This window comes from Streptomyces fumanus (assembly GCF_014655295.1).
Classification (GTDB): domain Bacteria; phylum Actinomycetota; class Actinomycetes; order Streptomycetales; family Streptomycetaceae; genus Streptomyces; species Streptomyces fumanus.
In genome coordinates, this window is sequence record NZ_BNBI01000012.1 from 57,672 (window position 1) to 267,068 (window position 209,397).

At 72.8% G+C, this 209,397-nt stretch carries 186 protein-coding genes, 5 tRNA genes, 1 pseudogene and 2 riboswitches (1 of these 194 cut by a window edge); of the genes and pseudogenes, 59 read left to right on the forward strand and 133 right to left on the reverse strand.

What is annotated here, in order from left to right:
• Positions 1–946, forward strand: partial view of a 4-aminobutyrate--2-oxoglutarate transaminase gene (gabT, locus tag IE316_RS25805; protein ID WP_190206878.1) — the 3' portion only. 389 nt of this gene lie to the left of the window's left edge; only the last 946 of its 1,335 coding nucleotides appear in the window; its start codon lies beyond the left edge, outside the window; the stop codon is at positions 944–946.
• A gap of 339 nt (positions 947–1,285) precedes the next feature.
• The gene (locus IE316_RS25810) at positions 1,286–1,882 is read left to right on the forward strand and encodes a phosphatase PAP2 family protein (protein WP_373311302.1); all 597 of its coding nucleotides are present in this window, start codon (positions 1,286–1,288) and stop codon (positions 1,880–1,882) included.
• Positions 1,883–2,097: 215 nt separating this feature from the next.
• On the opposite strand, the gene IE316_RS25815 is transcribed toward IE316_RS25810, so the two are convergent.
• The 7 genes from IE316_RS25815 to IE316_RS25845 all read right to left on the reverse strand — a co-directional run bounded on the left by IE316_RS25815 (position 2,098) and on the right by IE316_RS25845 (position 9,798).
• Positions 2,098–2,562, reverse strand: coding sequence for a bifunctional DNA primase/polymerase (locus tag IE316_RS25815; protein ID WP_190206880.1), 465 nt, complete (start codon positions 2,560–2,562; stop codon positions 2,098–2,100).
• A 125-nt stretch (positions 2,563–2,687) separates the two neighbouring features.
• A complete protein-coding gene (locus IE316_RS25820) occupies positions 2,688–4,100 on the reverse strand; it encodes an NAD(P)/FAD-dependent oxidoreductase (RefSeq protein WP_190206881.1) in 1,413 nt (470 codons plus the stop codon).
• A 3-nt stretch (positions 4,101–4,103) separates the two neighbouring features.
• A complete protein-coding gene (locus tag IE316_RS25825; protein ID WP_190206882.1) occupies positions 4,104–4,904 on the reverse strand; it encodes an ABC transporter permease in 801 nt (266 codons plus the stop codon).
• Positions 4,905–5,834 carry an ABC transporter permease gene (locus IE316_RS25830; RefSeq protein ID WP_190206883.1) on the reverse strand — a complete coding sequence of 310 codons (930 nt, stop codon included), beginning with the start codon at positions 5,832–5,834 and terminating at the stop codon, positions 4,905–4,907.
• Positions 5,834–6,973: an ABC transporter ATP-binding protein gene (locus IE316_RS25835; RefSeq protein WP_190207043.1), complete on the reverse strand. Its 1,140-nt coding sequence runs from the start codon at positions 6,971–6,973 to the stop codon at positions 5,834–5,836. The genes IE316_RS25830 and IE316_RS25835 overlap by 1 nt, the downstream gene beginning before the upstream one ends.
• 5 nt (positions 6,974–6,978) lie before the next feature.
• Positions 6,979–8,226: a polyamine ABC transporter substrate-binding protein gene (locus tag IE316_RS25840; RefSeq protein WP_190206884.1), complete on the reverse strand. Its 1,248-nt coding sequence runs from the start codon at positions 8,224–8,226 to the stop codon at positions 6,979–6,981.
• A gap of 54 nt (positions 8,227–8,280) precedes the next feature.
• Positions 8,281–9,798 carry a gamma-aminobutyraldehyde dehydrogenase gene (locus tag IE316_RS25845; RefSeq protein WP_190206885.1) on the reverse strand — a complete coding sequence of 506 codons (1,518 nt, stop codon included), beginning with the start codon at positions 9,796–9,798 and terminating at the stop codon, positions 8,281–8,283.
• Between the two features lie 202 nt (positions 9,799–10,000).
• Here IE316_RS25845 and ybiA point away from each other — a divergent pair, with 202 nt between their 5' ends.
• Positions 10,001–10,606: a riboflavin biosynthesis intermediates N-glycosidase gene (ybiA, locus tag IE316_RS25850; RefSeq protein ID WP_190206886.1), complete on the forward strand. Its 606-nt coding sequence runs from the start codon at positions 10,001–10,003 to the stop codon at positions 10,604–10,606.
• Here the strand turns inward: ybiA and IE316_RS36010 are convergent.
• Entirely contained in the window at positions 10,590–11,438 is an 849-nt protein-coding gene (locus IE316_RS36010; RefSeq protein WP_268257652.1) for a DUF4190 domain-containing protein, read from the reverse strand. The two genes, ybiA and IE316_RS36010, sit on opposite strands and share 17 nt — an antisense overlap.
• Positions 11,439–11,593: 155 nt before the next feature.
• On the opposite strand from IE316_RS36010, the gene IE316_RS25860 reads away from it, so the two are divergent.
• A complete protein-coding gene (locus IE316_RS25860; RefSeq protein ID WP_373311304.1) occupies positions 11,594–12,655 on the forward strand; it encodes an adenosine deaminase in 1,062 nt (353 codons plus the stop codon).
• Between the two features lie 25 nt (positions 12,656–12,680).
• Positions 12,681–13,412, forward strand: a complete 732-nt coding sequence (locus IE316_RS25865; protein WP_190206888.1) for a glycerophosphodiester phosphodiesterase — start codon at positions 12,681–12,683, stop codon at positions 13,410–13,412.
• A gap of 68 nt (positions 13,413–13,480) precedes the next feature.
• Here the strand turns inward: IE316_RS25865 and IE316_RS25870 are convergent, their stop codons facing one another.
• Positions 13,481–14,920, reverse strand: coding sequence for a gamma-aminobutyraldehyde dehydrogenase (locus tag IE316_RS25870; protein WP_190206889.1), 1,440 nt, complete (start codon positions 14,918–14,920; stop codon positions 13,481–13,483).
• A gap of 165 nt (positions 14,921–15,085) precedes the next feature.
• On the opposite strand from IE316_RS25870, the gene IE316_RS25875 reads away from it, so the two are divergent.
• From IE316_RS25875 to IE316_RS25905, 7 genes and pseudogenes are all read left to right on the forward strand, one after another.
• Entirely contained in the window at positions 15,086–15,601 is a 516-nt protein-coding gene (locus IE316_RS25875; protein ID WP_190206890.1) for an Lrp/AsnC family transcriptional regulator, read from the forward strand.
• Positions 15,586–16,977 (forward strand): aspartate aminotransferase family protein, encoded by a 1,392-nt coding sequence (locus tag IE316_RS25880; protein WP_190206891.1) that lies wholly within the window; start codon positions 15,586–15,588, stop codon positions 16,975–16,977. Before IE316_RS25875 ends, IE316_RS25880 begins: the two co-directional genes overlap by 16 nt.
• A gap of 220 nt (positions 16,978–17,197) precedes the next feature.
• Positions 17,198–17,920, forward strand: a pseudogene (locus IE316_RS25885) (ABC transporter ATP-binding protein); the annotation flags it as partial.
• A gap of 188 nt (positions 17,921–18,108) precedes the next feature.
• Complete coding sequence (locus IE316_RS25890) at positions 18,109–19,620, forward strand: hypothetical protein (protein ID WP_190206893.1); 1,512 nt, start codon at positions 18,109–18,111, stop codon at positions 19,618–19,620.
• A 108-nt stretch (positions 19,621–19,728) separates the two neighbouring features.
• Entirely contained in the window at positions 19,729–20,136 is a 408-nt protein-coding gene (locus IE316_RS25895) for a VOC family protein (protein ID WP_190207045.1), read from the forward strand.
• A 37-nt stretch (positions 20,137–20,173) separates the two neighbouring features.
• Entirely contained in the window at positions 20,174–21,304 is a 1,131-nt protein-coding gene (locus tag IE316_RS25900; protein ID WP_373311305.1) for an LOG family protein, read from the forward strand.
• Positions 21,305–21,468: 164 nt separating this feature from the next.
• The gene (locus IE316_RS25905) at positions 21,469–22,185 is read left to right on the forward strand and encodes an LAETG motif-containing sortase-dependent surface protein (RefSeq protein ID WP_190207047.1); all 717 of its coding nucleotides are present in this window, start codon (positions 21,469–21,471) and stop codon (positions 22,183–22,185) included.
• Positions 22,186–22,273: 88 nt separating this feature from the next.
• On the opposite strand, the gene IE316_RS25910 is transcribed toward IE316_RS25905, so the two are convergent.
• From IE316_RS25910 to rpsB, 9 genes are all read right to left on the reverse strand, one after another.
• Positions 22,274–23,311 (reverse strand): ABC transporter ATP-binding protein, encoded by a 1,038-nt coding sequence (locus IE316_RS25910; RefSeq protein ID WP_190206894.1) that lies wholly within the window; start codon positions 23,309–23,311, stop codon positions 22,274–22,276.
• A gap of 2 nt (positions 23,312–23,313) precedes the next feature.
• Positions 23,314–24,912 (reverse strand): ABC transporter permease, encoded by a 1,599-nt coding sequence (locus IE316_RS25915; protein WP_190207048.1) that lies wholly within the window; start codon positions 24,910–24,912, stop codon positions 23,314–23,316.
• A 47-nt stretch (positions 24,913–24,959) separates the two neighbouring features.
• Entirely contained in the window at positions 24,960–26,042 is a 1,083-nt protein-coding gene (locus IE316_RS25920) for a thiamine ABC transporter substrate-binding protein (RefSeq protein ID WP_190206895.1), read from the reverse strand.
• Positions 26,043–26,289: 247 nt separating this feature from the next.
• Positions 26,290–27,402, reverse strand: coding sequence for a dual-specificity RNA methyltransferase RlmN (gene rlmN / locus IE316_RS25925; protein WP_190206896.1), 1,113 nt, complete (start codon positions 27,400–27,402; stop codon positions 26,290–26,292).
• Between the two features lie 171 nt (positions 27,403–27,573).
• Positions 27,574–28,695 (reverse strand): phosphatidate cytidylyltransferase, encoded by a 1,122-nt coding sequence (locus IE316_RS25930; protein WP_190206897.1) that lies wholly within the window; start codon positions 28,693–28,695, stop codon positions 27,574–27,576.
• Positions 28,695–29,252, reverse strand: coding sequence for a ribosome recycling factor (frr, locus tag IE316_RS25935; protein ID WP_190206898.1), 558 nt, complete (start codon positions 29,250–29,252; stop codon positions 28,695–28,697). Before frr ends, IE316_RS25930 begins: the two co-directional genes overlap by 1 nt.
• 141 nt (positions 29,253–29,393) lie before the next feature.
• A complete protein-coding gene (pyrH, locus tag IE316_RS25940) occupies positions 29,394–30,152 on the reverse strand; it encodes a UMP kinase (protein WP_190206899.1) in 759 nt (252 codons plus the stop codon).
• A gap of 170 nt (positions 30,153–30,322) precedes the next feature.
• Positions 30,323–31,159, reverse strand: coding sequence for a translation elongation factor Ts (gene tsf, locus IE316_RS25945; RefSeq protein WP_190206900.1), 837 nt, complete (start codon positions 31,157–31,159; stop codon positions 30,323–30,325).
• 94 nt (positions 31,160–31,253) lie between these two features.
• Positions 31,254–32,159 carry a 30S ribosomal protein S2 gene (rpsB, locus tag IE316_RS25950; RefSeq protein ID WP_190206901.1) on the reverse strand — a complete coding sequence of 302 codons (906 nt, stop codon included), beginning with the start codon at positions 32,157–32,159 and terminating at the stop codon, positions 31,254–31,256.
• 273 nt (positions 32,160–32,432) lie between these two features.
• Here rpsB and IE316_RS25955 point away from each other — a divergent pair, with 273 nt between their 5' ends.
• Positions 32,433–33,035: a murein hydrolase activator EnvC family protein gene (locus tag IE316_RS25955; RefSeq protein ID WP_190206902.1), complete on the forward strand. Its 603-nt coding sequence runs from the start codon at positions 32,433–32,435 to the stop codon at positions 33,033–33,035.
• Between the two features lie 69 nt (positions 33,036–33,104).
• On the opposite strand, the gene IE316_RS25960 is transcribed toward IE316_RS25955, so the two are convergent.
• The 17 genes from IE316_RS25960 to IE316_RS26040 form a co-directional block, all read right to left on the reverse strand.
• Positions 33,105–33,665 (reverse strand): TetR/AcrR family transcriptional regulator, encoded by a 561-nt coding sequence (locus IE316_RS25960; protein ID WP_190207049.1) that lies wholly within the window; start codon positions 33,663–33,665, stop codon positions 33,105–33,107.
• A gap of 95 nt (positions 33,666–33,760) precedes the next feature.
• On the reverse strand, positions 33,761–34,603 hold the full coding sequence (gene whiG, locus IE316_RS25965; RefSeq protein ID WP_190206903.1) for an RNA polymerase sigma factor WhiG: 843 nt from the start codon (positions 34,601–34,603) through the stop codon (positions 33,761–33,763).
• Positions 34,604–34,894: 291 nt separating this feature from the next.
• Positions 34,895–36,055 (reverse strand): DNA-processing protein DprA, encoded by a 1,161-nt coding sequence (dprA, locus tag IE316_RS25970; RefSeq protein ID WP_190206904.1) that lies wholly within the window; start codon positions 36,053–36,055, stop codon positions 34,895–34,897.
• Entirely contained in the window at positions 36,052–37,668 is a 1,617-nt protein-coding gene (locus IE316_RS25975; RefSeq protein WP_190206905.1) for a YifB family Mg chelatase-like AAA ATPase, read from the reverse strand. The genes dprA and IE316_RS25975 overlap by 4 nt, the downstream gene beginning before the upstream one ends.
• Positions 37,668–38,030: a YraN family protein gene (locus IE316_RS25980; RefSeq protein ID WP_190206906.1), complete on the reverse strand. Its 363-nt coding sequence runs from the start codon at positions 38,028–38,030 to the stop codon at positions 37,668–37,670. Before IE316_RS25980 ends, IE316_RS25975 begins: the two co-directional genes overlap by 1 nt.
• 118 nt (positions 38,031–38,148) lie before the next feature.
• Complete coding sequence (locus IE316_RS25985) at positions 38,149–38,457, reverse strand: DUF2469 domain-containing protein (RefSeq protein WP_006139554.1); 309 nt, start codon at positions 38,455–38,457, stop codon at positions 38,149–38,151.
• A gap of 56 nt (positions 38,458–38,513) precedes the next feature.
• A complete protein-coding gene (locus tag IE316_RS25990; protein WP_190206907.1) occupies positions 38,514–39,038 on the reverse strand; it encodes an NUDIX hydrolase in 525 nt (174 codons plus the stop codon).
• Positions 39,028–39,795 (reverse strand): signal peptidase I, encoded by a 768-nt coding sequence (gene lepB, locus IE316_RS25995; RefSeq protein WP_190206908.1) that lies wholly within the window; start codon positions 39,793–39,795, stop codon positions 39,028–39,030. Before lepB (IE316_RS25995) ends, IE316_RS25990 begins: the two co-directional genes overlap by 11 nt.
• A 195-nt stretch (positions 39,796–39,990) precedes the next feature.
• Complete coding sequence (gene lepB, locus IE316_RS26000; protein WP_190206909.1) at positions 39,991–41,103, reverse strand: signal peptidase I; 1,113 nt, start codon at positions 41,101–41,103, stop codon at positions 39,991–39,993.
• Positions 40,991–42,076, reverse strand: a complete 1,086-nt coding sequence (lepB, locus tag IE316_RS26005; protein WP_190206910.1) for a signal peptidase I — start codon at positions 42,074–42,076, stop codon at positions 40,991–40,993. The genes lepB (IE316_RS26000) and lepB (IE316_RS26005) overlap by 113 nt, the downstream gene beginning before the upstream one ends.
• Positions 42,069–42,818, reverse strand: coding sequence for a signal peptidase I (gene lepB, locus IE316_RS26010; RefSeq protein WP_190206911.1), 750 nt, complete (start codon positions 42,816–42,818; stop codon positions 42,069–42,071). The genes lepB (IE316_RS26005) and lepB (IE316_RS26010) overlap by 8 nt, the downstream gene beginning before the upstream one ends.
• Before the next feature lie 46 nt (positions 42,819–42,864).
• Positions 42,865–43,215 carry a 50S ribosomal protein L19 gene (gene rplS / locus IE316_RS26015; RefSeq protein ID WP_190206912.1) on the reverse strand — a complete coding sequence of 117 codons (351 nt, stop codon included), beginning with the start codon at positions 43,213–43,215 and terminating at the stop codon, positions 42,865–42,867.
• Between the two features lie 134 nt (positions 43,216–43,349).
• Complete coding sequence (gene trmD / locus IE316_RS26020) at positions 43,350–44,183, reverse strand: tRNA (guanosine(37)-N1)-methyltransferase TrmD (protein WP_190206913.1); 834 nt, start codon at positions 44,181–44,183, stop codon at positions 43,350–43,352.
• Positions 44,183–44,728 (reverse strand): ribosome maturation factor RimM, encoded by a 546-nt coding sequence (gene rimM / locus IE316_RS26025; RefSeq protein WP_190206914.1) that lies wholly within the window; start codon positions 44,726–44,728, stop codon positions 44,183–44,185. Before rimM ends, trmD begins: the two co-directional genes overlap by 1 nt.
• 84 nt (positions 44,729–44,812) lie before the next feature.
• Positions 44,813–45,052: an RNA-binding protein gene (locus IE316_RS26030; RefSeq protein ID WP_190206915.1), complete on the reverse strand. Its 240-nt coding sequence runs from the start codon at positions 45,050–45,052 to the stop codon at positions 44,813–44,815.
• A gap of 2 nt (positions 45,053–45,054) precedes the next feature.
• Entirely contained in the window at positions 45,055–45,474 is a 420-nt protein-coding gene (rpsP, locus tag IE316_RS26035) for a 30S ribosomal protein S16 (protein WP_190206916.1), read from the reverse strand.
• 172 nt (positions 45,475–45,646) lie between these two features.
• The gene (locus IE316_RS26040) at positions 45,647–46,243 is read right to left on the reverse strand and encodes a hypothetical protein (protein ID WP_190206917.1); all 597 of its coding nucleotides are present in this window, start codon (positions 46,241–46,243) and stop codon (positions 45,647–45,649) included.
• Positions 46,244–47,215: 972 nt separating this feature from the next.
• On the opposite strand from IE316_RS26040, the gene IE316_RS26045 reads away from it, so the two are divergent.
• Positions 47,216–48,076, forward strand: coding sequence for a class I SAM-dependent methyltransferase (locus IE316_RS26045; protein ID WP_190206918.1), 861 nt, complete (start codon positions 47,216–47,218; stop codon positions 48,074–48,076).
• Positions 48,077–48,106: 30 nt separating this feature from the next.
• On the opposite strand, the gene ftsH is transcribed toward IE316_RS26045, so the two are convergent.
• The 6 genes from ftsH to nsdA all read right to left on the reverse strand — a co-directional run bounded on the left by ftsH (position 48,107) and on the right by nsdA (position 57,899).
• On the reverse strand, positions 48,107–50,053 hold the full coding sequence (ftsH, locus tag IE316_RS26050; RefSeq protein ID WP_190206919.1) for an ATP-dependent zinc metalloprotease FtsH: 1,947 nt from the start codon (positions 50,051–50,053) through the stop codon (positions 48,107–48,109).
• Between the two features lie 118 nt (positions 50,054–50,171).
• Positions 50,172–51,722: a signal recognition particle protein gene (ffh, locus tag IE316_RS26055; RefSeq protein ID WP_190206920.1), complete on the reverse strand. Its 1,551-nt coding sequence runs from the start codon at positions 51,720–51,722 to the stop codon at positions 50,172–50,174.
• A 217-nt stretch (positions 51,723–51,939) separates the two neighbouring features.
• Complete coding sequence (locus IE316_RS26060; protein WP_190206921.1) at positions 51,940–54,402, reverse strand: [protein-PII] uridylyltransferase; 2,463 nt, start codon at positions 54,400–54,402, stop codon at positions 51,940–51,942.
• Positions 54,403–54,427: 25 nt separating this feature from the next.
• A complete protein-coding gene (locus tag IE316_RS26065; RefSeq protein ID WP_190206922.1) occupies positions 54,428–54,766 on the reverse strand; it encodes a P-II family nitrogen regulator in 339 nt (112 codons plus the stop codon).
• Positions 54,763–56,103 carry an ammonium transporter gene (locus IE316_RS26070; RefSeq protein WP_190206923.1) on the reverse strand — a complete coding sequence of 447 codons (1,341 nt, stop codon included), beginning with the start codon at positions 56,101–56,103 and terminating at the stop codon, positions 54,763–54,765. The genes IE316_RS26065 and IE316_RS26070 overlap by 4 nt, the downstream gene beginning before the upstream one ends.
• Positions 56,104–56,405: 302 nt before the next feature.
• Positions 56,406–57,899 (reverse strand): transcriptional repressor NsdA, encoded by a 1,494-nt coding sequence (gene nsdA, locus IE316_RS26075; protein ID WP_190206924.1) that lies wholly within the window; start codon positions 57,897–57,899, stop codon positions 56,406–56,408.
• 455 nt (positions 57,900–58,354) lie between these two features.
• Between nsdA and IE316_RS26080 the strand changes: the two genes are divergently transcribed.
• A complete protein-coding gene (locus IE316_RS26080) occupies positions 58,355–59,020 on the forward strand; it encodes a bifunctional DNA primase/polymerase (protein ID WP_190206925.1) in 666 nt (221 codons plus the stop codon).
• 266 nt (positions 59,021–59,286) lie between these two features.
• Here IE316_RS26080 and ftsY read toward each other — a convergent pair whose 3' ends face one another.
• From ftsY to IE316_RS26105, 5 genes are all read right to left on the reverse strand, one after another.
• Positions 59,287–60,495: a signal recognition particle-docking protein FtsY gene (gene ftsY, locus IE316_RS26085; RefSeq protein WP_190206926.1), complete on the reverse strand. Its 1,209-nt coding sequence runs from the start codon at positions 60,493–60,495 to the stop codon at positions 59,287–59,289.
• 203 nt (positions 60,496–60,698) lie between these two features.
• Positions 60,699–62,117 (reverse strand): sugar porter family MFS transporter, encoded by a 1,419-nt coding sequence (locus tag IE316_RS26090; RefSeq protein WP_190206927.1) that lies wholly within the window; start codon positions 62,115–62,117, stop codon positions 60,699–60,701.
• Positions 62,118–62,320: 203 nt separating this feature from the next.
• Positions 62,321–65,875: a chromosome segregation protein SMC gene (gene smc / locus IE316_RS26095; protein ID WP_190206928.1), complete on the reverse strand. Its 3,555-nt coding sequence runs from the start codon at positions 65,873–65,875 to the stop codon at positions 62,321–62,323.
• A gap of 259 nt (positions 65,876–66,134) precedes the next feature.
• Positions 66,135–66,338, reverse strand: coding sequence for a hypothetical protein (locus IE316_RS26100; protein WP_004924871.1), 204 nt, complete (start codon positions 66,336–66,338; stop codon positions 66,135–66,137).
• 368 nt (positions 66,339–66,706) lie between these two features.
• On the reverse strand, positions 66,707–66,988 hold the full coding sequence (locus IE316_RS26105; protein WP_190206929.1) for an acylphosphatase: 282 nt from the start codon (positions 66,986–66,988) through the stop codon (positions 66,707–66,709).
• 165 nt (positions 66,989–67,153) lie between these two features.
• Between IE316_RS26105 and IE316_RS26110 the strand changes: the two genes are divergently transcribed.
• Both IE316_RS26110 and IE316_RS26115 read left to right on the forward strand, forming a co-directional pair.
• Positions 67,154–68,296 carry a CAP domain-containing protein gene (locus tag IE316_RS26110; protein WP_190206930.1) on the forward strand — a complete coding sequence of 381 codons (1,143 nt, stop codon included), beginning with the start codon at positions 67,154–67,156 and terminating at the stop codon, positions 68,294–68,296.
• A gap of 62 nt (positions 68,297–68,358) precedes the next feature.
• The gene (locus tag IE316_RS26115) at positions 68,359–68,745 is read left to right on the forward strand and encodes a winged helix-turn-helix transcriptional regulator (protein ID WP_190206931.1); all 387 of its coding nucleotides are present in this window, start codon (positions 68,359–68,361) and stop codon (positions 68,743–68,745) included.
• 182 nt (positions 68,746–68,927) lie between these two features.
• On the opposite strand, the gene mutM is transcribed toward IE316_RS26115, so the two are convergent.
• The 8 genes from mutM to recG form a co-directional block, all read right to left on the reverse strand.
• A complete protein-coding gene (gene mutM, locus IE316_RS26120) occupies positions 68,928–69,788 on the reverse strand; it encodes a bifunctional DNA-formamidopyrimidine glycosylase/DNA-(apurinic or apyrimidinic site) lyase (RefSeq protein WP_190206932.1) in 861 nt (286 codons plus the stop codon).
• 105 nt (positions 69,789–69,893) lie between these two features.
• Entirely contained in the window at positions 69,894–70,703 is an 810-nt protein-coding gene (gene rnc, locus IE316_RS26125) for a ribonuclease III (protein ID WP_190207050.1), read from the reverse strand.
• A 19-nt stretch (positions 70,704–70,722) separates the two neighbouring features.
• On the reverse strand, positions 70,723–70,896 hold the full coding sequence (rpmF, locus tag IE316_RS26130) for a 50S ribosomal protein L32 (protein ID WP_003951102.1): 174 nt from the start codon (positions 70,894–70,896) through the stop codon (positions 70,723–70,725).
• Positions 70,897–70,898: 2 nt separating this feature from the next.
• Positions 70,899–71,546 (reverse strand): YceD family protein, encoded by a 648-nt coding sequence (locus tag IE316_RS26135; protein WP_190206933.1) that lies wholly within the window; start codon positions 71,544–71,546, stop codon positions 70,899–70,901.
• Between the two features lie 127 nt (positions 71,547–71,673).
• Positions 71,674–72,792, reverse strand: coding sequence for a DivIVA domain-containing protein (locus IE316_RS26140; protein ID WP_190206934.1), 1,119 nt, complete (start codon positions 72,790–72,792; stop codon positions 71,674–71,676).
• Positions 72,793–72,911: 119 nt separating this feature from the next.
• On the reverse strand, positions 72,912–73,391 hold the full coding sequence (gene coaD, locus IE316_RS26145; RefSeq protein WP_190207051.1) for a pantetheine-phosphate adenylyltransferase: 480 nt from the start codon (positions 73,389–73,391) through the stop codon (positions 72,912–72,914).
• 26 nt (positions 73,392–73,417) lie between these two features.
• Positions 73,418–74,002, reverse strand: a complete 585-nt coding sequence (gene rsmD / locus IE316_RS26150) for a 16S rRNA (guanine(966)-N(2))-methyltransferase RsmD (protein WP_190206935.1) — start codon at positions 74,000–74,002, stop codon at positions 73,418–73,420.
• A 143-nt stretch (positions 74,003–74,145) separates the two neighbouring features.
• Positions 74,146–76,359 (reverse strand): ATP-dependent DNA helicase RecG, encoded by a 2,214-nt coding sequence (gene recG, locus IE316_RS26155; RefSeq protein ID WP_190206936.1) that lies wholly within the window; start codon positions 76,357–76,359, stop codon positions 74,146–74,148.
• A gap of 171 nt (positions 76,360–76,530) precedes the next feature.
• On the opposite strand from recG, the gene IE316_RS26160 reads away from it, so the two are divergent.
• Together IE316_RS26160 and IE316_RS26165 are read left to right on the forward strand one after the other, a co-directional pair.
• On the forward strand, positions 76,531–78,366 hold the full coding sequence (locus IE316_RS26160; protein ID WP_190206937.1) for an HSP90 family protein: 1,836 nt from the start codon (positions 76,531–76,533) through the stop codon (positions 78,364–78,366).
• Positions 78,366–81,386: a tetratricopeptide repeat protein gene (locus tag IE316_RS26165; protein ID WP_190206938.1), complete on the forward strand. Its 3,021-nt coding sequence runs from the start codon at positions 78,366–78,368 to the stop codon at positions 81,384–81,386. The genes IE316_RS26160 and IE316_RS26165 overlap by 1 nt, the downstream gene beginning before the upstream one ends.
• Before the next feature lie 3 nt (positions 81,387–81,389).
• Here IE316_RS26165 and fakA read toward each other — a convergent pair whose 3' ends face one another.
• On the reverse strand, positions 81,390–83,141 hold the full coding sequence (gene fakA, locus IE316_RS26170) for a DAK2 domain-containing protein (protein WP_190206939.1): 1,752 nt from the start codon (positions 83,139–83,141) through the stop codon (positions 81,390–81,392).
• Between the two features lie 270 nt (positions 83,142–83,411).
• Between fakA and rpmB the strand changes: the two genes are divergently transcribed.
• Positions 83,412–83,597, forward strand: a complete 186-nt coding sequence (gene rpmB / locus IE316_RS26175) for a 50S ribosomal protein L28 (protein WP_003993230.1) — start codon at positions 83,412–83,414, stop codon at positions 83,595–83,597.
• A gap of 88 nt (positions 83,598–83,685) precedes the next feature.
• On the opposite strand, the gene thiD is transcribed toward rpmB, so the two are convergent.
• Together thiD and IE316_RS26185 are read right to left on the reverse strand one after the other, a co-directional pair.
• Positions 83,686–84,477, reverse strand: coding sequence for a bifunctional hydroxymethylpyrimidine kinase/phosphomethylpyrimidine kinase (thiD, locus tag IE316_RS26180; protein ID WP_190206940.1), 792 nt, complete (start codon positions 84,475–84,477; stop codon positions 83,686–83,688).
• The gene (locus IE316_RS26185) at positions 84,474–85,442 is read right to left on the reverse strand and encodes a thiamine-phosphate kinase (protein WP_190206941.1); all 969 of its coding nucleotides are present in this window, start codon (positions 85,440–85,442) and stop codon (positions 84,474–84,476) included. Before IE316_RS26185 ends, thiD begins: the two co-directional genes overlap by 4 nt.
• A gap of 206 nt (positions 85,443–85,648) precedes the next feature.
• Here IE316_RS26185 and IE316_RS26190 point away from each other — a divergent pair, with 206 nt between their 5' ends.
• Positions 85,649–85,882, forward strand: a complete 234-nt coding sequence (locus IE316_RS26190; protein WP_190206942.1) for an Lrp/AsnC ligand binding domain-containing protein — start codon at positions 85,649–85,651, stop codon at positions 85,880–85,882.
• Positions 85,883–85,902: 20 nt separating this feature from the next.
• Positions 85,903–86,403 carry a DUF3515 domain-containing protein gene (locus IE316_RS26195; RefSeq protein WP_190206943.1) on the forward strand — a complete coding sequence of 167 codons (501 nt, stop codon included), beginning with the start codon at positions 85,903–85,905 and terminating at the stop codon, positions 86,401–86,403.
• A gap of 21 nt (positions 86,404–86,424) precedes the next feature.
• On the opposite strand, the gene IE316_RS26200 is transcribed toward IE316_RS26195, so the two are convergent.
• Genes IE316_RS26200 through IE316_RS26210 form a run of 3 tightly spaced genes read right to left on the reverse strand, consistent with a single transcriptional unit; the run spans position 86,425 to position 89,413 of the window.
• Positions 86,425–87,582: a D-alanine--D-alanine ligase family protein gene (locus tag IE316_RS26200; protein ID WP_190206944.1), complete on the reverse strand. Its 1,158-nt coding sequence runs from the start codon at positions 87,580–87,582 to the stop codon at positions 86,425–86,427.
• A gap of 59 nt (positions 87,583–87,641) precedes the next feature.
• Positions 87,642–88,652, reverse strand: coding sequence for an NAD(P)H-dependent glycerol-3-phosphate dehydrogenase (locus tag IE316_RS26205; protein ID WP_190206945.1), 1,011 nt, complete (start codon positions 88,650–88,652; stop codon positions 87,642–87,644).
• Positions 88,649–89,413, reverse strand: coding sequence for a lysophospholipid acyltransferase family protein (locus IE316_RS26210; protein ID WP_190206946.1), 765 nt, complete (start codon positions 89,411–89,413; stop codon positions 88,649–88,651). Before IE316_RS26210 ends, IE316_RS26205 begins: the two co-directional genes overlap by 4 nt.
• Positions 89,414–89,568: 155 nt before the next feature.
• On the opposite strand from IE316_RS26210, the gene cofC reads away from it, so the two are divergent.
• Both cofC and IE316_RS26220 read left to right on the forward strand, forming a co-directional pair.
• A complete protein-coding gene (gene cofC, locus IE316_RS26215) occupies positions 89,569–90,207 on the forward strand; it encodes a 2-phospho-L-lactate guanylyltransferase (protein WP_190206947.1) in 639 nt (212 codons plus the stop codon).
• A 9-nt stretch (positions 90,208–90,216) separates the two neighbouring features.
• Positions 90,217–90,420, forward strand: coding sequence for a hypothetical protein (locus IE316_RS26220; protein ID WP_190206948.1), 204 nt, complete (start codon positions 90,217–90,219; stop codon positions 90,418–90,420).
• Positions 90,421–90,499: 79 nt separating this feature from the next.
• On the opposite strand, the gene IE316_RS26225 is transcribed toward IE316_RS26220, so the two are convergent.
• The 4 genes from IE316_RS26225 to leuC form a co-directional block, all read right to left on the reverse strand.
• Positions 90,500–91,168: an HU family DNA-binding protein gene (locus tag IE316_RS26225; RefSeq protein ID WP_190206949.1), complete on the reverse strand. Its 669-nt coding sequence runs from the start codon at positions 91,166–91,168 to the stop codon at positions 90,500–90,502.
• Between the two features lie 136 nt (positions 91,169–91,304).
• On the reverse strand, positions 91,305–91,535 hold the full coding sequence (locus IE316_RS26230) for an SCO5555 family protein (RefSeq protein ID WP_190206950.1): 231 nt from the start codon (positions 91,533–91,535) through the stop codon (positions 91,305–91,307).
• Between the two features lie 258 nt (positions 91,536–91,793).
• Positions 91,794–92,387: a 3-isopropylmalate dehydratase small subunit gene (gene leuD, locus IE316_RS26235; protein ID WP_190206951.1), complete on the reverse strand. Its 594-nt coding sequence runs from the start codon at positions 92,385–92,387 to the stop codon at positions 91,794–91,796.
• 6 nt (positions 92,388–92,393) lie between these two features.
• A complete protein-coding gene (gene leuC / locus IE316_RS26240; RefSeq protein WP_190206952.1) occupies positions 92,394–93,821 on the reverse strand; it encodes a 3-isopropylmalate dehydratase large subunit in 1,428 nt (475 codons plus the stop codon).
• Between the two features lie 193 nt (positions 93,822–94,014).
• On the opposite strand from leuC, the gene ndgR reads away from it, so the two are divergent.
• Complete coding sequence (gene ndgR, locus IE316_RS26245) at positions 94,015–94,731, forward strand: IclR family transcriptional regulator NdgR (protein WP_030577649.1); 717 nt, start codon at positions 94,015–94,017, stop codon at positions 94,729–94,731.
• A 77-nt stretch (positions 94,732–94,808) separates the two neighbouring features.
• On the opposite strand, the gene IE316_RS26250 is transcribed toward ndgR, so the two are convergent.
• Complete coding sequence (locus IE316_RS26250; RefSeq protein WP_190206953.1) at positions 94,809–95,294, reverse strand: DUF4188 domain-containing protein; 486 nt, start codon at positions 95,292–95,294, stop codon at positions 94,809–94,811.
• A 105-nt stretch (positions 95,295–95,399) separates the two neighbouring features.
• Between IE316_RS26250 and IE316_RS26255 the strand changes: the two genes are divergently transcribed.
• Complete coding sequence (locus IE316_RS26255) at positions 95,400–96,047, forward strand: MerR family transcriptional regulator (protein WP_190207052.1); 648 nt, start codon at positions 95,400–95,402, stop codon at positions 96,045–96,047.
• A gap of 48 nt (positions 96,048–96,095) precedes the next feature.
• On the opposite strand, the gene IE316_RS26260 is transcribed toward IE316_RS26255, so the two are convergent.
• The 9 genes from IE316_RS26260 to IE316_RS26300 form a co-directional block, all read right to left on the reverse strand.
• Positions 96,096–96,168, reverse strand: a tRNA-Glu gene (locus tag IE316_RS26260).
• A gap of 44 nt (positions 96,169–96,212) precedes the next feature.
• Positions 96,213–96,284, reverse strand: a tRNA-Gln gene (locus tag IE316_RS26265).
• Positions 96,285–96,304: 20 nt separating this feature from the next.
• Positions 96,305–96,377 (reverse strand) — tRNA-Glu (locus tag IE316_RS26270).
• Positions 96,378–96,409: 32 nt separating this feature from the next.
• A tRNA-Glu gene (locus IE316_RS26275) sits at positions 96,410–96,482 on the reverse strand.
• Positions 96,483–96,552: 70 nt separating this feature from the next.
• Positions 96,553–96,624 (reverse strand) — tRNA-Gln (locus tag IE316_RS26280).
• Positions 96,625–96,719: 95 nt separating this feature from the next.
• On the reverse strand, positions 96,720–97,454 hold the full coding sequence (locus IE316_RS26285) for an HAD family hydrolase (protein ID WP_190206954.1): 735 nt from the start codon (positions 97,452–97,454) through the stop codon (positions 96,720–96,722).
• A 104-nt stretch (positions 97,455–97,558) separates the two neighbouring features.
• Positions 97,559–99,049 carry a glutamate--tRNA ligase gene (gene gltX / locus IE316_RS26290; protein WP_190206955.1) on the reverse strand — a complete coding sequence of 497 codons (1,491 nt, stop codon included), beginning with the start codon at positions 99,047–99,049 and terminating at the stop codon, positions 97,559–97,561.
• A complete protein-coding gene (locus IE316_RS26295; RefSeq protein ID WP_190206956.1) occupies positions 99,042–99,827 on the reverse strand; it encodes a fumarylacetoacetate hydrolase family protein in 786 nt (261 codons plus the stop codon). The genes gltX and IE316_RS26295 overlap by 8 nt, the downstream gene beginning before the upstream one ends.
• Positions 99,828–99,918: 91 nt before the next feature.
• Positions 99,919–100,110, reverse strand: a complete 192-nt coding sequence (locus tag IE316_RS26300; protein WP_190206957.1) for a hypothetical protein — start codon at positions 100,108–100,110, stop codon at positions 99,919–99,921.
• A gap of 607 nt (positions 100,111–100,717) precedes the next feature.
• On the opposite strand from IE316_RS26300, the gene IE316_RS26305 reads away from it, so the two are divergent.
• The 8 genes from IE316_RS26305 to IE316_RS26340 all read left to right on the forward strand — a co-directional run bounded on the left by IE316_RS26305 (position 100,718) and on the right by IE316_RS26340 (position 111,481).
• The gene (locus IE316_RS26305; RefSeq protein WP_190206958.1) at positions 100,718–104,644 is read left to right on the forward strand and encodes a sensor histidine kinase; all 3,927 of its coding nucleotides are present in this window, start codon (positions 100,718–100,720) and stop codon (positions 104,642–104,644) included.
• Positions 104,645–104,653: 9 nt separating this feature from the next.
• Positions 104,654–105,067 carry a roadblock/LC7 domain-containing protein gene (locus IE316_RS26310; RefSeq protein ID WP_023546525.1) on the forward strand — a complete coding sequence of 138 codons (414 nt, stop codon included), beginning with the start codon at positions 104,654–104,656 and terminating at the stop codon, positions 105,065–105,067.
• Between the two features lie 111 nt (positions 105,068–105,178).
• The gene (locus IE316_RS26315; RefSeq protein ID WP_003997626.1) at positions 105,179–105,577 is read left to right on the forward strand and encodes a DUF742 domain-containing protein; all 399 of its coding nucleotides are present in this window, start codon (positions 105,179–105,181) and stop codon (positions 105,575–105,577) included.
• Positions 105,558–106,133, forward strand: a complete 576-nt coding sequence (locus tag IE316_RS26320) for a GTP-binding protein (protein ID WP_190206959.1) — start codon at positions 105,558–105,560, stop codon at positions 106,131–106,133. The genes IE316_RS26315 and IE316_RS26320 overlap by 20 nt, the downstream gene beginning before the upstream one ends.
• Before the next feature lie 389 nt (positions 106,134–106,522).
• Entirely contained in the window at positions 106,523–109,828 is a 3,306-nt protein-coding gene (locus IE316_RS26325; protein WP_190206960.1) for a sensor histidine kinase, read from the forward strand.
• 10 nt (positions 109,829–109,838) lie between these two features.
• On the forward strand, positions 109,839–110,252 hold the full coding sequence (locus IE316_RS26330) for a roadblock/LC7 domain-containing protein (protein ID WP_004983065.1): 414 nt from the start codon (positions 109,839–109,841) through the stop codon (positions 110,250–110,252).
• A 94-nt stretch (positions 110,253–110,346) separates the two neighbouring features.
• Positions 110,347–110,919 carry a DUF742 domain-containing protein gene (locus IE316_RS26335; protein WP_190206961.1) on the forward strand — a complete coding sequence of 191 codons (573 nt, stop codon included), beginning with the start codon at positions 110,347–110,349 and terminating at the stop codon, positions 110,917–110,919.
• Complete coding sequence (locus IE316_RS26340; RefSeq protein WP_026243582.1) at positions 110,900–111,481, forward strand: GTP-binding protein; 582 nt, start codon at positions 110,900–110,902, stop codon at positions 111,479–111,481. The genes IE316_RS26335 and IE316_RS26340 overlap by 20 nt, the downstream gene beginning before the upstream one ends.
• A gap of 75 nt (positions 111,482–111,556) precedes the next feature.
• On the opposite strand, the gene IE316_RS26345 is transcribed toward IE316_RS26340, so the two are convergent.
• The 3 genes from IE316_RS26345 to IE316_RS26355 all read right to left on the reverse strand — a co-directional run bounded on the left by IE316_RS26345 (position 111,557) and on the right by IE316_RS26355 (position 115,828).
• Positions 111,557–111,754, reverse strand: a complete 198-nt coding sequence (locus tag IE316_RS26345) for an acyl-CoA carboxylase subunit epsilon (RefSeq protein WP_190206962.1) — start codon at positions 111,752–111,754, stop codon at positions 111,557–111,559.
• 20 nt (positions 111,755–111,774) lie between these two features.
• The gene (locus IE316_RS26350; RefSeq protein ID WP_190206963.1) at positions 111,775–113,358 is read right to left on the reverse strand and encodes an acyl-CoA carboxylase subunit beta; all 1,584 of its coding nucleotides are present in this window, start codon (positions 113,356–113,358) and stop codon (positions 111,775–111,777) included.
• A 154-nt stretch (positions 113,359–113,512) separates the two neighbouring features.
• Complete coding sequence (locus IE316_RS26355; RefSeq protein WP_190206964.1) at positions 113,513–115,828, reverse strand: polysaccharide lyase 8 family protein; 2,316 nt, start codon at positions 115,826–115,828, stop codon at positions 113,513–113,515.
• A gap of 218 nt (positions 115,829–116,046) precedes the next feature.
• Between IE316_RS26355 and IE316_RS26360 the strand changes: the two genes are divergently transcribed.
• Complete coding sequence (locus tag IE316_RS26360; protein ID WP_190206965.1) at positions 116,047–116,655, forward strand: YceI family protein; 609 nt, start codon at positions 116,047–116,049, stop codon at positions 116,653–116,655.
• 28 nt (positions 116,656–116,683) lie between these two features.
• Here the strand turns inward: IE316_RS26360 and IE316_RS26365 are convergent, their stop codons facing one another.
• Positions 116,684–117,271 carry a TetR/AcrR family transcriptional regulator gene (locus IE316_RS26365; RefSeq protein WP_190206966.1) on the reverse strand — a complete coding sequence of 196 codons (588 nt, stop codon included), beginning with the start codon at positions 117,269–117,271 and terminating at the stop codon, positions 116,684–116,686.
• 74 nt (positions 117,272–117,345) lie between these two features.
• Between IE316_RS26365 and IE316_RS26370 the strand changes: the two genes are divergently transcribed.
• The gene (locus tag IE316_RS26370) at positions 117,346–118,287 is read left to right on the forward strand and encodes a DMT family transporter (protein ID WP_190206967.1); all 942 of its coding nucleotides are present in this window, start codon (positions 117,346–117,348) and stop codon (positions 118,285–118,287) included.
• On the opposite strand, the gene IE316_RS26375 is transcribed toward IE316_RS26370, so the two are convergent.
• Positions 118,190–118,624, reverse strand: a complete 435-nt coding sequence (locus IE316_RS26375) for an ATP-binding protein (protein WP_190206968.1) — start codon at positions 118,622–118,624, stop codon at positions 118,190–118,192. The genes IE316_RS26370 and IE316_RS26375 overlap by 98 nt on opposite strands.
• A 112-nt stretch (positions 118,625–118,736) precedes the next feature.
• Here IE316_RS26375 and IE316_RS26380 point away from each other — a divergent pair, with 112 nt between their 5' ends.
• Both IE316_RS26380 and IE316_RS26385 read left to right on the forward strand, forming a co-directional pair.
• Positions 118,737–119,558 carry a helix-turn-helix domain-containing protein gene (locus IE316_RS26380; RefSeq protein WP_190206969.1) on the forward strand — a complete coding sequence of 274 codons (822 nt, stop codon included), beginning with the start codon at positions 118,737–118,739 and terminating at the stop codon, positions 119,556–119,558.
• Positions 119,555–119,851 (forward strand): DUF397 domain-containing protein, encoded by a 297-nt coding sequence (locus tag IE316_RS26385; protein ID WP_190206970.1) that lies wholly within the window; start codon positions 119,555–119,557, stop codon positions 119,849–119,851. The genes IE316_RS26380 and IE316_RS26385 overlap by 4 nt, the downstream gene beginning before the upstream one ends.
• 4 nt (positions 119,852–119,855) lie before the next feature.
• On the opposite strand, the gene IE316_RS26390 is transcribed toward IE316_RS26385, so the two are convergent.
• The 8 genes from IE316_RS26390 to IE316_RS26425 all read right to left on the reverse strand — a co-directional run bounded on the left by IE316_RS26390 (position 119,856) and on the right by IE316_RS26425 (position 129,792).
• Complete coding sequence (locus IE316_RS26390; protein WP_190206971.1) at positions 119,856–121,202, reverse strand: hypothetical protein; 1,347 nt, start codon at positions 121,200–121,202, stop codon at positions 119,856–119,858.
• 106 nt (positions 121,203–121,308) lie between these two features.
• Complete coding sequence (gene cimA / locus IE316_RS26395) at positions 121,309–122,913, reverse strand: citramalate synthase (RefSeq protein ID WP_190206972.1); 1,605 nt, start codon at positions 122,911–122,913, stop codon at positions 121,309–121,311.
• 284 nt (positions 122,914–123,197) lie between these two features.
• Positions 123,198–123,809, reverse strand: a complete 612-nt coding sequence (locus IE316_RS26400; protein ID WP_190206973.1) for a TetR/AcrR family transcriptional regulator — start codon at positions 123,807–123,809, stop codon at positions 123,198–123,200.
• 18 nt (positions 123,810–123,827) lie between these two features.
• Complete coding sequence (locus tag IE316_RS26405; RefSeq protein WP_190206974.1) at positions 123,828–124,862, reverse strand: agmatine deiminase family protein; 1,035 nt, start codon at positions 124,860–124,862, stop codon at positions 123,828–123,830.
• Between the two features lie 11 nt (positions 124,863–124,873).
• Entirely contained in the window at positions 124,874–126,583 is a 1,710-nt protein-coding gene (locus tag IE316_RS26410; protein WP_190206975.1) for an urease subunit alpha, read from the reverse strand.
• Positions 126,580–127,275, reverse strand: coding sequence for an urease subunit gamma (ureA, locus tag IE316_RS26415; protein ID WP_190206976.1), 696 nt, complete (start codon positions 127,273–127,275; stop codon positions 126,580–126,582). The genes IE316_RS26410 and ureA overlap by 4 nt, the downstream gene beginning before the upstream one ends.
• 144 nt (positions 127,276–127,419) lie before the next feature.
• On the reverse strand, positions 127,420–128,508 hold the full coding sequence (locus IE316_RS26420; RefSeq protein WP_190206977.1) for a branched-chain amino acid aminotransferase: 1,089 nt from the start codon (positions 128,506–128,508) through the stop codon (positions 127,420–127,422).
• 240 nt (positions 128,509–128,748) lie between these two features.
• Positions 128,749–129,792 carry a 3-isopropylmalate dehydrogenase gene (locus tag IE316_RS26425; RefSeq protein WP_190206978.1) on the reverse strand — a complete coding sequence of 348 codons (1,044 nt, stop codon included), beginning with the start codon at positions 129,790–129,792 and terminating at the stop codon, positions 128,749–128,751.
• Positions 129,793–129,921: 129 nt separating this feature from the next.
• On the opposite strand from IE316_RS26425, the gene IE316_RS26430 reads away from it, so the two are divergent.
• Positions 129,922–131,481, forward strand: coding sequence for a purple acid phosphatase family protein (locus IE316_RS26430; protein WP_190206979.1), 1,560 nt, complete (start codon positions 129,922–129,924; stop codon positions 131,479–131,481).
• A gap of 10 nt (positions 131,482–131,491) precedes the next feature.
• Here the strand turns inward: IE316_RS26430 and IE316_RS36015 are convergent, their stop codons facing one another.
• From IE316_RS36015 to IE316_RS26440, 3 genes are all read right to left on the reverse strand, one after another.
• The gene (locus IE316_RS36015) at positions 131,492–131,623 is read right to left on the reverse strand and encodes a hypothetical protein (RefSeq protein ID WP_268257653.1); all 132 of its coding nucleotides are present in this window, start codon (positions 131,621–131,623) and stop codon (positions 131,492–131,494) included.
• A 298-nt stretch (positions 131,624–131,921) separates the two neighbouring features.
• Positions 131,922–133,553 carry an L-glutamate gamma-semialdehyde dehydrogenase gene (pruA, locus tag IE316_RS26435; RefSeq protein WP_190206980.1) on the reverse strand — a complete coding sequence of 544 codons (1,632 nt, stop codon included), beginning with the start codon at positions 133,551–133,553 and terminating at the stop codon, positions 131,922–131,924.
• A 45-nt stretch (positions 133,554–133,598) separates the two neighbouring features.
• Positions 133,599–134,525, reverse strand: a complete 927-nt coding sequence (locus IE316_RS26440; protein ID WP_190206981.1) for a proline dehydrogenase family protein — start codon at positions 134,523–134,525, stop codon at positions 133,599–133,601.
• A gap of 111 nt (positions 134,526–134,636) precedes the next feature.
• Here IE316_RS26440 and IE316_RS26445 point away from each other — a divergent pair, with 111 nt between their 5' ends.
• Positions 134,637–135,899 (forward strand): helix-turn-helix domain-containing protein, encoded by a 1,263-nt coding sequence (locus IE316_RS26445; RefSeq protein ID WP_190206982.1) that lies wholly within the window; start codon positions 134,637–134,639, stop codon positions 135,897–135,899.
• Positions 135,900–135,987: 88 nt separating this feature from the next.
• Here IE316_RS26445 and serA read toward each other — a convergent pair whose 3' ends face one another.
• The 6 genes from serA to IE316_RS26475 form a co-directional block, all read right to left on the reverse strand.
• Positions 135,988–137,577, reverse strand: a complete 1,590-nt coding sequence (gene serA, locus IE316_RS26450) for a phosphoglycerate dehydrogenase (protein WP_190206983.1) — start codon at positions 137,575–137,577, stop codon at positions 135,988–135,990.
• Between the two features lie 242 nt (positions 137,578–137,819).
• Complete coding sequence (ilvC, locus tag IE316_RS26455; RefSeq protein ID WP_190206984.1) at positions 137,820–138,818, reverse strand: ketol-acid reductoisomerase; 999 nt, start codon at positions 138,816–138,818, stop codon at positions 137,820–137,822.
• A 118-nt stretch (positions 138,819–138,936) separates the two neighbouring features.
• The gene (gene ilvN, locus IE316_RS26460) at positions 138,937–139,461 is read right to left on the reverse strand and encodes an acetolactate synthase small subunit (protein ID WP_190206985.1); all 525 of its coding nucleotides are present in this window, start codon (positions 139,459–139,461) and stop codon (positions 138,937–138,939) included.
• 21 nt (positions 139,462–139,482) lie between these two features.
• The gene (locus IE316_RS26465; protein WP_190206986.1) at positions 139,483–141,333 is read right to left on the reverse strand and encodes an acetolactate synthase large subunit; all 1,851 of its coding nucleotides are present in this window, start codon (positions 141,331–141,333) and stop codon (positions 139,483–139,485) included.
• Between the two features lie 243 nt (positions 141,334–141,576).
• Positions 141,577–144,621 carry a putative bifunctional diguanylate cyclase/phosphodiesterase gene (locus tag IE316_RS26470; RefSeq protein ID WP_190206987.1) on the reverse strand — a complete coding sequence of 1,015 codons (3,045 nt, stop codon included), beginning with the start codon at positions 144,619–144,621 and terminating at the stop codon, positions 141,577–141,579.
• Between the two features lie 489 nt (positions 144,622–145,110).
• Entirely contained in the window at positions 145,111–146,073 is a 963-nt protein-coding gene (locus tag IE316_RS26475; protein ID WP_190206988.1) for a 2-hydroxyacid dehydrogenase, read from the reverse strand.
• Between the two features lie 110 nt (positions 146,074–146,183).
• Between IE316_RS26475 and IE316_RS26480 the strand changes: the two genes are divergently transcribed.
• Both IE316_RS26480 and IE316_RS26485 read left to right on the forward strand, forming a co-directional pair.
• Positions 146,184–147,182 carry an aldo/keto reductase gene (locus tag IE316_RS26480; RefSeq protein WP_190206989.1) on the forward strand — a complete coding sequence of 333 codons (999 nt, stop codon included), beginning with the start codon at positions 146,184–146,186 and terminating at the stop codon, positions 147,180–147,182.
• Positions 147,183–147,309: 127 nt separating this feature from the next.
• Entirely contained in the window at positions 147,310–148,485 is a 1,176-nt protein-coding gene (locus IE316_RS26485) for a PQQ-dependent sugar dehydrogenase (RefSeq protein WP_190206990.1), read from the forward strand.
• Positions 148,486–148,495: 10 nt separating this feature from the next.
• Here the strand turns inward: IE316_RS26485 and IE316_RS26490 are convergent, their stop codons facing one another.
• The 11 genes from IE316_RS26490 to IE316_RS26540 form a co-directional block, all read right to left on the reverse strand.
• A complete protein-coding gene (locus tag IE316_RS26490; RefSeq protein ID WP_190206991.1) occupies positions 148,496–148,735 on the reverse strand; it encodes a DUF6191 domain-containing protein in 240 nt (79 codons plus the stop codon).
• A 37-nt stretch (positions 148,736–148,772) separates the two neighbouring features.
• On the reverse strand, positions 148,773–151,826 hold the full coding sequence (locus IE316_RS26495; protein ID WP_190206992.1) for a helix-turn-helix transcriptional regulator: 3,054 nt from the start codon (positions 151,824–151,826) through the stop codon (positions 148,773–148,775).
• A 344-nt stretch (positions 151,827–152,170) separates the two neighbouring features.
• On the reverse strand, positions 152,171–152,362 hold the full coding sequence (locus tag IE316_RS26500; RefSeq protein ID WP_190206993.1) for a hypothetical protein: 192 nt from the start codon (positions 152,360–152,362) through the stop codon (positions 152,171–152,173).
• Between the two features lie 196 nt (positions 152,363–152,558).
• Positions 152,559–153,110 (reverse strand): hypothetical protein, encoded by a 552-nt coding sequence (locus IE316_RS26505; protein WP_190206994.1) that lies wholly within the window; start codon positions 153,108–153,110, stop codon positions 152,559–152,561.
• Between the two features lie 35 nt (positions 153,111–153,145).
• On the reverse strand, positions 153,146–153,721 hold the full coding sequence (locus IE316_RS26510; protein ID WP_190206995.1) for a GNAT family N-acetyltransferase: 576 nt from the start codon (positions 153,719–153,721) through the stop codon (positions 153,146–153,148).
• Complete coding sequence (locus tag IE316_RS26515; protein ID WP_190206996.1) at positions 153,699–155,936, reverse strand: MMPL family transporter; 2,238 nt, start codon at positions 155,934–155,936, stop codon at positions 153,699–153,701. The genes IE316_RS26510 and IE316_RS26515 overlap by 23 nt, the downstream gene beginning before the upstream one ends.
• 221 nt (positions 155,937–156,157) lie before the next feature.
• The gene (gene gatB / locus IE316_RS26520) at positions 156,158–157,672 is read right to left on the reverse strand and encodes an Asp-tRNA(Asn)/Glu-tRNA(Gln) amidotransferase subunit GatB (protein WP_190206997.1); all 1,515 of its coding nucleotides are present in this window, start codon (positions 157,670–157,672) and stop codon (positions 156,158–156,160) included.
• 15 nt (positions 157,673–157,687) lie between these two features.
• Positions 157,688–157,867 carry a hypothetical protein gene (locus IE316_RS26525; RefSeq protein WP_229910564.1) on the reverse strand — a complete coding sequence of 60 codons (180 nt, stop codon included), beginning with the start codon at positions 157,865–157,867 and terminating at the stop codon, positions 157,688–157,690.
• Between the two features lie 56 nt (positions 157,868–157,923).
• On the reverse strand, positions 157,924–159,423 hold the full coding sequence (gene gatA, locus IE316_RS26530; RefSeq protein ID WP_190206998.1) for an Asp-tRNA(Asn)/Glu-tRNA(Gln) amidotransferase subunit GatA: 1,500 nt from the start codon (positions 159,421–159,423) through the stop codon (positions 157,924–157,926).
• A 6-nt stretch (positions 159,424–159,429) separates the two neighbouring features.
• A complete protein-coding gene (gatC, locus tag IE316_RS26535) occupies positions 159,430–159,726 on the reverse strand; it encodes an Asp-tRNA(Asn)/Glu-tRNA(Gln) amidotransferase subunit GatC (RefSeq protein WP_004925108.1) in 297 nt (98 codons plus the stop codon).
• A 129-nt stretch (positions 159,727–159,855) separates the two neighbouring features.
• A complete protein-coding gene (locus tag IE316_RS26540; protein ID WP_190206999.1) occupies positions 159,856–160,224 on the reverse strand; it encodes a DUF4267 domain-containing protein in 369 nt (122 codons plus the stop codon).
• A gap of 87 nt (positions 160,225–160,311) precedes the next feature.
• On the opposite strand from IE316_RS26540, the gene IE316_RS26545 reads away from it, so the two are divergent.
• Positions 160,312–160,896: a TetR-like C-terminal domain-containing protein gene (locus IE316_RS26545; protein WP_190207000.1), complete on the forward strand. Its 585-nt coding sequence runs from the start codon at positions 160,312–160,314 to the stop codon at positions 160,894–160,896.
• 463 nt (positions 160,897–161,359) lie between these two features.
• Here IE316_RS26545 and IE316_RS26550 read toward each other — a convergent pair whose 3' ends face one another.
• The 5 genes from IE316_RS26550 to IE316_RS26570 all read right to left on the reverse strand — a co-directional run bounded on the left by IE316_RS26550 (position 161,360) and on the right by IE316_RS26570 (position 168,400).
• Positions 161,360–163,612, reverse strand: a complete 2,253-nt coding sequence (locus tag IE316_RS26550) for a putative bifunctional diguanylate cyclase/phosphodiesterase (protein ID WP_190207001.1) — start codon at positions 163,610–163,612, stop codon at positions 161,360–161,362.
• 281 nt (positions 163,613–163,893) lie between these two features.
• On the reverse strand, positions 163,894–166,089 hold the full coding sequence (gene ligA, locus IE316_RS26555; protein ID WP_190207002.1) for an NAD-dependent DNA ligase LigA: 2,196 nt from the start codon (positions 166,087–166,089) through the stop codon (positions 163,894–163,896).
• A 16-nt stretch (positions 166,090–166,105) separates the two neighbouring features.
• Positions 166,106–167,113 carry a methionine synthase gene (locus tag IE316_RS26560; protein WP_190207003.1) on the reverse strand — a complete coding sequence of 336 codons (1,008 nt, stop codon included), beginning with the start codon at positions 167,111–167,113 and terminating at the stop codon, positions 166,106–166,108.
• 31 nt (positions 167,114–167,144) lie between these two features.
• Positions 167,145–167,843: an SDR family oxidoreductase gene (locus IE316_RS26565; protein WP_190207004.1), complete on the reverse strand. Its 699-nt coding sequence runs from the start codon at positions 167,841–167,843 to the stop codon at positions 167,145–167,147.
• A 17-nt stretch (positions 167,844–167,860) separates the two neighbouring features.
• Complete coding sequence (locus IE316_RS26570) at positions 167,861–168,400, reverse strand: LOG family protein (RefSeq protein WP_190207005.1); 540 nt, start codon at positions 168,398–168,400, stop codon at positions 167,861–167,863.
• A gap of 97 nt (positions 168,401–168,497) precedes the next feature.
• Here IE316_RS26570 and IE316_RS26575 point away from each other — a divergent pair, with 97 nt between their 5' ends.
• On the forward strand, positions 168,498–168,821 hold the full coding sequence (locus tag IE316_RS26575) for a DUF427 domain-containing protein (RefSeq protein WP_229910565.1): 324 nt from the start codon (positions 168,498–168,500) through the stop codon (positions 168,819–168,821).
• 9 nt (positions 168,822–168,830) lie between these two features.
• Here IE316_RS26575 and mnmA read toward each other — a convergent pair whose 3' ends face one another.
• On the reverse strand, positions 168,831–169,961 hold the full coding sequence (mnmA, locus tag IE316_RS26580; protein ID WP_190207006.1) for a tRNA 2-thiouridine(34) synthase MnmA: 1,131 nt from the start codon (positions 169,959–169,961) through the stop codon (positions 168,831–168,833).
• A gap of 60 nt (positions 169,962–170,021) precedes the next feature.
• Between mnmA and IE316_RS26585 the strand changes: the two genes are divergently transcribed.
• Positions 170,022–170,735 carry an N-acetylmuramoyl-L-alanine amidase gene (locus IE316_RS26585; protein ID WP_190207007.1) on the forward strand — a complete coding sequence of 238 codons (714 nt, stop codon included), beginning with the start codon at positions 170,022–170,024 and terminating at the stop codon, positions 170,733–170,735.
• Positions 170,736–170,738: 3 nt separating this feature from the next.
• Here the strand turns inward: IE316_RS26585 and IE316_RS26590 are convergent, their stop codons facing one another.
• Genes IE316_RS26590 through IE316_RS26600 form a run of 3 tightly spaced genes read right to left on the reverse strand, consistent with a single transcriptional unit; the run spans position 170,739 to position 172,426 of the window.
• A complete protein-coding gene (locus tag IE316_RS26590) occupies positions 170,739–171,902 on the reverse strand; it encodes a cysteine desulfurase family protein (protein WP_190207008.1) in 1,164 nt (387 codons plus the stop codon).
• A gap of 60 nt (positions 171,903–171,962) precedes the next feature.
• Positions 171,963–172,229 carry a DUF4190 domain-containing protein gene (locus IE316_RS26595; RefSeq protein ID WP_190207009.1) on the reverse strand — a complete coding sequence of 89 codons (267 nt, stop codon included), beginning with the start codon at positions 172,227–172,229 and terminating at the stop codon, positions 171,963–171,965.
• Between the two features lie 32 nt (positions 172,230–172,261).
• Entirely contained in the window at positions 172,262–172,426 is a 165-nt protein-coding gene (locus tag IE316_RS26600) for a hypothetical protein (RefSeq protein WP_190207010.1), read from the reverse strand.
• 115 nt (positions 172,427–172,541) lie between these two features.
• Here IE316_RS26600 and IE316_RS26605 point away from each other — a divergent pair, with 115 nt between their 5' ends.
• Positions 172,542–173,168, forward strand: coding sequence for a TetR family transcriptional regulator (locus IE316_RS26605; protein ID WP_190207011.1), 627 nt, complete (start codon positions 172,542–172,544; stop codon positions 173,166–173,168).
• Between the two features lie 49 nt (positions 173,169–173,217).
• Here IE316_RS26605 and IE316_RS26610 read toward each other — a convergent pair whose 3' ends face one another.
• The 10 genes from IE316_RS26610 to IE316_RS26655 all read right to left on the reverse strand — a co-directional run bounded on the left by IE316_RS26610 (position 173,218) and on the right by IE316_RS26655 (position 184,102).
• Positions 173,218–174,078, reverse strand: a complete 861-nt coding sequence (locus tag IE316_RS26610) for a thioesterase family protein (RefSeq protein WP_190207012.1) — start codon at positions 174,076–174,078, stop codon at positions 173,218–173,220.
• Between the two features lie 66 nt (positions 174,079–174,144).
• Positions 174,145–174,804 (reverse strand): trimeric intracellular cation channel family protein, encoded by a 660-nt coding sequence (locus IE316_RS26615; protein WP_190207013.1) that lies wholly within the window; start codon positions 174,802–174,804, stop codon positions 174,145–174,147.
• A gap of 69 nt (positions 174,805–174,873) precedes the next feature.
• Complete coding sequence (locus IE316_RS26620) at positions 174,874–176,226, reverse strand: ABC transporter ATP-binding protein (protein ID WP_190207014.1); 1,353 nt, start codon at positions 176,224–176,226, stop codon at positions 174,874–174,876.
• Positions 176,223–177,320: an ABC transporter ATP-binding protein gene (locus IE316_RS26625; protein WP_190207015.1), complete on the reverse strand. Its 1,098-nt coding sequence runs from the start codon at positions 177,318–177,320 to the stop codon at positions 176,223–176,225. The genes IE316_RS26620 and IE316_RS26625 overlap by 4 nt, the downstream gene beginning before the upstream one ends.
• On the reverse strand, positions 177,317–178,315 hold the full coding sequence (locus IE316_RS26630; RefSeq protein WP_190207016.1) for an ABC transporter permease: 999 nt from the start codon (positions 178,313–178,315) through the stop codon (positions 177,317–177,319). Before IE316_RS26630 ends, IE316_RS26625 begins: the two co-directional genes overlap by 4 nt.
• Positions 178,316–178,423: 108 nt before the next feature.
• The gene (locus IE316_RS26635) at positions 178,424–180,217 is read right to left on the reverse strand and encodes an ABC transporter substrate-binding protein (RefSeq protein ID WP_190207017.1); all 1,794 of its coding nucleotides are present in this window, start codon (positions 180,215–180,217) and stop codon (positions 178,424–178,426) included.
• 71 nt (positions 180,218–180,288) lie between these two features.
• Positions 180,289–181,296 carry an ABC transporter permease gene (locus tag IE316_RS26640; RefSeq protein WP_190207018.1) on the reverse strand — a complete coding sequence of 336 codons (1,008 nt, stop codon included), beginning with the start codon at positions 181,294–181,296 and terminating at the stop codon, positions 180,289–180,291.
• 311 nt (positions 181,297–181,607) lie between these two features.
• Positions 181,608–182,363 (reverse strand): enhanced serine sensitivity protein SseB C-terminal domain-containing protein, encoded by a 756-nt coding sequence (locus IE316_RS26645; protein ID WP_190207054.1) that lies wholly within the window; start codon positions 182,361–182,363, stop codon positions 181,608–181,610.
• A 217-nt stretch (positions 182,364–182,580) separates the two neighbouring features.
• On the reverse strand, positions 182,581–183,366 hold the full coding sequence (locus tag IE316_RS26650) for an enhanced serine sensitivity protein SseB (protein WP_190207019.1): 786 nt from the start codon (positions 183,364–183,366) through the stop codon (positions 182,581–182,583).
• Between the two features lie 70 nt (positions 183,367–183,436).
• Positions 183,437–184,102: an AAA family ATPase gene (locus IE316_RS26655; protein ID WP_190207020.1), complete on the reverse strand. Its 666-nt coding sequence runs from the start codon at positions 184,100–184,102 to the stop codon at positions 183,437–183,439.
• A 179-nt stretch (positions 184,103–184,281) separates the two neighbouring features.
• Positions 184,282–184,377: riboswitch (glycine riboswitch) on the forward strand.
• A riboswitch (glycine riboswitch) is annotated at positions 184,378–184,486 on the forward strand. It begins immediately after the preceding riboswitch.
• 42 nt (positions 184,487–184,528) lie between these two features.
• Between IE316_RS26655 and gcvT the strand changes: the two genes are divergently transcribed.
• From gcvT to IE316_RS26685, 6 genes are all read left to right on the forward strand, one after another.
• Positions 184,529–185,647, forward strand: a complete 1,119-nt coding sequence (gene gcvT / locus IE316_RS26660; RefSeq protein ID WP_190207021.1) for a glycine cleavage system aminomethyltransferase GcvT — start codon at positions 184,529–184,531, stop codon at positions 185,645–185,647.
• Between the two features lie 171 nt (positions 185,648–185,818).
• Positions 185,819–186,196: a glycine cleavage system protein GcvH gene (gene gcvH, locus IE316_RS26665; RefSeq protein WP_190207022.1), complete on the forward strand. Its 378-nt coding sequence runs from the start codon at positions 185,819–185,821 to the stop codon at positions 186,194–186,196.
• Between the two features lie 14 nt (positions 186,197–186,210).
• A complete protein-coding gene (gene glyA, locus IE316_RS26670) occupies positions 186,211–187,473 on the forward strand; it encodes a serine hydroxymethyltransferase (RefSeq protein ID WP_190207023.1) in 1,263 nt (420 codons plus the stop codon).
• Between the two features lie 101 nt (positions 187,474–187,574).
• The gene (locus tag IE316_RS26675; protein ID WP_190207024.1) at positions 187,575–188,942 is read left to right on the forward strand and encodes an L-serine ammonia-lyase; all 1,368 of its coding nucleotides are present in this window, start codon (positions 187,575–187,577) and stop codon (positions 188,940–188,942) included.
• A gap of 119 nt (positions 188,943–189,061) precedes the next feature.
• Positions 189,062–190,483: an MFS transporter gene (locus IE316_RS26680; RefSeq protein WP_190207025.1), complete on the forward strand. Its 1,422-nt coding sequence runs from the start codon at positions 189,062–189,064 to the stop codon at positions 190,481–190,483.
• Positions 190,484–190,611: 128 nt separating this feature from the next.
• On the forward strand, positions 190,612–191,169 hold the full coding sequence (locus IE316_RS26685) for a glycoside hydrolase family 25 protein (protein ID WP_190207026.1): 558 nt from the start codon (positions 190,612–190,614) through the stop codon (positions 191,167–191,169).
• A 1-nt stretch (position 191,170) separates the two neighbouring features.
• On the opposite strand, the gene IE316_RS26690 is transcribed toward IE316_RS26685, so the two are convergent.
• The 6 genes from IE316_RS26690 to IE316_RS26715 all read right to left on the reverse strand — a co-directional run bounded on the left by IE316_RS26690 (position 191,171) and on the right by IE316_RS26715 (position 196,535).
• Positions 191,171–191,833, reverse strand: a complete 663-nt coding sequence (locus tag IE316_RS26690) for an NADPH-dependent F420 reductase (protein WP_190207027.1) — start codon at positions 191,831–191,833, stop codon at positions 191,171–191,173.
• Positions 191,834–191,975: 142 nt separating this feature from the next.
• Positions 191,976–192,188 carry an EF-hand domain-containing protein gene (locus tag IE316_RS26695; protein WP_190207028.1) on the reverse strand — a complete coding sequence of 71 codons (213 nt, stop codon included), beginning with the start codon at positions 192,186–192,188 and terminating at the stop codon, positions 191,976–191,978.
• Between the two features lie 114 nt (positions 192,189–192,302).
• Entirely contained in the window at positions 192,303–192,827 is a 525-nt protein-coding gene (locus tag IE316_RS26700) for an ATP-binding protein (protein ID WP_190207029.1), read from the reverse strand.
• Between the two features lie 273 nt (positions 192,828–193,100).
• Positions 193,101–193,868 (reverse strand): enoyl-CoA hydratase/isomerase family protein, encoded by a 768-nt coding sequence (locus tag IE316_RS26705; protein ID WP_190207030.1) that lies wholly within the window; start codon positions 193,866–193,868, stop codon positions 193,101–193,103.
• 60 nt (positions 193,869–193,928) lie between these two features.
• Positions 193,929–195,170 carry a L,D-transpeptidase gene (locus tag IE316_RS26710; protein WP_190207031.1) on the reverse strand — a complete coding sequence of 414 codons (1,242 nt, stop codon included), beginning with the start codon at positions 195,168–195,170 and terminating at the stop codon, positions 193,929–193,931.
• A gap of 141 nt (positions 195,171–195,311) precedes the next feature.
• Positions 195,312–196,535, reverse strand: coding sequence for a L,D-transpeptidase (locus tag IE316_RS26715; RefSeq protein WP_190207032.1), 1,224 nt, complete (start codon positions 196,533–196,535; stop codon positions 195,312–195,314).
• Positions 196,536–196,698: 163 nt separating this feature from the next.
• On the opposite strand from IE316_RS26715, the gene glgX reads away from it, so the two are divergent.
• The 6 genes from glgX (at position 196,699) to IE316_RS26740 (ending at position 205,227) form a co-directional block, all read left to right on the forward strand.
• Positions 196,699–198,993: a glycogen debranching protein GlgX gene (gene glgX / locus IE316_RS26720; RefSeq protein WP_190207033.1), complete on the forward strand. Its 2,295-nt coding sequence runs from the start codon at positions 196,699–196,701 to the stop codon at positions 198,991–198,993.
• A 138-nt stretch (positions 198,994–199,131) separates the two neighbouring features.
• Positions 199,132–199,227 (forward strand): putative leader peptide, encoded by a 96-nt coding sequence (locus IE316_RS36295; RefSeq protein WP_351057412.1) that lies wholly within the window; start codon positions 199,132–199,134, stop codon positions 199,225–199,227.
• Between the two features lie 75 nt (positions 199,228–199,302).
• Positions 199,303–200,703 carry a sulfatase family protein gene (locus tag IE316_RS26725; protein WP_190207034.1) on the forward strand — a complete coding sequence of 467 codons (1,401 nt, stop codon included), beginning with the start codon at positions 199,303–199,305 and terminating at the stop codon, positions 200,701–200,703.
• Positions 200,704–200,788: 85 nt separating this feature from the next.
• Positions 200,789–202,687 carry an ABC transporter ATP-binding protein gene (locus IE316_RS26730; RefSeq protein WP_190207035.1) on the forward strand — a complete coding sequence of 633 codons (1,899 nt, stop codon included), beginning with the start codon at positions 200,789–200,791 and terminating at the stop codon, positions 202,685–202,687.
• Complete coding sequence (locus IE316_RS26735; protein ID WP_190207036.1) at positions 202,684–204,543, forward strand: ABC transporter ATP-binding protein; 1,860 nt, start codon at positions 202,684–202,686, stop codon at positions 204,541–204,543. The genes IE316_RS26730 and IE316_RS26735 overlap by 4 nt, the downstream gene beginning before the upstream one ends.
• Before the next feature lie 171 nt (positions 204,544–204,714).
• The gene (locus tag IE316_RS26740; RefSeq protein WP_190207037.1) at positions 204,715–205,227 is read left to right on the forward strand and encodes a DUF1990 domain-containing protein; all 513 of its coding nucleotides are present in this window, start codon (positions 204,715–204,717) and stop codon (positions 205,225–205,227) included.
• A gap of 33 nt (positions 205,228–205,260) precedes the next feature.
• On the opposite strand, the gene glgP is transcribed toward IE316_RS26740, so the two are convergent.
• Positions 205,261–207,879 carry an alpha-glucan family phosphorylase gene (glgP, locus tag IE316_RS26745; protein WP_190207038.1) on the reverse strand — a complete coding sequence of 873 codons (2,619 nt, stop codon included), beginning with the start codon at positions 207,877–207,879 and terminating at the stop codon, positions 205,261–205,263.
• Between the two features lie 646 nt (positions 207,880–208,525).
• Here glgP and IE316_RS26750 point away from each other — a divergent pair.
• The coding region (locus IE316_RS26750) for a maltotransferase domain-containing protein (RefSeq protein WP_190207039.1) at positions 208,526–209,397 on the forward strand (872 nt) is incomplete at its 3' end.

Sequence of the window (209,397 nt, forward strand, 5' to 3'; positions counted from 1 at the left end):
CGAGAACGCCGTGAAGATCGCCCGCGCCTACACCAAGCGGCAGGCGGTCGTCGTCTTCGACCACGGCTACCACGGCCGCACCAACCTCACCATGGCGCTGACCGCGAAGAACATGCCGTACAAGCACGGCTTCGGCCCGTTCGCCCCCGAGGTCTACCGCGTCCCGGTCGCCTACGGCTACCGCTGGCCGACCGGCCCCGAGAACGCCGGTCCGGAGGCCGCCGCGCAGGCCGTCGACCAGATCACCAAGCAGGTCGGCGCCGAGAACGTGGCCGCGATCATCATCGAGCCGGTGCTCGGCGAGGGCGGCTTCATCGAGCCCGCCAAGGGCTTCCTGCCGGCCATCCGCAAGTTCGCCGCCGACCACGGCATCGTCTTCGTCGCCGACGAGATCCAGTCCGGCTTCTGCCGCACCGGCCAGTGGTTCGCCTGCGAGGACGAGGGCATCGTCCCCGACCTGATCACCACGGCGAAGGGCATCGCGGGCGGCCTGCCGCTGGCCGCCGTCACCGGCCGCGCCGAGATCATGGACGCCGCGCACGCGGGCGGCCTGGGCGGCACCTACGGCGGCAACCCGGTGGCCTGCGCCGGTGCGCTCGGCGCCATCGAGACGATGAAGGAGCTGGACCTCAACGCGCGGGCGAAGCGGATCGAGGAGGTCATGAAGGGCCGCCTGACCGCCATGGCCGAGAAGTTCGACATCATCGGCGAGGTGCGCGGCCGCGGCGCCATGATCGCCATCGAGCTGGTCAAGGACCGCGCCACGAAGGAGCCGCACGCGGAGGCGGCCGCCGCCCTCGCCCGGGCCTGCCACCAGGCCGGCCTGCTGGTCCTGACCTGCGGCACGTACGGCAACGTGCTGCGTTTCCTGCCGCCGCTGGTGATCGGCGAGGACCTGCTCGGCGAGGGCCTGGACATCATCGAGCAGAGCCTCGCGGGGCTCTGACGCCGGACGCACTCCGGCAGAGGGTGTGAAGAAGGTGTGCGGGGTGTTTGTCGGGTTGCGGCTGCCCCTGTCCTCACCCCAGCCCCTGTCGTAGGTTCTACGCAGATGAGAGATACACCCCGCCCACAGGAGACTGTGGGCGACCTCAGGCCGGGGCCTCCCCAGCTTCGACCTGGTCGTGCCCTCGCGCACACAACCGGAGCCTCCGGCTTCGGGTCTCCTCACCGATCGGACGGTCGCTCGCCCCAGACCCCCCGGGGCGCGCGACGTTCCGGTCCGGACGGCCGCCCCGGAACGACCCCCCCTGTTCCGGGGCGGCCGACCTCGTTCGTTCTCCTGGTGCTCCTCCCCCTCCTCCTCTTCGCGCTGATCACCTGGCAGGTCCTCGTCGACGGACCGCTGACCGGCCTGGACGAGCGGGTGAGCGGGACGCTGGTCCGTCCCGACCGGTTCTCCGAGCTGCTCTCCGACCTCGGCAACACGGGGACCGCCCTGCCCGTCCTCGCCGCCGCGCTGGCGTACGCGGCCTGGCGGTGGCGCCGGGCCGGCGCGGCCCGCTGGTGGCTGCCGCCGCTGGCCGGGGCGGTGCTGATGGCGCTCGTACCGGCCCTCGTCGTCCCGCTCAAGGAGTGGACCGACCGCCCCGCCACCCCGGTGATGCCGCCGGCCACCGGCTACTTCCCCTCCGGCCACACCGCCACCGCCCTGGTCGCCTACGGCACGGCGACGCTGCTGCTCCTGCCCCACCTGCGGGCGCGGGCCGCCCGGCGGCTGCTCGTCGCGGCCGGCGCCGTCCTGGTGCTCGCCACCTCCTGCGGTCTGGTCCGCCGGGGCTACCACTGGCCGCTGGACGTGGTGGGTAGCTGGTGCCTGTTCGTACCACCGCTGGTGTACCTGCGCGCGGTCACCGCCCGGTACGGCCGCCGACCGTCATGACCCCCGCCCGGCACGGCCCTGCGCAGCCGTGACCCCTGCCCGGGACGACCACCCGCCGCCGTGACCCCCGCCCGGCACGGCCCCCGCAGCCGCCCCGGGCCGGCGGTCGCCGGCAGTCCCCGACGCTCGTCGGCGGTCCCCGGCGCTGACCGGCAGTCGCCAGCGCTCGTCGGCAGTCCTCAGCGCTCGTCGGCGCTCCCCGGCGCCCCGGCGTTTCACCAACCCCCCTCCCCCGCCCGCCCCCGATCCGCCGCCGCCTCGTGCAGCGCCAGTTCCAGCAGGGCCGGGTCCGTGAGGGTGCCGCTGCCGTCCGGGGGGATCAGCCAGCGGATCGCGCCGGCCGGGGGCCGCCCGGGGTACGGCACCACGATCCAGGTCCCGGCCCCGGCCGTGCGGATGCCGGTGCCGAGCCAGCGGGCGGCGGTGCCCGGCGGCACGAAGAACCCGGTGCGCGCGTCGCCGAAGTCGGCGAGCACCGGGCCGGGCTGGTCCAGGATCCGGCCGAGGACGTCGAGGGTCGGGTAGCCGAGCCGGGCGGGCAGGATCAGGACGTCCCAGGCCCGGCCGGCGGGGAGCAGGGTGATGCCCAGGGGGTCGCGCTCCCACGCGCGCCGGCAGGCTTCGGGGTCCGGTGCGACGGAGGTGAGCCACTCGACCGCCGGTGTCTTGGCGCCAGGCATGCGGAAACCTTTCTCTCACTCGTGGACGCGGGCCGCGTCACGGGTGAGAGCGGGGTCCGGGCCCCGCATTACGCGGGTCGCGGCAGCCCGTCGCGGAGGACCGGGCCGGAACCCGTCGGCGCCGGTCAACTGTCGAAGCCCAGGCCGAGCCGGTCCAGGGTGCGCAGCCACAGGTTGCGCCGCCCGCCGTGGGCGTCGGCGCGGGCCAGCGACCACTTGGTGAGCGCGATCCCGGTCCAGGCGAGCGGCTCCGGCGGGAACGGCAGGGGCTTGCTGCGCACCATCGCCAGCTCAGTGCGCTCGGTCCGCTCCCCCGCCAGCAGGTCCAGCATCACCTCGGCCCCGAAGCGGGTGGCGCCGACGCCGAGGCCGGTGTACCCGGCCGCGTAGGCGACCCGCCCCCGGTGGGCCGTGCCGAAGAACGCCGAGAACCGCGAGCAGGTGTCGATCGCGCCGCCCCAGGCGTGGGTGAAGCGGACGCCCTCCAGTTGCGGGAAGCAAGTGAAGAAATGCCCGGCGAGTTTGGCGTAGGTCGCGGGCCGGTCGTCGTACTCGGCGCGGACCCGCCCGCCGTACGGGTAGATCGCGTCGTAGCCGCCCCACAGGATCCGGTTGTCGGCGGAGAGCCGGAAGTAGTGGAACTGGTTGGCGCTGTCGCCCAGGCCCTGCCGGTTCCGCCAGCCGATCGCGGCGAGCTGCCCGGCCGTCAGCGGCTCGGTCATCAGGGCGTAGTCGTAGACCGGGACGGTGTACGGGCGGATGCGGCGGACCAGGCTGGGGAAGACGTTGGTGCCGAGCGCGACCGCGCGGGCGCGGACCGAGCCGTAGGGGGTGCGTACGGCCATTCCGGCGCCGTACGGCCGCAGGGTGAGCGCGGGGGTGTGCTCGTACACGCGGACGCCGAGGGCGAGGCAGGCCCGCTTCAGGCCCCAGGCGAGCTTGGCCGGGTGGAGCAGGGCCACGCCCCGGCGGTCGTACAGGCCGGCCCGGAAGGTGAGCGAGTCGACCTGTTGCCGTACGGCGTCGGCGTCCAGGTACTCGATGCCCTCGGCGAGGCCCGCGCGGCGGATCTCCTCGTACCACTGCTCCAGTTCCCGCGCCTGGTGGGGCTCGGTGGCGACGTCGATCTCGCCGGTGCGTTCGAAGTCGCAGTCGATGCGGTGGCGGGCGAGGGCGGCCTCGATGGCGTCGAGGTTGCGGGCGCCCAGTTCCTCCAGCTTGTGGATCTCGTCGGGCCAGCGGGTGAGGCCGTTGGCCAGTCCGTGGGTGAGGGAGGCGGCGCAGAAGCCGCCGTTGCGGCCGGAGGCGGCCCAGCCCGCCTCGCGGCCCTCCACCAGCACCACGTCCCGCCCGGGGTCGCGCTCCTTGGCGAGCAGCGCGGTCCACAGCCCGCTGTACCCGCCGCCGACCACCAGCAGGTCGCAGCTCTCGGCGCCGGTGAGGGCGGGCTCGGGGCGGGGGCGGCCGGGGTCGTCCAGCCAGTACGGGACCGGCTGGGCGTCGGCGAGGGAGGTCGTCCACTGACTGCTGCGGTTCATGGATCACGCCCTGGACTTGGTGCGGCGGCTGCCGATGACCATCGAGAGGAGGACGAGCAGGACGGCGACGACGAACATGGCCGTGCCGATGACGTTGATCTGTACGGGGGTTCCGCGCTGGGCCGAGCCCCAGACGAACATGGGGAAGGTGACCGTGGAGCCCGCGGTGAAATTGGTGATGATGAAGTCGTCGAAGGAGAGCGCGAAGGCGAGCAGCGCCCCCGCGGCGATCCCCGGGGCCGCGATCGGCAGGGTGACCCGGAGGAAGGTCTGGAAGGGCCCGGCGTACAGGTCCTGGGCCGCCTGTTCCAGCCGGGGATCCATGGACATCACGCGTGCCTTCACGGCCGTGACGACGAAGCTGAGGCAGAACATGATGTGGGCGATCAGGATCGTCCAGAATCCCAACTGAGCACCCAGGTTGAGGAACAGGGTGAGCAGCGAGGCGGCCATGACCACCTCGGGCATCGCCATCGGCAGGAAGATCAGCGCGTTGACGGCGCCGCGCGCGCGGAAGCGGTAGCGGGCCAGGGCGAAGGCGATCGCGGTGCCGAGGGCGGTCGCGCCGAGCGTCGCCCAGCAGGCGAGCTGGAGGCTCAGCGCGAGCGAGCCGCACAGGTCGGCGACCCCGCACGGGTCCGTCCAGGCGTCGGCCGAGAACTCCTGCCAGGCGTAGTTGAAGCGCCCGACGGGCTTGTTGAAGGAGAACACCGTGACGACGACGTTCGGCAGGAGCAGATAAGCGAGCGTCAGCAGTCCGGCGATGACGACCAGATTGCGCTTGAACCAGGTGACGAAGGCCATTTACACCAGATCCTCCGTGCCGGACTTGCGGATGTAGAGGGTGACCATGACGAGGATCGCGGCCATCAGGATGAACGACAGCGCCGCGGCCGTCGGGTAGTCCAGGACGCGCAGGAACTGGGTCTGGATGACGTTGCCGGCCATGCGGGTGTCGGTGGAGCCGAGCAGGTCGGCGTTGACGTAGTCGCCGGTGGCCGGGATGAAGGTCAGCAGCGTGCCGGAGACGACGCCCGGCATGGACAGCGGGAAGGTGATCTTCCGGAAGGTGGTGAAGGGCCGCGCGTACAGGTCGCCGGCCGCCTCGTGCAGTCGCCCGTCGATGCGTTCCAGGGAGGTGTACAGCGGCAGGATCATGAACGGCAGGAAGTTGTACGTCAGTCCGCAGACCACCGCCAGCGGGGTGGCCAGCACCCGGTCGCCGGCCGTCCAGCCGAGCCAGTTCGTGACGTCCAGGACGTGCAGGGTGTTCAGGGCGCCGACGAGCGGCCCGCCGTCGGCGAGGATCGTCTTCCAGGCGAGGGTGCGGATCAGGAAGCTGGTGAAGAACGGCGCGATCACCAGGACCATGATCAGGTTCCGCCAGCGGCCCGCCCGGAACGCGATCAGGTACGCCAGCGGATAGCCCAGCAGCAGGCAGAGCACGGTCGCGGCGGCGGCGTAGGCGACCGAGCGCAGGAACTGCGGCCAGTACGCGGTGAGGGCGTCCCAATAGGTGGCGACGTGCCAGGTGACCTTGTAGCCCTCCTCCAGGGAGCCGGTCTGCACGGAGGTGGACGCCTGGTAGATCATCGGCAGCGCGAAGAAGACGACCAGCCAGAGCAGGCCGGGCAGCAGCAGCCAGTACGGCGTGAGACGGCCCCGCCGGCGCGGGGGCGCGGGCTCCGGCGCGGTCGGGGTGAGCGGCGGGGGCGCCTCGGTGAGCGTCGTCATCAGGCGGCCTCCTCCACCCCGGCGGCGGCGTCCTGGGCGGCGTCCAGGCCGAAGGTGTGGGCCGGGTTCCAGTGCAGGACGACCCGGGCCCCCGGCACCAGGCGGGGGTCGCGGTCGACGTTCTGGACGTAGACCGCGAACTCCTGGCAGACCGGGCTGTCGACGACGTACTGGGTGGAGACGCCGGTGAAGGCGGCGTCCGCGATGGTGCCGGTGATGCGGTTGCGGCCCTCGGGTACGGAGTCGGCGTCGTCGGCGTGGGTGAGGGAGATCTTCTCCGGGCGGATCCCGGCCAGCACCTTGGCGCCGGGCGTGGCGGGCGTCCGGCACCGCTCCCGGGGCAGGACCAGCCTGCCGTCGCCCGCCCGCAGCACGACGTCCGGGCCGCTCGCGCCCTCGATCCCGGCCTCGATGAAGTTGGAGGTGCCGAGGAAGTTGGCGACGAAGGTGGTGCGAGGGTTCTCGTACAGGTCGGCAGGGGTGCCGAGCTGCTCGACGCGGCCGGCGTTCATCACGGCGACCTGGTCGGCCATGGTCATGGCCTCCTCCTGGTCGTGGGTGACGTGCACGAAGGTGATGCCGACCTCGGTCTGGATGCGCTTGAGCTCCCACTGCATCTGGCGGCGCAGCTTCAGGTCGAGGGCGCCCAGCGGTTCGTCCAGGAGCAGCACTTGGGGGTGGTTGATCAGTGCGCGGGCGAGGGCGACGCGCTGCTGCTGGCCGCCGGAGAGCTGGTGCGGCCGCTTGCGGGCCTGCTCGCCGAGCTGCACCAGGTCGAGCATCTCCTCGACCTGCTTCCGTACGCTCTTGATGCCGCGGCGGCGCAGACCGAAGGCGACGTTCTCGAAGATGTCCAGGTGCGGGAAGAGGGCGTAGGACTGGAAGACGGTGTTCACCGGCCGCTTGTACGGGGGCAGCCGGGTGACGTCCTGGTCGCCGAGGTGGACGGTGCCGCGGGTCGGTTCCTCCAGGCCGGCGATCATGCGCAGGGTGGTGGTCTTGCCGCAGCCGGAGGCGCCGAGCAGGGCGAAGAAGGAGCCCTGCGGCACGGTCAGGTCGAGCGGGTGCACGGCGGTGAAGGAGCCGTAGGTCTTGCCGATGCCGGTGAGGCGGACGTCGCCGCCGGTGCCGTTGGTCATGGTGGTCACGCCCCTGTGAGCTTCGCGAACTTGCCTTCGTAGGCCGTTTCCTCCGCCGAGCTGAGCGAGCGGAAGGCCCGGGACCCGGCCCGCATGGCCTGGTCGGGGATGATCAGCGGGTTCTCCGCCGCGTCCGGGTCGATCTTCGCGAGTTCGTCCTTGACTCCGTCGACGGGACAGACGTAGTTGATGTAGGCGGCCAGCCGAGCGGCGGCCTTCGGCTCGTAGAAGTAGTCGATGAGCCGCTCGGCGTTGGTCTTGTGCCGGGCCTTGCCGGGGACCAGCAGGTTGTCGGTGGAGGTGATGTAGCCGCTGTCGGGGACGAGGAAGCCGACGTCCGGGTTGTCCGCCTTGAGCTGGACCACGTCGCCGGCCCAGGCGAGGCAGGCCGCGAGGTCGCCCTTGCTGAGGTCGGCGGTGTAGTCGTTGCCGGTGAACCGGCGGATCTGGCCCTTGTCGACGGCCCGTTGCAGCCGGGCGACGGCCGCGTCGTAGTCGTCGTCGGTGAACCGGCCCGGGTCCTTGTCCATGTCGAGCAGCGTCATGCCGACGGTGTCGCGCATCTCGGTGAGCAGCCCGACCCGGCCCTTGAGCTTCGGGTCGTCCAGCAGGTCGGACAGGGACGTCACCTCGACCCCGTCGAGCGCCTTGCGGTTGTAGGCGATGACGGTGGCTATGCCCTGCCAGGGGTAGGAGTAGGCGCGGCCGGGGTCCCAGTCGGGGGTGCGGAACTGGGGCGACAGGTTGGCGTACGCGTGCGGCAGATGCGACGGGTCCAGTTTCTGGACCCACCCGAGGCGGATGAGGCGGCCGGCCAGCCAGTCGGTGAGGACGATCAGGTCCCGGCCGGTCTCCTGGCCGGCCGCCAACTGCGGCTTGATCTTGCCGAAGAACTCGTTGTTGTCGTTGATGTCCTCGCTGTACTTGACGCGTATCCCGGTGCGTTCGGTGAAGGCGTCCAGGGTGGGGTGCCGTTTGCCGCTCTCGTCGACGTCCATGTACTCGGTCCAGTTGGAGAAGGCGACCTCCTTCTCCTTCGCCGAGTGGTCCTCGGCCGCCGTGCCGCCCCCGGTCTTCCCGGCGGCGGGGATGCCGCAGCCGCTCAGGGCGCCCAGGGCGCCGGCCGCGAGGGCGCCGCCGGCGGAGGCGCGCAGCAGCGACCGGCGGGTCAGGGCGGCCCGGCCGCTGCGCAGGCTGCGCCGCACGGCGGCCACTTGGACCGGGGTGAGACGGTCGGGCTCGTACTGCTCCATGCGCGTGATGCCCTTTCGGGTGGGTCGGCCGTGGTCGGCGGCCTGCGGTGATGGCTATCGGTCCCCGAAGACGGTGCGGTGCCAGTCCTTCGCGGCGACCGCGGTGTTGTCGAACATGACGTGTTTGAGCTGGGTGTACTCCTCGAACGAGTACGTTGACATGTCCTTGCCGTAGCCGGACGCCTTATAGCCGCCGTGCGGCATCTCGCTGACGATCGGGATGTGGTCGTTGACCCAAACGCAGCCCGCCCGGATCTCCCGCGTGGCCCGGTTGGCCCGGTACACGTCCCGGGTCCAGGCGGAGGCGGCGAGCCCGTACGGGGTGTCGTCGGCGAGCCGCAGGCCCTCGTCGTCGCCGTCGAAGGGCAGCACGACCAGGACCGGCCCGAAGATCTCCGACTGGACGATCTCGCTGTCCTGGGCGGCGCCCGTGATCAGGGTCGGCCGGTAGTAGGCGCCCGCCTCCAGGTCGCCCCCGGGCGCCTCCCCGCCGGTCACCACGCACGCGTAGGAGCGCGCCCGGTCGACGAAACCGGCGACGCGGTCCCGCTGCGCGTGGCTGACCAGCGGCCCGAGGTCGGTGCCCGGCGCGAACGGGTCGCCGACCCGCACGGTCTCCATCAGCGCGGCCGTCCGCTCGACGAACGCCTCGTACAACGGGCGCTGTACGTACGCGCGCGTGGCGGCGGTGCAGTCCTGGCCGCTGTTGATGAGGGCGCCCGCGACCGCGCCGTGGGCGGCGGCCTCCAGGTCGGCGTCGTCGAAGACGACGAAGGGCGCCTTGCCGCCGAGTTCCAGGTGCAGCCGTTTGACGGTGGCGGTGGCGATCTCGGCGACCCGTCTGCCGACGGCGGTGGAGCCGGTGAAGGAGGTCATCGCCACGTCCGGGTGGCCGACGAGGTGCTCGCCGGCCTCCCGCCCGGTGCCGCTGACGATGTTGATCACACCGTCGGGGACGCCGGCCTCGGTGGCGGCCTGAGCGAAGAGCAGCGCGGTGAGCGGGGTGATCTCGGCGGGCTTGAGCACCACGGTGTTGCCCGCGGCGATCGCCGGGAGGATCTTCCAGGCGGCCATCTGGAGCGGATAGTTCCAGGGCGCGACGGAGCCGACCACACCGATGGGTTCGCGGCGCACGTACGAGGTGTGGTCGCCGGAGTACTCGCCGGCCGACTGCCCCTGGAGGTGGCGGGCGGCACCGGCGAAGAAGGCCGTGTTGTCGATGGTGCCCGGCACGTCGAACTCGCGGGTGAGCTTGAGCGGTTTGCCGCACTGGAGGGACTCGGCGCGGGCCAGTTCCCCGGCCCGCCCGGCGAGCACGGCGGCGAACCGGTGCAGGGCGTCGGAGCGTTCGCCCGGGGTGGCGCCGGCCCACCCGGGGAACGCGGCCCGCGCGGCGGCGACGGCCGCGTCGACGTCCTCGGTGCCGGCCAGGTCGTAGGTGAGCACCTCCGCGCCGGTCGCCGGGTCGACGACGGTGTGCGTCCGGCCGGAGGTGCCCCGCGTCAAACGGCCCGCGATGTAGAGGGCCCCGTCCGCGAAGCGGTCCTGCGGGGCGGTGTCCGGATGGTGCATGGCGGCTCTCCTCGGTGTCCCCAGAGCGGGGTCCGGCGTGGCTCAGGCTCGATGTGAGTGCCGATCCTGACAGAGCAGTAGACCCCCAACAAGTGATTCCGTTGTTGCCTTTTGGTTACGCGACGGAATCTGTCGACCAGGTGTCGAGTCGGGCCGGAAAAGGCCGGACGGAGTGTCAGTGGCGCGTGCGAGAGTGGCGTGCATGGGAGAGATCACGGGGGCGATCGGCGGCAGGCAAGTGCTGATCGAGCAGGTCCGGGCAGGCGGACGCGTCAAGTACCTGTACTTCTGGGGCCACCGCCCCCGCCCGGACGGCCGGATCGGGGCGGGCTGCCTCAGCCAGTGGTGGCCGTCGCCGTTCACGGTGGCCGGGGTGGAGTACGCGACGGCCGAGCACTGGATGATGGCGGCCAAGGCCCGGCTGTTCGGGGACGCGGAGGCGGAGCGCCGGGTGCTGGCGGCGGGACATCCCGCCGAGGCCAAGCGGGCGGGCCGGCTGGTGCGCGGCTTCGACGAGGCGATATGGGCGCGGGAGCGCTTCGGGATCGTCGTCGAGGGCAGCGTCCACAAGTTCGCGGCGGACGGCGCGCTGCGGGAGTTCCTGCTGGGCACGGGCGACCGGGTGCTGGTCGAGGCCAGTCCCGTGGACCCGGTGTGGGGCATCGGCCTGGCCGCGGACGACGAGGCGGCGGCCGACCCGGAGCGCTGGCAGGGGGCGAACCTGCTCGGGTTCGCGCTGATGGCGGCGCGGGAGCGGCTTCGGGCCGGGGCGGCGCGGCCGGCGGCGGGTGCTACGCCGTCGCGATGATCAGGGCGCCGAAGCCGACGCCCAGGGCGATGCCCACCGCTCCGCAGATGATGCCGGCCAGGGCGTAGCCGCCGTTGGTGGCCTCGCCCCGGCGGGCCTTGCCGCGGCCGATCACGCCGAAGACGACGCCCAGGATGCCCGCGAGGACGGCCAGCGGCCAGAGGCAGAAGCCGATGGCCGCGATGATGCCCAGCACCATGCCCGCCGTGCCGAGCCCGTTGCTGGGCAGCGGCGCCATGCCGGGCCACCCGTAATAGCCCGGCAGTTGCGCGGACCCGGGGTGCCCGTAGCCCCCCGGGTAGCCGTACGGCACCTGCCCGGGCCCGCCCGGCGCCATGGGCGGCGGCGGAACGGCCTGCCCCTGCGGGTAGGGGGGCGGACCGGTGGGGGCGGGGGCGGCGAAGGGGTTGGTGGGGTGGGGCGGGGTGGGGGCGGCGAAAGGGCTGCCGTTCTGCAGCGGGTCGGGGCCGGGGGCAGCGAAGGGGGTGCCGTGATGGGAGGCGGGAGGGCCGGGGGCAGCGAAGGGACGGGCGTGACCGGAAGGGGGCGCGTACGGGTTGCCGTGGTCGGACGCGGAGGAACCCGGCGGCGCGAACGCGTTCCCCTCGCCGGACGCGGAGGAACCCGGCGGCGCATACGCGTTCCCGTCGCCGGACACGGAGGAAACCGGCGGCGCGTACGGGTCGCCGGCATCGGACGCCGAAGGGACCGCCGGGTCGCCCGCCCCGCCGTCCGTGGCCTTGCGCAGGAAGTCGGGGTTCCGGCCGCCCTGGGCCGGGCCGCCCTCGCCGGGTCCGGCGGCGGACTGCGGCGGCTGCGCGTCGTCGGACATACGCGGGTTCCCCTCTGTCGAACGTGCCGTCATGCTACGGCCCGTCCCCGCCCGGCAGGCCCCCGGCCTACGATGATCCCGAGTCACCGATCAGCCGATCACCCGCGTCCCGCCGCCGCCCTCAGGGCCGGGGACGCCGTTCCGGGGAGGAACCCTTGACCGAGCACCTCGTCGACCCCGACGTGCCGCGCGACCTGACCGCCTTCATCGCCGGGCTGCCCAAGGCCGAACTGCACGTCCACCACGTCGGTTCCGCCTCCCCGCGGATCGTGTCGGAGCTGGCCGCCCGCCACCCGGACTCCAAGGTCCCCAGCGACCCCGAGGCGCTGGCCGACTACTTCACGTTCACCGACTTCGCCCACTTCATCCAGGTGTACCTGTCCGTGGTGGACCTGATCCGCACCCCGGACGACGTCCGGCTGCTGACGTACGAGGTGGCGCGGGAGCTGGCCCGGCAGCGGGTGCGGTACGCGGAGCTGACCATCACGCCGTACTCCTCCGTCCGGCGCGGCATCGACGCGAGCGCTTTCATGAGCGCGATCGAGGACGCCAGGAAGGCGGCCGAGGCCGAGTTCGGGACCGTACTGCGCTGGTGCTTCGACATTCCGGGCGAGGCGGGGCTGGAGTCCGCCGAGGAGACGACGCGGCTGGCCACCGACGACCGGCTGCGCCCGGAGGGCCTGGTCTCCTTCGGGCTCGGCGGGCCGGAGATCGGCGTGCCGCGCCCGCAGTTCAAGCCGTACTTCGACCGGGCCATCGCCGCCGGGCTGCACTCCGTGCCGCACGCCGGTGAGACCACCGGGCCGGAGACGGTGTGGGACGCGCTCACCCACCTGCGGGCCGAGCGGATCGGGCACGGCACCAGTTCCGCGCGCGACCCCGAGCTGCTCGCGCACCTCGCCGAGCACCGCATCCCGCTGGAGGTGTGCCCGACCTCCAACATCGCCACCCGCGCGGTGGCCACGCTGGACGAGCACCCGATCAAGGAGTTCACCCGCGCCGGTGTGCTGGTGACGATCAACTCCGACGACCCGCCGATGTTCGGCACCGACCTCAACAACGAGTACGCCGTCGCCGCCCGCCTGCTCGGCCTCGACGAGCGCGGACTGGCCGACCTGGCGAAGAACGCGGTGGACGCGTCCTTCCTGGACGAGGCGGGCAAGTCCCGGATCAGGGACGAGATCGACGCGTACACCACGACCTGGCTCGCCCCCTGACCCGCCCGCCGGAGGCCCGACACCGATGACCACCGCGCCCACCGCGTCCGCGGCGCCCGCCGCGTCCCCCGCGACCACCGTGACGGCCGTGGCGCACCGCGGCGATCCCTACCGGTTCCGTGAGAACACCCTGGACTCGCTGCGCTCCGCGCTCGGCCGCGGCGCGGACGCCGTGGAGACGGACGTACGGCTGACCCGGGACGGCGTGCCCGTGCTGCTGCACGACGCGACGCTGAAGCGCCTGTGGGAACAGGACCGTCCGCTGGCCGCGCTGTCGGCGGACGAGGTGCGCGGGCTGACGGACGGGCGGGTGCCGACCCTGGCCGAGGCCCTCGCGGCGACCGAGGGCCACCGGGTGATGCTGGACCTGCCCGGCGCCCCCGGCACCGGGGCGGTCCGCCGGATCGTGGGCGTCGTACGGGAGTGCGGGGCGGCCGACCGCGTGTACTACTGCGCGGGCGCCGCCGCCATGCTGGCCGTGCGCGCCGCCGACCCGGCCGCCGAGATCGCGCTGACCTGGACGTCGCTGGCGCCGCCCCGGCCCGCGCTGCTCGACGCGGTCGGCCCGCGCTGGCTCAACTACCGCTTCCCGCTGGTCGACCGGGCCCTGGTGGACCGCGTCCACCGGGACGGCCGGCTGGTCTCCGTCTGGACCCCCGACACCCGCCGCAGCATGCGCCGGCTCATCGCGCTGGGCGTCGACTCGATCACCACCAACCGCATCGACGTCCTGCACACCCTGCGCCGCACCGCCTGACCACCGGCCGGCCCCGCACCCGCCCCGCCCGCCGGCTGTCCCGGCGGGCGCGGCCCGGGCCTCGGATCTCAGACGTCCAGCGACGTCATCACGTGCTTGATCCGCGTGTAGTCGTCGAAGCCGTACGCCGAGAGGTCCTTGCCGTAGCCGGACTTCTTGAAGCCGCCGTGCGGCATCTCCGCGACCAGCGGGATGTGCGTGTTGATCCAGACGCAGCCGAAGTCCAGCTTCTTGGACATCCGCATGGCCCGGCCGTGGTCCTTGGTCCACACCGAGGAGGCCAGCGCGTACTCCACGCCGTTGGCCCACTCGACGGCCTGGTCCTCGTCGCGGAACGACTGGACGGTGATGACCGGGCCGAAGACCTCGTTCTGGATGATCTCGTCGTCCTGCTTCAGCCCGGAGACGACGGTCGGCGCGTAGAAGTAGCCGCGCTCGCCGACCTGGTGACCGCCGGCCTCGACCTTGGCGTGGGCGGGCAGCCGCTCGATGAACCCGGCGACCTGCTTGAGCTGGTTGGGGTTGTTCAGCGGCCCGTACGCCACGTCCTCGTCGTCCGGCTGCCCGGTCTTCGTCTCGGTCGCCGCCTTGGCCAGCGCGCTCACGAACTCGTCGTGGATCGACTCGTGCACCAGCACGCGGGTGGCGGCGGTGCAGTCCTGGCCGGCGTTGAAGTAGCCCGCCTCGGCGATGCCCTCGACGGCCTTGGCGATGTCGGTGTCCTCGAAGACCACGACCGGGGCCTTGCCGCCGAGCTCCAGGTGGACCCGCTTGAGGTCCTTCGACGCCGACTCGGCGACCGACATGCCGGCCCGCACCGAACCGGTGATGGAGGCCATCGCCGGGGTGGGGTGCTCGACCATCAGCCGGCCGGTGTCGCGGTCGCCGCAGATGACGTTGAAGACGCCCTTGGGCAGGATCGAGCCGACGATCTCGGCGATCAGGACCGTGGAGGCCGGGGTGGTGTCGGAGGGCTTGAGGACGACCGTGTTGCCCGCCGCCAGCGCCGGGGCGAACTTCCACACGGCCATCATCATCGGGTAGTTCCACGGCGCGACCTGCGCGCACACCCCGATCGGCTCCCGGCGGACCATGGAGGTCAGGCCCTCCATGTACTCACCGGCCGCGCGTCCCTCCAGCATCCGCGCCGCGCCCGCGAAGAAGCGGATCTGGTCCACCATCGGCGGGATCTCCTCGGTGCGGGTCAGCCCGATCGGCTTGCCCGTGTTCTCCACCTCGGCCGCGATCAGCTCCTCGGCGCGCTCCTCGAACGCGTCCGCGATCTTCAGGAGGGCCTTCTGCCGCTCGGCCGGGGTGGTGTCCCGCCACGCCGGGAAGGCCGCGGCGGCCGCCGCCATCGCGGCGTCCACGTCCGCCGGCCCGGACAGCGGGGCGGTCGCGTACGCCTCGCCCGTGGCGGGGTTGACCACCTCGGTGGTCCGTCCGTCGGCGGCGTCCCGGAACTCACCGTCGATGTAGTTGCGCAGACGACGCAGTTCGGTGCTCACTGCCGGCCCTCCAAGTTCGGGTGTCCAATCACTGAGACACCCACCCTAGACGGACCCCCGACGTTTTCAACACCCCCGGAGCCTTGTGGAATGCGAAATCCGCAGACTTGAGTCTCGTACACAACGGATTTCATCGGTCTCGTCTTGCGAAACTGTCGAGACGTCGTGCACAGTGAAGGCGTGGCCAGTCGAAGCGCAGAACCGAGGGACTCCAACCGGTCGAGGCAGCACACCCCCCAGTTGGACGCCGTCTCCCTCGCCATCATCGAGCAGCTCCAGGAGGACGGCCGCCGGCCGTACGCCGCCATCGGCAAGGCCGTCGGCCTGTCCGAGGCGGCCGTGCGCCAGCGGGTCCAGAAGCTGCTCGACCAGGGCGTGATGCAGATCGTCGCGGTGACGGACCCGCTCACCGTGGGCTTCCGCCGCCAGGCGATGGTCGGTGTCAACGTGGAGGGCGACGTGGAGTCCGTCGCCGACGCGCTGACCGCCATGTCCGAATGCGAGTACGTCGTGATGACCGCGGGCTCCTTCGACCTGATGGTGGAGATCGTCTGCGAGGACGACGACCACCTCCTGGAGGTCATCAACCGACGCATCCGGGCCGTCCCCGGAGTGCGCTCCACCGAGAGCTTCGTCTACCTCAAGCTCAAGAAGCAGACCTACATGTGGGGAACCCGATAACCGTGAGCACCGACACCCCCCAGGACCTCAGCCGGACCGCGTACGACCACCTGTGGATGCACTTCACCCGCATGTCGTCGTACGAGAACGCCCCCGTTCCGACCATCGTGCGGGGTGAGGGCACCTACATCTACGACGCCCAGGGCAAGCGCTACCTCGACGGTCTGGCCGGACTGTTCGTGGTCCAGGCCGGCCACGGGCGCGCCGAGCTGGCCGAGACCGCGGCCAAGCAGGCCCAGGAGCTGGCGTTCTTCCCGGTGTGGTCCTACGCCCACCCGAAGGCCGTCGAGCTGGCCGAGCGGCTCGCCCACCACGCCCCCGGCGACCTGAACAAGGTCTTCTTCACCACCGGCGGCGGCGAGGCGGTCGAGACCGCCTGGAAGCTCGCCAAGCAGTACTTCAAGCTGACCGGCAAGCCCACCAAGCACAAGGTGATCTCCCGCGCGGTGGCCTACCACGGCACCCCGCAGGGCGCCCTGTCCATCACCGGCCTGCCCGCCCTGAAGGCCCCCTTCGAGCCGCTGGTCCCCGGCGCCCACAAGGTGCCGAACACCAACATCTACCGGGCGCCGATCTTCGGCGACGACCCGGAGGCGTTCGGCCGCTGGGCCGCCGACCAGATCGAGCAGCAGATCCTGTTCGAGGGCCCGGACACGGTCGCGGCCGTCTTCCTGGAGCCGGTGCAGAACGCGGGCGGCTGCTTCCCGCCCCCGCCCGGCTACTTCCAGCGGGTCCGCGAGATCTGCGACCAGTACGACGTGCTGCTCGTCTCCGACGAGGTCATCTGCGCCTTCGGCCGGCTCGGCACGATGTTCGCCTGCGACAAGTTCGGCTACGTCCCGGACATGATCACCTGCGCCAAGGGCATGACCTCGGGCTACTCCCCGATAGGCGCCTGCATCATCTCCGACCGCCTCGCCGAGCCGTTCTACCGGGGCGACAACACCTTCCTGCACGGCTACACCTTCGGCGGCCACCCGGTCTCCGCCGCGGTCGGCCTGGCCAACCTCGACCTGTTCGAGCGCGAGAAGCTGAACCAGCACGTCCTCGACAACGAGGCCAACTTCCGCTCCACCCTGGAGAAACTGCACGACCTGCCGATCGTCGGCGACGTGCGCGGCAACGGCTACTTCTACGGCATCGAGCTGGTGAAGGACAAGGACACCAAGGAGACCTTCACCGACGAGGAGACCGAGCGCGTCCTGTACGGCTTCCTCTCCAAGAAGCTCTACGACAACGGCCTGTACTGCCGGGCCGACGACCGCGGCGACCCGGTCGTCCAGTTGGCCCCGCCGCTCATCTCCGACCAGGGCACCTTCGACGAGATCGAGCAGATCCTGCGCGCCACGCTGTCGGAGGCGTGGACCAAGCTCTGATCTTCCCCGGACCTCCCGCGCGCATCTCCCGCGCGGAGGACCGCCCACCGGCCCCGGCGCCGCCCGTTCGAGTGAACAACGGCGGCCCGGGGCCGCGTGCTGTCCGCTCCGCCCCGCCCGCCCTGCCTAGCGTGCCTCAGTGACCGATGGGCCCGGCCGCCGTTCGCCCGGACGGGGGACAGCGCCCGGGGAAAACGGATCAGAACCGAGGTGTACGCCCATGGTGGCCCCGCCGGACGACGACGTGCTGCGGGCACGCGCCCTGCACTTCCAGTACCACGACGGCTCCCCCGCGCTCCAGGGCGTCTCGCTGGGCGTCCGGGAGGGCGAGATCCTCGCCGTCAGCGGACCGCGCGGCAGCGGCAAGACCACCCTGCTGCGCTGCCTGGCCGGTCTGGTCCGGCCGCAGCGCGGCGAGGTCTGGTTCACCGGCCTGCCGGTGCACACGATGGGCCCGCTCGCCCGCGAACGGCTGCGCCGCGACCGGTACGGCTGGGTCGACCCGGCGCCGGTCCTGGTCCCGGAGCTGACCGCCTGGGAGAACGCCGCGCTGCCCCTGATGCTGCGCGGCACCGGCCGGCGCCGGGCGAAGAAGGCGGCGCTGGAGTGGCTGGACCGCCTCGACGCCGGGGACAGCGCGCGCCGCCGCCCGCACGAACTGCGCCGCTCCGAACGCCAGCGGGTGTGCATCGCCCGCGCGCTCGCCGTCACACCGGCGATCCTCTTCGCCGACGAGCCGACGGCACCGCTGCACCGCGCCGACCGCGCCCCTGTGCTGCGCACGCTCACCACGGCGGCCCGGTCCCACGGCATCACCGTCGTCGTCGCCACCGACGACCAGGACACGGTCGCCCTCGCGGACCGCGCGCTCTGCCTGCTCGACGGGCGGTGCGTACAGACCGTCCACCTGCCATCGCCGGACGGGCCGGACGGGCCGGACGGAACGGAGGGGCCGGGGGCCGTGGGGGCGGCCCGGGAAGCCGGGGCCGCCGCGGCGCCCGGCGCGCCCGGCGAACCCGTACCGACCGAAGCGCCCGCGGCGAGCGAGGTGACCGGAGCCGCCGGAACGGGCGGGGCGGCCGGGAGCGCCGGGCCGGCCCCGCGGGTCGTCGGGCCGGAGGGACGTGCCGCGTGCTCGCTCTCCGTCTGAGCCGCCGGCCGCACCTCGCCGTCCATCTGCGTCGGCTGCTGGTCTCGGCGGCGTCGGCGGGCACCGGCTTCCTGCTGCTGTGCTCGCTCGGTCACGCGCTGAACCACCAGGACGCGCCCGCCGCCTCCGCCCAGCGCCTGGCCTGGTGCGCGGCGCCGCTCGTCGCCACCGTGTACCTCGCCGTCGCCGTCTCCCGTACCGACCCGGTCGCCCGGCCCCGGCCCGGCCTGTCGGCGATCGGCATCGGCCCCGGCCGCCTGATGGCCCTGTCGGCGGTCACCACGGCCCTGGCCTGCGCGCTCGGCTCCCTGCTGGCGCTGGCCGTCTTCCTGCACCTGCGCGGCGACCTCACGGGTCTGCCCTTCGACGGCGGCGCCGCCGACTCCCTCGCGGCCGGGCTGCCGCTGCCGTACCCGGCGGTGCTGACCCTGCTGGCGCTGGTACCGGCGTCCGCGTCGGCGGCGGTGGCCTTCACCCACCGCCCGCGCGAGTCCCACCCGGCACCGGCGGAGGGCGCGGGTCGCCGGTACGGCCGCTTCGGGGCGTACGGGCTGGCGAGGCGGGAGACCTTCGGGGCGTACGGCCGCTTCGGCGCCCGCCGCGCGCCGGGACGGGCCGCCGACGCGCGGACGACGCCGCCCGGGACCCGGGCACCGGACGGCACCGCGCAGGACGGCCCCGCGAACGGGACGGGCACCGGCGCCGCCGGCATCGCGGCGGGCGGCGTCCTCCAGGCCCGCGTCCACCCGACGCGCACCCCGGCGACCACCACGCCCGCCGGTACCCGGACCACCGTCACCACCCACCAGCCCGGCACCTCAGCCCCGTCCCCGTCCCCGTCCCCGTCCCCATCCCCATCCCCGGAGGCCGACCCCACCGCCCCCGCCTCCACCACCCCCGGACCCGCACCCACCCCCCGGCACGGCACCACCCTCCTCCCCTGGGGCGTCACCCTGCTGGCCGTCGGTCTCGCCGTCGAGGCCATGGCCGACGGCACCCGGGGCGCCGGCACCGGTGTGCTCGCCGGCTGGGCGCTGACCGCGCTCGGGCTGGCCCTCGCCGGACCCGGCCTGACCCATCTGTGCGGCCGGCTCCTCCAGGCGGTCCGGCCCGGCGCCCTGCGCCTGCTGGCCGGGCGGGTGCTGATGGAGGAGGCGTACCGCATCGGCCGCCCCCTGGGCGTCGTCTGCGCGGTGGCCTCCGCGGCGTACGCGGCGGCGGTGCTGTACGCCCCGGAGGGGCCGTCCCTGGGCCCGCTGCGCACGCTCGGCGCGCTGGTCGTCGGGGGCTGCTCGGTGGCCACGCTGCTGACCGCCGCCGTCGAGGTGAAGCACGCCCGCGCCGAGACCACGGCCGCGCTGGCCCGCATGGGGGCGCCGGCCGGGCTGCTGCGCCGCGCCGCCGCCCTGCGCGCCGGAGCGCTGCTGGCCCTGTTCGGCCCGCTGACCCTGGCCGTCGCCGAGCTGGCCGCGCTGCCGCTGACCCGGGCGTGACGGATCAGCGGGAAAAAGACCGGAGAAATCTCCGCGTTCGGCGATGAGTTCGAGCGGGCTCCCCGGTCTACCCCTGCGAACGGCATGACACCGACAGAAGAGGCCCGCATGTACCAGCAGATGATCTTCGTGAACCTGTCGACCAACGACCTCGACGCCTCGAGGAAGTTCTTCACGGAGCTGGGGTACTCGATCAACGAGCAGTTCAGCGACGACAGCACCGTCTCGGTCCCGATCAGCGACACCATCGTCGCGATGCTGCACACCCCGCAGAAGTACTCGGTGTTCACCAAGAAGGAGATCATCGACTCCCGGACGCACAGCGAGGTGCTGATCGCGCTGAGCGCCGAGAGCCGCGAGAAGGTGGACGAGCTGGTGGAGAAGGCCGTCGCGGCGGGCGGCCGGGTCACCGGCGAGACCCAGGACCTCGGCTTCATGTACGGCCGTGCCTTCGAGGACCTCGACGGCCACACCTGGGAGGTCGCCTGGATGGACCCGGCGGCCATCCAGGGCTGACGGACAGGCGTACGAACGGCGGCCCTAGCATGGGCGGGTGGACGCCCCTCTGATACCCGCCCAGCCGCATCACGCCTCGCACGACCGGGAGATCGAGTCCCTCGCCGAGTTCGACGAGGTCGTCGCCCGGGACGGCACGCTTGCGCACTACCGCGTGCAGGCCGTCGACCTGACGGACCGTACGGAGGTGCTCACCTCCGTCGGCACCGAGGGCGCCGTCTTCCTCGGCTGCCCGATGGACCCGGACGCAGCCACCGCCGTGCGCGCCGCCGGGGCACTGGTCTTCCCGCCGGTGCCCGGCCTGCCCTTCGACCCGTACCGGGCCTTCGTCTACTCCCCCGACGAGCTGTTCGCCGGTCTGGACGACGGGTACGAGGCGACTCCGGACGCGCTCGCGTACGCCTGGTTCCAGCGGACCAAGGCCGACGGGGACATCTTCGGCTCCATGCTGCGCGCCGTCCACGACGACGCCGTCTCGGACGCGCTCGACGAACTCCTCGCCGGCGCCCGGGTGGTGGGCGTCATGGGCGGCCACGCCATGGCGCGCGGCACCGAGGCGTACGCCGGTGCCGCCCGGCTCGGGCGCGAACTGGCGCGCGCCGGACTCACCGTGGCGACCGGCGGCGGACCGGGCGCCATGGAGGCGGCCAACCTCGGCGCCTACGCGGCCCCCTTCACCGACGGGATGCTGGAGGAGGCGCTGCTGCTGCTCGCCAAGGCCCCGTCCTTCACCCCGTCGGTGACCGAGTGGGCGCGCGCCGCCTTCGAGGTGCGGGAGCGCTGGCCCGGCGGGGGCGCCTCGGTCGGCATCCCGACCTGGTTCTACGGGCACGAGCCGCCGAACGCCTTCGCGTCGGGCATCGCCAAGTACTTCGCCAACGCCACCCGCGAGGACGGCCTGCTGGCCCGCTCCAACGCGGGGGTGGTGTTCCTGCCGGGCGCCGCCGGGACCGTACAGGAGATCTTCGACAACGCGACGCCGAACTACTACGAGTCGCGCGGCGAGCCCACGCCCATGGTGCTGGTGGACCGGGCGCACTGGACGGAGAGGCTGCCGGCGTGGCCGCTGCTGCGGGCGCTGGCGCGGGGCCGGTCGATGGAGTCCCGGATCGTCCTGGTCGACCGGATCGAGGACGCGCCGGCGGCCCTGAAACGTCACGGAGGTTAATAAGAGGGTAAAGTCAACACCCTTACCCGACATGTGCGTTGACACCGGTCGTGCGCTGCCAATAGACCTGTGAGCCTCCTGGGACCACAGTGTCACGAAAGTGTGGACGCCGGTCCCGGGTGAACCCCCCGCATCCACGTATCCGGTAAAGGACCACCGTGCCCCTGCCCATACTCAGAAGCGCGGCCTCCCGCCGCAGCGTCCGCGCCCTCGGCGTGGCCACCGCCACGGCCGCCCTCGCCATCGGCGCCGCAGGCAACGCGTTCGCCTGCAACATCGGCGAGTTCACCGCCGCCGCCAAGTGCGAAGGCGACAAGGGCGTCATCACCGTCACCGACGTGGACCCCTCCGGTGTCCCCGCCACGGTGACCGTCTACCGACAGGACAACGGCACCGAGGTCGAGGTCGGCTCGCAGGAGGTGAAGGGCTCCCGCGAGGGCACCACCATCACCTTCGCCGAGGACTGGAAGCCCAAGACGACGTACCGCATCCACGTGCTGGCGAAGCCGTACGTCGACGACGACATCAAGGGTGGCGTCACCACCCCGGACACCGCCTGCGGCGGCGGCGAGGAGGAGGAGTCCCCGACTCCGACGCCCACGCCCACCCCGTCCGAGTCGTCCTCCACCCCGGCGGAGGAGGAGTCCGAGTCGCCGAGCCCGGTTCCGTCGTCGCCGACCGCCTCGCCGAGCGACAGCACCGTCCCGGCCGGTGACGCGAGCAACGCGCCCTCGCCCGCGGCCGGTGACTCCAACCTCGCCGAGACCGGTGCCAACTCCAACACCGGTCTGATCGTCGGCATCGCGGCCGTGCTGGTCGTCGTCGGCGGCGGCGCGGTCTTCTTCGGCCTGCGGCGCCGTGGAGCGAACAGCAACGGCTGACGCCCCGCCCGTCCTACGGTGGCCCGTCCCCTCCTGGGGGCGGGCCATCGCCGTGTCCGGGCACCGGCACCGCTTCCGGGGCGCGCGGTCAGCCGAGCACCACGATCTCCGCCGCGTCGAACTCCACGCCCACCGCGTCCCCCACGCCGGGCGCGTCCCGCAGCGCGCACGCCGCCTCCAGCCGGGGCGCGCCCCCGGGCTGGACGTGCACGGCGACATGGGTGCCGCGGAAGGTGCGGGCGGTGACCGTGCCGGGCAGGCCGGTGCCGGCGGCGACGAGCCGGACCCCGGCGGGGCGCACCAGGACCGTGCGGCTGCCCTGCGGGGCGCCCTCGGGGACCGGCAGCTTGCCCCAGGGGGTGTCGGCGACCGTGCCGGTGACGGTGGCGCCGGCCACGTTGTCGAAGCCGAGGAACCGGGCGACGAACGCGTCGGCGGGCCGCTGCCAGACCTCCAGCGGGGTGCCCTGCTGGGCGATCCGCCCGTCGCGCATCACCACCACCCGGTCGGCCAGCGCGAACGCCTCGCCCTGGTCGTGGGTGACGGCGAGCACCGTGGTGCCGAGGCGGCCGAACAGCTCCCGCAGCTCCACGACGAGCCGCTCCCGCAGCGAGCGGTCGAGCTGGCCTAGCGGCTCGTCCAGCATCAGCAGTCGGGGCCGGGGCGCGAGCGCCCGGGCGAGCGCCACCCGCTGCTGCTCACCGCCGGACAGCGCCGCCACCGACCGGCGGGCGGCGCCCGGCAGTCCGACCAGCTCCAGCAGCTCCCGTACCCGATCCGCCTGTTCGGCCTTGGACGCGCCGTGCATCCGGGGGCCGAAGGCGACGTTGCCGGCCACGTCACGCTGCGGGAACAACTGGTGGTCCTGGAACATCAGCCCGACCTCGCGCCGGTGCGCGGGCACCCCCGTCTGGTCCCGTCCGTCGAGCAGCACCCGCCCGGCGTCCAGGGGCTGGAGCCCGGCGACCGCCCGCAGCAGGGTGGACTTGCCGCTGCCGCTGGGCCCGAGCACGCACACGATCTCGTGTTCGGCGACCTCGAGGCCGACGGCGTCGAGCACGGGCCGCCCGCCGAAGCGGACGGTGGCGCCTTCGAGGCTGAGCAGGCTGGGCAGGCTGGGCGGCATGGTCACAACTCCCCGGTCCGGTCGGTCCGCAGCTTCTCCAGCACCAGCAGCGCCACCGCGCACACGATCATCAAAATCGTCGAAAGGGCCATCGCCTGGCCGTAGTTCAGCTCCCCGGGCCGCCCCAGCAGTCGGGCCACGGCCACCGGCAGCGTCGGGTTGTCGGGCCGCGCGATGAACACCGTCGCCCCGAACTCCCCCAGTGACACCGCGAACGCGAAGCCGGCCGCGACCGCCAGCGCCCGCCGCACCAGCGGCAGGTCGACCTCCCGCCAGACCCGCCACGGCGACGCCCCCAGCACCGCCGCCGCCTCCCGCAGCCTGGCGTCCACCGCCCGCAGCACCGGCAGCATGGTCCGTACCACGAAGGGAACGCCGACCAGTGCCTGGGCGAGCGGCACCAGCAGCCAGGAGGAGCGCAGGTCCAGCGGCGGCTCGTCGAGCGCGATGAGGAACCCGAAGCCGACGGTCACCGCCGACACCCCGAGCGGCAGCATCAGCAGCGCGTCGAAGCCCCGCACCAGGCGGCCCGCGTCCCGGCGGGCCAGCGCGGCGGCGGCGAGGGAGCCGATCAGTACGGCGATGGCGGTGGCGGCGAGGGCGTACCGCAGGGAGTTGCCGATGGCGTCGACGGGCGGGACGAGGAAGGCGCCGCCGTCCTCGTGGGTGAGCGCCCGGTAGTAGCCGAGGCCGCCGTCGAGCGAGCGCTGGACCAGGACCGCGAGCGGCAGCAGGATCAGTACCGCGACGGTGGCCAGCACCCCGGCCAGCAGCGCCCGCTGCCCGGCGCCGCGCGGCCGGCGGGCGGTGGCCGCGGCGTCCACCAGCTTCAGGGCGGTCTCCCGCCGCCGTACCGTCCAGGCGTGCACGGCGAGGATCACGGCGACCGCGGCGAATTGGACGAGGGTCAGTACGGCGGCGGTGGCGAGGTCGAAGACCTGGGAGGTCTGCCGGTAGATCTCCACCTCCAGGGTGGAGAAGGTGGGCCCGCCGAGGATCTGCACCACCCCGAAGGAGGTGAAGGTGAACAGGAACACCATCAGCGCGGCGGCGGCCACCGCGGGCCCCAGCGCGGGCAGCGTGACCCGGCGCCAGGCCGCCGCCGGGGAGGCCCCGAGCATCCGCGCGGCCTCCTCCTGGCGCGGGTCGAGCTGGGACCACAGGCCGCCGACGGTGCGCACGACGACGGCGTAGTTGAAGAACACGTGCGCGAGCAGGATCGCCCACACCGTGGTGTCCAGCCGCACCCCCCACAGCTCGTCCAGCAGCCCGCCCCGGCCGACCAGCGCCAGGAACGCCGTGCCGACCACCACCGTGGGCAGCACGAACGGCACGGTGACCACGGCCCGCAGCACCTGCTTGCCGGGGAAGTCCAGCCGGGCGAAGACGTACGCGCCGGGCAGCGCGACCAGCAGGGTGAGCGCGGTGGAGGCCAGGGCCTGCCAGGTGGTGAACCACAGCACGTGCCGCACATCGGCGGCGGTCACCACCTCCGCGATCCGGCCGAGGTGCCATCCGGAGTCGTCCTTCAGCCCCCGGGCGACGATCGCCGCGACCGGGTAGGCGAAGAACACCGCGAAGAACGCGACGGGCACCGCCATCAGGGCGAGCCGCGCCGCGCCCGCGCGCCGCCGGACGGCCGCTCCGGCTACTTCAGTACGAGCGAGGTCCACGCCTTGACCCAGTCGTCACGGTGTTCGGCGATCTTCGCCGGGGCCATGGTCTCGGGGCGCTCCACGGCCGGCATGTTGCCGGTGTAGACGGCGGGCAGCTTCGTACCGGAGACCACCGGGTTGACGTACATGTTCAGCGGCATGTCCTCCTGGAACCGCTTGCTGATCAGGAAGTCGATGAGCGCCTTGCCGCCCTCGGGGTTGCGCGCGTTGCTCAGCAGCCCCGCGAACTCGGTCTGCCGGAAGCAGGTGCCGGTGGCGACTCCGGTGGGCGCGGTCTTGGGCTGCGGGTCGGCGTAGACCACCTCGACGGGCGGCGAGGAGGCGTACGAGACGACCAGCGGCCGGTCGCCGCCCGCCTTCCGGCCGCCGGCCGAACCGGAGAACTCCTCGTTGTACGCCTGCTCCCAGCCGTCGACGACCTTCACCCCGTTGGCCTTCAGCTTCTTCCAGTACGCCGCCCAGCCCCCGTCGCCGTACCGCGCGGCGGTGCCGAGCAGGAAGCCGAGGCCGGGCGAGGAGGTGCCGGCGTTCTCGGTGACGAGGAGGTCCTTGTAGGCGGGCTCGGTCAGGTCGTCGAAGGAGGCGGGCGGGGTCAGCTTGTGGTCGCGGAAGTACGCCTTGTCGTAGTTGACGCAGATGTCGCCGTAGTCGACGGGCGTGACCCGGTGCTTGCCGGCGTCGAGCTGGTACCGCTCGTCGATCCGGTCCAGGCCCTTGGCCTCGTACGGCTGGAACAGGCCGTTGTCCAGGGCGCGGGAGAGCAGGGTGTTGTCGACGCCGAAGAGGACGTCGCCCTGGGGGTTGTCCTTGGTCAGGATCGCCTTGTTGACGGCCTGCCCGGCGTCGCCGTCCTCCAGGACCTCGACCCGGTAGCCGGACTCCTTCTCGAAGGCGGCGATGACGCTCTTGGACGCGGCCCACGAGTCGTGGCTGACCAGGGTGACGGTCCTGGAGTCGCCGGACCCCTCGTCGCCGCCGGACGACGATCCGCACGCGGACACGGTGACCAGGCCGAGCCCTACGGCCAGGACGGCGGCCTTCTTGGTGATGCTCACTGGATTCCTCCTGGGACGCTCCAGGAAGAGACGCGGCCCTGCCCGGGGCCCCTCGTCGGGGACCCGGGCAGGGCGCAACAGCTCGAGTGGTGACCGATCTCCCTACCCAGAATGACCTGGGCGAGGTTCGGAGGGTCTGCGGCCGGTGCCGCACTCTCAGCGCTGTGGCGCTCCCCTGTCGGAATATGAAGATGTCGGATGATGGCTGTGCCGGGACGGTGTGGATGTCCTGGCGCCGCCGGTCAGGTTACCGCTCGCTGGCGGCGAGCTGCCCACACGCCCCGTCGATCTCCTGACCACGGGTGTCCCGGATGGTCACCGGCACACCGTGGGCGGCGATCGCCTCGACGAACGCCTGCTCGTCCTCGGGCCGGGAGGCGGTCCACTTCGAGCCGGGCGTCGGGTTCAGCGGGATCAGGTTGACGTGCACGGGCTTGCCCTTGAGCAGCCGGCCGAGCCGGTCGCCGCGCCACGCCTGGTCGTTGATGTCCCGGATCAGCGCGTACTCGATGGACAGCCGGCGCCCGGACTTCGCGGCGTACTCCAGCCCGGCGTCCAGCACCTCGCGGACCTTCCAGCGGGTGTTCACCGGCACCAGGGTGTCGCGCAGCTCGTCGTCGGGGGCGTGCAGCGAGACGGCCAGCCGGCACTTGAAGCCCTCGTCGGCGAAGCGGTGGATGGCGGGGACCAGGCCGACGGTCGACACGGTGATGCCGCGCTGGGACAGGCCGAGGCCGTCGGGCTCGGGGTCGGTGAGGCGGCGGATGGCGCCGACGACCCGGTTGTAGTTGGCGAGGGGCTCGCCCATGCCCATGAACACGATGTTGCTCAGCCGCGCCGGGCCGCCGGGGACCTCGCCGTCCCGCAGCGCCCGCATCCCGTCCACGATCTGGTGCACGATCTCGGCGGTCGACAGGTTCCGGTCCAGACCGGCCTGGCCGGTGGCGCAGAACGGGCAGTTCATCCCGCAGCCCGCCTGGGAGCTGATGCACATGGTCACCCGGTCCGGGTAGCGCATCAGCACCGACTCCACGAGCGTGCCGTCGAACAGCTTCCACAGCGTCTTGCGGGTGGTGCCCGCGTCGGTCGACAGATGCCGTACGACCGTCATCAGCTCGGGCAGCAGCGCCTCCCGGAGCCGCTCGCGGGAACCGGCGGGGATGTCGGTCCACTGCTCCGGGTCGTGCGCGTAGCGCGCGAAGTAGTGCTGGGAGAGCTGCCGGGCGCGGAACGGCTTCTCGCCGGCCGCGGCCACCGCTTCCTTGCGCTCGGCGGGCGAGAGGTCGGCGAGGTGCCGCGGCGGCTTCTTGGCTCCGCGGGGGGCGGCGAAGGTCAGCTCACCGGGGGCGGGACGGGCCACGGTCGGACAACTCCTCAAGACGACGGGCCTGTGGCAGCCCCGGCGGCGCGGGGACGACGGCAGGGCCATGCCGGAGCCAGGAGACCTCACGGGATCGTCCCCGCGTCGGCGGGGACAAGGAAAGGGCCCGCGGTGTGATGCCGCGAGCCCTTCCAGCGTACCCGACCGCTGTCAACCCGAGCCGACGAAGATCACCAGCAGCAGCCACACCACCGGTGCGGTCGGCAGCAGGGAGTCCAGGCGGTCCATGATGCCGCCGTGGCCCGGCAGCAGGGTGCCCATGTCCTTGATGCCGAGGTCGCGCTTGATCATCGACTCGCCGAGGTCGCCGAGGGTGGCGCTGACGGCGACCGCGAGGCCCAGCAGCAGGCCCTGCCACCAGGCGCCGTCGTCGATCAGGAACTGCGTGCACAGCGCGCCCGCCACCATCGCGAACGACACCGCGCCGAGCAGGCCCTCGCGGGTCTTGCCGGGGCTGATCCGGGGGGCCAGCTTGGTCCGGCCGAACCGCCAGCCCACCGCGTAGGCGCCGGTGTCGCTGACCACCGTCAGCACCAGGAAGGTCAGCACCCGCCAGGGCCCGTCGTCGGCCGCCAGCATCAGGGCGACGAAGGTGGCCAGGAACGGCACGTAGAACGCGGCGAACACGCCCGCGGTGACGTCCTTGAGGTAGCCCTCGGGCGGTTCGGTCATCCGCCACACCAGCACCGCCAGCGCGGTGAGCGCCATGGCGACCCAGGCGCCCTCGGCGCCCCGGACGTAACCGGCGACGACCATGGCCGCGCCGCCGATCGCGAGCGGGACGAGCGGCGCCCTGATCTCCTTGCGTTCCTCCAGTCGCTTGGTCAGTTCCCACAGGCCGACCACGACGGCGACGACGACGACCGCGACGAACGCGGCCTTGACGACGAACAGTGACGCGATGATGACCACGCCGAGTCCGAGACCGACCCCTATCGCGGCGCCCAGGTCGCGCCCGGCGCTCTTCTTCGGCGGCCGGGGCACCGGCTGCGGGGCGTCGGGCAGGGGCTCCGGATTCCGCGGCGCCGCCTGGTAGGGCCGCGCCGCGGGATCGTCGTGGAACGCGGGGCCGCCCGGCCGAGCGGCCCCCCGGCCCTCATCCTGGTCTCCGCCGTGTTCGGGTACGTCGGGCACGATGGGCATGGGGCGAGTCTGCTGCGCGGAGTGCGCGTCGTACGCGGGACCCGCCGGGGCAGCCCCCTGGACAGGCCCCTGGTCGGACGGCCCCCAGTACCCGGTCTGCGGCGGCGCCCCCCAGGAAGAGTCGTTCATCAGACCTCGAGCAGCTCCGCTTCCTTGTGCTTGAGGAGCTCGTCCACCTGGGCGACGTACTTCGAGGTGGTGTCGTCGAGCTCCTTCTCCGCACGGCGGCCCTCGTCCTCGCCGACCTCGCCGTCCTTGATCAGCTTGTCGATGGCGTCCTTGGCCTTGCGGCGCACCGCGCGGATGGAGACCTTGGCGTCCTCGCCCTTGCCGCGGGCGACCTTGATGTACTCGCGGCGGCGCTCCTCGGTCAGCTCGGGGAACACCACGCGGATGATGTTGCCGTCGTTGCTCGGGTTGACGCCCAGGTCGGAGTCGCGGATGGCCTGTTCGATGTTGCGCAGGGCGCTCTTGTCGAACGGCGTCACCACGGCCATGCGCGGCTCGGGCACGGAGAACGAGGCCAGTTGGTTGATCGGCGTCGGCGCGCCGTAGTAGTCGGCCACGATCTTGTTGAACATCGCCGGGTGCGCACGGCCGGTGCGGATCGCGGCGAAGTCCTCCTTAGCGACCACGACGGCCTTCTCCATCTTCTCCTCGGCCTCGAGGAGGGTCTCTTCGATCACCACTTGCTCCTGCGTGTCTTGAGTAGGCCCGGCTGCGGTTCCTCGTCGGGGCGGCGGCCGGCTGCGTCGCGTCTTCTTCTGCACGGTTCCCGACCGGCAGGACATTGTCCATCCCCCGGCGGGGCACCGTGGTTCATCCGGTCAGGCCCGGCTGTCCTGCTCACCCACGAGCGTGCCGATCTTCTCACCCTTCACGGCACGGGCGATGTTGCCCTCCTTCAGGAGCTCGAACACCACGATCGGGAGCCTGTTGTCGCGGCAGAGCGTGACCGCGGTGGCGTCGGCGACCTTCAGGTCGCGGGTGATGACCTCGCCGTAGCCCAGGGCGTCGAACTTGACCGCGTCCGGGTTGGTCTTCGGGTCGGAGTCGTAGACCCCGTCCACGCCGTTCTTGCCCATGAGGAGCGCCTCGGCGTCGATCTCCAGGGCGCGCTGGGCGGCGGTGGTGTCGGTGGAGAAGTACGGCATGCCCATACCGGCGCCGAAGATGACCACGCGCCCCTTCTCCAGGTGGCGCACGGCGCGCAGCGGGATGTAGGGCTCGGCGACCTGGCCCATGGTGATGGCGGTCTGCACGCGGCAGTCGACGCCCTCCTTCTCCAGGAAGTCCTGGAGGGCCAGGCAGTTCATCACGGTGCCGAGCATGCCCATGTAGTCGGAGCGGGCCCGGTCCATGCCGCGCACCTGGAGTTCCGCGCCGCGGAAGAAGTTGCCGCCGCCGATGACGATGGCGATCTGCGCGCCGTCCCGGACGACGGCCGCGATCTCACGCGCGATGGCATGCACCACGTCGGGGTCGACGCCGAGGCCCCCGCCGCCGGAGAACGCCTCTCCGGACAGCTTCAGCAGAAACCGGCCGCGTACTTTGCCGTCGTCGCTCTTCTCGGCCTTGGTGGTCATCGCAATCTCACTTCTTTTCCTTGGCGCACATACGAAGAAGGCCACTGCCGGTGGGGTGCTGGCATCCCATGCGCGGCAATGGCCTCCTCGTCAGTTCTGCAGCCGCCCGCGTGCGACGCGGGCGGGTGCTGTCGACCCTACCGGGGTCGTGCGTCCGTCGCGGTGCGGACTCAGATGCCGACCTTGATGCGCGAGAAGCGCTTCAGGGTGACACCGGCCTCGTCCAGGACCTTCTGGACGGACTTCTTGTTGTCCAGCGCGTACGGCTGGCCGAGCAGCGTGGCGTCCTTGAAGAAGCCGTTGAGGCGACCCTCGACGATCTTCGGCAGGGCGGCCTCGGGCTTGCCCTCGGCGCGGGTGGTCTCCTCGGCGATGCGGCGCTCGGCCTCGACGATGTCGGCCGGGACGTCGTCCTTGGAGAGGTACTTCGGGGCGAACGCGGCGATGTGCTGCGCGATGCCCTTGGCGACCTCGGCGTTGGGCTTGTCCAGCTCGACGAGGACACCGATCTGCGGGGGCAGGTCGGGCATCGTGCGGTGCATGTACGCGGTGACGAAGCCGTCGGCGAACCGCGCGAAGCGGTCCAGGACGATCTTCTCGCCGAGGTTGGCGTTGGCCTCGTCGACGTACGCCTGGACGGTCTTGCCGGGCTCGATCTCGGAGGCGAGCAGGGCCTCCAGGTCGGCCGGGGCGGCCTTGGCGACGTGCTCGGCGATGGTCTTGGCGACGTTCTGGAAGCGGTCGCCCTTGGCCACGAAGTCCGTCTCGCACTTCAGCTCGACCAGGACGCCGGAGGAGTTGTCGTCGGCGATGATCGAGACGACCGCGCCGTTCTCCGCGGAGCGGCCCTCGCGCTTGGCGACGCCCTTCTGGCCCTTGATGCGGAGCGCCTCGACGGCCTTCTCGACGTTGCCGTCGGCCTCGTCCAGCGCCTTCTTGCAGTCCATCATGCCGGCGCCGGTGAGCTCCCGGAGCTTCTTGACGTCGGCGGCGGTGTAGTTCGCCATGATTCTGGAATCTCTCTCGAAGTCCGAAGATCTACGGGTCGGACGGCGGAGGCCGGTGGGCCCCCGCCGTCCGGTACCCGAAGGGGGTGGGGGGTCAGCCCTGCTCGGCGTCCGCGGCGGGCGCCTCGGCGGCCGGGGCCTCGGCGGCCTCGGCCGGCTGCTCGGCCTCGGCGGCCGGAGCGGCCTCCGCGGCGGGGGCCTCGGCGGCCGGGGCCTCCTCGGCCTTCTTCTCGCCCTCGAGCAGGTCGCGCTCCCACTCGGCCAGCGGCTCGCCCGCGGCCTTCTCGCCCTTGCCCTCGGTGGCCACACCGCTGCGGGCGATGAGGCCCTCGGCGACGGCGTCGGCGATCACGCGGGTGAGCAGGGTGACGGAGCGGATCGCGTCGTCGTTGCCCGGGATCTTGTAGTCGACCTCGTCGGGGTCGCAGTTGGTGTCGAGGATGGCGACGACCGGGATGTTGAGCTTCCGGGCCTCGCCGACCGCGATGTGCTCCTTCTTGGTGTCCACGATCCAGACGGCGCTGGGCACCTTGGACATCTCGCGGATACCACCGAGGGTCTTCTCCAGCTTGGCCTTCTCGCGCGAGAGCACGAGAAGCTCCTTCTTGGTCAGACCGGACGCGGCGACGTCCTCGAAGTCGATCTGCTCGAGCTCCTTGAGGCGCTGCAGACGCTTGTAGACGGTCGAGAAGTTGGTGAGCATGCCGCCCAGCCAGCGCTGGTTGACGTAGGGCATGCCGACGCGGGTGGCCTGCTCGGCGATGGCCTCCTGCGCCTGCTTCTTGGTGCCGACGAACATGACCGTGCCGCCGTGGGCGACGGTCTCCTTGACGAACTCGTAGGCGCGGTCGATGTACGACAGCGACTGGAGCAGGTCGATGATGTAGATGCCGTTGCGCTCGGTGAAGATGAAGCGCTTCATCTTCGGGTTCCAGCGGCGGGTCTGGTGACCGAAGTGGACGCCGCTCTCCAGCAGCTCCCGCATCGTGACGACGGCCATGGCCGTTTCTCCTTGTGTTTCTCGGTTGTGCCGCGGAAGCCGGACGGCTCCCGCGCCTGACGCCCGCGGTGCGCCGTGCCACGAAGGACCGAGGGGCGCTGATACGTGCCGTCGACCGGTCGCGTATCGGGGCGTGCGAAGTCGACCCGGTGACCCGGATCGCCACCAGAAGTGTACGGGACCCGGGGAGCACCGGGTGACGCCGCTGTCCACAACCGGCTGGTCGTCCACAGCCCCCGGCGGCGGCCGGGGCCGGTGCGGGACGGTTCTCCCATGCGAGCACGACGAAGGCGATGGCCGCGGACGGGCGTCCGGGCCGTCCTGCTACTGACTCTGACGGCCCTCCCGGGGGCGCCGCCGGTGATGGTGCCGGCCGCCGGCGACGGACCGGGCGCACCGGTGCCCGCGGTGGCGCGGCTCTGGCCGACCGGCGCGCGTCCGGTGGTGGTGCGCGGCTGGGCACCCCCGGCCAGCCCGTACGGTCCGGGCCACCGCGGCGTGGACCTCGCGGCCCGTCCCGGGGCCCCGGTCCGCGCGGTGGCGGCGGGGCGGGTCTCCTTCGCCGGGCGCGTGGCCGGGAAAGGCGTGGTCTCGGTGGAGCTGGCCGGGACGGGCGAGCCGCCCCTGCGGACGACGTACGAGCCGGTACGGGCCTCGGTGCGGACGGGCACCCAGGTCACGGCGGGCGAGACCGTCGGCACGGTGGAGGCCACCGCCTCCCACTGCCCGGCCGGCTGCCTGCACTGGGGCCTGCGGCGGGCCGGTGCCTACCTCGACCCCCTGACCTTGCTCCCGCCGTGGCTCCTGACGAGGGGCCCGTCGAGGCTGCTGCCGGTTCTGGGGGTGCCGCTGCCGCTGCCGCTGCCGCTGCGGTGACCGTGACGACGTGGGGGGGGGGGAGGCGGGCGCGAGGGGGTGGAGGAGGGGAGGGGGCCGGGGGGCCAGTCAGTCGCCCCGGACTCCCCGGAGCGCCATCGACACCGCCGCCTCGATGATCGTCTCCGGTGGCTCGGCGGCGCCCAGCTCGGTGCGGCGCACGGCCGCGTCGACGACGCCCTGGAGCAGCATCGCCGCGAGCCGGGGCTCGGCGTGGCCCAGCTCCGCGAGCGCCTCGACGATCATGGCGACGAGCCCGCCGTGCGCCGCGCGGATCTTCTCCCGGGCGCCGGCGTCCAGCTCGCTCGCGGAGATGGCGACGACCGCGCGGTGGCGCCGGTCGCCGACCAGTTCGAGTTGCTTACGGACATACGCCTCGACCTTGGCCTCCGGCCGGTCCGCCGCGGCCATCGCCGCCTCGACCTCCGCCGCCCAGACGGGGAAGTCGACCGCGCACAGCTCCTCGACGACCGCGCCCCGGGACCGGAAGTACTCGTACACGGAGGACCGCGCGAGTCCCGTCCGCTCGGCCAGCGCGGGGAAGGTCAGCGCCTCCGTCCCGCCCTCGGACAGCAGGGAGCGTGCCGCGTCCAGCAGGGCGGCACGCTGCATCGACCGGTGCTCGGCCACGGAGGCCGCTCGAATCCTTGGCACGTCGACCACTGTACGGACGCCTCTCCCGGGACGGGAGTCGGCCGCCCGGCGGCGGGTCCGGCCGGGCCGGCTCAGCGGCCGAATCCGGCCAGCTTGGCGCGGAGTTGCAGGACCGACTTGGTGTGGATCTGGCTGACCCGGCTCTCCGTGACGCCCAGCACATTGCCGATCTCGGCGAGGGTGAGTCCCTCGTAGTAGTAGAGGGTGACGACGGTCTTCTCCCGCTCGGGGAGCGTGTTGATCGCCCGCGCCAGGAACCGGCGCAGTTCCCGGTCCTCGGCCACCTCCACCGGGTTGTCGGCGGCGGTGTCCTCCAGGGTGTCGATCAGGCTGAGCCGGTCCCCGCCCTCGCCGCCTACGTGCAGCAGCTCTTCCAGCGCCACCACGTTGGCCAGCGACAACTGGCTGAACACCGCGTGCAGCTCGTCGACCGCGATGCCCATCTCGGCGGCCACCTCGGCCTCCGTCGGGGTCCGTCTGAGCTGGGCCTCCAGGGTCGCGTAGGCCCGTTCGACGTTGCGGGCCTTCTGCCGCACGGACCGGGGGATCCAGTCCAGCGCCCGCAGTTCGTCGATCATCGCGCCCCGGATCCGGGTGATCGCGTACGTCTCGAACTTGATCTCCCGGTCGATGTCGAACTTCTCGATCGCGTCGATCAGCCCGAACACCCCGGAGGAGACGAAGTCCGCCTGCTCGACATTGGGCGGCAGGCCCACGCTCACCCGGCCGGCCACGTACTTCACCAGGGGCGAGTAATGCAGGATGAGCTGCTCACGCAGCCGCTCGTCCCCCGTCGTCTTGTACGACCGCCACAGCTCGTCGAGTGTCGTGGGAGCGGGCGGCCGGACGCTGGCACCGTCGCGGGCGGCTGGGGGGATGGCCGCCCGGTCGGGCCCGGAGGTGTGCTGGGGCATTCGTCGCCTTGTGCCGTTCTGCCGATTGCCGGTTTGCCGGTGCTGCTGGGAGCCGTCGGATCAGGTGTCTGTCGCTGCCTGTTCTGCGCCTGTTCTGCGTGGGGGTCCTCGTGAGCGTAGCGTGACTGGACTGTGGCAGTGAGCGAACAACGGACGCCGAGGATGCGCAGATACGTTCCTCTCGACGCTCCGCCGAGCCGTCCCCGATCGCTCAGCGTGATCACTCGAATACCTCAACTGCGGTGAATCCCAAGGGCGTCGGGGTTCCCCCGGACGGCCGAACACGCTCGGTCAGCGGGGGTGGCGACCGGTGCGACCCGAGATCGCCGTCTGGTGTGTCAACCTCCAGCCGTCGTCGTGTCGTTCGACGTAACCGAGTGCTCGAAGCTCGTACAGCCGCGCGACCGCGTCGTCCTCCGTGGTCTGGGCGCGGCGCGCGATCCCGGCCGCCGACGCGGGCCCGTCGCCGGGCAGTGCGGCGAGCACCTCCCGGGCGCGGGGCTCCAGCAGATCGGTGGGGAGCACGGGGCCGCGCCGGGCCGGGGCCAGCTCGCCCATGTCCCCGACCAGCTCGACGACCTCGGCGGCGTCGGTGACCAGTACGGCGCCGCCACGCAGCAGTTCGTGGACGCCGGCGGAGAGCGCGCTGGTGGCCGGCCCGGGGACTCCCATGGTGTGGCGGCCCAGGCGCTGTGCCGCCCGGGCGGTGACGAGGGAGCCGCTGCGGTGGGCGGCCTCGACGACCACCGTGCCCCGGGTGAGCGCGGCGATCACCCGGTTGCGCAGGACGAATCTGCTCGGGGTGGGGTGCTCGCCGGGCGGCAGCTCGCCGAGCACCAGGCCCTGTTCGGTGATCCGGCGGATCAGCTCGGTGTGGCCGCGCGGATAGGGGCGGTCGATGCCGCTGGCCAGCACGGCGGCGGTGGCGCCGCGTGCGCCGAGGGCGCCCCGGTGGGCGGCGCCGTCGACCCCGTAGGCGCCGCCGGAGACCACCACCCAGCCGCGTTCGGCGAGGCCCGCGGCGAGGGCGGCGGCCATGTGGGCGCCGTACTCGGTGCAGGCGCGGGCGCCGACCACGGCGACCGACCGGAGCGCCCACATCCGCAGGCTGGGCCGGCCGCGCACCCACAGGCCCAGCGGCCGGGCGTCCCCGAGGTCGTCCAACTGTCCCGGCCACTCCGCCTCCCCCGGGGTCACGAACCGCACCCCGGCCGCCCGGGCCACCGCCAGGTCCCGGTCCGGCTCGGCCTCCCCGGCGCGGGCCCGCAGCCCCGCCCACCGCCGCTCGCTCGCGCCGGGCAGGGGCGGCCCGCCCGTCCGGAGCCGCCGGGCCACCTCGGCGGCCCCGTACTCCCGCACCCACCGCCCGGCCCGCTCGTCGCCGGGCTCGACGACCCGGGTGAGGAAGACCCGGTCCAGCAGCCCTGCGCGGTCCTCGCCGTCCGCGCTCATGGCGCCGCCCCGACGGTCATCGGCACACCGCGCGGCACCCCGGTGCGCAACTGGAGGGCGAGGGCCACGTCACCGGCGCCGGGCCGGTCGTGCCCCGCGAGGTCGGCGACGGTCCAGGCGACGCGCAGCACCCGGTCCAGGCCGCGTGCGGTCAGGGCGCCGCGCTCCAGGCCCCGCTCGGCCTCGTCGAGCGCGCCGGGCACCGGATGCCAGCGGTTGCGCAGCTCCCGCCCGGGCACTTCGCCGTTGGTCCGCCAGGGGGTGCCGGCGAGCCGGGCGGCGGTGCGCTCCCGGGCCGCCCGGACCCGGTCGGCGACGGTGGCGCTGGACTCGCCGGGGGTGCCGCACGCGGCCAGTTCGGCGCGGGTGACGCGGTCCACCTCGACCCGGAGGTCGACCCGGTCCAGCAGCGGACCGGAGAGCCTGGCCTGGTAGCGGCGGATCGCCGAGGGCGGGCACTCGCACAGCGCGTCCCGCTGGGAGAAGCGCCCGCAGGGGCAGGGGTTGGCGGCGAGCACCATGAGGAACCGGGCCGGGAAGCGCACGACGCCGGCGCTGCGCGCGATGACGACGTGGCCGCTCTCCAGCGGCTGGCGCAGGGCGTCGAGGGCCTGCGTGCCGAATTCCGGCGCTTCATCCAAAAAGAGGACGCCTCGGTGGGAAAGCGACACGGCTCCGGGCCGGGCGATGCCCTGGCCGCCGCCCACCAGGGACTGCATGGTCGCCGAGTGGTGCGGCGCGCAGTAGGGGGCCGTGTCGATCAGGGGTTTGCCGGGGGGCAGCAGGCCGGCCACCGAGTGCACCGCGGTGACCTCCAGGGACTCCTGGCGGGTCAGCCGGGGCAGTACGGCGGGCAGCCGCTCGGCCAGCATCGTCTTGCCGGCCCCGGGCGGTCCCTCCAGGAACAGGTGGTGCCCGCCGGCGGCGGCGACCTCGACGGCCGTGCGCGCGGAGGTCTGCCCCACCACGTCGGCGAGGTCGGGGGCGTGGTCGGGGCCGGTGCCGTGGGTGCCGGTGGCCGCGCCGGTGCCGGGGAGGCGCAGGCCGGCCAGCAGCGGGTCGGGGCGGCCCTGCTGGTCGGGTTCCTCGTCGGGGACGGGTTCGTCGGCGAGGACGGCGATCAACTGGCGCAGGCTGCGCACGCCCAGGACGGAGATGCCGGGCACCAGGGTGGCCTCGCCGGCGGCGCACTCGGGCACCACGACCTGCTCGTAACCGGCGTCCGCCGCGGCGAGGACCGCCGGCAGGATGCCCCGTACCGGACGCACCCGGCCGTCCAGGCCCAGTTCGCCGATCATCACGATGTCGGCGAGCACCCGGGGGTCGATCCGCTCGGCGGCGCCCAGGACGGCGGCGGCCACAGCAAGATCAAAACCGCTGCCGCTTTTCGGCACGGAGGCGGGGCTCAGCCCCACCGTCAGCTTCTTCTGCGGCCACGGGGTGCCGGAGTTGACGACCGCGGCCCTGACCCGGTCCCGGCTCTCGATCAGGCTCTTGTCGGGCAGTCCCACCAGCGTGAAGGCCGCCACGCCCGGTTCCAGGTCGGCCTGGACCTCGACGACCACGCCCTCGACGCCGACCAGCGTCACCGAGCAGGTACGCGCGAACGACATCAGGCCACCCCCCGCGCGTGCTCGACGACGGGCGCGCCGCGCCGGGGCAGCAGGATGCCCACCAGGTCGATGCGGACCCCGCCCGGCGGGGCGCCGCCGTGGCTCTGGATCCAGCGCTGGGCGAGGTCGCGCAGCCGTTCGGCCTTCGCCGAGGTGACCGCGGCCATCGGGTGTTCGAACCGGCCGGTCCTGCGGGTCTTGACCTCGCAGACGACCAGGACGTCACCGTCGCGGGCGACGATGTCGATCTCGCCGGACCTTCCGCAGCGCCAGTTGCGCTCCAGGAGGGTCATTCCGGACTCGGTCAGCCTGCGGGCGGCGAGCGTCTCGCCGTACGTGCCCATCGCGCTTCGTGCGTTCATGTCGGCACCACCTCCGGCACCGACGATCACGCGGACCGGTCGATCGTGTGGATCTTGGTGAGTTACTCACCGGTTGTGGAAAACTCCGTCACCCACACGGATCAGCCGGGTCTTCCCGTCAGCTCCCGGGAAGTTCCAGATCGCTCTTGTTCAGCTCCTCGATGTTCACGTCCTTGAACGTGAGCACCCGCACCTGCTTGACGAACCGGGCCGGCCGGTACATGTCCCACACCCACGCGTCCGCCATGGTGACCTCGAAGAACACCTCGCCTTGGACCGAGTGCACCTGCATCTCGTAGTCGTTGGTGAGATAGAAACGCCGCTCGGTCTCGATCACGTATTTGAACAGACCGACGACATCGCGGTACTCCCGGTAGAGCTTCAGCTCCATCTCGGTCTCGTACTTCTCGAGGTCCTCGGCGCTCATGGCATGTTCCCCTTCAGCCGTGCGATCCCACCATTGTGCGCCAGTCCCGTGAGCCGCTAGACGATTTCCGTGTCAAGGGTCACCGGGCCGGCCGGGGGGCCCTCGTCGAGCAGCTTGCGCAGCAGCTCGGCGAGCCTGGTCGGGTACACCGTCTCATGGGCCCGGGCCAGTTCCCGGCACGTCCACCAGCGTGCTCCCGCCACGCTGCGCCGCTCCAGCTCGGTCAGCGCGGTCGCGGCCGTCGCGGTCTGGGTGGTCCGGGCCAGGTAGTACCACTCGTCCTGGTCCCAGCGGCGGCCGGCGAACGGGAAGGAGCAGCGGCGCCGCCACAGCACCGGCCCCAGGTCGACCTCGGTGATGCCGGTCTCCTCGGCGAGTTCCCTGAGGGCGGCCTCCTCGCGGGTCTCGTCGCCCTCCACGCCGCCGCCGGGCGTGAACCACCAGTCGTCCGCCGGGTCGTCGGGTTCGTGGCCGTGCAGCAGCAGAATGCGGTCGTCGGGGTCGAGCAGCACCACCCGGGCGACCTTGCGCAGCCCGCCCTCGTAGGTGTCGCGCTCGGCCTCCGTGGCGTCAGCGGGCACCGGCGGACCCCGTCCGGGCGCGGGAGGCAGCCCGCTTGGCCAGGGGGCCGTAGGCGGCGCCGCCCAGGATCAGCACCACTCCGGCGATCACCGTCCAGGTGATCGCGCGCAGCGGGCCCGGCGAGGACAGGGGGCCCAGCTCGGTGAAGCCGGTGGGCCGCTGCAGCATGCCGTCCATCGGCCAGACCACGGCGTCCACCCGGGCCTCCACCGCGGAGCGCGCCACACTGCCGCCGGCGGCGTCCGTGAGGTGGGCGGTGGAGTCCAGCGAGGTCCGGCGTTCGTCACCGAGCAGGAACAGGCGCCCCTCCGGGACGGTCACGGTCGGGAAGCCGGCGCTCTGCGCCGACGTGCCCGCCGGGAGGTAGGGCTCGTCGATCTCCTTGCCGTCGACCTGGAGTTTCCCGTGCTCGCAGCAGGAGACGGTGTCGCCGCCGACCGCGACCACGCGCTTGACCATCGGGGCGTCGGCCCAGGTGCTGTCCCGGAAGACGACCACGTCGCCGCGGCGCACGTCGGTGCCGTCGACGCGCTGGGCCAGCACGCGGTCGCCCGTGCCGATCGTCGGCGTCATCGAGTCGGTCGGCACGGTGTACGGCCGGTACACCACCGCCGCCCAGACGAAGCCGCCGAGGAACAGCACCATGCCCAGCGCGACCGCCAGCCCGGACAGCCGCTGCCCGGCCCGGCCGGTCGCCGCGGCCGGGCCCGTACGGGCCGTGCCCGGAGCCGTACGCGTCGTACTCTCGCCACCCATGGGTCCGCACCCTACCGGGCGGTACCCGGCACGGTCAGCCCCCGCCGGGGTTCACCGGCAGCGGCCGGGGCCGGGCTCCCGGCGCACCGACGGCCTGCCGTGGCGCGCCCGCGCGCCCGGTCCGGCCAGGCGCCTCCACGCGCCGCGCCGCCGGCCCGGCCGGGCCGGGCGCGCCCGTGCGGGAACGGACCCGCCTCAGCGCGCCCGCTGCGCCGCGGCCCGCCTGCGGCGCCACAGCACCACGGGCACGGCGCCCGCCAGGGCGAGGCCCTCGGGCGCGGCCGACAGGGCAGCGGCCGCCGAGGACCGGGCGTCCAGGCCCGTCTGGTCGAAGGTGTCCGGGACCGGCAGGGTGTCCCAGTGGTTGAGGGGCCAGGCGACCACGATGGCGCGGCCGATGACCTCGTCCACCGGGACCATGCCGTGGTTCTTGTCGCCCTGGTTGTAGCGGGAGTCGCGGCTGTTCTGCCGGTGGTCGCCCATGACCCAGATGTAACCCTCGGGGACCTTGACCTTGAACCGGCCGCCCTGGTCGTCGTCGCTGCACGGCGTGTTGCCGGGGTAGACGTACGACGACTCCTCCAGCGCCTTGCCGTTGACCTTGAGCGGGCCGGTGCCCTCACACTCGACGGTGTCGCCGCCGACGCCGATGACCCGCTTGATCAGGTCCTTCTCCTCGGAGGACGGCATCAGGCCGATCCAGCCCAGGAAGGTCTGCAGGGCGTTGGGGTCGGTGGTGGGCTCGCCCGCCAGCCAGTCGTCGGGGTCGTGGAAGACGACGACCTCGCCGCGGTCGGGCTCGGAGCCGAACCAGGGGGTGAGCTTGTCGACCAGGACCCGGTCGCCCTCGGTGAGGGTGTTCTGCATCGACGCGGAGGGGATGGAGAACGCCTGCACCAGGAACGTCTTGATGAGCAGGGCGAGCACCAGCGCGATGCCGATCAGCAGCGGCAGCTCCTTCCAGAAGGAGCGCTGCTTCTTGGCCGGCCTGGGCGGCGGGGTGTCCTCCGGACCGGCCGTCCCACCGGGTCCGGGCGCCCCGCCGGAGCCGCCGGGACCGGAGGGGCCGCCGGACCCCGGCGTCCCGCCGCCGTCCGCCGTACCGCCCGGACCCTGTCCGCCGATCCTGTCGCGCCCGTGGTCGCGCCCGTCGCCGCGCCCGTCCGTCACCGCGCCGTCGCCGGCCGCCGGGGAGTCATTCCCGGTGACCGGAACGCCGTCCGTGGCCGGGGGGGCCGCTTCCACGGGGCGTCCGCGGTCCTCCTCGCCACCGTGTCCGGACCGTGCGCCAACCGCCACATCCCCCACGCCAACTCCTTACTCCGTACCGCTGCCTGCCCCGTGTCCGACGCAGGCCCACCACTCCCATAACGAGCGGGAGTTCCGCAGGGGTCGGGAGCTGGATCAACTCGTTCGATTCGTCGGGGGCAACCCTATGCGACGGACCCGCCGCCGCGGTGGGCGCGGAGGCCGCGTCGGAGACGGACGCGTACGTCTTCGGCTCCTCCAGGGTGCTCCAGTGGCCGAGCGGCCAGACGATCATCCTGGCGCGGCCGACCACCTCGTCCTCGGAAACCGTACCGAAGTCGGTCTCCTGGTGGGCGCGGGAGTCCGCGGAGTTGGCCCGGTGGTCGCCCATCACCCACAGCCGGCCCTGGGGGACGGTGACGTCGAAGCGCGTGGTGGAGGGGGCGTTGCCGGGGAAGAGGTAGTCCTCCTGGAGGGGGACGCCGTTGACGGTGACCCGGCCCTGGGCGTCGCAGCACCTGACCCGGTCGCCGCCCACGCCGACGACGCGTTTGATGAGGTCCTGCTCGTCGTCGGAGGGCAGCAGGCCGATGAAGGTCAGCGCCTCCTTGACCTGCTTGACGACGACGGGGGCGTCCTCGGTGGCGGTCCGCTCGCCCTGGAGCCAGCCGCCGGGGTCGCGGAAGACGACGACGTCCCCGCGCGCGGGGCGGGACCCGAACCACGGGGTGAGCTTGTCGACGAGCACCCGGTCGCCGATCCGGATCGTCTGCTCCATGGAGCCGGACGGGATCACGAACGCCTGCACCAGGAAGGTCTTCAGCACCAGCGCTATCAGGACGGCGACCCCGACGAGAAGGGGTATCTCCTTGACGGCGCCGCGTCGGCGGCGCCGTTTGACCTTGCGCTGCAGGCGGCGCCGCTCCGCCCGGGAGCGGCCGCCGGAGGTGCCGCCCGCGCGGCGCGAGCCGGTCGGCAGCAGGTTCTCGGCGGGGCCGCCGGGCGCCCCGCGCGGCTTGCCGCGGCTACCCATCGGCGTCCCCGGTACCGTCCGGCCCATCCGTGCCGCCGGTTCCGGCGGGCACGCGCGCGTAGGCGCCGGGACGGTCCAGTCCCGACCTGGCGTGGCCGAACGGCCAGACGATCCAGTCGGCGCGGCCGACCACGTCGTCCACCGGGACCATGCCGCCGCCGGGAGAGCCGAGGTGGTCGCGGGAGTCGCTGGAGTCGCTGCGGTGGTCGCCGAGGACGAACAGCCTTCCGTCGGGCACGACGACGTCGAAGTTCACCGCGGACGGGCTGTCCCCCGGGTACAGGAACGCGGACTCATCGACCGACCGGCCGTTCACCTGGACGCGCCCCTCCTGGTCGCAGCAGACCACGTGGTCCCCTCCCACACCGACGACGCGCTTGATGTAGTCGCCCTGCCCGAAGGTCCCCGTGCCGTCGAACACGACGACGTCGCCCCGCTCGGGCCGGGCACCGAAACGGTACGCCAACTTGTTCACGAGGACGCGGTCGCCGATCCGCAGTCCGCGTTCCATCGATCCGCTGGGGATGCGGAAGGGCTGGAGCACGAACGTGGAGAGCAGCAGCAGGAAGAGCAGCAGGATCAGCAGGGTGAGGGTGACCCGCCCGCCCGGGACCCACGGGGCGAGCCGGTCCGCCAACGCGGAACGCGACCGTCCCTCCCGGCGCTCCGGCTCCGAGGGGTCCTCGGGTCCGGAAGGGCGGGAGGAGCGGTCGCGCTCCGTCGGCTGTGTTTCGGTGTCCATCGGGGCCAGATGCTATCCGGCCCCGGCGAGGACACCGTGAGAACACTCAGTTCTCGCGCTTCTCCTTGATCTTCGCGGCCTTGCCGCGCAGCTCACGGAGGTAGTACAGCTTGGCGCGGCGGACGTCACCGCGGGTGACGAGCTCGATCTTCTCCACGATCGGGGTGTGCACCGGGAAGGTGCGCTCGACGCCGACGGAGAAGGAGACCTTGCGGACCGTGAAGGTCTCGCGCACGCCGGAACCCTGGCGGCGGATCACCACGCCCTTGAACTGCTGCACACGGGAGCGGTTGCCCTCGATGACGCGGACGTGCACGTTGACGGTGTCGCCCGGGCGGAAGGCCGGGATGTCGGTCCGCAGCGACGCGGCGTCGACGGTGTCGAGCAGGTGAGACATTTCGTCTGCTTTCCTCGCTGATGCCACAGGTCATCAACGGAAACTAGGTTTTCACGGGTGAGCGTCGTGCGGGTCGGGCGGCGTCGTCTCCCCCTGTGGCAGGGGCGCGCACCGGACAGGCGCACAACAGCGGCCTATTCTTCCACGCCGTCCGCCCTGCGCCAAAATCGGCCGTACGGCTCCCCCGCCGGGTCCGGTTCCCAGCCCAGGATGGAGAGCATCTCCCGGTCCTTCTTGTCGAACGCCTTGGGGTCGCAGCCCTCGATCAGGTCGGGCCGGTGGGCGGTCGTGCGCCGCAGGGCCTCGTCGCGGCGCCAGCGGGCGATCTTCCCGTGGTGGCCGCTGAGCAGCACGTCGGGGATGCCGCGCCCGCGCCAGTGCGGGGGCTTGGTGTAGACGGGGCCCTCCAGGAGGTTGGCCATGGCGCCGGGCGCGAAGGAGTCGTCGCGGTGCGACTCGGCGTTGCCGAGGACGCCGGGCAGCAGCCGGGCCACGGCCTCGGTGACGACCAGGACGGCCGCCTCGCCGCCGGCCAGGACGTAGTCGCCGATGGAGACCTCGTAGACGTCCATCCGGGTCGCGTACTCGTCGACGACCCGGCGGTCGATGCCCTCGTAGCGGGCGGGCGTGAAGATCAGCCAGGGGCGCTCGGAGAGGTGGACGGCGAGCTCCTGGGTGAAGGGCCGGCCGCTGGGCGTGGGCACGATGAGGGCGGGCGCGCGGGAGCCGGTCTCGTAGCCGTCGGCCAGGACGGTGTCCAGCGCCTCCCCCCAGGGCTCGGTCTTCATGACCATGCCGGGGCCGCCGCCGTAGGGGGTGTCGTCGACCGTGTTGTGCCGGTCGTGGGTCCAGGAGCGCAGGTCGTGGACGTGCACGTCGAGCTGTCCACGCGCGCGTGCCTTGCCGACCAGGGAGACGTTCAGCGGTTCCAGGTACTCGGGGAAGATCGTGACGACGTCGAGCCGCATCAGGAGGCGTCCTCCCGGGCGGAGGCGATCTCCGCGCGGTCGTCGATCAGTCCCGGCGGCGGGTCGATGACGGCGCGCTGCTCCTCCAGGTCGATCTCGGTGACGATCTCGGCGACGAACGGTACGTAGACCTCGCTGCCGTCGGGCCGCTCCACCACGAACAGGTCCTGGGTGGGCAGGTGGGAGATCTCGGTGATCCGGCCGACCTCGGTGCCGTCGGCGGTGACCACGTCGAGGTCGATCAACTGGTGGTCGTAGTACTCGTCCTCCTCCTCGGGCAGCTCGTCCGGGTCGACCTCGGCGATCAGGAGGGTGTTGCGCAGGGCCTCGGCGCCGGTGCGGTCGTGGACGCCCTCGAAGCGCAGCAGCAGCCTGCCGCTGTGCACGCGGCCGGCGGCGATGGTGAGCGGCCCGGCGGAGGCGGGGTCCGTGGCCAGGACGGCGCCCGGGGCGAGCCGCAGCTCCGGTTCGTCGGTGCGGACCTCCACGGTGACCTCGCCCTTGATGCCGTGGGCGCGGCCGATGCGTGCGACTACCAGCTCCACTGTGTTCGTTCTCCTGTCATACGACTACGGGCCGGGGACGGCCCTGATGGCCTTCCCCGGCCCGAGCCGGTGTGCTGCGAAGCGTCAGCGGACGTCGTCCACGTCGACCAGGTCGACGCGGACGCCACGGCCGCCGATGGCGCCGACGACGGTGCGCAGCGCGCGGGCGGTACGGCCGTTGCGGCCGATCACCTTGCCGAGGTCGTCCGGGTGGACCCGGACCTCGAGCACGCGTCCGCGGCGCAGGGTGCGCGAGGCGACCTGCACATCGTCAGGGTTGTCGACGATGCCCTTCACGAGGTGCTCGAGAGCCTCCTCGAGCATGCTCAGGCCCCGGTCGACTCGGACTCGGCAGCGGCCTCGTCCTTCTTGTCGGCCTTCTTCTTCGGGGTGATGGCCTCGCCCTTGCCCTCGTCGTCGCCGACGAGCGCCTCGAAGGACGGGCGGGCCGTCTTCTCGGCCGGCTGGAGCAGCGGCGCCGGGGCGGGCTCGCCCTTGAACTTCTGCCAGTCGCCGGTCTTCTTGAGGATGGCGAGCACGGGCTCGGTCGGCTGCGCGCCGACGCCCAGCCAGTAGGCCACGCGCTCGGAGTCGACCTCCATGACCGACGGGTTGTACGTCGGGTGGTACTTGCCGATCTCCTCGATCGCACGGCCGTCACGACGGGTACGGGAGTCGGCGACGACGATGCGGTAGTGAGGCGAACGGATCTTGCCCAGACGCTTCAGCTTGATCTTGACTGCCACGGGAGTGGGTTCTCCTGGATTTGACGTGGTTGGGCACGGCGAGATTGCCGCGTGGGGTTGCGGTACCCGAGTGCCCGATGGACGCGTCAGCCGGAGGAGAGAGGGGTCCTGTGCGGCTGTCGAGTACAGCTAGCCATTGTGCCATACCCCGGTGGCCGCTTCCGGCCGCCGGTCAGCTCGCCGCCGCGCCCACCACCTCCGGAATCCGGAACGGCTTGCCGCAGCCGCCGCACACGATCGGGGCCTGGGCCAGTACGGACGGGACGACCCGTACGTTGCGGCCGCAGTCGCAGACGGCCTTCACGCGGACGCCGCCGCCGGAGGAGCCGTGGCGGGCGGCGGGGCCGCGGAAGGTGCGGGCGGAGTCGGTCGCGGTCGCCGCGGTGTGCGCCTTCAGGGCGCGCTGCAGGCGCTCGATCGTCGGGCGGTAGCGGCGCTTGGCCTCGGCACTGAGCGTGACCAGGGAGAAGCCGCTGCTCGGATGCGGTTCGTCGGGATGGTCCAGGCCCAGTTCCTCGGCGATCGCGAGGAACCTGCGGTTGTGGTACCGGCCGGCGCGGGAGGTGTCGCGGACTCCACGCGCGGCGGCGATGCCGTGGACTGCCTCGTGCAGCAGTCGTTCGAAGGAGAGCTCGTGCCCGCAGGCGGACGACGACTCTCCGATCAGGGACTCGGGGGCGGCAAGGTCCGGCAGCTCGGGGTGGTGCCGCTGAATGTCGGCCCACGCCTGCGCCAGCTCTGCGGCGAGAACAGGTGGTGTCGTGCTCACGTAACGCCAACGAGCAGGGGTGCCGCTGTGTTCCTATTCCGGGGCATCCCAAATAATTTGCTCGTAGCCGTCAGTTTCCGCTGATGCGTCCCGACGAGGGCGGGTGCGCTGATCTGCGGAGAAGCCTCACAGCTCGTACCAAGGTGGTGCGTAGTCCGCGGTACGCGCCGGCGCGTAGGCCGTGTCCACGCGCCGGTGTGCGGGGGCGCGGCGCGGGCGCAAGGGGCGTTTCGGTCGCTCTCGCGCCCGGAGGGGCGTCACCCGGTGGGCGTACGCGACGGGGGCGACGTTACCGGGTACGCCCCCGCGATCCGGCACCGACCCGCCCACGGCGACCGGACCCGGTACGGCGACCGCGGGCCCGGCCGGTCCGACCTCGCCGTTCGCTCCCGGCGCCGCCGGGGCGGCGTCCGCCGGGGCGGCCGGCTCGCCCGCCCGCACGGGCCGCGACGGCACCCCGCGGGCGCGGGCCGGGCGGCGCGCCCGGGACCGCCCTCCGGGCCTCCCGCGGGGCCGCGGGCACCGCCGCGCCGGACGAACCGGCCGCTCGCCGCCCGATGGGGACGGTCACGCGGCCCCGTCCCGCGCGGGGACGCCCACCGCGGTCAGCCGGCCGCCCCGCTCCCCGACCTTGGCCGGAACCGCCTCCTCCCCCTCGCCCCGGCGCCGACGGCCCGGACCGGCACCGGCCCCGGCGCCGCCCGCGACCCGCTGTCATCACCGGGCGACACGATCAGGCCACCCCGCACGCGCGTGCCAGCCGCCGACGGCGTGGCGCGAGGGTGCGGCTCAGGTTGCCGTCGTGTGAAATCTCGCCACATCCGCCGGGATCGGACGAACCGGCCCCCTCCACCACTGGACGCCACGGCGCGCCCGGAGTTTCCTGGCATACAGGGGGGAGTGCGAGCGCGACCCACGGGGGCGACGGAAGCGGCACAGCGGCAGAACTCTCGGCGATTGGGGCACTTTCCTATGACACCTACGCTCGTGCGCCGGCACCCGCCCCACACGGGGACGGCACCCCGCGTGGACCGGCGGGCACGCGCGCGTGACTGGTCGGAGATCCAGGAGCGGATGCTCGTACCGCTCTACGAGGCCGTCTACGAGCGACTCGACGTGGGAAGCGGTACGCGGCTGCTGGGTCTGGGATGCGGCTCGGGGCTGGCCCTGCTGATGGCCGCCGCCCGGGGCGCGGCGGTCACCGGCGTGGACACCGGCGCTCCGGAGAAGCTGGCACTGGCGCGCGAACGCCTGCTGCCGGACGGAGGCCGGGGCACGCGCGCGCGTGCGGACGCCCGGATCGTCGAGGGCGCGCCCGGCGACGCTCGGCAGCCGGGACAGCCGGCCTTCGGTCTGGTGACCGCCCTGGAGCCCATCGGCTGCTTGGCGGGCGACTCCGAGGACCTGGGCGGACTGCTGGCGGAGGCGGCCCCGCTCGCCGAGCGCGGGGCGCCCGTGGTGCTGGCCGGCTGGGGCCCGCCGGAGCGCTGCGCCACCACCTCCGTGCTGCGGGTGGCCACCCGGCTCGCGGACCCGCTGCGCAGCGCGGGCAGTTGGCGCCCCGCCCTCCGCGACGACCTGGAGGAGGTCGCGCACCGGGCCGGGCTCCGGCCGGACGGCTCGGGCCGGGTGGCCTGCCCGTTCGGGTACGCCGACACCGACAGCGCGGTGCGCGGGCTGCTGTCCACGGGACTGTTCGACCAGGCGGTCGCCGCCACCGACCGCTCCCAGGTCGACAAGGAACTGACCGAGGCGCTGCACCCGTACCGGCGCGGCGACGGCACCGTGTGGATGCCGAACGTCTTCCGGTACCTGATCGCGCGGACCCCCTGACGGCTCCGCCCCCGGACGGGCGGGCCGCGGTCAGTCCTCCCGGGTGTCCTTGCGCAGCCGGGTGATCCCGGCGATGCGGTACGCCTCCGCCTCCTCCAGCGTCTCGTTCGCGAGCAGCGCCTGAGCCAGGGCGTCCAGGCGCCCCCGGTGGTCGCGCAGCTTGCGGCACGCCTCGTCGTAGCAGGTGTCGACCACCCGGCGCATCTCGCCGTCGATGGCGTCCAGCGTCTGGGGGGCGGCGGCCAGCCCGTACGCCTGCTGGGCGTCGTCGGGCAGGGCGGACAGGCGGCCCACCCGCTCGCTCATCCCCCAGCGGGCGACCATGGACCGGGCGATCCGGGTGACCTGTTCCAGGTCGCTCTCCGAGCCCGTGGTGATCACCCCGTAGACCACGTGTTCGGCCGCCATGCCGCCGAGCGCGCCGATGATCCGCCCGCGCAGGTACTCCTCGGTGTACGCGTACTTGTCCGCGTCCGGCGTCGACAGCGTCACCCCGAGCGCCCGCCCGCGCGGCACGATGGTGATCTTGCGGACCGGGTCGGCGCCCGGCTGGAGCATGCCCAGCAGGGCGTGCCCGCTCTCGTGGTAGGCGGTGCGCCGGCGCTCCTCCTCGGGCATCACCAGGGGGCGTTCCGCGCCGAGCTGGACCTTCTCCAGGGCGTCCGACAGGTCGGCCGCCGTCACCCGGTCCTGCCGCCGCTTGACGGCGAGCAGGGCGGCCTCGTTGGCCAGGTTGGCCAGTTCCGCACCGGTCATGCCGGGGGTGGTCCGGGCGACCCGCACCAGGTCCACGTCGTCGGCGAGCGGGATCTCGCGGGTGTGGATGCGCAGGATGGCCTCCCGGCCGCCCCGGTCCGGCGGCGAGACGGTGACCACCCGGTCGAACCGCCCCGGGCGGGTCAGCGCCGGGTCGAGGATGTCGGCGCGGTTGGTGGCGGCGATGACGACCACGCCCTCCGAGCCGGAGAAGCCGTCCATCTCGGTGAGGATCTGGTTCAGGGTCTGCTCGCGCTCGTCGTGGCCGCCCATGCCGGCGCCGCCGCCGCGCGCCCGCCCGATGGTGTCGATCTCGTCGATGAAGATGATCGACGGCGCCACCTTCCGGGCCTCGGCGAACAGCTCCCGCACCCGGGAGGCGCCCACGCCGACGATCATCTCGATGAACTCCGACGCCGACGCCGAGAAGAACGGCACCCCCGCCTCCCCCGCCACCGCGCGGGCCAGCAGCGTCTTGCCGGTGCCGGGCGGGCCGGACAGCAGGACGCCGCGGGGCATCTTGGCGCCCATCCTGCGGTAGTCGCCGGGGTTCTTCAGGAAGTCGACGACATCGCTCAGCTCGCCCTCCACCTCGTCGATGCCGGCCACGTCCGCGAAGGTGGTGCGCCCGCCGCCCGGCTCCAGCTCGACCGGCTTGGGCGGTGCCTTGCGGCCGAGCATGCCGCCCGCGCCGCCGCCCAGGGCGCCGCGCATCCGCCGCGCGACGACCACCCACAGGACGACCAGGAGCAGCATCGGCGCCAGCGAGATCAGCAGGTTGGCGAGGAAACTACGGTGCTGGACGACGGGTTCGGCCGTGACGGTGACGCGGTTCCTGGTGAGGTCCTCCCAGAGCCGGTCGTCGGCGAAGGTCGGCCGCTCGGTCTGGAACTTGGTGTACGTGCCACCGCCCCCGGGCTTGTCCCGGGCCTTCTTGAGCTGGCCCTGGATGGCGTCGCCCTTGGCGTAGATCTTGCTGACGTTGCCCTCGCCGACCTGCTCGCTGAACTCCGTGTAGGAGATGGTCGGCTCGTCGCCCCCGTCGAAGAAGGACAGCACCAGGTTGGCGACGAGGTAGACGACCAGCGCGGCCAGCACCAGGCTCCACCAGTTGCCGCGCGGCCTGCGCCCGCCCGGCGGCGGCCCCGGCGGCTCCTCGGGCGTGCCCTCGGTACGCCAGGGCGGCTCGGGCGCCTTGCGCGGCGGGGAGGGGTTGGCCATACCCGGACGTTACGACAGGAAAGCCGCGCCCGCCCGCGCGTGTACGGCACTGGGGGCGCCCCCCCGAAGGAAGGGCGCCCCCAGTGCCGTACCGGCCGCCGGTCCGCTGCGGGGACCGTCAGCCCATGAACTTCTTGAACTCGTCCGGCAGTTCGAAGTCCTTGCCGCCCTGCTGCGGCAGCCCGAGGGCGCCGCCGGCCTGAGCGGCGGCGGCCCGGCGGGCGGCCTCCTCCTGCTCCTGCTGCTTGCGCTTCATCGGGTTGCCGGAGCGCTGCTTGCCCTTGGCCTTCTTCTGCTGCTTCTTCTGCCGGCCCGGACCGCCGCCCATGCCGGGCAGCCCCGGCATCCCGGGCATTCCGCCGCCCTGGGCCATCCGGGACATCATCTTGCGGGCCTCGAAGAACCGCTCGACCAGGTTCTTCACCGCGCTGACCTCGACGCCGGAGCCCTTGGCGATCCGGGCCCGGCGCGAGCCGTTGATGATCGTCGGGTCCTGGCGCTCGCCCGGGGTCATCGACTTGATGATCGCGGCGGTGCGGTCGACGTCCCGCTCGTCCAGGTTGTTGATCTGGTCCTTGATCTGGCCCATGCCGGGGAGCATGCCGAGCAGCTTGGAGATGCTGCCCATCTTCCTGACCTGCTCCATCTGGGCCAGGAAGTCGTCCAGGGTGAAGTCCTGGCCCTTCTTGGACGCCAGCTTGGAGGCCATCTTCTCGGCCTCTTCCTGGCTGAACGTCTTCTCCGCCTGCTCGATCAGGGTGAGCAGGTCACCCATGTCGAGGATGCGGGAGGCCATCCGGTCCGGGTGGAAGGCGTCGAAGTCCTCCAGCTTCTCGCCGTTCGACGCGAACATGATCGGCTTGCCGGTCACGGACGCGATCGACAGCGCGGCACCGCCGCGGGCGTCGCCGTCGAGCTTGGAGAGGACGACCCCGTCGAAGCCGACGCCGTCGCGGAACGCCTCGGCGGTGTTGACGGCGTCCTGGCCGATCATCGCGTCGACGACGAAGAGGATCTCGTCGGGCGAGACGGCGTCGCGGATGTCCGCGGCCTGCTGCATCAGCTCGGCGTCGATGCCGAGGCGGCCGGCGGTGTCAACGATGACGATGTCGTGGACCTTGGACTTCGCGTACTCGATGGAGTCCTTGGCGACCTTGACCGGGTCGCCCACGCCGTTGCCCGGCTCGGGGGCGTAGACGGCGACGCCGGCCCGCTCGGCGACGACGCTGAGCTGGTTGACCGCGTTGGGGCGCTGGAGGTCGGCGGCGACCAGGATCGGCGAGTGGCCCTGCTCCTTGAGCCACCGGCCGAGCTTGCCCGCGAGGGTGGTCTTGCCGGCGCCCTGGAGGCCGGCCAGCATGATCACGGTCGGCGGGTTCTTGGCGAAGCGGAGCCGGCGGGTCTCGCCGCCCAGGATGGTGACCAGTTCCTCGTTGACGATCTTGAGGACCTGCTGGGCGGGGTTGAGGGCCTTGGAGACCTCGGCGCCGAGGGAGCGTTCCTTGACGCTCTTGATGAACGACCGGACGACGGGGAGGGCCACGTCGGCCTCGAGGAGCGCGATGCGGATCTCACGGGCCGTGGCGTCGATGTCGGCCTCGGAGAGCCTGCCTTTCCCGCGGAGTGATTTGAAAGTCGCGCTGAGGCGGTCGGAGAGGGTATCGAACACGGCGGCGTCGGTCCTCGGGGTCGGGGGCGTGTGGGCTGCCCTCCAGGGTATCCGGCCCCGGAGGCGAATCGTCCCCGCCCGCCGTGCTCGGCGGACGGGGACGGAACCCCGCGCAGGCGGGGAGCGCCTCGCGTCCATGTCGGCTTCGGACAGCCGTCCCGGACCACCCCCGCGGCAGCGGGGAGTACGTCATGAGAACGCGTCCGGCGAGCGCGGGTCACCCCCGCAGCGTCTCCTCCAGCGCCCGGGCCACCGTGGCCGCCTCCTCCCCCGGCAGGGGGGCGCCCGTCGGGCCGGTGACGTAGAAGGCGTCGACCGCGTTGGCGCCCAGCGTGGAGACGTGGGCGCTGCGGACCCGTACGCCCGCCCGCTCCAGGGCGTGGCCGATGCGGAACAGCAGGCCGGGGGCGTCCTGGGCGCGGACCTCGATCACCGTGGCGGAGCGGGACGCCGCCGGGGCGACCGTCACGCGCGGCGGCGGCGCGACCACGCCCCGGCGCCGGGGGTAGGCGGCGTCGCGTTCGGCGAGGCGGGCGGCGATGTCCAGGGAGCCGTCGAGGGCGCGGACCAGGTCGGCGCGGAGCCGGGCGGCCTGCGGCAGCGAGCCGTACTCGGCGGCGACCCGCCAGTCCAGCAGCAGGACCGAGCCCTCGACGCCGTCCGGCAGCGGCAGCGACCGCAGCTCGGCGGTGCGGACGGTCAGCCGGTGCACGGCCAGCACCCCGGCGACCGCGGGGAGCACCCCGGACTGGTCGGGTACGGCGATCAGCAGTTCGACGCCGAGGGGTTCCTGTCCCCCGGCCGGTTCGGCCGGTTCGGCCGGCGGCTCCGCCGCGGTCTCGGTCCGGGCGCGCAGCGCGAGCACCGGGCCGCCGGTGCGGAAGGACTCGACGGCGAGCCGTTCCTGCTCGGCGGTGGGGGCGGCGGCCTCGGGGTCCGCCGGGGGGTCCCCGGAGAGCACCGCCGAGACCCGTTTGACCAGGTCGGCGACGAGCGAGCCGCGCCAGCCGGACCAGGCGGCGGGCCCGGTGGCCAGGGCGTCGGCCTCGGTGAGGGCGTGCAGCAGTTCCAGGGTGCCCTGGGTGCCGACGGCGTCGGCGACCGCGCGGACGGTGGCGGGGTCGTCGAGGTCGCGCCGGGTGGCGGTCTCGATCAGCAGCAGGTGGTGGCGGACGAGGGTGGCCAGGACGGCGGTGTCCGCGCGGTCGAAGCCGATGCGGGCGGCCACGTCCTTGGCGATGATCTCGCCGGCCACCGAGTGGTCGCCTGGCCAGCCCTTGCCGATGTCGTGCAGCAGCGCGGCGACGAGCAGCAGGTCGGGGCGGTGCACCCGGCGGGTGAACGAGGCGGCGCGGACCGCCGTCTCGATGAGGTGCCGGTCGACGGTCCACACGTGCACGGCGTTGCGCTGGGGGCGGCAGCGCACCCGCTCCCAGTCCGGCAGCAGCCGGGTGACCAGGCCCTCGGCCTCCAGCGCCTCCCAGACCTGGACGGTGGGGCGGCCGGAGCCGAGCAGGGTCACCAGTTGTTCCCGGGCCTCGGCGGGCCAGGGCGTGGGCAGGGGGCGCGCGGTGGCGGCCAGGCGCCGTACGGCGTGCAGGGAGAGCGGGAGCCCGGCCTGTGCGGCGGCGGCCGCGGCACGCAGCGGGAGCACGGGGTCGCGGTCGGGGCGCGCGGCGCGGGCGAGCACCACCTCGCCGTCCTGCTCGACGACGCCCTCGGCGAGCGGGGAGCGCTCGGCGGCGGGTCTGCCGCCGCCCAGCATGGCGCGCAGCCGGGGCCGCACCGACCGGGCCCGCAGGACGCGCCCGACCTCGCGCCAGGTGACGTCGCCGGCGTAGGAGACGGTGCGGGCGGCCTCGTAGACCTGGCGCAGCAGGGTGTCGGCGTCGAGCAGGCCGAGTTCGGCGGCGACCTGGTCCTGTTCCTGGAGGGCGAGCCGGTCGGTGGCGCGGCCGGTGGCGAGGTGCAGGGCGTCACGGACGTCGAGGAGGCGGCGGCGGGCCTCGGCGAGGCCCTCGCGGGGGGCGTCGGCGAGCCAGGAGGCGGCGACGGCGCGCAGGGCGGTGGCGTCGCGCAGGCCGCCGCGGGCCTCCTTGAGGTCGGGTTCGAGGAGGTACTGGAGTTCGCCCTGGCGTTCGGCGCGTTCGGCGCAGAGTTCCTGGAGTTCGGGCAGGCGCTTGGGGGCCTGGTTGCGCCAGTCGGCGAGGACGGTGGTGCGCAGGGCGGAGGTGAGGCCGAGGTCGCCGGCGAGGTGGCGGGCGTCGAGCAGGCCGAGGTGGACCTTGAGGTCCTCGCCCGCCGTCCGCCGGGCCTCCGCGGGCGTACGGACGGCGTGGTCGAGGGCGAGGCCGAGGTCCCAGACGGGGTACCAGAGGCGGTCGGCGAGGGCGGCGACCGCCTTGTCGTCGCCGCCGTCGTGCAGCAGGAGCAGGTCCAGGTCGCTGCGGGGGGAGAGTTCGGCGCGGCCGTAGCCGCCGACCGCGACCAGGGCCACGCCCGCGCGGTGCTCGGCGGCGGCGTCGAAGAGGCCGGCCAGCCATTCGTCCGTCAGTTCGGCGAGGGCGCTACGGCGCGGCGGCCCGGACCGCGCCCCCTCGGTGAGGAGGCGCAGCCGGGCCGCCGCGTAGCCGCTGGGTCCCGAGTCCTCTGTTTCGTTCACCACGTCCGTACCCGTCACCCGGCGACTCCTGTTCGTTGCGGTGTCAGAGCGCGTCCGGGCCGCGTTCGCCGGTCCGGACCCGGACGGCCGTCTCGACCGGTACGGCCCAGACCTTGCCGTCACCGATCTTGCCGGTCCGGGCGGCCTTGACGACGACCTCGATGAGCTGTTCGGCGTCGTCGTCCTCGACCAGCACCTCGATGCGGATCTTGGGGACGAGGTCGACGGTGTACTCCGCGCCCCGGTAGACCTCGGTGTGGCCGCGCTGGCGGCCGTAGCCGCTGGCCTCGGTGACGGTCAGGCCGTGCACCCCGAAGGACTGCAGGGCTTCCTTGATCTCGTCGAGCCGGTGCGGCTTGACGACGGCGGTGATGAGCTTCATGCGTCCACCTTCTTGGTCTCGGCCTGGGCCAGGGGGGTCGGCACGGCGGTCCGGGCCGCGCCGCCGCCGGCGCCGCTGAAGTCGTACGCGGTCTCGGCGTGCTCGGCCTGGTCGATGCCGGCCACCTCGTCGTCCTCGGAGACTCGCATGCCGATGGTCCGGTCGAGGAGGAAGGCGAGGACCGCGGAGACGACCAGGGAGTAGGCGAGGACGCCGAAGACGCCGGCGCACTGCTTCCAGAACTGGTCGAGGCCGCCGCCGTAGAACAGGCCCGCGACGTCGGACTGGCCCTTGCCGGTGGCGAAGAAGCCGATGAGCAGGGAGCCGAGGATGCCGCCGACGAGGTGGACGCCGACCACGTCGAGGGAGTCGTCGTAGCCGAAGCGGTACTTCAGGCCGACGGCCATGGCGCACAGCACACCGGCGATGACGCCGATGGCGATGGCGCCGAGCGGGGAGACCGCGCCGCCGGAGGGGGTGATGGCGACCAGGCCGGCGACGGCGCCGGAGGCGGCGCCCAGCGTGGTGAAGGCGCCGTGCCGGATCTTCTCGTAGGCCAGCCAGCCGAGCACGGCGGAGGCGGTGGCGACCTGGGTGTTGACGAACATCAGCGCGCCCACGCCGTCGTCGTTGCCGAGCCAGGAGCCCGCGTTGAAGCCGAACCAGCCGAACCACAGCAGGCCCGCGCCGAGCATGACCAGCGGCAGGCTGTGCGGGCGCATCGGGTCCTTCTTGAAGCCGATCCGCTTGCCGATGACGAGGATCACGCCGAGCGCGGCGGCACCGGCGTTGATGTGCACGGCGGTACCGCCGGCGAAGTCGATCACACCCAGTTCGAAGGCCCAGCCGCCCGCGCCCCACACCCAGTGGGCGACCGGGAAGTACACGATCGTGGCCCACAGGGCGATGAACAGGGCCCACGCGGTGAACTTGACGCGGTCCGCGAGGGCGCCGCTGATCAGGGCGGGGGTGATGACCGCGAACATGAGCTGGAAGACCAGGAAGACGAAGACCGGGATGGTGTAGCCGTCCCACAGCTCGGTCAGGCCGATGTCGCTCAGGCCCACCCAGCCGGAGTTCCAGCCGACGACGGAGCCGGAATCCGTGCCGAACGCCATGGAGAACCCGTACAGCACCCACAGGACGGTGACGATGCCGAGGCTGATGAAGCTCATCATCAGCATGTTCAGGGTGCTCTTGACGCGGACCATGCCTCCGTAGAAGAAGGCCAGGCCGGGGGTCATGAGCATCACCAGGGCGGAACAGATGAGCATGAACCCTGTGTTGGCGGCAGAGAGCGTGGGCGTCTCTGCGGCAAGGGTGATGGCTGGTGCCATCGGCGTCTCCTCGTCGTTGGTACGGCCCCGTGCGGGCGAAGCCTGGGCGGGCTGTGAGGGGTGGGCCGGTTATGCGCCACGAGATTGGCGCAGCGCGGTTTCGGTGGGCGCCCCTGGTTGTTTCGCCGCCGTGACGAAGGCTCCGTACGTGTTACGCGTGGGTGAACCGCCGGAATCGGGCTCGCGCGATCGTTATCGTGCCGCAACCAACGGGACCGGCCGCGGCGACCCTCCGATGACTTGGCGCGGGGGAGCCGAGTCGGGCAGTTCGGGAGGGCCGGCCGCGGCCGGGGTCGGTGGGGTCAGACCGCCTCGGCGGTCTCGGGCAGTTCGGCGGCGAGGCGTTCGGTGAGGTCGGTGACCTCGGCGAGGTCGCCGAAGTCGCGTACGGCCGTGTCGACGGTCTTGCGGATGCGGGTGTTGACGCGTTCGGAGCGGACCTTGCGGGCGATGCCGAGGGCCTCGGTGACCAGGGCGGTGCTCTGCTCGGGCTCGCGCCGCAGCAGGTGGACGGTGGCCATGCCGACCAGGTTCAGTGCGTACGACCGCTGGTGCTCCTCGTCCTCGGCGAACAGCTCCACGGCGCGGCTCATCAGCGGCTCGGCGAGCGAGGCGTAGGCGGGGCTGCGGCCGGCCACGTAGGCCAGGTCGCGGAAGGAGTGGGAGTTCTCCCCGTACAGCTCGGCCTCGGAGAAGAAGCGGATCCAGTCGGGGTCGGGCTCGTCCCAGTCACCGGCCTCGGCGAAGGTGTCCTCGGCCATCCGCACGGCCCGCTTGCACCGGCCGGGCTGCCCCATGTTGGCGTAGGCGCGGGCCTCCATCGCATACAGCATCGCCTGGGTGCGCGGGCTCGCGCAGTCCCGGCTGCCGTACTGCGCGAGGTGGATCAGCTCCAGGGCGTCGTCGGGCCGGCCGAGGTGGATCATCTGGCGGCTCATGCTGGAGAGCACGTAGGAGCCGAGCGGCCGGTCACCGGCCTCCTTGGCGGCGTGCAGGGCGAGGACGAAGTACTTCTGCGCGGTGGGCTGGAGCCCTATGTCGTACGACATCCAGCCGGCCAGTTCGGCGAGTTCGGCGGCGACCTGGAACAGCTTGGCCCGGGTGGGGCCGGGCTGCGGTTCCTGGAGGAGGTCGGTGACCTCGTGCAACTGGCCGACGACCGCCTTGCGGCGCAGGCCGCCGCCGCACTGGGCGTCCCAGCGGCGGAACATCACGGTGGTGGACTCCAGCAGGTCCAGCTCGGGCTTGGACAGCTTGCCCCGCGCGCGGGTGGTGGGCACCGGCTCGGCATCGGCCGCCGGGGCGGACGGGGACGGGACGAGCCAGCGCTGCATGGGCTCGATCAGGGACGGGCCGGCGGACAGGGCCAGCGAGGTCCCGAGGAAGCCGCGCCGGGCCAGCATCAGGTCGCTGCGGGAGAACTCGCTGAGCAGGGCCACCGTCTGCGGGGCCGTCCACGGCAGGTCGACGCCGGTGGCGGAGGGGGCGGGGCGGCCGGTGCGCAGGCCGAGGTCCTCGACCGACACGACGACGCCGAAGCGCTCGGAGAACAGCTCGGAGAGGATGCGCGGGATCGGCTCGCGCGGGTTCTCGCCGTCCAGCCAGCGGCGTACCCGGGAGGTGTCGGTGGAGATGTGGTTGGCGCCCAACTGGCGGGCGCGGCGGTTGACCTGGCGGGCCAGCTCGCCCTTGGACCAGCCGCTGCGCACGAACCACGAGGTGAGCAGTTCGTTGGGGCGCTTGTCGGGGTGCGGGGCGCTGCCCGCGCCCGCCGCGCTGTCTCCGTTTCCGCTCACTGGAACGCCCCCATCCTCAAAGCCGCTGTCGCCGGGTGGGCCAAACCCTATCAGAATCCCGGTGGCCGTGGCCGCCCGTCCGGCATTTCTCACCCGTCGAACGGAAAGCCGAGTTGCCTCCGGCATACCCACGCGCGTAGGTGCCCACCGGCTTCATGCACACAAAGTAATCCTACGATCACCCGTTCAGCCACGGGGTTCGCTGAAACGCCACCATTCGCCACCCCTTCGAATGAACGCGCGGTGGCGTCTCCGCGATTCACTTGACACAGCCCGTTCGGGAGTTGTTGCAGTGCTGCACGCCAGGGCGTGCACTGGCCGCCGCACCACCCGGGGTGCTTCCTGGCGCCGTCTGAAACGCGCGGCACTGGGGAGGGGGAGTACATGGAAGCACGGAGCGTCACGCCGCACGTCCGCAGCGTTACCGCCGGTGCGCCGGACCCGTTGGAGGGGGTATGGGCTTCACGATCGGCAGCAGTCGGGGCATCCGCGACATCAGGGCCGGTTCGCGCCGCCGCGGTCGCTCCTCGGTGTGCACGGCCGTGGCCGAGTTCACCGGGCTGTGGGGCTGGGACGTGGTGCCGGGCGCCCGGGCCGCCGGAGGGGCGTGCTCCTGCGGGCGCGCGGACTGCCGGGCGCCGGGCGCGCATCCGCTGGACTTCGCGGAGGAGATCCCCGCCGGGTCGACGCTGGACCGGGTGACCGAGGCGTGGGGTGCGGTCCCGGGGGCGGCGGTGATGCTGCCGGTCGGCCGGACGTTCGACGTGATCGAGGTGGCGGAGGCCGCCGGGCGCCGGGCGCTGGCCAGGCTGGAGCGCATGGGGCTGCCGGTCGGTCCGGTGACGGTGACGCCCGAGGGCCGCGCCCACTTCTTCGCCGCGCCGGGCACCGCCGCCGAGCTGTCCCGGTCGCTGTACCGGATGGGCTGGGACCTGCCGTCCACGCTGGACCTGCGCGGTCTCGGCCCGGGTACGTACATCACCGCCCCGCCCTCCGACCGCGGCGGCCGGGGCCCGGTGCGCTGGCTGCGCCCACCGACCCTGGACGCCGCGGCCCAGCCCCCGACGGCCCGGCTGCTGCTGGGCACGCTCGCGTACGTGGCGCACCGGTCGCGGGACTGAGGGGCCCGCGCCGGGCCGGCCGGGCGCCGGGGCGTCGCTTCCGCCCGCGCTGGAGCGGGCGGGGGCATCGCCTCGGCCGCCGTGGCCGTGACCCGGCGGCGGGGGCGGCGCGGTGCGGCACCCGCCTTCCGGGGCCGTGCGAGGCGGCGGCCCGTCTTCGGAGACGTGCGCCTGGCGGCCGGCGTGCGGCGGCCCGTGGGCCGTACGCACGGAAGCGGCGCCCGTCCCCCGAGGGGCCGGGCGCCGCTCGTGCGGGCGTGGGTGCCTCAGTCGCCGATCAGCGCGTCCACGAACGCACCCGGCTCGAACGGCGCCAGGTCGTCCGCGCCCTCGCCGAGGCCGATCAGCTTGACCGGCACCCCCAGCTCGCGCTGGACGGCGATCACGATGCCGCCCTTGGCGGTGCCGTCCAGCTTGGTCAGCACGATGCCGGTGATGTCGACCACCTCGGCGAAGACCCGGGCCTGGATCAGCCCGTTCTGGCCGGTGGTGGCGTCCAGCACGAGCAGCACCTCGTCCAGCGGGGCGTGCTTCTCCACCACGCGCTTGACCTTGCCCAGCTCGTCCATGAGGCCGGTCTTGGTGTGCAGCCGGCCGGCGGTGTCGATCAGGACGACGTCCGCGCCGATCTCCTTGCCCTCCTTGACCGCGTCGAAGGCGACGGAGGCCGGGTCGCCGCCCTCGGGGCCGCGCACGGTGTGGGCGCCGACCCGCTCGCCCCAGGTCTGCAACTGGTCGGCGGCGGCGGCCCGGAAGGTGTCGGCGGCGCCCAGCACGACGCTGCGGCCGTCGGCGACCAGAACCCGGGCGAGCTTGCCGGTGGTGGTGGTCTTGCCGGTGCCGTTGACGCCGACGACCATGACGATGCCGGGCTTGCTGGTGGCGGGCTCGGTCTTGACCTCGCGGTCCAGGCCGGGGCCGAGCAGCGTGATCAGCTCCTCGCGCAGCAGCCCCCGCAGTTCCTCGGGGGTGCGGGTGCCGAGCACCCGGACGCGCTCGCGCAGCCGTTCGACCAGTTCCTGGGTGGGCTGCACGCCGACGTCGGCGGTGAGCAGGGTGTCCTCGATCTCCTCCCAGGTGTCCTCGTCGAGGTGCTCGCGGGAGAGCAGCGTGAGCAGGCCCTTGCCGAGCGCGTTCTGCGAACGGGACAGGCGGGCGCGGAGCCGGACCAACCGGCCCGCGGTGGGCTCGGGGACCTCCAGCGGAGGCACCTGGAGCTCTTCGACGACGGGCGGCTCCTCGGCCGTGACGGTGCCACCGTCCGGGAGGTCGACCTCCTCTATCGTCCGGCGCGTTTCGTCGCGCGGCGTCTCGGCCTCGTCGCCGACGTGCGGCTCGGCCGGAGGGGCGGTGATGTCGGGCGCGGAGGGCGGCGGCGGGGGCAGGTGCTTCTTGCGGCGGCTGCCGACCACGAGCCCGCCGAGCGCGCCGATCACGACCACGGCGATGACTACAGCAAGGATGAGGATGTCCATAACCCGTCCAGTATCGGCCATGAGCCGCCGGCGCACCCCGTTCGCGACCGGCCGGAGGGCGGAAGAGGGGGACCGCACGACGGCCGTACGACGTACTGCCCGGCTCGTCGGGCGAGCCGGGCAGTGCGCCGGGGGTGTCGAGGAGCGGGCAGCGGGGACTTGGCCCGGCTCCTCGAGTACGGGTGCCCGCGAGGGGCGCGGGCTCAGCCCATCTCCTCCAGGGCCTTGCCCTTCGTCTCCTTCACGAACTTCAGGACGAACGGGATGGAGAGCGCGGCGAAGATCGTGTAGATCACGTAGGTCGCGGAGAGGTTCCAGTCGGCCAGCGACGGGAAGCTCGCGGTGATGGCCCAGTTGGCGATCCACTGCGCGGAGGCGGCGACGCCGAGCGCGGCGGCGCGGAGCCGGTTGGGGAACATCTCGCCGAGGAAGACCCAGACGATGACGCCCCACGACAGGGCGAAGAAGAGCACGAACAGGTGGGCGGCGATCAGCGCCACCCAGCCCTGGGTGGCGGGCAGCTTGCCGTCGACCAGGTGGGCGGAGAACGCCCACGCCTCCAGCGCCAGGCCGATGACCATGCCGACCGAGCCGATGATGGCGAGCGGCTTGCGGCCGACCCGGTCCACGAAGATCATCGCGATCACGGTGCCGATGATGTTGATGATCGACGTGGTGAACGAGTAGAGGAAGGAGTCCGTCGGGTCGACGCCGACCGACTGCCACAGCGTCGAGGAGTAGTAGAACGCGACGTTGATGCCGACGAACTGCTGGAACACCGACAGGCCGATGCCGATCCAGACGATCGGCTTGAAGAAGAAGCTGCCGCCGAGCAGGTCCTTGAAGCTGGACTTCTCCTCGCGGTGCATCGCCGTCTCGATCTCGGTGACGCGGGCGTCGAGGTCGACGTTGTGGCCCTCGACCTCTTCGAGGATCTGGCGGGCGCGGTCGTGCTTGCCCACGGAGATCAGGAAGCGCGGGGACTCGGGGATGGCGAAGGAGAGCAGGCCGTACAGGACGGCGGGGATCACCATGACGCCGAGCATGACCTGCCAGGCTTCCAGGCCCATGATCTCGCCGCGCTGGTCGCCGTCGGCGGCGTTCAGCAGACCCCAGTTGACCAACTGGGAGACGGCGATGCCGATGACGATCGCGGCCTGCTGGAAGGAGCCGAGCCGGCCGCGGTAGGCGGGCGGGGAGACCTCGGCGATGTAGGCGGGGCCGATGACCGAGGCCATGCCGATGGCGAAACCGCCGATGACGCGCCACATGGCGAGGTCCCACAGCGCGAACGGCAGGGCCGAGCCGATGGCGCTGACGGTGAAGAGGACGGCGGCGATCTGCATGCAGCGGATCCGGCCGATGCGGTCGGCGATCCGGCCGGCGGTCGCGGCGCCGATGGCACAGCCGATCAGCGCGATCGCGATGACCTGGGCCAATACCGCGGAACCGACGTCGTAGCGGTCCCGGATGGCCTCGACGGCGCCGTTGATGACGGAGCTGTCGTAGCCGAAGAGGAAACCGCCCATCGCGGCCGCCGCCGCGATGAAGATGACGTGCCCGAGATGATCGGGGTGAGCCGTTCTGGCTCCTGACTTGGGTGCCTCAGCAGTGCTGGTCACGTGTACTCCTCGGGCCACCGGCAACGCTGCCGGGGTGGTTCGCCTTCGAGGTCCGCCTGAAAGGTACCTGAAGGTAAAAGCAACGTTGCAGAGACTATGCCTTCAAGTTTCGAAGTCAATAGGGCGAAAGCTGTGACGTACGAGACGTTCCGGGAAGGAGAGACGTGTGAAGTGTGTTCAAGTCTTGAAGCTGCGGTGGGGTGCTAGCGGAGACGCTGGCTGATGACCTTGGACACGCCGTCGCCCTGCATGGACACGCCGTACAGCGCGTCGGCTATCTCCATGGTCCGCTTCTGGTGCGTGATCACGATGAGCTGGGACGCCTCCTGCAGCTCCCGCATGATCCCGATCAGCCGCTGCAGGTTGGTGTCGTCCAGCGCCGCCTCGACCTCGTCCATCACGTAGAACGGACTGGGCCGCGCCTTGAAGATCGACACCAGCAGCGCCACCGCGGTCAGCGACCGCTCCCCGCCGGACAGCAGCGACAGCCGCTTGACCTTCTTGCCCGGCGGCCGGGCCTCGACGTCCACACCCGTGGTGAGCATGTTGGCGGGGTCGGTCAGCACCAGGCGGCCCTCGCCGCCCGGGAACAGCCGGCCGAACACGCCCTCGAACTCGCGGGCCGTGTCGCGGTACGCCTCGGTGAAGACCTGTTCCACCCGCTCGTCGACCTCCTTCACGACCTGGAGCAGGTCGGCGCGGGTCTTGCGCAGATCCGCCAGTTGCTCGCTGAGGAACTGGTGCCGCTCCTCCAGCGCCGCGAACTCCTCCAGCGCCAGCGGATTGACCTTGCCGAGCTGCTGGTAGGCCCGCTCGGCGGCCCTCAGCCGCTTCTCCTGCTCCGCCCGCACAAAGGGCCTGGGCCGGTTGCGCGGATCGTCCGGATCGTCCGGCAGCTCCTCTCCCTCGGCGGGGGGCGAGGGCGGCACCGGCCGGTGCGGTCCGTACTCCGCCACCAGTCCCGCCGGTTCCACACCGAGTTCCTCCAGCGCCTTGGCTTCAAGCTGCTCGATGCGCAGCCTCTTCTCGGCGCCGAGTACCTCGCCCCGGTGGACTGAATCCGTGAGTTTGTCGAGTTCGGCCTTGAGGTCGCGGCCGGCGGTACGGGCCGCGGCCAGTTCCTGTTCGCGGCGGGCCTTGGCGGCCTCGGCGGCGGTGCGCTCGGCGTCGGCGCGGGCCAGGGAGACCTCGACGTGCGCGAGCAGTTGGCGGGCGCCCGCGGCGACGGCCCCGGCGACGGCCGCCTCGTGGCGCAGCCGGGCCGCCCGGCGTTCGGCATGCGCGCGTGCCTCGCGTTCCGCGCGGGCGGCGCGGTCCAGCGAGTCGGCCCGTCCGGCCAGCCCCTTGACCCGTTCCTCGTGCGTACGCACCTGGAGGCGGGCCTCCATCTCGGTCTGCCGGGCGTTGGCGCCGTCGGCGGCGAGCCGGTCGCGCCGCGCGGTGTCGGGTTCCTCCTCGGCCGGCAGCTCCTCGGCGACGGCGAGCCGCTCGGCCAGCTCCTCGGCCTCCATGAGCGCCCGGTCCAGCGCCTCCTGCGCCCGGTCCGCGGCGGCGGCGGACCGCTCGGCCTCGCCCGCCGCGCCCCGGGCCTGCCCGGCGAGCCGCCCGAGCCGCTGGGCGACGGCCGACTTTTCCCGGTCGGCGGCCCGGCGCCGCTCCCCCAGTCGCTCCACCAGCTCCGCGCACTCCCGGCGCAGCTCGGCGGCGCTCTCCTGCTCCGCGGCCAGCTCCGCGCACCGCACGTCCAGTTCGGCCAGCTCGGCGGCGGCCTGGTCCACGGACGCCTGCACCTCCATGAGGCTGGGCGCCCCGGCCGACCCGCCCTGCGCGTAGTGCGCGCCGAGCAGGTCGCCCTCGGCGGTCACGGCGGTCACCCCGGGCCGCGCGTACACCAGTTCCTCGGCGTCCTCCAGCGTCTCCACCACGACCACCCCGCGCAGCAGCCGCCGCACCGCGGGCATCAGCTCGGCCGGCCCGCGCACCAGGTCGGCGGCGCCCGGCGGCCCGTCCGTCCCGCCGGGCGGGGGTACGTCGTCGGGGGCGCCGGCCAGCAGCAGCGCGGCCCGTCCGGCGTCCTGCTTGCGCAGCAGGCGGAGGGCGTCGGCGGCGGCGGAGGGGGAGGTCACGGCGAGCGCGTCGGCGGCGGCGCCGAACGCGGCGGCCAGCGGCACCTCGTAGCCGGGGGTCACGGTGAGCAGCTCGGCGGCGGGGCCGAGCAGGCCGGTGAGCCGGTCGCGGGCGGCGAGCAGCGCGCCGGTGCCGTCCTTGCGGCGCAGGCCCAGGGCGAGGGCGTCGTGCCGGGCGCGGGTGGCGGCGCGGGCGCGTTCGGCCGCGGTGAGCGCCTCACGGGCCGCGGTGAGGCCGGCCTCGGCCTCGGCGAGCCGCCGCCTGGCGTCCTCGTGCCGCTCGGCGAGTTCCTGGTCCCCGGCGTCCAGGCCGTCGACCTCGGCCTGGAGGGTCTCGTACTCCTCCTGGGCGGCGGCGGCGCGTTCCTGGGCCTCGTCGCGGGCGGCGGCCAGGCGTTCGATCTCGGCCTGGGCGGCGGCGGCCCGGGAGCGGGCGGCGCCGACCTGGCCGGCCAGTCGCGCCAGGCCCTCGCGCCGGTCGGCGATGGCCCGGGCGAGGTCCTTGAGGCGGCGCTCCTCCTCGGCGAGTTCGCGCTCCAGTTCGGCGCGGTGGGCGACGGTGTCCTCCAGGGCGCGCTGGGCGGCCTCCAGGGCGGCCGTCAGTTCGGCCTCCTGTTCGCGGACGCGGGCGGCCTCGCGTTCCATGTCCTCGGGGTCGCGGCCCCGGCGCTCCTCGGGGGGCGCCGAGGTGGCGCTGCGGACGCGGGCGTCGGCCAGGGAGATGGTGCCGCGCACCCGTTCGGCCGACTGGGACAGCTCGTACCAGGTCTGCTGGGCCCGCTGGAGGCGCGGGGTGAGCCGGCGGACCTCGTCCTCCAGGTCGGCCTCGCGGCGCACCGCCCGGCTCAGCTCCCGCTCGGCGGCCTCCTTGCGTTCCTTCAGGGCGGCCTCGTCGGCGATCTCGGCCTGGAGCGCCTCGCGCAGGCGTACGAGGTCGTCGGCGAGGAGGCGGAGCCGGGCGTCGCGCAGGTCGGCCTGGATGACGGCGGCCCGGCGGGCGACGGCGGCCTGGCGTCCGAGCGGCTTGAGCTGGCGGCGCAGTTCGTCGGTCAGGTCCTGCACACGGGCGAGGTTGGCCTGCATCGCGTCGAGTTTCCGCAGCGCCTTCTCCTTGCGCTTGCGGTGCTTGAGGACGCCGGCCGCCTCCTCGATGAAGGCGCGGCGGCCCATGGGGTCGGCGTGCAGCACGGAGTCGAGCTGGCCCTGGCCGACGATGACGTGCATCTCGCGGCCGATGCCGGAGTCGGAGAGCAGTTCCTGGATGTCGAGCAGCCGGCAGGTGTCGCCGTTGATCTGGTATTCGCTGCCGCCGTTGCGGAACATGATCCGCGTGATGGTGACCTCGGCGTACTCGATGGGCAGTGCCCCGTCGGAGTTGTCGATGGTCAGCGACACCTCGGCCCGGCCGAGCGGCGGGCGGCCGGTGGTGCCGGCGAAGATGACGTCCTCCATCTTGCCGCCGCGCAGCGACTTGGCGCCCTGCTCGCCCATGACCCAGCTCAGCGCGTCCACGACGTTGGACTTCCCCGAGCCGTTCGGGCCGACGACGCAGGTGATGCCCGGTTCGAACCGGAGGGTGGTCGCCGAGGCGAACGACTTGAACCCGCGCAGGGTCAGGGCCTTCAGGTGCACGCCGCCGGACTCTACCTCCCGGGGCTGTCTCACTCCATGAACCCCTGGACGCCCGCGGTTTCACCGGTGAACGCGCAGGGCACACCAGACGTTAAGACACTGAAAGGATGCGCGGGGCAGGGACCGGGCGCGGGGGCGCGGACCGGGAGGGCGGGCAAGAAAGAAGGGACGCCAGGGGCGTCCCTTGCAACTCTGAGCAACCGAGCGGCTGTACGGGCAGCCCGACCACTGCTGCTGCTCGCCTGGGGCGATGCAGTGATCAGGTCAGCGCAGGCTCCGCCTGGTGTGCGTCAACGCTCTCCATGATCCTGTCGTGAGAAGCGGCAGCCGCCAGCTCGTCGTTCTCCGCCTGGATCCGTACGAGCTCGGATTCCAGGTCCTGGACACGCTGCTGGAGCCGTCGCATCTCGGCGAGGAGTCGAGGGTCGGAGCCGCCGACGTAACCGAGAAGCGCCTTTGCCATGATGGATGGTCCTCCACAATGAGTGACCGACCGATGCGGTGTGGGTCGTGAGGGATTCGCACCCGCGGTGCTTGGCATTCTTGAGTTTTTGCTGCCGTTCAACCATGCCAAACAGCTAAGGTGCGCGGGGCTTTCAGCGTCTCACCAAAAAGTTTGACGGTCAACACGATCACGCCCCGTATTGACGGCCGGCCCGGGGCGCGCGGCCGTCGAGCGGCGGCGCGGCGACTTCACGGGCCCGTCGGGGCGTGCTGATCATCCTGTGGGCGGGAGCCTGCCACGAGCCGCCGTTCTTGGCAACCACCTGCTCGTTTTCGTTGCGGCCGGGGTGCGCGGGGCCGTCGGGCGGGGCCGTCGGCGGGGTGGGGTCAGCGGATGGCGAAGCCCTCGTAGCCGCCGCGGGGTGTGTCCCAGATCTCGGTGACGCCGTCCACGCGGCCGGGCGTGTCGTCGCCGCGGAGCCAGCCGAGCAGTTCCTCGCAGCGCTCCCGGGGTCCCTCCGCGACCACTTGGACGCGTCCGTCGTCGAGATTGAGAGCAAAACCACTCAGACGTCCCAGTTCCAGTGCCCGCGCCCGGGTGAACCAGCGGAAACCCACACCCTGGACGCGTCCGCGCACCCAGGCCACCAGCCGTACTTCCTCGCTCATAGGGGCAACCTAACCGCCCGATGTCCCCGTGGGCACCTCCGCCCCCGGCGCCATGCGGTACCGTCCCCACCCAACGAATCTCATATGAAACTCACTCGATCGTGTGGGTTTCGTGTCGATCGCGAGGACGAGTCGACGCCCGCGAGGGACGAGGAAGGCCAGGACATGGGACGCCACCGACGCTCCGCCGCCGGCCGCGCCGCCACGGGCCGCGCCGCGGGGGGCGCCCAGCAGCCCGACCCCGGCGCCCGGCGCCACGACCCGCGGGACCCGTCTCCGGGGGGCGGCCCCGCCCGGGGCACCGCGCCGTACCTGGACCCGGACGCGTACGCCGAGGCACGGGCGCGCAGCGACGCCTACCTGTACGGCACGGACGGCCCGGCCGAGGCCGGTGCGCCGCCGGTGAGCCGGACCGTGGACTTCCCCGGCGACGGGTTCGCCGAGGCTCCGCGGCGGCCGGTCTCGCACCGCCGGCGGAAGCGGAAGGCCGCCGCTCCGGTCCGTACCGGTCTGCTCGGGGTCTCCGCGGCCGTGGCCGCCGGCGCGATCGCGGTGGCCGCCGGACTGGTGCCCGGCCTCGGCGACTACCGGATCGGCGGGGGCGGCACGGGCAGCGGCAGCGTGCGCTCCGCGGACTCGCCGAGCAACTCCCCGAGCGGGCAGGGCGGCACCGCCGACCGCCCCGCGACCGGCGCGACCGGCCCCGCCACCGGACGCGCGCCCTCCGCTTCGTCCCCGGCCGCGTCCCCCTCGAAGGCGTCGCCGGCCCCGGCCCGCACCCCGGCCGGGAAGAAGGACGGCGCGAAGGAGAAGTCCGAGCAGCCGAAGAAGCCGAAGACGACCCCGAGCGGCAAGAAGGAGCCGGACGCCTCCCCCTCGCGGACGGCGACCGAGCGCCCGGCCGCTCCCCCGGCGGCCGCGTCCGGGCAGGCCACCACCGCCGAGGCCGAGGTGCTGCGGCTGGTCAACGCCGAGCGCGCCAAGGCCGGCTGCACCCCGCTCACCGCCGACGGCGCGCTGGCCGACCTGGCGGAGTCGTTCAGCCAGGCCATGGCCGCGCAGGGCTTCTTCGACCACACCGACCCCAGCGGCGCCACCCCCTGGGACCGCGCCGAGGCGGCCGGGATAAGCAACCTCGGCGGCGAGAACATAGCCCGCGGCCAGGCGGACGCCCAGGCCGTGATGGACGCCTGGATGAACAGCGAGGGCCACCGCGCCAACATCCTGAACTGCGACTTCACCACCCTGGGAGTCGGCGTGCACTTCGGCTCGGGCGGGCCCTGGTGGACGCAGGACTTCGGCTACTAGCCGCGCTTTCCCCCGGTCAGCGCTCTCTGTCGGGTGGCGCTGTGCTCACGTACGCTGGAGGCATGGTGACCACGCAGGAGGAGCGGGACCTCCCCTACGACGTGTTCTCCCGGGCGTGTCCCTCGCGCGGCACGCTGGAGCACGTCACGGGACGCTGGGGCGCGCTGACGCTGGGCGCGCTGTACGAGGGGCGGTTCCGGTTCAACGAGCTGCGCCGCCGGGTGGACGGCGTCAGCGAGAAGATGCTCTCCCAGACGCTGCACGCCCTGGAGCGCGACGGCCTGGTGCACCGCGAGGCCCAGCCCACCAACCCGCCCCGCGTCGACTACGAGCTGACGCCGCTGGGCCGCGAGGTCGCGGGGCGGCTGATCGCCCTCATCGAGTATCTGGAGGGCAGCATGGACCAGGTCCTGGCGGCCCGCGAACGGTACGACGGCCGCGTGGCCTAGGGCCTGTCGTTTGGATCAGGTCGCAGGGAATCGGCTGCGCGTTGTCGCGCCGGTGAGCGGGGCCTGGTGCGTGCAGATGCAAGGCGGAGGAGGGAGTCGACGCGGAGCGTCGGCGAGTGACGACAACGCCGCAGGTGCGCGTGCCAGGCCCCGCGTCTGCGGCCTGATCCAAACGACAGGCCCTAAACGGCGGGGCGCGGGGGGCGCTGGCACTTGGGGCAGTAGTAGCTGGACCGGTTCATCCAGGGGCGGCGGCGCATCGGGGTGCCGCAGCGGCGGCAGGGCAGGTTCTCGCGGCCGTAGGCGTCCAGGGACCGGTCGAAGTAGCCGGACTCCCCGTTGACGTTGACGTACAGGCTGTCGAAGCTGGTGCCGCCGACGGTGAGGGCCTCGTTCATCACGTCCCGGACGTGCCCGAGGAGTTCGAAGGTGCGGGGGCGGGTGAAGGCGGCCGTGGGGCGGTCGTAGTGCAGCCGGGAGCGCCACAGGGCCTCGTCGGCGTAGATGTTGCCGACGCCGCTGATCAGGGACTGGTCGAGCAGGGCCCGTTTGATGGTGGTGCGCTTGCGGCGCAGCGCCTGGTGGAACGCCTCGTCGTCGAAGAGCGGGTCGAGCGGGTCGCGGGCGATGTGCGCGATCACGTCGGGCAGTCCGCCGGGGCCGGTGCCGTGCAGCGACAGGCCGCCGAAGGTGCGCTGGTCGACGAAGCGCAGCTCGGTGCCGAGGGCGTCGGCGAACCGGACCCGGATGCGCAGGTGCTTCTCGACCGGGGCCTGGTGCGGCTGGACCAGCAACTGGCCGCTCATTCCGAGGTGGGCGAGGACCGCCTGGTCGGTGTCCTCCAGGGGCAGCCACAGGTACTTGCCGCGGCGGCTGGGCACGCCGACGCGGTGGCCCTTGAGCCGCTGGGCGAAGTCGCCGGCGCCGGCGAGGTGGCGGCGGACCGCGCGGGCGTGCAGGACCTCGGCGTCGGCGATGGTCCGGTGGGCGACCCACCGCTCGAGACCGCGCCGGACGACCTCGACCTCGGGCAACTCGGGCATGGGGCTCCCCCGCTGCGTTCGACGGGCACTGTGGGTGGGTGAAACGAGCCGAGCGCCCGCCCCGGGTACCGGGCGGGCGCTCGGCCGCGCTCTGGCGGGTCGGGCTCAGGCGGGCGCGGACGGGGCGTCGGCGCTCTCGGCGGGGGCCTGCTCGGCCGCCGCCTCGGCCCGCCGGGCCGCCGCCTCGGCACGCTCGTCCGCGGCGGCCCGGATGGACCGCCACGCGGATTCCGCGGCCTGCTGCTCCGCCTCCTTCTTGCTGCGGCCGGTGCCGGTGCCGTACGAGACGCCTCCGACGCGGGCGGCAGCAGTGAAGGTCTTCTCGTGGTCGGGGCCGGTCTCCGTGACCAGGTACTCGGGGACGCCGAGTCCTTCGGTCGCGGTCAGCTCCTGGAGGCTGGTCTTCCAGTCCAGGCCGGCGCCGAGGTTGGAGGATTTCTCGATCAGCGGGTCGAACAGGCGGTGCACCAGCTCCGCCGCCGAGTCCAGACCCTGGTCGAGGTAGACAGCGCCGATCACCGCTTCGAGGGTGTCGGCGAGGATGGATGCCTTGTCCCGGCCGCCCGTGCCCTCTTCACCGCGGCCGAGCCGGATGAAGGAGCCCAGGTCGAGGCCGCGGCCGACCTCCGCCAGCGCACGCGAGTTGACCACCGCGGCCCGCAGTTTGGCCAGTTGGCCTTCGGGCAGGTCGGGGTGGGTGCGGTACAGCGTGTCGGTGACGACGAGGCCGAGCACGGAGTCCCCGAGGAACTCCAGCCGCTCGTTCGTCGGCAGACCGCCGTTCTCGTACGCGTAGGAGCGGTGGGTCAGCGCACGCACCAGAAGGGCGGACTCGAGCTGGTAGCCGAGCCGCCCTTCCAGAAGCGTGTGGGACGAGGCGTGGTGGTCCGCTGAGTTCTTCTTCGGCGTGGACACGGTGCCTCTCACCAGCCGCTCAGACCTCGAGGACCTGGCGCTTGTTGTAGGTGCCGCACGACGGGCACGCGATGTGCTGCTGCTTGGGCTCGTGGCAGCGCTCGCACGCCACCAGAGTGGGGACCGCAGCCTTCCACTGCGACCGGCGGTGGCGCGTGTTGCTGCGCGACATCTTCCGCTTCGGAACAGCCACGGCTACTTCTCCTGCTTCTCGTCGACGCCCGTTTCTGCGGCGCCGCTCATCTCGTCCTTCTCGCCGTCTCCGAGTGAACCGGCGAGTCCCTGCAAAGCCGCCCAACGGATGTCGACGGCGTCATGGTGGTGGTCCGGGTCGTCCGCGAGGCGCACGCCGCACTCGGCGCACAGCCCCGGACAGTCTTCCTGGCACACCGGCTGCATCGGCAGTGCGAGCACCACCGCGTCACGCAGCACTGGTTCGAGGTCGAACAAGCCGTCCTCGAGGAAGAGCCTGTCCTCGTCTTCCTCGGCGTCGTCGGCCGGTTCCGCCTTGGGGCGGCCCCGGTCGTCGGCGTCAGGGTACGAGAACATCTCCTGGAAGTCCGCTTCGAGCTGCTGCTCGACCGGCTCCAGACACCTTACGCACTCCCCCTCGGCCGTGGCACGGGCGGTGCCTGTGACGAGCACCCCTTCCATGACGGACTCGAGCCGCAGCTCCAGCTCGACCGGGGCGCCTTCCGGCACTCCGATGACTCCCGCGATCCCGAGGTCCCGGGGAGCGTCGACCGTACGGGTGAGGCGCTGGAGCGCACCGGGCCGCCGGCCCAGCTCGTGCGTGTCGAACACGAGGGGGTCACGGTGGTCGAGGCGGGCGTTCAGAGCCATTCCTGCTTTCGGTCTTCCGAGCTGAGAGGGACGCCGCCCCGCGGTGTGACGGGCAGCGTGGATCGCGGACGTACGCGCGACCGAACAGCCAGGATACTGGACCATTCGCTGTCGGCCCAATCCGGGCTCAGTGCCCCTGTTCGTACCGCTGCTGCTCGTACTGCCGCAGTTGCTCGGCGCTGATCATGCTGGTGTCGAAGAGGCTGGTCTCGTCCAGGGCCGGCGGCTGGGCGGACGGGGAGTGCCGCGGGGGCTCGGGGTAGTCCTGGGGGGTGTCGTACGCCGGCTGCTGGGCGTCGTAGCCCGGGTAGGCGGCGTAGGGGTCGGCCTGCTGGTAGCCGTAGGCGTCCTGCTGGGCGTACTGCTGCTGGTAGCCGTAGGGGTCGGGGGCGGCGGCCGGCTGCGGCGGGTACCCGTAGGTGTCCTGGGTCTCGTACGGCTCCGATGCCTCGTACGGCTCCTGGGCCTCGTACGGCTCCTGGCTCTCGTACGACTGCTGGGCCGGGACCGCCGGGCGGGGCTGCTCGGCGGGGAGGCCGGCGAGGCCCGCCAGGTAGTCGGCGTCGCTGGAGTGCTGGACGGTGCTGGTGTCGTCGGCGAGGGCGCCGAGGTCGTCGCTGGCGATCCGGCCGTGCAGCTTCTCGCGGCCCCGGCCGACGGCCTCCAGGGTCTTGGCGAGGACCGCCTCGAAGGCGCCGAGCTTGGCGTCGACGTAGGCGTCGGCGGTGCGGCGCAGGGTCTCGGGGTCGTGGCTGCGCTCGGGGGCGTCCTCGTCCTCGTAGCCCTGCTCGTCGAGGCCGGGTCCGGTGCCGAGGAGCTTCTCGCGGCCCCGGCCGACGGAGCCGAGGGTCTTGGTGAGGACGACCTCGAAGTTGGCGAGCTTGGAGTCGACGTACTCGTCGGCCTCGGCGCGGATCTCCTCGGCCTCCTGGCGGGCCTCGCTCAGGATGCGGTCGGCCTCGGCCTGGGAGCGGCGGGCGACCTCGGTGTCGGAGATCAGCGAGCCGCGTTCGGCGTGCGCGGACTCGATGATCCGCTCGGCCTCCTGGCGGGCCTGCGCGACCATCTGCTCCCGGTCGCCGATGACCTCCTGGGCCTGGGCGAGCGAGTCGGGCAGCGCGGCGCGCACCTCTTCCAGCAGGGCGAGCAGATCGGCGCGGTTGATCACGCACGAGGCCGACATGGGCATGGCGCGGGCGCCGGAGACCATCGCGGTGATCTCGTCGAGCTTCTTCTGCACGTCCACCGTGTGCTCGCCACTTCCTGCTGCTGTGTTGAAGACGGTCGGGACGACTGTACGGCCCCCGGGTGCCGGTGGGACACCGGATGAGGGGAGCCGGCCGCCGCGGGGCGGGCGGGGTGCGGTCAGTCCTTCTTCAGGCGCGCGGTGAGGGCGTCGAGGACCACCGGGGGCACCAGGTGGGCGATGTCGCCGCCCCAGGTGGCGACCTCCTTGACCAGCGAGGAGGAGAGGAAGCTGTAGGTGGGGTTGGTGGGGATGAAGAGGGTCTCCACCCCGGAGAGGCCGTTGTTCATCTGGGCCATCTGCAGTTCGTAGTCGAAGTCGCTGACCGCGCGCAGGCCCTTGACGATGGCCGGGATCTCGCGCTGCTTGCAGAAGTCGACCAGGAGGCCGTGGAAGGACTCCACGCGGACGTTCCCGTACTCGGCGGTGACCTGGCGGATGAGGTCGATCCGCTCCTCGATCTCGAACAGGCCCTTCTTGGCCTGGTTGATCATCACCGCGACGTAGACCTCGTCGTACAGCCTGGAGGCACGGGCGATGATGTCGAGGTGTCCGTTGGTGATCGGGTCGAACGACCCGGGACAGACGGCGCGGCGCACTTGTGATCCCTCGCTCTCCGGTCCGGTCATCGTGCGTCTTCGCACGTAGCGGCGGCGCGACCGTACCAAAACGTTCCCTCGCCGTAGCGACGGGCCCGGATCGCGTCGAAACCGTCCGGCCAGTTGAATTCACCGCCCCTGGTGCTGCGCTCCACGGTGACGAGGGCTTCGGCCGCGAGCCAGCCCTGAGCGCGGAGTGTGAGCAGGATCTCCCGGAGATCGTGATCCGTGACGGCGTACGGCGGATCGAGGAAGACCAGGTCGTACGGGGCGTCGGGGGGTGTCTGGATGATCTGCTGGGCCTTGCCGGCCCGGACCTCGGCGCCGGGCAGGCCGAGGTTCCTGACGTTCTCCCGGACGGTGCGGGCGGCTCGGGCGTCGGCCTCGACCAGCAAGGTGTGGCCGGCGCCGCGGGAGAGGGCCTCCAGGCCGACGGCGCCGGAGCCGGCGTACAGGTCGAGGACGCGTTCGCCGTCCAGCGGGCCGCCGAGCAGGGACTGCCAGGTGGAGAAGAGTCCTTCCCGGGCGCGGTCGGAGGTGGGGCGGGTGCCGTGCCCCGGGGGGACGGCGAGGCGGCGTCCGCCGGCCGCGCCGGCGATCACGCGGGTCATCAGGGGTTCCTCTTCGTGGACGGCTTTGTGTTCAGTGTGGCCGGTCGCGCGCGTACGGCGGTAGCCGCGTATCGCGGACCGCCCCGCGCCCCCGGGTAGGGCTGTCTGCCCTCAGCCCTTTTCCCCGGGGGCTGTCCGGTCCCTCAGCCCTTCTCCAGGTACTGCTCCCGCTCCTCGTCCAGGAGGGCGTCCAGGGCCGTGCGCAGGCCGGGGAGGCCGGTCAGGGCCGGGTCGGCGGCCACCAGGGCCGCCGCCTCCGCTCTCGCCTCGGCGATGATCTCCTCGTCCTCGATGACCGCCAGGACGCGCAGGGAGGAGCGGGCGCCGGACTGTGCCTGGCCGAGGACGTCGCCCTCGCGGCGCTGCTCCAGGTCGATGCGGGAGAGCTCGAAGCCGTCGAGGGTGGCGGCGACGGCGGCCAGCCGCTGCCGGGCGGGGCTGGCCTCGGGCATCTCGGTGACCAGCAGGCACAGGCCGGGGGCGGAGCCGCGGCCGACCCGGCCGCGCAACTGGTGGAGCTGGGAGACGCCGAAGCGGTCGGCGTCCATGATGACCATCGCCGTGGCGTTCGGCACGTTGACCCCGACCTCGATGACCGTGGTGGCGACCAGGACGTCGGTGTCGCCGGCGGCGAAGCGGCGCATCACGGCGTCCTTGTCGTCGGGCTGCATCCTGCCGTGCAGGACCTCGACCGTGAGGCCGCTCAGGGGGCCCTTGGCGAGCTGCTCGGCGACCTCCAGGACGGCCAGCGGGGGGCGCTTGTCGGCGCCCTCCTCCGGGGGGCCGCCCTTCTTCTTGGCGGACTCGTCCTCGTCGCCGATGCGGGGGCAGACCACGTACGCCTGGTGGCCGGCCTCGACCTCCTCGCGGACCCGCTCCCAGGCGCGGGCCAGGAAGTGCGGCTTGTCGGCGGCCGGGACGACATGGCTGGCGATCGGGGAGCGGCCGGCCGGCAACTGGTCCAGGACGGAGGTCTCCAGGTCGCCGAAGACGGTCATGGCGACCGTGCGCGGGATCGGCGTCGCCGTCATGACCAGCAGGTGCGGGGGCTGCTTGCCCTTGCCGCGCAGGGCGTCGCGCTGCTCCACGCCGAAGCGGTGCTGCTCGTCCACCACGACCAGGCCCAGGTCGTGGAACCGCACCTTGTCCTCGATCAGCGCGTGGGTGCCGATGACGATGCCGGCCTCGCCGGTGGCCAGGTCGAGCAGGGCCTGGCGGCGGGCGGCGGCTCCCATGGAGCCGGTGAGCAGCACCACCTTCGTACCGTGCTCGGCGCCGCCGAGCAGGCCGTCCTCGGCCAGCTCGCCCATCATCTCGGTGACCGAGCGGTGGTGCTGCTGGGCGAGGACCTCGGTGGGGGCCAGCATCGCGGCCTGGCCGCCGGCGTCGACCACGGCGAGCATGGCGCGCAGGGCGACCAGGGTCTTGCCGCTGCCCACCTCGCCCTGGAGCAGCCGGTGCATGGGGTGGTCGGTGGCCAGGTCGTCGAAGATCTCCCGGGAGACCTTCCGCTGGCCCTCGGTGAGGGTGAAGGGCAGGCGGTCGTCGAAGGCGGCGAGCAGGCCGTCGGCGCCGGGCCTGCGGGGCACAGCGGGGAGCTGGGTCTCGGCGTGCCGGCGGCGGGCCAGGGCGACCTGGAGGACGAACGCCTCGTCCCACTTCAGCCGGGCGCGGGCGTCCTCGATGTCGGCCCGGGTGTGCGGGCGGTGGATCTTGAGCAGGGCCTCGGGGAGGGAGATCAGGCCGCGGCCCGCGCGCAGGGAGTCCGGGAGGGGGTCGACGGCCTCCTGGGCGGTGGGCAGCACGGTCTGGATCGCCTTGCCGATCTTCCAGGACTCCAGCTTGGCGGTGGCCGGGTAGAGCGGGATCAGGGCGCCGGCCCAGCTCTCGACGGTCTCCTCGGCGTCACCGCGCAGCAACTCGTAGGCCGGATGGGCCAGTTGCAGCTTGCGGTTGAAGACGGAGACCTTGCCGGCGAACATCGCGCGGGTGCCCGGCAGGAGGTCCTTGTGCGGTTTGTGCACGCCGTTGCCGAAGAAGACGAGCTGGAGGCGGCCGCTGCCGTCGGTGATGGTGACCTCCAGGCGCTGCCCCTTGCCGCGCGGGGCCTTGGCCGAGGCGAAGGTGTGCAGCCGGGCGTCGGCGACCTGGGCGACCACCGTGACGTGCTCGTCCATGGGGAGGTCGGCGAGGTGGGTGAGCTGCCCGCGCTCCTCGTATCTGCGCGGGTAGTGGTGGAGGAGGTCGCCGACCGTGTGCAGGCCGAGGTGCTCGGCCATCACCTTCGCGGTGGCGGGGCCGAGCACCGACTTCAGCGGCTGTCGCAGGGGTTCTCGCAGTGCGGGCACGGGATCCATTGCACACCACGGCACTGACATCGCCGTATACGAGGTGCGAAACCCCTGGTGAGGCGGGTGGTTCCGGACGTAGGATGACGCGCCTCGCGGCCTCCTGCCAGCCCGCGGTCGCCGCCTCGCGGGACCGCCCGACCCCGCGCCGTCGCCCGTCCCCCCACCGGCGCTGCGACGATGGACTCCCAGACCTCATTTGACCCGGCGGCCTCGCCGTCCCCTCAGCCCTCGCACGCCTTCCAGGTCGACCTGCGCGGTCTGGTGGACCTGCTCTCCCATCACCTCTACTCCAGTCCCCGGGTCTACCTGCGCGAACTGCTGCAGAACGCCGTGGACGCGATCACCGCCCGCCGCGCGGCGGACCCCGGCGCCCCGGCCCGGGTGACGCTGTACGCCGACGGCGACGGGCTGCGGGTGGAGGACACCGGCGTCGGTCTCACCGAGGCGGACGTGCACGACCTGCTGGCCACCATCGGCCGCAGCTCCAAGCGCGCCGAGGGGCTCCAGGCGGCCCGCTCGGACTTCCTCGGGCAGTTCGGCATCGGCCTGCTCGCCTGTTTCCTGGTGGCCGAGCGGATCCGGGTGGTCAGCCGCAGCGCCCGGACGCCCGGCGCGCCGCCGGTGGAGTGGACGGCGCGGGACGACGGCTCGTACACCGTACGGACCCTGCCGGACGCGGAGCGGCCCGAGCCCGGCACCACCGTCCACCTCCGGGCGCGGGCCGGGGCGGCCGAGTGGGTCGAGGCCGGGCGGGTGCGGCGCCTGGCCCGGGAGTTCGGCTCGCTGCTGCCCTACGACGTCCGGGTGGGCGACGAGCCGGTCACCGAGCTGCCGGCGCCCTGGGACCGCCCGTACCCCTCCCCCGCGGCCCGGCGGGCGGCGCTCGCCCGGCACTGCCACGAGCTGTTCGGCTTCACCCCGCTGGACTCCGTCGACCTGGCCGTGCCGGTCGCCGGGGTGCGGGGCGTGGCGTACGTCCTGCCGTCGGCGGTCAGCCCCGCCCAGCGGGCCGGTCACCGGGTGCACCTGAAGGGAATGCTGCTCACCGAGCGGGCCGAACAGGTGCTGCCGGACTGGGCGTTCTTCGTGCGCTGCGTGCTGGACACCGACAGCCTGCGGCCCACGGCCTCGCGCGAGTCGCTGTACGAGGACGAGACCCTGGCGGCCGTCCGGGACGCCCTCGGGGAACGGATCCGGGCCTGGCTGACCGGGCTGGCGGCGAACGACCCCGAGCGGCTGACCGCGTTCCTGTCCGTGCACCACCTGGGCGTGAAGTCGCTGGCGCGGCACGACACCGGGATGCTGCGGACCATGCTGCCCTGGCTGCCGTTCGAGACCACGGACGGACAGCTCTCCCTGGAGGAGTTCGCGCAGCGCCACCCGGTGGTGCACTTCACCCGGACCGTCGAGGAGTACCGGCAGGTCGCCCCGATCGCCGCCGCCCAGGGCATCGGCGTGGTCAACGGCGGCTACACCTATGACACCGAGCTGGTCGAGGCGCTGCCGTCGGTGCGGCCGGGCACGGCGGTCGCGGAGCTGGACGCCGACACGGTCACCGCCCACCTGGACGCCGTCGACCCGGCCGAGGAGCTGGCCCTGTCGGGGTTCCTGGCCGCCGCGCGGGCGACGCTGGACCCGCTGGGCTGCGACGTGGTGCTGCGCGCCTTCCATCCGCTGACGGTGCCCGCGCTGCACCTGGACGACCGCGCGGCCCGGCACGAACAGGCCCGCGCGCAGGCCGAGGAGCGGGCCGACGACCTGTGGGCGGGCATCCTCGGCTCGCTGCGCGGCAGCGCCCCGCGCGCGAAGCTGGTGCTCAACCACCTCAGCCCGCTGGTCCGGCGGATCGCCTCGCTCGGCGACCGCGAGCTGATCGGCACCGCCACCGAGTCCCTGTACGGGCAGGCCCTGCTGATGGCGCAGCGTCCGCTGCGGCCGGCCGACTCGGCGCTGCTGAACCGGGCGTTCATCGGCCTCCTGGAGTGGGCCACGCACACCGAGGAGGGCCACTGATGGAGCCGATCACCGACCTGGACGGCCTGCGCCGCGCGATGGCGGAGAACTCCGGTCAGCCGGAGGGACCGGCCCGCAACGCCCGCGCGGAGCAACTGCTGGCCGAGGCGGAGCGGCTGAACGTCCCGCTGGCGGTGATCGAGGCGCTCGGGCACCAGCTCAAGGTCTACAACTACAGCTCCGAGAAGGCGAAGATGTTCGTCCCCTTCGCCCGGCTGCTGCGCATGTGGGACGAGCGCCCCGAGGACTTCGACGAGTACGAGACGCACTCGCTGCACTGGGTCTTCAAGTGGGTGTCGGCCGGGATGCTCGACCAGCCGCACGTCCCGCTGGCCTCGGTCGAGAAGTGGATCGGCGAGATGGAGCACCGCTACCGGGTCGCCGGGTACTCCGAGCGGGCCGTGCGCGCCGCGGAGTTCGGCGTCGCCTCGCACGTCGGGGACATCGCGCGGGCGGAGCGGGCGTACACGGCGTGGCTGGCCGCGGACCGGGACGCGATGGCCGACTGCCACGCGTGCGAACTGCACGCCCAGGGGTGCTGGCAGGCGGAGCGCGGCCGGGACGAGGAGGCGCTCGCCCTGTGGCGGCCGGTGCTGGACGGCGAGTTCACCTGCGCCCACGAGCCGCACGCGGCCCTGGCCTCGTCCCTGGTGCCGCTGCTGCGCCTGGGCCGCGCCGAGGAGGCCCGCGCCCACCATCTGCGGGGCATCAGACTGGTGCGGTCGATGGAGAGCATGCGCGGCGCGTACGCCGACCACGTGGAGTTCTGCGCGCTGTCCGGCAACGAGGCGCGCGGCCTGGAGCTGCTGGCCGAGCGCCCGGCGTACTTCACGGACGACGGGCATCCGCGCAGCCGACTGGACTTCCTGTGCGTGGTCGCCCTGCTCATGGACCGGCTGACCGCGCGGGGCCTGGCCGACCGGCCGGTACCGGGCCCGCCGGGCCGCACCTGGACCGCCGGGGAACTCGCCGGGCACGCGCGCGGGGAGGCCCTCGCGCTGGCCGCCCGCTTCGACGAGCGCAACGGGACGGCGTACGTCGGCGACCGGGCCCGCGCGCGGATGGCACGGCGGGCCCTGGTGGAGCGGCTGCCGCTGGGCGTGCGCACGGTGCGTACGGCTGCCTGGCCGGGTGGGGAGGATGCGGCGTCGGGTGAGAGCAACGCCCCCGCCCCGGCGGCCGACCCGGTGGCCCCGGTGACCGCCCCGGCGGCTCCGGGCGCCGCGTCCGCCCCGGCGTCCGCACCGCCCCCCGCCGCCCCGGACGACCTGTCCGCGCTGATCGCCGAGGCCCGGCGGCTGTCGGACGGGCTTCAGCCGGGTGCCGGTGAGGCGTGGGCGGCGGTCGAGCGGGCCGCCGGGGACGCCGAACTGGACCCGCGCGACCGCGCGGAGATCGCCGAGCACCGGGCGATGGAGCTGGGCCCCGAGGGCGTCGAGCTGTTCGCGCGGGCCGCGGAGCTGTACGCCGAGGCGGGCGACCCGGGCGAGTCCCTGGCGGCACACGCGCGTGCCGCCTACGTCCGCGCCCTCGCCGGTGATGTGGAGGGGGCGCTCGCCGCGGTCGCCGCGCCCTGCGACGAGGTCCGCGCGCTGTACGCCGGGGGCGGCACGGGTGTGCGGCAGACGGCGGCCGTCCTGATGAGCCGGGCCCGGGTGCTGATGCGCCGCGTCCACGAGACCGAGGCCCCGGGCGCCGCGGCGGACGCCGGGGCCGCCGAGGCCGCCGCGCGTGAGGTGCTCGCGCTGGTCGAGGGCCGTACCGGCGAGGACGTACGGCTCGCCGCGCGGCAGGCCGAGGCGGAGGGCATGCTCGCGGAGCTGGCCGGGCGCGCGGGGGACCTCGCGGGCGCCGTCGAGCTGTTCGGGCGGGCGGCGCGGGGGTTCACCGGGGCGGGGCTGCCGTGGTTCGCGGTGGAGTACGAGGCCCGGCTCGCCCAGTTGGCCCACCACCTCGGCGACACCGAGGAGACCGAGCGGGCGCTGCGCGCGGCCCTGGAGCACGGCGGACCGTACCTGGAGCCGGTCGGTCGGGCCCGGCTGTGTCTGCAGCTCGCGGAGGTCACCGGCGGCCGGGGAGCCGTCGCGGAGGCCGCCGGGCACGCCCTGGAGGCCGCGCACTGGGCCGACGAGGCCGGCGAGGGCCCGACCGTGGGCGCCTGGGCGCGGCAGCAGCTCGGCGGGTTCCTGCTGGCCCAGGGGCGGTGGGCGGAGGCCGCGGAGGTGCTGGAGTCGGCGCTGCTCGACATGACGGCCGAGACGCACGGGGACGGGGCGGTCGTCCAGACGCTGTGGTGGCTCGGGGACTGCCTCTCCGAGCTGGGCGAGCACCGCGCGGCGGCCGAGCGGCAACTGGCGGCGGCCGACCTGGCCCGGCACTGGCCCGAGCAGCACGACCACGCCACCCTCGCCCACCTCGCCGCGACCAGCCTCGACCAGGCGGGCCTGGCCCAGGAGGCGGAGCGGGCCTTCGCCCGCGCGGGCGACCTGTGGCGCTCCGTCGGCGATGTGCACGGCCTGGTGCGCGCGCTGCGCGCCCGCGCGTGGCTGGCGCCGCGCACGGGGGCGGGGCCGGAGCGGGCGCGGGAGCTGATGGCGGCGGCGGTCGAGGAGTGCGAGGCCGCGCTGGGCACGGCGGCCGACACCGCGTCCCGCGCCCGGATCAGCGCCGAGCTGGGCCACTCCCATCAGCAGTTCGCCGAGCTGCTGGCCCGCCTCCCCGACGGGCACGCCGCGCCGGCGGAGGCGCTGTCCGAGGCCGAGCGGGCGAGCGCCGCCTTCGCCGGTGCCGGGCCGGACGCGGTGGCCGACCGGGCCGGTGCCGAACTCACCGCGGGCCGCCTCGCCGCCGGACTGGGCCGGCCGGACCGGGCGGCGGCACACGCGCGTGCCGTACTCGCGCTCTACGCGGACGCGGAGGGCACGCACGGCGCGGACGAGACGGCGGCACACCACCGCGCGGAGGCCGGGCGCCTGCTGCGGTCCGCCGGGGAGGGCACCCGGGAGCCGTCGGAGACCTGAGTCTTACTCCACGCCGATGAGCAGCACGGAGCCCTGCCGGCCGCCCCGGTACACCACCGTGTCGACGGCCAGGTACGCCTCCCGTACCCGGGTCTCCAGGCGGTCGGCGACGTCCTCGGGGGCGTCGTCGCCGAGGACGAGGGTGACCAGCTCGCCGCCGGCCGCGAGCATCCGGTCCAGGACGGTCACGGCGGTGCCGGTCACCTCGGAGCCGATCACCGCCACGTCGCCGTCGACCAGGCCCAGGACGTCCCCGGCCTGGCAGACGCCCGCCGAGGTCCACGCCTCCCGTTCGGCGACCGTGACCTCGGCGTACCGGGTGGCGCCGGCCGCCGAGGTCATCGCCACCACGTCCTCGTCGAAGCGCCGGCCGGGTTCGTGGACGGCGAGCGCCGCGATGCCCTGGACCGCGGAGCGGGTGGGGATCAGGGCGACCCGGACGCCGGAGGCGCGGGCCTGTTCGGCGGCCGCGGCGGCGGTGTGGCGCAGCTCGGCGTCGTTCGGCAGCAACACCACCTCGCGCGCGTGGGCGCGGCGGACCGCCTCGGCCAGCTCACCGCTGGCGGGCGGCTCCCCGGGGCGCGCGAGCACGGCGGTCGCGCCGGCCGCCGTGTAGAGCCCGGCCAGGCCCTCGCCGGGCACGACGGCCACGACGGCCCGTTCGGCCCGCTCGGGGGGCGGCTGCCCGGCGCCGGTGTGCACGTCACCGAGGCCGAAGTGGGTGATCCGGATGCGGTACGGCCGGCCGGCCTCGACGCCCGCCTCCACGGCGGCGCCGGCGTCGTCGACGTGCACATGAACGTGCCACAGCCCGTCGCCGCCGACCACGACGAGGGAGTCCCCGAGGGCGTCCAGCCGGGCCCTGAGACGCGTCACGGCGGCGTCCTCGGCCTCCAGCAGGTAGATCACCTCGAAGGCGGGCCCGCCGTCGCCGGGCGGGCAGTCCCCTGGTACGGCGGGCTCCACGCGCGCGTGCGGCACGCGTCCGGCGCTCGCCGGGGCCTGGGCGCCTCCCCCGCCCGTCAGCGTCTCCACCAGCGCCCCCAGCACCGTGACCAGGCCGTGCCCCCCGGCGTCGACCACCCCGGCGTGTCGCAGCGCCGGAAGCTGTGCGGGCGTCGCGGCGAGGGCCGTGCGGGCGCCCTCGTAGGCGGCCCGGGCCACCGCCGCGCAGTCGCCCCCGGCGCCCTGGGCGGCGTCGGCCGCGGCCGAGGCGACGGACAGCACGGTGCCTTCGACCGGGTGGGCCACGGCCTGCCGGGCGGAGTCGGCCGCCCGGCGCAGCGCCAGCCCGAGCAGCGCGCCTCCGGCACCGCCCCGCCCGTCACCGTCACCGTCACCGTCACCGTCGCCGCCCCGGCCCTGACCCTGGCCCTCGCCCTGCCCCTCGCCCCGGCCCTCGGCGGCAAGGACCTGCGCCATACCCCGCAGCAGTTGCGCCAGGATCGTCCCGGAGTTGCCCCGGGCCCCGATCAGCGCCCCGTGCGCCATCGCCCGCGCCGCCTCCGCGAGCGAGGGACCCGCCGAAGCACCACCGCCCCCCTCCCCCACCTCGTACGCCGAGAACACCGCCTCCACCGCCGCCGCCGCGGACTCGACGGTCAGGTACAGGTTCGTCCCGGTGTCCCCGTCGGGGACCGGATAGACGTTGATCGCGTCGATCTCCTCGCGGGCGCGGCCCAGCGCCCGCAGGGCCAGACCGCACCAGGTGCGCACCGCCGACGCGTCGACACACCTCTGCGGCACCTGCGCCACCTGCGCCTCCTTGAGCTGGGGAACGTGGCAGGCAGCGTAGACCCCGCCGGCGCCGGGCGCCGGAAGAGGCCGGGGGCGAGCCCCGGAGCCGCCATGGTAGTTTCGTTGTACGGGAGCAGCCGTTGTATGCTGCTCCGGTTGCCCGATCCGATCGGGCCAATTCCCCTGGCACCGCCACTCAGATCGCGGCCGCTCCGCAAGAGCGACGAGATCTTGATCCCGGCATGCCGGGATCCACCGTAAGTGCATCTGAAGTCTTTGGAGTGACCCGTGGCTGCCAACTGCGACGTCTGCGGCAAGGGGCCGGGCTTCGGCAACAACATCTCGCACTCGCACCGCCGTACGTCCCGCCGCTGGAACCCGAACATCCAGCGTGTGCGTACCGTGGTCGGCGGGACGCCGAAGCGCGTGAACGCTTGCACCTCGTGCATCAAGGCCGGCAAGGTCTCGCGCTGACGCTCAGCAACAGCGCGCGGCCACTGCTGGTTCGCTGCATCGAGCCGGTCCACCTCGGGGTGGACCGGCTTTTTGCCGTACCCCCAGGTCAGCGGCCCAACGCCCAGGCGTGATCCACCGGGCCGATCCCGCCGCCCAGCGGGAACCCGGCGGCGATCGCCCCGGTGACGTACTCCTTGGCCGCCGTCACCGCCGCCACCACCGGCCGGCCGTGCGCCAGGTGCGCGGCGATCGCGGAGGCGAGGGTGCAGCCCGTGCCGTGGGTGTGCCGGTTGTCGTGGCGGGGCGCCCGCAGCCAGTGCTCCTCGGTGCCGTCCGTGAGCAGGTCGACGGGCTCCCCGGGCAGATGGCCGCCCTTGATCAGCGCCCAGCGGGGCCCGTACTCCAGCAGCGCCAAGGCGGCCCGGCGCATCCCGGCCTCGGACTCGACCCGGACCCCGGTGAGCTGCGTCACCTCGTCCAGGTTCGGGGTGGCGACCGTGGCGAGGGGCAGCAGCTTGGTGCGTACGGAGTCCAGCGCGGAGGCGGCGAGCAGCGCGTCCCCGTGCTTGGAGACGCCCACCGGGTCGACCACCGCGGGCGCGTCCGTCTCCGCGAGCAGCCCGGCGACCGTCTCGACCAGTTCCGCCGTGGCGAGCATCCCGGTCTTGACCGCCTGGACGCCGATGTCGTCGACGACGCTGCGGTACTGCGCCCGGACCGCCTCCGCCGGCAGCTCCCAGGCGCCCTGCACGCCCAGGGAGTTCTGCGCGGTCACCGCGGTGATCACACTCATGCCGTGGGTGCCGAGCGCGAGCATGGTCTTCAGGTCGGCCTGGATGCCCGCGCCGCCGCCGGAGTCGGACCCGGCGACCGTCAGCACCCTGGGTGGCGTGCTCATGATTCGATCTCCCCTCCGAAGTGGTCCCAGCCGCCCTTGCTGGTCCAGGGCGCCCCGTCGACGGTGACCTGGGGCAGCGCCGAGGGGTGCAGGACCTCGCCGATCACCTTCCAGCGGGCGGGCAGCTTCACGTCCGGGGGGAAGGTGGCCACGATCGCGTGGTCCTCGCCGCCGGTCAGCACCCACTGCATCGGGTCGACGCCGACGGCCTGGCCGATGTCGTTCATCTGGGACGGGATGTCGATCAGGCCCGAGCGGATGTCGATGCGGACCTTGCTCGCCTCGGCGATGTGCCCGAGGTCGGCGATCAGCCCGTCGCTGACGTCGCACATCGCGGTCGCGCCGAGCCCGGCCGCGGCCGGCCCCGCGTGGTACGGCGGCTCCGGGCGCCGGTGGGCCTCCACGAAGGCGCGCGGCGAGCGGAACCCCCGGGAGAGCACGGCGAACCCGGCGGCGGACCAGCCCAGCCAGCCGGTCACCGCGACCAGGTCGCCGGGCTGGGCGCCGCCCCGGGTCACCGGCTCCTGGTTGCGCAGATCGCCGAGCGCGGTGATCGACACGGTGATGGTGTCCCCGCGCACCACATCGCCGCCGACCACGGCGGCGCCCGCGACCTGGCACTCGTCGCGCAGCCCGTCCATCAGCTCGGTCGGCCAGGTCACCGGCAGTTCGGCGGGGACCACCAGGCCGAGCAGCAGCGCGGTCGGCACCGCGCCCATGGCGGCGATGTCGGCGAGGTTCTGGGCGGCGGCCTTGCGGCCCACGTCGTAGGCGGTGGACCAGTCGCGGCGGAAGTGCCGGCCCTCGACGAGGATGTCGGTGCTGGCGACCACCCGCCGGTCGGGCGCGGCGACCACCGCGGCGTCGTCGCCGGGGCCGACCCGGACCGCGGGGGTCGCGGTGAGACGGGAGGTGAGCTCCCTGATGAGCCCGAACTCCCCCAGCTCACCGACAGTGCCCTTCATTGGCGCTACTCCCCTTCCGTCCCGGCCGGTACCCGGTCGCGCGTCGTCGCTGTCCTGGTCACGGTCGCGGTGACCGTCGACCCGTGCGGCTTCCGTACCCCGGCACGCGAGCCCCGGCCGCCGCGGGTCTCCCCGCGGCGAGCGGCTACGCGATACCGTGGCGTTCCTTTTCCCCACATGATCCTCGTGGCCGCCCTGGAGGTTCCGTGGTACAGGCGTACATCCTGATCCAGACGGAGGTCGGCAAGGCGTCGACCGTCGCCGAGACGATCAGCAAGCTCCCTGGGGTGCTCCAGGCCGAGGACGTGACCGGACCCTATGACGTGATCGTGCGGGCGCAGTCCGACACCGTCGACGAGCTGGGCCGCATGGTGGTCGCGAGGGTCCAGCAGGTGGACGGCATCACCCGTACTCTGACCTGCCCGATCGTCCATCTGTAGCCCCCGTCTACCCTGTGCCGGTGAACTCCTTCCGTCACCGGCTCCTCGGCCTGCCCGTGCTCGTCCTGCTGATCGCGGCCACGGGCTGCTCATCGAGCGACGACAGCCCGTCGGTGGCGGTTCCCAGCCCGGACGCGAAGGCCGCCGAACTGTGCCGGAACCTGGACAAGGTACTGCCGGCCACGGTGGACGGCCTCGGCCGGGAGGATCCCGAGCCCGGCTCCGCGCTGACGGCGGGCTGGGGAAACCCGCTGATCATACTGCGATGCGGGGTCGCCCGGCCGCCGAAGATGACCGACCCGAAGGTCGCCGAGGGCGGTGACCGGGACGCCGTGGCCGGCGGGGTGAACGGCGTGGACTGGCTGATGGAGAAGGAGGACGGCGGCGGCTACCGGTTCACCTGCGCCAACCGGGAGGCGTACGTCGAGGTCACCGTGCCGGAGGGGCGGGACAGCTCCAGCGTGCTGATCGACCTCGCCCCGGCCGTGAAGAAGGCGATCCCCGAAGGAATCGCCCTCTGACCCCGCCCCGGACACCGTCCGTCAGCGCAGCCCGGTCGGCCTGCGCAGCGCCGCCTGCACCAGGCGGTCCACCAGCTCGGGGTAGCCGACCCCGGTCGCCTGCCACATCTGCGGGTACATCGAGATGGGCGTGAAGCCGGGCATCGTGTTGATCTCGTTGATGACGAACTCGCCGTCCTCGGTGAGGAAGAAGTCCGCGCGGACCAGCCCCTCGCAGGAGGCCGCCTCGAACGCCTCGACCGCGAGCCGCCGCACCTCGGCGGTCTCCTCCTCGGTCAGCGGCGCGGGCACCAGACCGGGCGTGGAGTCGATGTACTTGGCCTCGAAGTCGTAGTACGCGTGCTCGCTGGGCGGCGGGATCTCGGCGGGTACGGAGGCCCGGGGGCCGTCCTCGAACTCCAGCACCCCGCACTCGATCTCGCGGCCGGTGAGCGCCGCCTCGACCAGGATCTTCGGGTCGTGCCGCCGTGCCTCGGCGATCGCCTCGTCGAGCCCGGCGAGGCCGTCCACCTTGGTGATGCCGATCGAGGAGCCCGCCCGCGCGGGCTTCACGAACAGCGGCCAGCCGTGCTCGCCGGCGAAGTCGACGATCTTCTTGCGGGCGGCGGAGGCGTCCCGCTCCCACTCGCGCGGCCGGATCACCACGTACGGGCCCACCTTGAGCCCGAAGGAGGTGAACACCCGCTTCATGTACTCCTTGTCCTGGCCGACCGCCGAGGCCAGCACCCCCGAGCCCACGTACGGCACCCCGGACAGTTCGAGCAGCCCCTGGAGGGTGCCGTCCTCGCCGTACGGGCCGTGCAGCACCGGGAAGACCACGTCGACCTCGCCGAGCGCCTTGGGCACCGAACCCGGCTCGCTGTAGACGACTTCGCGGTTGGCGGGGTCGACCGGGAGCACCACGCCGCCCTCGGTGGACTCGGCGAGCTGCTCCACGCTGGGCGTGCGCCGGTCGGTGATCGCCATCCGGGCGGGCTCGTCGGCGGTCAGGAACCACCGGCCCTCGGTCGTGATGCCGATCGGCAGGACGTCGTACTTGGTCCGGTCGATGGCGGCGAGGACGGCGCCGGCGGTGACCACGGAGATCCCGTGTTCGGAGCTGCGCCCGCCGAACACGACGGCCACGCGCGGTCTGCGGGGCAACTGCTCGGGGCTCTGGGGGAGGTTCTCGGTGCTCATATCGCGTTGAGGGTACCCGGTGGTAGGGCGGGGAGTCAGCGCCGTCGGCCCCGCGTGGCTCAGCGTCGCTCGGGCTTCGCGCTGCGCGACATCAGCTCCTTGACGGCCGTCACCGGGGACTTGCCCTCGTGCACGATCGCCACCACCGTCTCGGTGATCGGCATGTCGACGCCGTACCGGCGGGCCAGATCCAGCACCGACTCGCAGGACTTGACGCCCTCGGCGGTCTGCTTGGTGACCGCGATGGTCTCCTGCAGGGTCATGCCCTTGCCGAGGTTGGTGCCGAAGGTGTGGTTGCGGGAGAGCGGCGAGGAGCAGGTGGCCACCAGGTCGCCCAGGCCCGCGAGGCCGGAGAAGGTCAGCGGGTCGGCGCCGAGCGCGGCCCCGAGCCGGGTGGTCTCGGCCAGGCCCCGGGTGATCAGGGAGCCCTTGGCGTTGTCGCCCAGGCCCATGCCGTCCGCGATGCCGACGGCCAGCCCGATGACGTTCTTCACCGCGCCGCCCAGTTCGCAGCCGACGACGTCGGTGTTGGTGTACGGGCGGAAGTACGGGGTGTGGCAGACGGCCTGCAGGCGCTGGGCGACGGCCTCGTCGGTGCAGGCCACGACGGCGGCGGCCGGCATCCGGGCGGCGATCTCGCGGGCCAGGTTGGGGCCGGTGACCACGGCGATCCGGTCGGCGCCGACCTTGGCGACGTCCTCGACGACCTCGCTCATCCGCATCGCGGAGCCGAGTTCGACGCCCTTCATCAGGGAGACCAGGACGGTGTCCGGCGCCAGCAGCGGCCGCCATTCGGCGAGGTTGGCGCGCAGCGTCTGCGAGGGGATCGCCAGGACGGTGAAGTCGGCGTCCCGGGCGGCCTCGGCGGCGTCGGAGGTGGCCCGCAGGTTCTCCGGCAGTTCGACGCCCGGCAGGTAGTCGGGGTTGGTGCGGGTGGAGTTGACGGCGTCGGCGAGGGCGGGGCGCCGGGCCCACAGGGTGACCTCGCAGCCCGCGTCGGCGAGGACCATGCCGAAGGCGGTGCCCCACGATCCGGTGCCGAAGACGGCCGCCTTGACCGGCTTGCTCACGTGCCCTGCCCTTCCGCCCGGGCGCGCTGCGCCCGGGTCCGGCGGCGCTGCTCCCGGCGCTCGCGCTGCGGGTCGTACGGCGTCGCGGGGGCCTTCTCGCCGCGGATCTCCTCCAACTGGCGGGTGATGGCGGCCATGATGACCTCGGTGGCCTCGCGCAGCACGTCCGCGGTCATCTCCTTGCCGTAGAACCGGGAGAGGTCGACCGGCGGGCCCGCGAGCACCCGGTGGGTCTTGCGGGGGAAGAGGTGCGGCTTCTTGGCGTACGGCGGCAGCACTTCGTTGCAGCCCCACTGGGCGACCGGGACCACCGGGCACCTGGTCTGCAGGGCGACGCGGGCCGCGCCGGTCTTGCCGGTCATGGGCCAGCCGTCGGGGTCCCGGGTGAGGGTGCCCTCGGGGTAGAAGGCGACGCACTCGCCGCGCTGCACGGCGTCGATCGCGGCCCGGAAGGCGCTGAGCGCGTCGGTGCTCTCCCGGTAGACGGGGATCTGCCCGGTGCCGCGCATCGCGGCGCCGACGAAGCCCTTGCGGAAAAGCCCGCTCTTCGCCAGGAATCGCGGCACCCGCCCGGTGTTGTACTGGTAATGCGCGTAGCCGAGGGGGTCGATGTAGGAATTGTGATTCACGACGGTGATGAATCCGCCGTCGGCCGGAATGTTCTCCATTCCCCGCCAGTCCCGCTTGAGGAGTAGCACCAGCGGCGGTTTGCAGATCACCGCGGCCAAGCGGTACCAGAAGCCGATTCTGCGGCGGGGCACGCGGACACCTTCCTCTAGATCCTGGACGCGGCCAGGGGGGCCGCACAAGTGTCGCCCCAGGCCGCCGGTCTGTCGAGGACACCGTACGCCCCGCCACCGGCGGCCCCGGCGCCGCCGGGTGACAATGAGCGCGACAAGAGAGGGACGGATCGCCTGTGCAGTGGAGCTTGGTCGTGCCCGTGAAGTCCTTGGCCCGGGCCAAGAGCAGGCTGGCGGACACCGCGGACGACGCGGTCCGGCCGGACCTCGCGCTCGCCTTCGCGCTGGACACCGTCGCCGCCGCGCTGGCCTGCCCGGCGGTGGCCGATGTGGCAGTCGTCACGGATGATCTCCGGGCGGGTCGGGAGCTGGCGGCGCTCGGCGCGGCCGTCGTGCCCGACGAGCCGGGCGCGGGACTGAACGCGGCCCTGGCGCACGCGGTGGCGGCCGTACGCGCCGCCCGGGCCGAAAGCGCGGTGGCCGCCCTGAACGCCGATCTCCCGGCACTGCGCCCGGCGGAATTGGCGCGGGTCCTGGAGAGGGCGGCGCAATTCCCGCGTGCTTTTCTCCCGGACGCCGCCGCGATCGGCACCACATTGCTGACCGCGGCGCCGGGCCGGGAACTGCGTCCCGCTTTCGGCCCGGATTCCCGGAATCGGCACCGCGCGTCCGGTGCGGTGGAACTCCGGCCGGCCGGGGTGGATTCCGTACGGCAGGACGTCGACACCGGGGACGATCTGCGGGCGGCGCTGGCGCTGGGGGTGGGGGCCCGGACGGCCGCGACCGCCGCGAGGCTGCTCATCGCCGGGCAGTAGGCTGCCGCCATGCAGGCGACCGCGTACACGTACGACCCCGACAGCCGCAGCGGGCAGGTGCTGCTGGACGACGGGACCCCGGTGCCGTTCGACGCGGCGGCGTTCGACGCGGGGGGCCTGCGGCTGCTGCGGCCCGGGCAGCGGGTGCGGATCGAGACCGAGGGCACGGGCGGGGGCCGGCGGATCACGCTGGTCACGCTGGTGACGATGTAAGGGGCCCGGACCGGCCGCGGGCCGGACTCCGAGAGGGAGTCCGGCCCGGCGCGTGAGTGCCCTGGTGCCCTGCCGCCGCTTACTTCTTGCGGGCGGTGGTCTTCTTGGCGGTGGTCTTGCGCGCGGTCGACTTCTTGGCGGGCGCCTTGGTGGCCGTGGCCTTCTTCGCCGGGGCCTTCTTCGCGGCGGCCGTGGTCTTCTTCGCCGCGGCGGTGCTCGTCGACTTCTTCGCCGGGGCCTTCTTGGCGGTCGTCGTCTTCGCGGCTCCGGTGGTCTTCTTGGCCGCTCCGGTGGTCTTCTTCGCCGCCGCGCCCGTGGTCTTCTTCGCCGCTCCGGTGGTCTTCTTCGCCGCCGCGGTGGTGGTCTTCTTGGCGGCGGCCTTCTTGCCCGCGGACTTGGCGATGGTGGGCGGCGGGCCGGACAGGCTGCCCTTGGGCGCCTTCTTCACCGCGATGTCGTTCTTCGGGAGCTTCTTCGAGCCGCTCACCAGGTCCTTGAAGCCCTGACCGGCACGGAAGCGCGGCACGGAGGTCTTCTTGACCCGAACCCGCTCGCCCGTCTGGGGGTTGCGGGCGTAGCGGGCCGGACGGTCGACCTTCTCGAAGGAACCGAAGCCGGTCACCGAGACCCGGTCCCCCGCGACCACCGCGCGGACGATGGCGTCCAGGACCGCGTCGACGGCGTCGGCGGCCTGCTGCCGTCCGCCCATCTTGTCGGCAATCGCTTCTACGAGCTGCGCCTTGTTCACGTCTTCCCCTTCGGAGACATTGCCAGAACGAGAATGTTCAAGCTTTTTCGCACGTTAGGCAGATATATACCGCAAATCAAACACGAAACGGGCTAATCACCCTTGTGCCGCAACGGACTCGGCGGTCCCGGCCCGTTCAGCGTTCCTCGTCGGGGATCCGTCCCTCGTCGAGGTCCGCGGTGAACCGCTCCAGACGCCGTGCCGCACCGGCGGGATCGTGCTTGGCCGCGGCCGTAATGACCAGCAGCTTCCGGGTCAGCGCCATCCGTACGCCCTCCGGGACTTGCAGTGCGCGCACCCTTGCGTGCGCTTCCTTGAGCCGGACCGCGACCGCCGTATAGAGCTGGAGTTGGCCGTCGTGTTCCATGCACAGATTGTGCCATCTGGGGCGAGTTGTCGCCTGCGCAGGGGGCAACTGCGGCCTCCGGCGGCCCCTCGGGCCCGCCCCCGGGCCCTCTCCCCGGGACACGCTTACCCCGTCAATCACCGCTCTAACGTGGGGTGTTGCCCGTTCGGCGGGCGCTGTCCGGGCCCGGACACAGCCGTACCCCCGATCGACGCGATCGGGGGTACGGAGGGTGTGCGAGGTGGCCGAAACTCGACCGTGGTCCGGCGGCGCCGGGGGTCAGACCGGGAGGGTGCGCGGCTTGAACGACGGCCGCTTCGCCTCGTACGCGGAGATGTCCTGCTCGTCGCGGAGCGTGAGGGAGATGTCGTCCAGGCCGTTCAGCAGCCGCCAGCGGGCGTTCTCGTCCAGCTCGAAGGAGGCGGTGATGCCCTCGGCGCGCACCTCGCGGGCTTCCAGGTCGACGGTCACCTCGGCCGTCGGGTCCTGCTCGGTCAGCTCCCACAGGGCGTCCACGATCTGCTGGTCGAGGACCACGGTGAGCAGGCCGTTCTTCAGCGAGTTGCCGCGGAAGATGTCGGCGAAGCGGGAGGAGACGACGGCCTTGAAGCCGTAGTTCTGCAGCGCCCAGACGGCGTGCTCGCGGGAGGAGCCGGTGCCGAAGTCGGGGCCGGCCACCAGGACGGTGGCGCCCGCGCGCTCGGGCTGGTTGAGGACGAAGGACGGGTCCTTGCGCCAGGACTCGAACAGCCCGTCCTCGAAGCCGTCCCGGGTCACCTTCTTGAGCCAGTGGGCGGGGATGATCTGGTCGGTGTCGACGTTGCTGCGGCGCAGCGGGACGGCCCGGCCGGTGTGCGTGGTGAATGCTTCCATGGCTGATCAGACTCCAGCGGGCGTGGGGACGTCGGCGGACAGGTCGGCCGGGGAGGCCAGGTGCCCGGTGACCGCCGTGGCGGCGGCGACCTGCGGCGACACCAGGTGGGTCCGCCCGCCCTTGCCCTGCCGGCCCTCGAAGTTGCGGTTGGAGGTGGAGGCGGAGCGCTCACCGGGGGCGAGCTGGTCGGGGTTCATGCCCAGGCACATCGAGCAGCCCGCGTGCCGCCATTCGGCCCCGGCCTCCTTGAAGACCACGTCCAGCCCCTCGGAGACGGCCTGCAGACCCACCCGCGCGGAGCCGGGGACCACGAGCATCCGTACCCCGTCGGCGACTTTGCGGCCCTTGAGCACCTCCGCCGCGGCGCGCAGGTCCTCGATGCGGCCGTTGGTGCACGAACCTACGAAGACGGTGTCCACCTTGATGGAGCGCAGCGGCTGGCCGGCCGCCAACCCCATGTACTCCAGCGCCTTTTCGGCGGCGAAGCGCTCCGAGGCGTCCTCGTACGAGGCCGGGTCGGGGACGGTCGCCGAAAGCGGGGCGCCCTGGCCCGGGTTGGTGCCCCAGGTGACGAACGGCGACAGCTCGGCGGCGTCGATGACGACCTCGGCGTCGAACTCGGCGTCGTCGTCGGTGCGCAGCGTCTTCCAGTACTCCACCGCCGCGTCCCAGTCGGCGCCCTCGGGGGCGTGCGGACGGCCCTTGAGGTAGGCGAAGGTGGTCTCGTCGGGGGCGATCATGCCCGCGCGGGCACCGGCCTCGATGGACATGTTGCAGATGGTCATCCGGGCCTCCATCGAGAGCTTCTCGATGGCCTCGCCGCGGTACTCCAGGACGTAGCCCTGGCCGCCGCCGGTGCCGATCCGCGCGATGATCGCCAGGATCAGGTCCTTGGCGGTCACGCCGTCGGGCAGCTCGCCGTCGACCGTGATCGCCATGGTCTTCGGGCGGACCATCGGCAGCGTCTGGGTGGCCAGCACGTGCTCCACCTGGGAGGTGCCGATGCCGAACGCCAGCGCGCCGAAGGCGCCGTGCGTGGAGGTGTGCGAGTCGCCGCAGACCACGGTGGTGCCGGGCTGGGTCAGTCCGAGCTGGGGGCCGACGACGTGCACGACGCCCTGCTCGACGTCGCCGAGCGGGTGCAGCCGGACGCCGAACTCGGCGCAGTTCTTGCGCAGCGTCTCGAGCTGGGCCCGGGAGACCGGGTCGGCGATGGGCTTGTCGATGTCCAGGGTCGGGGTGTTGTGGTCCTCGGTGGCGATGGTCAGGTCGAGCCGCCGCACCTGCCGGCCGCTCTTGCGCAGGCCGTCGAACGCCTGGGGGCTGGTCACCTCGTGCAGCAGGTGCAGATCGATGTAGAGGAGGTCGGGCTCGCCCTCGGCGCGCCGGACGACATGGTCGTCCCAGACCTTCTCCGCGAGTGTCCTACCCATCGCTTTCCCTCCGGCCGGCGCCAGCGCCGGCCCAACTAGAGATCTTGAACAGGCGTCGCCCGCACCCCTGTATCCGGGCATCCGCCGCCAGGCCCTGGTGTCCCGGGCCGCTGTGACTTCGTGCCATCCAGAGTGGCGCGTTCCACGGAAAATTGAACTTGCGTTTCACAGAGTGAGACGCAAGTATCGTTTCATGGACAACAGTAGCGGCGTCGGCGTTCTCGACAAGGCGGCACTCGTGCTGAGCGCCCTGGAGTCCGGTCCGGCCACCCTCGCGGGTCTGGTCGGCGCGACCGGACTGGCACGACCCACGGCCCACCGCCTGGCCGTGGCCCTGGAACACCACCGCATGGTGGCACGCGACATGCAGGGCCGTTTCATTCTCGGCCCGCGCCTGGCCGAGCTGGCCGCGGCGGCCGGCGAGGACCGGCTGCTGGCCACCGCGGGCCCGGTGCTCACGCATCTGCGGGACGTCACGGGCGAGAGCGCGCAGCTCTACCGCCGCCAGGGCGACATGCGCATCTGCGTCGCCGCGGCGGAACGCCTGTCCGGCCTTCGGGACACCGTCCCGGTCGGCTCCACGCTGACCATGAAGGCCGGTTCCTCGGCGCAGATCCTGATGGCCTGGGAGGAGCCCGAGCGCCTCCACCGGGGCCTGCAGGGCGCCCGCTTCACCGCCACCGCCCTGTCCGGCGTACGGCGCCGGGGCTGGGCCCAGTCCATCGGCGAGCGCGAACCCGGGGTGGCGTCGGTGTCCGCGCCGGTGCGCGGCCCGTCCAACCGCGTGGTGGCGGCCGTCTCGGTCTCCGGCCCCATCGAGCGGCTGACCCGGCACCCGGGGCGGATGCACGCCCAGGCGGTCATCGACGCCGCCGCCCGCCTCTCCGAGGCCCTGCGCCGCACCGGCTGAGACCCCCCTTCTCCGTACGGGGGCGGACCGGCTCCGACGCCGCGGCCGGCCCGCCCCCGCCCGCACCGGCGCGCCCCTCAGGAGACCCGCAGCCGGTCGGCCATCCGGTCGCCGCGCCGGCCCACCGGTACGACCCCGGTGGCCCGCCCGAGACCGAACTCGGGCATGTTCACGTAGATCGTCTCGTACGACCCCGCAGGCACGACGTAGGTCTCGTGCCAGAAGCCGACCTTTCCCTTCCCCTCGCGCAGCCTGCGGTTGAAGGCGGTCCAGGCCGGCCGGTGCCGCTTGTCCGGCGCCGACGCGTAGGCGCGCAGCTTCTCCGCCGAGTCCCAGTACTGCACGAGGTACACCACCCGCGGGGAGCCCAGCAGGATGCGGTGGCCGAGCAGCCCGCTGTCCGGGTCCCGGGACAGCTCGGCCAGCATCGGGCCCATCGCCCTGGCCACCGGCAGCCAACTGCGCACCGCCGTCAGCTTGTTGATCCGCATCCCGATCAGGAAGACGACCACCTCGCCCTCGCGCGCCGCGGTCGTCCGCCCCTCGATCGGCTTGTCACCCATCACTGCCCCCAGTCCTCGTGACCTTGATTGGATAGCTCCACTATCCATGCTTGGATAGTGACACTCTCCAACGAGGGGCGCAAGCGGAAAGAGGGTGCGGACCGGATGCGACTGGCGGAGCTGAGCGCGCGCAGCGGTGTCTCCACGGCGACGATCAAGTACTACCTGCGCGAGGGGCTGCTGCCGCCCGGCCGGCGCGTGACGGCCACGCAGTCCGAGTACGACGGGGACCATCTGCGGCGGCTGCGGCTGGTGCGCGCGCTGATCCAGGTGGGCGGGGTGCCGGTGGCCTCGGCCCGGGAGGTGCTCGCCGCCCTGGCGGACGAGGATCTCGACCGCAACGAGCGGCTGGGCAGGGCGGTGTGGTCGCTGCCGCACGGACCGGCGCCGGACGAGGACGACCCGGCGACCGAGGTGGGCCGGCGCACCGCCGACGCCCTCCTGGAGCAACTGGGCTGGGGCCACGGCCCGGCGTCGGGGGAGCCGGTGGCACCGGCGTACGGGATGCTGGTGACGGCGATCGCGACGCTCTCCCGGCTCGGCTACCCCTGCTCGACGGAGGACCTGGAGCCGTACGGGCGGGCGATGGAGCAACTGGCGCGGACCGATCTGGACCTGGTGGAGCGGTACGGGACGCCGGAGGAGCAGGTGGCGGCGGCGGTGGCGCTGACCGTGCTGTACGAGCCGGTGCTGCTGAGCCTGCGGCGGCTGGCCGAGGCGGAGGAGTCCCGCCGGCGGTTCGGCGGCAAGTGAGCGGCGGAAACGCGGAAGGGCCCTCCCGAGGGAAGGCCCTTCCTGATGTACCCCCGACCGGATTCGAACCGGCGCTACCGCCTTGAGAGGGCGGCGTGCTAGGCCGCTACACAACGGGGGCGTGGACTCTGCAGGCGTTCAGTACCGCATCGCCGCAGGTCCGAGCTGGTCTACCTGGACTCGAACCAAGACTAACTGAACCAGAATCAGTCGTGCTGCCAATTACACCATAGACCAATGTGGTTTAGACCAGTCAGTACCCCCGACCGGATTCGAACCGGCGCTACCGCCTTGAGAGGGCGGCGTGCTAGGCCGCTACACAACGGGGGCCCTAGCGAGATCTCTCCGCGGAGTGATCTCCGTACCCCCGACCGGATTCGAACCGGCGCTACTGCCTTGAGAGGGCAGCGTGCTAGGCCGCTACACAACGGGGGCTTTGCAGATGCTGTGGTTGATCGGAACAACTGTGCTCGATACCACTGTGCTCGATCAGAACATCTGCGAGCTGGCCTACCTGGACTCGAACCAAGACTAACTGAACCAGAATCAGTCGTGCTGCCAATTACACCATAGGCCAATGGAACGCAAGCCCCGTGCTGGGGATCTTGTTCTCATTTCGCGCTTTCGGTTCGCGGCCCTTTCGGCCCGCTCCCCGGCGGCGCAGGAAGAACATTACCCGAAGGTGGACGGGGCTCCAAAACGGGTATCGGAGCCGAGCAGCGCGGGCAGTTCGGCCAGGGAGGCGATCCGGCGCGGTCCGGCGGGCGGGTCGACCGTCGCGTAGGGGCCGCCGCGGTCGATCCAGACCGACAGCAGCCCGGCCTCGGCGGCGCCGCGCCCGTCGATCTCCGGGTGGTCGCCGACGTACGCCACCTGGTGCGGGGCGAGGGCGAGCGCCTCGCAGGCGGCGAGGAAGGCGCCGGGGTCGGGCTTGGAGACGCCCAGCTCGGCGGCGCACAGGATGGCCTCGAAGCGGTCGTGGACGCCGAGCACGCGCAGCTTGCGGTCCTGGACGGTGAGGCTGGAGTTGGAGAGCACGGCGTGCCGGTGGCTGGTGGCGAGGGCGTCCAGCACGGGCAGCACGTCCGGGAAGAGGGCCCAGGCGGCCTCGTAGTGGGCGAGGTAGCGGGTGAACCAGTCGTCGGCCTCGGCGTCGGTGAGGCCGGGGCGGTCCAGGAAGACGCGGATGCGGTCGCGGCGCTGTGTGACGAAGTCGACCTCGCCGGCCGCGAACCGGGCCCACTGGAGGTCGGTCACCTCGCGCCAGCGCCGCAGCGCCTCCTCCGCGGGCCCGAGGGCGGCCAGCAGGCCCTCGGCGGCCAAGTGGGCGCGCATGCCCTCGCGGTCCGCGGTGGTGTAGTCGAAGAGGGTGTCGTCCACGTCCCAGACCACGGCGCGAATGCTCATGATCCGACGGTAACTCCCGGACCCGGGGCGTGTCCGGGGGAACGGCGAAGGGGCGGCACCCCGTCCCGCCGGGTGTGCCGCCCCTCACGTCACGCGTGCGTGCCCTACGCCGCCAGCCTGGCCAGCGCCGCGTCGATCCGGGCGAGGGCCTTGTCCTTGCCGAGGATCTCCAGGGACTCGAACAGGGGCAGGCCGACGGTGCGGCCGGTGACGGCGACGCGGACGGGGGCCTGGGCCTTGCCGAGCTTGAGGCCGTGCGCCTCGCCGGCCGCCAGGACGGCCTCCTTCAGCGCCTCGGGGGAGGTCCAGTCGGCCGCGTCCAGCTTCTCGCGGGCGGTGCGCAGCAGGGCGTCGGAGCCCTCCTTCATCGCCTTGGTCCAGGACGCCTCGTCGAAGACCGGCTCCGGCAGGAACAGGAAGTCGACGTTGTCGGTGATCTCGGAGAGCACCTTCAGACGGGTCTGCGCGTGCGGGGCGATCGCCTGCCACTTGGCCTCGTCGAAGTCCTCCGGCGCCCAGGGCGCGACGGGCGCGGTCAGCCAGGGGCGGCAGCGCTCGGCGAAGTCCTTCACGTCCAGCATGCGGATGTGGTCGCCGTTGATCGCCTCGCACTTCTTGAGGTCGAAGCGCGCCGGGTTGGGGTTGACGTCCTTGACGTCGAAGGCGGCGACCATCTCCTCGACGGTGAAGATGTCCTGGTCGGCGGAGAGCGACCAGCCGAGCAGGGAGAGGTAGTTGAGCAGGCCCTCGGGGAGGAAGCCGCGCTCCCGGTAGAGGTTGAGGCTCGACTGGGGGTCGCGCTTGGAGAGCTTCTTGTTGCCCTCGCCCATCACGTACGGCAGGTGGCCGAAGGCGGGGATCTCCTGGGCGACGCCCAGCTCGATCAGCGCCCGGTAGAGGGCGATCTGGCGGGGGGTGGAGGAGAGCAGGTCCTCGCCGCGCAGGACGTGGGTGATCTCCATCAGGGCGTCGTCGACCGGGTTGACCAGGGTGTACAGCGGGGCGCCGTTGGCGCGGACGATGCCGTAGTCCGGGACGTTCTCCGGGGTGAAGGTCAGCTCGCCGCGGACCAGGTCGGTGAAGGTGATCGCCTCGTCGGGCATCCGGAAGCGGACGATGGGCGTGCGGCCCTGCGCCCTGAACTCCTCGACCTGCGCCTCGGACAGGTCGCGGCAGTGGCCGTCGTACCCGGAGGGCCGGCCGGCCGCGCGGGCGGCCTCGCGGCGGGCGTCCAGCTCCTCCTGGGAGCAGTAGCAGTGGTAGGCGTGGCCGGCGTCGAGCAGCCGGGCCGCCACGTCCCGGTAGATGTCCATGCGCTGCGACTGGCGGTACGGCGCGTGCGGGCCGCCGACCTCGGGGCCCTCGTCCCAGTCGAAGCCCAGCCAGCGCATCGACTCCAGGAGCTGGCGGTAGGACTCCTCGGAGTCGCGGGCCGCGTCGGTGTCCTCGATGCGGAATACGAATTGAGCACCGCTGCCCTGGTGGTGGCGCGCGAAGGCCCAGTTGAACAGGGCGGTGCGGACCAGGCCCACGTGGGGGTTACCGGTGGGCGAGGGACAGAAACGGACGCGTACGGGGGACGCTGCGCTAGCCACGCTTGACAACCTTGTTGGTGAGAGTGCCGATGCCTTCGATGGTGACGGCGACCTCGTCGCCGACGTTCAGGGGGCCGACCCCTGCCGGGGTGCCGGTGAGGATCACGTCGCCGGGGAGCAGCGTCATGGCCTCGGAGATGTTGACGATCAGGTCCTCGATCGAGTGGATCATCTCGCTGGTGCGGCCGAGCTGGCGCTGCTGTCCGTTGACGGTGAGCTGGATCGTCAGGTCGCCGGCGGCGGCGAGGTCGAGGTCCGTCTCCACCCAGGGGCCGAGCGGGCAGGAGGTGTCGAAGCCCTTGGCCCGCGCCCACTGCTTCTCGCGCTTCTGGACGTCGCGGGCGGTGATGTCGTTGGCGCAGGTGTAGCCGAGGATCACGTCCTTGACGCGGTCGCGCGGCACGTCACGGCACATCCGGCCGATGACCACGGCCAGCTCGGCCTCGTGGTGCAGTTCCTGGGTGAAGGCCGGGTACTGGATGTCGTCGCCGGGGCCGACGACCGAGGTGGACGGCTTGAAGAAGGCGAACGGGGCGTCCGGCACCTCGTTGCCCAGCTCCCGGGCGTGCTCGGCGTAGTTGCGGCCGAAGGCGACGACCTTGTTGGGGAGCACCGGCGGCAGCAGCCGTACCTTGCTCAGGGGCACCTTGGTGCCGGAGAGCTCGAAGTCCGCGAACGGGATGCCCTTGATGATGTCGAGGACGAGCTGGTCCGGCTGGTCGCCCTCGACCGCGCCGAAGGCGACGTTCCCGTCGATGGAGAACCTGGCGATGCGCACGGGTTGCTTGGCCCCTTGACTGAAGCGACGGAATGCTGACGCTCCAGGCTAACGCGGCGGGGCCGGCCCGGCGGATCGGGCGCCGCGCGGCTCAGTGCTCCGCGGGGGCCGGGGCGGCGGGGATCTCCATGAGGATCGTGCGCCGCGGGTTGGCGGTCGTGGCGGGGAGCTCGACGGGGTGCTCCGGCCGCTCCGCGGTCCGCAGTTCGTCGGCGTCCTTCAGGTGCGCCAGCGTGGTGCGCTGCGGGTTGGCGATCTTGTGGAACATCATCGTCGTCTTCACGGTTGTACGCGACCTTGTCGTGTCCGGGCGCCGGAGCGGGCCTCAAGGGGCCCCGCGGGGGCGCGGGTTGTCGGATTTGCCTACTCTGTAAAGCATCAGGCTAAACACGCGATTCCCCACCGGAGGCGGCCGGAACGCGTGATCCCGGTGTGAGTTTGCTCACTCGACAAGGGGCAAACCGGTCAATTCCGACCGGAGGCACGGCGCCGTGAAACGGACATTGTCCCCCCGAAGCCACCATTCCGCTCCTGATCATGGCGACTGGGACACCGACCGCCGATCGATGAAACGCGGCCTTGCGCCCGTTTTGCGGGTGATCACTTTCTACGTCCGGTGACCCGTTCCTCACAAGCTGTCACGTCTGTCACGGGCCTGCCCGCGGCCCTTGTTGGAGATCCGGCACTGTGCTGGAATTCCACGGACCGCCGCAGAGGATCGAGCCGGCGCACAGGGGGCGCGGACACGCGCCGAGTGGCGGCGAGAAGGGGGAACCAGCGCCGGTCACTCACGACCACCACAGGGGCGTAATTCAGGGCGCCCCTATGACGCCGACACCGTGCCCGGCCGCTCACGCGGACGGGCGCCTGGTCCAGAGGTTGCGACGCTAGTGCAGGGACGTTTCAAGAGGGATGGCAGCGCTTCGGCCGAGCCGGAGCCGCACGGCGGGACTGGCCCGATGGCCGCCGGCTCCTCGCCCCAGCACGCCCAGAACCCGGGCCAGGCCCCGAACGGCGGCGACGGCGAGCGCCCCGGACGCCCCGGCCCGGCCACGCCCCCCGGCCCGGCCCCGGCGGTGAAGCCGCCGAAGACCGAGACCACCCCCGGCCCCGGCCCGCGCATCGCGCTGCGCAACTGGCGGATCTCCACCCGCCTGGTGTCGCTGCTGGCCCTCCCGGTGGTCGCGGCGACCTCGCTGGGCGCGCTGCGCATCAACGAGTCGATGGACAACATCCAGCAGCTCGACAACATGAAGCTGCTGACGGAGATGACCAAGGAGGCCACCGAGCTGGCCGCCGCGCTCCAGGAGGAGCGCGACCAGTCCGCCGGTCCCCTGGCGCACGGCTCGACCTCCGCCGCCACCGCGATCAAGGGCGACCGGGAGAAGACCGACCGGGCCCTGAAGAACTTCCTCGACAGCTCCGAGGAGGTCGACGCGGCGAGCAAGGACGGCAACCTCCAGGGTGTCCGGGACACCGTCGTCGGCCTCGCCAGCCAGCTCAACCGGCTCAGCGCGATCCGCACCTCCGCCTACAAGTCCGAGGGCAACTCCACCCAGACGGTCGAGGCGTACCACCGCCTGATCACCAGCCTGCTGGGCCTCTCCCAGGACATGGCCGAGGCGACCAGCAACCCGGAGATGATCCAGCGCACCCGCGCGCTGTCGGCCTTCTCCTCCGCCAAGGAGTACGCCTCCGTCCAGCGCGCGGTGATCGCGGCGGCGCTGCCCGCCGGCACCACCACGGCCGGCGACCTCTCCGAGAACGACCGGCTGTACGCGGGCGCCGCGGCGGAGAGCCAGGACGCCGACCTCGCCAGCTTCAAGAGCATCTACGGCGACGGCAGCGAGGACCTGCTCGCCCCGGTCGAGTCCGGCAACCCGACGATCGAGGCCGCCGACAAGTACGCCGGCCGCGTCCTCGCCAGCGAGGACGCCATCAAGGGCATGGAGCGGCGGTCGTACCAGGACTGGCTGGACGACTCCTCCAGCAAGATCCAGCAGATGGCCAACATCGAGCACACGCTGCTGGAGGAGATGGAGCAGAAGGCGCGCGAGCTGCGCAGCGAGTCGGAGCGGGAGGCCATCCTCTCCGGTGCGCTGATCCTGATCGTGCTCGGCGTCTCCCTGGTCGGCGCCTTCGTCGTCGCCCGGTCCATGATCCGCTCGCTGCGCCGGCTGGAGGAGACCGCCACCCGGGTCGCCTCCGACCGCCTGCCCGAGCTGGTCAAGCAGCTCTCCGAGTCCGACCCGCAGGACGTCGACACCTCCGTGGAGTCGGTCGGCGTGCACTCCCGGGACGAGATCGGCAAGGTGGCCGCGGCCTTCGACGACGTGCACCGCGAGGCGGTCCGGCTCGCCGCCGAGCAGGCCCTGCTGCGGGGCAACGTCAACGCGATGTTCACCAACCTCTCGCGCCGCTCCCAGGGCCTCATCCAGCGCCAGCTCTCGCTCATCTCCGAGCTGGAGTCCCGCGAGGCCGACCCGGACCAGTTGTCCTCGCTGTTCAAGCTGGACCACCTGGCGACCCGTATGCGCCGCAACGGCGAGAACCTCCTCGTCCTGGCCGGCGAGGAGCCGGGCCGCCGCTGGACCCGCCCGGTGCCGCTGGTCGACGTGCTGCGCGCCGCCGCCTCCGAGGTGGAGCAGTACGAGCGCATCGAGCTGTCCTCGGTGCCGACCACCGAGGTGGCCGGCCGGGTCGTCAACGACCTCGTGCACCTGCTCGCCGAGCTGCTGGAGAACGCGACCTCGTTCTCCTCGCCGCAGACCAAGGTCAAGGTCACCGGTCACGCGCTGCCCGACGGGCGGGTGCTGATCGAGATCCACGACACCGGTATCGGCCTGTCCCCGGAGGACCTGGCGGCGATCAACGAGCGGCTCGCCGCGCCGCCCACCGTGGACGTCTCCGTCTCCCGCCGCATGGGCCTGTTCGTGGTCGGCCGGCTCTCCCAGCGGCACGGCATCCGCATCCAGTTGCGGCCGTCCGACTCCGGTGGCACCACCGCGCTGGTCATGCTCCCCGTCGACGTGGCCCAGGGCGGCCGCAAGCCGCAGGCCCGGCCCGGTCAGCCCGGCGGCACCGGCGGTCCGGCCGCCGCGCAGGCCGCGGCCGGTGCCGCGGCGGCCCGCCGGGCCTCCGGCGGCCAGAACGGCCCCGGCCTCGGCGCCGGCCCGGCCGGTGGCGGCGCGCTCGGCGCGGGTGCCCCCGGCGTTGGCCGCCTCGGCGCCGGCCAGGGCCCCCGGGCCGCGCTGCCCGGCCGGGAGGCCGGCGGCCGGCCGGGCGCACCGGTGGGTCCGCGCGGCCCCCAGGGCCCGGCGGCACCGTCCCCGCAGCAGCCCCCGCAGCCCCAGCAGGGCCGTCCCGACCAGGTGAACGCCGGTGCCGGGCAGGCGCCGGGCGCGCCTCAGGGCCTGCAGGCCGCCGGTCTGAACGCACCCGGCCAGGGCCCGGACGCCTTCGGCGGCGACCGTCCCCCGGCGCCCCCGCAGCGCGGGCGCCGCAAGGGCAAGGGCGGCGCCGGTGAGGACCGCGGCCGCCGGCCGCAGCTTCCGCCGCGCGGCGGCCCCCGGGCCGAGCTGCCCGGCGGCGACCCGGCGCCCCGCGTGCCGAGCTGGAGCGACGGCGACGACCGGCTCCCGGCGGCGCGGGCCTCGCTGGACGCCCCGCGCGGCCACGAGGAGCCGGACGCCCCGCACACCGCGCAGATACCCCGCGTCGACGACCGGCAGGGTCCGGGCTCGACGGCCCAGATCCCGGTGGTCGGCCGGTACGACGAGCGGCAGGGCCCCGGCTCCACCGCCGAGTTCGCCCGCCCCGACTTCGACGCCCCGGCCCCCGGTGCCGAGCAGGCGCCGCCGCTGCCGGGCCGGTTCCCGGCGCCGGAGGGCGGCGACCGGTTCGGCCGCGCTCAGCACGAGGACCCGTACGCCCAGAACGGCCAGCGGCGCGAGGACCCGTACGCGCGCGGCGACCAGCGGCACGACGACCGGTTCGCGCCGGGCGGCCAGGAGGGCGCGCGGTTCGACGCCTCCTACCGCCAGGCCGAGGACCCGTTCGCGCGGCCCGGCGACCCCTACGGGCAGCCCGGCCGCGACGGCGCCCAGGACAGCGGGCAGTTCGTCCGCCCGGACGTCTTCGGCACCGGTGCCGCGCCGGGCGACCCGGCCGCCACCGGTCGGTTCCCCGCCCCCCAGGGCTACGACGACGGCTCCACCGGACGGCACACCCCGCCGGACCGGCAGGACCCCGCCGCCACCGGCCAGTTCGAACGCCCCCAGGCGGGCGGCGGCTACGGCGGCGACGGCTTCGGCGCCGGGCGGCAGCGTCCCGTCCGTCCGGAACCCGAGGCACTTCCCCCCGCCTCGGGCCCCGGCGACGGCCGGACGCCGCTGTACGACACGCTGGAGACCAACTGGTTCCGCGGCGAACGGGGGGCGCGGGGCAACGGCCCGGCCGCCGCCCCGGAGCGGCCGGAGACCCCCGCGGCACCACAGCCCGCCGCACCTCAGCGTCCCACCGCCGCGTCCTGGCGCAGCTCGCCCAACGACGACCTCGTTCGGCAGGCGGAACGCGTCCGGCAGCCGGCCGCGGGCGGTGTCACCACCTCCGGCCTGCCGCGCCGGGTGCCCCGTGCCAACCTGGTGCCGGGCACGGCTCAGCAGCAGTCGCACCAGAGCGGTCCGCAGGTCTCGCGCGCCCCCGATGACGTGCGCGGCCGGCTGACCAACCTTCGTCGGGGAATCGCACAGGGCCGACAGGCCGGTACCAACCAGACCGGCAGTTTCCCCCGGCCCACTCACCAGCAGGAGCGTTAGTTGAGCCCGATGAGCCAGGCGGCACAGAACCTCAACTGGTTGATCACGAATTTCGTGGACAACACCCCGGGGGTGTCCCACACCGTCGTCGTGTCCGCCGACGGACTCCTTCTGGCGATGTCCGAAGGCTTCCCGCGGGACCGCGCCGACCAGCTCGCGGCCGTCGCCTCGGGGCTGACCTCCCTCACCGCCGGGGCGTCCCGGATCTTCGAGGGCGGCACCGTGGCACAGACGGTCGTGGAGATGGAACGCGGGTTCCTCTTCCTGATGTCCGTCTCGGACGGCTCGTCACTGGCCGTCCTCGCCCACCCGGAGTGCGACATCGGCCTCGTCGGCTACGAGATGGCGCTCCTGGTCGACCGCGCGGGCGCGGTGCTCACGCCCGACCTGCGCGCCGAACTCCAAGGCAGTCTGCTCCACTGATCGGCACCGGCACCATCCGTCTCACCAAATCACCGTCCGGCCGCCACAATCCCCCCACCGGCCCCGTCCGACGGCTCGACCTACCGACTTGCTGTCCCGCCCGGAGGATTCATGACCCCGCCCACCGCCTCTCATGATCCGTACGCGGAGCCGTACGAGGACGAGGGCGACCAGCCGCTGGTACGTCCGTACGCGATGACCGGTGGCCGGACGCGGCCGCGCTATCAGCTCGCCATCGAGGCGCTGATCAGCACCACGGCCGACCCGGCAGCGCTCATGGGGCTGCTCCCGGAGCACCAGCGCATCTGCCACCTGTGCCGTGAGGTGAAGTCGGTGGCGGAGGTGTCGGCGCTGCTGTCGATGCCGCTCGGCGTGGCCCGGATCCTCGTCGCCGACCTGGCCGAGGCCGGGCTCGTCGCCATCCACCAGCCGGGCGGCGACGAGAACAACGGCGGTGCGCCGGACGTGACACTGCTCGAAAGGGTGCTCAGTGGACTTCGCAAGCTCTGACGGGGGTCGGGCGACCACCTCCGCCAAGATCGTGGTGGCCGGCGGCTTCGGCGTCGGCAAGACCACGTTCGTCGGTGCCGTATCGGAGATCAATCCGCTGCGCACCGAGGCCGTCATGACGTCCGCCAGCGCGGGCATCGACGACCTGACCCACACCGGGGACAAGACGACCACCACGGTCGCCATGGACTTCGGCCGCATCACGCTCGACCAGGACCTGATCCTGTACCTCTTCGGTACGCCGGGCCAGGACCGCTTCTGGTTCATGTGGGACGACCTGGTGCGCGGCGCCATCGGCGCGGTCGTGCTGGTCGACACCCGCAGGCTCGCCGACTGCTTCCCCGCCGTCGACTACTTCGAGAACTCCGGGCTGCCGTTCGTGATCGCCCTCAACGGCTTCGACGGCCAGCAGCCCTACACGCCGGACGAGGTGCGCGAGGCGCTGCAGATCGGCCCGGACGCCCCGATCATCACCACCGACGCCCGGCACCGGGCGGACGCCAAGAGCGCGCTGATCACGCTGGTCGAGCACGCGCTGATGGCCCGGCTGCGGTGACCTGATCAAATCGGTTCCGGCACACGGCAGTTGCCGTGGCGGCGGCGGAGCCGGCTGTGTCCTTTGACACGGTCGGCTCCGGTGTTCATAACGTTTCGGCAGAGGAATCGGGTGGTACGGCCACGCGTCGCGCACAATCCGTCTCGCTGTGCTCACGAACGTCCCGGCTTTTGCCGCGCCTCGCTCTTTATGACCGTTTTATCTGGGGCTTACCTCACGTGCCATCCTTTCGTCCCACTGTTTGGAAGACCGCAGGCCGTCGTGCTGGAATGCCAGAACTGCCCGATGGTCAAAGACGTACTCACCAGTAGTGCGTACCCGATGACGCACTGGGCTCTGAGACACTGCGGCACGACGTAGGTGCCGACCGCCGAGAGGTTGTTGGTCGAGTGAGGCGAAGCAAGCGCAGTCCCGAGCCGTCGGCCCGGGGCAACTTCACCCCGCCGCCGCGCACAGCGGCGCCCGCTCCCGTGCCCGGCCCCGAACCCACCTCCGCGCCCGCCCGCGGCGGCGGCCGCCTCTCGCCCCGCAACTGGCGGGTGCCCACCCGGCTCAACGCGATCCTGCTGATACCCGCCCTGGTCGGCCTCGTCATGGGCGGCTTCCAGGTCAAGGGCTCGATCGACACCTGGCAGGAGGCCGAGGACGCGGAGAGCACCGCGCGCCTGGTGCAAGCCTCCCTCACCTACGCGGACGCCCTCTACAAGGAGCGGGACATCAGCGCGGCCCCGCTGCTCCAGGGCAAGAAGAAGGACCCGGCCGTCGTGCAGGCCCGCGAGGCCACCGACCGGGCCGCCGACGCCTTCGACCGGGCCGCGCGGGACATGCCGGCCAAGGCGGGCCTGGAACGCCGGCTGAAGCTGTTCCGCGCCGAGGAGCCCAGGCTCCGGACGCTGCGGGCGGGCGCGTACACCTCCCAGTTCAAGGGCGTGCAGACGCAGGAGGGGTACGTCACCATCGCCCACCCGCTGATGGAGTTCGCCAACGAACTCGGTCTGGGCACCGGCAACATCACCTCCTACGGCCGTACCGTCTACGCCATCTCGCTGACCAAGGCGGCGCTCTCCCTGGAGCGCTCCATCGGCACGCAGTTGCTGGTCAAGCCCGGTCCCGAGCCCAGCCATCTGGCCAGCCAGCGGGTCGCCCTGTCCTCCTACGCCTACCTGGAGAAGATCGCCGTCGAGGAGTACCTCGGCGGCGGCACCGAGGCGGACGCCAAGAAGCTCGACGACCTGGAGACGAAGGTCAAGGAGGACGGCGCGGCCATGGCCAAGGAGGCCGCGGCCAAGGACCCGGACTACGTGCCGCCGCCGACCAACCCGACGACGATGGTCACGGAGCTGGCCCAGCTCGACTCCACCGACACCGCCGCCCGCGCGGAGCTGGCCCAGCAGGGCATCACGCCGGAGAACTGGTGGGCGGTGAACACCCTGAAGTTCGACGCGTACCGCACCATCGAGTCGGACCTGGCCGACAAGGCGGTGACGGAGGCGTCCGGCATCGCCGACGACGCCGAGCGGGCCACCTACGTCACCGGCGCGATCGTGGTGATCGCGCTGCTCGCCGCGTTCATCCTGGCCGGACTGGTGGCCCGGCAGATGAGCCGGGCCATGCGCCAGTTGCGCAACGCCGCGTTCGGCATCGCCGAGCAGCGTCTGCCGATGCTGGTCGACCAGCTCTCCCGGACCGACCCCGGCCGGGTCGACACCCGGGTGGCGCCCATCCCGATCACCACCACGGACGAGATCGGCGAGGTCGCCCGCGCCTTCGACCAGGTGCACCGCGAGGCGGTCCGGCTCGCCTCCGAGCAGGCCCTGCTGCGGGGCAACATCAACGCGATCTTCACCAACCTCTCGCGCCGCAACCAGTCGCTGATCGAGGGCCAGTTGACCCTGATCACGGACCTGGAGAACAACGAGGCCGACCCCGACCAGTTGGAGAACCTCTTCCGGCTGGACCACCTGGCGACCCGGATGCGCCGCAACGGCGAGAACCTCCTGGTGCTGGCCGGCGAGGAGCCGGGCCGCCGCTGGGACCAGCCGGTGCCGCTGGTCGACGTGCTGCGCGCCGCCTCCTCCGAGGTGGAGCAGTACGAGCGCATCGAGCTGTCGGGCGTGCCGGAGGCCGAGATCCACGGCCGGGCCGTGACCGACCTGGTGCACCTGCTGGCCGAGCTGCTGGAGAACGCCACCACCTTCTCCTCGCCGCAGACCAAGGTCCGGGTCACCGCGACCCGGCTGCCCGACGGCCGGGTGATGATCGAGATCCACGACAAGGGCATCGGCCTGACCGCCGAGGACTTCGCGGACATCAACCACAAGCTGGCCAACCCGCCGACCGTGGACGCGGCGATATCGCAGCGCATGGGCCTGTTCGTGGTCGGCCGGCTGGCCGACCGGCACGGCATCCGGGTGCAGTTGCGGCCCTCCGGCGAGCAGGCGGGCACCACCTCGCTGGTCATGCTCCCCGACGCCATCACGCACGGCGGTGGCGGCGAGGGCCAGGTGCGGCGCGACGAGTTCACCGTCCCGCAGATCATCCCCGAGCAGGAGTTCCGCGGCGAGGACTTCGGCCGGCCGCAGCAGGAGCCGATGCGCACCGCCGCCGAGCTGGGCTTCGACGACAGCCGGTACGCGGACGTCCCCGACGACATCCGCGAGCTGGACCCGGTCGGCCGCTCCCTGATGCGCGAGGAGCGCCGCGCGGCCCTGGAGACGCAGTCCCCCGAGCCCGGCCAGGCCGACGACACCGGCGAGACCGGCTACCCCGACCCGTTCGCGGCCGGCCCCCAGCAGTACGGCGACGCCCAGGGCTACGGCGGCGACGCGCAGGGCTACGGCGACGGCCAGGGCGGCTTCCAGGACCAGCACACCGGCGGCTACCCGCAGCAGGCTTACCCCGAGCAGCAGCAGGCGGCGTACCCCGAGCAGCAGCAGGCGCCGTACCAGGAGCAGCAGCAGGCGTACGACGGCCAGTACTACGCGCCGAACGGCCCGGTGCCGCAGGGCGAGGGCTACTCCCCCGAGGCCGGCTACCCGCAGGCGCCCTATGCGGAGCCGGCGCAGCAGTCGGGCCCGGTCGCGGGCGCCGGTGGCCAGGACGGGTTCCCGGCCTTCGAGCAGCGCCGCCACCAGGACGACTGGCCGCAGCAGGACGGCTACCGCAACGGCTACCCGGCCCAGTACCCTGCCGATGTCCCGCAACCGGAATCCGCGCAGGCCACTGACGCCGGCCAGCCCGACGGCGTAGGCTTCGACCGTCCGGGACCGGACGGTCCCGTCGCCCACGAGCTGACCGACGCCGGGCTCCCCCGCCGCGGGTCCGCCGGCGGCGACCGGCAGGCGGACCAGGAGGGGCCGTCCTCCGCGCCCGGGAGCAACGGCACCGGCAACTGGCGTTCGGCCAACGACGAACGCTGGCAGCAGGCCGCACAATTGAGGAAGCCGAAGGCGGGCGGGGTGACCCCCTCGGGTCTGCCGCGGCGGGTGCCCAAGGCCAATCTGGTCGAGGGCGCCGCCGAAACCACCCCCCAGGGAGGCCCCCAGGTCTCCCGCGCCCCGGAGGACGTCCGGGGCAGGCTGAGCAACCTGCGCCGCGGCGTCCAGCGAGGCCGCAACGCAGGCAGTGAAACGAACGGCCAGGCCACTCGGAACCAGCACGGTGGTCCTGACAGCACCTACGACCAGGAGCGTTAGTGTGAGCCCGATGAGCCAGGCGGCACAGAACCTGAACTGGTTGATCACCAACTTCGTGGACAACACCCCGGGGGTGTCCCACACGGTGGTGGTCTCCGCCGACGGACTCCTTCTGGCGATGTCCGAAGGCTTCCCCCGCGACCGCGCCGACCAGCTCGCGGCCGTCGCCTCCGGTCTGACCTCGCTGACCGCCGGTGCCTCGCGCATCTTCGAGGGCGGCAGCGTGAACCAGACGGTCGTGGAGATGGAGCGGGGATTCCTCTTCATCATGTCCATCTCCGACGGGTCCTCGCTCGCGGTGCTCGCGCACCCGGAGGCGGACATCGGCCTCATCGGCTACGAGATGGCCCTCCTGGTGGACCGCGCCGGCACGGTCCTCACCCCGGACCTCCGTGCGGAACTCCAAGGGAGCCTTCTCAACTAACGGGCAGACGGTGCGTATTGGCGTCCCGGGGCCGTAAGGTTTCGGGACGCGGCTCCACAGTGATGGGTGCCAGGCACAGTCGGAGGAGGAGAAAGTGGCAACACCCCCAGACGGTTCGCATGCGGGCAACTGGTCGTACGGCCCTGCCCAGGGCCGGCACGACGGTTCCGCGAACCCGTACGGATACCCCTCCGTCCCCGGCCACCAGCAGCCGTACGTCCCCCAGGGCCCCGGTCCTTCGCCGTACGACCAGCCGGCCGCTCCGCGCATCCAGCCCGTGCAGCCGCAGCGCCGCACCCCCGAGCCGGCGCCCGCCGGGGCGTCGAACAACCCCCTGGTACGCCCGTACGCCATGACGGGCGGCCGGACCAGGCCGCGGTACCAGCTCGCCATCGAGGCGCTGGTGCACACGACCGCGCAGCCGCACCAGATGCAGGGGCAGTTGCCCGAGCATCAGCGGATCTGCAACCTCTGCCGGGAGATCAAGTCGGTGGCCGAGATCTCGGCGCTGCTGACCATCCCTCTCGGCGTGGCCAGGATCCTCGTCGCCGACTTGGCGGAGGCGGGCCTGGTCGCCATCCATCAGCCCGGCGGCGACGAGAGCGCCGGCGGCCAGCCAGACGTGACACTGCTCGAAAGGGTGCTCAGTGGACTTCGCAAGCTCTAGCGGAGGGCCTTCCCGCTCCACCACGTCCGCGAAAATCGTGGTGGCCGGCGGCTTCGGCGTGGGCAAGACCACGTTCGTCGGCGCCGTCTCGGAGATCAATCCGCTGCGCACGGAGGCCGTGATGACATCCGCTTCGGCGGGCATCGACGACCTCACCCACACCGGGGACAAGACGACCACCACGGTCGCCATGGACTTCGGCCGCATCACCCTCGACCAGGACCTGATCCTGTACCTCTTCGGTACGCCGGGGCAGGACCGTTTCTGGTTCATGTGGGACGACCTGGTGCGCGGCGCCATCGGCGCGGTGGTCCTGGTGGACACGAGGAGGCTCGCCGACTGCTTCCCGGCCGTCGACTACTTCGAGAACTCCGGGCTGCCGTTCGTGATCGCCCTCAACGGCTTCGACGGCCAGCAGCCGTACAACCCGGACGAGGTGCGCGAGGCGCTGCAGATCGGCCCGGACACCCCGATCATCACCACCGACGCCCGGCACCGCGCGGACGCCAAGTCGACGCTGATCACGCTGGTCGAGCACGCCCTGATGGCCCGGCTGCGGTAGGCACCGGACCCACCCACGCGAAAGGCCCCGCCTCCGGGAGGCGGGGCCTTTCGCGTGTCGCTGGTCTCGGGTCCGTCAGCGCCAACTGTGCGGGGCGCGGAAGCCGGGCTCGCGCTCCAGGCGGCGCCAGCCGGCCCGGACCCGGCCGCCCCGGGAGGGGGCGGCGACCTCGGCGGGCCGGGCGGCGGCGCGGGCCAGCAGCACGGCGGTGATGGCGGCGACTTCCTCGGGGCCGGCGTGCCCCTTCTCGACGCGGATGTCGGGCATGGCCATGGGTCGGGCTCCTCGGTCGGTCACTGCGGCGGGTTGCCGTGCTTGCGGGAGGGCAGGTCGGCGTGCTTGGTCTGGAGCATCGCCAGCGAGCCGATGAGCACCTCGCGGGTCCCGGCCGGGTCGATGACGTCGTCCACCAGGCCGCGCTCGGCCGCGTAGTACGGGTGCATCAGCTCGGCCTTGTACTCCTTGACCATCTTCTGCCGCATCGCCTCGGGGTCCTCCGCCCCGGCGATCTGCCGGCGGAAGATCACGTTGGCGGCGCCCTCGGCGCCCATCACCGCGATCTCGTTGGTGGGCCAGGCGAAGGTCAGGTCGGCGCCGATGGACTGGCTGTCCATGACGATGTACGCGCCTCCGTACGCCTTGCGCAGGATCAGCGAGATCCGCGGCACGGTGGCGTTGCAGTACGCGTACAGCAGCTTGGCGCCGTGCCGGATGATCCCGCCGTGCTCCTGGTCGACGCCGGGCAGGAACCCGGGCACGTCCAGGAAGGTGACGATCGGGATGTTGAAGGCGTCGCACATCTGGACGAAGCGGGCGGCCTTCTCGCTGGCCTCGATGTCCAGGACACCGGCCAGGGTCTGCGGCTGGTTGGCGACGATGCCGACGACCTGGCCGTCCAGCCGGGCCAGCGCGCAGATGATGTTGCGGGCCCAGCGCTCGTGGACCTCCAGGTACTCGCCGTCGTCGACGATCTCCTCGATCACCTTGGCCATGTCGTACGGCCGGTTGCCGTCGGCCGGGACCAGGTCGAGCAGGACGTCCGAGCGGCGGTCGACGGGGTCGGAGGAGTCGACGCGGGGCGGGTTCTCGCGGTTGTTCTGCGGCAGCAGCGAGAGCAGGTAGCGGACCTCGGCGAGGCAGGTCTCCTCGTCGTCGTAGGCGAAGTGGCACACCCCGGAGGTCTCGGCGTGCACATCGGCGCCGCCCAGGCCGTTCTGGGTGATCTCCTCGCCGGTGACCGCCTTGACCACGTCGGGACCGGTGATGAACATCTGGGAGGTCTCGCGGACCATGAACACGAAGTCGGTCAGCGCGGGGCTGTAGGCCGCGCCGCCCGCGCAGGGGCCGAGCATCACGCTGATCTGCGGGATGACCCCGGACGCCTTGGTGTTGCGCTGGAAGATGCCGCCGTACCCGGCGAGCGCGGAGACGCCCTCCTGGATGCGGGCGCCGGCGCCGTCGTTGAGCGACACCAGGGGCGCTCCGGCGGCGATGGCCATGTCCATGATCTTGTGGATCTTGGTGGCGTGGGCCTCGCCCAGCGCGCCGCCGAAGATCCGGAAGTCATGGGCGTAGACGAAGACCGTGCGGCCCTCGACCGTGCCCCAGCCGGTGATGACACCGTCGGTGTAGGGCTTCTTGGCCTCCAGTCCGAACCCGGTGGCCCGGTGCCGCCGCAACTGCTCGACCTCACGGAACGACCCCGGGTCCAGGAGCAGCTCGATCCGCTCCCGTGCCGTCAGCTTGCCCTTGGCGTGCTGCGCCGCCGTCGCCTTCTCGCTCGGGCCGGCCAGCGCGCGCGCACGGATCTCGTGCAGCTCGGCCACCCGCCCGCGTGCGTCCGTGGGCTCACCCGGCGCCTCATCCAAAACGGTCATGTAGTGACCTTACGAAGCCGGCGGGGAAAAGCACGCCGTCGACTCCGTACAGTCTCCGGGGGGTTTTCCTGGTACCCCTGAACAGAACCACGCCGCCATGCAGCCGTTCGGACTGCTCAGGGGGGCCACGGGTTGTAGGGGTCGCACAAAGCCGTCAGGTGAGAGCCACCTCACATTCACGGGTGGCGCATACCGCCCCCGGAGTGACGCGGAGCCGCAAGCGACGGCCGGTGGCGAGGATCTCGACGCCTTCGCCGACCCGTACCGGGGTGCCCGCCGGGCGGTCCCAGACGATCTCCAGCGGCCGTCCCGTGCGGGGCGGTTCGCTGATCCGCAGGGCCAGCGTACGGGCCCGGCGGCGGACCAGGACGCTCGCCCCCGCGGTGGCGGTGAGCGGCCCGGCGGTACCGGCCTCCCAGAAGGTGGCGGCGGTCAGGCCGAGGCCGGGGACCGTCACCGCCTGGCGCCGGGCGTCGTTGGCGAGGACGGTCAGCCAGTGCCGGTCGGCGGCGCGGCGGGCGACGGCGCGGCGGCGGGCGCCGGGCAGCAGCACGTAGGCGTACGTGGCGTCGGCGGGGTCGGTGCCGTGGTCGAGCCAGAGGGTCTGCCAGCGGCGGGTGCGGCGCTCGGGCGAGCTGGTGGCGTTGATGTCGGACCAGGCGCCGGTGCGGTCCTCGCGCAGGGTGCGCAGGTCGCCGTCGAGGACGATCCAGCCGCCGTGGCCCGCCAGATGGGCCCAGTCGCCGGCCAGCACGAAGGGGTTGTGGCCGGCCTCGCCGAGGTTGCGGTTGTCGACGACCGTCTCGACGGGGACGCCGTCGGCGCAGGTGATGCCGGCGCCCAGGCAGACCACGGCGTCGGCGAGGAAGAACCAGGACTTGCGGGCCCGCAGGGTGGAGCCCAGGCCCCGGAGGTCCTGGCCGACGGCCGCGTACCGGCCGTCGGTGGTGCCGCCGACCCAGCGGGCGTCGGGCCGGGGCTCGCCCCACTCGCCGCCCGCGCGGTCGGGCAGCCTCCGGGTGGAGACGGTGGTGCCGGGCAGGCGGTACCAGTCGACGGTGGGCCAGTACCAGTCGGTGTACTGGTCCGTGCGGCCGCGCGGCCACCAGGAGAGCATCCCGGCGCCGGTGTGCCAGCCGCGCGGGTTCTCGCCGTTGCCGCACTCGTAGTGGGCGATGCGGTCGCTGGCCATGGCGAGGGCGGCGGTGAAGCGGGGGGCGCGGTGCACGGCGCGGTCCATGGCGGGGAAGAGGCGGTGGCCGAGGGGTTCGGGCGCCGCCGCGACCGGCGCGTCGGCCACGGCGCGCAGCCGGGCGAGGTCGGCGACGCCGAACTGGGGCGCGGTCAGGACCGGGCTGACGGTGTCCCGGGCGATCCAGCCCTTGATCAGCGCGTGCCAGCGGTCGCGCTCCGCCGGGTCCGCCCCGCCCGCCAGGATCGCCAGCGCGGCGATGAGCTGCTGTCCGTGGTAGTGGTCGCCGCGCAGGATCTTCCGGTCGTCGGTGGACAGGCCCCGGCTGATGGCCCGGCCGTTGACGCAGTCCATGACGAGCCCGTCGTGCAGGAACGGGGCGAAGGCGCGCTCGACGCTGTCCAGGACGTTGCGCCGCGCCGGGTCGGTCACCTCCCAGGCGGACCCGGCGAGCAGGGTGAACAGCCGGCCGAGCCCGTCCATCAGGACCTGTCCGTAGGTGCCGGTGTACGGCACGTGGGTGTGCTGCACGAACGATCCGTCGGCGTAGAGGCCGTCGCCCTCGGTGACGTACGGGAAGACCGGGGAGAGGGCGTCGCGGGCGCGGGCGATCCGGTCCGGGGCGCGGCCGAGGACGCCGCGCAGGGCGACCGAGCGGCACAGGTCGACACGGTTGGCGCCGGTGGAGGTGCCGGTGTACGAGTCGAACAGCGCGTCCGGGACGAAGTGGTCGACGGCGGCGCAGACGGCGGCGGTCCGGTCGGCGCCGAGGTGCTCGTACAGGGCGGCGGCGATGTCGGTGAGGTGGCGGGGGCTGCCGATCTGCCACTCCCACCAGTTGCCGTAGGGGGTGGTGCCGGGGTGGTAGACGGTGGCGGAGAGGTGGTCGAGGCCGCGCAGCACGTCGGCGAGCAGGCCGGGGTCGCCGGTGGAGCCGGTGCCGGGCTGGGCGTACGCCTGGGCCATCGTCCACAGGCGGCCGTAGCTGAGGGTGATGCCGGAGGGCGGGTCGAAGGGGTGGCCGGGCCACAGGGAGCCGGGCGCCGGTGCCATGGCCGCGCGGAAGCGGCGGGCGCGGGCGCCGGTCTCGGCGAGCCGGGCGGCGTACGGCTCGGTGGCCGGGTCGTAGCCGGTGCCGAGGGAGAGAACGAGCCAGCGCCGGCGGAGGGTGTCGTAGGGGTCGGCGGCGGCCGTGGCGCGGGCGGCGCCGGGGCCCGGGGTGAGGACGGCGGCGAGGGCGGTCGCGAGCAGCAGGGTACGGCGGGTGGGCGGGGTCATGTCCCTGGCGTCTACCACGCCGGGGGGTGCGGGGGAACGGCCCGGCAGGGCGCGTCGGAATGACGCGTACGCCCATCGACACGGCGGCACCCCGGCCATAACGTTGAAAGTTGAACGGAATAGGTCTATGGTCGACCCCGTTGAACTAGTTGAACGTTCAACTTCAACGGCCGTGGTCCCGTCCGGACCGCGGTCCCGTCCCCTTCGAGGAGTACGTCATGGGCATCTTCAACCGCGGCGGCAACGGCACCACCCAGCCCGCCGCCCCCACCGCCGTCAGCCCCGAGCTGGCCGCGCTGACCGGCGACTACACCATCGACCCGGCGCACAGCACGCTCGGCTTCACCGCGCGGCACGCCATGGTCACCAACGTCAAGGGCAAGTTCCTGGACTTCAGCGGCACGCTGCACCTGGACGGCACCGACCCGGCCCGCTCCACCGCCTCCCTCGACGTGGTGATGGACAGCATCGACACCGGGTCCGCCGACCGCGACGGGCACCTCAAGAGCGCGGACTTCTTCGCCACGGACAAGTTCCCGACGATGACGTTCCGCTCCACGGGCGCGGAGGCCCTCGGCGGCGACGACTACCGGATCACCGGCGACCTGACGATCCTCGGCACCACCCGGCCGCTCACCATCGACCTGGAGTTCAACGGCGCCGCGAAGGACCCGTTCGGCAACGAGCGCGTCGGCTTCGAGGGCAAGGCCGAGATCCTGCGCTCGGAGTGGGGCCTGACCTGGAACGCCGCGCTGGAGACGGGCGGTGTGCTGGTCTCCGACAAGATCAAGCTGACCTTCGACATCTCGGCGATCCGCAACGCCTGACCCGCCCGGGGCGAACGGCCCGCGAGACTCAGGAGCCGGCCAGCAACTGCCGCGCCTCCTCGCGGGCCTCGCCGATCGCGTCCGGCAGCACACCGATCCCGTGGGCGACCAGCGCGCCCTCGTGCAGCAGCAGCAGCGTCCGGCCGAGCCGCGGCGCCCGCCCGGCGTCGATCTCCCGGGCCAGTTCCGTGAACAGCTCCAGCGTCCACCGCTTCTGCCCGGTGATCACCGGGTACGCCGGGTGCGCGGGGTCGCTGATCTCGGCGTGTGCGTTGACCATCGCGCACCCCTTCGCCCCCTGCTCGGCCGACCAGTCCCGGGAGGCGTCGAAGACGGCCAGGATCCGCGCCCGCGGCGACGGCCCCGCCGCCTCCAGGTACCCGGCGAGGAAGGCCCGCCAGCGGTCGTCGCGGGCGGCCAGGTACTCGGCGACGATCGTCTCCTTCGCGCCGAACCGGTCGTAGAGCGTCTTCTTCGTCACCCCCGCCTCGGCGGCGATCAGATCCACCCCCACGGCATGGATGCCGCGTGCGTAGAACAGCCGTCCGGCGGCCTCGACGATGCGGCGCGCGGCGGGCGTCATGCGCACCCGGTGCGGTTCCCCGGCGGATTCCATGAGCCGAGTATACCGATCTGTTTACTGGGCACCCGAGCCGAGTAAACAGATCTGTCTACTCCCCCGGAGGGGCCATGAACGCCCTGCTCCCGGCCGCCTTCGTGCTCTGCTGGAGTTCCGGTTTCATCGGCGCCAAGCTCGGCTCGGGCACGGCCGCCGCGAGCACGCTGCTGATGTGGCGCTTCCTGCCGGTGGCCGCCGTCCTGGCCGCCGTCGCCGTCCTGGCGCCGCGCACGGTGTGGCGCGGGCCGGCCCCGCGGGACCTCGTCCGGCAGGCCGCGATCGGCGCGCTCTCCCAGAGCGGCTACCTCCTCAGCGTCTACTACGCCATCCAGCTCGGCGTCTCCAGCGGGACCACCGCCCTGATCGACGGCGTCCAGCCACTGGTCGCCGGGGCGCTCGCCGGGCCGCTGCTGCGGCAGTACGTCACCCGGCGCCAGTGGGCCGGCCTGCTCCTCGGCCTGGCCGGGACCGCGACGGTCACCCTGGCCGACGCGGGCGCGGCGGAAACGGACGTGCCCGGGTGGGCGTACCTGCTGCCGTTCCTCGGGATGCTCTCCCTGGTCGCGGCGACCTTCCTGGAGGGCCGCTCGCCCGCCCCGGCGGCACCCCGGGCGGCGCTGACCGTCCACTGCGCGACCAGCGCCGTCCTCTTCACCGCCCTCGCCCTCGCCACCGGCACCGCGGCCCCGCCCGCCACGCCGTCCTTCTGGCTGGCCACCGCCTGGCTGACGGTGCTGCCCACCTTCGGCGGCTACGGCCTGTACTGGCTGATCCTGCGCCGCGACGGGGTCACCGAGGTCAACACCCTGATGTTCCTCATGGCGCCGGTCACGGCGGTCTGGGGCGCCCTGATGTTCGGCGAGCACTTCGGCCCCTGGACCGCACTCGGCCTGGCCGCCGGCCTCCTCGCGGTGGTCATCGTCCGCCGGGGCGAGCACCGACGTCGAACTCCGCCCACACGGTCTTCCCCGGCCGCCGCCCGTCGACCCCCCATTTGTCCGCGACCGCGCTGACCAGCAGCAGCCCCCGCCCGTGCTCCGACTCGGCCGCCGCCTCCGCCTCCGGCACCCGCACCGTCTCCGGTCCCCCGCCGCTGTCGTGCACCTCGATCCGCAGCGTGCCGCCCGGATGCAGCACCAGCCGCAGACCGAAACCCCGGCCCGGGGGAACACCGTGCAGTACGGCGTTGGTGGCCAGCTCACTCACACACAGCAGCACGTCGTCCGTCCGCGGCCCGACCCGCCAGTCCCCGAGGGCGGCCCGCGCGAACTTCCGCGCCTGCCGCACCGACCTGCGGTCCCTGCGGTGGAACGACCAGCGGGCGGCGAGGGGTTGGGGTTGCTCGTTCATGCGTCGAGTGTCACCGTGCGTGACTATGCTGAATCAGTGAGTGAGGTCGTAGTCCTGATCGCTACGACTCCACTACGAGCACTACGGGTGTCCACGGGGGAAAGGGACTCGCATGCGCGAGGCGAAGAGGCCCAAGAAGGTCGGTTCCTGGCAGGCGGTCGGTGCGCTGGTCGCCCACTACCGTCGGAAGCGGCGCCTGACGCAGGAGCAGTTCGCGGAGCTGGCGAACATGCACGTGGACACGGTGGGCTCGATCGAGCAGGGGAGACTCGCCCTCCAGCCGGACCGCGCCGAGCAGTTCGACGAGACCCTCCAGACGGGCGGGGCGCTGGCCGTCTTGATCGCCAACATGCCGGTGCGGGAGCGGATCGTGCAGTTCGCGCAGGGGTTGGTCGATCACGAGCAGGAGGCGGTGAGCATCCTCTCGTACCAGAGCCTTGTCATCCCTGGACTGCTACAGACGCGGGACTACTGCCGGGCCGTCTTCGACTACCGGTATCCGGCGCTGAGGAACGAAACGGCCGAGCAGTGGGTCGACGCCCGCATGGAACGCCAGTTGATCTGGCAACGGAAGCGTCCACCGGTAGGGCACTTCGTCCTGGAGGAAGGCATCCTGCACCGCGAGGTCGGTGGACCGGAGGTGATGCGGGAGCAGATCCGGCAGATCCTGGAGTACACCAAGCCGGTCAATATGAGCTTCCAGATCATGCCCAGGGCCAGGACTCCCCACGCGTGCCTGGACGGCCCCATGGTGCTGCTGGAGACGCCGGAGCACGAGCGGTTGGTCTACCTGGAAGTCCAGCGCGCGAGCTTCCTCGTCGAAGATCCTGAGGACATCAGCGAATACCACCTGCAATATGGAATGCTGCGGTCACAGGCCCTCTCTCCCGACGAGAGCGCGCATCTCCTGAACGGACTGCTAGGAGAGTCATGAGCACCGCACTGACCTGGGTCAAGTCGAGCTACAGCGGCAGCCAGGGCGGTGACTGCCTCGAAGTCGCATATACGTGGCGCAAGTCGACGTACAGCAGTGACGAGGGCGGCAACTGCCTCGAAGTCGCTCACACGTGGTGCAAGTCGACGTACAGCAGCAGCGAGGGCGGCAACTGCGTAGAAGTCGCCTCGCATCCCGCCGCCGTTCATGTGCGTGACTCGAAGAACCCGGACGGGCCGATCCTGACCGTCTCCCCCGCCGCCTGGGCCGGTTTCCTCGCCGCGAGGCCGTGACGGGTCAGAATCCGCCGCCGAAGTCGTTCCCCCCGCCGCCCCCGCCGAAGTCCCCGCCGCCGAAGCCGCCGCCGAAGTCGCCGGGGTCGAAGTCCGCGCCGGAGACGTCGCCGCCCTCGAAGCCGCCGCCGAAGTCGCCGTACCCGGCTCCGTATCCGGCACCGTAGGCGGGGCCGGCCATCATGCTGCCGAGGACCGTGCCCATAAGCAGGCCGGGGAGGATGCCGCCGCCGAAGTAACCGCCCGCCCAGGGGCCGTAGGCCGGGCCCGCGTCCCAGTAGGGGCGGCGGCCGTAGTCGGTGTCGACCTCGCGGATCATGGGGCCGAGGCCGTCGTCCAGCCGGGCCCGGTCGGCGGCGCAGACCGGCACCTGGCGGGTGGCGCCGCCCGGTGGCGTCCAGGTCACGTCGGCGACCGAGGGGCCGTGCCGGGGGTCGAAGAAGCACGGCGGCCGGCGTTCGGGCAGCGGCTCGCCCGAGCGCCGGGCGGCGAGCCGGGCCAGCGAGAAGCGGCCGTCCTCCAGGGCCTGGGTGACGGCCCGCACGTCCTCGGGCCGCCGTGCCTCGGCCATGTAGGTCTTGGCCTGCTCGTAGGCGTCCAGCGCGTGCGTGTAGTCGGCGCGCATCGCGTCGTCGGCGCCCGGTTCGGCCGGGTGGAATTCGAGCCGGTCGAGTTCCTCGCCGAACGCGGTGATGTCCTCGTCCACCACCACCCGCAGCTTCTCCAGCGCGGCCCGCTGCTCCTCCTCGCGGCGCCGCCGGTTCCGCCGGGCCAGGGCGTACGCGCCGACCCCGCCGGCCGCCAGCACCGCGCCGGTGACGGCCAGGCCCGTGACGGGGACGTCGGTGCCGCCGCCGTCCCAACCGCTGGGCGCCGAGCCGCCGATGTTGCGCAGCGCGTCGTCCACGAAGTCGTTGAGCTGGGCCTTGGGGTCGCCGGTGCCCTGCACGGCGGTGACCAGGTTGGACACGCCCTGGGGGCTGAGCACGGTGTGGTCGGCCTTGGCGTCGAAGCGGTCGCCGAGCCGGATGCCGTACAGGCCGGTGACACCGGTCTCGGTGCGCAGGATCTTGAAGATGTTCCGCGTCGGGTAGCCCTCGGGGAGCACCGCCACGAAGACGGGTTTGTCCGCGTCCTCGATCTTGTCGGCGAGTGCCTTCGCGTCCGCCTCGGACAGCAGGTCGGAGGCGGCCGGGTCGACGTAGACGGGGCTCTCCCGCAGGGCCTGGGCGACCTGGGACAGGTCGGTGTCCGCCCGGGCGCCGGGCGCGGCGGCCAGCAGCGCCGCCAGCGCGGCGACGACCGGCACGATCAGAAGACGTACGAACAGTCGCACGGGTGCGGCCCTCATACGTTCGAAAGTACCCAAACTCATACAGAAAGCACGTCGATCCCGGCGGCGGTTCCTGCCGCCGGGATCGGGCGCCGCCGGCCGGGCGCGCGGGAACCCGGTCAGGTCACTCGGCGGGGCTGACGCCGGCCCGCAGCAGGCCGTAGGTGTAGGCGTCCTCCAGGGCCTGCCAGGACGCGGCGATCACGTTCTCGGCGACGCCCACCGTCGACCACTCCCCCGAGCCGTCGGAGGTGGAGATCAGGACCCGGGTGGTGGAGCTGGTGCCGTGCTTGCCCTCCAGGATGCGGACCTTGTAGTCGACCAGGTCGAGCTGGGCGAGCTGCGGGTAGATCTGCTCCAGACCGACGCGCAGGGCCCGGTCGAGCGCGTTGACCGGGCCGTTGCCCTCGGCGGTGGCGACGATGCGCTCGCCCTTGGCCCAGAGCTTGACGGTGGCCTCGTTGGCGTGGGTGCCGTCGGGGCGGTCCTCCACGATGGCCCGCCAGGACTCCACGGTGAAGTAGGTCAGCGGGCCGCCCTCGGCCTCGGCGCGCAGCAGCAGTTCGAAGGAGGCGTCGGCGGCCTCGTAGGTGTAGCCCTTGAGCTCGCGTTCCTTGACCCGCTCCACCACCCGGCCGACCAGTTCGCGGTCGCCGCCGAGGTCGATGCCGAGTTCCTTGCCCTTCAGCTCGATGGAGGCGCGGCCGGCCATGTCGGAGACGAGCATCCGCATGGTGTTGCCAACCCGCTCGGGGTCGATGTGCTGGTACAGGTCGGGGTCGACCTTGATCGCGGAGGCGTGCAGGCCGGCCTTGTGCGCGAAGGCGGAGACGCCGACGTAGGGCTGGTGGGTGGAGGGGGTGAGGTTGACGACCTCGGCGATGGCGTGCGAGATCCGGGTCATCTCGCTGAGCCGGCCGGCCGGCAGGACCGTCTTGCCGTACTTCAGTTCCAGGGCGGCGACGACCGGGAAGAGGTTGGCGTTGCCGACCCGCTCGCCGTAGCCGTTGGCCGTGCACTGCACGTGGGTGGCGCCCGCGTCGACGGCGGCGAGGGTGTTGGCGACCGCGCAGCCGGTGTCGTCCTGGGCGTGGATGCCGAGCCGGGCGCCGGTGTCGGCGAGCACGGTGGCGACCACGGCCTGGATCTGCGCGGGGAGCATGCCGCCGTTGGTGTCGCACAGCACGACCACGTCGGCGCCGGCCTCGGCGGCGGCGCGGACGACCGCCTTGGCGTACTCGGGGTTGGCGCGGTAGCCGTCGAAGAAGTGCTCGCAGTCGACGAACACCCGGCGGCCCTCGGCGCGCAGGTGGGAGACGGTGTCGCGGACCATCTCCAGGTTCTCGTCGAGGGTGGTGCGCAGGGCCAGCTCGACGTGCCGGTCGTGCGACTTGGCGACCAGCGTGATCACCTCGGCGCCGGAGTCGAGCAGTGCTCTGACCTGCGGGTCCTCGGCGGCCTTGGCGCCGGCGCGGCGGGTGGCGCCGAACGCGACCAGCCGGGCGTGCTTGAAGTCGATCTCTTCCCGGGCGCGGGCGAAGAACTCGGTGTCCCTCGGGTTGGCGCCGGGCCAGCCGCCCTCGATGAAGCCCACGCCGAAGTCGTCCAGGTGCCGGGCGATGGCCAGCTTGTCCGCGACGGTGAGGTTGATGCCCTCGCGCTGCGCGCCGTCGCGCAGGGTGGTGTCGAAGACGTGGAAGGAATCGTCGAGCTCGCTGGGTGCGGTCATGATCTTCAAGGCTCCTGTATGGGATCTCGGTCTACCGGAATGACCGGCTCCACCGTCCTTCTATGATCCCGCGCGCTCCGTCCCCGGCGTGTGGTGGGCCGGGAAAACGAAAAAACCCCTCGCGGGTGCGAGAGGTCTGCGCGCGGGTCGAGGACGACGGTGTCCGCCCGTACCTGGTCGTACGTGGCGGTCACTGCGGACCGGCGCGCCTGCTGCCAATAATCATGGCGAACGAGAGCACGTCGGCAGTCAACCACAGTTACCCGTGGTGTCCAGCGCCCGTCTCACGATGCGGTCGGCCGTGGGGTCAGGTGTTCGTCCAGGAACTCCCGTACGTGGGTAAGGACGCGCCGCCGGTCGGTGCCGCGCAGGCCGATCGCCACATGGATGGCGAAGCCGTCGAGGAGGGCGCGCAGCCGGGTGGCGAACCGGTCGGGGTCGACGGCGCGGAACTCCCCGCGCGAGACGCCCTCGGCCAGCAGCGCGGTCAGGTCGCGGTGCCAGGCGCCCTCGATGGCGGCCTGCCGGTCGCGGGCGTCGTCGGGGGCGTTCTGCGACCGGTTCCACACCTCCAGCCAGAGCGTCCAGTGCGGGTCGCGGTGGCCGTCGGGCACGTACAGCTCCACGTACGCGTCCAGGCGGTCGCGGGCGCTGCCGGGCCGGGTGAGGAGCCGGCCGCGCTCGGCGCCGAGCCGGCCCTCGCTCCACTCCAGGGTCTGCAGCAGCAGTTCGTCCTTGGTACGGAAGTAGTACAGGAGGTGGCCGCTGCTCATGCCGACCTCGCGGCCGAGCGCGGCCATGGTGAGCCGCTCCAGGCCGCGTTCGGCGATCATCGCCATGGCGGCCGCGAGGAGGTCCTCCCGCGGCGGCGCCGGTCTGCGCCCACCACCGGCCATCGCTGCTCTCCCCGGGTCCTAGATCTTCGGCTGCTGCTGCGTGATGCAGTGGATGCCGCCGCCGCCCGCGAAGATCGTACGCGCGTCGACCAGGGTGACCGCGCGCCCCGGGTACAGACGGCGGAAGACGCCGGCCGCGAGGTCGTCGCGGGGGTCGTCGAAGGCGCACAGGACGACGCCGCCGTTGCAGACGTAGTGGTTGATGTAGGAGTAGTCGGCCCAGTGCCCGTCGGCCTCCAGGACGGTGGGCGCGGCGACCTCGACCACCTCCAGGCGGCGGCCCCGGGCGTCGGTGGCGGACTTCAGGATGCCGATGGCCTCCCGGGTGACCTCGTGGTCGGGGTGGGCCGGGTCGGGCTGGTGGTGGGCGACGACCACGCCGGGGCCGGCGAAGGCGGCGACGATGTCGACGTGGCCGAGGGTGCCGTACCCGTGCGGCGGGTAGTCGGCGGTCAGGCCGCGCGGCAGCCAGATCGCCTTGCGGGTGCCGAGGTGGGCGTGGATCTCGGCCTCGACCTGTTCCCTGGTCCAGCCGGGGTTGCGTTCGGGGCCGAGTTGCACGGTCTCGGTGAGCAGCACGGTGCCCTCGCCGTCGACGTGGATGCCGCCGCCCTCGTTGACCAGCTCCGAGGCGTACGTACGGACCCCGGCCAGGCCGGCGACCTCGCGGGCGATCTTCGCGTCGTGCTCCCAGCGGGCCCACTCCTGCGCGCCCCAGCCGTTGAACGTCCAGTCCACGGCGGCCAGTCGGGTGCCGTCGGTCAGGAAGGTCGGGCCGATGTCCCTCATCCAGGCGTCGTCCAGCTCCCGCTCGACGGTGTCGATGCCGTCGCCGAGCAGCTCCCGCGCCCCGGCGGACTGGCCCGGCCCGCACACCACCGTCACCGGTTCGAAGCGGCGCACCGCGCGGGCCACGGAGGCCCAGGCGCGGCGGGCGGCGGCCAGCTCGCCGGGGTCGTCGAAGGTGGGGTTGGGGCCGGGCCAGGCCATCCAGGTGCGCTCGTGCGGGGCCCACTCGGGGGGCATGCGGAAGCCGTCGGCGGCGGGGGTCATGGCGGGCACCTTCACAGGAAGTAGAGACGGTTGAGGGAGACGGACTCGGCCGGTCCGGAGCGGACCGGTGCGCCGTCCAGGGTGACCAGCCCGGTCCGCTGGTCCACGTCGACCTGGCCGGTACGGGTGTTGCGCAGCAGGTCGGCCGGGCCGATGCCCCGGGTGCCGCGCACCGCGACCCGGCGCCGGCGGGTCGGCATCCGGTCCCGGCCCTGGTCGAGGGCGGCGCGGGCGACGAAGGCCACCGATATCTCGGCCGGGGTCGCGCCGTGGGCGCCGAACTGGGGGCCCAGCACGAGGGGCTCGCAGGTGTCGGTGGCCGCGTTGGGGTCGCCGGTCACGCCGTACGCGGGGAAGCCGGACTTCAGGACGAGCTGCGGTTTGGCGCCGAAGTACTCCGGCCGCCACAGCACGATGTCGGCGAGCTTGCCGACCTCGATCGAGCCGACCTCGTGGGCCAGGCCGTGGGCGATGGCCGGGTTGATGGTGAGCTTGGCGATGTAGCGCAGGACCCGCTCGTTGTCGTGGTCCTCGGGGGCGCCGAACTGGGCCTTCATCTTCCCGGCCATCGCGAAGGTGCGCCGCACGGTCTCGCCGGCCCGGCCCATGCCCTGCGCGTCGGAGGAGGTGATGCCGATCGCGCCCAGGTCGTGCAGCACGTCCTCGGCGCCCATGGTGGAGGCGCGGATGCGGTCGCGGGCCATGGCGACGTCGCCCGGCAGGTCGGTCTTCAGGTCGTGGACCGAGACGATCATGCCGTAGTGCTCGGCGACGGCGTCCCGGCCGAACGGCAGGGTGGGGTTGGTGGAGGAGCCGATGACGTTCGGGACGCCGGCCATCTTCAGCACGTTCGGGACGTGTCCGCCGCCGCAGCCCTCGATGTGGAAGGCGTGGATGGTGCGGCCCTCCAGCACCCGCAGGGTGTCCTCCACCGACAGGCACTCGTTGAGGCCGTCGCTGTGCAGGGCGACCTGCACGTCGTGCTCCTCGGCGACCCGCAGGGCGGTGTCCAGGGCGCGGGTGTGGGCGCCCATGTCCTCGTGCACCTTGAACCCGCAGGCGCCGCCCTCGGCCAGCGCCTCGACCAGCGGCGCCGGGTGGGAGGACGAGCCCCGGCCGAGGAAGCCGATGTTGACCGGCCAGGCGTCGAACGCGTCGAAGGCGTGCCTCAGCGCCCAGGGCGAGTTGACCCCGACGCCCCACACCGGGCCGAACTCCTGCCCGATGACGGTCGTGACGCCGGAGGCGAGGGACGCCTCCATGATCCGCGGGGAGAGCAGGTGGACGTGGGTGTCGACGGCCCCGGCGGTGGCGATCAGGCCCTCGCCGGAGACGATGGACGTGCCGGTGCCGACCACCACGTCGACGCCGTCCAGGGTGTCGGGGTTGCCGGCCCGGCCGATGGCGTGGATGCGGCCCTCGCGGATGCCGATGGACACCTTGCGCACGCCGAGCACCGCGTCGATCACGACCACGTTGCTGATCACCACGTCGCAGGTGTCGCGGACGGCGGCGGCCTTCAGATGCAGTCCGTCCCGGGCGGTCTTGCCGAACCCGGCCAGGAACTCGTCCCCGTACCGCTGCGCGTCCGACTCCACCTGGATCACCAGCCCCGAGTCGCCGAGCCGCAGCCGGTCGCCGGCCCGGGGGCCGTGGGTGGCGGCGTACTCGTGCGGGGTCAGGTGCCGGGGTGCGGCCGGGTGTCCGCCGGGCCGGCTCATCGCCGCTCCTCCGGCACGCTCGCGCCGAGGTAGCCGCAGGCGGCGGCCCGCCGCAGCGCCTCCGCCCGGGCGCCCGGCGCGTCCAGCGGCCCGTCGACCAGACCGGCGAAGCCGATCACGACCCGCTCGCCCCCGATCGGCACCAGTCCGACCTCCAGGCTCTCCCCCGGCCCGAACCGCACGGACGACCCCGCCGGCACCGCCAGCCGCATCCCGTAGGCCCGCTCGCGGTCGAAGTCCAGGCGCGGGTTGGCCTCGAAGAAGTGGAAGTGGGAGGTGACCGAGACCGGCACGGACGCGGTGTTGGTGACCGGCAGTTGCACCGCCGCCGCGGGCTCCGGGTGGGCCGGACCGGGCAGCAGCGCCCCCGGCGCGTCCGGGCCCAGTCCGCCGCCGATCGGGTCGGTGACGATCGCGAGCCGCGAGCCGTCGTCGAAGACCGCCTCCACGTGCACCTCGGTGACCACGTCCGCCACCCCGGGCAGCACGTCGTCGGGACCGAGCACCGACCGGGCGCGGTCCACCGCCTCGGCGAGCCGGGCGCCGTCGCGGGCCGCCTCGCAGACCGTGTCGGCGATCAGCGCGGTCGCCTCCGGCACATTGAGCCGGACACCGCGCGCCCGGCGGGCTCGGGCGAGTTCGGCGGCCGAGAACAGCAGCAGCCGGTCGCGTTCCGTGGGGGTCAGACGCACGACGGGACACCTCCTTGGTTAGAGCAGCACTCTAAACCGAAGACGCGCGTACGCCAACGCCCCCTTCTTCTGGTTCGAGCGGCGCTCGAAAACGCCGAAGGCCGCCCGGACGAGTCGTCCGGGCGGCCCGATGGGCGTCTGGGCTCAGGCCAGCGTGTGCATCCAGCCGTGGGTGTCCTCGGCGGTGCCGCGCTGGATGTCGAGCAGCGCGCGGCGCAGCCTCATCGTGACCTCGCCGGGCTCGCCGCCGCCCTGCTGCCACTCGCCGCCGGCCCGCTTGACGGTGCCGACCGGTGTGATCACGGCGGCGGTGCCGCAGGCGAAGACCTCGGTGAGGGTGCCGTTCTCCGCGTCGCGCTGCCACTGGTCGACGGAGATCCGGCCCTCCTCGGCCGCGTACCCGAGGTCACGGGCGACGGTGAGCAGGGAGTCGCGGGTGACGCCCTCCAGGATGGAGCCGGTCAGCGAGGGCGTCACGATCCGGTCGCCGTACACGAAGTACAGGTTCATGCCGCCCAGCTCCTCGACCCACTGGCGCTCGATGGCGTCGAGGTAGCAGACCTGGTCGCAGCCCTTGGCGGCGGCCTCGGCCTGGGCGAGCAGGGACGCGGCGTAGTTGCCGCCGGTCTTGGCGTCGCCCATGCCGCCGGGGACGGCACGCACCCGGTCCTCGGAGACCCAGATGGAGACCGGCTTCACCCCGCCGGGGAAGTAGGCGCCGGCCGGGGAGGCGATGACCAGGAAGAGGTACTCGTTGGCGGGCTTCACACCGAGCCCGACCTCGGTCGCGATCATGAAGGGGCGCAGGTAGAGGGATTCCTCGCCGCCGTGTGCCGGGACCCACGCCTGGTCCTGGCGGACCAGCGCGTCGCACGCCTCGATGAAGGTCTCCACCGGCAGCTCCGGCATCCCCAGCCGCCGCGCGGACGCCTGGAAGCGCTCGGCGTTCTTCTCGGGGCGGAAGGTGGCGACGGACCCGTCGGGGCGGCGGTACGCCTTCAACCCCTCGAAGATCTCCTGCGCGTAGTGCAGGACCATGGTGGCCGGGTCGAGGGAGAGCGGGGCGTACGGGACGAGCTGGCCGTCGTGCCAGCCGCGGCCCTCGGTCCACTTGATCGTCACCATGTGGTCGGTGAAGTGGCGGCCGAACCCGGGGTGGGCCAGGATCGCCTCCCGCTCCCCGGCGGAGAGCGGGTGGGCGGACGGCTTGAGCTCGATCGTGGGCGTCGTCATCAGTTGGGTGTCCTTCACCGGTTGTAGTGACGGGCCGCGCTCACGCCAGTACTGCCAGTGGCCAGTGCCAGGACGTCCGAGCTTTCCCTCGTCCCGCGGCTCCGCGTTCGATTATCGCAAGGGGAGCACGCGGAAGAAATCGGCGTGAAAGCGGCTCAGGGGAAGATGGTCGCACCCGGCGGGGACATGCGGAAGCCGCCGGGTGTCGTGACCCGGCGGCTTCGCTGCGGAACCGACGGATCAGCCGGCTACGCGTACGGCGAGGGCGTCGCCGATCTCGGAGGTGGAGCGGGCGGGCTTGCCGACGCGCTCGGCGAGGTCGGCGGCGACCGCCTCCTCGATCCGGGTCGCCTCGGCCTCGTGGCCGAGGTGGCGCAGCAGCAGGGCGACGGAGAGCACGGTGGCGCTGGGGTCGGCCTTGCCCTGGCCGGCGATGTCGGGCGCGGAGCCGTGCACCGGCTCGAACATCGAGGGGTACTCGCCGGACGGGTTGATGTTCCCGCTGGCGGCGACGCCGATGCCGCCGGAGACGGCCGCGGCGAGGTCGGTGATGATGTCGCCGAACAGGTTGTCGGTGACGATGACGTCGAACCGCTCGGGCTGGGTGACCAGGTAGATGGTGGCCGCGTCGACGTGCATGTACTCGGTGCTGACCTCGGGGAACTCCTCGGCCACCCGGTTGAAGACGTTCGTCCACAGGTGGCCCGCGAAGGTCAGCACGTTGTTCTTGTGGATCAGCGCGAGCTTCTTGCGGGGGCGGGCCTGGGCGCGGGCGAAGGCGTCGCGGACCACCCGCTCGACCCCGTAGGCGGTGTTGACGGAGACCTCGGTGGCGACCTCGTGGGGCGTGCCCTTGCGGATCGTGCCGCCGTTGCCGGTGTACGGGCCCTCGGTGCCCTCGCGGACCACGACGAAGTCGATGACCGGCTCGCCCTTCAGCGGCGTGGCCACGCCGGGCAGCAGCTTGCTGGGCCGCAGGTTGACGTGGTGGTCGAAGGCGAAGCGGAGCTTGAGCAGGAAGCCGCGCTCCAGGACGCCGGAGGGCACCGACGGGTCGCCGATGGCGCCGAGCAGGATGGCGTCGTGCCGCTTGAGGGCGTCGAGGTCGGCGTCGGTGAGGGTCTCACCGGTCGCGTGGTAGCGGCGGGCGCCGAAGTCGTACTCCTTGGTCTCCAGCTTCACATCCTGCGGGAGGACGGCGGAGAGGACCTTGAGACCTTCGGCCACGACCTCCTGGCCGATGCCGTCGCCGGGAATGACTGCGAGATCGATGCTGCGAGACATGTCGCGCACCCTACTCCCCGTCCCATGGGATGACACAGGCCGTCCGGCATTCGGACGGCGGTTTTTCGTCGGCGGGCGTTCACCCGTTCGCCGGGCGGGTGTTGGCGGGCGGCGGGAAGTCCTTGGGGCATGGAGATCCCCGACTTCGGCGTCCCGCCCGAGCTGGCGCGCCGGATGAGCATGGCGGAGCGGTACGAGTATCTGCGGGACCGGCTGACCCGCCGGCGGGCGCTGGTGACGGCGGGCGCGGTGGCCGGCGGGCTGCTGACCGGGTGTTCCGGCGGCAGCGGGACCCGGGTGGCGCGGCCGGCGCCGCCCGCGTCGGTGACGGTGTCGGGGGCGGGTCTGGCGCCGTTCGGCCGTCATCTCGCCTTCGGCGCGGACCCGATGCGGCAGATGCGGGTCTCCTGGCAGGTGCCGCTGCCGGTGCGCCGCCCGTACCTCCGGGTGGGAGTGCGCCCCGATGAACTGAGCCGGCGCATTCCGGCGGAGGTCCGCGCGCTGCGCACTCCGGCGCTTCAGGGGGCGCGTCCGGCCGTGGAGCAGTATTACTGCCATGTCGCGCTGGACGGGCTGCGCCCCGGCACGACGTACTACTACGGCGTCGGCCACGACGGCTTCGACCCGGCGGCGGCACCGCACCGCGCCACCGTCACGCCCTTCCGTACCGCGCCGGCGGCCCCGGAGCGGTTCGTGTTCACCGCCTTCGGCGACCAGGGCGTCGGCCCCGACGCGGCCGGCAACAACGGCGCGCTGCTACGCCGGGCACCCGCCTTCCACCTGCACGCGGGCGACATCTGCTACGCGGACGACAAGGGGCAGGGCAAGGCGTCGGACCTGTACGACGCACGGCAGTGGGACCGGTTCCTGCGGCAGACCGAGCCGGTGGCACGGTCGGTGCCGTGGATGGTGACGACCGGCAACCACGACATGGAGGCGTGGTACTCACCCGACGGCTACGGCGGCCAGCTCGCCCGGTTCGCCCTGCCGGACAACGGCGTCGACCCGCGCACGGCACCGGGCGTGTACGCCTTCCGGTACGGCAACGTGGGGGTGGTGGCGCTGGACGCCAACGACGTGTCGTACGAGATCCGCGCCAACCTCGGGGTCACCGGCGGCCGGCAGACCCGCTGGCTGGCGCGGACGCTGGCGAAGCTGCGGGCGGCGGACGGCATCGACTTCGTCGTCGTCTTCTTCCACCACTGCGCGTACTCCACCTCGACGCACGCCTCGGACGGCGGGGTGCGGGCCGCGTGGGAGCCGCTGTTCACCGAGCACCGGGTGGACCTGGTGATCAACGGGCACAACCACGTCTACGAGCGGACGGACGCGCTCCGCGGCGGCGAGGTCGGCCGGGCCGTCCCCATCGGCGGGTCCACCGACCCGGCCCGGGACGGCACGGTCTACGTCACCGCGGGCGGCGGCGGCCGGGAGCTGTACGGCTTCCCGGCGGGCGTGCCGGAGAGCTACGCGGGCCACCCGGCCGACCGGGAGTCGGTCGACAGCTTCCGCTGGAACCGGTCCGGGCACCGCACGGCCGAGACCGTGACGTGGTCCCGGGTGCGCTACCGGGGCTTCTCCTACCTCGCGGTGGAGGCGGAGGCGGGCGCCGCGCCGACGCTGAGGGTGTCGGCGCTGACCCCGGCCGGGGAGCGCGTCGACCACTTCGAGGTGCGGCGCGGCGGGTGAGCGCGGCGGCTCAGTGACCGGTGGCGCCGCCGTTGTCCCGGCGGTCCAGGGCGCGCTGGAGGGCGGCGGCGGCGTTCTTCCGGTCGGTGTCGCTGGTACGGGAGAGGTGACGGACGCGGCGGCGGTCGGTCGTCTCGGCCATGGGAATCGACTCCTTCGGCACACGGGAGCTCGGAAGCGGATTGCGAGACGCCGGAAGGGGCGGGGAGCGTACCGGCCGCAGGGGTCACCTGCGCGGGGCCGGGCTCACCACGCCGTTCGCTGGATGCTGCGAGACGTTCGGCTCCTACAAAGCTAAGCGAGGAGCGCGCTCGTGTCTCCACAATTACTCGGACTTCCTACTATCTGAGACGGCGACCCCGGCCGCACCCCCGCGACCTGCGAAAAGACGGACGGGCCAGGTCGGGGGGTGACCTGGCCCGTCCGGCGCGGGGTGGGCGTCAGCCCATGTGCGGGTAGCGGTAGTCGGTCGGCGGGACCAGCGTCTCCTTGATGGCGCGGGTCAGGGTCCAGCGCATCAGGTTCTGCGGGGCGCCGGCCTTGTCGTTGGTGCCGGAGGCCCGGCCGCCGCCGAAGGGCTGCTGGCCGACGACGGCACCGGTCGACTTGTCGTTGATGTAGAAGTTGCCGGCCGCGTAGCGCAGCTTCTCCATCGTGTAGGCCGCCGCCGCGCGGTCGTTGGCGATGACCGAGCCGGTGAGCGCGTAGTCCGACACCGACTCCATCTGGGTCAGCATCTCGTCGTACTTCTCGTCGTCGTAGACGTACACCGCGAGGATCGGGCCGAAGTACTCGGTGGTGAAGACCTCGTTCTCCGGGTCGGTGCACTCGATGACGGTCGGGCGGACGAAGTAGCCGACCGAGTCGTCGTAGGAGCCGCCGGCCACGATGGTGCAGGCCGGGTCGGCCGCGGCGCGGTCGATGGCGGCCTTGTTCTTGGCGAAGGCGCGCTCGTCGATGACGGCGCCGATGAAGTTCGACAGGTCGGTGACGTCACCCATGGCGATGCCGTCGACCTCGGCCGCGAACTCCTCCTTGAAGCCGTCGTTCCAGATGGACGCCGGGATGTACGCGCGGGAGGTCGCCGAGCACTTCTGGCCCTGGTACTCGAAGGCACCGCGGGTCAGCGCCGTCTTGAGCACCGCGCGGTCGGCCGACGGGTGGGCGACCACGAAGTCCTTGCCGCCGGTCTCGCCGACCAGGCGCGGGTAGGTGCGGTACTTCTCGATGTTGTTGCCGACCGTCTTCCACAGGTGCTGGAAGGTCTTGGTCGAGCCGGTGAAGTGGATGCCGGCCAGGTCGCGGTGGTTCAGGGCGACCTCGGAGACCTCCAGGCCGTCGCCGGTGACGAGGTTGATGACGCCCTTGGGCAGCCCCGCCTCCTCCAGCAGCTCCATCATCAGCACGGCGGCGTGCGTCTGGGTCGGGGACGGCTTCCAGACCACCACGTTGCCCATCAGGGCCGGGGCGGTGGGCAGGTTGGCGGCGATGGCCGTGAAGTTGAACGGCGTGATCGCGTAGACGAAGCCCTCCAGCGGGCGGTGGTCCAGCCGGTTCCAGACGCCCGGGGCGTTGGCCGGGGGCTGCTCGGCGAGGATCTGCCGGGCGTAGGAGACGTTGAACCGCCAGAAGTCGACCAGCTCGCAGGGGGTGTCGATCTCGGCCTGCTGGGCGGTCTTGGACTGGCCGAGCATGGTGGAGGCGGCCAGCGTCTCGCGCCACGGGCCGGACAGCAGCTCGGCGGCGCGCAGGATGATCGCCGCGCGGTCGTCGAAGGACATCGCCCGCCAGGCGGGGGCCGCGGCGAGGGCGGCGTCGATGGCATCCCGGGCGTCCTGCTGGGTGGCGTTGCCGTACGTGCCCAGGCGGGCCTTGTGGTTGTGCGGCTGGACGACGTCGAAGCGCTCACCGCCGCCCATCCGCTTCTCGCCGCCGATGGTGCAGGGCAGGTCGATCGGGTTCTCGGCCAGCTCCTTGAGTTTGGCCTCCAGCCGGGCGCGCTCGGGCGAGCCGGGGGCGTAGCCGTGCACCGGCTCGTTGACGGGGGTGGGGACCTGGGTCACAGCGTCCATGGGTTCCGTAACTCCTTGATGTGAGCGGTGTTGCGAGCGGGCGGCTCAGCCCTTGGTGACCATCGAGCGCGCGAAGAACCGGAGGTTCGCCGGCTTCTCCGCCAGACGGCGCATGAAGTAGCCGTACCAGTCGGTGCCGTAGGCGGTGTAGACGCGCATGCGGTGGCCCTCCGCGGCCAGCCGCAGGTGCTCCTCGCCGCGGATGCCGTACAGCATCTGGAACTCGTACTCGTCGAGCTTGCGGCCGGCCCGGTGGGCGAGTTCCTGGGCGATGCTGATCAGACGCGGGTCGTGCGACCCGATCATCGGGTAGCCGTCGCCCTCCATCAGCGTCTTCAGGATGCGGACGTACGCCTTGTCGATCTCGTGCTTCTGCTGGTAGGCGACCTCGGCGGGCTCCTTGTAGGCGCCCTTCACCAACCGTACGCGGCTGCCGGCGGCGGCGAGGCGGCGCGCGTCGGCCTCGGTACGGAACAGGTACGCCTGGATCACGCAGCCGGTCTGGGGGAAGTCCTTCCGCAGTTCCTCGTGGATGGCGAACATCGAGTCGAGGGTGGTGTGGTCCTCGGCGTCCAGGGTGACCGTGGTGCCGATGGCGGCGGCGGCCTCGACGACCGGACGGACGTTCCGCAGCGCCAGCTCGTGGCCGCCGTCCAGCGCCTGGCCGAACATCGACAGCTTCACGGACATCTCCGCGCGGGTGCCCAGGTCGAGCGGCCTGAGCCGGTCGATCAGCTCCAGGTAGGCGTCGCGGGCGGCCTCGGCCTGCTCGGGGGTGGTGATGTCCTCGCCGACGACGTCCATCGTCAGCTCCAGGCCCCGGTCGGTGAGATCGCGGACGATGGGGACGATCTCGTCGACGTTCTCACCGGGGATGAAGCGGTCCACGACCTGCTTGGTCACGGGAGCCGCCGAGACCAGACGTCGCATCCGGTCGCTGCGCGACGCGGCGAGAATCACGGGACCCAGCACGGGGCACCTCCACTTGCGAAAACACAGGCTCTGCCACCGTGAAACCTAGGGACTGCTCCGATCCTCGGCCATCGACACCTGTCACGCATCCGTGCCGCGGATCTCAGACAGATGTATGAAGGCCGGTGGAGTGTGCGCGAGAATGTCCGGGTGACGTCGGATTTCAGGGGTGACTACCAGGAGCTGGTCGACGAGATCTCGGAACTGCTGGGCGCCCCCGCGACCCTGGAGAACCGCGACTTCGGGCTGATCGCCTTCGGCGCGTACGACAGCGAGGGCGACCTCGATCCGTCGGCGCTGGACCCGGTCCGGGCCCGCTCGATCCTGACCCGGCGCTCCACCCCGGCGGTCCGCGCCTGGTTCGAGGGCTTCGGCATCACCCGGGCGACCGGCCCGGTCCGCATCCCGCCCACCCCGGAGGCGGGCGTCCACCGGGGCCGGATCTGCCTGCCGGTACGGCACCGGGGCGTCGTCCTCGGCTATGTCTGGCTGCTGGACACCGACCCCGGCCCCACCGGGCGCCAGCTCGCCGCGGCCATGGACGTCACCGCCCGGATCGGCGCGCTGCTCGCCGACGAGGCCCAGCACGGCGCCGACCTCAGCCGCGAGCTGCGGGCCGTGCTCACCGCCGGGGACACCTGGCAGCGGGACCTGGCCGTCACGGAACTGCGCGGCGCCCTCGGCCCCCGCGCCGAGGTCCCGCACACCCTGGTCTGCGTCGCCCCCTGGCCCTCCGCCGACCCCGACGACGCGCCGAGCGTGCGTACGGTGCCGGGGGCGGCGGCGCTGTGCACCCTGCCCTGGGGACCGGCGGCGCACGCCCTGGCCCTGCTGATCCGGCTGCGCTCCGCCGACACCCCGGCCCCGGCGATCACGGCGGCGACCCGGCTGCTGGAACGGGCCGGCGGCCTCGGCGGGACACCGCACGGCACCGCCGCGACCGGGGCCGCCGCCGGGGTCGCCACCGCCCGGACCGGGCTGGCGGAGCTGGGGGCGGCCTGGCGGGAGGCGTCCGCCGCCGCGCGGGCGGCGCTCGCGGAGCCCCGGTTCGGCCCGGTGGCGCAGTGGGCGTCGATCGGCCCGTACCGTCTGCTGACCGCGCTGCCCCCGGGGGCCGCGCACGACCCCGCCGTACGGTCCCTGCTCTCCCCCGCCCACCGCGAGCTGGCCCGCACCGCCGAGGTCTACCTCGACCACGCCGGCCAGGCGGGCCGCACGGCCGCGGCCCTCGGCGTGCACCGCCAGACCCTGTACTACCGCCTCGCCCGCGTCGAGCAGCTCACCGGCCTCGACCTGGACGACGGCGAACACCGCCTGCTGCTGCACATGACCCTCAAGGCGCACCGCCTGGGGCCCGGTCCGGGCAGGCCGTGAGAGTCAGCTCGTCCGGCGCTTGAGGACGGGGCCCGTCCGGGGCCGGAAGCGGGGGCCCGGGGGCAGGGGCCCCCGGACCGGCGGCCACTTAGGCCAGGTTGACCGAGCGAGCCGACGTCGCGCCGATCTCCGCCGCGAGTTCGGCCAGCACCCCGGGGGCCACCGTGTCGTCGACGGTCAGGACCGCGAGGGCCTCGCCGCCCACCGTGGCCCGGGCGACCTGCATGCCGGCGATGTTGATGCCCGCCTCCCCGAGGATGCGGCCGACGGTGCCGACGACGCCGGGACGGTCCTCGTAGCGCAGGACCACCATGTGGTCAGCGAGCGCCAGGTCGACGTCGTACTCGCCGACCGCGACGATCTTCTGGAGGTGCTTGGGGCCGGCCAGCGTGCCGGAGACCGAGACCTCCTCGCCGCCGGTGAGGGTGCCGCGCACCGTCACCACGTTGCGGTACTCGGTCGACTCCGAGCTGGTGGTCAGCCGCACCTCGACGCCGCGCTCCTGGGCGAACAGCGGGGCGTTGACGTACGACACCGTCTCGTCGACGACGTCCTCGAAGACGCCCTTGAGCGCGGAGAGCTCCAGCACCTTCACGTCGTGCTGGGTGATCTCGCCGTACACCTCGACGTCGAGGCGGACGGCGACCTCCCCGGCGAGCGCGGTGAAGATCCGGCCGAGGCGCTCGGCCAGCGGCAGCCCGGGGCGCACGTCCTCGGCGATGACCCCGCCCTGCACATTGACCGCGTCCGGGACCAGCTCGCCGGCGAGCGCGAGCCGCACCGACTTGGCGACCGCGATGCCGGCCTTCTCCTGGGCCTCGTCGGTGGAGGCGCCGAGGTGGGGGGTGGCGACCACCTGGTCGAACTCGAACAGCGGCGAGTCCGTGCACGGCTCCTTGGCGTACACGTCCAGACCGGCGCCGGCGACCCGGCCCTCCTTGAGCGCCGAGTACAGCGCCTCCTCGTCGACGATGCCGCCGCGCGCGGCGTTGACGATGCGGACGCTGGGCTTGACCTTGCGCAGCGCCTCGTCGCCGATCAGACCGAGGGTCTCGGGGGTCTTGGGCAGGTGGACGGTGATGAAGTCGGAGACCTCCAGCAGCTCGTCCAGCGTCAGCACCTTGACGCCCATCTGCGCGGCCCGCGCGGGCTGTACGTAGGGGTCGTAGGCGACGACCTTCATACCGAAGGCGGACATCCGCTGGGCGACCAGGGCGCCGATGCGGCCCAGGCCGACCACGCCGAGGGTCTTCTCGGCCAGCTCGACACCGGTGTACTTGCTCCGCTTCCACTCGCCGTTCTTCAGCGCGGCGTTGGCCTGCGGAATGTTGCGGGCGGTGGCGAGGATCAGACCGCAGGCCAGCTCGGCGGCGGTCACGATGTTGGAGGTCGGGGCGTTGACGACCATCACGCCGGCCTTGGTGGCGGCGGCGACGTCCACGTTGTCCAGGCCGACGCCGGCTCGTGCGACGACCTTGAGTTTCTTCGCGGCGGCGATGGCCTCGGCGTCGACCTTGGTGGCCGAGCGGATCAGGATCGCGTCCACGTCGGCGATGGCGGGGAGCAGTTCCGCCCGGTCCGCTCCGTTGCAGTGGCGGATCTCGAAGTCGGGTCCGAGCGCGTCCACGGTCGCGGGCGACAGCTCTTCAGCGATGAGTACGACGGGGTTCGAGCTCACGTGGGTCCTCACAAGTCCAATGCGGACGGCCGTCCCGACGGCCGCAGGCGGTGGAGGGTTGCCAGCCGCGTGGAAGACGCACGACGCTGTGGGCCTGACGCGATTGTTGTGCAGCAGTGTAGTGGCGCCGGGTACGTCGTCTTACGCCGCTGCGGAAGGATCACCCGTCCGATGCTGGACGGGTTGGACAACGGATGGACGACGGGGCCGGAGCGGTCCGCCCCGGCCCCTGCCGACGAGGCTTACGCCTCCTCGTCGACCCAGCTCATGAGCTTGCGCAGCTCCTTGCCGGTGGTCTCCAGCAGGTGCTCGGAGTCCTGCTTCTTGTACTCGTTGTACTTCTTCAGGCCGCCGTGGTACTCGTCCATCCAGTTCTTGGCGAAGGTGCCGTCCTGGATCTCGGCGAGGACCTTCTTCATCTCGGCCTTGGTGGCGTCGGTGATGATCCGCGGGCCGGTGACGTAGTCGCCCCACTCGGCGGTCTCGGAGATCGACCAGCGCATCTTCTCCAGGCCGCCCTCGTACATGAGGTCGACGATCAGCTTCAGCTCGTGCAGGCACTCGAAGTAGGCGATCTCCGGCTGGTAACCGGCCTCGACCAGGGTCTCGAAGCCCGCCTTCACCAGCGCCGAGGTGCCGCCGCACAGCACGGCCTGCTCACCGAAGAGGTCGGTCTCGGTCTCCTCGGTGAAGGTCGTCTTGATGACGCCCGCGCGGGTGCCGCCGATGCCCTTGGCGTACGACAGGGCCAGCGCGAAGGCGTTGCCGGAGGCGTCCTGCTCGACGGCGGCGATGCAGGGCACGCCGCGCCCCTCCTCGTACTGACGGCGCACCAGGTGGCCGGGGCCCTTGGGGGCGACCATGCAGACGTCCACGCCGGCCGGGGGCTTGATGAAGCCGTAGCGGATGTTCAGGCCGTGGCCGAAGAACAGGGCGTCGCCGTCCTTGAGGTTGCCGGCGATGTGCTCCTCGTAGACCTGGGCCTGGATCGGGTCCGGGACCAGGATCATGATGACGTCGGCCTCGGCGGCGGCCTCGGCGGGGCTGACCACGCGCAGGCCCTGCTCCTCGGCCTTCGCCTTGGACTTGGAGCCCTCGTGCAGACCGACGCGCACATCGACGCCGGAGTCGCGCAGCGACAGGGCGTGGGCGTGGCCCTGGCTGCCGTAACCGATGACCGCGACCTTGCGGCCCTGGATGATGGACAGGTCGGCGTCGGCGTCGTAGAACAGCTCGGCCACTTTGGGTTCTCTCCTTGTGTACGGGTGTCGCGTCCCACCGTATGCCGGTGGGGGGAGGGGACGTCTCAGGGTCTCGGAATACGGGCGGCCGGGGCTGGCCGGCCGCCCGGTTCCGGTGTCAGGCGGACCGGTCGAGCGCGCGCAGCGAGCGGTCCGTGATCGAACGGGCGCCGCGTCCGATGGCGATCGTGCCGGACTGCACCAGCTCCTTGATGCCGTACGGCTCCAGCATCTTGAGCATGGCGGACAGCTTCTCGCCGGAACCGGTGGCCTCGATCGTGACGGCCTCCGGGGAGACGTCCACGGTCTTGGCGCGGAACAACTGCACGATCTCGACGATCTGGGAGCGCGTCTCGTTGTCGGCGCGCACCTTCACCAGGACCAGTTCGCGCTGGACCGCCTGGGCGGGCTCCAGTTCGACGATCTTCAGCACCTCGACCAGCTTGTTGAGCTGCTTGGTGACCTGCTCCAGCGGCAGTTCCTCCACGCCGACCACGATGGTGATGCGGGAGATGTCGGGGTGCTCGGTGACACCGACGGCGAGCGAGTCGATGTTGAAGCCGCGGCGGGAGAAGAGGGCGGCGATCCGGGCCAGGATGCCCGGCTTGTTCTCCACCAGGACGGAGAGCGTGTGCTTGGACATGGTCTGCTTCCTTTACGGCTCTCAGTCGTCTGCGTTGTCGCCGAAGTCGGGGCGGACGTCCCGGGCGGCCATGATCTCGTCGTTGGAGGTGCCGGCGGCGACCATCGGCCACACCATCGCGTCCTCGTGGACGATGAAGTCCACCACGACCGGGCGGTCGTTGATCGCGTTGGCCTCCTCGATCACCTTGTCCAGGTCGGCCGGGTCCTCGCAGCGGATGGCGTGGCAGCCCATCGCCTCCGCCAGCTTCACGAAGTCCGGGACGCGGGTGCCGCGGGCCGCCGGGTTGATGTCGTCCGGGCCGGAGTGCAGCACGGTGTTGGAGTAGCGCTGGTTGTAGAAGAGCGTCTGCCACTGGCGGACCATGCCGAGGGCGCCGTTGTTGATGATGGCGACCTTGATCGGGATGTTGTTCAGGGCGCAGGTGGTCAGTTCCTGATTGGTCATCTGGAAGCAGCCGTCGCCGTCGATCGCCCAGACGGTCCGCTCGGGTGCGCCGGCCTTGGCGCCCATGGCGGCCGGGACGGCGTACCCCATCGTCCCGGCGCCGCCGGAGTTCAGCCAGGTGGCGGGCTTGTCGTAGGCGATGAAGTGCGCGGCCCACATCTGGTGCTGGCCGACGCCCGCGGCGAAGATCGTGCCCTCCGGGGCGAGTCGGCCGATGCGCTCGATGACCTGCTGCGGCGAGAGCGAGCCGTCGGCCGGCTGGTCGTAGCCGAGCGGGTAGGTCTCGCGCCAGCGGTTGAGGTCCTTCCACCAGGCGGCGTAGTCGCCCTGGCCGCCCTCGCTGTGCTCCTTCTGCACGGCCTGGATCAGGTCGGCGATGACCTCGCGGGCGTCGCCCACGATCGGCACGTCGGCGGCCCGGTTCTTGCCGATCTCGGCCGGGTCGATGTCGGCGTGCACGATCTTGGCGTGCGGGGCGAAGCTGTCCAGCCTGCCGGTGACGCGGTCGTCGAAGCGGGCGCCGAGGGCGACGATCAGGTCGGCCTTCTGCAGCGCGGTGACGGCGGTGACCGAACCGTGCATGCCCGGCATGCCCACGTGCAGCGGGTGGCTGTCGGGGAACGCGCCGAGCGCCATCAGGGTGGTGGTGACGGGCGCGCCGGTCAGTTCGGCGAGGACCTTCAGCTCGGCGGTGGCCCGGGCCTTGAGGACGCCGCCGCCGACGTAGAGGACGGGCCGCTTGGCGGCGGTGATCAGCTTGGCGGCCTCGCGGATCTGCTTGGCGTGCGGCTTGGTCACCGGGCGGTAGCCGGGCAGGTCCATGGTGGGCGGCCAGGAGAAGGTGGTCTTCGCCTGGAGGGCGTCCTTGGCGATGTCGACCAGGACCGGGCCGGGGCGGCCGGTGGAGGCGATGTGGAACGCCTGCGCGATCACCCGGGGGATGTCCTCGGCCTTGGTGACCAGGAAGTTGTGCTTGGTGATCGGCATGCTGATGCCGACGATGTCCGCCTCCTGGAAGGCGTCGGTGCCGATCGAGGAGGAGGCGACCTGGCCGGTGATGGCGACCATCGGCACCGAGTCCATGTGCGCGTCGGCGATCGGGGTCACCAGGTTGGTCGCGCCGGGGCCCGAGGTGGCCATGCAGACGCCGACCTTGCCGGTGGCCAGCGCGTACCCCTCGGCGGCGTGGCCCGCGCCCTGCTCGTGCCGGACCAGGACGTGCCGCACCCGGGTGGAGTCCATCATCGGGTCGTACGCGGGAAGGATCGCACCGCCGGGAATGCCGAACACCGTGTCGGCCCCGACCTCCTCGAGAGAACGGATGAGGGACTGCGCGCCCGTGACGTGCTCGACGGTCGTGGACTGCTGTCCTCCGGATCGGGGCCGCGGCTGCGGATGATGGGCCCCGGTGGCCTGCTCGGTCATCGTCATTCTCTTCTCGATGCTGAGGGTTTTAGCAACTTTTGTGCGGTCTGTGACCGCCGGTCGGCAGGTGCTGGTGCAACAAAAAACCCCTCGTGCCAGAAGGCAAGCGAGGGGAGCGCGCCGGGTGTGGGTCGCTGGGATTCCGGGTCGGTCCGGACGTCACCAGCTTCAGCCGACGCGCTGTCCAAGTACGAGAATTCGGGTGCGCATGGAACTGACCCTCCCCCCGGCACGCACTCACTGTCAAGTGGGTGGGACGGGAGTCTCATCATGTGAACGCAGGGCCGTGCCGCCGCCCAGGACGACGGGGATCATCTCGGGATTCCTGCTGGTCGGCAGGGGGCCTCCGCCGACCGGGTAGACGCCGGTGCCGCCCGGGTAGCGGGGTTCGGCCGGGCCGTGCGGCACCGGGTAGCCGCCCGTGCCGAGCGCCCTGCGCAGCCGGTACTCGTCCAGCGGGCCGGAGAAGGCCATGCCCTGCCCGTGGGTGCAGCCCATCGCGCGCAGGGCGACCACCTGCTCGGGCAGGTCCACCCCGTCGGCCACCGACTGCAGCCCGAGGTCGCCGGCGATCCGCAGCAGCCCACTGGTGATCTTGTGCAGCCGGGCGGACTCCACGACGCCCTCGACCAGGCCCCGGTCGAGCTTGACGATGTCGACGGGGAGCCGCCGCAGGGCCGCGATGGCCGCCTGGCCGCCGCCGAAGCCGTCCAGCGCGATGCGTACGCCGACCCGGCGCAGCGCGGTCAGCCGGCGCTCCAGCTCGTCCAGGCCGATCCGGGGGTCGGGGTCGGCCAGCTCGATCACCAGGGAGCCGGGCGGCAGCCCGTGCCGGGTCAGCAGGCCCTCGACGGAGCCCAGCGGCATCGAGCGGTCCAGCAGCCGCCGGGCGCCGACCCGGACCGCCACGGGCGCGGTGGCACCGGCGGCGGCCCGCTCGGCGGCCTGCTCGACCGCCTCCTGGAGGATCCACCGGTCCAGCTCGGCGGTCCTGTCGCTGTCCTCGGCGACCCGCAGGAACTCGGCGGGCGTGAACAGCACCCCCTGCGAGGAGCGCCAGCGCGCCTGCGCGCAGACCGACGCGATCCGGCCGTCGGCCAGGGACACCACCGGCTGGTGCAGCAGCGTGAACTCGCCGTCGTGCAGCGCGGCCCGCAGCCGGGTGGCCAGCTCCGCCTTGCGGACGACGTCCTGCTGCATCTGCGGCTTGTACAGCTCCACCCGGCCCTTGCCGCCGGCTTTGGCCCGGTACATGGCCAGGTCGGCGTTGCGCAGCAACTCCCCCGCGTCGAGGCCGGGTTCGGCGAAGGCGACGCCGATGGAGGCGTTGACCCGGACGTCGTTGCCGTCGATGAGGTAGGGCTGGGACAGCGTCAGCCTGAGGCGGTCGGCGAGTTCCAGGATGTGCCGTTCGCGGGCGGAGCGGTCCCGGGTGCCGTCCCCGACGATCAGGGCCGCGAACTCGTCGCCGCCCAGCCGGGAGGCGGTGTCGCCCTGCCGGACCGCCTCCTGGAGTCTGCGGGCGGCCTGGACGAGCAGCTCGTCCCCGGCCTGATGCCCGATCGTGTCGTTGACGGCCTTGAAGCCGTCGAGGTCGATGAAGAGCACGGCGGTGCCGCGCAGGGCGGTGCCCCGGTCGGAGGCGCGGCGGCCGGACAGGGCCTGCTGGACGCGCTTGGTGAACAGGGCGCGGTTGGGCAGGTCGGTGAGCGGGTCGTGCTCGGCGTTGTGCTGGAGCTGGGCCTGGAGGCGGACCCGCTCGGTCACGTCCCGGCTGTTGAAGATCAGCCCGCCCTGGTGGCGGTTGACGGTGGACTCGACGTTGAGCCAGCCGCCGTCGCCGGACCGGAAGCGGCACTCGATGCGCGTGGTGGGTTCCTCCACCGGGTTGGCGGCGAGGAACCGGCGGACCTCGTGCACCACGCGGCCCAGGTCCTCGGGGTGGATCAGCCCGGCCAGTTCGCTGCCGACCAGTTCCTCGGCGGGGCGGCCGTAGACCCCGGCAGCGGCCGGGGAGACGTACCGCAGCACCCCGTTGGGCGCGGCGATCATGATGACGTCGCTGGAACCCTGCACCAGGGAGCGGAAGTGGTTCTCCTTCTGGGCCAGTTCCTGGGTGAGGGTGATGTTGTCGAGCAGCATGATGCCCTGCCGCACCACCAGGGCGAGCACGACGGTGCCGCAGGTCAGCAGGACCACGCGGTCGACGCTGTGCCCGTTGAGCACGTTGTAGAGGATGCCCAGGGTGCAGACGGCGGCGGCCAGGTAGGGCGTGAGCGCGGCCAGCGACCCGGTGAGCGGGCGGGCGGCCGGGTAGCGGCTGTGCTCGCCGCCCGGCAGGGGCATCGCGGGCGGGCGGGCGGCGCCGCGCTGCCCGGGCAGGTGCTCGCGCACCACGCGCGTGTGCCCGCCGCCGTCGCCCTCGTCGGCCCGCCGCCCGTGCCGCGACCCGGCCCAGGGGGCGTACGCCAGCAGCAGCGAACCGGCGAACCAGCCCGCGTCGAGCAACTGCCCGGAGCGGTAGCTGTGGTGGAGCAGCGGCGAGGTGAACAGGGCGTCGCACATCACGGTCAGCGCCAGCGCGCCGATCGCGGTGTTGACCGCGGAGCGGTACACCGCCGAGCGCCGGAAGTGCAGCGCCAGCACGATGCTGACCAGGGCGATGTCCAGCAGCGGATAGGCCAGCGACAGCGCGGTGTGGGCCACGCTGGAGCCGTCGGCCTGGGCGGCCTGGGCCAGCGCCAGGCTCCAGGCCAGGGTGAGCAGCGAACCGCCGATCAGCCAGGCGTCCAGCCCGAGGCAGACCCAGCCGGCCTTGGTCGCCGGCCGTTTGGCGAACACCAGCAGGCCGACGATGGCGGGCGGCGCGAAACAGAGGAAGAACAGGTCCGCGTAGCTGGGGCTGGGCACCGGCCGCTGGAGGACGACCTCGTACCACCCCCAGACCAGGTTCCCCAGGGACGCCATCGCGGAGGACAGGGCGAACAGCAGCCAGGCCGGCCGGAAGCGCACCAGGGGGCGGCGGGCGTAGAGGAAGCAGGAGACGGCGGCGGCCGCGGCGGCGGCGCCCAGCCCGAAGTCCCCCATGATCAAGGCGAGCCGCTCGGAGCCCCAGCCGAACGCGGAGCCGACGGCGTAGACCGCGCAGACCAGGGCCAGCGCGAGTTGACGGGCCAGCCCGGTCCCGCCGCCGGTGCCGGCCGACGGCCGGGTCAGCAGCGGTCCGGGGGCCGGACGGGTGCGCAGCGCTCCGTCGAGCGTGGGCGCGGGAGGCGGCGGCGAGGTCACCGGAGCCTCCCGGTCCGTGCGGCCGCCCGGCCCCGCGGGGCCAGCAGCGCTGGATGAGCGGGCTTCCCGCAGCTTCCGTGCCGCCGTCGACGGTGGCCGTGCTGGCCACCGTGGTGGCCGTGCTGGCCACCGTGGTGGCCGTGCTGGCCCCGTCGGCGCGCGGTCGTGCGCCAGGGCCGTCGACGGCGGCTCCGCCGCGTCGGATCGTGCGTCCACAGACCGTGCATCGCCCGTCGCCCCCCTCACAGTCTCCATGTCCATCCCCGGCGCCGAACGGTGCGCGGCGCAGCCCCTGTCGGGACGATACACCAGTCTCGTCACTCAGGGACATAGGTTCTCTACGCTCCGTGACGACCAGCACTTATACGAGTACCCGCCGCGCCCGAAAGGTTGCGGAGGGTGCCCGACGCCGATTACGCGGTTGTTGCGACGGGTGCGCCGGTCGCACCGGTCACGTGCGGAATGCACCCGAGGCGCCGGATGTCCGGATCACCCGCCCGACTCCCCCGTCGTAAGGATCACGTTGCGCAGGGGCTCGCGGTTCACGAAACGGGTCAACTGGTCCGCGAGCAGCCTCCGGGCGCGCGGCCGGAACGCCGAGGACGGCCCGCCGACGTGCGGGCTGATCAGTACGCCCGGCGCCTGCCACAGGGGGTGGCCGGGCGGCAGCGGCTCGGGGTCGGTGACGTCCAGGGCGGCGGTGAGCCGGCCGCTCTCCAGTTCGGCGAGGAGCGCCTTGGTCTCGACGACCGGGCCGCGGGCGACGTTGACCAGCAGGGCGCCGTCCTTCATCCGGGCCAGGAAATCGGCGTTCACCAGGTGGCGGGTGGTCTCGGTGAGCGGCGTGGCCAGGATGACGACGTCCGCGTCCGGGAGCAGCGCGGGCAGATCGGTGAGCGGATGCACCGGCCCGCGCGCCGTAGTGCGCGCGGAGCGCGCGACGCGCGCCACCCGCGCGACCTCGAATGGAGTGAGCCGGTCCTCGATGGCGGAGCCGATCGCTCCGTAGCCGACGATCAGCACGGACCGGTCGGCGAGCGCCGGGTGGAAACCGCCCTCCCAGCGCTCCTGCTGCTGCGCCCGGACGAAGCCCGGGACGCCGCGCAGCGAGGCGAGGGTCAGGGTGAGCGCGAGTTCGGCGGTGCTGGCCTCGTGCACACCGCGCGCGTTGCACAGCCGTACGCCCGGCCCGAGCGCGGAGACCGGCCCCATGACGTCGTCGACGCCGGCGGTCAGCGTCTGCACCACCCGCACACCGCTCAGGTGCGCCAGCGGCCGGACCCGCACGGGCAGCGGCGTCATGTACGGCACGACGTAGAAGACGCACTCCGCGGGGTCGCCGGGGAACTCCTGCCGTCCGTCCTCGCCTCCGTCCCAGAACAGGTACCGGGGGCCCGCGGGGAGCCCCTCGATCTCGTCCGGCGGGATGGGCAGCCACACGTCAGCACTCATGGTCAGGAGGCTATGTCAGGCGGCAGCCCTCATGGTCAGGAGGCTATGTCAGGCGGCCGGAGCCGCAGAGGTTAGGTTGGGGTGGCCTAACGAGGGAGGGTCACGACCAGGTGGAGCGCAGGACGATCGGCGCGTCGGCACTCGCGGTGGGGGCCGTCGGGCTGGGGTGCATGCCGATGAGCTGGGCGTACAGCGCGTCGCGGCAGCGGGGCGACGAGTCGCTCAGGACCGTGCACCGGGCGCTGGACCTGGGCTCGTCCCTGCTGGACACCGCCGACATGTACGGGCCGTTCACCAACGAGCTGCTGCTGGGGCGGGTGTTGCGGCAGCGGCGGGCGGACGCCTTCGTGTCGACGAAGGTCGGTCTGCTCGTCGGCGACCAGCACATCGTGGCCAACGGCCGCCCCGGGTACGTCAGACGGGCCTGCGACGCCTCGCTGCGCCGGCTCCAGACCGATGTCATCGACCTCTACCAGTTGCACCGCCCCGACCCGGAGGTCCCCATCGAGGAGACCTGGGGCGCGATGGCGGAACTGGTCCGGGCCGGGAAGGTGCGGGCACTGGGGCTGTGCGCGGTCGGTGCCCGGTCGGCGCGGCGGGGCAGGGCGGGGCTGTACGACGCGACGGTACGGCAGTTGGAGCGGGTGCAGCAGGTCTTCCCGGTGAGCGCGGTGCAGGCCGAGCTGTCGGTGTGGTCGCCGGAGGCCCTGGAGACGCTGCTGCCGTGGTGCCAGGCGCGGGGTGTCGGGTTCCTCGCGGCGATGCCGCTGGGCAACGGGTTCCTCACCGGCACGCTGCGGCCCGGGGCGGGCTTCGAACCGGACGACCTGCGGGCCCGGCACCCCCGGTTCACCGCCGAGATGATGGCCGCCAACCAGCCGATCGTGGTGGGCCTGCGCCGGATCGCGGCCCGGCACGGGGAGGCGGTCACGCCCGCGCAGGTGGCGCTGGCCTGGGTGCTGGCGCAGGGCCGCCAGGTGATCCCGGTGCCGGGTGCCAAGCGGGAGCGCTGGGTGACGGAGAACGCCGCGGCGACCGCGCTGCGGCTGACCGCGGAGGACCTGGCGGAGGTGGGGGCGCTGCCGGCGGCGCTGGGGTCGTGGGAGTAGCCGGGTCGGGGGTTGGGGGGGTAGCCGGGTCCGTGTCGCGGGGGTGACCGGTTCGGGGCGGCGTGATCGGGAACCTGGGAGGCGCGAGCGGTGTAAGACAAGGAGAACTCGCCGCGTCGAAGGGACCATGATCGTGCAATGCCGAGCAGGGGCGGCCGTATGGGCCGCCGCCGCGCTTCTGCTGACGGCCGGCTGCTCCTCCAGCGGCGGAGGCGACTCCTCCGCCGGTGTGGGCAGCGCCCCCTGGGACCGCACCGCGTCCCCGCGGTCGTCGCCCGCGCAGCGGCCCACGGAGGAGGCCGCGCCCGCGAAGGGCTCGGTGACGGTGGGCCGTACCGTCGCCACCGGCCTGGACAGCCCCTGGGGTCTCGCCGCGCTGCCCGGCGGGGACCTGCTGGTCTCCTCCCGGGACGAGGGCACCCTCACCCGGATCGACGGCAAGACCGGCGAGAAGACCGAGGTGGGCGAGGTGCCCGGCGTCTCCGCGGCCGGTGAGGGCGGTCTGCTCGGCATAGCCCTCTCCCCCGACCACGCGGCGGACCGCATGGTCTACGCGTACTTCACCTCCGCCTCGGACAATCGCGTCGTCCGGATGCTGTACGACCCGGCGAAGCCGTCCGGCGAGCAGTTGGGTGCCCCGGACACGGTCTTCAAGGGCATCCCCCAGGGCTTCGTGCACAACGGCGGGCGGATCGCCTTCGGCCCGGACCGGATGCTGTACGTCGGCACGGGCGAGAGCGGCGAGACCGGTCTGTCCCAGGACCGGGACTCCCTCGGCGGCAAGATCCTTCGGCTGACCCCGGAGGGCGAGCCGGCCCCGGGCAACCCGTTCCCGGACTCTCCCGTCTACTCCTACGGCCACCGCAATGTGCAGGGCCTGGCCTGGGACGCCAAGCAGCGGCTGTTCGCCTCCGAGTTCGGCCAGGACACCTGGGACGAGCTGAACGCGATCAGGCCGGGTGACAACTACGGCTGGCCCGAGGCCGAGGGCCGGTCGGGCGACGACGCCTTCCACGACCCGATAGCCCAGTGGCGCACCGACGACGCCTCCCCCAGCGGGGTCGCCTACGCCGAGGGCTCGCTGTGGATGGCGGGGCTGCGCGGCGAGAAGCTGTGGCGGGTCCCGCTGAAGGGCACCCGGGCCGCGGCCGACCCCCAGCCCTTCCTGGACGGCGAGTACGGCCGGCTGCGCACGGTGGTCGCGGCCGGCGGGAACAAGCTGTGGCTGGTCACCAGCAACACGGACGGGCGGGGCGACCCGAAGAAGGGGGACGACCGCGTCCTGGAGCTGACGGTGAAGTAGCCACTCCTCTTCAGTCCCCGGCCGCTTCGGGCTTCTCCGTGGCGTCGGCGTCGGCGTCCTCGGACTCGGACCCCGACTCCGTCTCCTGCTGCTTCGGCAGTCGTACGACGACCTTCCCGGAGGTGAGATCTATCGGACCGCGTCCGGCGTCGCCGTCGCCGACGTCCTCCCGGGTCAGCTCCAGCCGGTTCTGCTCGTCACGGGTGTGCTTGCGCCCAGGTGCGAACAGCTCCTCGAAGGCGTTGAACACGGGACCTCCCTCGGCCGGTGTCCCTTCAGCGTAAGCCTCAGGCCGACGATTCGGAGGTGACGGCCTCGGCGGCCGGGAACAGGCCGAGCCGGTGGGCCACCGCCGCCGCCTCGCCGCGGCCGGAGACACCGAGCTTGGTCAGGATGTTCGACACATGGACGCTGGCCGTCTTCGGGGAGATGAAGAGCTCCTCGGCTATCTGGCGGTTGGTGCGGCCGTCGGCGACCAGGCGCAGCACATCGCGTTCCCGGCCGGTGAGACCGAGGCCGTCGGCCGGGCCGGTGAGCGGCTCGGCGGTGCGGCCGAGGGGGAGCCGGGCGCGCTGGGCGAGCAGGGTGACGGCGTCGGCGAGCGGGCGGGCGCCGAGGTGGCCGGCGACGGCGTGGGCCAGGCGCAGCAGTTCCCGGGCGCGGTCGCGGTCGTGTTCGTCGCCGGTGGCGAGGAGTGCCTCGGCGAACCGGCGGCGGAGCCGGGCCAGTTCGTAGGGGCGTTCCAGGGCCTCGAAGGCGGTGACGGCCTCCGCCCAGGGCCCGGGGGTGTCGTGGCCCTCGGCGCGGTGGAGTTCGGCGCGGACCCACTTGTCGTGCGCGACCCAGACGGGGGCGCCGGTGGTGAGGGACTTGGCGGCCGTGCGCAGCCGCCGCAGGATCTCGTCCCGGCCCTCCTCGGCGGCGGGCAGGTGGCGGGCGTCGGCCTCGGCCTCGGCGGCGGTCGCCAGCAGGGGCCAGGCGTAGCGCTGGGTGCCGGGCGGGAAACCGGCGTCCAGCACGCGGAGCAGTCCGGCGCGGGCGTCGGCCAGGCGGCCCTCGGCGACGGCGAGGCCGAGGGTGACGAGGGCCAGGGGGAGGGTGTTCTGCGGCATGGGGTCGTGGGTGCCGTAGGCGGTGCGGGCCTCGGCGAGCAGCCGGGCGGCGGCGTCGGTGGCGCCGCGGGCGAGGGCGATGACGGCGCACTTGAGGGCGGCGCCGCCGAGCGGGGTGGCGGCCTGGGTGACGGCGCGGGCCCGGCCGGCCGCCTCGACGGCCTCGTCCCAGCGGCCCAGGACGGTCAGCGAATCGGCGAGGTTGCCCCACACCCACGCCTCGGACTCGACCAGGCCCATCCGGCGGGTGAGGTCGATGCCCTGGCGGAGCAGGGCGACGGCTTCCCGGGAGCGGCCGATGCCCTCCAGGGCGGAAGGGAGGTTGACATGACTGCGGGCCACCACGGCGGACCGCCCCCGGGCCACCGCCGCCTCGGTGACCTCGTACATCTCGGCCAGCCCGGCGTCGATCCGGCCGGCGTCGACCATGAGGCCGCCGAGGGTGAGGCGGGCGTTGAGTTCGATGTCGGCGGCGCCGACCATGCGGGCGTAGTCGACGGCGCGCTCGGCGGCGGTGACGGCGTCGGGGCCGGGTTCGTGGAGCATGGCCCAGTTGGCGGCCATGGCGAGCACCTCGGCGTGCACGTGGGAGGGCGGCAGGCCGCGGACCAGTTCCTGGGCGATGCCGATCTCCCGCCAGCCGTCGCCGCGGCCTTGCGCCTGGATCAGCACGGACCGCTGGGTCCAGAACCAGGCGGCGCGCAGGGGCTCGGGCTCCTCGTCCAGCAGGTGCAGGGCCCGCTTGGTGATCTTTAGTGCGCGTTCCCGTTCGCCGCTGAGCTTGCCGGCGATGGCGGCCTCGGCCAGCAGGTCGAGGTAGCACAGGACGGGGGCGGTCCGGTCGCAGCCGTAGGCGCGGCGGGCCTCGGCGCAGGCGAGGGGCCGCAGGGCCGCGCGGACCTCCTCGGGGGCGGCGTCCCACAGTTCCATGGCGCGTTCGAGCAGGCGGAGCTGTTCGGCGTAGGCGTGCCGGTGGCGGGCCTCGACGGAGGCGTCCAGGACGGCGGGCAGGGCCCGGGCGGCGTCATGGGCGCGGTACCAGTAGCTGGCCAGGCGGAGCACGCGTTCGTCGGCGGGCACCAGGGTCGGGTCGGCGTCCAGGGCCTCGGCGTAGCGGCGGTTGAGGCGGGAGCGCTCGCCGGGCAGCAGGTCGTCGCTGACGGCCTCGCGGACCAGGGAGTGGCGGAAGCGGTAGCCGTCGCCGTCCGGGGCGGGCAGCAGGATGTTGGCGTGCACGGCGGCACGCAGGGCGTCCAGGAGGTCGTCCTCGGCGAGTCCGGCGACGGCGGCGATCAGCCGGTGCTCGACGGTGGAGCCGCCCTCGGCGACGACCCGGGCGACGCGCTGGGCGCTGTCGGGGAGCGCCTCGACCCGGACCAGCAGCAGGTCGCGCAGCGAGTCGGAGAGGCCGGTGCGGCAGCCCTCGTGGGCGGCGACGGCGAGTTCCTCGACGAAGAAGGCGTTGCCGTCGGAGCGTTCGAAGATGCAGTCGATCTGGCGGGCCTCGGGTTCGGTGTCGAGGATGCCGGCGATCTGGCGGCCCACCTCCTCGCGGGTGAAGCGGCCGAGGTCGAGGCGGCGGACCGTGCGGAGCCGGTCGAGTTCGGCGAGCAGCGGGCGCAGCGGGTGGCGGCGGTGGATGTCGTCGGAGCGGTAGGTGGCGAGGACGACGAGGCGGCCGGTGCGCAGGGTGCGCAGGAGGTAGGCGAGGAGGTGGCGGGTGGAGGTGTCGGCCCAGTGCAGGTCCTCCAGGACGAGGACGACCGGGTGGCGGGCGGCGACGCGTTCCAGGAGGCGGGCGGTGAGTTCGAAGAGGCGGGCGGTGCCCTCCTCGTCGTGCCGGTCGGTGCGGCCGGCGGGGGCCGGCCCGGCGAGTTCGGGCAGCAGCCGGGCGAGTTCGTCCTCCTGGCCGGCGGCCGCGGCGGCGAGGTCCTCGGGCAGTTCCCGGCGCAGGGCGCGCAGCGCGGTGGAGAACGGGGCGAACGGGAGCCCGTCGGCGCCGATCTCCACGCAGCCGCCCAGGGCGACGACGGCACCCCGGTCGCGGGCGGCGGCGGCGAACTCCTCCACCAGCCGCGTCTTGCCGACGCCGGCCTCCCCGCCGAGCAGCAGCGCCTGCGGCTCGGCGCCGGTGGCGGCCCGGGAGAGCGCGTCGCCGAGCACCGCCAGCTCCTCGGCACGGCCGACGAACACACGGCTGACGGACCTGGTCTCCACGCCCCCGAGCATCGCACGCCCCCCACGCCCCACGGCACCGGATTTCCCCGCCACGGGAACGACCACCGCGCGCCCGGCACGCCCACCGCCCGACTCGGCGACCGGACCACCGAGCCGGGCGGGGACCGGGTCGGCGACCGGGCTGGGGGCGAGACCGGCGGCGGGACCGTCAGCCCCGCCGCCAACCCCACCAACGGTCGGCCGAGCCCCCGCCCCGGCACCTGCCGAGGCACCCCCGAAGGCACTCGCCGAGGCCCCCGAGACACCACCGGAGACACTCGCCGAGGCCCCCGAAGCACCCCCAGCCGCACCCCCCGAAGCCCCCCGAGACACCCCCGGCTCACCCCCCACCCCCATCACGCCGCGCGAGGCGAGCCGTGGCGGCGCGGGGCGGTGGTGGTATGGCTTTCCCGGTCGTCGGTGTGCCGGGCCGCTGCCCGGCGGGCGGCGCGGCGGGCCCGGAGGGCCTCGCGGGCCAGCCGCTCCCGCTCGGCGCGGCGGATCAGGTCGGCGGTGCGGAACTGCTGAAGGTCGTATGCGGCGTGCATGGCACTTCCTCGGTGAGAGAAGGGTCGTTCTCGCTGGCTGCGATGGTTCAACCCTCGTCTTTGAGGCGGGCCCGCCGCATCGGGTGAGTTCCGCATCTTCGGCGGCGCGCCGGGGCCTTAGACACGACGAAGGGGTCTTAGGCCGGCCGGCCTCGCGCGCCGGGCGGTCTAAGACCCCTCAGGGGCCGTGCGGGCGTCAGCCCGCCGACGGCACGCCGAGCAGGACGTCGGTGTACTTCAGCACCGCGAGCAGCAGGCCGATCACGCCGAGGGCGACGCCCGCCCAGGAGACCGACTTGATCCACGGGGCCTGCGGCCGGCCGGGCGCGCCGAACGCGGGCCGGGCCAGCACGACGACGCCGACGACCAGCGCGACCAGCGCGAAGATGCCGCCCCACAGGGCGGTGGCGTGCCAGGCGTTGCCGTACCCCTTGTCGATCATGGTGGCGATGTCCGAGGACGAGGAGGTCTCGAGCTGGCCGAGCAGCGACTGCCGGGCGGAGGCGACGGTGCCGACCCAACTGCCGGTCAGCGACACGATGCCGAGCCCGGCGGAGACGACGGCCCCGGCGCCCTGCCCGACCCCGGAGGGGCCGGCCGGCTCGGTCTCCGCCGCGGCCGTCTCACCGTCCGTGGCCTCCGGTGCCTGCTCCGCCTCGGCCGTGCCGGCGGCGTCCGTGCTCTCCGCCGCCCTGTCCTCGTCGGCCTTCGTCGCGGCCGCGGTCTCGTCCACTGTTTCCGTTCCCATGCCTCGCACCGTACGGACGCTCTCTGAGAGGTCCCTTAATGATCGTTGTGAGCGGTGCGGGTCCGGGCCGCGCGCCATTCCGGCGCGAGGACCGCCCACACCTCGCGGTTCTGCCGCACCCCACGGTACGGGTAGCTCTCCCGGAGGACGCCCTCGCGGGTCATTCCGAGCCGGCGGGCGGCGTTCACACTGGGGGTGTTCGCGGAGGAGGCGTACCACTCCACGCGGTGCATCCCGCGTTCCTCGAACGCCCAGTCGATCAGGACGCGGGCACCCCGGGTGACGAGGCCCTTGCCGGTGCCGGCCGGCTCCAGCCAGCAGCCGATCTCGCAGACGCCGGTCGCCGCGTCGAAGACCCGGAACAGCAGGCCGCCGACGAGCTTGCCGTCCAGCCACAGCCCGTGCATGGAGCCGCTGTCGGCGGCCCGCTTCTGCGCGTAGGAGGTGAGCAGGTCCCGCGCGGAGCCGGTGTCGGTGACCGTGGAGCCGAAGGGGATGTGCCGGGTGATGAACTCCCGGCCCCGGTCCATGTGGGCGAGGAACTCCTCGGCGTGCCACGGCTCCAGGGGGCGCAGTTCGGCTCCGTCGTCACCCAGTGATATCGCGTACATCCCGTTGCCGCTCCTTCTCCATCGTGCTCACGACGTCCGTGAGCCTCTCATGGGCGGCGCGGCGGCATTCGGGCGGTTCGATGCTGATCCGGGGCAGGCGGGCGTCCAGGGCGCGGGGCAGCCACCAGTTGGCGTCGCCGAGCAGGTGCATGAGGGCCGGCACCAGCAGGGTGCGCAGGACGAAGGCGTCCAGGGCGACGGCGGCGGCGAGCGCGATGCCGAACATGGCGATCACCCGGTCCCCGCTGAGGACGAAGGCGAGGAATACGGAGATCATGACGACCGCCGCGGAGTTGATCACGCGGCTGGTCTCGGCGAGGCCGACCCGCACCGCCCGCCGGTTGTCGCCGGTCTCCAGCCACTCCTCGTACATCCGGCTGACCAGGAAGACCTGGTAGTCCATGGAGAGTCCGAAGAGGACGGAGACCATGATGACGGGCAGGAAGGGTTCGATCGGGCCGGCGCTGCCGAGGCCGAGCGGTTCGCTGCCCCAGCCCCACTGGAAGACGGCCACGACGACGCCGAAGGCACCGGCGACGGCGGCGATGTTCATCACGGCGGCCTTGACCGGGATGCCGACGGACCGGAAGGCCAGCAGGAGCAGCAGGCAGCCCAGGCCGATGACGACCCCGACGAAGAGGGGGAGCTTGCCGACGACGACGGCGGCGAAGTCGTCGTGTCCGGCCGTGACCTCGCCGACGTGGAGGTCGAGGGAGGTGCCGTGCTCGGCGCGGGGCAGCACCTGCGAGCGCAGCCGGTCGACGAGGTCGCTGGTGGCGCGGGACTGGGGGGCGGAGTCGGGGACGACGGTGAGGTAGGCGGTGTCGCCGCCGGAGCTGTACGTCACCGGGGTCACCGAGGCGACGCCCCGGGTGGCGCGCAGCGAGGTGTCGAGGGAGTCCAGGGCGAGCCGGTCCTCGGCGCCGCCGACCTCGGTGACCAGGGTGAGGGGGCCGTTGACGCCGGGTCCGAAGCCCTCGGCGAGGAGGTCGTAGGCGGCGCGGGTGGTGGAGCCCCGGGGGTCGTTGCCCTGGTCGGAGGTGCCCAGGCGCAGGCCGAGGGTGGGCAGGGCGAGGACCGTGACGACGATCAGGGCGAGGGCGCCGAGCAGCTTGGGCCGGCGTTCCACCAGCGCCGACCAGCGGGCGGCGAACCCGGTCGGCAGGTCCGGCCGGGGCCCGTGTTCGGCGAGCCGGCGCCGCTCGCGGCGGCTCAGGGCGCGGGGGCCGATGAAGGAGAGCAGGGCGGGCAGCAGGGTCACCGAGGCGGCGACGGTGAGGACGACGGTCAGCGAGGCGGCCACCGCGACACCGTTGAGGAAGCTCAGCCGGAGGATCAGCATGCCCAGCAGGGCGACGCACACGGTGGCGCCCGCGAAGACCACCGCCCGTCCGGTGGTCGCCACGGCCTCGGCGGCGGCGTCGGCGACGCTCAGGCCGCGTTTCAGGCCGCGCCGGTGCCGGGTGACGATGAACAGGGCGTAGTCGATGCCGACGCCCAGGCCGATCAGCGTCCCGAGCATGGGCGCGAAGTCGGCGACGGTCATGGCGTGGCCGAGCAGGGTGATGCCGGCGTAGGCGGTGCCGACGGAGACCAGCGCGGTGGCGATGGGCAGCAGCGAGGCGGCGAGGGTGCCGAAGGCGAGGAACAGCACGACGGCGGCGACGGCCACGCCGACCGCCTCGGCGAGGTGGCCGCCGGGGGCCTCGGCGACGGAGACGGCGGCGCCGCCGAGTTCCACCTGGAGGCCGTCGGCGCGGGCGGCCGCGGCGGCGTCGGCGACGGCCCGCGCCTGGCTGTCGGGGATGTCGCCGGCCTGCCGGTCGAAGGTGACGACGGCGTACGCGGTGCGGCCGTCCTCGCTGACCGAAGGGGTGCCGGGGTCGTCGTAGGGGTTGGTGACGGAGGCGACGCCGGGGAGGTCCCCGACCCGGTCGAGGGTGCGGGTCATGGTCTGTTCGACGGCGGCGGCGCGTACGGTCCCGGCGTCGGGGCCGGTGTGCCAGACGAGGATGTCGCTGTCGCCGCCGCGGCCGGGGAAGCCGGCGTCGAGGAGCCGGGCGGCGCGGTCGGACTCGGTGCCGGGGACGCCGTAGTCGTTGGAGTACGCCGAGCCCAGCGCGGCGGCGCCCGCGGTGGTGCCGGCCAGGGCGAGCAGCCAGAGCAGGACGGTGACCAGGCGGCGTTGGACACACCAGCGTGCGAGGGCTGCCACGGACGTGCTCCCAGTGGTGGAGGTGGATCTTTGACCGGGAACAGCCGTGCATGGACGGAAAGGCCCGCAAAGAACGCAAGAGCGATGCGTTGTCACTCTTACAGGCGAACGTGATCCTTTGCGGGTTTCGTGGGCTTCCTCACAGCACCGGCCCTTGACCCGCCCGGAGGGGCGCACCGGTCGGCCGGCGCGCCCCTCCGGGCGGGTGGGGTGACGGGGTGTCAGCCCTCCTCGACCCCCAGCTTCTGGAGGATCAGTTCCTTGACCCGGGCCGCGTCCGCCTGGCCGCGGGTCGCCTTCATGACGGCGCCGACCAGGGCACCGGCCGCGGCGACCTTGCCGGACTGGATCTTGGCGACGATGCCGGCGTTGCCGGCGATCGCCTCGTCCACGGCGGCCGACAGCGCGCCCTCGTCCGAGACGACCTTCAGGCCGCGCTTCTCCACGACCTCGTCCGGCTCGCCCTCGCCGGCCAGGACGCCCTCGATGACCTGGCGGGCCAGCTTGTCGTTCAGATCGCCCTTGGCGACCAGCTCGGTGACCCGGGCCACCTGCCGGGGCGTGATGGCCAGGTCGTCCAGCGGCTTGCCCGACTCGTTGGCGCTGCGGGCCAGCTCGCCCATCCACCACTTGCGGGCGGCGGCCGCGTCGGCCCCGGCCTCGATGGTGGCGACGATCAGGTCCAGCGCACCGGCGTTGAGGATCGCCTGCATGTCGGTGCCGGAGATGCCCCACTCCTCGCGCAGCCGGTTGCGGCGCACCAGCGGCAGCTCGGGCAGCGCGGCGCGGAGCTCCTCGACCCATTCACGGGACGGGGCGACCGGGACCAGGTCGGGCTCGGGGAAGTACCGGTAGTCCTCGGCCTCCTCCTTCACCCGGCCGGAGGTGGTGGACCCGGTGTCCTCGTGGAAGTGGCGGGTCTCCTGGACGATCGTGCCGCCGGAGGAGAGCACCGCGGCGTGCCGCTGGATCTCGAAGCGGGCGGCGCGCTCGACCGACCGCAGCGAGTTGACGTTCTTGGTCTCCGAGCGGGTGCCGAACGTCTCGGTGCCGTGCGGGCGCAGCGACAGGTTGACGTCGCAGCGCATCTGGCCCATCTCCATGCGGGCCTCGGAGACGCCGAGCGCGCGGATCACCTCGCGCAGCTCACGGACGTACGCCCGGGCGACCTCCGGCGCGCGCTCCCCCGCGCCCTCGATCGGCTTGGTGACGATCTCGATGAGCGGGATGCCGGCGCGGTTGTAGTCGAGCAGGGAGTGGGACGCGCCGTGGATCCGGCCGGTGGCGCCGCCGACATGGGTCGACTTGCCGGTGTCCTCCTCCATGTGGGCGCGCTCGATCTGCACGCGGAAGGTCTCGCCGTCCTCCAGTTGCACGTCGAGGTAGCCGTTGAAGGCGATCGGCTCGTCGTACTGGGAGGTCTGGAAGTTCTTCGGCATGTCCGGATAGAAGTAGTTCTTCCGGGCGAAGCGGCACCACTCGGCGATCTCGCAGTTCAGCGCGAGGCCGATCTTGATGGCGGACTCGACGCCGGTCGCGTTGACGACCGGGAGCGCGCCGGGCAGGCCGAGGCAGACCGGGCAGGTCTGGGTGTTCGGCTCGGCGCCGAGCGCCGTCGAACAGCCGCAGAACATCTTGGTCGCGGTGCCGAGTTCGACATGGACCTCGAGGCCCATGACGGGGTCGTACGACGCGAGCGCGTCCTCGTACGACACCAGGTCGGTCGTGGTGGTCACGGTGAAACTTCCCTCTCAGCCCAGCAGGACGTCGTCGTCGCCCAGCCGCTTCAGCTCGCGGTAGAGGATGGCGAGGCCGGTGACGATGGCGGCGGCGGACACGGCGGCGTCGACCAGGCGGAGCGTGTCGCTCTCGGCGCGGGCGAGCTTCGCCTGCTTGGCGACGCTGAACGCGCCGAACGCGGTGGTGGCCATGGACAGGTACAGGCCGTTCTTGGACTTCTTGAAGCCCTTGGCCTTCGACAGCTTGCTCACAGCGACGGAGCCTCCTCAAGCAGCGGGTGGCCCCACTTTTCCACGAAGGCGGCCTCGACGGCCGCGCCGACCTTGTAGAGCCTGTCGTCGCGCATCGCCGGGGCGATGATCTGCAGGCCCACCGGCAGGTTGTCCTCGGGGGCGAGGCCGCAGGGCAGCGACATGGCCGCGTTGCCCGCGAGGTTGGTGGGGATGGTGCACAGGTCGGCGAGGTACATCGCCATCGGGTCGTCGGCGCGCTCGCCGATCGGGAAGGCGGTGGTCGGGGTCGTCGGGGAGACGATCACATCGACCTGCTCGAACGCCTTCTCGAAGTCGCGGGTGATGAGCGTACGGACCTTCTGCGCGGAGCCGTAGTACGCGTCGTAGTACCCGCTGGACAGGGCGTACGTGCCGAGCATGATGCGGCGCTTGACCTCGGGGCCGAAGCCGGCCTCGCGGGTCAGGGAGGTGACCTCCTCGGCGGAGTGCGTGCCGTCGTCGCCGACCCGGGCGCCGTAGCGCAGGCCGTCGAAGCGGGCCAGGTTGGAGGAGCACTCGGACGGGGCGATCAGGTAGTACGCCGACAGGGCGAGGTCGAAGGACGGGCAGTCCAGCTCGACGATCTCGGCGCCCAGCGACTTCAGCAGCTCGACCGACTCGTCGAAGCGCTGGATGACACCGGCCTGGTAGCCCTCGCCGCGGAACTGCTTGACGACGCCGACCCGCATGCCCTCGACGCTGCCGTTGCGCGCGGCCTCCACGACCGGGGGGACCGGCGCGTCGATGGAGGTGGAGTCCATCGGGTCGTGCCCGGCGATCACCTCGTGCAGCAGGGCCGCGTCCAGGACCGTACGGGCGCAGGGGCCGCCCTGGTCCAGGGAGGAGGAGAAGGCGACCATGCCGTAGCGGGAGACGCCGCCGTACGTCGGCTTGACGCCGACCGTGCCGGTGACGGCCGCGGGCTGGCGGATGGAACCGCCGGTGTCGGTGCCGATGGCCAGCGGCGCCTGGAAGGCGGCGAGCGCGGCGGAGGAGCCGCCGCCGGAACCGCCGGGGATCCGGGTGAGGTCCCAGGGGTTGCCGGTCGGCCCGTAGGCGCTGTTCTCGGTGGAGGACCCCATGGCGAACTCGTCCATGTTGGTCTTGCCGAGGATGACCACGTCGGCGGCCTTCAGCCGCCGGGTGACCGTCGCGTCGTACGGCGGGATCCAGCCTTCGAGGATCTTGGAGCCGACGGTGGTCGGCACGCCCTCGGTGGTGAAGATGTCCTTCAGGGCGAGGGGGACGCCGGCCAGCGGGCCGAGCTTCTCGCCCCGCGCGCGCTTGTCGTCCACGGCGCGGGCCTGGGCGAGCGCGCCCTCGCGGTCGACGTGCAGGAAGGCGTGCACCTTCTCGTCGACGGCCTCGATCCGGGCCAGGTGGGCCTCGGTGACCTCGACGGCGGTCAGTTCACCGGAGGCGATCTTCGCGGCGATCTCGGCCGCGGTGAGCTTGATGATGGGGCTGTCCGTCATGGCGGGTTACTCCTCCCCCAGGATCTGCGGCACCTTGAAACGCTGCTGCTCCTGGGCCGGGGCGCCGGAGAGCGCCTGCTCGGGCGTGAGCGACGGACGGACCTCGTCCGGCCGCATGACATTGGTCAGCGGGAGCGGGTGCGAGGTCGGCGGTACGTCTTGGTCGGCGACCTCGCTGACGCGGGCGACCGCGCCGATGATGTCGTCGAGCTGTCCCGCGAAGTGATCGAGCTCTTCGGGCTTCAGCTCCAGACGCGCCAGCCGGGCGAGGTGGGCGACCTCCTCGCGCGTGATGCCAGGCATGCAGCGTTCCTCTGGGGTGAGAGTGTGTGTTTCGCCCAATCCTATGGGGCGCGGCCCTCCGGCCGTTAAACGGTTTGCGGGGCGGACGGTTTCCCGGTCGGCCGGTTCGGCGACCGGACCGTTACCCGGTCAGACGGCGAACAGCAGGGCCGCGCCGATCAGGACGACGACCGCGGTGGCGAAGTGGACGCCGAAGGCCACCGCCCTGGTCCCGCCGTGGCGCAGCACGATCACGGTGTCGCCGAACGGCGCGATCGCCACCGCGAGCAGGAACCAGGCTTCGGCGCGGGCCCCCGCGAAGATCAGCAGCGCCAGGCCCACCACGCCGAAGGTGAGGTCCCTGACCCCCTTGACCGCGAGGTAGGCGGCGTCCCCGGCGGGCTTGGCGGGCACGCCGTACCCGGCCGCCGCGAGCCGGGGCCGGAGCAGGAAGCGGGCCCCGATGAACACGATGAACAGGTCGAGGACGACGGCCAGGGTGTACGCGGTCACGGTCATGCCGGATCTCCTTGCTAGCAGCGCTAGGACTGAGAGCGACGCTAGCAGAGCACCGACAGATTGGCTAGCGCTGCTAGCATCGCGGTCATGTCGATCCAGAAGCGCCGGGAGCGCGAACGAGCGGAGCGGGAGCGGCTGATCGTCGCGGCCGCGCGGGAGCTGGCCGAGGCCGAGGGCTGGGAGGCGGTCACCACCCGGCGGCTGGCGGCCGAGATCGAGTACAGCCAGCCGGTCCTCTACAGCCACTTCAAGGGCAAGGAGGCGATCATGGCGGCGGTCGCGGTGGAGGGGTGCGCGGAGCTGGCCGCCGAGCTGCGGGCGGCGCGCACCGCCGTCTCCGGGCACCGGGAGGCGCTGGCGGCGGTGGGCGAGGCGTACACGGCCTTCGCGCGGCGCCGGCCCGCGCTGTACGACGCGATCTTCACGCTCGACGTGGGGCTGCCGTTCGCCACGCCGGAGGCGCCGGCCGAGCTGTGGGAGGCGTTCGGGGAGCTGTCCCGGGCGGTGGCGCCGGTCGCGGCCGAGGGCGAGGACCCGGCGCTGCTCACCGAGACGTACTGGGCGGCCCTGCACGGCCTGGCCACCCTGACCCGCAGCGGCCGCCTCCCCGAGGAGGCCCACGCCGCCCGGCTGGCGCTGCTGACGGGGCATTTCGCGGCCGGGGCGAGCTGAGGACGGGGGCCGCGGGCGGGCGGCCCCTCGGACGGAGCGGTTCCCGCGGCCGGGCCCCGGGCGGGGCCGCCCCCGGACGGAGCCCCGCGCAGGCCGGCCAGTCCCCCGCCGCCGCGCCCAACGGCCGGTCCAGCGTCCCTGCGGCCCCGGCCAGTCCGGCCTCCCTGCGCACCCGGCCGGTGCAACGTCCCTGCGCCCCCGGCCAGTCCGGCGTCCTCGCGCCCCCGGCCAGTCCGGCGTCCCCGCGCCCCCGGCCGGTCCAGCGTCCCCGCGCCCCCGGCCGGTCCAGCGTCCCTGCGCCCCCCGGCCGGTCCAGCGTCCTCGCGCCCCCGGCCAGTCCGGCGTCCTCGCGCCCCCGGCCGGTCCGGCGTCCTCGCGCCCCCGGCCGGTCCGGCGTCCCCGCGCCCCCGGCCGGTCCAGCGTCCCTGCGGCCCCGGTCAGTCCTCCGTCGCCGCGGCCCCGGTCAGTCCTCCGTCGCCGCGGCCGGGAGGGCCGCGGCGGGCCGCTGCCAGCCGCGGGAGCCCCGCGCCCGCAGCCACGCCGTGGTCTCGTCCGGCGGCATCGCCGCCGCGACCAGCCAGCCCTGTACGGCGTCGCAGCCGAGGTCCCGCAGCCGCTCCCACGTCTCGTCGTCCTCGACGCCCTCGGCGATGACCAGCAGGCCGAGCGAGTGCGCGAGGTCGACCGTGCAGCGCACGATCTCCGCGTCCTCGGTGTCGACGGCCAGCCGCGCCACGAACGACCGGTCGATCTTCAGCTCGCTCACCGGCAGCTTGCGCAGGTGGACCAGCGAGGAGTACCCGGTGCCGAAGTCGTCCAGGGACATCTTCACCCCGTGCCCGGTCAGCCCGGCGAGGGTGTCGGCGGCGCGCTGCGGGTCCTCCAGCAGCACATGCTCGGTGATCTCCAACTGGAGCGCCCCCGCCGGGACCCCGTGCCGGGCCAGCCGGGCGGCGACCAGGCCCGCGAAGCCGGGGGTGTGCACATCGCGCGGCGAGACGTTGACCGCGACCGGCACGAACAGCCCCTGGGAGCGCCACCGGGCGACCTGGGCCAGCGCGGTGTCCAGCACGTACTCGGTGAGGTGCGGCATGAGTCCGGAGGACTCGGCGATCGCTATGAACTCGTCCGGCGGCACCCGGCCCCGCTCCGGGTGCACCCAGCGCACCAGCGCCTCCAGGCCCGCGACCTGCCCGTCGAAGCCGACCTTGGGCTGGTAGTGCAGTTCCACCTCACGGGCGTCCAGCGCGCGGCGCAGGTCGCCGAGGAGGCCGAGGCGGTCCGGGGTGTTGGAGTCCCGCTTGGACTCGTAGACCTCGACGCCCGTGCGGTCCCGCTTGGCCTGGTACATCGCCACGTCCGCCCGGCGCAGCAGCCCCTCGGCGTCCAGCGCGTGGTCGGGGAAGACGGCGACCCCGGCGCTGGCCTCCAGGACGAGGGTGAGCCCGTCCAGGTCGAGCGGGGAGCTGAGCGCGCCGACCAGGCCCCGGGCGACCCGGATCGCGGAGGTGGCGGAGTCGGCGACGGGCAGCAGGACGGCGAACTCGTCGCCGCCGAGCCGCGCGGCCTCCGCCCCGCGGGGCAGCGCCAGCCGCAGCCGGTCGGCGATCTGGAGCAGCAGCCGGTCGCCGGCCAGATGCCCCAGGGTGTCGTTGACCGACCGGAACCGGTCGAGGTCGATCAGCATCAGCGCGCTGCGGGCGCCGGCCCGGTCGGCGTCGTCCAGGGCCGTCCAGATGCGCTCCTGGAGCCACTGCCGGTTGGGCAGTCCGGTCAGCGGGTCGCGCAGTTGTTCCTCGGCGCGGGCGCGGGCGATCCACAGGGTGGAGTCGAGGGCGATCAGCGGGATGGCGAACAGCGGCAGCAGCACCGGCCGGGCGGCGGCGACCACGCAGACCAGCGGGGCGATGCCGAGCAGCGCGATGGCGACCAGGCCGTGCCGGGCCAGCGCGGTGCGGGCGACGGTGGGCAGCCCGGGGCGCGGGGAGTGCAGGTACCACAGCAGGGTGCGGGTGACGGCGAGGTAGGCGACGGCGACCAGGATCACCTTGGGCGCGGCGGACACCGTCCAGGTGGCCGGGTCCCAGGGGGTCTCGACGGAGGGGGCGGAGCCGCAGGCGTCCAGCAGGGCGGCGCCGGCGGCGATGCCGAGGATGTCGACCGCGCCGTGCAGCACGCCCTGGCGCCAGCGGCCCCGGCGGGCGATGCCGACCAGGACGACGACGGTGAGGCTGACCAGGCCGGCCGGGACCCAGCCGTACAGCAGCAGCACGGCCAGGGTGAGGGCGGCGCCGGAGCCGGTGCCGCCCCACCAGCGGGCGCGGCCGAGCATCACGAGGTGGCCGACGACGATGCCGCTGAGCACCGCCAGCGCCCAGCCCGCGGTGCCGGCCGGGAAGAGGGCGTGGCCGTCGGTGTACGCCCGGTAGAACCCGGCGCCCAGGACGAACCCGGCGGCCGCGACGACCGCCGCGGGCAACGCGGGCCAGGACAGGTGCCGTTCGGCGTCGGTGTCGGTGCCGGGCAGGCCGTGCGTGCCCCCGGCGGCCGGCCGGTCGGCGCCGCGCCCGGTCGGCGTGCTCCCCGGTGCGGCGCCGCTCGCCCGGTCGCCGACACCCTCCGAAGGCCCTCCGGTCCAGCAACTGTCGCGCACGGCGTCGACCAGTCGACGCATGCGCAGCCGTGAGCCCGGAGCGGCGCTCTCGGTCGGTTCCATTCCCGTCCCTCTCACAGCCGGCGGTGCCCACGCCACGCGGCCCGATGCCCGACAGCCATCGACGGCTCCGCGTTGAAGAATCCGTCCCCCCGCCCGCTGGGAGCACGGGGATGCCCCGACCGCAGATGGGCACGGCAGGCGCACATCTCAACAGTAGGCCGCGGAAGGCTTCCACGGGCACCGGTCGTCGACGGTCGCCCGAATGCGACCCAGCCACCCGTATGCAACTGATATGCGCCGAACGGGTGCCCTTCAACCGCTATTACAGGGCTGTTCCTTGACTATTCTTCGGGCGAAAGCGCGGCGCCGGCCGCCGCGTCGGGTCCCTGTTCGAGCAAAAGGTCGAATCCGTCCTCGTCCAGAACCGGAACCTTCAGTTGCATCGCCTTGTCGTACTTGGAACCGGGGTTGTCCCCCACGACGACGAACGAGGTCTTCTTCGACACCGAACCGGTCACCTTGGCGCCGCGGCTCTGCAGGGCCTCCTTGGCGTCGTCCCGGGTGTAGCGCTCCAGCGTTCCGGTCACCACGACGGTGAGCCCTTCCAGGGGAAGCGGGCCCTCGTCCTCGCCGGTGGACTGCTCCTCCAGGGGGACGCCGGCCGCCTTCCACTTGCGGACGATCTCGCGGTGCCACTCCTCGGCGAACCACTCCTTGAGGGAGGCGGCGATGATCGGGCCGACCCCGTCGGTGTTGGCCAGTTCCTCTTCGGACGCCTGCTCGATTCTGTCGACGGAGCGGAACTGGCGGGCGAGTTCCCGCGCGGCGACGGGTCCGACGTGCCGGATGGAGAGTCCGTTGAGGAACCGGGCGAGCGGGCGGCTCTTGGCCTCCTCGATGTTCCGCAGCAGGGCGAGGGTGTTCTTCTTGGGTTCGCCCTTCTGGTTGGCGAAGACGGTGACGATCTTCTCCTCGCCGGTCTTCGGGTCGCGCTTGGGCAGACCGCTGTCCGGGTCGAGGACGTACGCCTTGATGGGGAGCAGCTTCTCCACGGTGAGGTCGAACAGGTCGCCCTCGTCGACCAGCGGCGGGTCGGAGGGCTCCAGCGGCCGGGTCAGGGCCGCCGCGGCGACGTCCCCGAAGTGCTCGATGTCCAGGCACTCGCGGCCGGCGAGGTAGGACACCCGGCCGCGCAACTGGGCCGGGCATCTCCGGGCGTTGGGACAGCGCAGGTCGATGTCGCCCTCCTTCATCGGGCGCAGCGGCGTCCCGCACTCCGGGCACTCGGCCGGCATCACGAACTCCCGCTCGCTGCCGTCCCGCAGGTCGGCGACCGGGCCGAGGATCTCCGGGATGACGTCCCCGGCCTTGCGCAGCACCACGGTGTCGCCGATGAGGACGCCCTTGGCCTTGACCACCTCCTGGTTGTGCAGGGTGGCGAACTCCACCTCGCTGCCGGCCACGGTGACCGGCTCGACCTGCGCGTACGGCGTGACCCGGCCGGTGCGGCCGACGCCGACCTTGATGTCGATGAGCTTGGTGTTGACCTCTTCGGGCGCGTACTTGTAGGCGATGGCCCAGCGGGGCGCGCGGGCGGTGGAGCCGAGCCGGCCCTGCAGGCGGATCTCGTCGAGCTTGACGACGACGCCGTCGATCTCGTGCTCCACCGAGTGGCGGTGCTCGCCGTAGTGGGCGATGAACGCGCGGACGCCCGCGAGGTCGTCGACCACCCGGTTGTGCGGGGAGGTGGGCAGGCCCCAGGTCTTGAGCAGGTCGTACGCCTGGGAGAGGCGGGTCATGCCCGTGTAGCCCTCCAGCGCGCCGATGCCGTGGACGACCATGTGCAGCGGGCGGGTGGCGGTGACCCGGGGGTCCTTCTGGCGCAGCGAACCGGCCGCCGCGTTGCGCGGGTTGGCGAACGGCTTGTCGCCGGCCTCGGTCAGCCGCTTGTTCAGCTCGTCGAACTTCTCCATCGGGAAGTAGACCTCGCCGCGGATCTCCACCAGGTCGGGGACCCGCTCGCCGGTGAGGCGGTCGGGGATCTCGGCGATGGTGCGCACGTTGGGCGTGATGTCCTCGCCGGTGCGGCCGTCGCCGCGGGTGGCGGCGCGGACCAGCCGACCGTGCTCGTAGGTGAGGTTGACGGCGAGGCCGTCCACCTTCAGCTCGCACAGGAAGTGGAACTCCTGCTCGCCCAGCTCCTTGTGGATGCGCTCCACCCAGGCGGCCAGCTCGTCGTCGTTGAACGTGTTGTCCAGGGAGAGCATCCGGGAGCGGTGCTCGACGGCCGTGAACTCCGTCTCGTAGGAGCCGGCGACCTTCTGGGTCGGCGAGTCCGGGGTGCGCAGCGGCGGGTACTCCTCCTCCAGCGCCTCCAGGGAGCGCAGCAGCCGGTCGAAGTCCGCGTCGCTGATGACGGGGGCGTCCTTCACGTAGTACCGGAAGCGGTGCTCCTCGATCTGCTCGGCGAGCCGTACGTGCTTCTCCCGTGCCTCGGCGGGCACGCTCGTCGTCTCCGCTTGCTTGTCGCCGGCCACCGTGTATGTCCTCCCGTTACTCTGGGTTGTCCGCGAGGGATCTCGCCGCCCGGACGCAGTGGGCGAGCGCCCGCCGCGCGTACTCGGGGGACGCGCCCGCGAGTCCGCACGCCGGAGTCACCGTGACCGCCTCCGCGAGAAGCCCCGGATGCAGCCCCAGCCTGCGCCACAGCGTTCTGACACCCATGACGCTACCGGCAGGGTCTGACAATGGGCCGTCGGCGGTCGGCACGACACCGGCGAACAGCCGGGTGCCGCCCTCCACGGCTTCCCCGATCACCTCGTCGTCACGCTCCGTGAGAAGGGAGAAGTCGAACGAGATGCCGTGCGCCCCGGCCCGGCGCAGCAGGGCGAAGGGGACGTCCGGCGCGCAGGAGTGGACGACGGCCGGGCCGCCGCCGTGCGCCCCCAGGACGTCCCGGAGGGTGGCCTCGACGACCTGCCGGTCGACCGCGCGGTGGGTGCGGTAGCCGCTGGCGGTACGGACCTGCCCGCGCAGCACGGCGGTCAGGGACGGCTCGTCGAGCTGAAGCACGGGGGTGGCGCCGGGCACCCGGCGGGAAATCTCGGCGAGGTGCAGGCGCAGGCCCTCGGCGAGGGAGGCGGCGAGGTCGCGGACGGCCCCGGCGTCGGAGAGGACGGCCTCGCCGCTGCGCAGCTCCAGCGCGGCGGCGAGCGTCCAGGGGCCGACGGCCTGCACCTTCAGCGGCCCGGTGTAGCCCTGGGTGAACTCCTCCAGGGCGTCGAGGTCCTGCCGGAGCCAGGCCCGGGCCCGCCGGGTGTCGCGGCCCGGCCGGTCGCCGAGCCGCCAGCCGCTGGGCTCCACGCGCGCGTACAGCTCGACGAGCATCCCGGCGGTCCGCCCGATCATGTCGGCGCCGGGGCCGCGGGCGGGCAGCTCGGGCAGGTACGGGAAGTCCTCGAAGGTGCCGGTGACGGCCTTGACGGCCTCCCGGGCGTCCTGGCCCGGCAGGGACCCGACGCCGGTGGCGGCACCGAACCTGGTCTCGCTGTTTTCGCTCACCGGAGCAGCCTACGGAACGGGTCCGCGGCGCTCACCGCCCAGGGCGCACCGTCAGGTCGTTGACCTCGGCGTCCCGGGGCAGGTCCAGGGCCATCAGAATCGCCGTGGCGACCGACTCGGGGTCGATCCACCGGGAGGCGTCGTACTCCTTGCCCTCCTGCTGGTGCACCTTGGCCTGCATGGGGCTGGCGGTGCGGCCGGGGTAGACGGAGGTGACCCGGACGCCGTTGCCGTGCTCCTCGTGGCGCAGGGAGTCGGCGAGCGCCTTCAGGCCGTGCTTGGAGGCGGCGTACGCGGCCCACTCGGCGTGCGCGGCCAGTCCGGAGCCGGAGTTGACGAAGATCACGTGACCCTGGGCGGCGCGGAGCTGGGGCAGCAGCAGCCGGGTCAGCTCGGCGGGCGCGATCAGGTTGACGTTGAGCTGGTGGCGCCAGGTCTTCGGGGTCAGCTCGCCGACCGGGCCGAGGTCGACGACGCCGGCGATGTGCAGCAGGGAGTCCACCCGGTCCGGCGGGCTCTGGTGGGACAGCGCCCAGGACAGCTTGTCGGGGTCGGCGAGGTCGCCGACGAGGGTGCGGGCGCCGGAGAAGGCGGCCGCCAGTTCCTTGGCGCGGCCCGCGTCGCGGGCGTGCAGCACGAGGTCGTCCCCGCGCGCGTGCAGGCGGCGGGCGACGGCGGCGCCGATGCCGGAGCCGGCGCCGGTGATCACATGGGTAGCCATGCCCGCCATGCTCGCATCACCGCCGGTCAGACGATGCCCTGGCTCTCCTCCAGGTAGGCCAGCGCCCCGACCGGCTCCTCGGCGAAGAACACCAGCTCGGTCAGCGGGCGGGGCAGGAAGCCCTCGTCCTCCATGCGGCGGAACTGCTCCTTGAGGCCGTCGTAGAAGCCCGCGGTGTTGAGCAGCACGACCGGCTTGTCGGTGTGGCCGTGCTTCTTCAGCTCCAGGATCTCGGTGGCCTCGTCGAGCGTGCCGGTGCCGCCCACCATGATCACGACGGCGTCGGCGTGCTGGAGGAGCAGCCGCTTGCGCTCGGCCAGGTCGGGGGCGATCACCATCTGCTCGACGCCCTTGCGGGCCCGGTCGGCCAGGAACTCCACGGAGACGCCCAGGAGCCGTCCTCCGGCCTCCTGCACGCCGTCGGCGACCACCTTCATCAGACCGACGTCCGAACCGCCCCAGACGAGCGTGTGGCCGCCCCTGCCGAGCAGTTCGGCGAACTCCCGGGCGGGGCGCGTGTAGCGCTCGTCGAGGTCGGCGGCGGAGAGGAAGACGCAGATGTTCATGGCTCCCACCGTACGGGCAGGCCCGGCGGGGAAGAACGCCGGTTCGGCGGGCGCTGCAGTGGAGAACCGGCAGAGAACAGCGCCGACCCAGGAGGCGATCGTGACACTGCACCGGATCACCGTCGAGCCCAGCGACCGGCACGTGCGCGTGCGGCACGGCGACCAGACGCTGGCGGAGAGCGACGAGGCCCTGCTGCTGCGGGAGACCGGCTGCCCCGACCGGTACTACATCCCGCCCAAGGACGTCCGCACCGACCTGCTCGCCCCGTCCGCCACCACCACCCACTGCCCGTACAAGGGCGACGCGTCCTACTGGTCGCTGCCGGACGCGGCGGACGCGGTGTGGGCGTACCCGGACCCCAAGCCGGAGGTCCGGGAGATCAAGGACCACCTGTGCTTCTACGAGGTGGAGGTCTCCTGACCGGGCGGGTCAGACCGCCCCGGCCGTCACCCGCACGGTCGAGGCGATCGTCGCCGAGCCCACCACGCGCGTGCCGTCGTACAGCACGATCGCCTGGCCGGGGGCGACGCCGCGGACCGGCTCGGCGAAGGTGACCTCCAGGTGGCCGTCGACCAGCTCGGCGGTCACCTCGGTCTCCTCGCCGTGGGCGCGCAACTGGGCGGTGTAGGTGCCGGGGCCGGCCGGGGCGGTGCCGCACCAGCGGGGCCTGACCGCGGTCAGGGCGGTGACGTCCAGGGCGTCCGCGGGGCCGACGGTCACCGTGTTGGTCACCGGGGAGATGTCCAGGACGTAGCGCGGCTTGCCGTCGGGGGCGGGGGTGCCGATGCGCAGGCCCTTGCGCTGGCCGATGGTGAAGCCGTACGCGCCCTCGTGGGTGCCGAGCCGGTTGCCGGACTCGTCGACGATGTCGCCCTCGGCCTTGCCGAGCCGCTTGGCCAGGAAGCCCTGGGTGTCGCCGTCGGCGATGAAGCAGATGTCGTGCGAGTCGGGCTTCTTGGCGACGGCGAGGCCGCGCCGCTCGGCCTCCGCGCGGATCTCGTCCTTGGTGGTGACGGTGTCGCCGAGCGGGAACAGGGCGTGGGCGAGCTGCCGGTCGTCCAGGACGCCGAGCACGTACGACTGGTCCTTGGCCAGGTCGGAGGCGCGGTGCAGCTCACGGGTGCCGTCCTCGCGGACCAGCACCTTGGCGTAGTGGCCGGTGCACACCGCGTCGAAGCCCAGGGCGAGGGCCTTGTCGAGCAGCGCGGCGAACTTGATCTTCTCGTTGCAGCGCAGGCACGGGTTGGGGGTGCGGCCCGCCTGGTACTCGGCGACGAAGTCCTCCACCACGTCCTCGCGGAAGCGGTCGGCGAGGTCCCAGACGTAGAACGGGATGCCGATGACGTCCGCCGCGCGGCGGGCATCACGCGAGTCCTCGATGGTGCAGCAGCCCCGCGCGCCCGTGCGGAACGATTGCGGGTTGGCGGAGAGCGCGAGGTGGACGCCGGTGACGTCGTGTCCGGCCTCGGCCGCGCGGGCGGCGGCGACGGCGGAGTCGACGCCGCCCGACATGGCGGCGAGGACGCGGAGGGGGCGGGTGCGCTGCGAGGTGTCAGTCATAACCCCTCCAGGGTACGGGTGGCCGGGAACCAGGATCGGCGCGCGAGCGTTCTGGATCACATGGAGGCGAACGGCCGATCCGCGAGCGGATCCAAGGACGGCGACCGGCGCATCGGCCGGCGCGCGCTGATCGTCGGCAGCGCCGCGGCGGCCGTCGGCACCGCCGTGCTGGCCCGGGACGAGCTGGGCCGCCTGTGGTGGCGCACCCCGGGCATCGACCGGCCCCGCGAGGAGGGCGCGGTCGACTACCGGGGCGCCCGCTGGGTGGCGGCCTCGGAGGCGAACTGGCGGCGCGCGGACCGGCCCGAGGACTACGGCATCGACATGGTGATCGTCCATGTCACCCAGGGCAGCTTCGCCAGCGCGGTCAAGGCGTTCCAGGACCCGGGCCACCAGGCCGCCGCGCACTACATCGTGGGGCAGGACGGCCGCGTCACGCAGATGATCCGCGAGCTGGACGTCGCCTACCACGCGGGCAACCGCGCGTACAACGAACGCAGTGTCGGCATCGAGCACGAGGGCTTCGTGGACCGCCCGCAGGACTTCACGGACGCGATGTACGCGGCCTCCGCGCGCCTCACGGCGGGCATCTGCGCGCGCTACGAGATACCCGTCGACCGCGAGCACATCATCGGCCACGTGGAGGTGCCGGGGACCGACCACACCGACCCGGGCCCGTACTGGGACTGGCCCCGCTACCTGAGGCTGGTCCGCCGGGCGGCGACCGCCGGGGCCACCGCCACGCCGAGCCCCTCGGCCCGGAGCAGCACCTAGCGCTTACGTCAGGCCGGCCGCCCTGGCCCGGGCCACGGCGGGGCCGATGGCCTCGGCGACGGCCTGGACGTCGGATTCGGTGGAGGTGTGGCCGAGCGAGAAGCGCAGGGTGCCGCGGGCCAGGTCGGGGTCGGTGCCGGTGGCCAGCAGCACGTGGCTGGGCTGGGCGACGCCGGCGGTGCAGGCGGAGCCGGTGGAGCACTCGATGCCCTGGGCGTCGAGCAGCAGCAGCAGCGAGTCGCCCTCGCAGCCGGGGAAGGTGAAGTGGGCGTTGGCCGGCAGCCGGTCCACGGGGTCGCCGCCGAGGATCGCGTCCGGCACCGCCGTCCGTACCGCCTCGACCAGAGCGTCGCGCAGGGCGCCGATCTCGCGGGCGAACCACTCGCGCTGCTCGGCGGCGAGCCGGCCGGCCACGGCGAAGGAGGCGACGGCGGGCACGTCGAGGGTGCCGGAGCGGACGTGCCGTTCCTGGCCGCCGCCGTGCAGCACCGGCACGGGGGCGTACTCGCGGCCGAGCAGCAGCGCGCCGATGCCGTACGGGCCGCCGATCTTGTGGCCGGAGACCGTCATCGCGGCGAGCCCGGAGGCGGCGAAGTCCACCGGGAGCTGGCCGACGGCCTGCACCGCGTCGGCGTGCAGCGGGACCCCGAACTCGGCGGCCACGCCGGCGAGTTCCCGGACCGGCATCACGGTGCCGATCTCGTTGTTGGCCCACATCACGGTGGCGAGGGCGACGTCGCCGGGGTCGCGGGCGATGGCCTCGCGCAGCGCCTCGGGGTGGACCCGGCCGTGCGCGTCGACGGGCAGGTACTCGACGGTGGCGCCCTCGTGCTCGGCGAGCCAGTCCACGGCGTCGAGGACGGCGTGGTGCTCGACGGGGCTGGCCAGGACCCGGGTGCGGGCCGGGTCGGCGTCGCGGCGGGCCCAGTACAGGCCCTTGACGGCGAGGTTGTCGGCCTCGGTGCCGCCGGAGGTGAAGACCACCTCGCTGGGGCGGGCGCCGAGCGCCTCGGCGAGCGTCTCCCGGGCCTCCTCGACCGTACGCCGGGCGCGGCGGCCGGAGGCGTGCAGGGAGGAGGCGTTGCCCGTGACGCCCAGGTGCGCGGTGAGTGCCTCGACTGCCTCGGGAAGCATCGGGGTGGTCGCGGCGTGGTCGAGGTATGCCATGGTGCGCCCGATTCTACGGGGCGCCCGCGCGCGCTCCCGGGGGGATCGGGGCCGCCCCGGTCACAGGCTCCAGGACAGGGTGTGGTCGGCGGACATGAACGCCACCAGGACCACCAGGTCGGCGATGCCCAGGCCGAGGCCGAGCAGGGCCCGGCCGCGGCGGGCGGTGCCGCGCCACAGGGCGAGCGAGGCCAGCGCGATGGCGACGGGTCCCAGGACGACGTTGAGGACGAGCAGGCCGAGCAGGCCCAGGACGAAGGCGGCGACGGCCATGCCGTCGGTGTCCCGGGCGCCGGCGCGGCGGGTGGCCGGTGCGGTGAGCTGCATGGTGGTCTCCTCGCGGTGCGTCGGTCGGGGCGTCAGTGGGCGGAGGTGCGGCGGCGGCCGTACCGCTCGCGCAGCGTGAAGACGCCGAGCCAGACGGCGATGACGGCGGCGGCCACGAGGGTGAAGCCCAGCGGTGCGTGGGCGACGGTGCCCAGGACGAGGCCGAGCAGCAGCAGTGCGGCGACGAGAAACAGCATGGAGTCCCTCCCCCAGGTTTCGGTGAACGCTTGTAGTTACAGTTGTTCACTGAGTACCCAGCCTAACGCGCGTGACGACTTCCCAATTCCGGAGAACAGTTGTTAACTGCATGGCATGAGTCACACCCTCGGCGTCCGGCAGGTCCAGAAGCGCAGGACCCGGCAGGCGCTTCTGGACGCGGCGCTCGAACTGCTGGAGGAGCAGAGCCTGAGCAGCCTGGGGCTGCGTGAGGTCACCCGGGCGGTGGGCGTCGCCCCGACCGCCTTCTACCGGCACTTCCGCTCCACGGCCGATCTCGGCGTGGCGCTGGTCGAGGAGGCGCTGGGCAGCCTGCACCCGATGATCCGCACGACGGTCTCCCCGGGCGGGGACCCGGAGGAACGCATCGCCCGCGCTGTGGAGTTGATCGCCTCTCATGTCGGCGAGTACCCGTCCCACGTCCGGTTCATCGCCCGGGAACGGCACGGCGGGGTGCAGCCGGTGCGCGAGGCGATACGGGAGCAGCTCGCCCGGTTCGCCGAGGAGGTGCGGGCCGAACTGGCCGGGGACCCGGAGTCGGCGGGCTGGCACGACGACGATCTGCTGATGCTGGCGGGCCTCTACGTGGACCAGATGCTGAGCACCGCGTCGCAGTTCCTGGAGGCGCTGGAGGGGACGGCGGAGGAACGGCGGCGGGTGGCCGAGACCGCGACCCGCCGGCTGCGGCTGATCACCCTCGGCCGCCGGCACTGGCTGGACTGACGCCCCGGCGGCCGGACGGCGGCCACCGGGGCGTCAGGGCGACCAGGCGTCAGGACAGCCGTACGCGCGCCAGTTGGCGGGACTGGGCGACCAGGCGGTCGGCGCTGTCCCAGACCTCGGCGTCCTCCTCCAGGAAGCCGCCGGCCAGGTTGCGGGTGGTGACCGCCACGCGGAGCGGTCCCGGCGCCGGGCGGCAGCGCACGTGCACGGTCAGCTCGACCGTCGGCACCCAGCCCGACAGCCCCATCTCGAAGGCGGTCGGGGGCAGCGCGTCCACCGCGAGCAGCAGCGAGAGCGGGTCGGCGTCCCGGCCGTCGGCGAGCCCGAACCAGGCCCGCATCTCCCCCTTGCCGGAGGGCTGTCCGAGCGCCCAGCCCAGGGTGTCCGGGTCCAGCTTGATCATCAGCCGGTCGGCGATGGCCGAGCCGCCGTCGACGGGGCTGGGCCCGTCCTGCGGGCCGAAGCACCGCTCCAGCGGCGGCAGCGCGGGCGGCTTCGCCGTCGTACGGACGTCGTCGGGCAGCGCGTCCAGGTCGCCGTAGGAGGCGAGGACGCGGATGCGCTCGACCTCGTTGCCCTCGTCGTCGTACTGGAGGAGGGACGCCTGGCCGGTGGAGAGGGTGCGGCCGGTACGGACGGCCTCGGTGCGCACCACGGCGGGGCCGGGCCGGGAGGCGGTCAGGTAGTGGGCGGTGATGGAGAACGGGTCCGGGTGCGGCAGGGCGTCCGCGAGGGCGCGGCCGAGGACGGCCAGCAGATATCCGCCGTTGACGGCGCCGAGGACGGTCCAGCCCGCGGAGAGGTCGATGTCGTACACGCCCGGGGCGCGGCGGGTGACGGCGGTGTCCCGGTCGAACTCACTGTCGCCGACCGTGGCCGGCCCGGCCGGGGCGGAGGCTGCTTCTGACATGGCTGCACAGTACAACAGGGGACTACTGAGCGGTAGCTTTCCATATCTGCCCCAGGGACGGACCCGCTACTCCGCCTCCTGCACCGTCGAGCGCCGGTTCCAGGCGCGGGGTGCCCGCCAGTGGTAGCGCATCGCCAGCAGCCGCAGCAGGAAGGCGGTGACCACGGCGGTGGCGCTGGTGAGCGGGGTGAGGGCGTCGAAGCGGATGCACAGCGCGATCATGGCGGCGCCGACGATGGCGGGGACGGCGTACAGGTCGCGGTCCCAGCGCAGCAGCGACGGCACCTCGTTGGCGAGCACGTCGCGCAGGACGCCGCCGCCGACCGCGGTGGCCATCCCGAGGCAGGCGGAGGCGGTCAGGCCGAGACCGTAGTCGTACGCCTTGGTGGTGCCCGCGACGCAGAACAGGCCGAGGCCCGCCGCGTCGAAGATGTTGACGCCGGTCTGCAGGCGCTCGACGTGCGGGTGCAGGAAGAAGACCAGCAGCGCGGCGAGCAGCGGGGTGAGGAAGTACCCGAGGTCCGTGAAGGCGGCGGGCGGTACGGCGCCGATGATCAGGTCCCGGAACAGCCCGCCGCCCAGCGCGGTGACCTCGGCGAGGACGGCGATGCCGAAGACGTCGAAGTTCTTGCGGACGGCCAGCAGCGCGCCGGAGATGGCGAAGACGAAGATGCCGATCAGATCGAGCGTGTGCTGGACGGTGGGGCTGAAGAGTTCCTCGTACATCCGGTCATTCTCACCCGCCGGCGAGCCCCCGCCTCGCGGAGGAGGACGGGGGCTCGCCGGGGGTACGGGTCACTTCTCCTTGGCGGGAGGCTCCTCGTCGGCAGAAGTCCCGGACGCCTCGGCCGTCGCGGACGCCTCGGAGGTCGCGGACGCCTCGGAGGTCGCGGGCGCCTCCGCAGCCCCGGACGCCTCGGCGGGCTCCGCCTCCGTGGCCGCCTTCGCCGGCTCCTCCGTCGCCCCCACCTCCGCGGCCACCGCCGCCGAGGTCGCCGCCGACTGCGCGAGGGCCTCCTCGGAGACCAGCTCCGCCGCCTCCTTGGCGTCGGTGAGCAGCACGGTGTCCTGCGGGGCCTGGTCGGCGAAGTTCTCCGGGTGGTGGCAGGCCACCTGCTGCCCCGGGCGCAGCTCCAGCAGCGGCGGCTCGGTGGTCCGGCAGATCTCCGTCGCCTTCCAGCACCGGGTGTGGAAGCGGCAGCCGCTGGGCGGCGCGATCGGCGAGGGCACGTCGCCCTTGAGCAGGATGCGCTCGCTCTTGGCCGCCTTGCGCGCCGGGTCCGGGATCGGCACCGCGGACATCAGCGCCTTGGTGTACGGGTGCATCGGCGTCTTGTAGAGCAGGTCGCGGTCGGCCAGCTCCACGATCTTGCCGAGGTACATCACCGCGATCCGGTCCGAGACGTGCCGGACCACCGACAGGTCGTGCGCGATGATCACGTACGTCAGGCCCAGCTCCTGCTGGAGGTCGTCGAGGAGGTTGACGACCTGCGCCTGGATGGACACGTCGAGCGCGGAGACCGGCTCGTCGGCCACCACCAGCTTGGGGTTGAGCGCGAGCGCGCGGGCGATGCCGATGCGCTGGCGCTGACCGCCGGAGAACTCGTGCGGGTAGCGGTTGTAGTGCTCGGGGTTGAGCCCGACCACCGACAGCAGCCGCTGCACCTCCTTCTTGATCCCGCCCTCGGGCTCGACGCCCTGGAGCTTGAAGGGGGCGCCGATGATGGTGCCGATGGTGTGCCGCGGGTTCAGCGACGAGTACGGGTCCTGGAAGATCATCTGCACATCGCGGCGCAGCGGACGCATCCCGCTCACCCCGAGGTGGGTGATGTCCTTGCCCTCGAACTCGACCTTGCCCGCGGTCGGCTCCAGCAGCCGGGTGATCAGCCGGCCCATGGTCGACTTGCCGCAGCCGGACTCGCCGACCACGCCGAGGGTCTCGCCGGCCCGGACCTCGAAGTCGAGGCCGTCGACCGCCCGGACCGCGCCGACCTGCCGCTGGAGCAGGCCCTTCTTGATCGGGAAGTGCTTCTGCAGCCCGGTCACCTTCAGCAGGGTCTCACCGGGTGCGGGGTCGGCCTTGGTGACCACGGTGCCCGTGCTCTGCGCGGGGACCGTCACCGCTGCGTCCTTGGGGTTCTCGCTCACAGCTTCGGCGCAATCTCTTCGGTCCAGATACGCTCCCGCTGCTCCTGCGACATGTGGCAGGCGGCCCAGTGCTTGCTGCCGACCTCGGTCAGCTCGGGGCGGACCGTGCGGGTGACGTTGTCCTTGGGCACGTCGGCGTACGGGCAGCGCGGGTTGAAGGCGCAGCCGGACGGGACGTTGATGAGGGAGGGCGGCGAGCCCTTGACCGGGATCAGGCGCTCCTGCTGGTCGCGGTCGAGCCGCGGCATCGAGCCGAGCAGGCCCCAGGTGTAGGGGTGGCGGGGCTCGTAGAACACCTTCTCCGCCGGACCGCGCTCGACGCAGCGCCCGCCGTACATCACCAGCAGGTCGTCGGCCAGCTCGGCGACGACGCCCAGGTCGTGGGTGATGATGATGACCGCCGAGCCGAACTCCTTCTGCAGGTCCCGGATCAGGTCCAGGATCTGCGCCTGGACGGTCACGTCCAAGGCGGTGGTCGGCTCGTCCGCGATGAGCAGCTCCGGGTTGTTCACCAGCGACATCGCGATCATCGCGCGCTGGCGCATCCCGCCGGAGAACTCGTGCGGATAGCTGTCCACCCGCTTGTCCGGCTGCGGGATGCCGACCCGGTCGAGCATCTCCACCGCGCGGCGCTTGGCGGTCTTCTTGTCCACGTCGTGGTGGATGCGGTACGCCTCCACGATCTGCTGCCCGATCGTGTAGTACGGGTGCAGCGCGGAGAGCGGGTCCTGGAAGATCATCGCCATCCGGCGGCCGCGCAGCTTGCGCACCTCGTCGGGGTCGGCGGAGAGCAGCTCGGTGCCGTCCAGCCAGATCTCGCCGGAGAGCTGGGCCTTGCGCCGGCCGTACTGCCCGGCGGTGTGCAGGCCCATGATGCCCAGCGAGGTCACCGACTTGCCGGAGCCCGACTCGCCCACGATGCCGAGGGTCTTGCCCTTCTCCAACTGGAAGCTGAGCCCGTCGACGGACTTGACCAGGCCGTCGTCGGTCGGGAAGTGCACCTTGAGGTCGCGGACCTCCAGGAAGGCGGTCGGGGCGGGAGAGGTGCCGGTGGGCTCGCCCACGGCGGCGCCGCTCTTGCTGAGTTCGGTCATGCGAGCCTCACTCGGGGGTCGATCACGGCGTACAGGACGTCCACCACGAGGTTGGCGATGAGCACCGCGAGAGATGTGATCAGGGTGACGCCGAGGATGACGGGCAGGTCCTGGTTCTTGATCGCGTTGAGCACCGCCTGGCCGAGGCCGGGCAGGCTGAACGTGGTCTCGGTCAGGATCGCACCGCCGATGAGGGCGCCGAGGTCCATGCCCAGCATGGTGAGGATGGGCGTCATCGTGGAGCGCATGGCGTGCTTGCGGATGACCACGCTCTCCCGCAGGCCCTTGGCGCGGGCGGTGCGGATGTAGTCCTCGCCGAGGATCTCCATCATGGTCGCGCGGGTGATCCGGGCGTACATCGCCGCGTACAGGAACGCCAGGGTGATCCAGGGCAGGATCATGCCGCCCAGCCAGCCGGTGAAGCTGTCCTCCAGGGGCACGTACTGGGCGTCGAGCCAGCCGAGTCCGTAGGAGAAGACCGCCAGGCTCAGCAGGCCGGTGAAGTAGATGGGCAGGGAGACACCGGCGAGGGCGACGACCATCGCGCCGCGGTCCCACAGGGTGCCCCGCTTGAGGGCCGAGAGCACACCCGCGGCGAGACCGAAGATCAGCCACAGCACGGCGGCACCGAGCGCCAGACCCAGGGTCACCGGGAAGCGGTCGGTGAGCACCGGCCAGATGGCCTGCTCACTGCGGAAGGAGTAGCCGAAGCACGGCGCGGAGCAGTTGGTGACATCGCCGCCGGCCGAGTAGGTCCGGCCCACGAAGATGCCCTTGAAGAACTCCCAGACCTGGGCGTAGATCGGGTCGTTGAGACCCAGCTTCTCCGCCACGGCCTTCACCGAGGAGGGGTCGGCCTGCTTGCCCACGAAGCTCGTGGCGATGTCGACGCCCGCCCACTTGGGGATCAGGAAGAAGATGCTGAAGACCACCATGACGATGACCACGAGCATCACAGCGGCGGCGAACAACCGCCTGATGAGGTAAGCGAGCACAGCTAACGGCCCGCCGCGGAGGGCGGGCCGCCGGAGGTCGTCCGGCGGCCCACGCTCACGCCGCGCCGGCCTTCACCTGCCTTTCGTGCCGTACGGCGGGTGTGCCGGTTACTTCGTGGACTTCAGACCGAGGTTGACGAAGTCGTACATGCCGCTGTACCCGTCGGTCGTGTAGACGTTCGCCAGCCGGCTGGAGCGCCAGTTGAGGAACTTCTCGAAGACGAAGGGCAGGTAGTAGCCGCCCTCCATCACCTTGTGGTTGATCTCGGTGGCGATCTTTTCCTTGCCGGCGTCGTCGAGCGTGTTGACGTAGTCGTCGAAGAGGCCGTCGATCGTCTTGTCCTTGATCAGCGCGTAGTTGTTGTTACCGCTGTCGAGGATGTAGTCGCTGTGCCACAGCGGCAGACCGTAGCCCTGGACGGACGGGAAGTCCGGGCCCCAGCCCATGATGATGATGCCGTAGCCCTTCTTCTTCACGTTCGAGGGGCTGCCGATGATGCCGGGGGTCTGCGCACCGTCGTACTGGTCGATGTCGACCGTGATGCCGACCTTCTTCAGCGACGCCTGGAGCGACTCGGCGGTGGCCACCTCGACCGGCTTGTTGTTGCGGACCGCGATGGTGGTCTTGAAGCCGTTGGGCTTGCCGCAAGCCTTCAGCTCTTCCTTGGCCTTGGCGACGTTGCCGTTCTTGTTGGCACCGGCCATCTCGTACGGGTCGTACTTCTGGCCCTCGGAGCCGGGGACGGACGGCGGCAGCATGTTGGTGCCGATGTCACCGCCGGCCACCGGGCCGCCGCGCGCGGTCTGCAGGGAGACGTGGTCGGCGCCGTAGATCACGGCCTTGCGGCAGTGCTCGTTGTCGAACGGCTTCACGCTCTGCGGGAAGACGGCGTAGCGGATGTAGCCGGAGACCGGGTTGTCCAGGTTGCCCTTGTGCTGCTTGAGGGCGGTGGTGCGGCCCTGCGGCGACATGCCGGTCTGGGCCAGGTCCAGGTCGTAGTCGCCGGCGATGAGGCGGGCGTCCAGGTCGTTGGCGTTGGAGAAGAACTTGATGGAGATCTTGTCCGGGTACGCCTTGCGGATCGGGTCCGACTCCTGCTTCCACTCGGTGTTGCGGACCAGGACCAGGTCCTTGCCCGGGCTGTACGACTGGAACTTGTACGGGCCCGAGGAGAACGGGTGCAGACCGTACTTGGACTTGGTGTCCTTGTCCTGGCGGACCGGGGAGGCGGAGGTGAGCGCCAGCATCTCCTCGAAGTCCGAGTTGGCCTTCGGCAGCTTGAAGACGATGGTCTTGTCGTCCGGCGTCTCGATCGCCTTCAGACCCAGCTTGTCCTTGGACTTGTCCTTGTACGGGCCCTGGTACTCACCCTTGGGGTCGAGCACCTCCTTGAGGTACGTCGGACCGCCGGACAGCACGTCCTGCGCCCAGACGCGCTCGATGCCGTACTTGATGTCCTTGGAGGTGATCGGCTTGCCGTCCTCCCAGGTGATGCCGTCACGCAGGGTGTACGTGTAGGTCTTGCCGTCGTCCGAGACCTTGGCGAGCCCGGTGGCGAGGTCGGGGGTCACGCCGGCGCCGGCCTTGCCGGGCTCGGTGGCGTTCGTGACGAGCTGCCGCGAGTAGTAGCGGGAGAAGTTCCACATGAAGCCGTAGTAGCCGCGCGTGGTGTCCCACGAGTCGGCGTCCTGGGCGCTGGCGAACTTCAGCTCGCCGCCCTTCTTGGCCTCCGAAGCCTGGGCGACCTTGTTGTTCGCGGCGTCGAAGCCGGCCGCGCCGTTCTTCGAACCCCCGTTGTCGCTGTCACCGCCGCCGCACGCCGCCGTGGTCAGCAGCGCGGCGACCACTGCGGCAGCGGCCAGAGCCTGCTTGCGCCGCCCTGAGGTGCGTTGGGTAGTCACGATCTCGGATCCTCCGGATTAGATGAGAGACCCCGTGCAGGTGCCACGGGACACTTGTGCGGTACGGCGGGTCAGCGGGAGCCCTTCGGGTCGAGCGCGTCGCGCACGCCGTCGCCGAAGAGGTTGAAGGCAAGAACGGTGATGAAGATCGCCACGCCCGGGATCACCATGTACATGGGGTCCGAGTCGTAGTAGTCGATCGCGCTCGAGAGCATCTGCCCCCAGGAGGCGGTGGGCGGCTTGACGCCCACCCCCAGGAAGCTGAGTGCCGCCTCGGTGAGGATGTTGGTGGGGATCATCATCGTCGTGTAGACGATGATCGGCGCGACCAGGTTGGGCAGCAGTTCCTTGAACAGGATGTAGAACCGCCCCGCGCCCAGCGACCGGGCCGCCTCGACGTACTCGCGTTCGCGCATCGAGAGGGTCTGGCCGCGCACCACGCGGCCGATGTAGGGCCAGCCGAAGAATCCGATGACCAGGATCATCACGAACAGGCGCACGCCGGTGCCGGTGAGACCGAGCATCTCGTTCGGCATGACGGAGACCAGCGCGATGATGAACAGCAACTGCGGGAAGGCCAGCAGACCGTCCATGATCCGGCTGATGAGGGAGTCCACCCAGCCGCCGAAGAAGCCGGCCAGGATGCCCAGGATCGTGCCGATGACCACGGCGACGATCGCGGACAGGAAGCCGACCAGCAGCGAGATCCGGGCGCCGTAGACGATGCGGGCGAAGATGTCGCGGCCGCTGACCGGCTCGACGCCGAGCAGGTGGTCGCCGCTGATGCCGCCCAGCGAGCCGATGGGGGTGCCGAACAGCGGGTCGATCAGGTCCTCGTGGTGCGCCTCGGGGTCCTGGCCGACGAGGTGGGTGATCAGCGGCGCGAGCAGCGCGATCGCGACCAGGACAAGCACCACGACGCCGCCCGTGAGGGCGAGCTTGTCCCTTTTCAGGCGCTCCCAGGCAATGCGCCCCAGGGAACGACCCTGAACCGCCTTGCTCCCGGCGCCGGCAACCGCCGCTTCCTCGGCAGCACTCGGGGCCGCTTCCGCGGTCGGCTCGTGCAATGGTGCCGTCATCTGGCAGGGACCCCTCTCAACCGGCGGTAGCCGGCCCGCACTTGCCGCTGTAGCGGCGTGATCAGTCCGTCGTACACAGGGACGAACGTCCCTTGTTGCGGGAGTCTTCAACGCTTTGGCGATCAGTCGCCAGACTTGGCGGGGAAAGGATGCGCAACCGTGATGCTGTTTGAGGATTTCCGTTATCCGGACAGTGGGTAACGGGGGCCGGACGCGGACAAGTTGGGACACCAGGGACGGACGGGGCGCTTTCGGCCCCATCTACGCGCGAAGATCGGCTTCCTCCGCCGCCGGAATGGTGAGTTCCACTCTCAGTACCGGTCGCCTGCCGGAGGGTAGCCGTACCCGGCGGCGGGTGCCTGGGCGGGGGCCGCGTGCGCCTCGCGGTCGTAGAACGGCCGGGCGTGGGCGCGCAGCCACATCGCGACCGGGTCGAGCGCGTCGGACAGCGCCACGGTGGACACCGGCAGCCCGTCCGGCACCGCGCCGACCGAGTTCTGCATCATCGTCCGCACGGCGGCCACGGACGCCGGGGTGGCGTCGTACACGTCGAGGCCGATGGCGAGGTAGGGGGCGCCGAGGGCCGGCTGCACCCAGGCGCGGCGCAGCGAGCGGACGGCCGGGGTGCGGTGGGCGTTCTGCGTGAGCAGGGCGTAGAACTGCGGGATCTCGATGGCCGGTTCGGACAGCCGCAGCGGTCCCGGTGGCTGGCGGTCCAGGCCGGTGGCGATCCGGCGCAGGTCGAGCCAGGGGATGCCGACGCCGCCGCCGGGGGCGTGCGGGTTGAGCCACAGGCCGTAGCGGTCGGGGTAGAGGGCGCGGGCCACTTCCAGGCCGTCGACCACCTCGTACGAGCGGTTCCAGCCGCTGGCGGACAGCTCCTGGGCGGAGGTGACGCAGGGGGCGTACGCGTGCCCGTCGACCTCCATGGTCCCGTACTGGGCGTCCGGGGAGCCGGCCTGGCCGTGCCAGAGCAGCATCCACACCTGGCCGGAGGCCGGGCTCGCGAGGGCGCGCAGCAGCGACTCGTAGGCGTCGTATCGCCCGGGGGTCACCTGGCGCAGCATGTGCTCCACCTGCCCGGCTGCGGCGGTACCAGCGCTCACTTTGTATCGCCCCTCTGTACAACGCCTCGACCGAGTGCACCTAGCTTAGGCCACCGGCGGTCAGGGGGGATCGTGGCTGCGTGCGGGTGCGTGGGGAACGGGCGGGCCCACGCGGCGGAGCCGCATGCCGGCACAGCCCCGCGCCCCTCGGGGACGTCGCCCTCCCCGCGTGGGGAAGTCACCGCTCGTAGAAGGGCCGTACTCGTTCCCGCATCCAGTCGCAGACCGGGTCCTGGGCCGCCTCCAGGAGGACCAGGTTGACCGGCCAGGGGGGCGGGGCCGTGGTGAGGGCGCGGCCGAGGGCCTCCAGGGGGAGGGCGCGGGCGTCGCCCTCCCAGTGGGCGAGTTCGACGCCGACGAACATCACGGGGTCGGCGGTCTCGATGGCGGCCAGGCAGCGGCGGGCGGTGCGGACCACGCCGAGGGCGGCGAACTCGGCGGAGGCGGCGGTGAGGAAGTCGACCGGGTCGTCCTGCCAGTCGGGCTCGAACAGGCGGACCCGGCCGCCGCCCGCGGGCCCGTCCAGCGGGGTCCGTCCGGCGCGGCACAGCTCGGCGACGGCGGGCGGCGGCAGCGGTATCCCGACCAGCCCGTCCGGGTTGACGGCTATGCCGACCTGCGGCGGCAGCCCCCGGGCGAACTCCACGGCGGGGGCGATGGCGTACCCCATGTGGGCGCCGACGACCTGCCGGAACTGCTCCTCGGAGCTGAACACCGGGACGTACGCCTGGCCTTCGATCTCCAGCGTGGGCAGGTCGAGGGGGCCGCTGTGCGGGCCGCCGCCGTTGGGCAGCGGGACCCAGACGAAGCTGCGGCCGAGCACCTCCACGATCCGGCCGCCGGCGCCGGGCACGCCGAGGGAGGCGGCCAGCACCTCCTCCAGCTCGTTGCCCGGCCAGCCGCCGTGCGGATGGGGGTGCGCCTGCGCCGGGAAGTCCGCGGAGAAGCCCGCCGGGAAGTCCATCTGCCTACCGCCTGTGTGGAACCGCTGGTGTGGCTGAAAGGCTAACCCGTACGGGCGTATCCGCGGCCGGTCAGCCCGTGAAGCCGATCCGGTGCAGGGCGTCGGCCGCCGCCCGGTCCAGCAGCACCGCGCTCACCCCGGCCGGCAGCGCGCCCCGCTCGACCGAGCGCAGCAGGCGGGCGCCGGCTGCGCGGTGCCGCCGGAACGCGTACCGGGAGACGCCCCGGCCGCGCTCGCGCTGGCCCGCCAGGGCCTGCTCGGGGTCGACGTCGAGCAGCAGCAGGTGCAGGGTGCCGCCCCGGCGCCGCGCCTCGCGGGCCAGCCAGCGGCGGACCCACGCCTGGGTGCCGCAGTCGTGCACGACGACGCCCTCGCCGGAGCGCAGGGCGCGGCGCAGCCCGGCGTAGTGGGCGAGCCGGACGAGCGGGCGGTAGACCGCGTACGGCAGCAGGCGGGGCATCCGCTCGTCCCAGCGGTCGCGGGTGTCCTGGGAGTCGATGCGGCGCCCGCGCACGGTGCGCCGCATCAGCGTGGACTTGCCGCTGCCGGGCAGCCCGGTGACCGCGACCAGGTCACGGGGGCCGAACAGCAGGGCGTGCGGGCTGCGTCCGGCCCGCTCGCGCAGGTCGCGGACGACGGACGCGGTCAGCGGGGCGGACGCCTCGCGGGCCGGGCCGGCGGGCTGCTCGGGCAGCGCGAGGCCCGGGGTGGTGGCGTACGCCGTGGTCCTGTTCACCGTGATCGTCCTCCCCTGGGGCGGTTCACGAGTTCCCTCCCCGTCGAGTGTAAAGAGAAGGTAATGCGCGGTGTCTCGAATTTTCGTGCGCTTACTGCCACAAGCCGGTTACAGATCACGGTCTGCCAGGAACCGACCGGTCGTGCAATGATGTGCGCGCCAACTGCATACCGGCCGTTCGAACCCGCGCGGGAGAGTCCCCGGTCACCGACCGGGGCGCCGAAGGAGCAAGTCCCTCCCTTGAATCTCTCAGGCCCCGTCACCGCGCGGGCGAGGCACATCTGAAAAGCGGGCCGCCCCGGTGGCCCCACCCAAGGTGCAAGTCCTGACCGCCGCGCGGTGGTCACGGCGAACCTCTCAGGTCCCGATGACAGATGGGGAGGACCTTCCTCGCCCTGCCGTCCTGTCCTGGGAGACGACCGACCGATGAGCAGTACCGAACCCCGCCGCACCGCGCTGGACGCCGTGCACCGCGCGCTCGGCGCGACCATGACCGACTTCGCCGGCTGGGACATGCCGCTGCGCTACGGCTCCGAGCGCGACGAGCACCGGGCCGTGCGGACCACCGCCGGGCTGTTCGACCTGTCGCACATGGGCGAGATCGCGGTCACCGGCCCCGGCGCCGCCGCGCTGCTGGATCACGCGCTGGTCGGCAACCTCGGCGGGGTGAAGCCGGGGCGCGCCCGCTACACCATGATCTGCCGCGCGGACGGCGGCATCCTCGACGACCTGATCGTCTACCGGCTGGCCGAGACCGAGTACCTGGTGGTCGCCAACGCCGCCAACGCCCAGGTGGTGCTGGACGCCCTCACCGAGCGCGCGGCCGGCTTCGACGCCGAGGTGCGCGACGACCGGGACGCCTACGCGCTGCTCGCCGTGCAGGGCCCCGCCTCCCCCGGCATCCTCGCCTCGCTCACCGACGCCGACCTGGACGGGCTGAAGTACTACGCCGGGCTGCCCGGCACCGTGGCCGGCGTCTCCGCGCTGATCGCCCGGACCGGCTACACCGGCGAGGACGGCTTCGAGCTGTTCGTCGACCCCGCCGACGCCGAGAAGCTGTGGCAGGCGCTGACCGAGGCCGGTGCCTCCGCCGGGCTGGTCCCCTGCGGCCTGTCCTGCCGGGACACGCTCCGCCTGGAGGCGGGCATGCCGCTGTACGGGCACGAGCTGACCACCGGCCTGACGCCGTTCGACGCCGGGCTGGGCCGGGTGGTGAAGTTCGAGAAGGAGGGCGACTTCGTGGGCCGCGCCGCGCTCGCCGAGGCCGCCGCCCGCGCCGAGCAGAACCCACCGCGCGTCCTGGTCGGCCTGATCGCCGAGGGCCGCCGGGTGCCGCGCGCCGGGTACCCGGTGGTGGCCGGCGGCGAGGTGATCGGCGAGGTCACCTCCGGCGCCCCCTCCCCCACCCTGGGCAGGCCGATCGCGATGGCGTACGTCGACGCGGCGCACGCGGCGCCCGGGACGCCGGGGGTCGGCGTGGACATCCGGGGCACCCATGAGCCGTACGAGGTCGTCGCGCTGCCGTTCTACCGGCGCCAGAAGTAACCACCGGGCCATCTGGTCACCGGCCCGCCGAGCAACCGGCGACCGGGCGACCGGGCGACCGGGCCCTGGGGGGCTCTCGTACGTGACCCTGGGCACATCCGCCCCGCTCACCCCCGGCCCCCGCAGTCCCGCATTCACCAGCACACCCCCGCGTACAGGAGAATTCAGGCCATGAGCAACCCCCAGCAGCTTCGCTACAGCAAGGAGCACGAGTGGCTGTCGGCCGCCGAGGACGGCGTGTCGACGGTCGGCATCACCGAGCACGCGGCCAACGCGCTCGGCGATGTCGTCTTCGTGCAGCTCCCGGAGGTCGGCGCGACCGTGACCGCGGGCGAGACCTGCGGCGAGCTGGAGTCGACCAAGTCCGTCTCCGACCTGTACTCCCCCGTCTCCGGTGAGGTCACCGAGGTCAACGAGGACGTCGTCGACGACCCCTCGCTGGTCAACTCGGCGCCCTTCGAGGGCGGCTGGCTGTTCAAGGTGCGGGTCGCCGAGGAGCCGGGCGACCTGCTCTCCGCCGACGAGTACACCGCCTTCTCGGCCGGCTGAGGAGCCCTTCCGCGATGACCCTCCTGAACACGCCCCTGCACGAACTCGACCCCGAGGTCGCCGCCGCCGTCGACGCCGAGCTGCGCCGCCAGCAGTCCACCCTGGAGATGATCGCCTCCGAGAACTTCGCGCCGGTCGCGGTGATGGAGGCCCAGGGCTCGGTCCTGACCAACAAGTACGCCGAGGGCTACCCCGGGCGCCGCTACTACGGCGGCTGCGAGCACGTCGACGTGGTCGAGCAGATCGCCATCGACCGGGTGAAGGCCCTGTTCGGCGCCGAGCACGCCAACGTCCAGCCGCACTCCGGCGCCCAGGCCAACGCGGCCGCGATGTTCGCGCTGCTCAAGCCCGGCGACACCATCATGGGTCTGAACCTCGCCCACGGCGGGCACCTGACCCACGGCATGAAGATCAACTTCTCCGGCAAGCTGTACGACGTCGTCCCCTACCACGTGGGCGAGGACGGCCTGGTCGACCTGGCCGAGGTCGAGCGGCTCGCCAAGGAGAAGCGGCCGAAGCTGATCGTGGCCGGCTGGTCGGCGTACCCGCGGCAGCTCGACTTCGCCGCGTTCCGGCGGATCGCCGACGAGGTCGGCGCGTACCTGATGGTCGACATGGCGCACTTCGCCGGTCTGGTCGCGGCGGGCCTGCACCCCAACCCGGTGCCGCACGCCCATGTGGTCACCACCACGACCCACAAGACCCTCGGCGGCCCGCGCGGCGGTGTGATCCTCTCCACGGCCGACCTCGCCAAGAAGATCAATTCGGCGGTCTTCCCCGGTCAGCAGGGCGGACCCCTGGAGCACGTGGTCGCCGCCAAGGCGGTCGCCTTCAAGGTCGCCGCGAGCGAGGAGTTCAAGGAGCGCCAGCGCCGTACCCTGGAGGGCGCCCGCATTCTGGCCGAGCGCCTGGTGCGGGAGGACGCGAGGGCGGCGGGCGTCTCGGTGCTGACCGGCGGCACGGACGTGCACCTGGTCCTGGTCGACCTGCGCGACTCCGCGCTGGACGGGCAGCAGGCCGAGGACCGCCTCCACGAGGTCGGCATCACGGTCAACCGCAACGCCGTGCCCGACGACCCGCGTCCGCCGATGGTGACCTCCGGTCTGCGCATCGGCACGCCGGCCCTGGCCACCCGCGGCTTCACCGCCGAGGACTTCGCCGAGGTCGCGGACGTGATCGCCGAGGCGCTCAAGCCGTCGTACGACGCGGCGGCCCTCCGGGCCCGGGTGACCGCCCTGGCGGACAAGCACCCGCTCTACCCCGGCCTGACCCAGTAGGACACAGCAGTACAGCGAGCAGTACGACCGGGGCGCCGGGCCCCGCCACAAGCGGCCGGCGCCCCGCCCCCTCCGCACCACCCCCGCATTGAGGAGTCCCCGTGGCCATCTCGGTCTTCGACCTGTTCTCGATCGGCATCGGCCCGTCCAGCTCCCACACGGTCGGCCCGATGCGCGCGGCCCGCATGTTCGCCCGGCGGCTGCGCGGCGAGGAGCTGCTCGGCTCGGTCGCCGCGGTCCGGGCCGAGCTGTACGGCTCGCTCGGCGCGACCGGCCACGGCCACGGCACCCCCAAGGCGGTGCTGCTCGGCCTGGAGGGGGAGTCGCCGCGCACGGTGGACGTGGAGACGGCCGACGACCGGGTGGCCGCGATCAGGGCGGACGGCCGCCTGCGTCTGCTCGGCACCCACGAGATCCCCTTCTCCTTCGACGACGACCTGGTGCTGCACCGCCGCAAGACGCTCCCCTACCACGCCAACGGCATGACCCTGTGGGCCTACGACGACCGGGGCGCGGAGCTGCTCAGCAAGACGTACTACTCGGTGGGCGGCGGGTTCGTCGTCGACGAGGAGGCGGTCGGCGCGGACCGGATCAAGCTCGACGACACGGTGCTGAAGTACCCCTTCCGCACCGGCGACGAGCTGCTGCGCCGCACCCGGGAGACCGGCCTGTCGATCTCCGCGCTGATGCTGGAGAACGAGCGGGCCTGGCGCACCGAGGAGGAGGTCCGCGCGGGCCTGCTGGAGATCTGGCGGGTGATGCGGGAGTGCGTGGAGCGCGGGCTGTCCCGCGAGGGCATCCTGCCGGGCGGCCTGAAGGTCCGCCGCCGGGCCGCGACCACGGCGCGCAAGCTGCGCTCCGAGGGCGACCCGGGGGCCCTCGCGATGGAGTGGATCACCCTGTACGCGATGGCGGTGAACGAGGAGAACGCGGCCGGCGGCCGGGTCGTGACCGCCCCGACCAACGGCGCCGCGGGCATCATCCCCGCCGTCCTGCACTACTACCTCAACTTCGTCCCCGGCGCCGACGAGGAGGGCGTGGTCCGCTTCCTGCTCGCGGCCGGCGCCATCGGCATGCTGTTCAAGGAGAACGCCTCCATCTCCGGTGCCGAGGTCGGCTGCCAGGGCGAGGTCGGCTCCGCCTGCTCGATGGCGGCGGGCGCGCTGGCCGAGGTGCTCGGCGGCTCCCCGGAGCAGGTGGAGAACGCCGCGGAGATCGGCATGGAGCACAACCTCGGCCTCACCTGCGACCCGGTCGGCGGCCTGGTCCAGATCCCCTGCATCGAACGGAACGGCATGGCCGCGGTCAAGGCCGTCACCGCCGCCCGCATGGCGATGCGCGGCGACGGCTCCCACAAGGTCTCCCTCGACAAGGTCATCAAGACCATGAAGGAGACCGGCGCGGACATGTCGGTCAAGTACAAGGAGACGGCCCGGGGCGGGCTGGCGGTGAACATCATCGAGTGCTGAGGCGGGCGTCCGCGCCGGGCGGGCGGACGGGCGTCTCACATGCTGGCATCGGCTTCCCGAAAGCCAAGACGCCTGAGATCGTTGCGGAGCCAGACCGTTCGCACGTGAAAGACCGAGCCATGTCCGCACCAGCAGCCCCCGGTTCCGTCCAGTTGCCCGTCAATCCGCGGTCGCGGGTGCTCGTCGCCAGTCTCATCGGGACGACGATCGAGTTCTACGACTTCTACATCTACGCGACCGCCGCCGTGCTGGTCTTCCCCAAGCTGTTCTTCCCGAGCAGTGACCCGACCACCGCGCTGCTGTCGTCCTTCGCGGTGTTCGGCGCCGCGATGGTCGCCCGGCCGGTCGGCGCCGTCTTCTTCGGGCACCTCGGGGACCGGCTCGGCCGCAAGAGGACGCTGGTGGTCTCGCTGCTCACCATGGGGCTGGCCACCTTCCTCATCGGCGTGCTGCCCACCTATGCGCAGGCCGGCTGGGCCGCCACCGCGCTGCTGGTGCTGATGCGGCTCGCGCAGGGCTTCGCGCTGGGCGGCGAGTGGAGCGGCGCCGCGCTGGTCGCGACCGAGAACGCGCCCAGGGGCAAGCGCGCCCTGTACGGCACCTTCCCGCAACTGGGCGCCCCGCTGGGCTTCATCATCGGCAACGGCCTGTTCCTGGTCATCGGGGCGCTGCTGCCGTCCGCGGCCGGCGCCGACCCGACCCAGCCCTCGGACGCCTTCGTGGACTGGGGCTGGCGCATCCCGTTCCTGTTCTCCGCGGTGATGGTGGCGATCGGCCTGTGGGTGCGGTCGCGGCTGGTGGAGTCGGCGGTGTTCGCCCGGACCCGGGAGGCCGGGAAGGTCCGCAAGCTGCCGCTGGCCACGGTGGTGCGGGGCCACTGGCGGCAGTTGATCCTCGGCACCTTCATCATGCTCGCCACCTACGTGCTGTTCTACCTGATGACCACGTTCTCGCTGAGCTACGGCCGCACCGCGAAGGACGCCGCCGTGCCGGGGCTGGGGTACAGCTACACCACCTTCGTGCTGATGATGATCTTCGGGGTGCTGTTCTTCGCGGTGTTCACCCTGGTCTCCGGGCCGCTCGCGGACAAGTACGGCCGCCGCGCCACCCTCGTGGTGATCACCGCGGGCATCGTCGTCTTCGGGCTGGTCTGGGTGCCGCTGATCGGCCTCGGCACGCTCGGTGTCGTCCTGTGGCTGGTCCTCGGCTTCACCCTGATGGGCCTGACCTTCGGCCCGATGGGCGCGCTGCTGCCGGAGCTCTTCCCGACCAGCGTGCGCTACACCGGCTCCGGCATCTCCTACAACGTCAGTTCGATCCTCGGAGCGGCCGTCGCCCCGTTCATCGCGGTGGCGCTGTGGGAGGCGGGCGACGGCTCGCCCTGGCTGGTCGGCGTCTACCTGTCCGCGATGGCGGTCCTGACGCTGACCGCGCTGCTGCTCGGCAAGGAGACCAAGGACGTCTCCCTCGACGACGGCGAGGCCCCGGCCGCCGACGGCGACGCCGCCCCGGCACCGTCCGCCGCCACCGCCGCCCGCTGAGCGGACCGGCGTTCACCACCGCCGTACGCCGAGCATCCGCGCGCCCGGCGTACGGTGGCCGTCGCAGGGCATAACAACAGCCTCCGTCCCCACGGCACTTCAGCCTCACCGGTACCCGAGGGAGTCCTATGCTGCGCGGCATCGACGTGAGCGCGTACCAGTCCGCCACCTACAGCACGGACGGCCTCTCCTTCGTCTTCATCAAGGCGACGGAGGGCCGTACGTGGGTCAACTCCAAGCTCTCGGCCCAGACGAAGCGGGCCCGGGACGCCGGACTCGTCGTCGGCTTCTACCACTTCCTGTGGCCGGGCAACCTCACCGCCCAGGCCGAGTACTTCGTCGCCAAGGCCCCCGACCGCCCCGGCGACATCCTCGCCGTCGACTGGGAGACCACCGGCGACGGCACCCACGCCAGCAACGCCGAGAAGGACCGCTTCATCCGCAAGGTGAAGGAGCTGCGCCCGGACAACCGGGTGGTCCTCTACTGCAACCGGAACTTCTGGCTGAACATCGACACCACCTCGTACGCCGGTGACGGGCTCTGGATCGCCGACTACGTCACGGCGGGCAAGCCCCGCATCAAGGCCAGGTGGCGCTTCCACCAGTACACCGACGACCCGCTGGACAAGAACGTCGCCGACTTCGAGAGCCGGGCGGCGCTGCGGAAGTGGGCCGGGGACGCCTGAGTCAGCCGCGGAAGTCCGCCGGGCGGTCCGGGGAAGCCTCCGCGAGGGCCTTGGTGACGGCGTCCCGGCCGGCCCGCAGGCCGTAGACCGGGGTGCCGGGCTGCTGGCGCCAGGAGTCGTCGAGGCCGCCGGCGTCCACGGTGTCGAAGCCGAGTTCGTCGATCAGGGCGCGGACCTTCGCCTTGGCCGCCTCGTCGTCGCCGGCCACCGGCAGGGCGATGCGGTCGGGGTCGCCGGCCGGGCGGTGGCGGTCGAGGATGTCCTGGGCGTAGGTGCCGTTGAACGCCTTGATCACGGGGTGGCCGAGGTGCTGTTCGGTCCAGCGGCTCTCGGTGCGGCCGTCGTCCTCGATGCCCGCGATCCGGCCGTCGCGCGGCCGCGGGTAGTAGTTGCCGGTGTCGATGACCGCGACGTCCTCGGCGGCCTCGTCGAGCAGGCCGGAGGGCAGGTCCGGGACCGCCTTCAGGGGGATGGCGACGACCACGACCTCGGCGCCGCGCGCCGCCTCCGCCACCGGGACCGGCCGGGCGCCGGTCTCCTCGGCGAGCGCGGTGAGGGTTTCCGGACCGCGCGAGTTGGCGACCGAGACCTCGTGTCCGAGGGCGGTGAGCCGCCGGGTGAGGTTGCCGCCGATGTTGCCCGCGCCGATGATGCCGATCTTCATGGGTGACTCGCCTGGCCTTCCGGGTCGTGAGGGGTGACACGCCGTTGAGGATCGGTAACCGGTCCGGCGGGCGGGCTATTCCTCCGTACGCCCGAACAGGTGGACGCCCGTCCGCTCACCGGACGGGCGTCCACCTCGGCCGTCACTTGTCCAGGTACGCCCAGAACTCGTCGAACGACAGCAGCTTGTCGCCGTTCAGGTCCCGGCTGTTGATGATGGCCTCCGCGACGGACTCGGTGACGTTCCAGTCGCCCCCCTGGGCCAGGGCGGTCTTGAACTCGGCCGGCGTGATGAGACCGTCGCCGTCCGCGTCGATCCGGTCGAACTGCCTGCGTGCTTCCTCGATGTCCGCCACCGATCCGCCCCTCATCCTCGTGCGCTGGTCGTGCTGTGGTCGTCGTACTGACGCAGGTCAGATTAACGTTCCGCCCGAGCGGCCGGTGGCACGGGGGACGCCGGTCCGCGGTGGTCAGCCGGTGCGCGGGGCGTCCCGGTCGGCGCAGACCCGCAGCTCGAACCAGGTCGTCTTGCCGCGCGGCAGCAGGTCGACGCCCCAGCGGTCGGAGAGCTTGTCGACCAGGAACAGGCCCCGGCCGCTGAGGTCCAGCGGCCGGACCGGCAGCAGGCAGGGCAGGGCCCGGGAGGGGTCGCGGACCTCGACCCGGATCCAGTGCGGGCGGCGGCGCAGGCGCAGGCCGAAGACGCGGGCGCCGGTGTGCCGTACGGCGTTGCCGACCAGCTCGGAGACGAGCAGGACGGTGTCCTCGGTGACCTTGGGGCCGAGGCTCCACTGGCGCAGGACCACCACCTGGGCGAGCCGGCGCGCGACGGCGGCGGACTCGGGGCGGGAGGGCAGCGGGACCTCGGCCTGCGTGGGGTCGCCGAACAGCTCCAGCGCCTTCAGCGCGTGCTCGTCCTCGATCGCCGGGGACCAGCGCGCCGCGGTGGCGCGTGCGGCGCCCCGCGGCTGTTCGGTGTCCTCCAGCCCCGCCATTCCCCCATCATGGCCGCCCGGGGCGGTCCGGGGGGCCGTTCCCGGGGAATGCGCGTGCGTCGAGCGTCCGCCCGCCGGCAGTCGTCCGGCATATGCCACCGGCAGATCGGGCTGCCGGAAAACGCTTCTGACCTGGGCGGACGGTTCGACCGGAGGCAATCGACGGGCTCCCTCGGGAAGGCTGGCGCAAAGGCGCCCTCAGGCTGCCATAAACCGCCCCAACGAGGGAACCGCATCAGACGGCGCGTCAACAGCAAGCCTTCCGGGGGATGTTCAGAGGAACTGCGCCTTCCCGGGCCCGTCCTCGACGAAGCTGCGCATCCCCCGCTCCCGGTCCTCGGTGGCGAACAGACCGGCGAACCAGGTGCGTTCGACGGCGAGGCCGGTCTCCAGGTCCGTCTCCAGGCCGGTGTCGACGGCCTCCTTCGCCGCGCGCAGGGCGGTGGCGGGGCCCCGGGCCAGCCGGGCCGCCCAGGCGTGGGCCTGCGGGTAGACCTCGGCGGCCGGCACCACCCGGTCCACCAGGCCCAGGGTGAGTGCCTCGGCGGCCCCGACCTGGCGGCCGGTGAAAATGAGGTCCTTGGCCCGGGACGGGCCGATCAGCCGGGACAGCCGCTGGGTGCCGCCGGCGCCGGGGATCAGGCCGAGCAGGATCTCGGGCTGGCCGAGCTTGGCGTCCTCGGCGGCGATCCGGTAGTCCGCGCAGAGCGCCAGTTCGCAGCCGCCGCCCAGCGCGTAGCCGGTCACGGCCGCCACCACCGGCTTGGGGATGCGGGCGACGGCCGTGAAGGAGTCCTGCAGCGCGCGGGCGCGCCCGACCATCGCCGCGTGGTCCATCGCCCGCATCTCCTTGATGTCCGCGCCGGCCGCGAACACCTTCTCCCCGCCGTAGAGCACCACGGCGCGGACGTCCGCGCGGCCCGCGGCCTCCTCGGCCAGTTCCTTCAGGCGGTCCTGGGTGGCGGTGTCCAGCGCGTTCATGGGCGGGCGGGCCAGGCGCAGGGTGCCGACGCCGTCCGCGACTTCGAGGGTCACTGTCATGCCCAGAGGTTAACGGGCACTAACGGCGTCGGCGAGGGCCCGGTGCGGGCCCGCGCGGGGTCAGGACGTCCACTTCTCCCAGGACATGTTCCAGCCGTTGTAGCCGTTGTCCGGGGCGACGGTGGCGTCGTCGGAGTTCTTGACCACGACCACGTCCCCGATCATCGAGTTGGCGAAGAACCAGGCGCCCGGCGCGTTCTCGTCCCAGCCGCCGCGGGTGTCGCGCAGGCCGACGCAGCCGTGGCTGGCGTTGCGGTTGCCGAAGGCGTCGCCGCCCCAGTAGTTGCCGTGGATGAAGGTGCCGGAGGTGGTCAGGCGCATGGCGTGCGGCACGTCCTTGATGTCGTACTCGCCGCCGTAGCCGACCGTCTCGCCGTTCATGCGGGTCACCGAGAGCTTCTCGCTGATGACCATCTGGCCGTTCCAGGTCTCGTAGCCGGGGGCGCCGGTGGTGACCGGGAGGGTCTTGACGGTCTTGCCGTCGCGGGTGACCTTCATGGTGAGCTTCTTGGCGTCGACCACGGAGACCTGGTTGCGGCCGATGGTGAAGGAGACCTTCTTGGCCTGCTCGCCGTAGACGCCCTCGCGGCCCTCGACGCCGTCCAGGTTGAGGTCGACGGTGACCTTGGTGCCGGCCTTCCAGTACTTCTCGGGCCGGAAGTCGAGGCGGTCGTTGCCGAACCAGTGGCCCTCGACCTCGACGGCCGGTTCGGTCTTGATGCTGATGGACTTCTCGACGTCCTCGGGGTTGGTGATGCCCCGGGTGAAGCGGATCGAGAACGGCATTCCGACGCCGACCTTTGAGCCGTCCTCGGGGGTGAACTCGCCGATGAAGGTGTTCTTCGGCGTCAGCGTGGTGAAGCGGGAGTCCTCCGCGGCCGTGCGGCCCTCGGCGTCCTTGGCGACCGCGTGCACGCTGTACGTGGTGGAGGCGGCCAGGTGGGTGGAGGGCGTCCAGGTGGCGCCGTCCCCGGATATCTTCCCGTCGACCCGCTGCCCCTTCGCGTCCTTGACCTCGACCTCGGTCAGCTTGCCCTTGGCGGCGGCTATCTTGAGGGCGCCGCTGGTGTCCACCGACTTGGCCCCGTTCTCGGGGGCGATGGTGACGACGGCCTCGGACTGCTTGCTCCGGGCGGCGGTGGCGTCCTTGTCCCCGCCCTTGCCGGACCCGCCGGAGTCCGACCCTCCGCCGCCGCACGCGGTGACCGCCAGCAGCAGCGCTCCGACGACGAGGGCCGGCAGCCTCCTGCCGTTCCGCCCCCGTATGCCCGCCGTCGTCCCTGATATCGGACGCACGTTCAACTTGTCTCCCCTCGCCGGGCCCGGTCCGGCCCCACCCCTGGTGCGCCTGCGCGCACCGGCGCATAGTAACCGCAGGCCAGGGGCGGTTTGCAGGGGTCGATTGTCACTGTTGTGTACCGAGCCGGGCCCGGTGCGGCGGGGTCAGTCCAGTGCGCTGCCCGCCCGCCACGCCCGCCAGCTCATGTTCCAGCCACCGAGTCCATTGCCGGGAGCGACCTTCTTGTCCTTGCTGCGGATCACCTCCACGACATCGCCGACCAGGCTGCGGTCGAAGAACCAGCCGGCCGGGGTGTCCGCCCCGCCGCCCTTGACGTCCCGGAGCCCGATGCAGCCGTGGCTGACATTCGCCCGGCCGAACACGTGGCGCGGGGCCCAGTAGTTGCCGTGCAGGAAGGTGCCGGAGTCGGTCAGGCGCAGGGCGTGCGGCACGTCCTTGATGTCGTACTCCCCGCCGAAGCCGACCGTGCGGCTGTTCATCCGGGTCACGTCGAGCATCTCGGTGACCACCATCTTGCCGTTGTACGTGGTGGTCTTCGCGGCGCCCGCGGTGATCGGCACGGTGGCCAGGAGTTGCCCGTCGCGGCGGACCTTCATGGTCTTGGCGGCGGCGTCCACCACCGAGACCTGGTGCCGGCCGACGGTGAAGGCGACCGTCTTGTGCTGGAGCCCGTAGACGCCCGGGGCGCCCTCCACGTCGCGCAGCCTCAGGGCGACGGTGACCTCGGTGCCGGGCTTCCAGTAGCGCCGGGGCCGGAAGTCGAGGCGGTCCCGGCCGAACCAGTGCGGGCGGATCTCCACGGCCGGGCGCGCGGTGACCGTCACGGCGCGTTCGACGGCGGCGCGGTCGGCGATCGCCCGGTTGAACTCCAGGGAGACGATCATGCCGGTGCCGACGGTGGAGCGGTCCTCGGGGGTGACGTAGCCGATGAACCGCTTCTCCGGGACGTACGTGGTGAAGGCGGCGTGCCGGGCGGAGCGGCGGCCCGTGTCGTCCACGGCGACGGCGTCGACGGTGTACCGCGCGGCGAGCGCCAGCCGCCCGTCGTCGGGCTCCCAGCGCCGGCCGTCGGCGGAGATCCGGCCGGACACCGGGGTCTGCCGGGCGTCCTGGGACCTGACCACCGTCACCGACTCCAGGCGCCCGCGGGGCACCCGGACGGACAGGTGCCGGCCGGGCCGTACGCCCCGGTCGCCGTCGTCGGGGGAGATCCGGATCAGGTCCTCGGCGGCGGGGGGCTTGCCGAGGATGCCGCCCGGTCCGGTGCCGGCGGTGCAGCCGGCCGCGCCGGCCAGCGCTCCCGCCCAGGTCAGTACGGCGGCCAGGACGGCCGCCACGCGTCGTGCGCGCCCGTGTTCGTGCCTCACATCCACCCGTAACGACCGGTCGGCCCCGGGGAAACGTGAGTGCGAGCCACGCGCTGGGAAGAACACTGAGGAGGACCACGCGACACGGAGCGGCGGCCGGGACGCCGTACGCCCTGTTCGTCCGTGCGGGCCGGTCGTTCCACGAGCCGCGGGAGGCGGACAGGTGTCCAGCGCAGCCGAGCAGGAGGCGGTGGCCGGAGGACCGGCCGGCGAGGAGGGGCGTCCGGCCGGCGCGGTCAACGGCGCGCGGCGGACCGCCCCGCCGCCCCGGGTGCCCGCGTGGCCGGGGACGCCGGTGCCGCTCGGCGCCCGGTTCCGGACCGGCCCGGACGGGGCGGCGGGCACCAACTTCGCGCTGTGGGCGGGCGGCGCGGAGGCGGTGGAGCTGTGCCTGTTCGACGCGCACGGCGGGGAGAGCCGGGTGCGGCTGACCGAGCTGACCCACGAGATATGGCACGGCTTCGTGCCGGGCGTGCGGCCGGGGCAGCGGTACGGCTACCGGGTGCACGGCCGCTGGGACCCGTGGACCGGCGCCCGCTGGAACCCGGCCAAGCTGCTCCTGGACCCGTACGCCCGCGCGGTCGACGGCGACTTCACGCTGCCGCCGGAGGTGTACGGGCACGTCCGGGACTGGCCGGAGCGGCAGGTCGCCGACACCGTGCGCGACGACCGCGACTCCGCCCCGTACGTACCCAAGGGCGTCGTCGTCCATGACGACGACGACTGGTCGGACGACCACCGCCCCAAGACGCCGTGGGCGGACTCGGTCATCTACGAACTGCACGTCAAGGGCTTCACCCGGCTGCACCCGGACATACCCGAGCCGCTCCGCGGCACCTATGCGGGCCTCGCCCACCCGGCGGCGATCGAGCACCTGGTGAGGCTGGGCGTGACGGCGGTGGAGCTGCTGCCGGTGCACCAGTTCGCCCACGAGAGCCATCTGCTCGACCGGGGCCTGCGCAACTACTGGGGCTACAACTCCATCGGCTACTTCGCCCCGCACGCCGCCTACGCCGCCGCCGGCACCACCGGCGGCCAGGTCGGCGAGTTCAAGCGGATGGTGCGGGCGCTGCACGCGGCCGGCATCGAGGTCATCCTGGACGTGGTCTACAACCACACCGCCGAGGCCGGCGAGCTGGGCCCGACGCTCTCCCTGAAGGGCATCGACAACCGCGGCTACTACCGCCTCCAGCCGGACCCGCGCCGGTACGCCGACTACACCGGCTGCGGCAACACCCTGCACGTCGTCCAGCCGCAGGTGCTGCGGCTGATCACCGACTCGCTGCGCTACTGGGTCACCGAGATGGGCGTCGACGGCTTCCGCTTCGACCTGGCGGCGGCGCTGGCCCGCTCCATGCACGACGTGGACATGCTCTCCCCGTTCCTCGCGGTGATCGCCCAGGACCCGGTGCTGCGCCGGGTGAAGCTGATCGCCGAGCCCTGGGACGTCGGCTCCGGCGGCTACCAGGTGGGCGCCTTCCCGCCGCTGTGGACCGAGTGGAACGACCGCTACCGCGACACGGTGCGGGACTTCTGGCGGCACGCCCTGCCCGACGTACGGGAGATGGGCTACCGGCTGTCCGGCTCCAGCGACCTGTACGCGTGGGGCGGGCGCCGCCCGTACGCCTCGGTCAACTTCGTCACCGCGCACGACGGCTTCACCCTGCGCGACCTGGTGAGCTACCAGCACAAGCACAACGAGGCCAACGGCGAGGGCAACCGGGACGGCACGGACGACAACCGGGCGTGGAACTGCGGCGCCGAGGGCGAGACCGACGACGGGCGGATACGGGCCCTGCGCCGGCGCCAGGTGCGCAATCTGCTGACCACGCTGCTGCTGTCGACCGGTGTGCCGATGCTGGTGGCCGGCGACGAGCTGGGCCGCACCCAGGGCGGCAACAACAACGCCTACTGCCAGGACAACGAGCTGGGCTGGGTGGACTGGAGCCTGCTGGAGGACCCGGGCTGGCGGGCCGTGTCCGAGCTGACCGCCCGGCTGATCGGACTGCGCCACGAGCACCCGGTGCTGCGCCGCCGGGCCTTCTTCTCCGGCCGGGCGCACTCCGCGGACGGGCTGCGCGACCTGGCCTGGTTCACGCCCCGGGGCACGGAGATGACGGAAGGGGACTGGTTCGCGCCCGCCGCCACCCTCGGCATGTACCTCTCCGGGCGGGACATACCGGGCCGGGACGAGCGCGGCGAGCCGATCCGCGACGACAGCTTCCTGGCCGTCCTGCACGCCGGTGAGCGCCCGGTGCGCTTCGTGCTGCCGGCCGCGCCGTGGGCGGAGCGGTACGAGGTGGTCGTGGACACCGGCCGGGAGGAGCAGGGGGAGGCGCCGGGCGAGGAGCACCCGGCGGGGGCGGAGATCACCGTGCCGGCGCGGACGGTGCTGCTGCTGCGGGTCCTCGACGCGCGGCACGCCGCCACCGACGGGCGGACGCGGCCGACCCGCTGACGCACCGTCCCCGCCGCCCTGCCGACGCCCGGTCACGCCGGCCCGCTGACGCACCGTCCCCCGCCGACGTTGCGGGTCCGTGAAATCGCCGACGATCTTCTTGACCGGCGTCCGGCCGGGCTGGGAACGTCCCTGGTCATGAGGACTGCCGCTGCCCGCAGGGTCGTGCGCGTCGCACTCGTGCGGCGACGCCACGTCGACCTGTGCCGCCAGTCCGGCGCGCTCTGTCACTGACCCGCGCCCCCGCCTCACCCTCACCCCCCGCTCGCTCTGCTCCTCTTTCCTCCCTCCTTCCCCTGGGGATCACGCATGTCCGAGATATCCCGCCGTGCCTTCGGCGGTCTGGTCGGCGGCGGCGCGGTGACGGCCGTCGCCGGCGCCTCCGCCACCGCCGAGGCCGCCGCTCCCGCCGAGCGCCCGTTCCGGGCCCGTACCTCCGGGCGGCCCGGCAGACGCCCCAACGTCCTGTTCATCCTCGGCGACGACCTCGGCTGGGCCGACCTGTCCTCCTACGGCGCCCCGCACATCAAGACGCCCCACCTCGACCGGCTGGCCGCGCAGGGCGTGCGGTTCACCAACGCCTACGCCGGGTCCGCGACCTGCTCCCCGACCCGGTTCAGCCTCTACACCGGCCGCCACCCCGGCCGTACCGCGGGCGGCCTCGCCGAGCCCATCGGCAACCGCACCCAGGGCCTGGAGCCCGGCCACCCCACCCTCGCCTCGCTGCTAAAGAAGGCCGGGTACGCCACCGCGCTGATCGGCAAGTGGCACTGCGGCTTCCTGCCGGACTACGGGCCCACCAAGTCCGGCTGGGACGAGTTCTTCGGCAACTTCGGCGGCGCCCTGGAGTACTTCTCCAAGCTCGGCCAGCTCGGCGAGTACGACCTGTACGAGGGCGACGCCGAGTACAAGGACCTGCGCTACTACACCACCGTGCTGACCGAGCGGGCCGTGGAGTACGTCTCCCGCGACCACGACCGGCCCTGGCTGCTCAACCTCAACTTCACCACCCCGCACTGGCCGTGGCTGACCGAGGACGACGCGGAGGCCGGCGCCGAGATCGCCGCCAAGCTGCGCGCCGGGAGCGTGCTGGGCGCGCTGCAGCACGGGGACGGCGGCTCGGTGGAGAAGTACAAGGCGATGGTGGAGGACCTGGACGCCTCGGTCGGCAAGGTGCTCGCCGCGCTGCGCCGCTCCGGGCAGGAGGACGACACCGTCGTGGTCTTCGCCAGCGACAACGGCGGCGAGCGGTTCTCCTACCAGTGGCCGCTCAGCGGCGCCAAGTCCCAGTTGCTGGAGGGCGGCATCCGGGTGCCGACCATCCTGCGCTGGCCCGCCCGGATCGACGGCCGCCAGGTCAGCCACCTGCCCGTCTACTCGCCGGACTGGACGGCGACCCTGCTGGAGCTGGGCGGCGCCCGCCCCGACCCGGCGTACCCCCTGGACGGGCAGAGCCTCGCCGGGTACCTGCTGCGCGGCCGGAAGGTGCCCGAGCGCGACCTGTTCTGGCGGGTGCGGGGCAACCGGGCGCTGCGGCGCGGCGACTTCAAGTACTACCGGGACGCGGCCGGCAAGGACCACCTGTACGACCTCTCCGCCGATGTCCGCGAGCAGGCCGATCTCGCCGCCGACCGGCCGGAGCTGCTCGCCGAACTCCGGGCGGCCTGGGAGAAGGTGGACGCCACGCTGCTGCCCTACCCGGCGTCCTGACCCCCGCGGCGGTGCTTCCGTACGACCCCGGTGCCGCCGGAAACTCGGTGGGCACTGTCAGTGGCGGTCCGTAGGCTCGCTGCTGATGACCACGACACCCGCCGCCGCGTCGGCCCCCGCCCAGGACCGGTCCGCCGTCCGGACGCTGCTCCGGCTGTGGCCGTACGTGCGGCCGGTGCGGGCCCGGCTGTTCACCGCCGCGTTCGTGGCGATCGTCGCCTCCTGCGTGGGGCTGGTGATCCCGCTGGTGCTGAAGTGGATGGTCGACGGTCCGGTCGCCGACCGGGACCCGGCCGGGGTCTGGCTCGGCGCGCTGTACCTGCTGCTCCTGGGCTGTGCGGAGGCGCTGCTGTTCGGGCTGCGGCGGTGGCTGGTGGCCCGGCCGCTGTCCGGCGTCGAGGCGGCGATGCGGGCGGACCTCTACCGGCACCTGCAGCGGCTGCCGGTGGCCTTCCACGACCGCTGGCCCTCGGGGCAGTTGCTGTCCCGGGGGACGACGGACCTGATGCTGCTGCGCATGTTCCTCGCCTTCCCGCTGACGTTCCTGCTGGTCAACGGGGTGACGATCGTCGTCGGCGTGGTCATCATGCTGGTGCAGGACTGGACGCTGGGGCTGGTCGTGCTGGGGCCGGCCGTGCCGATGATCGTGACCTGCGCGGTCTTCGAGCGGAGGTACTCCGAGGTCGCCCGGCGGGCGCAGGACCAGGTCGGGGACCTGACCACGGTCGTCGAGGAGAGCGTGCTCGGCATCCGGATCATCAAGGGGTTCGGGCGGCACCGCAGCCAGGCCCGGGCGTTCCGGGAGCTGTCCCGCAGGCTGCGGGGGACCGAGCTGCGCAAGGCGAGGCTGCTCGCCGCCATCTGGGCGGTGATCGTGACGCTGCCGGAGCTGGCGATCGGGGCGGCGCTGGTCGTCGGGGCGGTGCGGGTCGCCGACGGGGCGTTGTCGGCGGGGACGCTGGTGGCGTTCCTGTCGACCGCGCTGGCGCTGCGCTGGCCGGTGGAGTCGATCGGGTTCCTGCTGGCGATGAGCCAGGAGGCGGCGACGGCCACACAGCGGTACTTCGAGGTGATGGACGAGCGGGTGGAGACGCCGGGGCCGGACGTGCCGGGAGACCGGGCACACGGCCCGGAGGCGCGGGGCCCGAAGGCGCGGGGCCCGGAGACACGCGGCGCGGCGGCACGCGGCCCGGAGGCGCGGGGCGACGGCGGCGGGACGGGCAGGGGCGGGACGGCCGACGGCCTGCGGTTCGAGAACGTCCGGTTCCGGTACCCCGACGCCGACCCCGGCTCCCCGCCCGTCCTCGACGGCATCGACCTGCACATCCGCTCCGGGGAGTCGATGGCCCTGGTCGGCGCGACCGGCAGCGGCAAGACGACGCTCACCGCGCTGGTGCCCCGGCTGCACGAGATCACCGGGGGGCGGATCACCCTCGACGGCCGGGACATCGCCGAGCTGCCCCGGGAGGAGCTGCGGGCGATGGTGTCCGTGGCGTTCGAGGAGCCGACGCTGTTCTCGGCCAGCGTCGCGGAGAACGTGCTGATGGGCGCCGGCGACACCGCCGACGAGGCCCGACTGCGGCGGGCCCTGGCGGTCGCCAGCGCGGAGTTCGTGCACGCGCTGCCGCGGGGCACCGACACCCAGGTCGGCGAACAGGGCCTGAGCCTGTCCGGCGGCCAGCGGCAGCGGCTGGCGCTGGCCCGCGCGGTGGTCGGCCGGCCCCGCTTCCTGGTCCTGGACGACCCGCTGTCCGCGCTGGACGTGCACACCGAGGCCGCCGTGGAGGCCGCGCTGCGCCGGGTGCTGGCGGACACCACCGCGCTGATCGTCGCCCACCGGCCGTCCACGGTGCTGCTCGCCGACCGGGTCGCCCTGCTCTCCGGGGGCCGGATCACCGCCGTCGGCACCCACCAGGAACTGCTGCGCACCAACGCCGAGTACGCCCACCTGATGTCGGGCGCAGGGGAGGACGACGACCGATGACGGCGCCCACCACCACCGCCCCGGCCCAGGACGGCCCCGGCGACGACCGGGCCCCCGGCGCCGACGGCGACCCCTTCGACCGGGACGTCCTGCCCACCCCGCCCGGCGCCACCGCCGCCCTGCTGCGCTCCCTGCTCGCCCCGATGCGGGCCCGGGTCGCCGTCACCACGCTCCTGCTGCTGCTCCAGCAGGCCGCGCTGCAGGCGGGCCCGCTGCTGGTGGCGTACGCCATCGACCACGCCGTGCCCGCGCTGCGCGACGGCGACCGGGCGCCGCTGATCGCGGTCGGCGCCGGATACCTGCTCTGCTCGGCGGCGGGCGGCGCCCTGCAGTACGCGTTCGTCCGCGCCGCCGCCCGCGTCAACCAGGACGTGCTGCTCGACCTGCGCGGCCGGATCTTCCGCCACGCCCAGGCGCTCAGCGTCGACTTCCACGAGCGGTACACCTCGGGCCGGCTGATCTCCCGCGCCACCACCGACGTGGAGTCGCTGCGCGAACTGCTCAGCGAGGGCCTGCAGGAACTGGTCACGGTCGTCCTCTCCTTCGTCTCCATCTCGGCGATGCTGCTCTGGCTGGACCTCGGCCTGGGCGCCGTCGCGGTGGCGTCGTTCGGGCCGCTGTACGCGCTGGTGCGGTCCTACCGGCGGCGGGCGGGGCGGGTGTACCGCAAGCGGTCCACGGCGATCGCCGCGGTGATCGTGAAGTTCGTGGAGACGATGAACGGCATACGGCCGGTGCGCGCCTTCCGCCGCGAGGCCGCCAACGACGCCGGCTTCGCCGTCCTGAACCGGCGGCACGAGCGGACCAACGGCGACGCGCTGCTGGAGATGGCCCGCTATGTCACCGGCTCCCGGCTGGTCGCCAACACGGCCGTCGCCGGGATCGTGCTGTGGGGCGCCCAGCGGGTGGCGGACGGCACCCTCGCACTGGGGGTGCTGGCGGCGGCGGTGCTGTACCTGCGGCGGCTGTACGACCCGATCGACCGGCTCGGCATGTTCCTGAACTCCTACCAGTCGGCGGCGGCCTCCCTGGAGAAGATCGCGGGCCTGCTGGCGCAGACGCCGTCCGTGCCGGAGCCGGCGGCCCCGAAGGAGCTGCCCCCGACGGCATCGGAGCACCCCGGCCGGGAGGTGGTCTTCGAGGGGGTGAGCTTCGCCTACCGCACCGGCGGCGAGGTGCTGCCGCGCTTCGACCTGACGATCCCCGCCGGGCAGACCGTCGCGGTCGTCGGCTCCACCGGCGCGGGCAAGTCGACCCTGGCCAAGCTGCTGGCCCGGTTCTACGACCCGACCCGGGGCCGGGTCCTGCTCGACGGCACCGATCTGCGCGACCTCGCCGTGCCCGAGCTGCGGCGGGGGGTGGTGATGGTGACGCAGGAGGCGTTCCTGTTCTCCGGCACGGTCGCCGAGAACATCGCCCTCGGCCGCCCGGAGGCGACCCGGCAGGAGATCGAGCGGGCCGCGAAGGCGATCGGCGCGCACGACTTCATCGGCGCGCTGCCCGACGGCTACGACACCGACGTGCGCAAACGGGGCGGCCGGATCTCGGCCGGCCAGCGCCAACTGGTGGCGTTCGCGCGGGCGCTGCTCGCCGACCCGGCGGTGCTGATCCTCGACGAGGCGACCAGCTCGCTGGACGTGCCCGGCGAGCGGGCGGTGCAGCGGGCGATGGCGACGGTCCTGCACGGCCGTACGGCGGTGGTGATCGCGCACCGGCTGTCCACCGTGGAGATCGCCGACCGGGTGCTGGTGATGGAGGACGGCCGGATCGTGGAGGACGGCTCCCCAGCCGAACTGATCGCCGGTACCGGCCGGTTCGCCGACCTGCACCGCGCCTGGCGCGACAGTCTGGCCTGAGCCGCGCACGACGCCGACCGGGTGGCCGTGACGGAGTACGGCGGGATCACCGGACCGGGAGGTCACGCCGGACCGGTCGCGGCCGGCGGGACCTGCGCGGCACTCGGGGCGACCTGGCACGGCGACGCGCCGTCTGACAGCGCCGCCCGCCGGAACCTAGGCTAGGGCCCCATGTCCTTCACGTACGACGCCGTCGGCGTCACCCGCGAGCAGAGCGGCACCTGCCCGCCGGGCTTCCACCCGCTGCACGTACGCACCCGCCTGGGCGAGGGGGAGCCCGTCTTCCGCCGGGCGGCCGAGGCGGTGCTCACCTGGGAGATGCACCGGTCGCTGGGGGTCGGCCTGGACGCCGGCGCGGACCGTGCCGCGCCCGGCGTCGACGTCACCGTGACCCTGGCCGGGGTGATCAAGGCACCGTGCCGGGTGGTGTGGGCGGTGGAGGAACCCCGCCGCGCCGGCTGGGCGTACGGCACCCTGCCCGGCCACCCGGAGTGCGGCGAGGAGTCCTTCGTCGTGGACCGCACCGGCGACGGCACGGTCTGGCTGACCGTGACCGCCTTCAGCCGCCCCGCCAAGTGGTACGCCAGGGCGGGCGGGGCGGCCACCCGCGGCCTGCAGCACGCCTACGCCCGGCGCTGCGGGACCGTGCTGCGCAGGCTGGCCGCCGGCGAGGCCGAGGACTGAGCGGGGCCCCCGGCGCCCGGGGGCCCCGGCGGGTCAGCGCATCAGCAGGCCCGCCGCCTCCACCAGGTCCTGCGACGGCAGCGCGACCAGCCCGAGTTCGGCCGCCGAGGCCAGTCGCGGGTGGGCGGGCAGGATGCGGACGGTGTAGCCGAAGGGCCCGGTGCGGTCCAGGGCGAGCGGACCCTCGTAGACCCAGCGGCCCTCCAGGTCGGGGCCGCCCGACGGCTTCAGCGGGACCGTGTCGGCGTCGGTGATGCGGTCCTCGGTGTCCACCCGGCCGGAGACCGCCTGCACCTCCACGTCGTCCGGGCCGAGATCGCCGAGGCGGACGCGGACCCGCAGCCCGAGGGTGGTGCCGAGCTCCGCGGTGGGCGGGGCGGCGGAGGTCTCCACGTGGTCGACGCTCACCCCGTGCCAGGCGGCGCGCAGCCTGGCCTTCCAGGCGGCGAGGTCGCGGGCGGCGTCGGCGTCCATCGCGCGGTGGGCCGCGGCGGCGGGGGCGTAGAGCCGGTCCACGTACTCGCGGACCATGCGGCCGGCCAGCACCTTGGGGCCGAGCAGGCTGAGGGTCTGGCGGACCATCTCGATCCAGCGGTCCGGCAGACCGCTGCGCCCGCGCTCGTAGAAGCGCGGGGCGACCCGCTGTTCCAGCAGGTCGTAGAGGGCGGCGGCCTCTATGGCGTCGCGCCGGTCGGCGTCGGTCCCGGAGCCGTCGGCGGTGGGGATGGCCCAGCCGAAGTCGGGCTGGTACCACTCGTCCCACCAGCCGTCCAGGACGGAGAGGTTGAGGCAGCCGTTGAGGGCGGCCTTCATCCCGGAGGTGCCGCACGCCTCCAGCGGCCGCAGCGGGTTGTTGAGCCAGATGTCGCAGCCGGGGTAGAGCTTCTGCGCCATCGCCATGCCGTAGTCGGGCAGGAACACGATGCGGTGGCGCACCCGGGGGTCGTCGGCGAACCGGACGAGTTCCTGCACCAGCCGCTTGCCGCCGTCGTCGGCCGGGTGCGCCTTGCCGGCCACGACGATCTGGACCGGCCGCTCGGGGTGCAGCAGCAGCTCCATCAGCCGGTCGCGGTCCCGCAGCATCAGCGTCAGCCGCTTGTACGAGGGGACGCGCCGCGCGAAGCCGATGGTGAGCACGTCCGGGTCGAGGACGCCGTCGATCCAGCCCAGTTCGGCGGTGCCGGCGCCGCGCTGCCGCCAGGAGGCGCGCAGCCGGGTCCGTACCTCGGTGACGAGCTGCTCGCGCAGGGTGCGGCGGAGCTCCCAGATGTCCTCGGCGGGGATGTCGGCCACCGCGTCCCAGCGGTCGGAGCCGCCGACGGTGAGCGCGTCCTCGGTGCGCTGGGCGCCGATCTGCCGGGCGCCGAGCCGGAGCACCTCGGGGGCGACCCAGGTGGGGGCGTGCACGCCGTTGGTGACGGAGGTGATGGGCACCTCGTCGGCGTCGAAGCCGGGCCACAGGCCGGAGAACATCTCGCGGCTGACCCCGCCGTGCAGCAGGGAGACGCCGTTGGCGCGCTGGGCCAGGCGCAGGCCCATCACGGCCATGTTGAACAGGTTGGGCTCGCCGCCGGGGTAGGTCTCCATGCCGAGCCGGAGCACCCGTTCCACGTCGATGCCGGGCAGCTCGGCGCCGGGGCCGAAGTGGCGGGCGACCAGCTCCCGGTCGAAGCGGTCGATGCCGGCCGGGACGGGGGTGTGGGTGGTGAACACGGTCCCGGCCCGCACCGCCTCCAGGGCCGGGTCGAACTCCAGGCCGTCCGCGCAGAGTTCGGCGATGCGCTCCAGGCCGAGGAAGCCGGCGTGGCCCTCGTTGGTGTGGAAGACCTCGGGCGCGGGGTGTCCGGTGAGCCGGCAGTAGGTGCGTACGGCCCTGACCCCTCCTATGCCGAGCAGCATCTCCTGGAGCAGCCGGTGCTCGCTGCCGCCGCCGTAGAGCCGGTCGGTGACGCCGCGCTCGCCGAGGTCGTTCTCCTCGACGTCGGAGTCGAGCAGCAGCAGCGGGACCCGGCCGACCTGGGCCTGCCAGATCCGGGCGCGCAGTTCCCGGCCGCCGGGGAGGGCGAGGACCACCTGGGCGGGGGTGCCGTCGGGCTCCTCCAGCAGGCTCAGGGGCAGTTCGTTGGGGTCGAGGACGGGATAGTGCTCCTGCTGCCAGCCGTCCCGGCTCAGGGACTGGCGGAAGTAGCCGTGCCGGTAGAGCAGGCCGACGCCGATCAGCGGCACCCCGAGGTCGCTGGCGGCCTTGAGGTGGTCGCCGGCGAGGATGCCGAGGCCCCCGGAGTACTGGGGCAGGGCGGCGGTGATGCCGAACTCGGGCGAGAAGTAGGCGACGGCGGCGGGCAGCTTGGCGGTCTGCGCCTGGTACCAGCGGTCGCCGGTCATGTAGTAGTCGAGGTCGTCGGCGGCCGCGGTCAGGCGGCGCAGGAAGCGGCGGTCCTCGGCCAGTTCCGCCAGCCGCCCGGGGCCGACGGTGCCGAGCAGCCGTACGGGGTCGCGGCCGGCGGCGGCCCAGCATTCGGGATCGACGGACTGGAAGAGGTCGCGCGTCTCGGCATGCCAGGACCAGCGCAGGTTGCGGGCCAGTTCGCTGAGCGGCCGAAGGGGGTCGGGGAGGACGGGACGGACGGTCAGTCGGCGGATCGCCTTCACATTCCACCTCAACGCGGTCGCTGGAGTGGCGCGGTGTCTACCGCGCCGTCCCCCCGACGGTACCGGCGTCCGGGCGGTGACCGCGGGCGCTTGGCCACCGGACCCCCCGTTCGGCCGGAACGGGGGACACTCCCCCGCACATCCGGACATGGCCGGTTCTCGCGGGGGCCCCGGTGTGACGTGCGCCGCACCGGGGGCTGTCCCGGGCGAACGGGGGTACCCGGTGCGGAGTTGTGCCCAGGAGGGGGACGAGGAGTGCGGGTGAGGATCAGCCAGACGTACGGCACGGACCGGGACGGGGGCGTAGTTCCGGCCACCGGGAGACCCGGGCGGCGGCGTGTGCCGCGCGGCGGGTACGGCCGGGGCCGCCCCGGATCGCGCAGGTTCCCGTGACGGGGGCCGTGACCGGGAAGGTGTCCGGCCGGGCGGCCGGGTCGCTGAACCGGTCGCCGCGCGGGCCGCGTTGCACGGTGGGGGCGCTCGCCCCGCCGGTGCGCCGATACGCGCGTACGGAGTTAACAAAGCGCCGGATTGCCCACCCGAGAAGTGTGGGAAGGCTCCTGCGGTACACCCCACAGTGGTGACCCCGCAGGACCCGTCCCGCCATCCCCTCTGCCCATCCTCGTTGCCGCGGACAGGAGCGGTCATGCCCGCCAAGCACCACTCGCCAGTTCCCCGTTCATCCGGCGCCGAAACGGTTCGGCCGGAGCCGGCCGGGACCCGGCCCTCCGGACCGCCGCCGACTGGCGGCACCGCCACCGCCGTCGGGCGCATCCCGGTCCTCGACGTCCGTCCGGTGGTCCAGCACGGACGCCGGCCCGCCAAGGCCGTCACCGGCGAGACGTTCATGATCTCGGCCACCGTGTTCCGGGAGGGACACGACGCGGTGGCCGCCAATGTCGTCCTGCGCGATCCCGACGGCCGGCCCGGCCCGTGGACGCCGATGCGGGAACTGGCCCCCGGCACCGACCGCTGGGGCGCCGAGGTCACCCCGGACCGGCCGGGCCGGTGGACGTACGCCGTGGAGGGCTGGAGCGATCCGGTCGCCACCTGGCGCCACCACGCCCGGGTGAAGATCCCGGCCGGGATCGACACGGACCTGGTCCTGGAGGAGGGCGCGCGGCTCTACGAGCGGGCCGCGGCCGGGGTGCCGAAGGACGGCGGCCGGCAGGTGGTCCTGGACGCCGCGGCGGCGCTGCGGGACGAGACCCGGCAGGCCGCGTCCCGGCTGGCGGCGGCGCTGACCCCCGAGGTGGACGCGGTGCTGGCGCGGTATCCGCTGCGGGAGCTGGTCACCGCCTCCGAGCCGCTGCCGCTGCTGGTGGAACGCGAACGCGCCCTGTACGGCGCCTGGTACGAGTTCTTCCCCCGCTCCGAGGGCACCCCCGACACCCCCCACGGCACCTTCCGCACCGCCGCCAGGCGGCTGCCCGCCATCGCCGCCATGGGCTTCGACGTCGTCTACCTCCCGCCCATCCACCCCATCGGCACCACCCACCGCAAGGGCCCCAACAACAC

What these genes read in the sequence shown, in the direction of transcription:
- IE316_RS25815 (WP_190206880.1), bottom strand. Translation starts at nt 2,562, where the DNA reads ATGCCTGGCGCCAAGACACCGGCGGTCGAGTGGCTCACCTCCGTCGCA.
- IE316_RS25820 (WP_190206881.1), bottom strand. Translation starts at nt 4,100, where the DNA reads ATGAACCGCAGCAGTCAGTGGACGACCTCCCTCGCCGACGCCCAGCCG.
- IE316_RS25825 (WP_190206882.1), bottom strand. Translation starts at nt 4,904, where the DNA reads ATGGCCTTCGTCACCTGGTTCAAGCGCAATCTGGTCGTCATCGCCGGA.
- IE316_RS25830 (WP_190206883.1), bottom strand. Translation starts at nt 5,834, where the DNA reads ATGACGACGCTCACCGAGGCGCCCCCGCCGCTCACCCCGACCGCGCCG.
- IE316_RS25835 (WP_190207043.1), bottom strand. Translation starts at nt 6,973, where the DNA reads ATGACCAACGGCACCGGCGGCGACGTCCGCCTCACCGGCATCGGCAAG.
- IE316_RS25840 (WP_190206884.1), bottom strand. Translation starts at nt 8,226, where the DNA reads ATGGAGCAGTACGAGCCCGACCGTCTCACCCCGGTCCAAGTGGCCGCC.
- IE316_RS25845 (WP_190206885.1), bottom strand. Translation starts at nt 9,798, where the DNA reads ATGCACCATCCGGACACCGCCCCGCAGGACCGCTTCGCGGACGGGGCC.
- ybiA (WP_190206886.1), top strand. Translation starts at nt 10,001, where the DNA reads ATGGGAGAGATCACGGGGGCGATCGGCGGCAGGCAAGTGCTGATCGAG.
- IE316_RS36010 (WP_268257652.1), bottom strand. Translation starts at nt 11,438, where the DNA reads ATGTCCGACGACGCGCAGCCGCCGCAGTCCGCCGCCGGACCCGGCGAG.
- IE316_RS25865 (WP_190206888.1), top strand. Translation starts at nt 12,681, where the DNA reads ATGACCACCGCGCCCACCGCGTCCGCGGCGCCCGCCGCGTCCCCCGCG.
- IE316_RS25895 (WP_190207045.1), top strand. Translation starts at nt 19,729, where the DNA reads ATGTACCAGCAGATGATCTTCGTGAACCTGTCGACCAACGACCTCGAC.
- IE316_RS25910 (WP_190206894.1), bottom strand. Translation starts at nt 23,311, where the DNA reads ATGCCGCCCAGCCTGCCCAGCCTGCTCAGCCTCGAAGGCGCCACCGTC.
- IE316_RS25915 (WP_190207048.1), bottom strand. Translation starts at nt 24,912, where the DNA reads ATGGCGGTGCCCGTCGCGTTCTTCGCGGTGTTCTTCGCCTACCCGGTC.
- IE316_RS25930 (WP_190206897.1), bottom strand. Translation starts at nt 28,695, where the DNA reads ATGAACGACTCTTCCTGGGGGGCGCCGCCGCAGACCGGGTACTGGGGG.
- pyrH (WP_190206899.1), bottom strand. Translation starts at nt 30,152, where the DNA reads ATGACCACCAAGGCCGAGAAGAGCGACGACGGCAAAGTACGCGGCCGG.
- tsf (WP_190206900.1), bottom strand. Translation starts at nt 31,159, where the DNA reads ATGGCGAACTACACCGCCGCCGACGTCAAGAAGCTCCGGGAGCTCACC.
- rpsB (WP_190206901.1), bottom strand. Translation starts at nt 32,159, where the DNA reads ATGGCCGTCGTCACGATGCGGGAGCTGCTGGAGAGCGGCGTCCACTTC.
- IE316_RS25955 (WP_190206902.1), top strand. Translation starts at nt 32,433, where the DNA reads ATGCGAGCACGACGAAGGCGATGGCCGCGGACGGGCGTCCGGGCCGTC.
- whiG (WP_190206903.1), bottom strand. Translation starts at nt 34,603, where the DNA reads ATGCCCCAGCACACCTCCGGGCCCGACCGGGCGGCCATCCCCCCAGCC.
- dprA (WP_190206904.1), bottom strand. Translation starts at nt 36,055, where the DNA reads ATGAGCGCGGACGGCGAGGACCGCGCAGGGCTGCTGGACCGGGTCTTC.
- IE316_RS25975 (WP_190206905.1), bottom strand. Translation starts at nt 37,668, where the DNA reads ATGTCGTTCGCGCGTACCTGCTCGGTGACGCTGGTCGGCGTCGAGGGC.
- IE316_RS25980 (WP_190206906.1), bottom strand. Translation starts at nt 38,030, where the DNA reads ATGAACGCACGAAGCGCGATGGGCACGTACGGCGAGACGCTCGCCGCC.
- IE316_RS25985 (WP_006139554.1), bottom strand. Translation starts at nt 38,457, where the DNA reads ATGAGCGCCGAGGACCTCGAGAAGTACGAGACCGAGATGGAGCTGAAG.
- lepB (WP_190206908.1), bottom strand. Translation starts at nt 39,795, where the DNA reads ATGGGTGGCGAGAGTACGACGCGTACGGCTCCGGGCACGGCCCGTACG.
- lepB (WP_190206910.1), bottom strand. Translation starts at nt 42,076, where the DNA reads ATGGGTAGCCGCGGCAAGCCGCGCGGGGCGCCCGGCGGCCCCGCCGAG.
- lepB (WP_190206911.1), bottom strand. Translation starts at nt 42,818, where the DNA reads ATGGACACCGAAACACAGCCGACGGAGCGCGACCGCTCCTCCCGCCCT.
- rplS (WP_190206912.1), bottom strand. Translation starts at nt 43,215, where the DNA reads ATGTCTCACCTGCTCGACACCGTCGACGCCGCGTCGCTGCGGACCGAC.
- trmD (WP_190206913.1), bottom strand. Translation starts at nt 44,183, where the DNA reads ATGCGGCTCGACGTCGTCACGATCTTCCCCGAGTACCTGGAACCGCTG.
- IE316_RS26030 (WP_190206915.1), bottom strand. Translation starts at nt 45,052, where the DNA reads ATGCTCGAGGAGGCTCTCGAGCACCTCGTGAAGGGCATCGTCGACAAC.
- IE316_RS26045 (WP_190206918.1), top strand. Translation starts at nt 47,216, where the DNA reads ATGACACCTACGCTCGTGCGCCGGCACCCGCCCCACACGGGGACGGCA.
- ftsH (WP_190206919.1), bottom strand. Translation starts at nt 50,053, where the DNA reads ATGGCCAACCCCTCCCCGCCGCGCAAGGCGCCCGAGCCGCCCTGGCGT.
- IE316_RS26065 (WP_190206922.1), bottom strand. Translation starts at nt 54,766, where the DNA reads ATGAAGCTCATCACCGCCGTCGTCAAGCCGCACCGGCTCGACGAGATC.
- IE316_RS26070 (WP_190206923.1), bottom strand. Translation starts at nt 56,103, where the DNA reads ATGGCACCAGCCATCACCCTTGCCGCAGAGACGCCCACGCTCTCTGCC.
- IE316_RS26080 (WP_190206925.1), top strand. Translation starts at nt 58,355, where the DNA reads ATGGGCTTCACGATCGGCAGCAGTCGGGGCATCCGCGACATCAGGGCC.
- ftsY (WP_190206926.1), bottom strand. Translation starts at nt 60,495, where the DNA reads ATGGACATCCTCATCCTTGCTGTAGTCATCGCCGTGGTCGTGATCGGC.
- IE316_RS26100 (WP_004924871.1), bottom strand. Translation starts at nt 66,338, where the DNA reads ATGGCAAAGGCGCTTCTCGGTTACGTCGGCGGCTCCGACCCTCGACTC.
- IE316_RS26105 (WP_190206929.1), bottom strand. Translation starts at nt 66,988, where the DNA reads ATGAGCGAGGAAGTACGGCTGGTGGCCTGGGTGCGCGGACGCGTCCAG.
- IE316_RS26110 (WP_190206930.1), top strand. Translation starts at nt 67,154, where the DNA reads ATGGGACGCCACCGACGCTCCGCCGCCGGCCGCGCCGCCACGGGCCGC.
- IE316_RS26115 (WP_190206931.1), top strand. Translation starts at nt 68,359, where the DNA reads ATGGTGACCACGCAGGAGGAGCGGGACCTCCCCTACGACGTGTTCTCC.
- mutM (WP_190206932.1), bottom strand. Translation starts at nt 69,788, where the DNA reads ATGCCCGAGTTGCCCGAGGTCGAGGTCGTCCGGCGCGGTCTCGAGCGG.
- IE316_RS26135 (WP_190206933.1), bottom strand. Translation starts at nt 71,546, where the DNA reads ATGGCTCTGAACGCCCGCCTCGACCACCGTGACCCCCTCGTGTTCGAC.
- rsmD (WP_190206935.1), bottom strand. Translation starts at nt 74,002, where the DNA reads ATGACCCGCGTGATCGCCGGCGCGGCCGGCGGACGCCGCCTCGCCGTC.
- recG (WP_190206936.1), bottom strand. Translation starts at nt 76,359, where the DNA reads ATGGATCCCGTGCCCGCACTGCGAGAACCCCTGCGACAGCCGCTGAAG.
- IE316_RS26160 (WP_190206937.1), top strand. Translation starts at nt 76,531, where the DNA reads ATGGACTCCCAGACCTCATTTGACCCGGCGGCCTCGCCGTCCCCTCAG.
- IE316_RS26165 (WP_190206938.1), top strand. Translation starts at nt 78,366, where the DNA reads ATGGAGCCGATCACCGACCTGGACGGCCTGCGCCGCGCGATGGCGGAG.
- thiD (WP_190206940.1), bottom strand. Translation starts at nt 84,477, where the DNA reads ATGAGCACGCCACCCAGGGTGCTGACGGTCGCCGGGTCCGACTCCGGC.
- IE316_RS26185 (WP_190206941.1), bottom strand. Translation starts at nt 85,442, where the DNA reads ATGAAGGGCACTGTCGGTGAGCTGGGGGAGTTCGGGCTCATCAGGGAG.
- IE316_RS26200 (WP_190206944.1), bottom strand. Translation starts at nt 87,582, where the DNA reads ATGAGCACCGAGAACCTCCCCCAGAGCCCCGAGCAGTTGCCCCGCAGA.
- IE316_RS26220 (WP_190206948.1), top strand. Translation starts at nt 90,217, where the DNA reads ATGCAGGCGACCGCGTACACGTACGACCCCGACAGCCGCAGCGGGCAG.
- IE316_RS26230 (WP_190206950.1), bottom strand. Translation starts at nt 91,535, where the DNA reads ATGGAACACGACGGCCAACTCCAGCTCTATACGGCGGTCGCGGTCCGG.
- leuD (WP_190206951.1), bottom strand. Translation starts at nt 92,387, where the DNA reads ATGGAAGCATTCACCACGCACACCGGCCGGGCCGTCCCGCTGCGCCGC.
- leuC (WP_190206952.1), bottom strand. Translation starts at nt 93,821, where the DNA reads ATGGGTAGGACACTCGCGGAGAAGGTCTGGGACGACCATGTCGTCCGG.
- ndgR (WP_030577649.1), top strand. Translation starts at nt 94,015, where the DNA reads ATGGACAACAGTAGCGGCGTCGGCGTTCTCGACAAGGCGGCACTCGTG.
- IE316_RS26250 (WP_190206953.1), bottom strand. Translation starts at nt 95,294, where the DNA reads ATGGGTGACAAGCCGATCGAGGGGCGGACGACCGCGGCGCGCGAGGGC.
- IE316_RS26255 (WP_190207052.1), top strand. Translation starts at nt 95,400, where the DNA reads ATGCGACTGGCGGAGCTGAGCGCGCGCAGCGGTGTCTCCACGGCGACG.
- IE316_RS26285 (WP_190206954.1), bottom strand. Translation starts at nt 97,454, where the DNA reads ATGAGCATTCGCGCCGTGGTCTGGGACGTGGACGACACCCTCTTCGAC.
- IE316_RS26310 (WP_023546525.1), top strand. Translation starts at nt 104,654, where the DNA reads ATGAGCCAGGCGGCACAGAACCTCAACTGGTTGATCACGAATTTCGTG.
- IE316_RS26315 (WP_003997626.1), top strand. Translation starts at nt 105,179, where the DNA reads ATGACCCCGCCCACCGCCTCTCATGATCCGTACGCGGAGCCGTACGAG.
- IE316_RS26330 (WP_004983065.1), top strand. Translation starts at nt 109,839, where the DNA reads ATGAGCCAGGCGGCACAGAACCTGAACTGGTTGATCACCAACTTCGTG.
- IE316_RS26345 (WP_190206962.1), bottom strand. Translation starts at nt 111,754, where the DNA reads ATGGCCATGCCCGACATCCGCGTCGAGAAGGGGCACGCCGGCCCCGAG.
- IE316_RS26350 (WP_190206963.1), bottom strand. Translation starts at nt 113,358, where the DNA reads ATGACCGTTTTGGATGAGGCGCCGGGTGAGCCCACGGACGCACGCGGG.
- IE316_RS26355 (WP_190206964.1), bottom strand. Translation starts at nt 115,828, where the DNA reads ATGACCCCGCCCACCCGCCGTACCCTGCTGCTCGCGACCGCCCTCGCC.
- IE316_RS26360 (WP_190206965.1), top strand. Translation starts at nt 116,047, where the DNA reads ATGGGCATCTTCAACCGCGGCGGCAACGGCACCACCCAGCCCGCCGCC.
- IE316_RS26365 (WP_190206966.1), bottom strand. Translation starts at nt 117,271, where the DNA reads ATGGAATCCGCCGGGGAACCGCACCGGGTGCGCATGACGCCCGCCGCG.
- IE316_RS26370 (WP_190206967.1), top strand. Translation starts at nt 117,346, where the DNA reads ATGAACGCCCTGCTCCCGGCCGCCTTCGTGCTCTGCTGGAGTTCCGGT.
- IE316_RS26375 (WP_190206968.1), bottom strand. Translation starts at nt 118,624, where the DNA reads ATGAACGAGCAACCCCAACCCCTCGCCGCCCGCTGGTCGTTCCACCGC.
- IE316_RS26380 (WP_190206969.1), top strand. Translation starts at nt 118,737, where the DNA reads ATGCGCGAGGCGAAGAGGCCCAAGAAGGTCGGTTCCTGGCAGGCGGTC.
- IE316_RS26385 (WP_190206970.1), top strand. Translation starts at nt 119,555, where the DNA reads ATGAGCACCGCACTGACCTGGGTCAAGTCGAGCTACAGCGGCAGCCAG.
- IE316_RS26390 (WP_190206971.1), bottom strand. Translation starts at nt 121,202, where the DNA reads ATGAGGGCCGCACCCGTGCGACTGTTCGTACGTCTTCTGATCGTGCCG.
- cimA (WP_190206972.1), bottom strand. Translation starts at nt 122,913, where the DNA reads ATGACCGCACCCAGCGAGCTCGACGATTCCTTCCACGTCTTCGACACC.
- IE316_RS26400 (WP_190206973.1), bottom strand. Translation starts at nt 123,809, where the DNA reads ATGGCCGGTGGTGGGCGCAGACCGGCGCCGCCGCGGGAGGACCTCCTC.
- IE316_RS26405 (WP_190206974.1), bottom strand. Translation starts at nt 124,862, where the DNA reads ATGACCCCCGCCGCCGACGGCTTCCGCATGCCCCCCGAGTGGGCCCCG.
- IE316_RS26410 (WP_190206975.1), bottom strand. Translation starts at nt 126,583, where the DNA reads ATGAGCCGGCCCGGCGGACACCCGGCCGCACCCCGGCACCTGACCCCG.
- IE316_RS26420 (WP_190206977.1), bottom strand. Translation starts at nt 128,508, where the DNA reads ATGACGACGCCCACGATCGAGCTCAAGCCGTCCGCCCACCCGCTCTCC.
- IE316_RS26425 (WP_190206978.1), bottom strand. Translation starts at nt 129,792, where the DNA reads ATGTCTCGCAGCATCGATCTCGCAGTCATTCCCGGCGACGGCATCGGC.
- IE316_RS26430 (WP_190206979.1), top strand. Translation starts at nt 129,922, where the DNA reads ATGGAGATCCCCGACTTCGGCGTCCCGCCCGAGCTGGCGCGCCGGATG.
- IE316_RS36015 (WP_268257653.1), bottom strand. Translation starts at nt 131,623, where the DNA reads ATGGCCGAGACGACCGACCGCCGCCGCGTCCGTCACCTCTCCCGTACC.
- pruA (WP_190206980.1), bottom strand. Translation starts at nt 133,553, where the DNA reads ATGGACGCTGTGACCCAGGTCCCCACCCCCGTCAACGAGCCGGTGCAC.
- IE316_RS26445 (WP_190206982.1), top strand. Translation starts at nt 134,637, where the DNA reads ATGTATGAAGGCCGGTGGAGTGTGCGCGAGAATGTCCGGGTGACGTCG.
- ilvN (WP_190206985.1), bottom strand. Translation starts at nt 139,461, where the DNA reads ATGTCCAAGCACACGCTCTCCGTCCTGGTGGAGAACAAGCCGGGCATC.
- IE316_RS26465 (WP_190206986.1), bottom strand. Translation starts at nt 141,333, where the DNA reads ATGACCGAGCAGGCCACCGGGGCCCATCATCCGCAGCCGCGGCCCCGA.
- IE316_RS26475 (WP_190206988.1), bottom strand. Translation starts at nt 146,073, where the DNA reads ATGAGTGCTGACGTGTGGCTGCCCATCCCGCCGGACGAGATCGAGGGG.
- IE316_RS26485 (WP_190206990.1), top strand. Translation starts at nt 147,310, where the DNA reads ATGATCGTGCAATGCCGAGCAGGGGCGGCCGTATGGGCCGCCGCCGCG.
- IE316_RS26495 (WP_190206992.1), bottom strand. Translation starts at nt 151,826, where the DNA reads ATGCTCGGGGGCGTGGAGACCAGGTCCGTCAGCCGTGTGTTCGTCGGC.
- IE316_RS26500 (WP_190206993.1), bottom strand. Translation starts at nt 152,362, where the DNA reads ATGCACGCCGCATACGACCTTCAGCAGTTCCGCACCGCCGACCTGATC.
- IE316_RS26505 (WP_190206994.1), bottom strand. Translation starts at nt 153,110, where the DNA reads ATGGGAACGGAAACAGTGGACGAGACCGCGGCCGCGACGAAGGCCGAC.
- IE316_RS26510 (WP_190206995.1), bottom strand. Translation starts at nt 153,721, where the DNA reads ATGTACGCGATATCACTGGGTGACGACGGAGCCGAACTGCGCCCCCTG.
- IE316_RS26525 (WP_229910564.1), bottom strand. Translation starts at nt 157,867, where the DNA reads ATGGCCACCACCGCGTTCGGCGCGTTCAGCGTCGCCAAGCAGGCGAAG.
- gatA (WP_190206998.1), bottom strand. Translation starts at nt 159,423, where the DNA reads ATGACGGACAGCCCCATCATCAAGCTCACCGCGGCCGAGATCGCCGCG.
- gatC (WP_004925108.1), bottom strand. Translation starts at nt 159,726, where the DNA reads ATGCCTGGCATCACGCGCGAGGAGGTCGCCCACCTCGCCCGGCTGGCG.
- IE316_RS26540 (WP_190206999.1), bottom strand. Translation starts at nt 160,224, where the DNA reads ATGACCGTGACCGCGTACACCCTGGCCGTCGTCCTCGACCTGTTCATC.
- IE316_RS26545 (WP_190207000.1), top strand. Translation starts at nt 160,312, where the DNA reads ATGTCGATCCAGAAGCGCCGGGAGCGCGAACGAGCGGAGCGGGAGCGG.
- IE316_RS26550 (WP_190207001.1), bottom strand. Translation starts at nt 163,612, where the DNA reads ATGGAACCGACCGAGAGCGCCGCTCCGGGCTCACGGCTGCGCATGCGT.
- IE316_RS26565 (WP_190207004.1), bottom strand. Translation starts at nt 167,843, where the DNA reads ATGGCGGGCATGGCTACCCATGTGATCACCGGCGCCGGCTCCGGCATC.
- IE316_RS26570 (WP_190207005.1), bottom strand. Translation starts at nt 168,400, where the DNA reads ATGAACATCTGCGTCTTCCTCTCCGCCGCCGACCTCGACGAGCGCTAC.
- mnmA (WP_190207006.1), bottom strand. Translation starts at nt 169,961, where the DNA reads ATGACTGACACCTCGCAGCGCACCCGCCCCCTCCGCGTCCTCGCCGCC.
- IE316_RS26585 (WP_190207007.1), top strand. Translation starts at nt 170,022, where the DNA reads ATGGAGGCGAACGGCCGATCCGCGAGCGGATCCAAGGACGGCGACCGG.
- IE316_RS26590 (WP_190207008.1), bottom strand. Translation starts at nt 171,902, where the DNA reads ATGGCATACCTCGACCACGCCGCGACCACCCCGATGCTTCCCGAGGCA.
- IE316_RS26595 (WP_190207009.1), bottom strand. Translation starts at nt 172,229, where the DNA reads ATGCAGCTCACCGCACCGGCCACCCGCCGCGCCGGCGCCCGGGACACC.
- IE316_RS26600 (WP_190207010.1), bottom strand. Translation starts at nt 172,426, where the DNA reads ATGCTGTTTCTCGTCGCCGCACTGCTGCTGCTCGGCCTCGTCCTGGGC.
- IE316_RS26605 (WP_190207011.1), top strand. Translation starts at nt 172,542, where the DNA reads ATGAGTCACACCCTCGGCGTCCGGCAGGTCCAGAAGCGCAGGACCCGG.
- IE316_RS26610 (WP_190207012.1), bottom strand. Translation starts at nt 174,078, where the DNA reads ATGTCAGAAGCAGCCTCCGCCCCGGCCGGGCCGGCCACGGTCGGCGAC.
- IE316_RS26615 (WP_190207013.1), bottom strand. Translation starts at nt 174,804, where the DNA reads ATGTACGAGGAACTCTTCAGCCCCACCGTCCAGCACACGCTCGATCTG.
- IE316_RS26625 (WP_190207015.1), bottom strand. Translation starts at nt 177,320, where the DNA reads ATGACCGAACTCAGCAAGAGCGGCGCCGCCGTGGGCGAGCCCACCGGC.
- IE316_RS26640 (WP_190207018.1), bottom strand. Translation starts at nt 181,296, where the DNA reads ATGACGGCACCATTGCACGAGCCGACCGCGGAAGCGGCCCCGAGTGCT.
- IE316_RS26645 (WP_190207054.1), bottom strand. Translation starts at nt 182,363, where the DNA reads ATGCTGCGCCAGGTGACCCCCGGGCGATACGACGCCTACGAGTCGCTG.
- IE316_RS26650 (WP_190207019.1), bottom strand. Translation starts at nt 183,366, where the DNA reads ATGGACTTCCCGGCGGGCTTCTCCGCGGACTTCCCGGCGCAGGCGCAC.
- gcvT (WP_190207021.1), top strand. Translation starts at nt 184,529, where the DNA reads ATGAGCAGTACCGAACCCCGCCGCACCGCGCTGGACGCCGTGCACCGC.
- gcvH (WP_190207022.1), top strand. Translation starts at nt 185,819, where the DNA reads ATGAGCAACCCCCAGCAGCTTCGCTACAGCAAGGAGCACGAGTGGCTG.
- glyA (WP_190207023.1), top strand. Translation starts at nt 186,211, where the DNA reads ATGACCCTCCTGAACACGCCCCTGCACGAACTCGACCCCGAGGTCGCC.
- IE316_RS26680 (WP_190207025.1), top strand. Translation starts at nt 189,062, where the DNA reads ATGTCCGCACCAGCAGCCCCCGGTTCCGTCCAGTTGCCCGTCAATCCG.
- IE316_RS26685 (WP_190207026.1), top strand. Translation starts at nt 190,612, where the DNA reads ATGCTGCGCGGCATCGACGTGAGCGCGTACCAGTCCGCCACCTACAGC.
- IE316_RS26690 (WP_190207027.1), bottom strand. Translation starts at nt 191,833, where the DNA reads ATGAAGATCGGCATCATCGGCGCGGGCAACATCGGCGGCAACCTCACC.
- IE316_RS26700 (WP_190207029.1), bottom strand. Translation starts at nt 192,827, where the DNA reads ATGGCGGGGCTGGAGGACACCGAACAGCCGCGGGGCGCCGCACGCGCC.
- IE316_RS26705 (WP_190207030.1), bottom strand. Translation starts at nt 193,868, where the DNA reads ATGACAGTGACCCTCGAAGTCGCGGACGGCGTCGGCACCCTGCGCCTG.
- IE316_RS36295 (WP_351057412.1), top strand. Translation starts at nt 199,132, where the DNA reads ATGAGGACTGCCGCTGCCCGCAGGGTCGTGCGCGTCGCACTCGTGCGG.
- IE316_RS26725 (WP_190207034.1), top strand. Translation starts at nt 199,303, where the DNA reads ATGTCCGAGATATCCCGCCGTGCCTTCGGCGGTCTGGTCGGCGGCGGC.
- IE316_RS26730 (WP_190207035.1), top strand. Translation starts at nt 200,789, where the DNA reads ATGACCACGACACCCGCCGCCGCGTCGGCCCCCGCCCAGGACCGGTCC.
- IE316_RS26735 (WP_190207036.1), top strand. Translation starts at nt 202,684, where the DNA reads ATGACGGCGCCCACCACCACCGCCCCGGCCCAGGACGGCCCCGGCGAC.
- IE316_RS26740 (WP_190207037.1), top strand. Translation starts at nt 204,715, where the DNA reads ATGTCCTTCACGTACGACGCCGTCGGCGTCACCCGCGAGCAGAGCGGC.